This window comes from Xenorhabdus doucetiae, from assembly GCF_000968195.1.
GTDB lineage: Bacteria > Pseudomonadota > Gammaproteobacteria > Enterobacterales > Enterobacteriaceae > Xenorhabdus > Xenorhabdus doucetiae.
In genome coordinates this window covers 980,413-1,211,098 of the sequence record NZ_FO704550.1, presented here as the reverse complement: position 1 = coordinate 1,211,098, position 230,686 = coordinate 980,413, and the positions used below count along the sequence as shown (strand labels likewise).

Annotated in this window: 207 protein-coding genes, 4 tRNA genes and 2 pseudogenes (2 of these 213 running past the window's edge); 89 read left to right on the top strand and 124 right to left on the bottom strand. The window is 47.0% G+C overall.

The genetic code is table 11. The features are described from left to right. The 3 genes from bamD to pheA all read left to right on the top strand — a co-directional run. Positions 1–653 carry the 3' portion of an outer membrane protein assembly factor BamD gene (gene bamD / locus XDD1_RS05680; RefSeq protein ID WP_197541018.1) on the top strand. It extends 70 nt beyond the left edge of the window, so 653 of the gene's 723 nt are visible here — the last part of the coding sequence; the start codon falls outside the window, past its left edge; its stop codon occupies positions 651–653. 474 nt (positions 654–1,127) lie between these two features. Further along, complete coding sequence (raiA, locus tag XDD1_RS05675) at positions 1,128–1,460, top strand: ribosome-associated translation inhibitor RaiA (RefSeq protein ID WP_045969464.1); 333 nt, start codon at positions 1,128–1,130, stop codon at positions 1,458–1,460. A gap of 361 nt (positions 1,461–1,821) precedes the next feature. Next, positions 1,822–2,976 (top strand): bifunctional chorismate mutase/prephenate dehydratase, encoded by a 1,155-nt coding sequence (pheA, locus tag XDD1_RS05670; RefSeq protein ID WP_045969462.1) that lies wholly within the window; start codon positions 1,822–1,824, stop codon positions 2,974–2,976. A gap of 62 nt (positions 2,977–3,038) precedes the next feature. Here the strand turns inward: pheA and tyrA are convergent, their stop codons facing one another. Continuing rightward, positions 3,039–4,160, bottom strand: a complete 1,122-nt coding sequence (gene tyrA, locus XDD1_RS05665) for a bifunctional chorismate mutase/prephenate dehydrogenase (RefSeq protein WP_045969460.1) — start codon at positions 4,158–4,160, stop codon at positions 3,039–3,041. Positions 4,161–4,165: 5 nt separating this feature from the next. Continuing rightward, positions 4,166–5,260 (bottom strand): 3-deoxy-7-phosphoheptulonate synthase, encoded by a 1,095-nt coding sequence (locus tag XDD1_RS05660; protein WP_045969458.1) that lies wholly within the window; start codon positions 5,258–5,260, stop codon positions 4,166–4,168. 714 nt (positions 5,261–5,974) lie between these two features. Here XDD1_RS05660 and XDD1_RS05655 point away from each other — a divergent pair. The 4 genes from XDD1_RS05655 to XDD1_RS05640 are packed head-to-tail and all read left to right on the top strand — an operon-like array spanning position 5,975 to position 10,748. Then, a complete protein-coding gene (locus XDD1_RS05655) occupies positions 5,975–7,528 on the top strand; it encodes an FAD/NAD(P)-binding protein (RefSeq protein ID WP_045969456.1) in 1,554 nt (517 codons plus the stop codon). Positions 7,529–7,543: 15 nt separating this feature from the next. Continuing rightward, the gene (locus XDD1_RS05650; protein ID WP_045969454.1) at positions 7,544–8,161 is read left to right on the top strand and encodes a GNAT family N-acetyltransferase; all 618 of its coding nucleotides are present in this window, start codon (positions 7,544–7,546) and stop codon (positions 8,159–8,161) included. Positions 8,162–8,170: 9 nt separating this feature from the next. Continuing rightward, on the top strand, positions 8,171–9,340 hold the full coding sequence (locus tag XDD1_RS05645; protein WP_045969452.1) for an MFS transporter: 1,170 nt from the start codon (positions 8,171–8,173) through the stop codon (positions 9,338–9,340). Further along, positions 9,333–10,748, top strand: coding sequence for a lyase family protein (locus XDD1_RS05640; protein WP_045969450.1), 1,416 nt, complete (start codon positions 9,333–9,335; stop codon positions 10,746–10,748). The genes XDD1_RS05645 and XDD1_RS05640 overlap by 8 nt, the downstream gene beginning before the upstream one ends. Positions 10,749–10,996: 248 nt before the next feature. On the opposite strand, the gene rplS is transcribed toward XDD1_RS05640, so the two are convergent. The 5 genes from rplS to ffh form a co-directional block, all read right to left on the bottom strand. Then, positions 10,997–11,350: a 50S ribosomal protein L19 gene (rplS, locus tag XDD1_RS05635; protein ID WP_010845356.1), complete on the bottom strand. Its 354-nt coding sequence runs from the start codon at positions 11,348–11,350 to the stop codon at positions 10,997–10,999. 63 nt (positions 11,351–11,413) lie between these two features. Further along, the gene (gene trmD / locus XDD1_RS05630; RefSeq protein WP_045969448.1) at positions 11,414–12,166 is read right to left on the bottom strand and encodes a tRNA (guanosine(37)-N1)-methyltransferase TrmD; all 753 of its coding nucleotides are present in this window, start codon (positions 12,164–12,166) and stop codon (positions 11,414–11,416) included. Positions 12,167–12,203: 37 nt separating this feature from the next. Continuing rightward, positions 12,204–12,752 carry a ribosome maturation factor RimM gene (rimM, locus tag XDD1_RS05625; protein WP_045969447.1) on the bottom strand — a complete coding sequence of 183 codons (549 nt, stop codon included), beginning with the start codon at positions 12,750–12,752 and terminating at the stop codon, positions 12,204–12,206. Between the two features lie 18 nt (positions 12,753–12,770). Next, complete coding sequence (gene rpsP / locus XDD1_RS05620) at positions 12,771–13,019, bottom strand: 30S ribosomal protein S16 (protein WP_010845359.1); 249 nt, start codon at positions 13,017–13,019, stop codon at positions 12,771–12,773. A gap of 137 nt (positions 13,020–13,156) precedes the next feature. Beyond that, a complete protein-coding gene (gene ffh, locus XDD1_RS05615; RefSeq protein ID WP_045969444.1) occupies positions 13,157–14,518 on the bottom strand; it encodes a signal recognition particle protein in 1,362 nt (453 codons plus the stop codon). Between the two features lie 199 nt (positions 14,519–14,717). On the opposite strand from ffh, the gene XDD1_RS05610 reads away from it, so the two are divergent. Next, positions 14,718–15,509 (top strand): cytochrome C assembly family protein, encoded by a 792-nt coding sequence (locus XDD1_RS05610; RefSeq protein ID WP_045969442.1) that lies wholly within the window; start codon positions 14,718–14,720, stop codon positions 15,507–15,509. Positions 15,510–15,561: 52 nt separating this feature from the next. Beyond that, complete coding sequence (locus XDD1_RS05605; RefSeq protein ID WP_045969440.1) at positions 15,562–16,842, top strand: HlyC/CorC family transporter; 1,281 nt, start codon at positions 15,562–15,564, stop codon at positions 16,840–16,842. A gap of 325 nt (positions 16,843–17,167) precedes the next feature. On the opposite strand, the gene luxS is transcribed toward XDD1_RS05605, so the two are convergent. The 17 genes from luxS to gpt all read right to left on the bottom strand — a co-directional run bounded on the left by luxS (position 17,168) and on the right by gpt (position 34,634). Next, positions 17,168–17,683, bottom strand: coding sequence for an S-ribosylhomocysteine lyase (luxS, locus tag XDD1_RS05600; protein WP_045969438.1), 516 nt, complete (start codon positions 17,681–17,683; stop codon positions 17,168–17,170). Positions 17,684–17,846: 163 nt separating this feature from the next. Further along, positions 17,847–19,406, bottom strand: a complete 1,560-nt coding sequence (gene gshA / locus XDD1_RS05595) for a glutamate--cysteine ligase (RefSeq protein ID WP_045969436.1) — start codon at positions 19,404–19,406, stop codon at positions 17,847–17,849. Between the two features lie 188 nt (positions 19,407–19,594). After that, positions 19,595–19,671, bottom strand: a tRNA-Arg gene (locus XDD1_RS05590). An 86-nt stretch (positions 19,672–19,757) separates the two neighbouring features. Further along, positions 19,758–19,834: transfer RNA gene (locus tag XDD1_RS05585), tRNA-Arg, on the bottom strand. 8 nt (positions 19,835–19,842) lie between these two features. Continuing rightward, positions 19,843–19,935, bottom strand: a tRNA-Ser gene (locus tag XDD1_RS05580). 485 nt (positions 19,936–20,420) lie between these two features. Further along, positions 20,421–20,606 carry a carbon storage regulator CsrA gene (gene csrA / locus XDD1_RS05575; RefSeq protein WP_010845367.1) on the bottom strand — a complete coding sequence of 62 codons (186 nt, stop codon included), beginning with the start codon at positions 20,604–20,606 and terminating at the stop codon, positions 20,421–20,423. 247 nt (positions 20,607–20,853) lie between these two features. After that, entirely contained in the window at positions 20,854–23,481 is a 2,628-nt protein-coding gene (alaS, locus tag XDD1_RS05570) for an alanine--tRNA ligase (RefSeq protein WP_045969434.1), read from the bottom strand. 337 nt (positions 23,482–23,818) lie between these two features. Then, on the bottom strand, positions 23,819–24,895 hold the full coding sequence (gene recA / locus XDD1_RS05565; protein WP_045969432.1) for a recombinase RecA: 1,077 nt from the start codon (positions 24,893–24,895) through the stop codon (positions 23,819–23,821). A gap of 103 nt (positions 24,896–24,998) precedes the next feature. After that, on the bottom strand, positions 24,999–25,502 hold the full coding sequence (pncC, locus tag XDD1_RS05560) for a nicotinamide-nucleotide amidase (RefSeq protein ID WP_045969430.1): 504 nt from the start codon (positions 25,500–25,502) through the stop codon (positions 24,999–25,001). A 25-nt stretch (positions 25,503–25,527) separates the two neighbouring features. Beyond that, positions 25,528–26,724, bottom strand: a complete 1,197-nt coding sequence (gene lplT, locus XDD1_RS05555; RefSeq protein ID WP_045969428.1) for a lysophospholipid transporter LplT — start codon at positions 26,722–26,724, stop codon at positions 25,528–25,530. A gap of 4 nt (positions 26,725–26,728) precedes the next feature. Beyond that, positions 26,729–28,873: a bifunctional acyl-ACP--phospholipid O-acyltransferase/long-chain-fatty-acid--ACP ligase gene (gene aas / locus XDD1_RS05550; RefSeq protein WP_045969426.1), complete on the bottom strand. Its 2,145-nt coding sequence runs from the start codon at positions 28,871–28,873 to the stop codon at positions 26,729–26,731. 129 nt (positions 28,874–29,002) lie between these two features. After that, on the bottom strand, positions 29,003–29,533 hold the full coding sequence (aroL, locus tag XDD1_RS05545; protein WP_045969424.1) for a shikimate kinase AroL: 531 nt from the start codon (positions 29,531–29,533) through the stop codon (positions 29,003–29,005). A 283-nt stretch (positions 29,534–29,816) separates the two neighbouring features. Continuing rightward, positions 29,817–31,070 carry a glutamate-5-semialdehyde dehydrogenase gene (gene proA / locus XDD1_RS05535; RefSeq protein WP_045969419.1) on the bottom strand — a complete coding sequence of 418 codons (1,254 nt, stop codon included), beginning with the start codon at positions 31,068–31,070 and terminating at the stop codon, positions 29,817–29,819. A gap of 29 nt (positions 31,071–31,099) precedes the next feature. Beyond that, positions 31,100–32,203: a glutamate 5-kinase gene (gene proB / locus XDD1_RS05530; RefSeq protein WP_045973352.1), complete on the bottom strand. Its 1,104-nt coding sequence runs from the start codon at positions 32,201–32,203 to the stop codon at positions 31,100–31,102. 218 nt (positions 32,204–32,421) lie between these two features. Further along, complete coding sequence (crl, locus tag XDD1_RS05525; RefSeq protein ID WP_045969417.1) at positions 32,422–32,823, bottom strand: sigma factor-binding protein Crl; 402 nt, start codon at positions 32,821–32,823, stop codon at positions 32,422–32,424. A 71-nt stretch (positions 32,824–32,894) separates the two neighbouring features. Next, the gene (gene frsA / locus XDD1_RS05520; protein ID WP_045969415.1) at positions 32,895–34,142 is read right to left on the bottom strand and encodes an esterase FrsA; all 1,248 of its coding nucleotides are present in this window, start codon (positions 34,140–34,142) and stop codon (positions 32,895–32,897) included. A gap of 15 nt (positions 34,143–34,157) precedes the next feature. Then, positions 34,158–34,634 (bottom strand): xanthine phosphoribosyltransferase, encoded by a 477-nt coding sequence (gene gpt / locus XDD1_RS05515; RefSeq protein ID WP_045969413.1) that lies wholly within the window; start codon positions 34,632–34,634, stop codon positions 34,158–34,160. A gap of 260 nt (positions 34,635–34,894) precedes the next feature. On the opposite strand from gpt, the gene pepD reads away from it, so the two are divergent. Next, positions 34,895–36,355: a beta-Ala-His dipeptidase gene (pepD, locus tag XDD1_RS05510; protein ID WP_045969411.1), complete on the top strand. Its 1,461-nt coding sequence runs from the start codon at positions 34,895–34,897 to the stop codon at positions 36,353–36,355. Between the two features lie 78 nt (positions 36,356–36,433). Here the strand turns inward: pepD and dinB are convergent, their stop codons facing one another. Further along, positions 36,434–37,489, bottom strand: coding sequence for a DNA polymerase IV (dinB, locus tag XDD1_RS05505; RefSeq protein ID WP_045969410.1), 1,056 nt, complete (start codon positions 37,487–37,489; stop codon positions 36,434–36,436). 304 nt (positions 37,490–37,793) lie between these two features. Between dinB and XDD1_RS05500 the strand changes: the two genes are divergently transcribed. Then, entirely contained in the window at positions 37,794–39,041 is a 1,248-nt protein-coding gene (locus XDD1_RS05500) for an MFS transporter (protein ID WP_045969408.1), read from the top strand. A gap of 100 nt (positions 39,042–39,141) precedes the next feature. On the opposite strand, the gene XDD1_RS05495 is transcribed toward XDD1_RS05500, so the two are convergent. Beyond that, positions 39,142–41,178 carry a choline transporter gene (locus tag XDD1_RS05495; RefSeq protein WP_045969406.1) on the bottom strand — a complete coding sequence of 679 codons (2,037 nt, stop codon included), beginning with the start codon at positions 41,176–41,178 and terminating at the stop codon, positions 39,142–39,144. 209 nt (positions 41,179–41,387) lie between these two features. Between XDD1_RS05495 and betI the strand changes: the two genes are divergently transcribed. Genes betI through betA form a run of 3 tightly spaced genes read left to right on the top strand, consistent with a single transcriptional unit; the run spans position 41,388 to position 45,214 of the window. Continuing rightward, positions 41,388–41,984 (top strand): transcriptional regulator BetI, encoded by a 597-nt coding sequence (betI, locus tag XDD1_RS05490; RefSeq protein WP_045969404.1) that lies wholly within the window; start codon positions 41,388–41,390, stop codon positions 41,982–41,984. 43 nt (positions 41,985–42,027) lie between these two features. Beyond that, positions 42,028–43,506 (top strand): betaine-aldehyde dehydrogenase, encoded by a 1,479-nt coding sequence (betB, locus tag XDD1_RS05485; protein WP_045969402.1) that lies wholly within the window; start codon positions 42,028–42,030, stop codon positions 43,504–43,506. Positions 43,507–43,534: 28 nt separating this feature from the next. Continuing rightward, the gene (gene betA / locus XDD1_RS05480) at positions 43,535–45,214 is read left to right on the top strand and encodes a choline dehydrogenase (protein WP_045969400.1); all 1,680 of its coding nucleotides are present in this window, start codon (positions 43,535–43,537) and stop codon (positions 45,212–45,214) included. Positions 45,215–45,353: 139 nt separating this feature from the next. Here betA and XDD1_RS05475 read toward each other — a convergent pair whose 3' ends face one another. Continuing rightward, entirely contained in the window at positions 45,354–45,890 is a 537-nt protein-coding gene (locus XDD1_RS05475) for a hypothetical protein (RefSeq protein ID WP_045969398.1), read from the bottom strand. 189 nt (positions 45,891–46,079) lie between these two features. Here XDD1_RS05475 and XDD1_RS05470 point away from each other — a divergent pair, with 189 nt between their 5' ends. Both XDD1_RS05470 and XDD1_RS05465 read left to right on the top strand, forming a co-directional pair. Then, positions 46,080–48,389: a TonB-dependent hemoglobin/transferrin/lactoferrin family receptor gene (locus XDD1_RS05470; protein WP_052705647.1), complete on the top strand. Its 2,310-nt coding sequence runs from the start codon at positions 46,080–46,082 to the stop codon at positions 48,387–48,389. Between the two features lie 136 nt (positions 48,390–48,525). Further along, on the top strand, positions 48,526–49,041 hold the full coding sequence (locus XDD1_RS05465; protein WP_045969396.1) for a sigma-70 family RNA polymerase sigma factor: 516 nt from the start codon (positions 48,526–48,528) through the stop codon (positions 49,039–49,041). Between the two features lie 63 nt (positions 49,042–49,104). On the opposite strand, the gene nqrM is transcribed toward XDD1_RS05465, so the two are convergent. From nqrM to XDD1_RS05425, 8 genes are all read right to left on the bottom strand, one after another. Then, on the bottom strand, positions 49,105–49,329 hold the full coding sequence (gene nqrM / locus XDD1_RS05460) for a (Na+)-NQR maturation NqrM (protein ID WP_045969394.1): 225 nt from the start codon (positions 49,327–49,329) through the stop codon (positions 49,105–49,107). 15 nt (positions 49,330–49,344) lie between these two features. Continuing rightward, on the bottom strand, positions 49,345–50,373 hold the full coding sequence (locus tag XDD1_RS05455; protein ID WP_045969392.1) for an FAD:protein FMN transferase: 1,029 nt from the start codon (positions 50,371–50,373) through the stop codon (positions 49,345–49,347). Between the two features lie 118 nt (positions 50,374–50,491). After that, on the bottom strand, positions 50,492–51,718 hold the full coding sequence (gene nqrF, locus XDD1_RS05450; protein ID WP_045969390.1) for an NADH:ubiquinone reductase (Na(+)-transporting) subunit F: 1,227 nt from the start codon (positions 51,716–51,718) through the stop codon (positions 50,492–50,494). Positions 51,719–51,733: 15 nt separating this feature from the next. Then, positions 51,734–52,330: an NADH:ubiquinone reductase (Na(+)-transporting) subunit E gene (nqrE, locus tag XDD1_RS05445; protein WP_010846626.1), complete on the bottom strand. Its 597-nt coding sequence runs from the start codon at positions 52,328–52,330 to the stop codon at positions 51,734–51,736. Between the two features lie 8 nt (positions 52,331–52,338). Then, the gene (locus tag XDD1_RS05440) at positions 52,339–52,968 is read right to left on the bottom strand and encodes an NADH:ubiquinone reductase (Na(+)-transporting) subunit D (RefSeq protein ID WP_045969387.1); all 630 of its coding nucleotides are present in this window, start codon (positions 52,966–52,968) and stop codon (positions 52,339–52,341) included. Then, positions 52,961–53,758, bottom strand: coding sequence for a Na(+)-translocating NADH-quinone reductase subunit C (locus tag XDD1_RS05435; RefSeq protein ID WP_045969385.1), 798 nt, complete (start codon positions 53,756–53,758; stop codon positions 52,961–52,963). Before XDD1_RS05435 ends, XDD1_RS05440 begins: the two co-directional genes overlap by 8 nt. Continuing rightward, the gene (locus tag XDD1_RS05430; RefSeq protein ID WP_045969383.1) at positions 53,751–54,989 is read right to left on the bottom strand and encodes an NADH:ubiquinone reductase (Na(+)-transporting) subunit B; all 1,239 of its coding nucleotides are present in this window, start codon (positions 54,987–54,989) and stop codon (positions 53,751–53,753) included. The genes XDD1_RS05435 and XDD1_RS05430 overlap by 8 nt, the downstream gene beginning before the upstream one ends. 3 nt (positions 54,990–54,992) lie before the next feature. After that, positions 54,993–56,336, bottom strand: coding sequence for a Na(+)-translocating NADH-quinone reductase subunit A (locus tag XDD1_RS05425; protein ID WP_045969382.1), 1,344 nt, complete (start codon positions 56,334–56,336; stop codon positions 54,993–54,995). Between the two features lie 356 nt (positions 56,337–56,692). Between XDD1_RS05425 and XDD1_RS05420 the strand changes: the two genes are divergently transcribed. Beyond that, a complete protein-coding gene (locus XDD1_RS05420; protein ID WP_045969380.1) occupies positions 56,693–57,400 on the top strand; it encodes a L,D-transpeptidase family protein in 708 nt (235 codons plus the stop codon). On the opposite strand, the gene XDD1_RS05415 is transcribed toward XDD1_RS05420, so the two are convergent. Both XDD1_RS05415 and lpcA read right to left on the bottom strand, forming a co-directional pair. Continuing rightward, positions 57,371–58,138: a class II glutamine amidotransferase gene (locus XDD1_RS05415; RefSeq protein WP_045969378.1), complete on the bottom strand. Its 768-nt coding sequence runs from the start codon at positions 58,136–58,138 to the stop codon at positions 57,371–57,373. The two genes, XDD1_RS05420 and XDD1_RS05415, sit on opposite strands and share 30 nt — an antisense overlap. A gap of 46 nt (positions 58,139–58,184) precedes the next feature. Further along, positions 58,185–58,766 (bottom strand): D-sedoheptulose 7-phosphate isomerase, encoded by a 582-nt coding sequence (lpcA, locus tag XDD1_RS05410; RefSeq protein WP_045969376.1) that lies wholly within the window; start codon positions 58,764–58,766, stop codon positions 58,185–58,187. A gap of 256 nt (positions 58,767–59,022) precedes the next feature. Here lpcA and fadE point away from each other — a divergent pair, with 256 nt between their 5' ends. Beyond that, on the top strand, positions 59,023–61,470 hold the full coding sequence (fadE, locus tag XDD1_RS05405; protein ID WP_045969374.1) for an acyl-CoA dehydrogenase FadE: 2,448 nt from the start codon (positions 59,023–59,025) through the stop codon (positions 61,468–61,470). An 87-nt stretch (positions 61,471–61,557) separates the two neighbouring features. Here fadE and lysA read toward each other — a convergent pair whose 3' ends face one another. Further along, positions 61,558–62,841 (bottom strand): diaminopimelate decarboxylase, encoded by a 1,284-nt coding sequence (gene lysA / locus XDD1_RS05400; RefSeq protein WP_045969372.1) that lies wholly within the window; start codon positions 62,839–62,841, stop codon positions 61,558–61,560. A gap of 138 nt (positions 62,842–62,979) precedes the next feature. Here lysA and XDD1_RS05395 point away from each other — a divergent pair, with 138 nt between their 5' ends. Next, positions 62,980–63,909 carry a LysR family transcriptional regulator gene (locus tag XDD1_RS05395; protein WP_045969370.1) on the top strand — a complete coding sequence of 310 codons (930 nt, stop codon included), beginning with the start codon at positions 62,980–62,982 and terminating at the stop codon, positions 63,907–63,909. On the opposite strand, the gene XDD1_RS05390 is transcribed toward XDD1_RS05395, so the two are convergent. Next, positions 63,892–64,806, bottom strand: a complete 915-nt coding sequence (locus XDD1_RS05390) for a LysR family transcriptional regulator (protein WP_045969369.1) — start codon at positions 64,804–64,806, stop codon at positions 63,892–63,894. The two genes, XDD1_RS05395 and XDD1_RS05390, sit on opposite strands and share 18 nt — an antisense overlap. A 139-nt stretch (positions 64,807–64,945) precedes the next feature. On the opposite strand from XDD1_RS05390, the gene XDD1_RS05385 reads away from it, so the two are divergent. After that, positions 64,946–65,830 (top strand): MBL fold metallo-hydrolase, encoded by an 885-nt coding sequence (locus XDD1_RS05385; protein WP_045969368.1) that lies wholly within the window; start codon positions 64,946–64,948, stop codon positions 65,828–65,830. A 186-nt stretch (positions 65,831–66,016) separates the two neighbouring features. Here the strand turns inward: XDD1_RS05385 and XDD1_RS05380 are convergent, their stop codons facing one another. Beyond that, positions 66,017–66,499, bottom strand: a complete 483-nt coding sequence (locus tag XDD1_RS05380; RefSeq protein ID WP_052705646.1) for a prepilin peptidase — start codon at positions 66,497–66,499, stop codon at positions 66,017–66,019. A gap of 423 nt (positions 66,500–66,922) precedes the next feature. Here XDD1_RS05380 and rsmE point away from each other — a divergent pair, with 423 nt between their 5' ends. From rsmE to ruvX, 4 genes are all read left to right on the top strand, one after another. After that, entirely contained in the window at positions 66,923–67,654 is a 732-nt protein-coding gene (gene rsmE / locus XDD1_RS05375; RefSeq protein ID WP_045973350.1) for a 16S rRNA (uracil(1498)-N(3))-methyltransferase, read from the top strand. Positions 67,655–67,663: 9 nt separating this feature from the next. Next, entirely contained in the window at positions 67,664–68,623 is a 960-nt protein-coding gene (gene gshB / locus XDD1_RS05370) for a glutathione synthase (RefSeq protein ID WP_045969367.1), read from the top strand. A gap of 108 nt (positions 68,624–68,731) precedes the next feature. After that, positions 68,732–69,295 (top strand): YqgE/AlgH family protein, encoded by a 564-nt coding sequence (locus XDD1_RS05365; protein ID WP_045969366.1) that lies wholly within the window; start codon positions 68,732–68,734, stop codon positions 69,293–69,295. Further along, entirely contained in the window at positions 69,295–69,735 is a 441-nt protein-coding gene (ruvX, locus tag XDD1_RS05360; RefSeq protein ID WP_045969365.1) for a Holliday junction resolvase RuvX, read from the top strand. Before XDD1_RS05365 ends, ruvX begins: the two co-directional genes overlap by 1 nt. 38 nt (positions 69,736–69,773) lie before the next feature. Here ruvX and XDD1_RS05355 read toward each other — a convergent pair whose 3' ends face one another. Beyond that, positions 69,774–70,769: a type IV pilus twitching motility protein PilT gene (locus tag XDD1_RS05355; protein WP_045969364.1), complete on the bottom strand. Its 996-nt coding sequence runs from the start codon at positions 70,767–70,769 to the stop codon at positions 69,774–69,776. Between the two features lie 21 nt (positions 70,770–70,790). On the opposite strand from XDD1_RS05355, the gene XDD1_RS05350 reads away from it, so the two are divergent. The 5 genes from XDD1_RS05350 (at position 70,791) to hemW (ending at position 74,714) form a co-directional block, all read left to right on the top strand. Continuing rightward, entirely contained in the window at positions 70,791–71,486 is a 696-nt protein-coding gene (locus tag XDD1_RS05350; protein WP_045969363.1) for a YggS family pyridoxal phosphate-dependent enzyme, read from the top strand. A gap of 30 nt (positions 71,487–71,516) precedes the next feature. Next, positions 71,517–72,338, top strand: coding sequence for a pyrroline-5-carboxylate reductase (gene proC, locus XDD1_RS05345; protein ID WP_045969362.1), 822 nt, complete (start codon positions 71,517–71,519; stop codon positions 72,336–72,338). Between the two features lie 32 nt (positions 72,339–72,370). Beyond that, complete coding sequence (locus tag XDD1_RS05340) at positions 72,371–72,934, top strand: YggT family protein (RefSeq protein ID WP_045969361.1); 564 nt, start codon at positions 72,371–72,373, stop codon at positions 72,932–72,934. Positions 72,935–72,997: 63 nt separating this feature from the next. Then, positions 72,998–73,591, top strand: a complete 594-nt coding sequence (locus tag XDD1_RS05335; protein ID WP_045973349.1) for an XTP/dITP diphosphatase — start codon at positions 72,998–73,000, stop codon at positions 73,589–73,591. After that, positions 73,584–74,714, top strand: a complete 1,131-nt coding sequence (hemW, locus tag XDD1_RS05330; protein ID WP_045969360.1) for a radical SAM family heme chaperone HemW — start codon at positions 73,584–73,586, stop codon at positions 74,712–74,714. Before XDD1_RS05335 ends, hemW begins: the two co-directional genes overlap by 8 nt. A 141-nt stretch (positions 74,715–74,855) precedes the next feature. Here hemW and XDD1_RS05325 read toward each other — a convergent pair whose 3' ends face one another. From XDD1_RS05325 to XDD1_RS05300, 5 genes are all read right to left on the bottom strand, one after another. Further along, positions 74,856–75,590 (bottom strand): hypothetical protein, encoded by a 735-nt coding sequence (locus tag XDD1_RS05325; RefSeq protein ID WP_045969359.1) that lies wholly within the window; start codon positions 75,588–75,590, stop codon positions 74,856–74,858. Between the two features lie 581 nt (positions 75,591–76,171). Beyond that, a complete protein-coding gene (locus tag XDD1_RS05315) occupies positions 76,172–76,816 on the bottom strand; it encodes a hypothetical protein (RefSeq protein ID WP_045969357.1) in 645 nt (214 codons plus the stop codon). 14 nt (positions 76,817–76,830) lie between these two features. Further along, a complete protein-coding gene (locus tag XDD1_RS05310; RefSeq protein WP_231854463.1) occupies positions 76,831–77,625 on the bottom strand; it encodes a PDDEXK-like family protein in 795 nt (264 codons plus the stop codon). Positions 77,626–77,726: 101 nt separating this feature from the next. After that, entirely contained in the window at positions 77,727–78,278 is a 552-nt protein-coding gene (locus XDD1_RS05305) for a LeuD/DmdB family oxidoreductase small subunit (RefSeq protein WP_045969356.1), read from the bottom strand. Continuing rightward, positions 78,275–79,573 (bottom strand): 3-isopropylmalate dehydratase large subunit, encoded by a 1,299-nt coding sequence (locus XDD1_RS05300; RefSeq protein ID WP_045969355.1) that lies wholly within the window; start codon positions 79,571–79,573, stop codon positions 78,275–78,277. The genes XDD1_RS05305 and XDD1_RS05300 overlap by 4 nt, the downstream gene beginning before the upstream one ends. A gap of 186 nt (positions 79,574–79,759) precedes the next feature. Between XDD1_RS05300 and XDD1_RS05295 the strand changes: the two genes are divergently transcribed. Then, positions 79,760–80,677 carry a LysR family transcriptional regulator gene (locus XDD1_RS05295; protein WP_045969354.1) on the top strand — a complete coding sequence of 306 codons (918 nt, stop codon included), beginning with the start codon at positions 79,760–79,762 and terminating at the stop codon, positions 80,675–80,677. A 40-nt stretch (positions 80,678–80,717) separates the two neighbouring features. Here the strand turns inward: XDD1_RS05295 and XDD1_RS05290 are convergent, their stop codons facing one another. Both XDD1_RS05290 and XDD1_RS05285 read right to left on the bottom strand, forming a co-directional pair. Next, on the bottom strand, positions 80,718–81,497 hold the full coding sequence (locus XDD1_RS05290; RefSeq protein ID WP_045969353.1) for an L-threonylcarbamoyladenylate synthase: 780 nt from the start codon (positions 81,495–81,497) through the stop codon (positions 80,718–80,720). A 40-nt stretch (positions 81,498–81,537) separates the two neighbouring features. After that, positions 81,538–82,023: a YbhB/YbcL family Raf kinase inhibitor-like protein gene (locus XDD1_RS05285; RefSeq protein WP_045969351.1), complete on the bottom strand. Its 486-nt coding sequence runs from the start codon at positions 82,021–82,023 to the stop codon at positions 81,538–81,540. A 525-nt stretch (positions 82,024–82,548) separates the two neighbouring features. On the opposite strand from XDD1_RS05285, the gene XDD1_RS05280 reads away from it, so the two are divergent. Beyond that, positions 82,549–83,193, top strand: coding sequence for a LysE family translocator (locus tag XDD1_RS05280; protein WP_045969349.1), 645 nt, complete (start codon positions 82,549–82,551; stop codon positions 83,191–83,193). Between the two features lie 149 nt (positions 83,194–83,342). Here the strand turns inward: XDD1_RS05280 and XDD1_RS05275 are convergent, their stop codons facing one another. The 5 genes from XDD1_RS05275 to trmB form a co-directional block, all read right to left on the bottom strand. Further along, positions 83,343–84,287 carry a siderophore ABC transporter substrate-binding protein gene (locus tag XDD1_RS05275; protein WP_045969348.1) on the bottom strand — a complete coding sequence of 315 codons (945 nt, stop codon included), beginning with the start codon at positions 84,285–84,287 and terminating at the stop codon, positions 83,343–83,345. Positions 84,288–84,452: 165 nt separating this feature from the next. Further along, on the bottom strand, positions 84,453–85,190 hold the full coding sequence (locus XDD1_RS05270) for a DUF2884 family protein (protein ID WP_045969346.1): 738 nt from the start codon (positions 85,188–85,190) through the stop codon (positions 84,453–84,455). Positions 85,191–85,252: 62 nt separating this feature from the next. Then, positions 85,253–86,179, bottom strand: coding sequence for a glutaminase B (glsB, locus tag XDD1_RS05265; RefSeq protein ID WP_408068286.1), 927 nt, complete (start codon positions 86,177–86,179; stop codon positions 85,253–85,255). A 91-nt stretch (positions 86,180–86,270) separates the two neighbouring features. Continuing rightward, positions 86,271–86,597, bottom strand: a complete 327-nt coding sequence (locus tag XDD1_RS05260) for a YggL family protein (protein ID WP_045969344.1) — start codon at positions 86,595–86,597, stop codon at positions 86,271–86,273. Continuing rightward, a complete protein-coding gene (gene trmB / locus XDD1_RS05255) occupies positions 86,597–87,316 on the bottom strand; it encodes a tRNA (guanosine(46)-N7)-methyltransferase TrmB (RefSeq protein WP_045973347.1) in 720 nt (239 codons plus the stop codon). Before trmB ends, XDD1_RS05260 begins: the two co-directional genes overlap by 1 nt. 247 nt (positions 87,317–87,563) lie before the next feature. On the opposite strand from trmB, the gene mutY reads away from it, so the two are divergent. The 4 genes from mutY to XDD1_RS05235 all read left to right on the top strand — a co-directional run bounded on the left by mutY (position 87,564) and on the right by XDD1_RS05235 (position 90,325). Beyond that, positions 87,564–88,601 carry an A/G-specific adenine glycosylase gene (gene mutY / locus XDD1_RS05250; protein ID WP_197541016.1) on the top strand — a complete coding sequence of 346 codons (1,038 nt, stop codon included), beginning with the start codon at positions 87,564–87,566 and terminating at the stop codon, positions 88,599–88,601. Between the two features lie 26 nt (positions 88,602–88,627). Next, positions 88,628–88,900 carry an oxidative damage protection protein gene (locus tag XDD1_RS05245; RefSeq protein WP_045969342.1) on the top strand — a complete coding sequence of 91 codons (273 nt, stop codon included), beginning with the start codon at positions 88,628–88,630 and terminating at the stop codon, positions 88,898–88,900. 110 nt (positions 88,901–89,010) lie between these two features. Beyond that, positions 89,011–90,084 (top strand): membrane-bound lytic murein transglycosylase MltC, encoded by a 1,074-nt coding sequence (mltC, locus tag XDD1_RS05240; protein WP_045969340.1) that lies wholly within the window; start codon positions 89,011–89,013, stop codon positions 90,082–90,084. 165 nt (positions 90,085–90,249) lie between these two features. Then, a tRNA-Phe gene (locus tag XDD1_RS05235) sits at positions 90,250–90,325 on the top strand. 350 nt (positions 90,326–90,675) lie between these two features. On the opposite strand, the gene XDD1_RS05230 is transcribed toward XDD1_RS05235, so the two are convergent. The 9 genes from XDD1_RS05230 to XDD1_RS05190 form a co-directional block, all read right to left on the bottom strand. After that, a complete protein-coding gene (locus tag XDD1_RS05230) occupies positions 90,676–91,683 on the bottom strand; it encodes a tyrosine-type recombinase/integrase (RefSeq protein ID WP_045969338.1) in 1,008 nt (335 codons plus the stop codon). A gap of 94 nt (positions 91,684–91,777) precedes the next feature. Then, entirely contained in the window at positions 91,778–92,794 is a 1,017-nt protein-coding gene (locus XDD1_RS05225; RefSeq protein WP_045969336.1) for a TraI domain-containing protein, read from the bottom strand. Between the two features lie 212 nt (positions 92,795–93,006). Continuing rightward, the gene (locus XDD1_RS05220) at positions 93,007–93,696 is read right to left on the bottom strand and encodes an N-6 DNA methylase (protein ID WP_045969334.1); all 690 of its coding nucleotides are present in this window, start codon (positions 93,694–93,696) and stop codon (positions 93,007–93,009) included. A gap of 113 nt (positions 93,697–93,809) precedes the next feature. Next, positions 93,810–94,733, bottom strand: a complete 924-nt coding sequence (locus XDD1_RS05215) for a DUF1281 domain-containing protein (protein WP_045969332.1) — start codon at positions 94,731–94,733, stop codon at positions 93,810–93,812. A 96-nt stretch (positions 94,734–94,829) separates the two neighbouring features. Beyond that, the gene (locus XDD1_RS05210; RefSeq protein WP_045969331.1) at positions 94,830–95,123 is read right to left on the bottom strand and encodes a TA system toxin CbtA family protein; all 294 of its coding nucleotides are present in this window, start codon (positions 95,121–95,123) and stop codon (positions 94,830–94,832) included. A 21-nt stretch (positions 95,124–95,144) separates the two neighbouring features. Beyond that, positions 95,145–95,675 (bottom strand): hypothetical protein, encoded by a 531-nt coding sequence (locus XDD1_RS05205; protein WP_045969329.1) that lies wholly within the window; start codon positions 95,673–95,675, stop codon positions 95,145–95,147. A gap of 181 nt (positions 95,676–95,856) precedes the next feature. After that, complete coding sequence (locus XDD1_RS05200) at positions 95,857–96,468, bottom strand: antirestriction protein (protein ID WP_231854462.1); 612 nt, start codon at positions 96,466–96,468, stop codon at positions 95,857–95,859. 80 nt (positions 96,469–96,548) lie between these two features. Further along, a complete protein-coding gene (locus tag XDD1_RS05195) occupies positions 96,549–97,169 on the bottom strand; it encodes an antirestriction protein (RefSeq protein ID WP_231854461.1) in 621 nt (206 codons plus the stop codon). Between the two features lie 154 nt (positions 97,170–97,323). Further along, a complete protein-coding gene (locus XDD1_RS05190; protein ID WP_045973344.1) occupies positions 97,324–98,241 on the bottom strand; it encodes an integrase domain-containing protein in 918 nt (305 codons plus the stop codon). A gap of 353 nt (positions 98,242–98,594) precedes the next feature. On the opposite strand from XDD1_RS05190, the gene XDD1_RS19350 reads away from it, so the two are divergent. Further along, the gene (locus XDD1_RS19350; RefSeq protein ID WP_148885890.1) at positions 98,595–98,780 is read left to right on the top strand and encodes a hypothetical protein; all 186 of its coding nucleotides are present in this window, start codon (positions 98,595–98,597) and stop codon (positions 98,778–98,780) included. A gap of 35 nt (positions 98,781–98,815) precedes the next feature. Here the strand turns inward: XDD1_RS19350 and XDD1_RS20195 are convergent, their stop codons facing one another. Together XDD1_RS20195 and XDD1_RS05185 are read right to left on the bottom strand one after the other, a co-directional pair. Beyond that, positions 98,816–98,947 (bottom strand): hypothetical protein, encoded by a 132-nt coding sequence (locus XDD1_RS20195; protein WP_269450535.1) that lies wholly within the window; start codon positions 98,945–98,947, stop codon positions 98,816–98,818. Between the two features lie 214 nt (positions 98,948–99,161). Continuing rightward, a complete protein-coding gene (locus tag XDD1_RS05185; RefSeq protein WP_231854460.1) occupies positions 99,162–99,458 on the bottom strand; it encodes a hypothetical protein in 297 nt (98 codons plus the stop codon). A 475-nt stretch (positions 99,459–99,933) separates the two neighbouring features. Here XDD1_RS05185 and XDD1_RS05180 point away from each other — a divergent pair, with 475 nt between their 5' ends. Continuing rightward, positions 99,934–100,284, top strand: a complete 351-nt coding sequence (locus tag XDD1_RS05180; protein WP_045969328.1) for a SymE family type I addiction module toxin — start codon at positions 99,934–99,936, stop codon at positions 100,282–100,284. Between the two features lie 149 nt (positions 100,285–100,433). Here XDD1_RS05180 and XDD1_RS05175 read toward each other — a convergent pair whose 3' ends face one another. The 7 genes from XDD1_RS05175 to XDD1_RS05145 all read right to left on the bottom strand — a co-directional run bounded on the left by XDD1_RS05175 (position 100,434) and on the right by XDD1_RS05145 (position 117,918). Continuing rightward, positions 100,434–100,781: an immunity 8 family protein gene (locus tag XDD1_RS05175; protein ID WP_045969326.1), complete on the bottom strand. Its 348-nt coding sequence runs from the start codon at positions 100,779–100,781 to the stop codon at positions 100,434–100,436. Between the two features lie 235 nt (positions 100,782–101,016). Continuing rightward, positions 101,017–101,478, bottom strand: a complete 462-nt coding sequence (locus XDD1_RS05170; protein ID WP_052705645.1) for a hypothetical protein — start codon at positions 101,476–101,478, stop codon at positions 101,017–101,019. Then, positions 101,475–114,785, bottom strand: coding sequence for a hemagglutinin repeat-containing protein (locus XDD1_RS19345; RefSeq protein ID WP_045969324.1), 13,311 nt, complete (start codon positions 114,783–114,785; stop codon positions 101,475–101,477). Before XDD1_RS19345 ends, XDD1_RS05170 begins: the two co-directional genes overlap by 4 nt. Then, positions 114,782–115,321 (bottom strand): toxin-activating lysine-acyltransferase, encoded by a 540-nt coding sequence (locus XDD1_RS05160; protein WP_038259308.1) that lies wholly within the window; start codon positions 115,319–115,321, stop codon positions 114,782–114,784. Before XDD1_RS05160 ends, XDD1_RS19345 begins: the two co-directional genes overlap by 4 nt. An 11-nt stretch (positions 115,322–115,332) precedes the next feature. Next, complete coding sequence (locus tag XDD1_RS05155) at positions 115,333–117,036, bottom strand: ShlB/FhaC/HecB family hemolysin secretion/activation protein (protein ID WP_045969320.1); 1,704 nt, start codon at positions 117,034–117,036, stop codon at positions 115,333–115,335. A 225-nt stretch (positions 117,037–117,261) separates the two neighbouring features. Further along, a complete protein-coding gene (locus XDD1_RS05150) occupies positions 117,262–117,501 on the bottom strand; it encodes a hypothetical protein (protein WP_045969318.1) in 240 nt (79 codons plus the stop codon). Positions 117,502–117,600: 99 nt separating this feature from the next. Then, positions 117,601–117,918 carry a hypothetical protein gene (locus tag XDD1_RS05145; protein WP_045969314.1) on the bottom strand — a complete coding sequence of 106 codons (318 nt, stop codon included), beginning with the start codon at positions 117,916–117,918 and terminating at the stop codon, positions 117,601–117,603. A gap of 3 nt (positions 117,919–117,921) precedes the next feature. Here XDD1_RS05145 and XDD1_RS05140 point away from each other — a divergent pair, with 3 nt between their 5' ends. From XDD1_RS05140 to XDD1_RS19845, 6 genes are all read left to right on the top strand, one after another. Then, positions 117,922–119,991 (top strand): type VI secretion system Vgr family protein, encoded by a 2,070-nt coding sequence (locus XDD1_RS05140; RefSeq protein ID WP_045969311.1) that lies wholly within the window; start codon positions 117,922–117,924, stop codon positions 119,989–119,991. Positions 119,992–120,095: 104 nt separating this feature from the next. After that, positions 120,096–120,515 (top strand): DUF1795 domain-containing protein, encoded by a 420-nt coding sequence (locus XDD1_RS05135; RefSeq protein ID WP_045969310.1) that lies wholly within the window; start codon positions 120,096–120,098, stop codon positions 120,513–120,515. Between the two features lie 161 nt (positions 120,516–120,676). Then, positions 120,677–124,960 carry an AHH domain-containing protein gene (locus XDD1_RS05130; RefSeq protein ID WP_231854459.1) on the top strand — a complete coding sequence of 1,428 codons (4,284 nt, stop codon included), beginning with the start codon at positions 120,677–120,679 and terminating at the stop codon, positions 124,958–124,960. Positions 124,961–124,965: 5 nt separating this feature from the next. Then, positions 124,966–125,514, top strand: a complete 549-nt coding sequence (locus XDD1_RS05125) for a hypothetical protein (RefSeq protein WP_045969295.1) — start codon at positions 124,966–124,968, stop codon at positions 125,512–125,514. 101 nt (positions 125,515–125,615) lie between these two features. After that, on the top strand, positions 125,616–126,050 hold the full coding sequence (locus XDD1_RS19850; RefSeq protein ID WP_231854458.1) for a hypothetical protein: 435 nt from the start codon (positions 125,616–125,618) through the stop codon (positions 126,048–126,050). A gap of 39 nt (positions 126,051–126,089) precedes the next feature. Further along, complete coding sequence (locus tag XDD1_RS19845; RefSeq protein WP_231854457.1) at positions 126,090–126,401, top strand: hypothetical protein; 312 nt, start codon at positions 126,090–126,092, stop codon at positions 126,399–126,401. Between the two features lie 76 nt (positions 126,402–126,477). Here the strand turns inward: XDD1_RS19845 and XDD1_RS05115 are convergent, their stop codons facing one another. Genes XDD1_RS05115 through XDD1_RS20190 form a run of 6 tightly spaced genes read right to left on the bottom strand, consistent with a single transcriptional unit; the run spans position 126,478 to position 131,290 of the window. Then, a complete protein-coding gene (locus tag XDD1_RS05115; protein WP_045969293.1) occupies positions 126,478–127,992 on the bottom strand; it encodes a conjugal transfer protein TraG N-terminal domain-containing protein in 1,515 nt (504 codons plus the stop codon). Positions 127,993–128,001: 9 nt separating this feature from the next. Next, positions 128,002–128,340 carry a hypothetical protein gene (locus tag XDD1_RS05110; protein WP_045969292.1) on the bottom strand — a complete coding sequence of 113 codons (339 nt, stop codon included), beginning with the start codon at positions 128,338–128,340 and terminating at the stop codon, positions 128,002–128,004. After that, positions 128,340–129,779 carry an integrating conjugative element protein gene (locus tag XDD1_RS05105; RefSeq protein ID WP_045969290.1) on the bottom strand — a complete coding sequence of 480 codons (1,440 nt, stop codon included), beginning with the start codon at positions 129,777–129,779 and terminating at the stop codon, positions 128,340–128,342. The genes XDD1_RS05110 and XDD1_RS05105 overlap by 1 nt, the downstream gene beginning before the upstream one ends. Before the next feature lie 13 nt (positions 129,780–129,792). Further along, the gene (locus XDD1_RS05100; RefSeq protein WP_045969288.1) at positions 129,793–130,761 is read right to left on the bottom strand and encodes a TIGR03756 family integrating conjugative element protein; all 969 of its coding nucleotides are present in this window, start codon (positions 130,759–130,761) and stop codon (positions 129,793–129,795) included. Further along, positions 130,758–131,159 carry a TIGR03757 family integrating conjugative element protein gene (locus XDD1_RS05095; RefSeq protein ID WP_408068279.1) on the bottom strand — a complete coding sequence of 134 codons (402 nt, stop codon included), beginning with the start codon at positions 131,157–131,159 and terminating at the stop codon, positions 130,758–130,760. Before XDD1_RS05095 ends, XDD1_RS05100 begins: the two co-directional genes overlap by 4 nt. Beyond that, on the bottom strand, positions 131,156–131,290 hold the full coding sequence (locus tag XDD1_RS20190; RefSeq protein WP_269450532.1) for a hypothetical protein: 135 nt from the start codon (positions 131,288–131,290) through the stop codon (positions 131,156–131,158). The genes XDD1_RS05095 and XDD1_RS20190 overlap by 4 nt, the downstream gene beginning before the upstream one ends. A 330-nt stretch (positions 131,291–131,620) precedes the next feature. Here XDD1_RS20190 and XDD1_RS05090 point away from each other — a divergent pair, with 330 nt between their 5' ends. Then, positions 131,621–132,358 carry a class I SAM-dependent DNA methyltransferase gene (locus tag XDD1_RS05090; protein ID WP_045969284.1) on the top strand — a complete coding sequence of 246 codons (738 nt, stop codon included), beginning with the start codon at positions 131,621–131,623 and terminating at the stop codon, positions 132,356–132,358. A 143-nt stretch (positions 132,359–132,501) separates the two neighbouring features. Here the strand turns inward: XDD1_RS05090 and XDD1_RS05085 are convergent, their stop codons facing one another. Further along, entirely contained in the window at positions 132,502–133,638 is a 1,137-nt protein-coding gene (locus tag XDD1_RS05085; protein WP_084721113.1) for a PfkB family carbohydrate kinase, read from the bottom strand. A 670-nt stretch (positions 133,639–134,308) separates the two neighbouring features. Beyond that, on the bottom strand, positions 134,309–137,560 hold the full coding sequence (locus XDD1_RS05080; protein ID WP_045969280.1) for an Ig-like domain-containing protein: 3,252 nt from the start codon (positions 137,558–137,560) through the stop codon (positions 134,309–134,311). A gap of 400 nt (positions 137,561–137,960) precedes the next feature. Here XDD1_RS05080 and XDD1_RS05075 point away from each other — a divergent pair, with 400 nt between their 5' ends. Then, the gene (locus XDD1_RS05075; RefSeq protein WP_045969278.1) at positions 137,961–138,305 is read left to right on the top strand and encodes a hypothetical protein; all 345 of its coding nucleotides are present in this window, start codon (positions 137,961–137,963) and stop codon (positions 138,303–138,305) included. Positions 138,306–138,445: 140 nt separating this feature from the next. Here XDD1_RS05075 and XDD1_RS05070 read toward each other — a convergent pair whose 3' ends face one another. The 10 genes from XDD1_RS05070 to XDD1_RS05025 are packed head-to-tail and all read right to left on the bottom strand — an operon-like array spanning position 138,446 to position 146,201. Beyond that, complete coding sequence (locus XDD1_RS05070; RefSeq protein WP_045969274.1) at positions 138,446–141,208, bottom strand: conjugative transfer ATPase; 2,763 nt, start codon at positions 141,206–141,208, stop codon at positions 138,446–138,448. Further along, the gene (locus XDD1_RS05065; protein WP_045969272.1) at positions 141,208–141,606 is read right to left on the bottom strand and encodes a TIGR03751 family conjugal transfer lipoprotein; all 399 of its coding nucleotides are present in this window, start codon (positions 141,604–141,606) and stop codon (positions 141,208–141,210) included. The genes XDD1_RS05070 and XDD1_RS05065 overlap by 1 nt, the downstream gene beginning before the upstream one ends. After that, the gene (locus XDD1_RS05060) at positions 141,594–141,950 is read right to left on the bottom strand and encodes a hypothetical protein (protein ID WP_045969270.1); all 357 of its coding nucleotides are present in this window, start codon (positions 141,948–141,950) and stop codon (positions 141,594–141,596) included. The genes XDD1_RS05065 and XDD1_RS05060 overlap by 13 nt, the downstream gene beginning before the upstream one ends. After that, entirely contained in the window at positions 141,950–143,374 is a 1,425-nt protein-coding gene (locus tag XDD1_RS05055; protein WP_045969268.1) for a TIGR03752 family integrating conjugative element protein, read from the bottom strand. The genes XDD1_RS05060 and XDD1_RS05055 overlap by 1 nt, the downstream gene beginning before the upstream one ends. After that, positions 143,364–144,194, bottom strand: coding sequence for a TIGR03749 family integrating conjugative element protein (locus XDD1_RS05050; protein ID WP_045969266.1), 831 nt, complete (start codon positions 144,192–144,194; stop codon positions 143,364–143,366). The genes XDD1_RS05055 and XDD1_RS05050 overlap by 11 nt, the downstream gene beginning before the upstream one ends. Continuing rightward, positions 144,191–144,847: a PFL_4703 family integrating conjugative element protein gene (locus XDD1_RS05045; protein ID WP_045969264.1), complete on the bottom strand. Its 657-nt coding sequence runs from the start codon at positions 144,845–144,847 to the stop codon at positions 144,191–144,193. The genes XDD1_RS05050 and XDD1_RS05045 overlap by 4 nt, the downstream gene beginning before the upstream one ends. Further along, entirely contained in the window at positions 144,844–145,215 is a 372-nt protein-coding gene (locus tag XDD1_RS05040) for a TIGR03750 family conjugal transfer protein (protein WP_045969262.1), read from the bottom strand. Before XDD1_RS05040 ends, XDD1_RS05045 begins: the two co-directional genes overlap by 4 nt. A gap of 10 nt (positions 145,216–145,225) precedes the next feature. Beyond that, complete coding sequence (locus XDD1_RS05035; RefSeq protein WP_045969260.1) at positions 145,226–145,603, bottom strand: TIGR03745 family integrating conjugative element membrane protein; 378 nt, start codon at positions 145,601–145,603, stop codon at positions 145,226–145,228. A 32-nt stretch (positions 145,604–145,635) separates the two neighbouring features. Further along, positions 145,636–145,872: a TIGR03758 family integrating conjugative element protein gene (locus tag XDD1_RS05030; RefSeq protein ID WP_045969258.1), complete on the bottom strand. Its 237-nt coding sequence runs from the start codon at positions 145,870–145,872 to the stop codon at positions 145,636–145,638. After that, a complete protein-coding gene (locus XDD1_RS05025; protein ID WP_045969254.1) occupies positions 145,869–146,201 on the bottom strand; it encodes an integrative conjugative element protein, RAQPRD family in 333 nt (110 codons plus the stop codon). The genes XDD1_RS05030 and XDD1_RS05025 overlap by 4 nt, the downstream gene beginning before the upstream one ends. A gap of 274 nt (positions 146,202–146,475) precedes the next feature. Between XDD1_RS05025 and XDD1_RS05020 the strand changes: the two genes are divergently transcribed. Continuing rightward, on the top strand, positions 146,476–147,177 hold the full coding sequence (locus XDD1_RS05020; RefSeq protein ID WP_045969252.1) for a DUF5710 domain-containing protein: 702 nt from the start codon (positions 146,476–146,478) through the stop codon (positions 147,175–147,177). A gap of 189 nt (positions 147,178–147,366) precedes the next feature. Next, complete coding sequence (locus tag XDD1_RS05015; RefSeq protein WP_045969250.1) at positions 147,367–147,720, top strand: FxLYD domain-containing protein; 354 nt, start codon at positions 147,367–147,369, stop codon at positions 147,718–147,720. A gap of 91 nt (positions 147,721–147,811) precedes the next feature. Here XDD1_RS05015 and XDD1_RS05010 read toward each other — a convergent pair whose 3' ends face one another. The 13 genes from XDD1_RS05010 to XDD1_RS04955 all read right to left on the bottom strand — a co-directional run bounded on the left by XDD1_RS05010 (position 147,812) and on the right by XDD1_RS04955 (position 158,713). Next, positions 147,812–148,570, bottom strand: a complete 759-nt coding sequence (locus tag XDD1_RS05010; RefSeq protein ID WP_045969248.1) for a TIGR03747 family integrating conjugative element membrane protein — start codon at positions 148,568–148,570, stop codon at positions 147,812–147,814. A gap of 8 nt (positions 148,571–148,578) precedes the next feature. Next, positions 148,579–150,642 (bottom strand): type IV conjugative transfer system coupling protein TraD, encoded by a 2,064-nt coding sequence (gene traD / locus XDD1_RS05005; RefSeq protein ID WP_045969246.1) that lies wholly within the window; start codon positions 150,640–150,642, stop codon positions 148,579–148,581. Beyond that, positions 150,639–151,178, bottom strand: coding sequence for an integrating conjugative element protein (locus tag XDD1_RS05000; RefSeq protein ID WP_045969244.1), 540 nt, complete (start codon positions 151,176–151,178; stop codon positions 150,639–150,641). The genes traD and XDD1_RS05000 overlap by 4 nt, the downstream gene beginning before the upstream one ends. Next, positions 151,154–151,855 (bottom strand): TIGR03759 family integrating conjugative element protein, encoded by a 702-nt coding sequence (locus XDD1_RS04995; RefSeq protein ID WP_045969242.1) that lies wholly within the window; start codon positions 151,853–151,855, stop codon positions 151,154–151,156. Before XDD1_RS04995 ends, XDD1_RS05000 begins: the two co-directional genes overlap by 25 nt. Beyond that, entirely contained in the window at positions 151,855–152,388 is a 534-nt protein-coding gene (gene pilL2 / locus XDD1_RS04990) for a PFGI-1 class ICE element type IV pilus protein PilL2 (RefSeq protein ID WP_045969240.1), read from the bottom strand. Before pilL2 ends, XDD1_RS04995 begins: the two co-directional genes overlap by 1 nt. A gap of 108 nt (positions 152,389–152,496) precedes the next feature. Next, positions 152,497–152,781, bottom strand: a complete 285-nt coding sequence (locus XDD1_RS04985; protein WP_045969238.1) for a helix-turn-helix domain-containing protein — start codon at positions 152,779–152,781, stop codon at positions 152,497–152,499. Between the two features lie 422 nt (positions 152,782–153,203). Continuing rightward, on the bottom strand, positions 153,204–154,118 hold the full coding sequence (locus tag XDD1_RS04980; RefSeq protein ID WP_045969236.1) for an Abi family protein: 915 nt from the start codon (positions 154,116–154,118) through the stop codon (positions 153,204–153,206). A 253-nt stretch (positions 154,119–154,371) separates the two neighbouring features. Next, a complete protein-coding gene (gene ssb, locus XDD1_RS04975; RefSeq protein ID WP_045969234.1) occupies positions 154,372–154,902 on the bottom strand; it encodes a single-stranded DNA-binding protein in 531 nt (176 codons plus the stop codon). Between the two features lie 16 nt (positions 154,903–154,918). Next, positions 154,919–155,128, bottom strand: a complete 210-nt coding sequence (locus tag XDD1_RS04970) for a hypothetical protein (RefSeq protein WP_045973341.1) — start codon at positions 155,126–155,128, stop codon at positions 154,919–154,921. 76 nt (positions 155,129–155,204) lie between these two features. Continuing rightward, on the bottom strand, positions 155,205–155,669 hold the full coding sequence (locus XDD1_RS04965; RefSeq protein WP_045969233.1) for an STY4534 family ICE replication protein: 465 nt from the start codon (positions 155,667–155,669) through the stop codon (positions 155,205–155,207). Then, positions 155,645–155,851: a hypothetical protein gene (locus tag XDD1_RS19340; RefSeq protein ID WP_148886213.1), complete on the bottom strand. Its 207-nt coding sequence runs from the start codon at positions 155,849–155,851 to the stop codon at positions 155,645–155,647. Before XDD1_RS19340 ends, XDD1_RS04965 begins: the two co-directional genes overlap by 25 nt. Positions 155,852–155,982: 131 nt before the next feature. Then, positions 155,983–157,989 carry a DNA topoisomerase III gene (locus XDD1_RS04960; RefSeq protein WP_045969231.1) on the bottom strand — a complete coding sequence of 669 codons (2,007 nt, stop codon included), beginning with the start codon at positions 157,987–157,989 and terminating at the stop codon, positions 155,983–155,985. 1 nt (position 157,990) lies between these two features. Then, positions 157,991–158,713 (bottom strand): PFL_4669 family integrating conjugative element protein, encoded by a 723-nt coding sequence (locus tag XDD1_RS04955; protein WP_045969229.1) that lies wholly within the window; start codon positions 158,711–158,713, stop codon positions 157,991–157,993. Between the two features lie 53 nt (positions 158,714–158,766). Here XDD1_RS04955 and XDD1_RS19335 point away from each other — a divergent pair, with 53 nt between their 5' ends. Continuing rightward, a complete protein-coding gene (locus tag XDD1_RS19335; RefSeq protein WP_156979644.1) occupies positions 158,767–158,922 on the top strand; it encodes a hypothetical protein in 156 nt (51 codons plus the stop codon). 135 nt (positions 158,923–159,057) lie between these two features. On the opposite strand, the gene XDD1_RS04950 is transcribed toward XDD1_RS19335, so the two are convergent. The 7 genes from XDD1_RS04950 to XDD1_RS04920 form a co-directional block, all read right to left on the bottom strand. After that, positions 159,058–160,293, bottom strand: a complete 1,236-nt coding sequence (locus XDD1_RS04950) for an STY4528 family pathogenicity island replication protein (RefSeq protein ID WP_045969223.1) — start codon at positions 160,291–160,293, stop codon at positions 159,058–159,060. A gap of 102 nt (positions 160,294–160,395) precedes the next feature. Continuing rightward, positions 160,396–160,653 (bottom strand): ParE family toxin-like protein, encoded by a 258-nt coding sequence (locus XDD1_RS04945; RefSeq protein ID WP_045969222.1) that lies wholly within the window; start codon positions 160,651–160,653, stop codon positions 160,396–160,398. Between the two features lie 27 nt (positions 160,654–160,680). Further along, entirely contained in the window at positions 160,681–161,259 is a 579-nt protein-coding gene (locus XDD1_RS04940) for a DUF2857 domain-containing protein (RefSeq protein ID WP_045969221.1), read from the bottom strand. Positions 161,260–161,340: 81 nt separating this feature from the next. Continuing rightward, entirely contained in the window at positions 161,341–162,924 is a 1,584-nt protein-coding gene (locus tag XDD1_RS04935) for a ParB family protein (protein ID WP_045969220.1), read from the bottom strand. A 3-nt stretch (positions 162,925–162,927) separates the two neighbouring features. Next, the gene (dnaB-PI, locus tag XDD1_RS04930) at positions 162,928–164,304 is read right to left on the bottom strand and encodes an SPI-7-type island replicative DNA helicase (protein ID WP_045969219.1); all 1,377 of its coding nucleotides are present in this window, start codon (positions 164,302–164,304) and stop codon (positions 162,928–162,930) included. After that, the gene (locus XDD1_RS04925; RefSeq protein WP_045969217.1) at positions 164,288–164,683 is read right to left on the bottom strand and encodes a hypothetical protein; all 396 of its coding nucleotides are present in this window, start codon (positions 164,681–164,683) and stop codon (positions 164,288–164,290) included. Before XDD1_RS04925 ends, dnaB-PI begins: the two co-directional genes overlap by 17 nt. Continuing rightward, positions 164,680–165,567 carry a ParA family protein gene (locus XDD1_RS04920; RefSeq protein WP_045969215.1) on the bottom strand — a complete coding sequence of 296 codons (888 nt, stop codon included), beginning with the start codon at positions 165,565–165,567 and terminating at the stop codon, positions 164,680–164,682. Before XDD1_RS04920 ends, XDD1_RS04925 begins: the two co-directional genes overlap by 4 nt. A gap of 285 nt (positions 165,568–165,852) precedes the next feature. Here XDD1_RS04920 and XDD1_RS04915 point away from each other — a divergent pair. The 10 genes and pseudogenes from XDD1_RS04915 to XDD1_RS04875 all read left to right on the top strand — a co-directional run bounded on the left by XDD1_RS04915 (position 165,853) and on the right by XDD1_RS04875 (position 177,397). Then, positions 165,853–166,649, top strand: a pseudogene (locus XDD1_RS04915) (tyrosine-type recombinase/integrase). Positions 166,650–166,783: 134 nt separating this feature from the next. Continuing rightward, entirely contained in the window at positions 166,784–166,990 is a 207-nt protein-coding gene (locus tag XDD1_RS04910) for a helix-turn-helix transcriptional regulator (RefSeq protein WP_045969213.1), read from the top strand. Positions 166,991–167,097: 107 nt separating this feature from the next. Further along, the gene (locus tag XDD1_RS04905; RefSeq protein ID WP_052705644.1) at positions 167,098–169,194 is read left to right on the top strand and encodes an AAA family ATPase; all 2,097 of its coding nucleotides are present in this window, start codon (positions 167,098–167,100) and stop codon (positions 169,192–169,194) included. A 1,096-nt stretch (positions 169,195–170,290) separates the two neighbouring features. Further along, positions 170,291–170,998 (top strand): L-threonylcarbamoyladenylate synthase, encoded by a 708-nt coding sequence (locus XDD1_RS04900; RefSeq protein WP_045969211.1) that lies wholly within the window; start codon positions 170,291–170,293, stop codon positions 170,996–170,998. Next, positions 170,995–172,200 (top strand): hypothetical protein, encoded by a 1,206-nt coding sequence (locus tag XDD1_RS04895; protein WP_045969210.1) that lies wholly within the window; start codon positions 170,995–170,997, stop codon positions 172,198–172,200. The genes XDD1_RS04900 and XDD1_RS04895 overlap by 4 nt, the downstream gene beginning before the upstream one ends. A 3-nt stretch (positions 172,201–172,203) precedes the next feature. After that, on the top strand, positions 172,204–173,394 hold the full coding sequence (locus tag XDD1_RS04890; RefSeq protein WP_045969208.1) for a putative PEP-binding protein: 1,191 nt from the start codon (positions 172,204–172,206) through the stop codon (positions 173,392–173,394). Positions 173,395–173,696: 302 nt separating this feature from the next. Beyond that, the gene (locus tag XDD1_RS04885) at positions 173,697–174,653 is read left to right on the top strand and encodes a DMT family transporter (protein WP_045969206.1); all 957 of its coding nucleotides are present in this window, start codon (positions 173,697–173,699) and stop codon (positions 174,651–174,653) included. A 266-nt stretch (positions 174,654–174,919) separates the two neighbouring features. Further along, complete coding sequence (locus XDD1_RS04880; RefSeq protein WP_045969204.1) at positions 174,920–175,723, top strand: alpha/beta fold hydrolase; 804 nt, start codon at positions 174,920–174,922, stop codon at positions 175,721–175,723. A 275-nt stretch (positions 175,724–175,998) separates the two neighbouring features. Next, entirely contained in the window at positions 175,999–176,184 is a 186-nt protein-coding gene (locus tag XDD1_RS19330) for a hypothetical protein (protein WP_148886102.1), read from the top strand. A 949-nt stretch (positions 176,185–177,133) separates the two neighbouring features. Continuing rightward, positions 177,134–177,397, top strand: a complete 264-nt coding sequence (locus tag XDD1_RS04875; protein ID WP_045969202.1) for a helix-turn-helix domain-containing protein — start codon at positions 177,134–177,136, stop codon at positions 177,395–177,397. Positions 177,398–177,824: 427 nt separating this feature from the next. Here XDD1_RS04875 and XDD1_RS04870 read toward each other — a convergent pair whose 3' ends face one another. From XDD1_RS04870 to XDD1_RS04865, 3 genes are all read right to left on the bottom strand, one after another. Then, positions 177,825–178,157, bottom strand: a complete 333-nt coding sequence (locus tag XDD1_RS04870) for a hypothetical protein (protein ID WP_045969200.1) — start codon at positions 178,155–178,157, stop codon at positions 177,825–177,827. 227 nt (positions 178,158–178,384) lie between these two features. After that, the gene (locus tag XDD1_RS19325) at positions 178,385–178,549 is read right to left on the bottom strand and encodes a hypothetical protein (RefSeq protein ID WP_156979643.1); all 165 of its coding nucleotides are present in this window, start codon (positions 178,547–178,549) and stop codon (positions 178,385–178,387) included. Between the two features lie 168 nt (positions 178,550–178,717). Beyond that, the gene (locus tag XDD1_RS04865) at positions 178,718–179,572 is read right to left on the bottom strand and encodes a LysR family transcriptional regulator (protein WP_045969198.1); all 855 of its coding nucleotides are present in this window, start codon (positions 179,570–179,572) and stop codon (positions 178,718–178,720) included. Positions 179,573–179,758: 186 nt separating this feature from the next. Between XDD1_RS04865 and XDD1_RS04860 the strand changes: the two genes are divergently transcribed. Beyond that, complete coding sequence (locus tag XDD1_RS04860) at positions 179,759–180,370, top strand: cysteine hydrolase family protein (RefSeq protein ID WP_045969196.1); 612 nt, start codon at positions 179,759–179,761, stop codon at positions 180,368–180,370. Between the two features lie 164 nt (positions 180,371–180,534). Here XDD1_RS04860 and XDD1_RS04855 read toward each other — a convergent pair whose 3' ends face one another. Beyond that, on the bottom strand, positions 180,535–186,936 hold the full coding sequence (locus XDD1_RS04855; protein ID WP_084720948.1) for a TcdA/TcdB pore-forming domain-containing protein: 6,402 nt from the start codon (positions 186,934–186,936) through the stop codon (positions 180,535–180,537). A 549-nt stretch (positions 186,937–187,485) separates the two neighbouring features. Between XDD1_RS04855 and XDD1_RS04850 the strand changes: the two genes are divergently transcribed. Further along, positions 187,486–188,346 carry an AraC family transcriptional regulator gene (locus XDD1_RS04850; protein ID WP_197541001.1) on the top strand — a complete coding sequence of 287 codons (861 nt, stop codon included), beginning with the start codon at positions 187,486–187,488 and terminating at the stop codon, positions 188,344–188,346. Positions 188,347–188,383: 37 nt separating this feature from the next. On the opposite strand, the pseudogene XDD1_RS20460 reads toward XDD1_RS04850, so the two are convergent. After that, positions 188,384–188,540, bottom strand: a pseudogene (locus XDD1_RS20460) (IS30 family transposase); the annotation flags it as partial. Positions 188,541–189,346: 806 nt separating this feature from the next. On the opposite strand from XDD1_RS20460, the gene XDD1_RS04845 reads away from it, so the two are divergent. The 3 genes from XDD1_RS04845 to XDD1_RS04835 are packed head-to-tail and all read left to right on the top strand — an operon-like array spanning position 189,347 to position 191,778. Then, positions 189,347–189,766, top strand: a complete 420-nt coding sequence (locus tag XDD1_RS04845) for a GNAT family N-acetyltransferase (protein ID WP_045969192.1) — start codon at positions 189,347–189,349, stop codon at positions 189,764–189,766. A 15-nt stretch (positions 189,767–189,781) separates the two neighbouring features. Further along, positions 189,782–190,471, top strand: a complete 690-nt coding sequence (locus tag XDD1_RS04840; RefSeq protein ID WP_045969190.1) for a helix-turn-helix transcriptional regulator — start codon at positions 189,782–189,784, stop codon at positions 190,469–190,471. A gap of 26 nt (positions 190,472–190,497) precedes the next feature. Then, positions 190,498–191,778, top strand: coding sequence for a cytosine permease (locus XDD1_RS04835; RefSeq protein WP_045969188.1), 1,281 nt, complete (start codon positions 190,498–190,500; stop codon positions 191,776–191,778). A 43-nt stretch (positions 191,779–191,821) separates the two neighbouring features. Here the strand turns inward: XDD1_RS04835 and iolB are convergent, their stop codons facing one another. The 5 genes from iolB to iolG all read right to left on the bottom strand — a co-directional run bounded on the left by iolB (position 191,822) and on the right by iolG (position 198,473). Beyond that, entirely contained in the window at positions 191,822–192,652 is an 831-nt protein-coding gene (gene iolB, locus XDD1_RS04830; protein WP_045969186.1) for a 5-deoxy-glucuronate isomerase, read from the bottom strand. A gap of 24 nt (positions 192,653–192,676) precedes the next feature. Continuing rightward, positions 192,677–193,567 (bottom strand): myo-inosose-2 dehydratase, encoded by an 891-nt coding sequence (gene iolE / locus XDD1_RS04825; RefSeq protein WP_045969184.1) that lies wholly within the window; start codon positions 193,565–193,567, stop codon positions 192,677–192,679. Positions 193,568–193,614: 47 nt separating this feature from the next. After that, positions 193,615–195,540, bottom strand: coding sequence for a bifunctional 5-dehydro-2-deoxygluconokinase/5-dehydro-2-deoxyphosphogluconate aldolase (locus XDD1_RS04820; RefSeq protein WP_045969182.1), 1,926 nt, complete (start codon positions 195,538–195,540; stop codon positions 193,615–193,617). Between the two features lie 4 nt (positions 195,541–195,544). Next, the gene (locus XDD1_RS04815) at positions 195,545–197,242 is read right to left on the bottom strand and encodes a solute:sodium symporter family transporter (protein WP_045969180.1); all 1,698 of its coding nucleotides are present in this window, start codon (positions 197,240–197,242) and stop codon (positions 195,545–195,547) included. Positions 197,243–197,480: 238 nt separating this feature from the next. Continuing rightward, positions 197,481–198,473: an inositol 2-dehydrogenase gene (gene iolG, locus XDD1_RS04810; protein ID WP_045969178.1), complete on the bottom strand. Its 993-nt coding sequence runs from the start codon at positions 198,471–198,473 to the stop codon at positions 197,481–197,483. Positions 198,474–198,867: 394 nt separating this feature from the next. On the opposite strand from iolG, the gene XDD1_RS04805 reads away from it, so the two are divergent. After that, positions 198,868–199,869, top strand: coding sequence for a serine hydrolase domain-containing protein (locus XDD1_RS04805; RefSeq protein ID WP_045969176.1), 1,002 nt, complete (start codon positions 198,868–198,870; stop codon positions 199,867–199,869). Positions 199,870–200,017: 148 nt separating this feature from the next. Here XDD1_RS04805 and iolD read toward each other — a convergent pair whose 3' ends face one another. After that, positions 200,018–201,952, bottom strand: coding sequence for a 3D-(3,5/4)-trihydroxycyclohexane-1,2-dione acylhydrolase (decyclizing) (gene iolD / locus XDD1_RS04800; RefSeq protein ID WP_197541014.1), 1,935 nt, complete (start codon positions 201,950–201,952; stop codon positions 200,018–200,020). Between the two features lie 22 nt (positions 201,953–201,974). Beyond that, complete coding sequence (locus XDD1_RS04795; RefSeq protein WP_045969172.1) at positions 201,975–203,486, bottom strand: CoA-acylating methylmalonate-semialdehyde dehydrogenase; 1,512 nt, start codon at positions 203,484–203,486, stop codon at positions 201,975–201,977. Positions 203,487–203,694: 208 nt separating this feature from the next. Between XDD1_RS04795 and XDD1_RS04790 the strand changes: the two genes are divergently transcribed. The 4 genes from XDD1_RS04790 to XDD1_RS04775 all read left to right on the top strand — a co-directional run bounded on the left by XDD1_RS04790 (position 203,695) and on the right by XDD1_RS04775 (position 207,694). Beyond that, on the top strand, positions 203,695–204,528 hold the full coding sequence (locus tag XDD1_RS04790; RefSeq protein ID WP_045969169.1) for a MurR/RpiR family transcriptional regulator: 834 nt from the start codon (positions 203,695–203,697) through the stop codon (positions 204,526–204,528). Positions 204,529–204,917: 389 nt separating this feature from the next. Next, positions 204,918–205,394 (top strand): helix-turn-helix domain-containing protein, encoded by a 477-nt coding sequence (locus XDD1_RS04785; RefSeq protein WP_045969167.1) that lies wholly within the window; start codon positions 204,918–204,920, stop codon positions 205,392–205,394. Then, positions 205,387–205,920 carry an IS630 family transposase gene (locus XDD1_RS04780; RefSeq protein ID WP_231854456.1) on the top strand — a complete coding sequence of 178 codons (534 nt, stop codon included), beginning with the start codon at positions 205,387–205,389 and terminating at the stop codon, positions 205,918–205,920. The genes XDD1_RS04785 and XDD1_RS04780 overlap by 8 nt, the downstream gene beginning before the upstream one ends. Positions 205,921–206,092: 172 nt before the next feature. Then, positions 206,093–207,694: a condensation domain-containing protein gene (locus tag XDD1_RS04775; RefSeq protein WP_045969165.1), complete on the top strand. Its 1,602-nt coding sequence runs from the start codon at positions 206,093–206,095 to the stop codon at positions 207,692–207,694. A gap of 111 nt (positions 207,695–207,805) precedes the next feature. Here the strand turns inward: XDD1_RS04775 and XDD1_RS04770 are convergent, their stop codons facing one another. Further along, entirely contained in the window at positions 207,806–208,573 is a 768-nt protein-coding gene (locus XDD1_RS04770) for an SDR family oxidoreductase (protein WP_231854455.1), read from the bottom strand. A gap of 239 nt (positions 208,574–208,812) precedes the next feature. On the opposite strand from XDD1_RS04770, the gene XDD1_RS04765 reads away from it, so the two are divergent. Beyond that, on the top strand, positions 208,813–209,850 hold the full coding sequence (locus tag XDD1_RS04765) for a zinc-dependent alcohol dehydrogenase family protein (protein ID WP_045969163.1): 1,038 nt from the start codon (positions 208,813–208,815) through the stop codon (positions 209,848–209,850). A 156-nt stretch (positions 209,851–210,006) separates the two neighbouring features. On the opposite strand, the gene hpaR is transcribed toward XDD1_RS04765, so the two are convergent. Continuing rightward, a complete protein-coding gene (gene hpaR / locus XDD1_RS04760; protein WP_045969161.1) occupies positions 210,007–210,456 on the bottom strand; it encodes a homoprotocatechuate degradation operon regulator HpaR in 450 nt (149 codons plus the stop codon). Positions 210,457–210,847: 391 nt separating this feature from the next. On the opposite strand from hpaR, the gene XDD1_RS04755 reads away from it, so the two are divergent. The 17 genes from XDD1_RS04755 to XDD1_RS04675 all read left to right on the top strand — a co-directional run bounded on the left by XDD1_RS04755 (position 210,848) and on the right by XDD1_RS04675 (position 227,599). Continuing rightward, positions 210,848–211,480, top strand: coding sequence for a fumarylacetoacetate hydrolase family protein (locus XDD1_RS04755; RefSeq protein ID WP_045969159.1), 633 nt, complete (start codon positions 210,848–210,850; stop codon positions 211,478–211,480). After that, the gene (locus XDD1_RS04750) at positions 211,477–212,241 is read left to right on the top strand and encodes a fumarylacetoacetate hydrolase family protein (RefSeq protein ID WP_045969157.1); all 765 of its coding nucleotides are present in this window, start codon (positions 211,477–211,479) and stop codon (positions 212,239–212,241) included. The genes XDD1_RS04755 and XDD1_RS04750 overlap by 4 nt, the downstream gene beginning before the upstream one ends. Beyond that, a complete protein-coding gene (gene hpaE, locus XDD1_RS04745) occupies positions 212,238–213,704 on the top strand; it encodes a 5-carboxymethyl-2-hydroxymuconate semialdehyde dehydrogenase (protein WP_045969155.1) in 1,467 nt (488 codons plus the stop codon). Before XDD1_RS04750 ends, hpaE begins: the two co-directional genes overlap by 4 nt. A 30-nt stretch (positions 213,705–213,734) precedes the next feature. Beyond that, complete coding sequence (gene hpaD, locus XDD1_RS04740; RefSeq protein ID WP_045969153.1) at positions 213,735–214,616, top strand: 3,4-dihydroxyphenylacetate 2,3-dioxygenase; 882 nt, start codon at positions 213,735–213,737, stop codon at positions 214,614–214,616. A 13-nt stretch (positions 214,617–214,629) separates the two neighbouring features. Next, positions 214,630–215,019 (top strand): 5-carboxymethyl-2-hydroxymuconate Delta-isomerase, encoded by a 390-nt coding sequence (locus XDD1_RS04735; RefSeq protein ID WP_045969151.1) that lies wholly within the window; start codon positions 214,630–214,632, stop codon positions 215,017–215,019. A 7-nt stretch (positions 215,020–215,026) separates the two neighbouring features. Then, the gene (locus XDD1_RS04730) at positions 215,027–216,514 is read left to right on the top strand and encodes an NAD-dependent succinate-semialdehyde dehydrogenase (RefSeq protein WP_045969149.1); all 1,488 of its coding nucleotides are present in this window, start codon (positions 215,027–215,029) and stop codon (positions 216,512–216,514) included. Positions 216,515–216,520: 6 nt separating this feature from the next. Further along, the gene (gene hpaH, locus XDD1_RS04725) at positions 216,521–217,324 is read left to right on the top strand and encodes a 2-oxo-hept-4-ene-1,7-dioate hydratase (protein ID WP_045969147.1); all 804 of its coding nucleotides are present in this window, start codon (positions 216,521–216,523) and stop codon (positions 217,322–217,324) included. Between the two features lie 47 nt (positions 217,325–217,371). Beyond that, positions 217,372–218,139, top strand: a complete 768-nt coding sequence (gene hpaI, locus XDD1_RS04720) for a 4-hydroxy-2-oxoheptanedioate aldolase (protein ID WP_045969145.1) — start codon at positions 217,372–217,374, stop codon at positions 218,137–218,139. Positions 218,140–218,260: 121 nt separating this feature from the next. Further along, the gene (hpaX, locus tag XDD1_RS04715) at positions 218,261–219,634 is read left to right on the top strand and encodes a 4-hydroxyphenylacetate permease (protein WP_045969143.1); all 1,374 of its coding nucleotides are present in this window, start codon (positions 218,261–218,263) and stop codon (positions 219,632–219,634) included. A 51-nt stretch (positions 219,635–219,685) separates the two neighbouring features. Continuing rightward, positions 219,686–220,594, top strand: a complete 909-nt coding sequence (gene hpaA, locus XDD1_RS04710) for a 4-hydroxyphenylacetate catabolism regulatory protein HpaA (RefSeq protein ID WP_045969141.1) — start codon at positions 219,686–219,688, stop codon at positions 220,592–220,594. Between the two features lie 82 nt (positions 220,595–220,676). Beyond that, the gene (locus XDD1_RS04705; RefSeq protein WP_045969139.1) at positions 220,677–221,243 is read left to right on the top strand and encodes a hypothetical protein; all 567 of its coding nucleotides are present in this window, start codon (positions 220,677–220,679) and stop codon (positions 221,241–221,243) included. A 366-nt stretch (positions 221,244–221,609) separates the two neighbouring features. Beyond that, a complete protein-coding gene (locus XDD1_RS04700) occupies positions 221,610–222,023 on the top strand; it encodes a hypothetical protein (RefSeq protein ID WP_156979642.1) in 414 nt (137 codons plus the stop codon). A gap of 196 nt (positions 222,024–222,219) precedes the next feature. After that, entirely contained in the window at positions 222,220–223,782 is a 1,563-nt protein-coding gene (gene hpaB / locus XDD1_RS04695) for a 4-hydroxyphenylacetate 3-monooxygenase, oxygenase component (protein WP_045969135.1), read from the top strand. Between the two features lie 20 nt (positions 223,783–223,802). Next, a complete protein-coding gene (gene hpaC, locus XDD1_RS04690) occupies positions 223,803–224,321 on the top strand; it encodes a 4-hydroxyphenylacetate 3-monooxygenase, reductase component (protein WP_045969133.1) in 519 nt (172 codons plus the stop codon). Between the two features lie 589 nt (positions 224,322–224,910). Next, positions 224,911–226,068, top strand: a complete 1,158-nt coding sequence (locus XDD1_RS04685) for an iron-containing alcohol dehydrogenase (RefSeq protein ID WP_045969131.1) — start codon at positions 224,911–224,913, stop codon at positions 226,066–226,068. Next, the gene (locus XDD1_RS04680) at positions 226,068–227,081 is read left to right on the top strand and encodes a zinc-dependent alcohol dehydrogenase (RefSeq protein ID WP_045969129.1); all 1,014 of its coding nucleotides are present in this window, start codon (positions 226,068–226,070) and stop codon (positions 227,079–227,081) included. The genes XDD1_RS04685 and XDD1_RS04680 overlap by 1 nt, the downstream gene beginning before the upstream one ends. Further along, positions 227,078–227,599, top strand: a complete 522-nt coding sequence (locus XDD1_RS04675) for a hypothetical protein (protein WP_052705643.1) — start codon at positions 227,078–227,080, stop codon at positions 227,597–227,599. The genes XDD1_RS04680 and XDD1_RS04675 overlap by 4 nt, the downstream gene beginning before the upstream one ends. On the opposite strand, the gene XDD1_RS04670 is transcribed toward XDD1_RS04675, so the two are convergent. Then, positions 227,580–228,623, bottom strand: coding sequence for an IS630 family transposase (locus XDD1_RS04670; protein WP_045969127.1), 1,044 nt, complete (start codon positions 228,621–228,623; stop codon positions 227,580–227,582). The genes XDD1_RS04675 and XDD1_RS04670 overlap by 20 nt on opposite strands. Before the next feature lie 101 nt (positions 228,624–228,724). Here XDD1_RS04670 and XDD1_RS04665 point away from each other — a divergent pair, with 101 nt between their 5' ends. From XDD1_RS04665 to XDD1_RS04655, 3 genes are all read left to right on the top strand, one after another. After that, complete coding sequence (locus XDD1_RS04665; protein WP_084720942.1) at positions 228,725–229,300, top strand: Asd/ArgC dimerization domain-containing protein; 576 nt, start codon at positions 228,725–228,727, stop codon at positions 229,298–229,300. Continuing rightward, positions 229,290–230,228 carry an NAD(P)-dependent oxidoreductase gene (locus XDD1_RS04660; RefSeq protein WP_045969125.1) on the top strand — a complete coding sequence of 313 codons (939 nt, stop codon included), beginning with the start codon at positions 229,290–229,292 and terminating at the stop codon, positions 230,226–230,228. The genes XDD1_RS04665 and XDD1_RS04660 overlap by 11 nt, the downstream gene beginning before the upstream one ends. A gap of 123 nt (positions 230,229–230,351) precedes the next feature. Continuing rightward, positions 230,352–230,686: the 5' portion of a helix-turn-helix domain-containing protein gene (locus XDD1_RS04655; protein ID WP_045968011.1), read on the top strand. Its footprint extends 139 nt past the window's final position; 335 of the gene's 474 nt are visible here — the first part of the coding sequence; it begins with the start codon at positions 230,352–230,354; its stop codon lies beyond the right edge, outside the window.

Sequence of the window (230,686 nt, the reverse complement as noted above, 5' to 3'; positions counted from 1 at the left end):
TCCCTGATATCCCGCCATCTCAAATTTATGCAATTGGGCAGGAAAAACTGCAAGAAGGTAACTATAAATTGGCTATCAAGCAATTGGAATCTCTTGATAACCGCTATCCTTTTGGACCGTACTCCCAGCAAGTCCAGCTTGATTTGATCTATGCCTATTACAAATCAGCGGAATACCCACTGGCTCTCGCATCCATTGACCGTTTCATGCGCCTGAATCCAACCCACCCTAATGTTGACTATGTACTATACATGCGTGGATTGATCTCGCAGGCTTTGGATGACAGCCCATTACAAGGCTTTTTTGGCATTGACCGATCAAATCGTGATCCTGAACATGCCCGTGCCGCATTCCGTGATTTCAGCCAACTGGTGCGTTACTATCCAAACAGTCAGTATTCGACCGATGCGACTAAACGATTAATATTTCTTAAAGAACGCTTATCTAAATATGAGCTTGCCGTGGTGCAATATTACACTAAACGCAGTGCTTACGTAGCGGTTGTTAATCGCGTAGAACAGATGTTACGGGACTATCCTGATACTAATGCTACTCAGGAGGCGCTTCCTTATATGGAATCAGCTTATAAGAAATTAGGGCTGACCGCTGAAGCCAATAAGGTGGCACAGTTGATTGCTGCTAACCCTGCATAAATCTAATCTCATCAGAGAATTGAACAAGTGATCAAAAACAGTAGCTAACCGGCTACTGTTTTTTTATCTATTGTTCTCTATATCTTGCAATCTACAACACAGTAGGCAATGAGTTGTCAGGAATACTATTGCAGGGATGTAATTTTTGTCAGACTTGTCTTTTTGTTCTGTTTAGCCGAGAAATTGAACACATTAGTACATTTGAGTGATATTTGGTTATACCTGTATTATTTTCACTCTGAAAATAATACATATTTTGGAACTATAACATAATTTATAATCCCATAACTGACCGATAATGACGCATAATACTCTTCTCCGCAACAAATATTCTTCATATCTTCCCTGGCTATCACAATTCTGTCACTCGCTTGCGAAATCGCTGAATAAAGGTGATCTAGATCATTCTTTTTACGCAAAATAGCGTTATGCTGGACACATTGAAGACGGAGCAACATTTAAAGAGGTAACGATATGTTAGTAAATATTACCAGCAAACAAATGGAAATTACCCCCGCAATTCGTAGCCATGTGGAAGACCGTCTAAATAAGTTGGGCAAATGGCAAGTCAATCTAATCAGTCCACATATCGTACTATCAAAAGAACCGCAAGGATTCTTGGTTGATGCCACAATTGGTACACCAAATGGCACATTAGTGGCGAGTGCTAAGCATGAAGATATGTACGCTGCGATCAATGAACTTCTGACGAAATTAGAGCGCCAACTCAATAAAGTACAGCACAAAGCAGAAGCTCGTCGTGCAGATAATAGTGTTAAAGAGTCCAATCTTAACTTAGAAGTATAAATATTGTTTATTCTTTCCTAACGCGCTCTACGAGCGCGTTTCACTATTGCTTAACCATCCAGCCTTGTTTTCTCTATTTCGGCTAAAAAAGCCTTTTGTTGACACTTCATGCTAAATAGGTTAATTAAAATAGAGTATTGAAACCATAAAGTAACGTGCTAACAGGCTAAATGATTATTAAACCGTCTTTCCTATTTTTCTTTTTTTTCACCTTCTCATAAGGAGGTTGGTTCGTTTCAAAGAAAATTTATGAAGACGAATAAAAACCTTCCATCAACCGGGAGGTTTTTTTGTTTTATTGATCATAAACATATCCACAATGCACAGACTATGCTCAGAATAAAAATGTCAGGAACATATTATGGAACGAGATTTAGTTAGTTTACGAGAAGAAATTAGTCATATTGATGCGAATTTGCTGGATCTGCTTGCTAAGCGCCGACAATTAGCCAGTAACATCGCCCAGACAAAACTGCTCGATCATCGCCCTATCCGAGATAAAAATCGTGAACGAGAGTTATTGAACGTATTGATTGATAAAGGTAAAACTCGTGGATTAGATGGATTTTACATTACACGATTATTTCAGATGATCATTGAGGATTCTGTTCTGACTCAACAGGCTTTATTGCAGCAACATCTGAATCAAACACCTTACGATTCTGCCCGTATTACTTTTCTAGGGCCAAAAGGGTCATATTCTCATATTGCAGCGCGACAATTTGCTGCCCGCCACTTTAATCAGTTGGTTGAATGCAGTTGTCATAAATTCTCAGATATTTTTTCCTTGGTTGAGATTGGTCAGGCCGATTATGGCATCCTGCCACTGGAAAATACCAGCTCAGGGGCAATCAATGAAGTTTATGATTTATTGCAACATACCCCTTTATCCCTCGTTGGCGAGATAACCCTGCCAATCAACCACTGTGTATTGATTGCCGGGCAAACGGATATCTCAAGGATAAAAACCGTCTATAGCCATTCCCAACCTTTTCAACAATGTAGCCAATATCTCAATAAATATCCTGACTGGAATATTATCTACTGTGAAAGCACGGCTGCTGCCATGCAAAAAGTGGCTGAACTCAACTCACCAGAAATAGCTGCATTAGGAAGTGAAGCTGGTGGCATGCTCTATGGATTGCATGTTTTAGAAAACAACCTGGCAAATCAGCAAGAGAACAGCACTCGCTTTATTGTTGTTTCCCGCAAACCGATTGAAGTCTCCGATCAGGTTCCGGCCAAAACTACTTTCATCATGTCAACCGGGCAGCAAGCTGGAGCGCTGGTTGATGTACTCATTATCTTAAAGAAACATGATATCCCCATGAGTAAATTGGAATCTCGCCCAATAAATGGCAAACCGTGGGAAGAAATGTTTTATATTGATGTGCAAGCCAATCTGCGCTCCATAAAAATGCAACAGGCATTAAAGGAACTCACGGAAATGACTTGCTTTCTGAAAGTGTTAGGATCTTACCCATCAGAAAATGTCATTCCTATCGATCCCGCCTAAAGTAAAAAACCAAAACCGGATGTTTCCATCCGGTTTTAACATTTCGTAATTACTTCAAAATATTACACTCGGTTGTCATTCGCCTGCTGCAAAAGCACTCGGCTTTCTTTCATAAATCTAGCGGCTTCATCACCAAACCAATCACTCACTTGGTTAAAGCTCTCGATAAAAGCTGATTTATCTTGATGTTCCAATATTTCCAGAGCCTGCCCGAAACTCTGGTAATACCGACGGATAAGTTCAATATTTTCAGGGCCAGACATAATAATATCAGCATATAGTTGAGGATCTTGTGCGAATAATCGTCCTACCATCGCCAACTCTAACCGGTATATCGGTGAAGATAATGCAAGCAATTGCTGCAAGTCGATACCTTCATTTGCAAGGTGCCGCCCGTAAGAGAAGGTAGTGAAATGACGCAACGCCTGAATGAAGCTCATATTTTTATCATGCTCTTCCGCGTTGATTTGATGCAGTCTCGCTCCCCATACCATTATCTGCTCCAAAAACCATTGATATGTCTCAGGAAAACGCCCATCGCAATAGACAACGACCTGTTTAGCAAAGCTGCCTACATCTGGCCCAAACATAGGATGTAACCCTAAAACAGGCCCCGGATGGACTTCAAGCATTGCATTTAACGGCTTTTGTTTGATTGAAGCTAAATCAACTAAAATACATTGTTCCGGCAAAGGAGGTAATCGACGGATAATCTCCTCTGTCAAATGAATGGGAACACTGACGATCACCATTCCCGCTCCGGCTAATATCTGTTCGGCATTCTCCCAATCGCCAGCTTCAAGTACCTTGACTTCATAGCCTGACAGCGTCAACAATCGACCGAATAATCTCCCCATTTTGCCTGCCCCACCTACGATGACTACAGGCCCCAAATGAGTACCGAGCTTTTTAAAGCCTTTGTTGTTTTCGCTGACATAAGACTCTCGCATAATTCGGCGCAAGATATCTTCAATTAAATCAGGCGGAACGCCTATATTTTCCGCCTCCTGGCGGCGGGAGGCCAACATTGTTGCCTCCCTGTCGGGTGCATAAATCGGTAAACCAAGCTGGCTTTTAACTTCACCAACTTGTGCCACTAAATGCATTCTTTTTGCCAGCAAAGATAATAAGGTCTTATCTACCTCATCAATTTCAGCCCTCAACGGTGACAATTCTGCTGTCATATTGATTACCCTGCTTTTTCCATCGTCATATTTCGGTTAGGCAAATGCGGAGCGATTTGCTGATGCAGTTTTCTCAATACTTGCTCCGTAGTCTGCCAGCTAATACAGGCGTCGGTTACCGAAACACCATATTTCATCTGAGCACGAGGCTGTTCGGAGGATTGATTTCCCTCATTGATATGGCTTTCCAACATAATACCAATGACAGATTGATTTCCGCACATAATTTGTTCAGCAATAGAATCCACAACAATACTCTGACGACGAAAATCTTTATTGGAATTACCGTGGCTACAATCAATCATCAGAGATGGTGTCAGCCCTGCTTTCATCATTTGGCATTCGCAATCAGCGACATGTTCTGCACTGTAATTCGGTACTGCGCCGCCACGCAATATCACATGTCCATTCGGATTACCCTGAGTTTGTAGCAAACAAACTTGGCCTGACTGATTTATCCCCATAAAGCGATGAGGCATTGCTGCTGCTTTCATGGCATTAATTGCAGTATTCAAATTACCATCAGTGCCATTTTTAAATCCAACTGGCACAGACAATCCTGATGCCATTTCGCGATGAGTTTGAGATTCAGTCGTTCTGGCGCCAATGGCTGACCAGCTAAATAAGTCTCCCAAATATTGGGGATTATTCGGATCAAGGGCTTCATTCGCCAATGGCAATCCCATTTCTACCAAATTCAACAGCAGGCGACGGGCAATATGCAACCCCGCGTCCATATCAAATGAACCATCCATATAGGGATCACTAATTAAACCTTTCCAACCCACTGTGGTACGGGGTTTTTCAAAATAGACACGCATAACAATATACAGACAATCACTCAATTCAGCAGAAAGTGCTTTCAAACGGCGGGCATAATCCAAGGCAGCATCCACATCATGAATTGAACATGGACCACATACCACTAATAAACGAGGATCACGATGCTGAATAATGTCAGCAATAGTATTACGCGCGTTTGTGATGGCATGTAGATCATTGCTACCCAATGGGTATTTCTGTTTCAACTCTTCGGGAGTGATGAGCACCTGTTCACCAAGGATATGAACGTTATTAAGAGCGTCTTTTTGCATGATCATTTCTACCTGCCTTGCTTGGGGTTTTGTCTGTTTAATGTTTTTTTAAGTGTCTGATGGATAACATACCATGAGTCGTAAAGAATACAATCCAAATATGTAAATATCACCACATTGATGTAAAGTTAACGTTACACATGATTCCTCTACTACATCATTGTTCTCACTTCAATTCTTCCAATCATCACTTCTGTTTTTGTATCATATGAAAATAAAATAATTAAATTTAATTACTTTGGTTATTATTTCATGTTGAATATAACTTATAATTTTATTTTCAGTATAAATATTCTATTAACCTTAATTAACTTACTAATTTTATTAATAAATATCTTAACTTAGTGTAGAGTTATTGTGATTTTACTCATGTTTTTATGAAAAAAAACTTGTTACTTATAATAAGTTAATTTATTTTAAATAAAAAAAAATAGAATAGATGCATACTATATTCATTTAACTTCAAGGTGCTGGTTTTATTTTTAAATTAACAATTTAAAATCAACAACATGAGTTTTATCCTATCATGCATCTTCAAGTTTATTGGCATATGGCTTTTAATTATCAAGAATAAATATGATATAAAAATTTCACAATAAGACTCTATAAGTAGCAGGACAAGAAAACATTTGTAATTTAGAAAAACTTTAATTTTTCAGCAAGTTAAAAACAATGCACCCTGGCATTTCACTTCAGACTTGAATTCGCTAAGAGATAAATATGAATACAATGACTATAGGAATAATAGGATCAGGGCTTTCAAGCCTATCATTTGTAAACTCTCTGACAAAAAATTTACAATTCAATAAAACAAAACTTGAAATTATAGTTTTTGACGATAAGGAATCATTTGGTAGAGGAATGGCCTATTCTATTGATTCAGAGAGCAATATACTTAATACTAAAGCAAGATATTTAACCTATGATAGTAGCAAAAAAGGTGATTTTTATCATTGGTTAACAGAAAATAAAGATCAAATTCAAAGGGAATACAAGCTAGATTTAAATGAAATTAACAAAGATTCTTTTCTTCCCCGTTCCATTTTTGGGAAGTATTTAGTCAGCAAATGGAATGAACTTTTTGAATTATCTTCAAAAAATTTAAAAATCCACCCCTATTTCAATAAAGCTAATCACATTAAACCCCATGATAACAACAATTATAATTATTTGGTTGAAACTGAAAATGGTTTTAGCTTCAAGGTTCATAATGTAATATTGGCTACTGGGACTTCTAATAGATGCTTTGATAAGTACAATAACAATTCAAATTTCATTACCACCCCATATAAAACAAATTGTCTACCATTTCGTATTAAGAAAAATGAAAAGGTTCTTATAATGGGTTCCCGTTTAAGCGCTATTGATAGTATTATTGCATTAAAAGAAGCAGGCCACCAAGGTCAAATCTATATGCATTGTATTGCCGGAACTTTCCCTACAGTACGTGGGCAACAACAAACTTACACAAATAAATATTTATGTAAGGATTATATTTCCAAGAATTTTCAGAATGTTCTAACAACACAAGATATTATAAATTTATATCATAAAGAGCTGGGCGCTTATTTTGAACAAAATGCATTTGAATTTGAAGATATTATAGAAATATACAATAAATTCCCTATAGTTAACTTACAAGAGTTCATTAAGAATGAATTAATTGCATCTAAGAAAGATCGACCTTGGCAAGCTATTTTATATGATACTAATCGTTCATTATCTAAAGTATGGAATAAATTATCTAAATCAGATAAGAAAAACTTCCTTCATAATCATTTCAATAAATTTATGGGAATACGCGTATCTATACCACGTAAAAATGCCGAAAAAATATTAAATTATTTAAGTGATGGTGGCCTTACATATACATCAGGTCAATATGAATTAGAAGAAAATAAATCAGCCATAACTTTCAAAGCGGAATCAATTAATAAGCCAATTCAAATAGATAAAGTTGTTTTTTGTACTGGTAGCCCAGCAAATCTTGCTGAATCAGACTCACTTTTAATTAAAAAATTAATCAAGCAGAATTTAATTTCTAATAACGAGTTTGGAGGAATTGAAGTCACTGAAAATTATAACGTAATTAATGCTAATTGTGATGTTAATCAAAATATATTTGCTTTAGGTGAACTTATTCGAGGTAAATTCTTATTTGTATCTGCCATTGATTTAATTTATTCACACGGAGAGAGATGCGGAAAAATTTTCGCAACGCGCTTCTTAAACGAGAAAAATGGCTTACAGCCTACTGTTATCATTAACAACTAAAAGAGATCTTTTACAATGAATAAATCTGTTAATTTTACTCATGATGGATGGAGTTTTGGTTATACCTTAAAAGGAGAACTTATTGATTTAATTCCTTTAAATATATCCCATCATAAAGGGTTAGTAGAGGCGGTTCAAGATGGTGATATTTCTAATCTATGGTATGCTCGTGTACCATCGCCTGAAGATATGTTTGATGAGATAAATAGACGTTTAGATCTCGCTGATAAAAAACAAATGATGCCTTTTACTGTGCTAAGTAAAGCAGGAAAAATTCTAGGTATGACTACCTATCAGACGCTGGATTTAGATAATAAGCGTGTTGAGATAGGCTATACTTGGTATCGAAAAAGTGTTCAGCGTTCAAATGTAAATACTGAAGCCAAATTTTTACTTTTACAAAATGCTTTTGAAAATATGAATGTCATTGCAGTTGGATTTAGAACTCATTATTTTAATTTTAAAAGCCGTAAAGCGATTGAACGAATTGGTGCCAAACTTGAAGGTGTATGGCGTAATCATATGATTTTGCCAGATGGAACTATTCGTGATACATGTTATTACAGCATCATAAATGGTGAATGGCAGACTGTACGTACTCACCTAACATGGTTACTACAACAAAACAGATAAGAATCATTGATGATAAATTTTAAAAACAACATCGCTGTATTTCTGTTGGGTTCATGTGCATTAATTTGCCTTTATTCAACACAACCCGTCCTGGGGAATATAGCGCTTTGGGCAAATGTCAGTATGGCAAAAACGGCTCTAACAATTAGTGCTACAACTTTGGGAGTGGCTGTAGTTGCCCCATTTTCTGGCTTAACTTCTGATTATTTTGGCCGTAAACGTGTAATAGTTACAGCTATTACGCTATTGTTTTTAATCACACTAATAGCTATTTTTGCTTGGAATTTTACTTCTCTTTTAGTTTTTAGATTTTTACAAGGTTTGACTATACCTTTCATTTTTTCTAGTACGATTGCGTATATTGCTGAGCAATGGGAAGGTAATGAGTCCACTAAACTGAATAGTATTTATGTTGCTGGAACAGCCTTTGGTGGCTTTTCAGGTCGATTCTTCTCTGGAGTTACTTCTGATTTATATGGAAGTTGGCAATCAACATTTGTGGCTCTCGCTGCTATTTTATTTATAATCCTTATAGTAGTTGCCAAGTTTCTACCAAAGGAAAGAAATTTTGTCCGTATAAGCACCTCAAAAGAGATCGTAAATGGTTTACTTGTGTATGTAAAAGATAAAAAAATTTTAATCACATGTTTTATTGCTTTTGTTTTATTATTTCAGCAAGTCTCTTCCTTTACATTCGGAAGTTTGCTTCTAGCAAAACCTCCATTCAATTTATCATTACTTGAAACAGGATTTATTTTTATTGTTTTTCTAATCCCATCCATAATAACACCTATCATGAGTACATTTATTAATAAATTAGGTTATATATGGGCTTTTACCATAACTTGTCTATTAGGTGTTTCAGGTCTTATTTTAACCTTGTTACCTAATACGATAGCTGTTATTACAGGGTTATCTTTGTCTTGTATATCTGTGTTTTTTGGTCAGTCTTGCGGGACAAGTTTTATTGCTAAATACTGTAAGGTATTTAAATCTTCAGCAGTTGGCTTGTATTTATTTTTCTATTACATGGGTGGTTGCTTTGGTGGAATTATTCCAGCAAAAATTTATGAATATTCAGGATGGAATTCATGCATTTACCTATTGATTGGATTAATCATTTTAAGTTTAGTTTTATCTACCTTTGGATGGAAAGAGGAAAAAAAAGCAAATGTTTAAAAATGATACTTTTTATTGGATCAATCAAATTGAAAAAGCCTCTACAGTGATGACTTATAAAGAAAATATTATTACAAAAGAAATTGCAATAAAGGTTTCTAAGGCTATTGAACAATTAGCTACAAGTGAAATTAGACCCACAGATTACCTAGATATCCAACCAATGCTATTAAAATTAACGGGTCCAAAAGGATCAATGATACATGTTGGACGAAGTCGGCAAGATTTACTTGCAACAGTATATCGTTTATTGATTCGCGATAGAATCTTAGAATTATTTAAACTAACGCTAGAAACCAGAAGTTTATTTTTAGGCATTGCAAAGAAGCATGTAGATACCATTGTGCCTTCATATACTAATGGTGTTCAAGCTCAACCTGTAACACTTGGGCATCTTTTTGTGGGCTATGAGAACTCAATTGCAAGAACCACGAAGAGAATTGTTGATTTTTTCCCTAGATTAAACTGTTCACCATTAGGTGGTGCTGCATTAGCTACATCTAGTTTTTCTATAAACAGGAAAAAATTAGCATCATTACTTGGATTTGATAGCTGTATAGATAATGCATTTGATGCCGTACAATTATCGGGAATAGATAGTGGCGCTGAAACAAGTTCGATAGCTTCCATTTTAGCTTTATCTGTTGGAACATTTATCCAGGATCTACACATTAATTTCCATCATATCCGACCTTGGATGCTACTTTCTAGTAGTTCTTTAAAGAGTCCAAGTACATTAATGCCTCAAAAACGTAATCCAGTTGCTTTAAACAGAGCACGCTTACTTGCAAGTGAAGTCATTGGAGATGCGGTAAGAACTAGTTTAGCAGCACATAACGTTAATTCTGGCTTAACAGACTATAAGCGTGCTGAAGCATCGGATACGCTTGAACGCGCATGTAATATGTTGATTGAATTAAATGAAATATTGCGTGGCCTAACGGTTGATAAAGAGGCTGGATTAGATCAGGTCAATGCAGACTATTCTATGACGAGTGAGCTTGCCAGTGCTCTTCAGAGGGAAACAAATATTCCATTCAAAATCACACACTCTTTTTCTTCATCTTTAGTAACTTTTGGCCGTACTAATCGTTTTAAACCTTCTGAATTACCATTTAACGAAGTTTGCAGTTTATACAAAGACGTATGCTTAAAAGAACTAGGGATCGAACATAAATTTCCTTTGAGTGAAAAAGAATTCTTTAAATACTTAGATCCTATTTATATGGTCAATTCATACGCTGGCTATGGTGGTTCAAAACCTTCCGAGGTATTAAGTATGTTATACAGATCAAATAACGAGCTAGAAACTCACACTGCACAGCTAGAAAAAATTAATAACCGATTAGCGAATTATAAGTCAATTTTGAATAAGGAATTTAGTGATATTTTAGATTTAAGACATTGAATTTCTCATACCAATTAAACCAGTTATTAAAAGATCCTAAATTCAGATCATAAGTGAAACACTCGGGAAATGATTTGGGTAAGCAGGATCTGTTAAACGAATCTTAAACGCCCTTGCCATTAGCTCCTCTCCTTCAATCGAGGCGGTTCAGGCTGCTTTTAGCATGGAGAGGCGCTGCTCAAAAATCAAAATATAAAAAGGCCAGCACATGTGCTGGCCTCGATAACTTTCGGATGTAGCAAAGCGTATTATTTTGCGTTCAGACGCTCTTTAATACGAGCAGCCTTACCAGAACGCTCACGCAGGTAGTACAGTTTAGCTCTGCGAACAGCACCACGACGTTTAACGTTGATGCTGTCTACGACTGGGGAGTGAGTCTGGAATACACGCTCAACGCCTTCGCCGTTAGAAATCTTACGAACAGTGAATGCAGAGTGCAGACCGCGGTTACGAATCGCAATAACCACGCCCTCGAATGTCTGCAGACGCTTTTTAGAACCTTCAACGACCCATACCTTAACTTCCACGGTGTCACCCGGACGGAATGAAGGTACGTCTTGCTTCATCTGCTCTTGTTCAAGTTGTTTAATAATGTTGCTCATAATAACTCTCTTACCCTAGGTAAACTGATATATCAACGACATTCCTTCACGGATATGTCTGGATTAATTTGTTGCCTGATCTTGATATTCCCGTTGGAATTCAGATAGCAACATCCTTTGCTCGTCAGTCAGAGCTAGGCTTTCTAGAAGTTCGGGCCTTCTTAACCAAGTTCGGCCAAGCGACTGTTTCATTCGCCAGCGATCAATTTCAGCATGGTTTCCCGACAGTAAAACCGGGGGAACTTCCATACCATCCAACACTTCAGGACGGGTATAATGCGGGCAATCCAACAATCCATCAGCGAATGAGTCTTCTTCTGCCGATGCGTGATGCCCCAATACTCCCGGAATAAACCGTGATATCGAATCAATCATCGTCATTGCAGGAAGCTCTCCCCCGCTGAGAACGTAATCACCGATAGACCATTCTTCGTCAATTTCGGTTTGGATGACACGCTCATCAATACCTTCATAGCGACCGCAAACCAGAATTAATTTCTCATTTGCTGCCAGCTCACAAACTCCTTGTTGATCGAGTTTGCGCCCTTGAGGTGAAAGATAAATCACCTTTGCACCATCACCCGCCGAAACTTTAGCTGCATGAATGGCTTCCCGCAATGGTTGCACCATCATCAGCATACCTGGACCACCGCCATAAGGACGGTCATCAACAGTACGATGCCGGTCATGGGTAAAATCCCGTGGACTCCAGCATTCGATACTCAACAGGCCATTTTTTACAGCCCGACCAGTTACCCCGTAATCGGTTATTGCGCGGAACATTTCAGGAAACAGGCTAACAACCCCAATCCACATATTGTGTCCCACTCATTTAAACCGTCTTTATCGGAGATTAAAAACCAGGATCCCAATCTACCTCAATGGTTTTGGTAGCGAGATCGACTTTCTTGATAACCTGCCCATCAAGAAACGGAACCAACCGCTCCTTGATACCGAATGCATCTTTCAGGTTTGCTTTTATTACCATCACATCGTTAGAACCCGTTTCCATCATGTCATGGATGGTGCCAAGGTTATAACCCGTTGTGTTTATTACTTGGCAACCAATCAGGTCTTTCCAATAATAATCACCTTCTTCCAGGTCTGGTAATAGGCCGGAATCCACCATAACTTCACAGTTAGTCAGTAAATTCGCAGCATCCCGATCGTCAATATCTTTGATTTTGACAATAATATCCTGATTGTGGTGTTTCCACGCTTCCAGTTCAACATGTTGCCACTGGCCTGCGCGTTGAATAAACCACGGTTGATATTCAAAAATGTCTTCGGTGTGTTCGGTGGAAGAAAAAACTCTGAGCCAACCACGAATGCCATACGCAGACCCCAATTTTCCCAACACAATTGGCTCAACCGGGTGCTTAAGGCCAGATTGTTTGCTCATTGTTACCACCGTGACAGATTAAGCTGCTTTCTTAGCGTCTTTGATCAGTGCAGCAACACGATCAGACACAGATGCACCCAGACCAACCCAGTGTTCGATACGGTCCAGATCTAAACGCAGGGCTTCTGCATTTCCTGAAGCGATTGGGTTGAAGAAACCCACACGCTCAATAAAACGACCATCACGCGCATTGCGGCTATCGGTCACGACTACTTGATAGAACGGACGCTTTTTTGCGCCGCCACGAGCTAAACGAATTGTTACCATAACATCCTCATTAGTTAGCAAAACAACCAGACTCCATCGAGGAATGGAGTCCGGCTGTCCATTAAAAAGCCCGAAAATTTTACTCACTTTGGCGTAAAAAGCAATCCAAAGAACGTTTTCTTTCGCAACTTTGTTGATTATCGCCCCATAAATCCGGGTGGCAGCATGCCTTTCATGCCTCGCATCATTTTTGCCAAGCCCCCTTTTTTCATCTTTTTCATCATTCGCTGCATTTCATCAAACTGTTTCAGCAAACGGTTGACATCCTGCACCTGTGTTCCCGATCCCATCGCAATACGGCGCTTACGAGAACCTTTGATGATTTCTGGTTTTTCACGCTCTTTGCGCGTCATGGAATTAATGATGGCTTCCATTTTAACCAGAACTTTGTCATCCATTTGGGATTTGACCGCATCAGGGATCTGCGACATTCCCGGCATCTTGCTTAACATGCTGGCCATTCCGCCCATGTTACGCATCTGTTTAAGCTGATCAAGAAAATCGCTTAAATCAAAACCGTCACCTTTTTTCAGTTTAGACGCCAACTTTTCCGCTTGGGTACGGTCAACTTTGCTTTCAATTTCTTCGATCAGTGAAAGCATGTCTCCCATGTCCAAAATGCGCGATGCAATGCGATCAGGATAGAAAGGTTCCAGCGCATCCGTTTTTTCACCAACACCAAGGAATTTGATGGGTTTACCCGTGATATGGCGGATGGAAAGCGCGGCACCACCACGCGCATCACCATCGACTTTGGTCAGGACAACGCCAGTTAATGGCAACGCTTCGTTGAATGCTTTTGCGGTATTCGCCGCATCCTGGCCGGTCATCGCATCAACAACAAACAGGGTTTCAACAGGATTAATAGCTGCATGAACCGCTTTGATTTCATCCATCATCGCTTCATCAACATGCAGACGACCTGCTGTATCGACTAACAGCACATCATAGAATTTTAATTTAGCATGTTGGACCGCTTTATTGACAATATCAACGGGTTTTTCCTGTGGATCGGACGGGAAAAAATCAATTCCAACCGTTTCAGACAAGGTTTCAAGCTGTTTGATCGCTGCAGGTCGGTATACGTCAGCAGAAACAACCAAGACTTTTTTCTTGTTTTTCTCTTTCAGCAACTTACCTAATTTAGCCACGCTGGTTGTTTTACCTGCACCTTGCAAGCCCGCCATCAGAACCACTGCGGGAGGCTGGGCGGAGAGGTTTAATTCACTATTGACCTCCCCCATCGCCTTAACCAATTCATTCTGAACGATTTTGACGAATTCCTGACCGGGGGTCAGGCTTTTGTTAACTTCATGCCCCACTGCGCTCTCTTTGACTCGTGCAATAAAATCACGCACGACAGGCAATGCAACATCCGCTTCGAGCAAAGCCATACGAACTTCGCGCAGCGTATCTTTAATATTATCTTCAGTCAGCCGCCCGCGACCGCTGATATTGCGCAATGTGCGCGATAGTCTGTCAGTTAAATTATCAAACATTGTCTCAGCTCAGATATCTACAAGTGGGTCTACCTGTAAGGCAAATTTAGCGAATTATAGCACGATGATCTTGTGATCTCTGCAAAGAGATTCCCAAGTATAATTAACAACGGTTGGAGGCTACTCCTGCTAGCGGTATACTTAATTTTCAGGTTCAATCCATACCTAACAGATTTCAATTGCGAAAACGATAAACGTTATGCTGATATTTTCAATTATTGCTTTATTTGCCTATCTCATTAGCCTGACGCTCGTCGTGCCAGGTTTACTGCGCCAACAAAACAGTTATCAAAAATTGGCACTTTCTTTCGCAATTGTAGCGTTAGCCACTCACGCAATTGCATTGAAATACCAAGTTTTTCACGTCAGTAGTGGACAAAATCTTACGTTATTAAATTTAGGTTCAATTGTCAGTTGGCTTATGTGCATCATCATGACGGTTGTCGCTTTCCGTGGTCGTGCATGGTTTTTACTGCCGATTGTTTACAGCTTCGCCATGATCAATTTGATATTGGCCAGCATGATGCCAGGAGAATTCATTACTCATCTCGAAGATAGTGTCGAATTATTTATTCATATTGGGCTGGCATTACTTGGCTATGCGACTTTACTCATTGCCGCGCTTTATGCTTTGCAACTGGGCTGGTTGGACTATCGGCTTAAAAAGAAAAAACTCACATTTACCTCTGGAATTCCCCCATTGATGACAATTGAGCGTAAAATGTTTCACATTACCCAAGTGGGTGTAATTCTACTAACATTGACGCTATGCACTGGCATTATGTACATGGATGATGCTTTCAGCAAAGAAAATATCCATAAATCTGTTTTATCTATTATTGCATGGTTTGTTTATGTTATTTTGCTTTGGGGACATTATCATGAAGGGTGGCGTGGCAAGCGCGTTATTTGGTTCAATCTGATTGGCGCATTTATTCTGACACTGGCTTTTTTCGGTAACAGGCTATTACAGGAAATGATGGTTTATTAAAAGGTTAAATTATCATTGCTGATTTGTATAAATATTAGGAAGGAATTCTGTTTTGGAGCATGTCTCAACAAGCACACTGATTATCATTCTTGTTGTCATGGTTATTGTTTCAGCCTATTTCTCTGCCTCAGAAACTAGCATGATGACAATCAACCGATACCGCTTGCGTCATTTGGCTAAACAAGGAAGCAACTCCGCACGCCGGGTTGAATCTTTACTGCGTCATCCAGACAGGCTGATTAGCCTGATCCTTATCGGTAATAATCTGGTCAATATTTTGGCGTCCTCTCTTGCTACTATTGTTGGTATGCGACTCTATGGCGATGCCGGTGTTGCTATTGCCACAGGTGTACTCACGTTCGTTATTCTTATTTTCTCTGAAGTGATGCCCAAGACCATCGCAGCGCTTTACCCTGAAAGAGTAGCATTCCCAAGTAGTTTTCTTCTACGCCCACTAGAAAAAATTATGCTGCCTCTTGTTTGGTCATTTAATAGGATCAGCTTACTGTTTATGCGTTGTTTAGGTATCAAAACCTCTGATATTCGCAATGATGCTGTCAGCAAAGACGAGCTACGCACAATTGTCAATGAGTCAAACAGCAATCTATCACGCCGCAATCAGGACATGCTGATTTCTATATTAGACCTCGAGAAAGTCACTGTTGGTGACATTATGATCCCACGTAATGAAATTGTTGGTATTGATATCAACGATGATTGGAAATCCGTTATCAGGCAACTGACACACTCTCCACATGGGCGCATTGTGTTATATCGAAACTCCCTCGATGATGCTATCGGTATGCTCCGAGTACGCGAAGCCTATCGACTGATGATGGAGAAAAAAGAATTTACCAAAAGAAATTTGATTAAAGCCGCAGATAAAATTTACTTCATTCCAGTGAGTACACTATTGAATATTCAGCTTATTAACTTTCAACGCAATAAACAAAAAGCAGGTTTGATCGTTGATGAATATGGCGACATTCAAGGGTTAGTGACTGTTGAGGATATTTTAGAAGAAATTGTCGGCGATTTTACCACCTCCATGTCTCCAACTCTGGCGGAAGAAGTTCTTCCGCAAAGTGATGGCACCGTTCTGGTTGGTGGTACAGCTAATATCCGTGAATTAAATAAAGCTTTCGGTTGGGCGCTTCCTAAAGATGGTCCAAGAACAATGAATGGAATGATTCTGGAAGAGCTCGGTGAAATTCCTGAATTGAACGCTCAAGTGCAGATTAATGAATATAAATTTGAGGTTCTTGCGGTAAACGATAATGTTATTAAGCAGGTTCGCGTAACACCGATGAATAAAATACAGAGCGAAACATAAAATATGTTAAATAATTCAACGGTTATCCAGTAAAATATCCAAGATTCGACTACCTGCATATTCTGGGGTAGTCCAAAAATCGCATAAAAAAATATGAATCCTCTTCATATTTTCCCATAATGAGAATGGAAATAGACAAATACTAAATATAAGAGTGTGTTGAATATCTCTATTCATGAAGAGCTTCAAGTTATTTCAAAAGACAAATGAATGCTCTCGCCTCACTCCTCATGGATATTTTTTAAAATATGGCATTAATAATAAATAGAGGGCCAGCAAAACAAGCCGGCCCCAAAATATAAGTTAGTTCCGCCTGACAGGCAACCTATACCTGTAACTCTACAAGTTTTTCTTCAGGCAATGCTAATTCATCGTTATAATTGACACGAACACCAGAATCAAGAATACGTTGAGCAATATCTTGAGCTTCTTTCAATGAGTGCATTTCATATGTGCCGCACTGGTAAATGTTCAATTCCGGGATCTGGTTCTGATCTTGAACTTTTAGCACGTCTTCCATTGCCGCTTTCCAAGCTTCCGCCACTCTCAATTCTTCTGGAGCACCGATCAAGCTCATATAAAAACCAGTACGACAGCCCATTGGAGAGATATCAATGATTTCAACACCGTTGCCATTCAAATGATTACGGATAAAACCCGCGAACAAATGCTCAAGTGTGTGAACACCTCTTTCTGGCATCACTGCTTTATTAGGAACACAAAAACGCAAATCAAATACGGTGATAGTGTCGCCATGAGGCGTTTCCATCGTTTTGGCAACTCTAACGGCAGGAGCAGCCATGCGAGTATGGTCAACTGTAAAACTATCCAATAAAGGCATAATACTACCTCCTAAGGCATCAGATTTTTTACGAAGATTTTTTCAGATAGATGAAACTTTCTCATTTGCGGCTGGTCATAAGATATGAAGACGCGCAAAATTGTTATCATCCCTTATTCTCTAAGATATCTTATTCGGCCACCACTGGTGGCCATTTTCTTTTTTAACGCCCCGCATGAAGTTTTAAGTACGCTTCAAAACTCATGTTATCTTGCTGCTCAAGGCTATGCTGACGCGATATAGAAGACTCACGCTCAACAGAAAAAGTTTCATCATTCAAAATCGAATAATGCTCTTCAATCAATTTGTTATGATACTGGTCTGCGAGATCCAATCCAAAGCCAACTATCCCCTGCGATTTCATCTTGTCCAAGACACGTGCTGAAAACGTTAGTGATGGATCTTCAAACATGCTCACCAATTCTTTACAAACTGATTGATATTGAGTCCCTGAACAAGCATCCAAGACTTCAGCAACTCTTTCTAAATCCCTGAATAACTCCTGTCCCACAACCTTAAGCGGCTGTTGTTCAATCCCATAGCCAAGCCCAATAGATAACCCTGGCTTGCGTCCTTCTAAGATGACTTTATTCCAGTTTCCACGACAACATGCCAGCTCCTCACTCCCCATTTCAGGAGCATCAGCCAGAGCACACCATATCAAAAATAAATCAAGAAAACGAATTTGAGTTTCATCAACACCAATAGAAGAAAAAGGGTTGATATCCAAAGAACGGACTTCAATATATTCTATACCCCCTCTCAACAAGGCATCTGAAGGTGACTCTCCTTCTTGCGTGACCCGTTTGGGGCGTATCGGTGCGTACAACTCATTTTCAATTTGAAGAACATTCGTGTTGAGCTGTAAGTAGTTATCTTCTTTTTTGATACCGATTGCCGCAAACTCTTCAGATGGCTTATGAATGGCTTTCTTAAGCCCCTCTACATAGGTATGAAGATGATTAAAAGTAATGTTCAGATCACTTTGTGATTTGTTGGTATATCCTAAGTCACTCATTCTCAACGAAGTTGCATAAGGCAGGTAACAAGTCCCTCTTTCTGTTTCCTCAAAGGGTAATGCTGTATTTCGCCCACGTAAGAATGAAGAACAAATAGCCGGTGATGCACCAAATAAGTAAGGGATCACCCAACCAAAACGGTAATAATTGCGGATCAAACGAAGATAGCCATCTGAAATCTGCTCTTTTCCCGTTTCAGCATCTTTAATACCCAACCATGCCTGCCAGAAACTCATTGGCAGAGAAAAATTATAATGCACACCAGAAATTATTTGCATTAGTGCACCATAACGATTCTTTAATCCTTCACGGTACAAAGTCTTAAAGCGGCCCAAATTAGACGTACCATATTGAGCCAAAGTGATACTTTCTTCATCATCAATAAAACATGGCATACTTAAAGGCCACATTTTTTCATTATCCAGATTCCGGGCTGTGTAGATATGCAAGTCTTGAAGAAAAGCAATGGTTCTGTCTATGTTGCTATCAACAGGGGTAATAAACTCCAATAGAGATTCAGCAAAATCAGTTGTAATCCATTTATGCGTTAATGAAGCACCAAGTAATTTTGGATGCTCCGTCTTAGCTAAATGACCGTCTGGAGTAACACGCAATGTTTCACGTTCAATGCCACGACAAATCCCGTTTAATACGGTAGGGTTTGCCTCTAGCCATGACAATGCTTTTGATACGTCCGGGATCAATTTGTCCTCCCGTGGAGTTTAAAAGATTATTACTAAGAGTTTACTTTATATGAAACAAGCCAAGTTGTCGCTGATTACATAAAGGTGACGATGCGTTAGCGGTTAAATTACAACCAAAAATAATAAAGAAAATGTTATCGTTGAACCAAAATAAAAAACCCCTGCCTTATCAAGGCAGGGGTTTAAACTGGTGCATCCAGGAGGATTCGAACCTCCGACCGCTCGGTTCGTAGCCGAGTACTCTATCCAGCTGAGCTATGGATGCATTGTCGGTTTTCTATTTCTGCTCAGGCGCTATTAATTACCTGACTAGACAGAATTGAGATACCTAAAAAATCGCGGTGTTTAAAATGGTGCATCCAGGAGGATTCGAACCTCCGACCGCTCGGTTCGTAGCCGAGTACTCTATCCAGCTGAGCTATGGATGCATTTTAAATGGCGGTGAGGGAGGGATTCGAACCCTCGATGCAGCTCTTAACCACATACTCCCTTAGCAGGGGAGCGCCTTCAGCCTCTCGGCCACCTCACCATTTGCTTTAAAATCGTAAACAACATTCACGCTTTAAAACCTGCGACTTAGAAATTTTTAACTTTTAGAATCTTTACTTCTGATACTTGCTCAGAAGCTTTTCTTCAAGCTCTTCGTCGCTGCGATGGCGCACATATTACTTTCCCTGCCTGATAAGTCAAACAATTTTTCGCAACTTTTTTTTGTTTGAGCACTTAACATGCAAAATGCTTGGTTTAACATCTAAGGGGCTGTTTTATCAGCAGTGAAATCATCTAAGAACCGTTAAAATTTACGAAAATGATTATTCATCTCTATGGACTCATGAACGATGCTTTTTCAACAGATAGAAAATAAAAAGACGTGAGAGAATAGAATCAAGGTATCAAAAAGAGATAAACGTGACAGGATTACAAAATAGGGAACGGAAAAAAGCAGAAAAAAGGGGCAGAAAAGAGTAGAGTAGCGCCCAGGTTTTAAAAAAAAGCGTGGACGCCATTCTTGAATTAAAAAGTTGTAGGCTGAGATTTCTCTGCCTGAATCCGTTGATAAATTTCTTCACGGTGAACAGAAACTTCCTTGGGCGCATTTACACCAATGCGAACTTGGTTGCCTTTAACTCCCAGTACTGTGACTGTTACCTCATCGCCTATCATGAGTGTTTCACCAACTCGACGAGTCAGAATAAGCATTCTTTGCTCCTTGAAAATTTAAAAGAGTCGGGTCTCTAGGTTTCCCCGCTATTATCCATCAAACACCGTGAAAACGTAAAGCAATGATATCTACTTAAAGTATAAGTAGTTTTGAACACATTTACTATATCTATAGGATAGCTAAAATATAAGTATGTGCCCAACATTTCAACAATTTCACAACAAAAAAACATCCGGCACCATAAAAAATACTTTCATGGTGCCACGGCTGTCACGGCAATACCAACTATAACCGCAATGTTACCCACTCTTCTACACTAGCTAATGCGGAAGGAAGAGCGGCTACATCAGTCCCACCAGCCTGAGCCAGATCAGGACGTCCTCCTCCTTTACCTCCAACTTGTTGGGCAACAAAAGAGATTAAATCGCCTGCTTTTATTTTAGCAGTCAAATCCTTCGTTATACCAACAATTAGGCTGACTTTATCACCAGTCACGGTAGAAAGCACAATAATTGCTGATCCCAATTGATTTTTTAGATCATCAACCATCGTTCTGAGCATTTTCGGTTCTATATCACCTAATTGTGTCACCAGTAGACGAACACCTTGGATTTCCCTGGCTTGATTCGCCAAAGAGGAGCTTTCCTGAGCCGCTTGCTGAGATTTCAACTGTTGCAACTCTTTTTCCAATTGTTTCGTTCTGTCCAGTGTCGTTTTCACTTTCTCATTCAGGCTACTGATATCACCTTTCACCAGATGAGCAATGTCTTGCAGTAAATCAGCCTGCTGGTAGACAGAGTGTAGCGCAGTTTGCCCCGTAATGGCTTCAATACGGCGAATTCCTGCTGCTGTACCTGATTCACTGGATATACGGAACAACCCGATATCACCGGTGCGACTTGCATGAGTACCACCGCATAGTTCGGTAGAAAAACCGCCCATGCTAAGTACACGTACTTTTTCGTCATATTTCTCGCCAAACAGTGCCATAGCACCTTTGGCTTTTGCTTCTTCCAGCCCCATTAATTCTGTAACAATAGGTGAATTTTTGCGAATTTCTTCATTCACCAAGTTTTCGACTTGACGGATCTGTTCTGGCTTCATGGCCTCAAAGTGAGAGAAATCAAAGCGCAGATATTTATCATTGACCAAAGAACCTTTTTGGGCAACGTGTTCTCCCAAAATTTGACGTAATGCCGCATGTAACAAATGGGTCGCCGAGTGATTCAAACGGATCGCCTCTCTGCGTACCACATCAATTTCAGCATTAACTGTATGATTGACGCTCAAGCTACCCTTTGTCAATTTACCAATGTGACCAATTGCCTGAGCATATTTTTGTGTATCGAGAACCTCAAATACGCCATCGCCATTCGACAATTTACCCGTATCACCAACCTGTCCACCCGATTCAGCGTAGAAAGCGGTTTTATCAAGTATCACGATCGCTTCTTCACCGGCATGAATTTGCTCAACAGCCTGACCATTGCGGAAAATGGCGATAACAGCAGCTTGCTGTGAATGATGTTCATAACCACAAAAATCACTGCGTCCATCAACTTTGATCAATTCATTGTAATCTGTACCAAAGCCGCTGGATTCACGAGCACGGCGACGCTGGTTTTCCATCGCTGCATCAAAACCGGCTTCATCGACTTTGATGTTACGTTCGCGGCAAACATCCGCAGTCAGGTCAACCGGGAAACCATAGGTATCATACAAACGGAAAACAGTTTCACCGTCGAGGGTATCACCAGATAATCTAGCCAGCTCTTCATCCAGAAGCTGCAAACCACGTTCCAAGGTGCGAGCGAACTGTTCTTCTTCCGTTTTCAATACCTGCTCAACCAAAGCCTGTTGCTGTTTCAGCTCCTCACCCGCCGCCCCCATGAATTTGATGAGTGGTGCAACCAGTTTGTAGAAGAAGACTTCTTTTGCCCCCAACATATTACCATGACGAACAGCACGACGAATGATACGACGAAGTACATACCCACGGTTTTCATTGGACGGAATAACTCCATCGCAAATCAAGAATGCACATGCGCGGATATGGTCTGCAACAACACGCAGAGATTTATTGGTGAGATCGGTTGCCCCAGTCACTTCGGCAACCGAAGCAATTAAACTTTGGAATAGGTCAATTTCATAGTTGGAGTTAACGTGTTGCAAGACTGCGGTGACACGTTCCAGCCCCATACCGGTATCAACGGAAGGTTTTGGCAACGGTTCCATCGTGCCATCAGAATGGCGGTTAAACTGCATGAAAACGATGTTCCAAATTTCGATATATCTGTCACCGTCTTCTTCTGGGCTGCCTGGAGGGCCTCCCCAAATATGTTCACCGTGGTCGTAAAAAATTTCCGTACAAGGGCCGCATGGACCGGTATCCCCCATTTGCCAGAAATTATCTGACGCATAGGGAGCACCTTTGTTATCACCGATACGAATGATTCTTTCTGCCGGAACACCGACTTCTTTATGCCAGATGTCATAAGCCTCGTCGTCTGTCTCATAGACAGTCACCCACAGTTTTTCTTTTGGCAGACTAAACCACGCTTCGCTGGTCAGCAACTCCCATGCGTATTTAATGGCATCCTGTTTAAAATAATCGCCAAAACTGAAGTTACCCAACATCTCGAAGAAAGTGTGGTGGCGGGCTGTATAACCCACATTTTCTAAATCATTATGCTTACCGCCAGCACGAACACAGCGCTGAGCCGTTGTTGCTCTAGAATAAGGTCTATTATCCAATCCCAGAAAGACATCTTTGAACTGGTTCATCCCTGCGTTGGTGAACAACAATGTTGGATCATTAGTTGGCACCAACGAACTACTTGGTACTATCTGGTGCCCTTTAGTATGAAAAAAGTCAAGAAACGCTTGACGGATCTCAGCGGTGCTTTTGCTCATAATTGTCCCGAAATCAAGCTGAAAAAACAGATTTATGAATGGTTGAGGTGGTATATCGCATCACCATATCAACTCACGAATAAATTAAAGTAGGGTTAAGATAGAGTGTCTTCCATAAGAAGTAAAATCCCATATAAATCCATTCGCTTTTCAGCATTGTAATTCGTCTGGGGATTTTCTGAAAGTCTGTTGGTGACAGCAGTTTCAATACGCCTGTTTCAAAGATATTTATTTCTTCCATGAAAACAAAAACCACACCCGAAATAGGTGTGGTTTTTAAAAGCCAGATCAACTCTGTATTACGGATGAATATGGACGTTAATGCGTGAAATAAAAATCAAAATTCCTCGTTATTCACTTCTTCGCCATTGTCTTCATAATCTGTTACATAATCCACAGCCGCACTATTGAACTCCCCGGTATTATTCAACAGTAAATCACGTAGTTTCTTATCCAACTCGGACGCCATTTCTGGGTGTTCTTTCAGATAGTTAGTGGCATTGGCTTTACCTTGCCCAATTTTGTCGCCGTTATAGCTATACCACGCACCGGCTTTTTCCACCATTTTGTGTTTAACACCCAGATCGACTAACTCACCAAAAGTATTAATACCTTCACCGTAAAGAATTTGGAATTCAGCTTGTTTAAATGGCGCAGCAACCTTGTTCTTGACCACTTTCACCCGTGTTTCGCTACCAACCACTTCTTCGCCATTTTTCACCGAACCAGTACGGCGGATATCCAAACGGACAGAGGCGTAAAATTTCAGTGCATTACCACCGGTAGTGGTTTCAGGGTTACCAAACATCACACCAATTTTCATACGGATTTGGTTGATGAAGATCAACAGGGTATTCGAGTTTTTCAGGTTCCCCGCCAGTTTACGCATCGCTTGGCTCATCATACGCGCAGCCAAGCCCATATGAGAGTCGCCGATTTCACCTTCAATTTCGGCTTTTGGTGTTAATGCGGCAACAGAGTCAACAATGATCACATCGACAGCGCCAGAACGTGATAAGGCATCGCAAATTTCCAATGCCTGTTCACCCGTATCAGGCTGAGAACACAACAGATTATCAATATCTACACCCAGTTTTTTCGCATAAACCGGATCAAGAGCATGTTCGGCATCAATAAAAGCACAGGTTCTGCCTTCGCGCTGGGCAGCAGCAATAACTTGCAATGTCAGCGTTGTCTTACCGGAAGATTCTGGCCCATATATCTCAACAATACGGCCCATTGGTAAACCGCCTGCACCCAGTGCAATATCCAGTGACAAAGAACCGGTAGAGATCGTTTCAACATCCATTGAGCGGTTTTCACCCAAACGCATGATGGAACCTTTACCAAATTGTTTCTCAATTTGGCCCAGCGCCGCTGCCAGAGCCTTTTGTTTGTTTTCATCGTTAGCCATATTTACTCCTTCGCAAGCAATGAAGGGGCTGCCCCACTGCTGATAAACTGTTTCTGATACCAAAGTGCCGTATGATTATACTGTATAATCATACAGCATCAAGCTAATTTTTTATGATTTCTTCCAACAAAGTTTTTAAAGAAAAAATGACAGCTTGCAGACGCACCGAATTACGATCCCCCGAAAAATGCTGACGGTATGTCACAATCTGGATGTTTTCATCAAGGTAAAAAGCAAATCCAACCCAAACCGTGCCAGTCGGTTTTTCCTCGCTTCCCCCTTCTGGTCCGGCAATGCCGCTGACAGCAACAGAAACATCTGCCTTAGCGGCAATTAAGGCTCCTGCCGCCATTTCTTTTACGACCTGCTCACTTACCGCACCAAATTGCGTTAACGACGCGGGAGAAACCCCCAGCATTTCATGTTTAGCGTCATTACTGTAAGTCACGAAACCGCGATTAAAATAGGCCGAACTCCCCGCAATATCGGTAATCACTTTAGCTATCCAACCGCCGGTGCAAGATTCTGCACAGGTCACGGATAATTTTTTCTGTTTTAATCGCTTTCCAAGTTCAATACTAAGCTGATTCAGGATTTTTTCATCCATAACCGACCTTCAATTCTATAAGAAATTAATTTTTCCGAAGCAGATCCCAAATCCACAGACCGCCAATGGCCAAAGAAAGCAAGATCCCAAAACCCATGCCGACAGCAATCACCGAAGCGCCCAACATGATGGAAACGGAATATAGCCCCAGCATGACTAACATGGCGCTGTTTTCGCCCAGGTTTTGCACAGCAACCGCTTTACCTGCACCCATTGCCTGCTTGCCATGTTCTTGCAACAACGCATTTAGTGGCACGACGAAAAGCCCACCAAATACGCCGAGAACAATCAAAATCAAATAGGAAAATACGATGGATTGCTGAGTAACAAAAAAAATGACCATGATCCCAATTAAGATCCCGGCAGGCATACAGCGACGAACCGTTTTCAATGTAATAAACCGCGCAGCCATGCCAGCTCCAACAATGATACCAATAGCCACGACAGCATTCATCAATGTCGGGGTTGTATTGCCATCAATTCCCAGAACAACAGGAACCCATGCAACCAACAGGAAGCGCAGCGTAATACCGGCTCCCCAAAATAAACCAGTTCCCACTAATGAAAAGCGCGTTTCTTGATTACGCCAAAGTGAAGCACAAACTGTCATGAAATCCAGCAACATTTTTTTGGGATTCCAGCCTTTACCTTCACGAGCCGCAGCCAGACGGGGGATATAGAAATTAGCCACGACGGCGACACCATACAACAAGGCACAAAGCCCCAACGCCAGCACCAGGCTAATATCAGAAAGGAAACCACCGACGACTGAGCCAATCAGGATAGCGGCGATGGTCGAGGCCTCCATCATGCCATTGGCTTTGACCAAGCGCCTGCCATCGGTCAATTCCCCCAAAATCCCATACTTAGCAGGAGAATAGGCCGCCGCCCCAATTCCGACTAAGGTATATCCCAGAAAAGGGTTCATATCGATACAGATGCTGATGGCTCCAAGTAATTTGATGATATTAGAAAAGAGCATGACACGCCCTTTTGAAAACCGATCAGCAACTTGCCCCACAAAGGGGGCAAGTACGATATAAGTCAGGACAAACACAATTTGCAGGGCTGGCAAACTCCATTCAGGATAAGATTCCACCTTCAATTGGGCTAAGATCGCAAAAAACAGGGCATTGTCAGCAAACGCAGAGAGAAATTGCGACAATAATACAGCTTTCATTCCACGACTTAACAGTGGTTGTGTCTCCATAGTGGCATCCATTTCTTTACTCCTGTTCAGCCATTGTTCTGAGTGTGACAAAATCCGGTTTACCACTACCAAGCAATGGCAGTTGCTTCACATAACGAATATCTCGTGGAACCGACAGCTCAGGCATTCCTATTTCGCGGGCGACGCCCAGCATGGCATTTCTATTGAGTTTCGCATCGGTTGTGAACAATACCAGTGCCTCACCTTTACTGCGATCACTCCTGGCGGTAGCCGCATGCAGCGCATCAGTAGAAATGCGCGAGGCTATTTGTTCTACCGCTTCAAGAGAAACCATTTCCCCTGCAAGTTTGGCAAAGCGTTTCACTCGTCCTTTAATCGTGCAAAAACCCTCTTCATCAATGGAAACGATATCACCAGTATCATACCAGCCGACTTGATTGTTTCCTTCTGCATCTTCTGCGGAGGGTGGCTCCAAACGCTCAGGTGCTTCAACTCGCAGATATCCTTTCATGACATTTGGCCCACGTAGTTGCAAGCGGCCTCCTTCAATCCCCTGTACAGGTAGTAAACGCGCTTCCATACCGGGTAAGATCCGCCCGACGGTTCCCGTTTTTGCCGCCATCGGGACATTGATTGCCACTACCGGCGCACATTCCGTCACTCCATAACCTTCCAGGATACGGATACCAAATTTCTCCTGCCAAATGCGCTTGGTATTTTCTGACAGTTTTTCTGCTCCGGCTACCACATAACGCAGACGGACAAAATCATAAGGATGAGCAAAGCGGGCATAATTGTTCAAGAAAGTTGACGTTCCAAACAATACGGTACAATTACAATCATAGACCAGTTCAGGCACCACACGATAATGCAATGGGCTTGGATACAGGAATACGCGACTGCCCGTCATTAATGGCGTAAATAAACCCACGGTCAAACCAAAGGCATGAAACAGGGGTAAGGACGACATAAAACGGTCCAGTGGAGTAAAATCAGCCACGGTTTTTATCTGCTCAACGTTTGCCAACAGGCTGGCATGGCTGTGAACAACGCCTTTTGGTGCGCCTTCTGAACCTGATGTAAACAAGATCAAAGCATCATCATCCGGCTTTTGCGAAGCCAAAATGGCTTTGCTAGGGAAAACCAAATGCCACAATATCCAAAGCTTATCTTCCCGTGTGATAGTGTCTTTCAAATCTTCCAGATAGACCCAATTGGCCTCGGTTACCTGTTCTGGCAGATGAGTCAATTGCCCTTTTTCCAGAAATTGGCGGGATGTTACGATGGTTTTGATGGTTGCCGCCTGCATGGCATTCTTAATGCCACGGCTTCCTGCCGTATAGTTCAGAAGCGCCGGTACCCGCCCTTTTAATGAAGCGCCATAGATGGCAGCCGCCATCACCGTCGCATTTGGCAACAACAGACCAATACGTTCACCTTCTTGTGTAAAGCGCCCTAAGATTCGGCTAGTACCCAATATTTTTTTCAGTAATGAGTGATAGCTGTCTTCTTTAAAATTCACATCCTCAATGCAGGGTTTGAAGCGGCCAAAACGTTTTTGTGCGGTAAGATAAGCGCTGAACAACGTCTCTTCTGGACGCGTCTGCATTCTCACGTCCATCATAATGGCATGCAGGTGCTCTCCGGCTAAACGGCGGCGAGTTGTTGAATCAGAAGCATCCGGCATCGGCAAATCAACGGCAGGCAAAATCTTGAGGGTGATTTTCGGGAACCAATGCCGCTTCATAATTCCTTTTAACCGACCAAAAACCGTTTGTTCCGCCCCCTCAATCCGGATGGGTACGACTTTTGCACCTGATTTCGCGGCAATAAAAGCGGCTCCATCATAAATCTTCATCAAAGAGCCAGTCACGGTGATCCTGCCTTCGGGGAAAATCACTATTGGACGCCCTTTATCCACCTCTTTGACCAAGGTCCTGACGGCCATTGGATTGGTCGGGTCCAAAGGGACAACATCGGCATAAGGCTTGATAAATTTGAGAAAGCCACGGGTCGCGATATTAGAATAGACAGCGAATACTGGCTTTATCGGCAAGAATAGCCCAATTAACAGGCCATCCAGAAACGAAACATGATTGGGCGTAATAATACATTTGGGGTATTGTAACTGTTTACTATCACCTTCAACTGTTACCCTAAAGAGTATACGAACAAGTAATCGAATAAAATTTAAGAGCATATCCATATCTCAAATATAATTAAATAAAATTAAAGTGAGTAAATAGAGTGATACTATAAATTGTATAGGCCATCTGTTATATAAGATTTCCTTGCCGAATAGAAAATAAATTCAAACGCCCTTAATATATCAAATTAGTTTGTTTTTCTGGCCTAAGATATAAGATTTAACGCGAGATACGATATCTTCTGTTGCAAGATTGGCATTGACGATAAAATTGGCACACTCTCGGTATAAAGGTTCTCTTTCAACCAGTATTCCTTCCATTTCTTCGATGATGGACTTCCCTGTCAGGCTGGGACGCTGTGAATTCTCTGGATTGAGGGACAACCGTTGGCTTAAAACTTCCGCGGAAGCTTGTAAATAAATCACAACGCCATTTTGTCGCATATATTGGCGATTCTCAAGCGACAATATCATTCCCCCACCGGTTGAAATAACATGTTCACTCTGGCTAACCGCTTGCAACGTCTGGCTTTCCAATGTCCTGAAATGCTCCCAGCCATGTTGTTCAACCAGATCAGCTATCGTCATTTTACTTATAGCCTGAATACTTTCATCGGTGTCAACAAATTTATACGACAATGCCTCAGACAACAACTTACCTATTGTCGTCTTCCCTGCACCTCGTGCACCTACGATGAATAGAGTTTGTTTCATTTCATTATTTTCCTGAAGAGTCATTTTGCCGAAGAGTCTATAAAATTAAGCCTAAACATAAAGTATATACCCTATAAACTTCAAGTTGCAGCTCACAAGGCGAAAGCAATTGATTATCTCCCCGCGTTGCGGGGAGATAATCAATGCATCTTGAATATGACGAGCATAGTAACCAAATGTTTACACTGGTGTAAAAAGGTATTTTTGATGGCGCAAAAAGTCACACTTAACATTAAGTGTGACCCAACATAGTTCAACAAGATTCTAATTAAAGTAAGATGGGTTAGCGGCGAGGCAAATAATCACCATAACCAACCCACTTATAAGTTGTCAGTGCATCGAGCCCCATCGGGCCACGGGAGTGTAATTTCTGGGTACTGACAGCCACTTCTGCGCCCAAACCAAATTGCCCCCCATCAGTAAAGCGCGTGCTGGCATTCACATAGACCGCGGCTGAATCCACATGGCGCACAAAGTAATCAGCCTGCGCCAAAGATTCCGTCAGGATGGCATCAGAGTGGGCGGTGCCATAAGTACGAATGTGTTCAATAGCGTGGTCAATATCACTGACAATGGCCACATTCATATCCAAAGACAGCCATTCATCACAGTAATCGGCTTCTGCCACTTCAACGACGGTTGCCGGACCCTCTTTCAGCAATACCATCGCTGATTTGCTGGCGTGCAATGTCACTTCCTGCTCTTTCATTTTACTGCTCAAAACGGGCAGGAAATCGGCGGCTATTTTTTCATGGACTAATAACGTTTCCAGTGAATTACAGGCACTTGGACGCTGAACTTTCGCATTGGTAATGATTTCCAGCGCTTTTTCAATATTGATGGTTTCATCCACAAATGTGTGACAAACCCCAATCCCGCCCGTGATCACAGGGATCGTTGATTGTTCCCGGCACAATTTATGCAACCCTGCCCCGCCACGCGGGATCAGCATATCGACATAACGATCCATTTTCAGCAATGCAGCAACTAATTCACGATCGGGTTTATTGATCGCCTGAACCGCAGCAGCCGGCAAACCACTTTGCTCCAGTGCCTGCTGTATAACTTTAACCATCGCTTGATTAGTATGGTGAGTCTCTTTGCCGCCACGCAGTATCACGGCATTACCGGTTTTCAGGCATAACGATGCCACATCAATGGTCACATTCGGCCGGGCTTCATAAATCACGCCAATCACGCCCAAAGGAACCCGGCGACGGCTCAATTGCAACCCATTATCCAATAATTGCCCATCAATGACTTGCCCTACCGGATCAGCCAAACGGCAGACCTGGCGCACGTCATTGGCGATAGCATTCAGCCGTTCAGGTGTCAGTAATAACCGATCGAGCAGCGCCTCACTCATTTCCTGTTCGCGGGCTTGCTGCATATCGTGCTGGTTGGCAGCCAGGATCACGGCCATTTCGCTCTCCAACAAATCAGCAATGTGATTCAACGCTTGGTTTTTCTGCTTGGTACTTAATTGCGCCAACTGCCACGATGCGGCTTTGGCCGCTTTTCCCATCTGCTCTAGCATGGTGAAATCCTTAACTCACGATCAATTCATTAAATGACGATCAAATCGTCACGGTGAACCGCCACAGCGCCATATTCATAACCCAGTATCTGGCTAATTTGCTGTGAATGGTGGCCGGCAATCAGGCGTAAAGCATCACTGTTGTAACGGCATACGCCATGAGCCAAATCTTTGCCTGATAAACTACGAATGCAGATGACTTCACCGCGGGAAAAATCACCTTTAACGTTTTTGATCCCCTTGGGCAGCAACGAACTGCCTTTCCCAATAATCGCCGCTTCTGCACCATGATCGACAATAATTTCCCCGGCCGGCGGTGCGCCAAAGATCCAACGCTTGCGATTCTCCATTGGGCTAGCCAGACCATGAAAGCGTGTCCCAACCGGTTTTCCGTCAATAACATCAGCAATCACGCCCGGCCGGTTACCTGCGGCAATAATCACATCAATGCCGGCACGCCCCGCCACGCCCGCCGCCTGAAGTTTTGTTGCCATTCCACCCGTACCTAAACCCGAAACACTGTCCCCGGCCATCATTTTCAGTTCATCACTGATGTCATGGACTTCAGCGATCAATGTTGCATCCGGGTTACTACGGGGATCGGCGGTATAAAGCCCTGCGATGTCGGTCAGAAGCAATAACTTATCTGCACTGCCCAGAATAGCCGCCAGCGCAGACAGATTATCATTGTCACCCACTTTAATTTCTGCTGTCGCCACGGCATCGTTTTCATTAATGATGGGAACAATGTGATTATCCAGCAAAGCCTGAAGGGTATCCCTCGCATTCAGGAAGCGTTCACGATCTTCCAAATCCGCACGGGTCAGAAGCATTTGCCCGACATGGATACCATAAATCGAAAAAAGCTGTTCCCACAGTTGGATCAAACGACTTTGCCCAACCGCGGCCAACAACTGTTTTGAAGCGATGGTTGCCGGCAGATCAGGATAGCCTAAATGTTCGCGTCCGGCGGCAATTGCCCCGGAAGTCACAATAATAATGCGGTGGCCTTTTTCATGCTGTTGGGCACACTGACGAACCAGTTCCACAATGTGGGCACGATTCAAACGACGAGAGCCACCAGTCAATACACTCGTCCCCAGTTTCACAACCAATGTTTGGCTGCCATTCATCATATTTCTGCCATTACTGTTATATAAAATTTCATCATAGTGAGAGCTTGCAATCTTGTCCCGCGCGCCGCCGGGACAAGATTGACTCCTGTCATTTTGAAACGCTATTTAATTTGAAAAAAATAATTTGAAAAAAACCGTGTTCAGTTTTAACAGGAGAGAGGCGTTATGCCAACTGACATAACGCAATATTTAAAAAAAGCAGGTTAAAAACAAACTCATGCCATAACTTGTGTTTGAAGGGTGGCCGTGTTCTCGGAGGGGATTAATCTCAGTTTAAGCGTGTCAAAAGAGTCAGACAGACGTTTGTGGAATGACTGCAAAGTGGATTCAAGGTGCTCAAGATCGGCTCTTTTTTTAATACTCATGGCACACCATTCACCTTTTTTATCAAATAAGCCTATCTGATAATGATAAACAAATCCCTGATCCTGCTCTTGTAACTCTAGCCACCATCCCCAAAATTCACGTTTATCTGGTGCCACTTTTGCACTAACGCAAACAGCTAAACAGTCAAAGAAAAAATAACCATTTTGGCATTTTAATTCACGTACATACGGCCCTAATGCAGAAAAACTCTTCAACAACCTATTTTTAGAATAACTTGCAGGTAAAGTCATACAAAGGTCTCCTTATATACAGAACACCTTTGTATCAAACGATTAAAAAATATCAAGTAATAAATTTTATTTTATAAAACTTTATCTTTCAACCATACACTTATTTCGTGTAATGCCTTATTGAAACCACTATAAACGGATGTCGCAGGGATCGCCCGCAATGAACCCTCCATTGAGGACATGGCGATTAATTTCGAGTCTTTCCGTGGACTGAAAATATCATCTTCCCAATACACCGAAAGCATGGGCACAGTACAACGGCGCCCCAACAACCCTTGTTTTTTCAACGAATAACAGTTCAGCTCTGCACGCAATCGCTCTTCATCAACGTGATAAATACCCAAGCGGCTGGCCAATACGTCGATATACATTGACGGAATTTTCTGCTGTAATTTTTCATTATGCAGTAGTTCATGGACAATCGGACCGACTACCGCGACGCCTTTAACCAGTTTCGGTTCCAGATAGGCAAGACGGACCGCGATATTCGCGCCAAAACGAAAGCCAAATACACCGACACGGGTATGGTCAATCCACGGCACGCTATTTAACTGTTGCAAAACTTGTTGATGAAGGGCGCAGGTATCCTGCGTCAAGGGAAATTTGGCGGAATAACCAACAGACGGCATATCCACCGTTAACATGGCAAAGCCAAGAGGCGAGAAGTGTTCACGGAATAATCGCCAGCAATCACTCTGTACATTATCAAGGCTGGCACAAACTAATATCGTTGGGCAAGGCCCCTGTACGTGGGCAGGCAGGTGCAATAATCCCGTAACGCTTTTGCCGCCTTCCAACTGGAATTCCAATTTTTTCAATTCATAGTCAGAAAAACGCGCGGCGTTTTCATAGGCTTTATTCGCCAGCACAATAGCCTGATCGGCCAGTTCATCACCGCGTAAATGCGGATAAGCGGCAATACTGTATAACGTTGCGGCCTTTAACCAACATGATCCGGCTTTTTCTGCATCTTCCGTATCCAACGCTTCCTGTTGCCAGTACATGGCCTGTTGAGACCATTCAAATGCCCAGTTTCCTTTACGATAGCCGATCACAGTATCCAACAAATGTTCAGTACTGCGCTCGGCATCTGTCACGGCAATCCGGCTGAGGACATCTTGGATCTCCAGCGGATTGACACCCCTCCAGATCCAAGCGAGCCAATTGATCATTCGATACCAACGCTCGCGGCGCTCTCCACCAAGCAGACTATCACTGGCAATAATAGACTGTGGGTGAATATATTTCACCAGTGTAGAGGTTTCCCGATGCTTAAGCCGAGGCTTAAACAACGATTCTGAAAGGTTTTGTTTAGTCATGACAAAAGAAAAATTTTACTGCTTATCACAAATAGGTTTATCACAAATAGGTGGAACGAACATCACGCCCATATCCCACGGTTGCTCAATCCAAGTGTTTTGGGGAATATCAACAACATAATCATTCACAAGCGGGCGCCCCGCGGGTTTGGCAAAAATCGTGACAAAGTGGGCTTTCGGATACATGTCACGGATAGCCTGAGCCGTGCCTCCGGTATCAACCAGATCATCGACAACAATGAAACCTTCACCGTCACCTTCCGCTTTTTTCAATACTTTCAACTCGCGCTGATTATCGTGATCATAGCTGGAAATGCAGACAGTATCGACATGACGGATACCCAATTCACGCGCCAGTAACGCCCCCGGAACCAGGCCACCACGGCTAACGGCAATAATGCCTTTCCACTGTTCTACAGGAAGTAAACGTTGCGCCAATTGACGGGCATGTATTTGCAACATATCCCACGTTACAACATATTTTTCACTCATAAAATTAAATCCTGGAAACTAAAGAATATTTCAGAAAAGCGTTTTTTTGCGGAAAAAAGTTGCGCGAGATTATAGTGATTTGAACAGACAAAAACCAGCAAAAACAAGGTAAGGCCTCATTCTAACTGCCCATTGCCGACAATAAAATGATATTCTCCAGCGTGGCATGGACATTAAGGCAACACAAATGACAGGAACGCCCTAATGTGTCAAACATTACCCTTTTCTTCTCACCAAGATACTGTTACAGGAGATCCGCCGTGTCCGAATTATCAACCTTATCCCCCCAACCACTGTGGGATATTTTTGCCCAAATCTGCGCTATTCCTCACCCTTCCTATCACGAAGAAGCCCTCGCATCCCATATCATTGAGTGGGCAAAAAGCAAAGAGTTCCATGTAGAACGGGATGACGTGGGCAATATTTTGATCAGAAAGCCCGCTTCAAAAGGCATGGAAAATCGCAAGGCTGTTGCACTTCAAGCGCACCTTGATATGGTTCCACAGAAAAATAACGATACCCAACACGATTTCACCCAAGATCCTATCCGCCCTTATATTGATGATGATTGGGTCACGGCTGATGGGACAACGTTGGGCGCGGATAACGGTATCGGCATGGCTTCCGCTCTGGCGATATTGGCGGACGAATCGGTCAAACATGGCCCCTTGGAAGTTTTACTGACCATGACTGAAGAAGCCGGCATGGATGGTGCATTTGGTCTTAAAGCTGGCTGGCTGCAAGCGGATATTCTGATCAATACCGATTCAGAAGAAGAGGGTGAAATTTACATGGGTTGTGCGGGTGGCATTGATTTTGTCACGACATTACCCCTGTCCCGTGAAGCCCTGCCGGCTAACTACAAGACCTTGCAACTGACGATTAAAGGATTAAAAGGGGGTCACTCCGGCGGCGATATCCATCTGGGATTGGGCAACGCCAACAAATTACTGGCGCGTTTCCTGGCGATGTATGCCGATGAGTTAGCACTGAAATTAATCCATCTGCAAGGTGGAACCCTGCGCAATGCCATCCCTCGTGAAGGTTCTGCCGTGATTGCGGTGCCTGCCGGTCAAGTTGAAAAGCTGTATCAGTTGAAAGATCACTATCTGGAAACATTGCAAAACGAATACGCGGTTGTTGAACACCATCTCACCCTCCTGCTGGATGAAACCGAAGCCTCATCGCAACCATTAACAGCGGATTGCCAGACTCGCTTTGTATCCTTGCTCAATAGTATGCCTAATGGCGTTATTCGGATGAGTGATGTCGCCAAAGGGGTGGTAGAAACGTCACTGAACGTGGGTGTTGTGACGATGGATGAAGAGAAAGCTGAGGTTATTTGCCTAATCCGTTCACTGATCGAAAGTGGAAAGGATTATGTTGTTGAAATGTTGCATTCTCTGGCAAAACTGTCTGGTGCAGAAACCGTCGCAAGCGGCAGCTATCCCGGCTGGCAGCCTGATGCCGATTCGCCCATCATGCATTTAGTTCGTGAAACTTATCACCAACTCTTCGATAAGACGCCAAATATCATGGTGATCCATGCCGGATTGGAGTGTGGCCTGTTCAAAAAACCCTATCCTGATATGGACATGGTCTCTATCGGCCCAACGATTCGGAGGGCTCACTCCCCTGATGAGAAAGTTCATATTAAAAGCGTCGGTCAATATTGGCAGCTACTCACTGCCATTCTGAAAGCGATTCCGGCCAAGGAATAAAAAATAATCGAAAATAGGTTGTCTCTCCCCTGCCATCAGCTTGTGGGGGAGATTCTGCGCCTCACCATTCCAATAACCTTACCATTCCAATAAAAGCTGACGTTCCAATTGTGGATTTTGTAATGTCACATGCAGCCCAACCAACCTGACTCCCCGGCCTACCCTGCGTGTTTCCCAAGCCTGTTTTGCAACCTGAATCAGATCGTGTTTATCCAGCATAGGATGGACGTGCTCCTGTGTCGTCAATTGAAAATCATCAAACTTCAATTTGATACCCTGACGGGCAATTCGAAAATCAGGTTTTACCTTTTCCAGCCGTCTTTCCAGCTCAGGATAAAGTTTTTCAATCAGTTCAACACACTCGTCCCACTCATAAATATCCTGCGCCAAGGTTTTTTCCACTCCGACAGATTTACGCAAGCGCTCAGGCGTAATTTGTCTCTCATCAATGCCGTGGCAGCGCTCCCAAAGCACCAGACCAAACTTACCCAAGCTTTTTATTAACGCCAACTTATCGTATCGCTGAACATCAGAGCAGGTTTCTAATCCCATGCCTGACAGGCGCTTTGCCGTGACTTTGCCGACACCGGGAATTTTGCGTAATGGCAGCGAATTAACAAAAGTTTCGACCTGTTCGGGGGAGATAACATATTGCCCATTAGGTTTATTGATATCAGAGGCTATCTTGGCTAAAAACCTGACCGGTGCCACACCCGCAGAGGCGGTTAACTGCAATTCATCAAAAATGACCTGACGGATTTCCTGGGCAATCAACGTGGCGGAGCCGTGGCAATAACGGCAATTCGTCACATCCAGATAGGCTTCATCCCAGGAAAGCGGTTCGATCAATTCAGTGTAGCGGGAAAAAATTTGACGGATATGTTGAGAGACTTCTTTATAAAGCGCCATCCTGCCGGGGATGACTTTCAATTGAGGACAAAGTTTTAATGCCATTGCCGTGGACATCGCACTGTGCACCCCAAAACGGCGGGCGGGATAATTTGCCGTACTAATGACCCCCCTTCGATCAGCACTTCCGCCGACTGCAATCGGAATGTTGCGGAGTGATGGATTATCCCGCATTTCAATGGCAGCAAAAAAGCAATCCATATCAATATGAATAATTTTGCGCATTTGATCTCCCCATGCCAGATTACTGTATAAATATACACAGAGAGATGATAAAACTCTAGCTAAATAAATAACTACATCTTAAATATTATTAAGATGAAAAAGTCACCACAATAAATTAAAAAACAAATATCAATATATCCGCTATAAATTGCAAGTTTCAACTCGCAAGACGAAATTCGCTTATTATCGCCCCTAACTTATCCTGCTAATGAATTCTATGATAAAAGTGACATAAATACATTTTAGCTGTACCATTTCTGAAATTTATAAATAAACAAGGTTATCAATAAAGATAAGGGTAACAATGAAAAATAATATTTCATTTTTTCTATATCAAATCTCTGATATCTTATTCACCTCCTCGACAAGAGCATTTGGTATGCTGTTTTCCTGGTGGATGATTGAAGTGCTCAATCTGGATTTCCAACTTGGGTGGTTTATTTTCTCATCCTGGTTTTTCCAAGTCTTATTTCTCGTCTTCATGAGTGATCTTGGCGACAGGTTCAATAAAAAAAATGTCGTATTGCTCTGTATCATCCCAACGACATTGCTTTTTATTCTTGCTAACTTTATAGATAAAAATTTATACATCCCATTAGGCATTATATTTATTTTTGCTTCTATTTCAGCCATCCTTATCCAACCCATTGGCACAAGCATTCTGCCAGAAATTAGTGATAAGAATAAATTAGAGTCTGCCTTTAAATATCGGGGCATTGTTAACTCGGTTAACATTATACTTGGCCCTGCCATATCGGGTATTGTCATTCACTATTTAAATATCAATGGCGCTCTGATGTTTATTGCTTTAATGTCACTTTCATCAATTATTGGTTTTTACTTTATCAAGAGCCAACAACAAGAAAAACCGTTACAACAACATAAAAGTCATATAGGCAGTATTAAAATCATTACTAAAAACCCGACAGAAGCAAGTTTAGTGATTGTTGCTGCCTTTTTTAATTTCACTGTTGTGCCATTAGTCTCCTATATCACCCCACTGATTATCATCAATGAATTTAAACTCAGTGCCTTACAAGTGGGAATTGCCGAAGCTACATTTGGTCTGGGTATGATGATTGGCAGTACCCTTATTATTAGATATATGAATAAAGTTTTCTGCAAAGCGCACAGTGCTTTTATTTCAGCACTTACAATAGCTGTCTGTATAACCGGAATATCTACGGCAACCTCATTAATTGGGTTATGCAGTTATATGTTAATCTGCGGAATCGGTTTAGTGATTTATAATATCAATACCACCTCAATTCGCTGCCTTGCCACACCAGAATCGCACCGTAATACGATGGAATCTAAATTCCTGGCCATTTGTATTATTTCAATCCCATTGGGAATGATCTCTGCCACCTATATGGTAGAAAGCTATGATATCAGAATTTTATTAATCATTTTTTCTGCCTTAATGGGATTAATCTCATTCCTGGTGTTATTTTCACCCAAATATGTAGAAATATCAAAAATGCCAGAATCTCAATTAAATGGTTACTACGGGAAAATCTATCCTGAGGCTTATCAAGTAAAAAATGGGTAATAACCGTATAGACTCACCGTACTTCAAGATACATTTATTATCTCCCCACAGTGCGGGGAGATAATCAGCGGTTTTCGTCTTGCGAGTGGCAACGTTACCCTCAATTCGGAAAAATCAGGGTTTGTCCCGGTGCTTCGCGATTAAGGTGGATAAAATTAAGATGTTTTTCATAATGATCAAGAATATCGCTGATGATTTGCTCTTTGGTATAATCCATTAAATCATTACCTTGTGTTCCTTCTATCAAGAAAGTTTCCAGCCGATAATAGTAAGATTTTCCCGCTCTTGCCCGATAAGTAAACCCAGGGACAGAATAGCGTTGTGGCCAAATCTGATAGACAAAATTCTGTTCATCGCCCAAATCAACAATCAGCTCAAGTGGGTTCAGCCGGCGATCCTCTTCCGGCGGCAGGGCATTAAACTGCACTTTCGCCCCGCGCACCACCAGCTCCTTGGCAACGTCCAACATGGCCGGACGGCATACGCTATCCAGCATGCGTTGGGTATTTTTCGTACCCGGAAAATGCATCATACGGCTTAGGCGTTGTTTCCAGTTCAAAGAACCATTGTCATGAACAAGCGTAGGTGAAGCGTTGTGCAACGCACTGGCCTTACGGAAATCTTCTACCCGCAAGGATTTGTACAGCCCCGCCATCACAAAAAACATCACAAAACTAAAAGGTAACCCCATAATAACCGTGGTATTTTGCAAAGCAGAAATGCCATTCGTCATCAGAATGCCCAATGTTAATACCCCGATCGCCACAGACCAGAAAACGCGCAACCAATTTGGCGCGTCATTATTGATATCACTCAGGTTTGAGGTGAAATTACCCAACACCAATGAGCCAGAGTCCGCCGATGTGACATAAAACAGCAATCCGGTAATGGTGGCAACCGAAGCACTGAACGTAAATGCCGGATAAAATGACAGCAGACGATAAAAACCTTGTTCTGGATGTTGCAGCACGGTTTCAGCTAATTGGCGATTACCATGAAGAATTTCATACAACGCGCTGTTACCAAAAATCGACAGCCACAACAGCGTAAAAACGAAGGGAATAACTAATGTTCCCGTCACAAACTGGCGAATAGTTCTGCCACGGGAAATGCGTGCCAAAAACAATCCCACAAATGGCGACCAGGCGACCCACCATGCCCAGAAAAACAGCGTCCAGTTATTCATCCATTCAGTGGGACGTTCAAAGGCAAAACTGTTCAGCGTCATGCCCATGAAACGGCTGATATAATCCCCGACGTTCTGCACCAATCCGTTAAGCAGGAATTCCGTATCGCCCATAAATAAAAGAAACAAAACCAGACCAAGAGCCAGCAGTACATTCAATTCGGACAAAAACCGAATGCCTTTGTTGACGCCGGAAGTCACCGAAATGATGGCTATCACCACCGACAATAATATCAATCCTCCCTGAACCCCCAATCCTTGCGATAATCCGAACAGGACTTTCAGGCCATAATTCAATTGCACGACGCCAATTCCCAACGTCGTGGCAATGCCAAATATTGTCCCTATGACTGCCGCGATATCCACCGTATGGCCGATGAAGCCTTTAATGCGGTGACCAAAAATAGGATAAAGTGCTGAGCGGATCGTCAGCGGCAAGTTATAACGATAGCTAAAATATCCCAGTGCAATGCCCATCAAAGCGTACATCGCCCAGCCCGTCAGGCCATAGTGGAACAGCGTCCACACCATCGCCTGACGAGCTGCTTCAATGGTTTCCCCTTGGCCCGTTGGCGGCCGCATATATTGCGTGACAGGTTCAGCCACCGAGAAAAACATCAAGTCAATGCCTATCCCTGCGGCAAACAGCATCGCCGCCCAACTCAGTAAACTGAATTCCGGCTTGGATTGCTCTGGACCCAATTTGATTGAACCAAAACGGGAAGACGCAACAAAAACCACAAAGACAATGTAAAGCGTTGCCGCCAGTAAATAGTACCAACCAAACGTTTTAGATACCCAATTCAGGGTGTTTTTTATCCAGACACTGGTTGCCTCAGTGAAAAAAATCGTGAACAGAGAAAATGCAATAATCAGTCCGGCAGAGGTGAAAAAAACAACAGAATTCAGGGTATCCTTCTGAGTATTTTTTGGACTGTCTTGTATGTTCATAGGCAGTTCCTGAAATGAAGATAATTAAAAAATGCAAAAAGCATAACTCATGTAACAATTTGAATATTAAATAAATTTTAAGACATGTTAAATAAATTTGATTCCTGTTTGTAAAATGATTGTAATAAAACATATTTAATTTTGATTGAATGTTCAATCAAAAAAAAGTTTAATACTGCCCGAATGATTGATCTTCTGAGCCTAAAATCATGCCAAAAATTAGAATACAGTCGATAAGAAAACAGCAACTCATTGATGCAACATTAATCGTGGTTAATGAAGTTGGTATGCAGGAAGCCACGATTGCGCAAATCGCGCGCAAAGCGGGCGTTTCCAACGGCATTATCAGCCACTATTTCAAGGATAAAAACGGGCTGTTGGAAGCCACCATGCGTTATCTATTGCAGCAATTAAGCATGGCAGTTGCACGCCGGTTACGCCTGCTTGATGACGCAACGCCCACGCAAAAGTTAAAAGCCATTGTTGAAGGAAATTTTGATCCCAGCCAGACCAGCAGTGCCGCCATGAAAACCTGGCTGGCATTCTGGGCCAGCAGTATGCATCAACCCAATCTCTACCGGTTACAACAAGTCAATGAGCGCAGATTGTATTCCAATATCTGTGTTGAATTTAAACGCGCCATGCCAAAAGCAGAAGCACGGTTAGCTGCGCAAGGTCTTGCCGCATTGATTGACGGCATTTGGCTGCGAAGTGCATTAAGCCGGCAGCCTTTTGATCCGGAAGGAACATTCAAAATTACCCTTGATTACATCGAACAGAAACTCGGAGCCTCTGCTATGACCTGAGTTCTGGCTTATAGCCTAATAAACAGGCTCTTAAGGAGAATCTATGACCCATTTTGGATTACAAAAACTGTATATCCACGGCGCCTATGTGGATAGCACCGATCCTGGCAGCACCATTTTTGATACCATTAATCCCGCGAATGGCGAGGTGATCGCCCAATTTCAGTCCGCTACAGAGCAAGATGTTGACCGGGCGGTCGAAAGCGCCCATCAGGGACAGAAAATCTGGGCAGCGATGACCGCGGTGGAACGTTCACGGATCTTACACAAGGCCGTGAATATCCTGCGTGAACGCAACGATGAACTGGCTGAACTGGAGACACTGGATACCGGCAAACCCCTGTCTGAAACCCGGCTGGTTGATATTGTCTCCGGTGCGGATGCACTGGAATATTATGCGGGTTTGATCCCCGCCCTTGAAGGGCAGCAAATTCCACTGCGTGAATCTTCTTTCTTCTATACACGCCGTGAACCATTGGGCGTCGTAGCCGGCATCGGCGCATGGAACTACCCTATCCAAATCGCCCTCTGGAAATCAGCCCCGGCGCTGGCGGCCGGCAATGCCATGATTTTCAAACCCAGTGAAGTCACTTCGCTCACGGCATTGAAGTTAGCTGAAATCTATACCGAAGCCGGTTTGCCTGATGGTGTGTTCAATGTCTTGACCGGAGCCGGTCACGAAACCGGCCATTATCTGGCGGTTCACCCTAAAATCGCCAAAATGTCTTTTACCGGCGGAATTGCGACAGGCAAAAAAGTCATGGCAGAGGCTTCGGGTTCATCCCTAAAAGAGGTCACGATGGAGTTGGGCGGCAAATCCCCGCTGATCATTTTTGATGATGCCGATCTGGATCGGGCGGCGGATATTGCCATGATGGCCAACTTTTTCAGTTCGGGGCAGGTTTGTACCAACGGAACCCGCGTTTTTGTCCCCAAGCCGCTGCTGCCACAATTTGAAGCAAAAATTCTTGAACGTGTTAAGCGTATCCGGATTGGTTCTCCCCTCGATCCCAACACGAACTTTGGGCCGCTGGTGAGCTTCCCACATATGGAATCGGTTTTACGCTATATCGAAAGCGGCAAAAACAGCCATGCCCGCCTGCTTTGTGGCGGTGAGCGTCTGCTGGAAGGCGAACTGGCGCAAGGAGCCTTTGTTGCACCGACGGTATTCAGTGACTGTACTGATGAGATGTTAATCACACGGGAAGAAATTTTCGGGCCGGTGATGTCTATCCTGACTTATGAAACGGAAGATGAAGTTATTGCCCGCGCTAATAACACCCATTATGGTCTGGCTGCCGGCTTAGTCACCCAAGATATTTCCCGCGCCCATCGCGTGATCCACCAGTTAGAAGCGGGGATCTGCTGGATCAATACCTGGGGAGATTCTCCGGTCGCTGTCCCTGTCGGTGGTTATAAACATTCCGGTGTTGGCCGCGAAAATGGGCTGGTCACACTCCAGCATTACACGCAAATCAAATCAATACAGGTGGAACTGGGCAATTTTACATCCCTATTTTAATCCATGCCTGAAACAGAGGAGATAACTAATGGTTTTTGATTACATTATTATCGGTGCTGGGTCAGCGGGTAATGTACTTGCAACACGTTTAACGGAAGATCCCACTATCACGGTCCTGCTGCTGGAAGCTGGCGGACCCGATTACCGATTTGACTTCCGTACTCAAATGCCAGCGGCGCTGGCATATCCCTTGCAGGGAACCCGTTATAACTGGGCGTATGAAACCGATCCTGAACCTTATATGAATCATCGCCGCATGGAATGCGGGCGGGGTAAAGGGCTGGGTGGCTCTTCGCTCATCAACGGCATGTGCTATATCCGTGGCAATGCGCTGGATTTTGATCATTGGGCGACTCAGCCGGGGCTGGAAGATTGGGCTTATCTTGATTGCCTGCCCTATTTTCGCAAAGCGGAGTCAAGGGATATTGGCGAAAATGACTATCACGGCGCCGATGGGCCGGTCAGTGTCACGACCCCCAAAGCGGGAAATAATGAACTGTTTCACGCGATGGTAAAAGCCGGGGTTCAGGCAGGTTATCCACGTACTGATGATTTGAATGGTTATCAGCAAGAAGGCTTTGGGCCAATGGATCGCACGGTGACCCCGAAAGGGCGCCGTGCCAGTACCGCCCGCGGTTATCTGGATCAAGCACGTTCACGTCCCAATCTCACGATTATGACCCATGCTTTGACGGATACCCTCAAATTTGACGGAAAGACCGCCATTGGCGTTAATTTTTATCAAGGCAACAGCTCAACGTTAACGCATGCAAGAGCGCGTAAAGAAGTTTTGCTCTGTGCGGGGGCGATCGCCTCGCCCCAGATTTTGCAACGTTCAGGCATTGGCCCCGCAGACGTCTTGGACGAACTTGCGATCCCTGCCGTGCAGGTATTACCCGGCGTTGGGCAAAACTTACAAGATCACCTTGAAATGTACTTGCAGTATGAATGCCTCAAGCCCATTTCCCTCTATCCGGCGTTGAAATGGTATAACCAACCGCAAATTGGCGCTGAATGGTTATTTAAAGGGACAGGCATTGGTGCCAGCAATCAATTTGAAGCAGGTGGCTTTATTCGTACCCATGAAAAATTTGCCTGGCCAAATATCCAGTTTCACTTCCTGCCGGTTGCCATTAATTACAATGGCAGCAATGCCGTCAATCAACATGGTTTTCAGGCGCATGTGGGTTCGATGCGTTCGCCAAGCCGGGGGCGGGTGAAAATTACATCGCGAGATCCACGCCGGCATCCGAGTATTTTATTCAACTATATGTCAACCGAACAGGATTGGCAGGAGTTCCGCGCGGCGATCCGCATTACGCGGGAAATTATGGCACAACCAGCACTGGCTCCCTATTGTGGCCGTGAAATCAGCCCCGGTGTTGAAATCCAGTCCGATGAACAGCTAGACGCGTTTATTCGCGAACATGCCGAAACCGCCTTTCACCCCTCATGCAGTTGCAAAATGGGGACAGATGAAATGGCCGTTGTGGATGGTCAAGGACGCGTGCATGGCATTGACAATCTACGTGTTATTGATGCCTCTATTATGCCGACTATCATTACTGGCAATTTAAATGCCACCGTGATCATGATGGCGGAAAAAATGGCGGATAAAATCAGGGGAATTTCACCTCTGCCACGCAGTCAGGCAAAATATTATGTCGCTAATGATGTGCCTGTTCGTCAATTAGCAAAAAATCATTGATTAATAAATTTATTCTCGTGAAAACGGGATAAACACGAATACGGGAAATTGAGATATTCAAGTCATATTATTTGCATGCTCATTTTTCCCGTATTGTTATGTTTTTCATACTAACAATGTATTGAATTAAAAAGATAAATTAATTTTCCTCTTTTTTATCCTTATCATCGTTAAGATGATGACCTTTAAAACTGCTGATTAACTCATCCGTCTTTTTATCCGCCTCAGATTTTACGTCTTCCGTCTTCGATTTCATTGCCTCTGAAAGCTGGTCAATCTTGTCGCTGGCTTGATGCTGAAGCTCTCCCGTTTTCGCTTTCACATTGTCCATCACATCATTTGCGGCTTTCGTCGCTTGATCCTGCATATCAGCCAGCTTGGACTTCACTTGTTCAGTGACGTCATTGGCTGAATGCGTGATCTGATTTTGCACTTCCTTCGATTTATCAATCAGACTGTGGCCTTCACGCGCCGCGTTTTCCTTTATTTCCTGTGAGTTCTCTTTTGTATGATCCTTTACATCAGTGATCGTTTTTTCAGCATCAGTTTTCATTTGTGTCGCGTTTTCTTCTGTTTGCTGTGCGGTATTTTCCGCTTTTTTAGACGCATCATCACAGCCAGCAAGCAGTGCCACGATACCTGCCACGATCAGAGAACCAAGAATCGTTTTCTTCATTGATTAACCCCTTGTATTTAAGGATAGATAAAAATCTTATAATCCAATGGGATAAGTCTTATCACCTTATGGTATGCTTCATAACCCCATGAGAAAATAAAAATAATTCTCATTTTTATTTACCCATTTTGATTTCTCAGGTGACTTATTACATTGAAATATTTTACTTGGTTACATTTTAGGAAATTTATGGCAAATAATAGTCAAAAATTAGAAAAACGCCCAATCGCGGCCACAATTCAGAAAATTTTAACCGGCACACTTTCCGGGACATTCGTATTGGGAGCGGCACTTTCCAGCCCGGCATATGCGACCGAAACGCCCACAAGGCAACAGCCTGAAAAGAAAAATGAGGTGATGAAATTACCCACACTTTCGGTTGTTGAAAGTTTAGACAACAGTAACAGTGCGGGAAGTTCCGTGCTCAAAAAAGCCGATATTGACCGGACTCAGGCAGATAATATTGCTCAATTACTCGACCAGCTTCCCGGTGTTTCAATGTCAGGCTCGCCGCGTCCCGGCGGGCAAACGCTGAATATCTGGGGGATGGGAGATCAGGAAGATATCAAAATCACGCTGGATGATGCACCAAAAGGATTCGAGAAATATCGTCAGGGTTCTGTCTTTATTGAACCTGAATTAATCAAACGGGTAGAGGTCGATAAAGGGCCGCACAATTTGCTCGATGGTAATGGTAGGTTTGGTGGCTCTGTCAAGCTGGTGACAAAAGACGCAAGCGATTTGCTGCGCCCTGATGAGGATTGGGGTGGATTTATCAAGCAAAGCTACCACACCAATGACAGGCAGTGGATCAGTAGTGGTGCAGTCTACGGCCGGGATCCCAATGGCTTTGCTGATGGCTTGTTCTATGTGAGTAAGCGGGATGGGCACAATATTAAACGCCCCGACGGGACACGTTTTGTGTTTTCACAAAACAATCAAATGTCCTATTTATTAAAAACCAACTTTTATCCCAGTGATACCCATACAATAAGCCTGTCTGCCATGCGTTCTGAATCGGATGGCTGGCAGCCGTGGGCGGCCAGACGGAATAAAATGAATGCTCCCTCCGACTGGGATATAAAAAAATACGGTTTGGATGAAGCGTGGCGGAGAAAACTGGTCTTTCGGGATCAAGTTGATCAGAACTACTCTGCCAAATGGAACATTGCGCCAGAGGACAATCCGTGGTTAAACCTGACGATGACTTATGCCTATTCAAAAATTAGGCAAAATGATCATCGTTCAGAAGATATCAAAGCCAATTACAGCGCCTCTATGGGAAATAAAAGCTGGGTTAGTTACACCGATAATCTGATTGATATCAATAATAAAAGTTTATTTTCAACAGGTTACATTGAGCACGAATTACTCATTGGGGCACGATGGCATAAAAACCAACGCCATGTGTGGATGTTTGATAAGGATAAGATAAAACAAGCCGAATATAATTATGGCTATTACCAACCCTATTATATGCCAGCCGGAGATCAGACAGCACATAGCCTCTATATACAGGATTCTATAACATTATCAAATGTTACCATTACGCCCGGTGTACGTTATGACCATATCAAAAATATAGGTGAAAAAAATGCAGCACCACGGTTTAATAATCCGTTACCTAACGTGGGGCATGATTATCGCGACGTAACTTACACCGGATGGTCTCCACATCTGGGTATCATGTGGAAAGCGATGCCAAACTTATCGCTCTTTTCAGATATCAGCCGCACGTGGCGTGCCCCTTTAGTTGATGAACAATATGAAGTTCAGTCAGCAGTCACCAATGTTTCTGGTACCAGCCGGAATCTTGATGTTGAAAAAATGACCGGAATACGCCTCGGTGCCATTCTCGATTTCGATAATTTGATGCTTGAAGATGACAGCCTGCAAATTCGCACGACCCTATTCCGTAACCGTGGTAAAAATGAAATATTCAAAAGACGTGGGATCTATTGTAAAGCTCATCTCGAAAGCGGCTTGAGCGGTTCATGTGAAAAACCATTGGCAAACTATCGCAATCTATCTGGCTATACTATTGAAGGCTTGGAAATTGAGACTTTCTACGACAGCAGGACGCTATTCGGAAAATTTTCTTTCTCTACGATGCGCGGCCAACGTGATGCTTCGCCGCGTGATCCGTGGATAGGACATAAAACCTGGATTGCGGAAATACCGCCAACATCAGCACATGCCCTGTTAGGCTTCAAAATACCTCAGTGGCAAATGGCAATGGGCTGGAAAGGCGACTTTATTCGCAAACAAGATCGTTCACCTGTAGATGGCGATCCAAAAGCCACTGAGTGGTCACTACCAAAAAGCAGCGGTTATGCTTTGCACGGTCTGTTTGCCAGCTGGCGTCCTGCTTCTATCAAAGGATTTGAAGCACGCGTCACCATCGATAACCTCTTTAACCGGGATTATGCGCCTTACTTGGGAGAAGCCGTCTCAGGTGTTGGCCGTAATTATAAATTCAGCATTTCACAACAATTCTAACTGACAGTTAACTGCTAAACCCCTAACCCTCTTTATTTTAAGGGGGTTAGATCCCAAACACGGCGTTGACTTCGCCCCATCAAATACAAATAATAATTATTATCAGATTTATCTTATCCCATCAGGCAGTCTCATTATGGCGGTGCAAAAAAGCCCATCCGGGCACCATCAAATCACCCAGCAACTCTATTCCGATTACCATCACTGGTTATGCAACTGGATCAGACAAAACAGCGCTTGTCCAAATCATGCCGAAGATCTCACCCATGAGATTTTTATCAAGTTGATGCAGTCTTCGGATCTGGAAAATATCCGCCAGCCAAGGGCTTTTTTAATCACGCTAGCCCGCAGAACGCTTGCCAATGACTGGCGCAGGAAAAAATTGGAAGGCCATTATCTGGCCTCTCTCCGTGAACTCCCGGTGATTTCACCATACTCTTCTGAGCAACAACTTGTGCTGTTAGATCAGTTAGAAAAGATAGATAAGACACTGGATAAATTGCCGGTAAAAGTTCGGCAGGCGTTTCTGCTTACCCAACTCCAAGGCCGGCGTTATAAAGAGGTCGCGGAAGATTTAGGGATTTCAATCAGCTCAGTGAAGAATTACTTACATCAAGCCCACAGAAAATGTCACCCTTTCAGTACGCTTTAAACCGACAACAAAAACCCGCTGTTTATCCGGCAGCGGGTCATTTTTTCACGATAAATTTGCCCATCAGAGAATACGGTGCTTCTCCCGTTGTGCCTGACGAACGGCTTCCCTTGCCATGCGTTTTTTGCGGGCATCGCAAGGTTCAGGGCAATCGCAAACTTTTTCTACGCCAATGCTTCCCAACCCCCCACAGCTTCCCTGAATGCTCTTGCGCTTGACAATATAGCCCAACGCCATTCCCGCAAAAGCCAGCAGGAAAAAGATAAAAGTGATCACAAAGACTTCCATCACCTTCCCCCTTTCTTATTTTTTCTGTAAATAGGCTTTAAAGGCCGTATTATAGCGCTCTTCAAAACCGGTTTGGGTTTTGACAATCATAAAGACCGGAATATTCAGCTTCTCTGCTATTTCCATGCCTTTTTCCGGCCCCAATACATCCAACCCGGTAGAAAAGCCATCCGCACTCATGCAGGTCGGCGCTATCACGGTAATGGAAGCCAAATGATGGGTTATCGGCCTGCCGGTTTGAGGATTAATGGTATGCGAATAGTGCACGCCATTTTGTTCAAAATAGTTGCGGTAATCACCCGATGTGGCAACAGACATATTGCCCGGTGCAATGATCTCCTGGGCGCTCTGTTCCATGCCACTGTCCGAGGGTTTTTCAATCGCTATCCGCCACGGGGTTCCTTTGCCATTGTTGCCCAAGGTGCGAACTTCACCGCCAATATCCACCATGTAATTTTTGATGTTCTGGGATGCCAGATACTCAGCAACCACATCAACGCCATAGCCTTTGGCGATGGAAGAGAGATCGACATACAGTTCAGGAATGGATTTAATCAGGTTATTGCCTTCAACCGACAAGTTACCGATCCCCGTCCAGGCACGGCGAAGCGCTAATGCTTCATCCGTCGGTGCCTTGGTCGTGCGCCCTTCCGGCCCAAATCCCCACAGATTCACCATTGGGCCAACCGTCACATCCAGTGCGCCGTCGGTCAGCTTATTGATGCGAATCGCTTCTTTAACCACTTTCGCGGTAGCAGCAGAGACCGGGAACGGTTTATTCACTTCACGACTTTGATTAAAACGACTTAATTCAGAATTCGGCCGATAAGTGGACATCTGATCGTTCACTTCTTCCAGCAAGCGATCAATCTCTTTTTGCAGATTTTCCGGGGCCGGTGCAGACGAGTCAGCCACATATTTGACGGAGTAATACGTCCCCATCGTCTTCCCATCCAGGTTTTGCTGTTCAGGGCCACCGCAGGCCGCCAGCGTGATTATCGCAAACAGCAATGCCCCCCAGTTGATCATTTTTTTATTCAGCATAACTTACTCTTTCTGACTTATTCGGGCTGTTTCTAAATCACAGCGCCCACCAAATGTGGGCGCGTGTCGTTAAATCAAAGCGTGATAGACCCTTTATCGAAATTGATTGGGCATACTATCAGCCGCCGAAATCATCCAGCATGATGTTTTCGTCTTCGACGCCAAGATCTTTCAACATTTTAATCACCGCAGCGTTCATGACCGGAGGCCCACACATATAGAATTCACAGTCTTCGGGTGCCGGGTGATCTTTCAGGTAATTCTCATACAGGACATTATGGATAAAGCCCGTATAACCGTCCCAGTTATCTTCCGGCAAGGCATCTGACAAGGCCACATGCCATGTGAAGTTCTCATTTTCTGCTGCCAGTTGGTCAAAATCTTCGGTATAGAACATTTCACGCTTCGAACGCGCACCATACCAGAAGGTGATTTTACGCTTGGAACTTAAACGCTTGAGCTGATCAAAAATGTGAGAACGCATGGGTGCCATGCCGGCCCCCCCACCGATGAAGATCATTTCCGCATCCGTGTCTTTCGCAAAGAATTCACCAAACGGGCCGGAGATCGTCACCTTATCACCCGGTTTCAGTGACCAGATATAAGAAGACATGATGCCCGGAGTCACATCCGGGTTTCTTGGCGGTGGCGTGGCAATACGCACGTTCAGCATGATAATGCCATGCTCTTCGGGATAGTTCGCCATGGAATAAGCACGCACCGTCGGCTCTTTAACTTCAGAGACATAGCGGAACAGATTGAATTTATCCCAATCCTCACGGTATTCCTGAGGGACATCATAATCCGCATAACGGGCAACGTGGGGCAGGCATTCAATCTGAATGAATCCGCCCGCGCGGAAGGGAACCACTTCCCCGTCAGGAATTTTCAGTTTCAATTCTTTAATGAACGTGGCTTTGTTATCGTTAGAGATAACTTCACATTCCCATTTCTTAACGCCGAAAATTTCCTCCGGCAGTTCGATTTTCAGGTCTTGCTTAACATTGACCTGACAGGCCAAACGGCAACCTTCTTTGGCTTCACGCTTGTTGATGTGGGAAAGTTCCGTTGGCAGGATATCCCCCCCGCCTTCCTTGATTTTCACCCGGCACTGGCCACAAGAACCACCGCCACCACACGCAGAGGAGACGAAAATCCCCTGACCGGAAAGCATATTCAACAATTTGTCGCCAGCGGGAGCCGAAAAACTCTTATCCTCATCGCCATTGACTTCAACTTTAATATCCCCGGTGTTAACCAACTTAGATTTTGCAAACAAAATCATTGCCGTCAGTACCAACACAATCAGGGTAAACATGACTACGCCTAGAATGATTATATCCATGAATTCTTCTCGCCTTTAGAGCTGCACACCGGAGAAGGACATAAAGCCCAATGCCATCAAGCCAGTGGTGACAAAGGTGATCCCCAATCCTTTCAGACCTGCCGGAACATCCGCATATTTCAATTTTTCACGGATAGCCGCCATCAGAACAATGGCCAGCATCCAGCCCATCCCTGAACCGAAACCGTATACGATGGACTCGCTGAAGTTATAGTCACGCTGTGCCATAAATGAAACGCCACCGAAAATGGCACAGTTCACCGTAATCAACGGCAGGAAAATGCCCAGCGCGTTGTAAAGTGCCGGAACATAACGGTCTAAGATCATTTCCAGGATCTGTACCAGTGCCGCAATGACCCCGATAAAGGTAATGAAGTTCAGGAAGCTCAAATCCACCCCATCCATCAAAGCGCCATCACGCAGCACCAGATTGTAGACGAGGTTATTGGCAGGAACGGAAATGCCCAATACCACGGTGACCGCGACACCCAGGCCAAAAGCCGTCTTAACGTTCTTTGATACCGCCAAAAACGTACACATACCGAGAAAGAAAGATAACGCCATATTCTCGATAAAGACGGCGCGGACAAACAAACTAATATAATGCTCCATTTTGTTTGTTACTCCTTCTCAACCTGCGCAGGTTTCAGAGTCCGCAAACCCCAAATCAGCATACCAATAATGAAGAAGGCACTCGGTGCCAGCAGGAATAGGCCATTAGGTTGATACCAACCGCCATTTTTGACTGATTCCAGCACCGTCATACCGAACAATTTCCCTGAGCCGAACAGTTCACGCAAGAAACCCACCAGCAACAGGATGACACCATAGCCCAAACCATTACCGATACCATCCATAAAACTCTCAATCGGTGGCGCTTTCATGGCATAGGCTTCAGCACGCCCCATGACAATACAGTTCGTGATGATAAGCCCCACAAACACCGAGAGCTGTTTAGAGATTTCATAGGCATAAGCGCGCAAAATCTGGTCTACGACGATAACCAGCGAGGCAATGATCGCCATCTGGACAATGATCCGCACACTGCCGGGAATGTAGTTACGGATCAGTGAAATGAAAAAGCTGGAGAACGCGGTGACCAGTGTCACCGCAAGGGTCATGACCAGCGCAGTTTCCAGTTTAGTGGTCACCGCCAGCGCGGAACAAACCCCCAAGACCTGCAATGCAATTGGGTTATTATCAAACAGCGGCCCCAGCAGGACGCGTTTTATCTCTTTACTATCAGCCATCTTTCAAGGCTCCCTCACGTACTTTTTTCAGGAACGGACCAAAACCGTTATCCCCCAGCCAGAAATCAAACATATGCTGAACACCGTTAGACGTCAGGGTCGCGCCAGACAGACCATCGACGCCATAAGGGTTATCCCCGGCACCGCCACGGACGATCTTAAGCGCCGGAACCCCCTGCGGGTCATAGAGTTTTTTCCCTCTCCACTGCTTGCGCCATTGTGGGTTATCCACCTCACCCCCCAACCCCGGCGTTTCACCATGCGAGTAGTAAGTGATGCCGCGGGATGTGACGCCATCCACGTCAATGGAAATAAAGGCATACATCATTGACCACAGGCCAGAACCGTATATGGGCAGAACCAGTTCGGTCGTTTTGCCGCTTTCATCCTTAACCAGATAGATTTCTGCCATATTGGCACGGCGGCGGATTTTCGCCAGATCCTGCTCTGGTGGCAAAGCCATACTGGTTTCATCACTGCGCAAGGCATTATTCAGGTCAAAATGGCCAGCGCTTTTTTTCAGCGTAGCGGTTGCCAAATCCAGCAATTCAGGTTGAATACGGCTGCGATAGGTTTCGTTGATTTCGGCGGCTGTCATGTCAGGTTTGAGCAAACCGGCCACATCCAGAATATTACGCTGCTTATCCAGCAGTTTTTGCTCCTGCTGCTGCGCTTTCAAACCAACGGCAGATCCTGCAACCACAATGGAACAGACAAGGCACAGCACAAAAACGACGAGGAATGTTCTGCCGACGCTATCATTATTTTTGGGTTTATTATCATTAGCCACGGGCTTTTCTCCGCTTAATGTTGGCCTGTACGACCAGATAATCAAACAGTGGCGCGAACAGGTTAGCGAACAAGATCGCCAACATCATTCCTTCCGGGTACGCCGGGTTGACAACCCTAATCAAGGTGCACATCACACCGATCAGGATACCGTATGCCCATTTCCCTTTATCCGTAAACGCCGCAGATACCGGGTCAGTCGCCATAAAGATCATACCGAAAGCGAAGCCACCCAGAACCATATGCCAGTACCACGGCATGGCGAACATCGGGTTAGTATTAGAGCCAATTACATTAAACAGGTAAGACATGGCAATCATCCCGATCATCACACCGGCAACGATGCGCCATGACGCGATACGGGCAAACAGAATGATGGCTCCCCCGATGAAAATCATCAACGTGGAGACTTCCCCCACGGAGCCGGGAATGTTGCCAAGAAAAGCGTCCATCCAAGTGATTGGCTGCCCGGTAAGGGTATTCATCAGGCCATGGCTGCCTGCGGATGCCCATTGGGACAAAGGCGTTGCGCCAGAGAAACCATCCGCCGCAGTCCAGACCAAATCACCTGAGATCTGAGCCGGATAGGCAAAAAACAGGAAAGCACGGCCAGCCAGGGCGGGGTTAAGGAAGTTACGCCCTGTGCCACCAAAGATTTCTTTCGCAATCACCACACCGAAAGTAATCCCCAGAGCCGCCTGCCATAATGGCAGGGTGGGGGGAACAATCAGGGCAAACAGAATGGAGCTGACAAAGAAGCCTTCGTTGATTTCATGTTTGCGGATAATGGCAAATAAGACTTCCCAAAAACCCCCCACGATAAAAACAACCGCATAAATTGGCAGGAAGTAGGTTGCTCCCAGCAACATCTTGCTGCCCCACCCCGCATCGGGTGTTAACGATGCCCCCAGATACTGGGCAAAGACGTAATGCCAATCAGAAGCCAAAATCTGCTGTAAGGCATCGCCATTATATAAATGAGTCAGGGCAGGTAGCGCCTGATTGCCGACGTTATACATTCCCCAGAACATGGCAGGGAAAACCGATAACCACACCAAGATCATCATGCGCTTGAGATCAATGGCATCACGGACGTGGGCACTGCCTTTTGTCACGGTGCCCGGCGTATAGAAAACGGTGCTCACTGCCTCATAGAGAGGATAATACTTTTCCAGTTTGCCACCGGCCTCAAAGTGGTGCTCTACTTTTTCAAATAAATTTTTCAGGCCCATGAATTACCCTTCCTGCTCAATCTTAGTCAGCACGTCACGCAGTACCGGACCGTACTCATATTTGCCGGGGCAAACATAGGTACATAATGCCAAATCTTCTTCATCCAGCTCCAGACAACCCAGCGCCTGAGCGCTGTCACTATCACCTGCCAGCAAATCACGCAGCAGGTGGGTTGCCATAATATCCAGTGGCATTACCCGCTCATAGTTGCCAATCGGCACCATAGAACGTTCCCCGCCATGGGTCGTGGTGGAGAAAGCAAAGCGTTTCTTTTTCAGGAAGTGACCGATGGTGGTGCGGGTAATGGAGAACTTATTAACGCCCGGCGCGATCCAACCGAACAGCTCTTTTTCCCGACCTTCTGCCAGCACAGAAACTAACGTATGGAAACGGCCAAGATAATGGCGTGCGTCATCGGATCTCATGCCATACAGTACGGAACCCGAAACAATCCGGTTTTCACCCTCTTTTAGCTGATTCTGGGTCAATTCCAGCAAATCAGCGCCCAATCGGGTACGTACTAAGCGTGGAGATTTAACCTGCGGGCCGGCCAGAGAGACCACACGATCAGTGTAAAGCTCGCCGGTGGTAAACAGTTTACCGATGGCAATAACATCCTGATAACCCAGATGCCATACCATTTTTTGGGCACTGACAGGTTCAATGAAATGAATGTGAGTACCGACTAAACCCGCGGGGTGGGGGCCAACAAACTGGTTATAGGTGATTTGGGCGTTATTTCCTGCTGTCGGGATAGTTCCGGCACCGTGGCAGACGTGGATTTTCCCCTCTGTCAATTTCGACAGGACATTCAGGCCATCAACAAAAGCCTCTTCTTGGGTTGCAATAACAACAAGTGGATCAGCCGCCAGTGGCTGCGTATCCATTGCCGTAACAAAGATTGCCTTTGGTGTGGAACCGGGAGCAGGGGAACGACTGAAAGGACGGGTACGCAATGCTGTCCACAGCCCTGACGCCAACAGATTTTTTTCTACCTGTTCACGACTCAGGCCAGCAAGTTCAGCATGCTCATAGCGATCAAACGTGACTTTCTCATCACCACTGACTTCAATGACGACAGATTGCAAGACACGACGTTCACCACGACCAATGGTTATCACTTTCCCGCTGGCGGGACTGGTAAAAACAACCCCTGGATTTTTCTTATCTTCAAAAAGCATTTGCCCTTTTTTGACATGCTCACCTTCCTTAACCAGCATAGAAGGACGCATTCCAACATATTCTTCACCCAGTAAAGCAACGTGGCAAATTGTCGGACCATCTTCTATAACTTGGGCAGGCGCTCCTGCGATCGGGAGGTCGAGTCCTTTTTTAATTTTAATCATAAGATTTGCACAAGTTTATCAGTTAAATCATAGACTACAGATTACCTTGCGGTATTCCCTTGGGTAATGCATCATTTTCGCGGAGGTCATTCTAGCATCTCCCCCCCTGACTGTCTGATTAATCAAGTGACTTAGCTCAAGCAAATAAAAATAATTTCTCTGCTGAACTGTTAACTGTTCGAGAAAGGCGAGTATTTTCATCACTTTTCTCTACGTGAGTTTAATTTTTAACCAAAAAGGCTTCACAATGACAGGACATCACTGCTATCTTTGACTCACTATTTTTTGCTGCAAAATTTTCGTCCCCAAAATGGCAATCCTGTCGCCGATATTTCATCAAACTGTCTGGTTATGCTATGAAAAGAATGCTTTTTGGTTTTGCATTAAGCCTATTGCCTGTGCCCCTTTCTGCGGGTTCTGCCGGGGCACTGGAACGGATTGGCGCCAGGATTTTCATTCAAATATTCAAAGAAGAAAAACGCCTTGAGATTTATACACAAGACAGAACTGGCCATTATCAATTGACCCAAAGCTACCCGATTTGTCGTTACTCTGGCGGGCTTGGCCCAAAGACGCAGAAAGGTGATTTCAAAAGCCCGGAAGGGTTTTACTCTATCAACCTCAAGCAGTTAAAACCGGATAGCCGCTATTATCGCGCCATTAATCTGGGGTTTCCTAATGCGTTTGATAAAGCCAAAGGCTATTCCGGCAGTGATTTGATGATCCATGGTGCCTGTAAATCCATTGGCTGTTACGCCATGACGGATCGCTACATGGGTGAAATATACCAGTATGTGGAAAGTGCCCTGCATCATGGACAACATGAAATTAAAATCAATATTTATCCTTTCAGGATGACCCGGAAAAATATGAGGCGGCACCAGAATAACGATAATTATTCATTTTGGAAGCAATTGCAGCCCGCCTATGAATATTTCGCCCAAAATAGCATTCCAGCGACTGTCAGCGTAATAGGCGGGCAATATGCGGTTAATGTAAAATCAAAAAACCCGTCATCCTTTTGGCGCAGTGAATCAGGCTATTCTCTCTCCAAGATGAAATAGGGCATAGTCACCGGATTCAATACGCTGCCAAACTTCATTTCCGGTTAAAGGTTGGGTGGCAATCACTGACACGACATCCCCTCGCTGAGTGTGCTGCTGGAAATCAATTTCCACATCCTGATCAAGTAATTTAGCCCTGCCGAAAGGCGCACGGCGGGTAATCCAATGCAATTGAGTCGAGCAATACGCCATGACAAACTGCCCATCTGACAACAGCATATTGAAAACCCCTTTCTCCCTTAGCTGCTCCGCCAGCGAGGCGATAAATTTAAATACCGCAGGCCAATGGGTCGGCCGCTTGGGATATTTCAATGATAATTGGTGCAGTATCCAGCAAAATGCCCATTCGCTGTCCGTCTCACCAACCGGTCGATAACTTCCTGTTCTCAGCTTATTGAATCCCTTAAGTTGGCCATTGTGGGCATAGGTCCAATATCTTCCCCACAGCTCACGGGTAAAGGGATGGGTATTAACCAGAGAAACATTACCGCTGTTTGCCTGACGAATATGAGCCACAATCACTTCTGATTTGATCGGATAGCCTTGGACAAATTGAGCCACAGGGGAATGACAACTGGATTGGTGATCTTTAAACGTTCGGTATCCCAATCCCTCATAAAAAGTCACTCCCCAGCCGTCCTTATGCGGACCGGTATGCCCGCCACGCTGAATTAATCCACTCAGACTAAAAACGATATCTGTTGGCACGTTGGCGCTCATGCCAAGTAATTCACACATTGCCTACCCCTACCTACTTCTGACAACGATGCCTGATAAACAATAATCAGGCTGTTACCATTTCTTTTTCAACCAATTGAATCAAGATATGAATGACTTTGATGTGGATTTCCTGAATACGATCTGCATAACCAAAATGAGGTACCCGAATTTCAACATCTGCCGTTCCTGCCATTTTTCCGCCATCCTTGCCCGTCAGCGTAATGACTTTCATTCCTTTGGCACGAGCAGCTTCAACCGCTTTAATAATATTACCAGAGTTTCCTGAAGTCGAAATTCCCAGCAATACATCACCTTGCTGGCCGAGGGCTTCAACATAGCGGGAAAAAACATAATCATAGCCAAAGTCATTGCTCACGCAAGATAAGTGGCTGGGATCAGAAATCGCAATGGCCGGATAGCCCGGACGATTTTCACGGTAGCGGCCGGTCAACTCTTCCGCAAAATGCATGGCATCACAATGCGATCCCCCATTACCACAGGAAAGCACTTTTCCCCCAGCCTTGAATGAATCCGCCAGTAAAACCGCGGCTTTTTGAATAGCATCAATATTTGCGTCATTTTTGAGGAAGTTAGCCAACGTCTCTGCGGCTTCGGATAATTCACTGCGGATCAGTTCTTGATACATGGAACGCATACTCCTGAAAAGTCTTCGGGGGGATTAATAATGTCAGCCATCCAGTGTAACGGATTCCCCACCCTGAAAGAAGATGTCATCACAGCTTGAGAGAATTATCGTTGGCAAAACTGAAATGACTTTGTGAGCTAGATTGTAATTAAGATGTAATCATATTGATAAATACGTTTTACTCATCTAAAAAGAAGGACACCGACAACAGGTCAGACCTCTGACAACTCAACCTGAGATTTACAGGAGTTTTACTATGACCGCTTTCAGCATTATTTTATTTTTAGTCTTGATTGGCGGGCTTTGTTACCACAAAGTCAGCCTGACTCTGAGTAGCTTACTGCTTGTTGCCTATACTTTCGTGATGGGCATCACTGGCCTCTGGAGTTACTGGTTGCTGTTACCCCTCGTTATTGTCCTATTCCCGCTGGTCTTTACCCCGGTACGTATTTCTCTGTTCTCTGCGCCCGGCCTCAAAGCCTTCCGTAAGGTGATGCCAAGCATGTCCACCACCGAGAAAGAAGCCATTGATGCAGGCACCACATGGTGGGAAGGCGACTTATTCCGCGGTAACCCTGACTGGCAAAAACTGCATAACTATCCCAAGCCGCAGTTAACTGCCGAAGAACAAGCCTTTATTGATGGTCCGGTCGAAGAAGCCTGCCGCATGGCGAATGATTTCCAAATCACCCATGAATTGGCGGACTTACCCCCCGAACTTTGGGCCTACCTGAAAGAACACCGCTTCTTTGCCATGATCATCAAGAAAGAATATGGTGGTCTGGAATTCTCCGCTTACGCGCAATCTCAGGTGTTGCAAAAACTGGCTGGCGTATCGGGAATTCTGGCTATTACGGTTGGCGTACCTAACTCGTTGGGGCCGGGTGAATTGCTGCAACATTACGGCACGGATGAACAGAAAAAACGTTATTTGCCGGGCCTTGCCCGTGGTGAAGAGATCCCTTGCTTTGCCCTGACCAGCCCGGAAGCCGGTTCGGATGCCGGGGCGATCCCCGATACAGGCGTGGTCTGCATGGGTGAATGGCAAGGCGAACAAGTGCTGGGTATGCGCCTGAACTGGAATAAGCGCTACATTACCCTCGCGCCTATCGCCACCGTTTTGGGATTGGCCTTTAAACTGTATGATCCGGATCATCTGCTTGGTGATACTGAATCACTGGGCATTACCTGTGCGTTGATCCCGACCAATACGCCGGGCGTTGAAATTGGTCACCGCCATTTCCCCCTGAATATCCCATTCCAGAACGGTCCAACCCGTGGTAAAGATATTTTCGTCCCTATCGATTACATCATTGGCGGGCCGAAAATGGCGGGCCAAGGCTGGCGGATGCTGGTTGAGTGTCTGTCTGTCGGCCGTGGCATTACCCTGCCATCCAATGCAACCGGGGGATTAAAAAGTGCGGCAATGGCAATCGGTGCTTATTCCTACATTCGCCGTCAGTTCAAACTGCCTATCGGGAAAATGGAAGGCATCGAGGAGCCGTTGGCGCGTATCGCGGGTAACGCTTATCTGATGGATGCAGCCGCAACGATAATTACCAGCGGTATCATGTTAGGCGAAAAACCAGCGGTTTTGTCTGCCATCGTGAAATACCACTGTACGCACAGAGGTCAACGTTCCATCATTGATGCGATGGATATTGCCGGCGGTAAAGGCATCTGCCTTGGCCCATCCAACTTCCTGGCCCGTGGCTATCAAGGGGCGCCCATTGCTATCACCGTTGAAGGTGCAAATATTCTGACGCGGAGCATGATCATCTTTGGTCAGGGTGCTATCCGCTGCCATCCTTATGTGCTGGCTGAAATCGCCGCAGCAGAAAGCAACAATGTGAAAGGCTTTGACAAGGCGCTGTTTGGTCATTTGGGCCATGTTGCCAGCAACACCCTGCGCAGCTTGTGGCTTGGTATAACCAAAGGCAGAACCAGCCGTTCACCAGTCAAGGATGCGACTCGCCGTTACTACCAACAGATCAATCGCTTAAGTGCCAACCTTGCCCTGCTCTCTGATGTTTCCATGGGCGTATTGGGCGGTAGCCTGAAACGCCGTGAACGTATTTCAGCGCGTCTGGGGGATATGCTGAGCCAAATCTTCCTAGCCTCTGCCGCCTTGAAACGCTATGAAGATGAAGGACGCCAGAAAGAAGATTTGCCATTGGTGCAATGGGCAGTCGAAGACAGCCTGAATCAGGCTGAACAGGCCATGAATGATTTGCTGCGCAATTTCCCTAACCGTTTGGTTGCCGGTTTAATGCGGGTGATTGTCTTCCCATTGGGTCGTGGGCATACTGCGCCATCTGATAAATTGGATCACAAGCTGGCCCAGTTATTACAAACCCCTTGCGCAACCCGTAGCCGGATTGGGCGTGGGCAATACCTGACACCCAGCGAACACAATCCTCACGGGTTACTGGAAGAGGCCTTGCACGATATCATCGCCGCAGAGCCAATCCATGCTCGTTTGAGCCGTGAAGCAGGTAAAAAACTGAGTTTCACACGTTTGGATGAATTAGCTGAACACGCCTTGGCAGAGCATAAAATCTCGCAGGAAGAAGCCGATATCCTGCAACGGGCGGAAAGCAGCCGGCTGCGTTCAATCAATGTCGATGAATTTGAACCTGACGCATTTGCTGTGCCTAATTCAGCAAAAAAGCCTGACAGTCAGCGTCAAAATAAAGCCGCCTGATGCTGACCGGAAAACCTGATTAATCCCAAACAGGGAGGCTAAGATACGGGGACCTAAAACGCCCCGTATTTTATTACCTGTATTTAATTAAATGGATTCCAGCGCTAACAACTCTGCGATTGTCTGGCGACGACGAATCAAACGGGCTTCTCCCCCGGTAAACAAAATCTCAGGGATCAAAGGACGGCTATTATAATTCGAAGACATCGAAGCGCCGTAAGCTCCCGTATCGTGAAAAATCAGATAATCCCCGACCTCAACGCGAGGCAACATGCGGGGTACAACCTCCCCGCCTTCTAACTGGGTAAACACATCACCCGATTCACATAGCGGCCCCGCAACAATGGTTTCTAATAAAGCCGTTGGAGGTGCAGTTGAAGACAGCGCATTGGCCGACAATACCGAAATATGGTGATAACTGCCATACATTGCCGGGCGCATTAACTCATTGAAACCGGCATCCACCAGCACATAGTGCCGATTGCCCATCGATTTCACTGCCCGGACTTCCGCCATCAGGATACCTGACTCAGCCACCAGAAAACGGCCGGGTTCAATTTCCAGCTCAACGTGATGCCCCAAATGCTGCTCAATACGCTGGCGGGCTTCATGCCACAAGCTATAATAATGTTCGGTATCTACTGATTCCTCACCGATTTTATAGGGAATTGATAGACCACCACCCGCTGAAATAGCCTGAATATCTTCTCCGCACAGAATGACTTGCTCCACCATGGCATTACACACGTTGGAGAGGTGCTGATAATCCACCCCTGAACCAATGTGCATATGCAGCCCCACCAGCTTCAAGCCATATTGATGAATTTTTTCCATTGCCAGAGGGAGATGCTGAAACCAGATCCCGTGCTTGCTATTTTCTCCGCCGGTATTCACCTTCTGGCTATGCCCGTGGCCAAATCCGGGATTGATGCGTAACCAAACCGGATGCCCCGGCTGACGCCCGCCAATTTGTGCCAGCATATCAATAGAGCCGGCATTGACCGGAATATCCAGCTCAATGACACGCGCCAAGGTTGCCTCATCAATCACATCCGCCGTGAACACAATGTCTGCTTTATCACGCCCGCCCTTAAAACCTGCATACAACGCCCGTTCGATTTCACCCAACGATACCGCATCAACTTTCACGCCCTGTTCTCTCATCAAGCGTAAAATATGGGTATTGGAACACGCTTTTTGTGCAAACCGAATCACATCAAACGGTCTTAATTTTTTGATTTTCCTGATGATGCTGTCACCATCATAAAGCCATAATGGCGTTCCATACTGGCTCGCTAAACGGAGCAGATTTTCAGGGGTAAAAGGTTCCCCCAAACCGTGAGTAGAAGTCGCATGAGTAAAAGTCGGCATAGTCATTGAAGCACCTCACAAAATCAGCAGATCCTTCATTATTGGCAATAATAAGGCAGGAAGAAAAATATCCATTTAGCCATAACCTATTCATTTGTGATATCGTTATGCCTGTTTTTTACTCAAAGAGACAAATCTATGCACTCCTGCTCATGGCGGCACATTGAAATTTTTCATGCGGTAATGACCACCAAAAATTTAACGGATGCCGCGTTATTACTGAAAACTTCCCAGCCAACCGTCAGCCGTGAACTGGCACGCCTTGAACAATTATTGAAATTTAAATTATTTGACCGGATTAAAGGACGCCTGTTTCCCACCGCCCAAGGATTACGCCTGTTTGACGAGGTACAGCGCTCTTACTATGGTCTGGAAAGGATCATCAATGCGGCTGACAGCATCCGGCAATTTGAACAGGCACAATTGTCCATCGCCTGCCTGCCCATGTTCTCCCAATCTCTGCTGCCAAAAGCCTGTTGCAGCTTTATCGAACACTATCCCGAAGCCAAGCTGACTATTATTCCGCAAGAGTCTCCCCTGTTGGAAGAGTGGCTTTCAGCACAGCGCCATGATATTGGCTTAACTGAACATTTACAGACACCGGCAGGGACTGAGCGGGAAACGCTGATAACGTTAAATGAAGTTTGCGTTTTACCCCTTAATCACCCACTCGGTCAAAAATCACAACTGACGCCGGCAGATTTTCACCAGCAAAAATTTATCAGCCTGTCAGTCACAGACAGTTATCGGCAACTCATTGATGCCCTCTTTACTGAGCATCAGGTCAAGCGCAAGATGGTGATGGAAACCCACAGCGCCGCCTCCATTTGTGCCATGATTAATGAAGGCATTGGCATATCCATCGTCAACCCGCTGACTGCCCTGGATTATTTGGCTAACAACGCAAAAATTTGCCTGCGTCCATTCAGTATCGACATTCCATTCACCGTCAGTTTAATCAAGCCCATCCATCGCCCCTCCTCAGAACCCGTTGAGGCTTTCATTACGCATTTAAAACAACATGCGGCGCTATTTGCCGAAAAATTGGCCTCAGCGTTTCAACATTAATTGTTGCCAGTGAGGTGATGTGGCAAACCAATCCACCAGAAAATCCAGCAACGCCCGCAACGTCGCCGGCATATTCTGGCGGCTGGCATAAATACCATAGATCCCCATTGCCTGAGGTTGATAATCAGGCAGCAGTTCCACCAACTGCCCTGACATCAGATAAGAAGCAACGGAATAGTAAGGCTGCATGGCAATTCCTGCCCCCTGCAAAGCGGCCTCCATTAATACGGTAGATTCATTGGCACTTAACGTACCACTGACCGGTACTGAATAGTGCTCATGCTGCTTTTCAAATCCCCATAAACTCTTACCGAAAAAGTTATAGGTCAGGCAGTTATGCAGGGTTAAATCCGCCGGGTTTTTGGGAAGCGATTTTCCCGCTAAATAAGATGGCGCGGCACAAACAATGGAATGGCAAGTCGATAATGGACGGGCTATCAAATTAGGCTCCAGATTATTGGTAATCCGGATCGCCAAATCAATGCGTTCTTCGACCAAATTGACAGCCCTATTATCCATTTGCAGATTGACGGCAATCTGTGGATATATCCGCATAAATTCAGGAATGGCAACCGCCAGCGCACTCATACCCAACGATTGGGAACAACTGACGCGCAATAATCCACTCAGGGTTTGCGCTTCCAAAGATTGCTGCACGGGTATGCCTTCTGCCAATTCCATTAACTTAAGGCTGCGTTGATAAGCACTCTCACCCGCCGAAGTCAGGCTAATTTTACGTGTTGTACGGTGCAATAAGCGAACGCCCGCCCACTTTTCCATCTCAGCCAAATATCGCGATACCATGGCCCTCGACATATCAAGTCGTTCCGCTGCCGCAATGAGGCTGCCTTGCTCGACAATCGTAACAAACACTTGTGTTGCTGTGATCCTATCCATTTCAGCCAGCCTATTTTCGCCTTAATTAGCTCGATTTGTGCAACAAATAGTTGCTGATTATGCGGTTTTTAAATCGAAATATGCAACTTATTATACCTGTCATTCAAGCACACACGCATTTTGATACAGGAATTCGACCATGGCTCGCAAAACAACATTAAATACCGCTCTGGCAGCGATCCTTTCTTTGGGAATGGCATCACTGGCTCAAGCCGCTGATCTCAAGTTGGATATCTACAATCCCGGCGAAAAAGGCATCTTCCCCGTCTCTTCTGAAATTATCAGTGGTGATCATGAAGTTGTTCTGATCGATGCCCAATTTAAGAAAAATGATGCCCAAGCGTTGGTAAACATGATCCAGCAAACAGGCAAAAAACTGACAACGATCTATATCAGCCAATCTGATCCCGATTTTTACTTTGGCCTTGATGTGATCACCGACGCTTTCCCTGACGCCAAAGTCATTGCCTCACCGGAAACCATCAAAGCGATCAATGCAACCAAAGACGGTAAGCTGGCTTATTGGGGCGGCATTCTTGCTGATCAGGCTCCCAAAAAGATCGTCGTACCAGAACCCTTGCAAGGAAATTCCTTCACTGTTGATGGTGAAAAACTGATTGTTGAAGGTTTAAATGGCCCTGCCGCCGATCGTACTTTTGTCTGGGTGCCTAAATTGAAAGCCGTTGTGGGTGGTGTGACGGTTTCTGACAATATTCATGTCTGGATTGCCGATACCCAGACCAAAGCGTCACGCCAACATTGGCTACAAACCTTGGATCGCATCAAGAGCCTGAAACCTGATACGGTTGTCCCCGGCCACTATCTGGGGAATTCCTCAATGACATTGGATTCCGTGACGTTTACCCAGAATTATCTGACCACACTGGAAAAAGAGTTACCGCAAGCAAAAGATTCCAATGCGCTGATTGCCGCCATGAAAAAGCATTACCCTGATCTTGCTGACGAATCCAGCCTTGAACTGAGTGCCAAAGTCTTAAAAGGCGAAATGAAGTGGCCTCAGTAAATTAAAAATTATCACGGGCGTTGCAGGGAGTCACGCCCGTATAAACCACACCAATTCCAACAAATAAAACCAGTATTATAATAACATATTAAATACCACCTTAATTAACGTAGAAAAAACACTTGTGCTAATCCATGATAATATTTGTATCAAAATCCATTTTGCTATTTTATAAATATTTATGCCTTACCAAATACTATCTCTGCCAACACCACACCCTAATAACACAATCGCAGATAAACATAAATAAGGCCCAAAGGCGATAAACTCAGGAAAAGATTTTCTTTTCACACTAATCATAAGAAATCCAAACAGCCCGGATAATGAAGCCATCAGCATCAATAGGGGTATTATTTCCACCCCCAACCATGCGCCAATCGCTGCGGTTAATTTAAGATCACCATAACCTATTCCCTCCTTATTTAAGGTATATCGACATAACCAATACAAAAACCACAAAAAAAGATACCCTGATATGGCGCCATATATTGCACTCTTTATCGAAACCCATTGACCATCGATATTAAATAAAAGCCCAATCCATAATAAAGGAAGCGTGATAATGTCCGGCAAGCAATAGGTTTTAATGTCGATAACAGCCAATAACAATAAGGTGCTACAGAAAAACATAATTATTATATAATCGACGTTAATTAAATAGGTTTGCATAATAATGATACACTCAATTTATGAAGATTCCTTATTCCTCGCAGCGCGAGGAATAAGGAAATCCTCTACAATCTTGGAGTGTTATTTAAAATAGAATCCCTTCCTTTTTCATCTGTGATGAAATCAAAATCCATTTATAAAAACATCCCTGTTACTGCGTTATTTCCTTATTTTCTGACCTCAATCAGGACAAGGTGGATATTAATTTTTTATTCCGGTCATTGGCAATCGATTTTTAGCGAAAAAGGCAATCACAAAATAAATATGCGAGCCAGCTCGCAAGAAGATAGCCTGTATCGCTTAAGCCAAGAGATAACTTGATCACGCAAACAACGCTCATTTATCATGGCGATCAATCAACGTTGTTATGTGGCTGTTTGCGCCATGCCGGAAGCATCCGGAAAAAAGAAGGAAAGAAGAAATATGCGAATTCCCCGCATCTATCACCCTGAACGGCTCTCAACAGGAACTGAAATCCATTTGAGCGATGATGCGGCCAATCACGTTGGTCGCGTGCTGAGAATGGGCAACGGGCAAGCATTGCAACTCTTTGATGGCAGTAATCAGGTTTTTGATGCAACTATCACTGAAACCAGTAAAAAAACCGTCAAAGTTGCTATTCTTGATGGCACATTCTCCGATCATGAATCCCCACTCAACCTGCATCTGGGGCAAGTCATGTCCCGTGGTGAAAAAATGGAATTTACCATCCAAAAATCCGTTGAACTGGGTGTCAACACGATTACGCCACTCCTGTCTGAACGTTGTGGGGTAAAACTGGATGCAGAAAGGTTAGAGAAGAAATTACAACAATGGAAAAAAATAGCCATTGCTGCTTGTGAACAGTGCGGGCGTAATCAACTCCCTGAAATTCGCCCCGTGATGTCACTTGAAACCTGGTGCGCGGAAAACGATGGCAGTCTAAAATTGAATCTGCATCCCCGTGCCAAACATAGCATCAATACCCTCCCACTTCCGGTGGAAAAAGTACGCCTGCTGATTGGGCCTGAAGGGGGGTTGTCTGCCGAAGAAATAGAAATGACAGCAAAATATCAATTTACTGATATCCTGTTAGGGCCTCGCATCCTGAGGACAGAAACTACGGCACTCACTGCAATTACTGCATTACAGGTGCGTTTCGGTGATCTGGGTTAAGGAGAAAAAATGATCAAGCTCGGTATCGTGATGGACCCAATTTCATCCATCAACATCAAGAAAGACACTAGTTTTGCCATGCTGCTGGAAGCACAAAAACGCGGGTGGGAAATCCATTATATGGAAATGAATGATCTCTACCTGCATCAGGGAGAGGCTCGCGCCCGCACACGTTTACTTACGGTAGAAGAAAATCCACAACAGTGGTATCAGTTTGGTGGTGAGCAAGAGATCGCGCTCGATACTTTGCACGTGATTTTGATGCGCAAAGATCCGCCTTTTGATACTGAGTACATTTATGCGACCTATATTCTGGAGCGCGCTGAGGTCAAAGGCAGCCTGATCGTCAATAAGCCGCAAAGCCTGCGCGACTGTAACGAAAAGCTGTTTACGGCTTGGTTCCCGGAATGGACACCCGATACACTCGTCACCCGTAATGCCAAAAACTTACGCGAATTCCATAAAAAACATGGCGATGTTATTTTTAAGCCCCTGGATGGCATGGGAGGCGCGTCTATCTTCCGCTTGAAGCAAGACGACGCGAATGTAGGTGTGATTATTGAAACGCTGACTGAACATGGCCAGCGTTATTGCATGGCACAAAATTTTCTGCCCGCCATTAAAGATGGCGATAAGCGCGTACTGGTTGTTGATGGCGAACCTGTGCCTTACTGCCTTGCCCGTATCCCTGCCCAAGGGGAAACCCGGGGTAATTTAGCCGCCGGCGGCCGCGGGGAAGCACGCCCGTTATCAGAAAGTGACTGGGCAATTGCCCGCGCCGTCGCCCCTGTACTCAAAGAGAAAGGGTTAATTTTTGTCGGGCTGGATATCATTGGCGACCGGTTAACTGAGATCAACGTGACCAGCCCAACCTGCGTACGTGAAATAGAAGCAGCTTTCCCAGACATTTCCATTACCGGCATGCTGATGGATGCTATCGAAAAACGATTGGAAAAACAGATAGCATAACAGGCCAAATAACGGTCGTTCCCTGACAACATTTGCCATTTATAATAAGAGCCCACATACTGTGGGCCACGTTATTCTTACATTGCCAAAATAATTATCAGAAAACACATGAATCTACAGCACCATTTTCTTATTGCCATGCCTTCGCTCTCTGATCCTTATTTCAATCGTTCTGTAGTTTATATCTGCGAACATGATCAAAATGGGGCAATGGGGTTAGTTATCAATAAACCGATAGCCCGAGTTTCTATCCAAAGCATCTTACAAAAGTTAGAGATCACCCCTAAAGATAGAGACGATACTATCAATCTCAATCGGCCAGTGATGGCTGGCGGCCCCTTGTCCGAGGAGCACGGTTTCATTTTACATACGCCACAATCCGGTTTTGGTTCCAGTATTCAGATTTCTGAGCACACCATGATCACCACATCCAAAGATATGCTGGAAGCACTGGGCACACCCCGCCAACCGGAAAATGTGTTAATGACCCTTGGCTATTCAAGTTGGGAAACGGGTCAGTTGGAAAAGGAGATTATGGAAAACAGTTGGCTGACGGTCAGCGCAGAACCTGCCATTATTTTCAATACCCCTATCGCTGCTCGCTGGCGTGAAGCGGCTTCTTTACTGGGAATTAATATTGCCAATCTCGCATCGCAAGCGGGGCATGCCTGATGAAAAACCGCACAATTATTGCCTTTGATTTCGGAACCCGCAGTATTGGCGCTGCCATCGGGCAAGAAATCACCGGTACAGCCAGGGCATTATCCTCTTTCAAAGCCAACGAAGGCTCCCCCAATTGGGAACTCATTGGCAAACTGCTTAAAGAGTGGCAGCCCGAGCTGGTCATCGTGGGTCTGCCACTCAATATGGATGGCACAGAGCAACCTGTCACCGCACAAGCCCGTAAGTTCGCCAATCGCATACACGGGCGTTTTGGCGTACAGGTTGAGCTGCACGATGAACGATTAACCACCATAGAAGCGCGCGCCCATCTGTTTGATAACGGTGGCTACAAGGCACTGGATAAGGGTAAGGTTGATTCCGCTTCTGCGGTGATTATTCTGGAAAGCTGGTTTGAACAGCACTATACCCAGCGACAGAATTTGTCATAGCCAGAATTTGTCATAGCCAGAATTTGTCATAGCCATAGTTATAGTAATCCCGACAACTGGCGTTGTTGTCGGCTTTGCTCGTAAGTTTGCATGCCACCCGCAGTGCCAGTCTGCATAAGTGAGGCTATTTGATGATTTTTGCCTTCTCTTATCAAATGGCTAACCGCTTGATTGATGACCAAGACTTCATGAACAGCCACTCTGCCGCCGTCTTTGGCCGGGAGCAATTGCTGGGAAATCACTGCCTTTAAACTTCCGGCCAACTGGCTACAAATCCAACCTTTTTCTTCTGCGGAAAAAACATCAACCAAGCGATCGACCGCCTGAATGGCTCCACGGGTATGCAGTGTTGACAAGACTAAGTGCCCCGTTTCAGCCGCCGTCAGCGCCAGCCGGATTGTCTCTTTATCCCGTAATTCGCCCAACAGGATCACATCAGGATCTTGCCGTAATACCCCTTTAAGTGCCGTTTGATAATCCGCAACATCCTTGCCAATCTGCCTTTGCTGTATCAAACAGTTGCGGCTTTGGTGAACAAATTCGATGGGGTCTTCCAGCGTGATGATGTGTTTACACGTCTGGCTATTCAAGGCATGAATCATGGCTGCCAACGTCGTGGATTTACCGCTTCCCGTCGCGCCTGTCACTAATATCAACCCGCTCATCTCCTGCAAAATAAGCTGCTGGATAATGTCAGGCGCATAGAGTTGTTCCAATGTCGGGCACTTATCGGCAATCAAGCGCAATACCAATGATAAGTGCGATTGCTGATAGAACAGATTTCCCCTGAGTCGCTGTTTATCCGGCATGGTGACGACAAAGTCGACATGGCCGTGCTGCTGTAACTGCTGTTTCTGCGCGTCCGATAATATGCCCTCACTCCACGCCAGCAAGGAATGGGATTGAATTTCCGCCAGTTGCCTTTGGGGATATAACCCCCCGTTGATACGCAAAACCGGAACTTGCCCGACACAAAGATGCAGATCGGAAGCATTATGCTTTACACTAAGGGACACTAATTTTTCCATATTCATTTTTTATCTCCTGAGTCAATTATGCACAATATCGAACAAAATCTTCACGATGTCAGGAACCGCATTGCCCTTGCAGCGCAAAAATGCGGACGCTCTCCCAAAGAGATTACCTTGCTTGCAGTCAGTAAAACCAAACCTGTGGACGCCATCGCAGAAGCCATAGCCCATGGTCAGCGGGAATTTGGCGAGAATTACGTTCAGGAGGGAGTGGAAAAGATCCAACACTTTAACAACCGTGACGATTTAGTCTGGCACTTTATTGGTCCGTTACAATCCAACAAGTGCCGTCTGGTTGCCGAAAATTTTGCCTGGTGCCATACCATTGACAGGGCAAAAATTGCCCAAAGGTTAAATGAACTACGTCCTGAAAACATGCCGCCGCTCAATATCCTGATCCAAATTAATATTAGTGGAGAAGAGAGCAAATCCGGCATTTTGCTGGAGGCGTTACCCGACTTGGACGCAACAATTAATGCGTTGCCTAATCTGTCATTGCGTGGATTGATGGCAATTCCAGCACCGGAAAACAACATTGAACGCCAGATAGCTGTTTTTCGCCAGATGGAACACGCCTTTATGGAACTCAAAGCGCAATATTCCCACGTTGACACACTGTCGATGGGCATGACGGATGATATGGACGCGGCGATTACTTGTGGTTCGACACTGGTTCGGATTGGAACGGCCATCTTCGGGGCTCGTCAGTACAGGTCATGACGCGCTTAAATTAGTCAACGAGGTTATCTCATGAAAAATCGTAAAATCACCTTTATTGGCGCAGGAAATATGGCGCATGCCATCATTGCCGGATTAGTCAGAAAAGGTTACCCAGCCGAACTCATCACGGTCTGTGCGCCAAGCACAACCCGCCGTGATGTACTGGCAAAAGAGTATGGCATTAATAGCCAAAGCGATAATATTCGTTACGCGCAACAAGCTGATGTCATTGTTCTGGCGGTTAAACCGCAAATGATGGCGGAAGTGTGTACATCACTGCACCCGCACGTCAATTTCAGTAACAAACTGGTTCTTTCTATCGCGGCGGGTATTCCCGTCTCCCGTTTTTACGCGCTTTTGCAGGATAATCTCAATATTATCCGCATCATGCCCAATACCCCTTCGCTTATCGGGCAAGGCGTCAGCGGTCTGTTTGCGCCGGAACAGGTTGAGCAACCGGATCGCGAGTTCGCTGAGTTATTAATGGGCAGCGTCGGCAAAGTTTGCTGGGTCAATGATGAAAACGGGATTAACGAGATTATCGCCGTGGCAGGCAGTGCCCCGGCTTATTTCTTCCTGTTTATGGAATCGATGCAACAAGAAGCGGAGCGGCTGGGTTTCGACAGTGAAACGGCCAGAGAACTTGTCCTGCAAGCTGCCATAGGTTCAGCTAAACTTGCTGAAACGCAAAAAGATCTTCCTTTTGCTATCCTGCGTGAGCAGGTAACATCTAAAGGCGGTACAACGGCTGAAGCACTGCGCATTTTTTATGAAGGCAAGCTGCCTGAGATTGTGTCCAGTGCCATGCAGGGAGCAATCCGCCGGGCGCAGGAAATGGAAAAATTATTTTAATTCAATGGGTTTAATTCAATCAGGGCTGCTACATGCAATTCTTAAACTTTCTCTTTTTTACCGTTCTGGCTCTCTATACTACGGTTTTACTGCTGCGTGTCTGGATGCAGTGGGCACGTTGTGATTTCTATAATCCCTTTGCCCAGTTTATCGTCAAAATCACCCAGCCTGTGGTGCGCCCATTACGCCGGTTTATTCCTGCCGTGGGTCCTATCGATACAGCGTCTGTGCTGCTTGCCTACCTGCTCGTTATTCTCAAGTTCTTGTTGCCTATCTGGTTAACGACCGGGCAATTTCTCATTCCTTCTGCTGCCATATTCTTGGTTGGGGTGGTTGAGTTACTGACGGCAGCCGGCAAGCTGGTATTCTGGTTGGTGATCGCCCGCGCGTTATTGAGTTGGATCAGTCAGGGACGCAATCCGGTGGACTATGTACTGATTCAATTGACCGAGCCGCTAATGGCACCTATCCGCCGCATTATTCCTTCTATGGGCGGCCTTGATTTCTCTGCCATGATTGTCATTCTCATTCTCTACGCACTCAATGCCCTGCGTTACGATGTGATGAACTGGCTAGCCTCCATCTTCGCCGGTTAATGAGATAAATCGATCAATGAGATACATAGGTTTTAGATACATAGGTTAATAAAATAAATGGCAATGCAAAAAGTTGTTCTCGCCACGGGAAATGCCGGTAAGGTACGCGAACTGGCGGATTTATTGGCTGATTTTGGTTTGGAGATTATCGCCCAAACCGAATTGAGCGTTGATTCAGCCGATGAAACGGGTCTCACTTTCATTGAAAACGCCATCATCAAAGCCCGCCATGCTGCCGCAGTGACCGGCTTACCGGCAATTGCAGATGATTCAGGATTATCAGTGGATGCATTGGGCGGTGCGCCGGGCATTTATTCCGCCCGTTATGCCGGTCATGAGGCTTCCGATCAGGAGAATCTGCAAAAATTACTGGCCGCCCTGCGCGATGTGCCTGATGAGCAGCGTCAGGCTCAGTTCAATTGTGTGCTGGTTTTCTTGCGCCATGCCGAAGATCCGACTCCGTTGGTATTTCACGGTCGCTGGTCGGGCAGGATCACCCGTGAACCGGCAGGAAAAGGCGGTTTTGGTTACGATCCGATTTTTTACGCGCCAGAATTTAACTGTACCGCCGCTGAACTTACGCGTGAACAAAAAAATACCGTGTCACACCGGGGAAAGGCATTAGCCATGTTGCTGGAAGCCCTGCGTAATGCTTAAGTTGCCACCACTGAGTCTTTATATTCATATTCCGTGGTGCGTGCAAAAATGCCCTTATTGTGATTTCAATTCACATGCCTTAAAAGGCGATGTACCGCATCAGGAATATGTTGATCATCTATTGGCGGATTTGCAGGCGGATCTGCCGATGATTGGTGATCGTGAGGTTTCAACAATTTTTATCGGTGGCGGAACACCGAGCCTGTTAAGTGCCGAAGGGATGCAGCGATTGTTGGATGGCGTCAGGGATTCGTTGTCACTCTCACCACAGGCAGAGATTACCATGGAAGCCAATCCGGGCACCGTTGAAGCCGATCGTTTCCATGCTTATCAGCAAGCGGGGATCAATCGAATTTCTATCGGGGTACAAAGTTTCGGTTCCGATAAACTGATCCGTTTAGGCCGTATCCACGGCCCGGAAGAGGCTAAACGGGCGGCAAAATTGGCTGATGGACTTGGATTGCGCAGCTTCAATCTGGATTTGATGCACGGTTTGCCCAACCAGACACTTAATGAAGCCCTGAATGATTTGCGGCAGGCGATTGAACTATCGCCGCCACACCTGTCTTGGTATCAACTGACGATTGAACCCAATACGAGTTTTGGCTCTCGCCCGCCGGTGTTACCGGATGATGATGCGCTGTGGGATATTTTTTCCCAAGGCCATCAATTATTGACGGCAGCGGGTTACCAACAATATGAGACGTCGGCCTATGCCAAACCGGGTTATCAATGTCAGCATAATCTCAATTATTGGCGTTTCGGTGATTACTTAGGCATTGGTTGTGGTGCCCACGGCAAGATTTCGTTTGCCGATGGCCGCATTCTCCGTACCGTGAAAACCAGGCATCCGCGCGGTTATATGCAGGGGCGTTATTTGGATCAACAAAATCCGGTCGATAATGTTGATCGTCCGTTTGAATTTTTCATGAATCGTTTTCGTTTGCTGGAATCCATGCCACGTCAGGATTTCAGCGATTTTACCGGATTGCCAGAAAGTGCCATTCGCCGACAAATGGATGAAGCCTTGGCTAAAGGTTATGTCACTGAAAGCGAGACACACTGGCAAATTACCCAGCACGGAAAGTTATTCCTGAATTCCTTATTGGAACTGTTTCTTTAACAAATAAACTGCACCTTGAAATTAAAAGGTGCAGTTTTTATTGGTTATACCCATCGTCTATAGAAATATATGAATGAACCGATGCGAAACAATAACTTTCAAATTTTAAAACCTGCATTTTCAAATTAATTGCGTATAGCATCAAGGTATATTGAATAATTGGGCTAAAGATTGATATCGTTCATCCTCTCTCTGTGCTTTTTCTTGTAAATGTTTTTCATATTCTTCCCATACATGACTTTCGTCACCAAAAAAACGATGCCACCATCCATTCGCTGATATCCAGGGTGGCGAAGTGGGTTCTCCATCATCCCAAAATTGAATTTTTGCAGCGACTCTGGGATCATTCTTATTTCTGAAAATCCATCTTAACTCTTTTCCAGTGATGCTTTTCTGATCCTTTTTTTGAATAAGGGATATCATATTAATATTATCCAATATAAAATGAACATGTATATCCTTAACTAACGGGCTATTACCTGTGCTTATCCATGATAATCCCCCTTTACATTTTCGCCCAACGTCCCGCTGACATATATCAATATATTGTTCCTCTTTACACTGATGACCGCGATGAGGGTTTGTCGCAACATTATTATATTGATGAGCTGATTCAGACTTTAGGTGCCCAAAAAAATCTTTTTTATATGTGTCATAGTTAACATCTTTCATGTATTCAGGGTTGTTTGAAGGTTTTATTTCTCTTTGGATTAAATAACGATCTATGTAGATAGGAGGATTACCGCGCTGTTTATCATGAGCGCCAGCGGCGGTAAAGCTGTTCACTCTGTTACAGTATTTCTGCCTATCCTTAGCTAATCCATAAATCAAATCACCAATATAAAATTGGTTTCTAAAAGGAGGAGTGAAAGGCATATTGTTACCCCTGCTCACACATTGATAATTAAAATTTATTATACAGCATGTATTTAAACGTAATTTAAATAGAATGAAAAATTAACTTTTTGATTAATAATCGAAATAATATTCATGCCGCTTCCTTAACGTGAAATATCGTATCAGTAAACATAAACTATCCTGTACTGTCAATCATACTGCTCTTGTTTATTGACTCAGCAGGGCGCGAGCATACTTTTTAGCTCATCTATTGAATGAAACTTCTTGATGTGTTTTTTAAAGAAGATGATTCACGTATCGTTCTGGATAGAACCATTGAGAATTTGGCATTATTATGGCGTTTTGTTTTAAATATGCTGAAACAATGTGATTGCGGCGCACCGAGTCAAAGGAATAAGCTTAGAAAAAAACCGAGAGCATATCACAGCAACTAACTATTTAATACATAACCCATTTGGAATAGCTTTTTGTATCTTAACACTACTCACTTAAGCATTTTTATGAAAGTCATTCAAGAAAGTGCATAGGTGAGTTTCGATATAGCATTAAGGTAATAACCATGATGCTGCCACTACCTTAACGTAAACAATCGAAGCAAATCAGTCTGTGTTTTTTTCATTAGAAGATGAAAAAATCGCATCAAAAATAATGGATGATTGGCGCAACTTTTCAAGGGCGTCCCTTAATGGAGAGAATACGTCATTATCCTCAGGAAAAGCACCATACTCTTGCCAACATTCGGCAAGTTGATTCGCATCTAGCGTAACAGGGAGGAAAAAGTTACCTTTTCCGCGATCATCAAATCCCATTTTTATGAGTTGATCACGGTATTCTTGGGTAATGCCATTAGTATAAGCGTTGAGTTTTTTTTGCCCGCCAAAATAGCCAGCGTTCATTTTAAACATCAAACCAAATTCTGCTTGTTCTATCCCTGTATTTGTTATTATAGCCAAATAATAATCATTCTCTTCGCACTCAGTAAAATGAGTTTCAAACCAATATTTCCAACTATCAACTTCTGTTTCCCAATTTTTTGGGGAAAGCCAGCATGATTCTTTTTGTTCAAATTTGGCCTCACCAACCCAGCCATTGTCTTTTAAAAAATGATCAATGCATTTATCAAAACCTTTCCAGAAAGCAGGGTCAACCTGATTCTCAAATACAACAACAGCTTCATTAAACATTTTTAACTGTGACAGAATCATAGCACCGGCCTGACGCTCTTTCTCATTGTATAGGGTCATATATTTTCCTTTTCTTAAAATTTTCGCATACGTTCAAGAAAACAAAAAGCGGCATGAGCTGCCACTATTCTTGTAGGTGAAATATCGTTGGTTGTAACAGTATGTTGATAATATTCTTTCATCATCGCTTCCAGATTTGCCGCAAGATAACGCCATGAAAGGCAAGAGATATGGTCGTTGTTATCTGCCCTCAATGTTAATGATTCTTTCCCATGAGGAGTTAAAAAGACCACGGCCCAAGGGCGTTCTCCCGCCCGTTTTTCAGCATCCAAACAATAACGTTCAATTTGTTTATCTTGTTCAGCTGCGTCAATTTTCACCTCTATCAATAAGAAAAAATTACCAGCATCGATTTCAATATCAACACGATTAGCACTGTCTCCACAGGGATTGGTTTCAACCTGCACACGGCAATAACGATGAAAGTCGACAGGAAAAATCGCTTTTTGGGATGTACGTATTATTTGTAGTAGTGCCTTTAGTGGTAAATCGCCAAAGCCATGAGTACCCTGAGGATCTAGTAACCATGCAAGAACAGAAGTATTGCGAACTTCTTTACGTTTAAGCCCTGCAACCTCCCATGGATCGAAAAAGAGTGAACGATTTCGCACCGCTTTAAGTGGTTCCGAAAGATTGCTAAAAAAATTAGCCAATTGGTCTACATCAATATTAATTGATTCTTTCTTATTCTCGCTAATATTCACAACGCCTTGTGGCCATTGTTGAAAAAAGGTTGATAACCTATCAGCAAGAGTTACGTATTGTTGTTCCATCACTGAATCCAGCTTAATTTTATCAGTAAAATCCATTATATTTGAAATTCGGGTTAAGTAACTTAATCATGAGTTCAGCAATACACCGCCGTCACGATATTGAATAGCCATTTATTAAAAAATGGCTATTTTCAACATTATTTAATCCTGCCTGTCGCCCGCGCGTAAGCAAACAGCCCGCCGGCAGAGACAATATTGGCCAGTTCACCAATCGGATCAGTTTGATATTTCTCACCATTTTTCAGCAGCATCACGGTCTGGTTTTCGATATCAATCTCAATACTGTCCCCCGTCACTAATTTGTCACACAAACGCTCTTGCCCTGCCACGGGCAATAACTGCCCGGTTGATACGCAATTGCGGAAGAATATACGGGCATAAGATTGAGCCAGAACCGCTTTCACTCCGGAAGCCCCTAATGCCGCCACCGCGTGCTCACGCGACGATCCACAACCAAAATTCTGTCCTGCCACGATGATCGGATATTTCGCTTTCCCCTCATTTTCATCAATGAAAGGCAGTGAGCTTTCCGGCAATCCACACATCGCCAACGAAGCCAATTGGGCATAGCCTTCCGGCGTGGAAGGATTCACTTTGAGGTATTCGGCTGAGAGGATCTGGTCAGTATCAATATTGTCGGCCAATACATACACCTCACCCCGAATGATATTTTCCTTTACCCCACTCATAAAAACTCCTCAGGATTGGTTATTTGACCGGTAATCGCAGCGGCGGCAACCGAATAAGGGGAAGCAAGATAAATATTGGCGCGTTTATGCCCCATTCTGCCGACAAAATTGCGATTGGTGGTGGATATCACGGATATCGGATCATTGACCCGCCCAAACGTATCCGGCGGCCCTCCGCAACAGGCGGCACATCCAGATTCAGAGGAAAGTTTCACGCCCGCATCACTTAAAATCTGGTAGACAGAAACGCCCTCAATTTGCGTCGTAATCGTGTTATGGAAAACTTCTTTGGTGGCCGGCACGGCATAAGTCGGAATAGCCACTTTATGCCCTTTGATAATCCGGGCGGCCGCCACAAAATCCGCCAGCTTGCCCCCGGTACAAGAGCCAATATAGGCTTGGGATATGGCAACATTAGCCACCTGATCAATAGAAACAACATTGTCCGGTGAATGAGGTTTGGCAATCTTCGGTTGCATCGCGGAAACATCAATCGTTAATACCCGGCTATATTGCGCATCTTCGTCCGGGTAAACAATGTCAAACGGGAGAGCGTTTCGTTCTGCCAGATAATCCAGCGTTGCCTGATTGGGAACCATAATGCCGTTTTTGGCACCACATTCAACGACCATATTGCAAATCGTCATGCGCTCTTCTACCGATAACTCATCGATGACATTACCGCCGAACTCGATGGCCTGATAAGTGGCGCCATCAACGGTTAATTCTGACAATACAGATAAAATCATGTCCTTGGCCAAAACATGGGCGGGCTTGGTGCCGGTAAAATTGATCCGAATGGTCGTTGGCACCTTAAGCGGAATTTCTCCCGTCCCTAACGCATAAGCGGCATCCGTAATCCCCAGCCCGATGGCGAATGCACCAAACGCCCCCGCAGTCACCGTATGAGAATCGGTGCCCAATAACACTTCGCCGGGGCGGGTATGCCCCCCTTCTGCCAGCCCGATATGGCACACCCCTTTATAATTGGGGGTCCCGACATCATAGAAATATTTGATGTTCTGTTCAGCGGCAAATTCACGCATGACCCGAATGTTTTGATTAGCTTGTGAGTCGGCCGAATAGACAAAATGGTCCGGGATTAAAATAAAGCGTTCAGGGTCCCATATCTTCGCATCCTGCCCGAACTCCTTTTTAAATACGCTGGCGACACCCGGTGTGCAGGGATCGTGGGACATGAGAATATTCACTTTCGCCCAAACCACTTCCCCCGGAGTCACGTGTTGACGCCCACTTGCCCGTGCAAGAATTTTTTGTGTCATCGTTTGGTTCATCTTACATGGCCTCCAAAAAGTAAAAACAGACTCAACAGATGGTCATCCTAACAAGATTACGGCTCCTTAACGTAGGGAAATACCCTGCTTGTATTCACTGTTTCCAGTATGGGACAGTTGTCCACAAAATGGGAATATGTGATATGTTATAGGGCAGTTCCCACGCGTAAATCATCAGGTTATTGCATGAATAATATTGAGAATCTTACCTCGATGGTGGTCTTTGCCCGTGTCGTCGAGACATTGAGTTTTACCGAAGCGGCAAAATCGTTAAGGCTGTCTAAATCTTCCATCAGCCGCGAGATTGCACAGTTGGAAGTCAGATTAGGCACTCAATTGCTCAACCGTACTACACGCAAGATTCAAGTGACAGAAGTCGGGATGAGTTATTACCAATACTGCCACCGCATCCTGACCGAAGCCCAACATGCTGAACATTTTATCCGTCATTTCCATGAAGCGCCAATGGGCAGTTTGCGCTTGATTGCCCCGGTCTCCTTTGGCAGCCAGTGTATTGTTCCCGCCCTCAATAGCTTTATTGCCGGCAATATTCATATCAGCGTTGATCTGGAACTGACCGACAGAACCCTTAATATGGACGAAGATCAATGCGATATTGCGATCATCATCGGGCGCGAAACGCCCCAATATCCGCTTGTCATGCCTTTAATTGATATCACTTGGGGGCTTTACGCCACCCCTGACTATATAAGTCAATTTGCGCCCATAGAGAAACCCGAAGATCTCCCCCGTTACGATTACCTGCTATTCCGTGGCCCCGCCCATACGATTTCCCTGCCGTTCCGCAAGGAAAGAAATAAGCTGGATATCGAAGTTCGCAGCCGGTTTCGCATCAATAACAGCGTGGCGTTAATGAGTTCCGCTCTGGCCGGGGCGGGTATTGCCTATCTGCCCGACTATGTTACCCATGAAGCGGTAGCAGAGGGAAAATTAATCCGGCTCCTGCCGGAATGGAGCATGGATATCTATCAGGCTTGGATACTGTTTAAATCAGAAAGTACCCTGTCTTCGCGCGTGCAACAATTTGCAGGCTCGTTACAGCGCAAGCTAAGACAGAATCTGGAGAGCGGAAAAAAAGCGTAACGACGGGATTAATGCGGGTACAACCGTACCCGCTAAGAATCTAATAGTAGTTGCCGTGACGATAATCCCAAGTTGTGAAAATATCAGACATCAGCGCCATAATTTTATTGACATCCAATCCCTTGCGAATCAATACCGGACACGGGCTAATATCGCGCTGACCCTGTTGCAGGGGGACCAATTTACCCTTCTCATCGACCATTGACACCATCACACCTTGTTCGTAACGGGTTTGCTCCGTTTCATTTGGTTGGATAGATTTAACATAGTCATTGGCGCAAATAATCAGGTCAGCCCGCTCTTCTATTCTCTCACCGATACATTCGACCAATCCACGATTTCCCTTACCTGATGGATTCGCTGAACTGGCAAAAGAGAACTTGCCATATTTTTCCCACAGTTCTTTAGCCAAGATTTCGCCGGGCTTGCCAAATTTAATCACAAAACAGCTTGTACCACGCTGATCCATCATCAGTTCTTTAGAACCATCATCAGGGATACGGGCGATGGCTTCTTCTTTCCACGGCAAAATACAACCTAACAGGATATCTTCATCCCAATGTTTTTGATAAAGTTCTTCAATTTCCGCGTTAAGTTGAGCCAGCTCTTTCAATTGTTCCAACGATCCACATAAAACAACACCCGGCTTGTTGCGATTGCGCTGTTTAGCTTCAAATTTGCGCTCCAGACCTTGCGCATCCGATGTCATGATAATGTAGCCCACTTTGGTTGGGCAGACGATCATGCCGCCGTCATTTGAGAGGATCTCTACCGCTTCCTGCTGCACCCCATGGTTCCATTGAATTTTTTTGCTGCTCATCTTGCTACTCCTTACTGGAAACGGAAGAATTATTAATCAATTAACGCTGGTAATAACCGGTAATAGACGCTGTTGCCAAGGTATTGGCTTGGATCATAAAACGTGCAATCGCATTGGTTGTTTCAGCATCGATGCCCAGTTTTTCTACCGACAAGGCATGTACAGTGAAAATATAGCGATGGGCTTTATCGCCCACGGGTGGGCAAACGCCACAGAAGCCAAACTGGCCGTAATCATTTCTGCTTTGGATCGTACCGGCCGGCAATTTGCTGCCATCGCTTTGCCCTGCGTTTGCAGGTAAGGCGTGTGTTTCGACGGGGATATCAAACGCGACCCAGTGCCAGAAACCGCTGCCGGTTGGTGCATCCGGATCATAGACCGTTATCGCAAAACTTTGCGTTCCGGCCGGCGCTTCTGCCCAAGCAAGTTCGGGGGAACGGTTATCACCATTGCCACCAAATTGATTAAACTCATGCTCTTTTTGCAAGAAATCATGATGGTTAAATTCAATTGAACGGATAATCATGCTTGTGTCCCCATTAGATGCCTTTTGCAACATCCTAACGCAGATTTTCTGTGCCGCAAGATCAAGCCATGATTTTGCCTGATTGTTTCAATTTAGGAACAATAAGTGAGTCACTGGATATTTTCAGGATAAAAATTAAATCAATCTTAATAACATGAATTAGCCACTATATTTAACGCAATAGTTTATAAAAATAATTATTTAACCCGTCAACTCACGCACTTATTAATGCTTCATTAAAACAGAAAATTACGAATGCAGTGCGGAATGTCGGTTTAACTAAATGGCATGGCACAAATTGCTTGTCAGTTAACTCCTGTCTATTTATTACTTGAATTTCATGTAATTGTTAAATTAAATTAAATATGGGTTTAAGTGTTGTGGAGGAATGTTAAATAGCTCATCTGGCAACAACGTCTGTGACCCCCACCCACTTAAAATTCATCATTAGCTGGGTGAAGACAAAACAATATTCAAAGTAAGGGCAGATGCTCAAAATAGATCAGCAGAGGATATCCTGACCATATGCAAGAACTACATAACTATTGGGGAGAATTTCTGGGACTGGCAGCAATTCATTTTTTAGCCGTTGTGGCACCAGGCCCAGATTTTGCAGTAACGATACGACAAAGTGTGACGTATGGCCGTTTAGCTGGAATATGTACGGCAATAGGTATTGGCGCGGGGATATCAGTACATGTCATCTATACACTGGTGGGAATTAGCGCATTAATGCATACCACCCCGTGGTTGATGGAAATCGCAAAGCTAGTCGGTGCCATTTATATTATATGGCTTGGTATCAAATTTATTAGAAGTAAACCTGTCAATCTGGATACTTTAGAGAATGAAGGAACGATTCAAGCCTCGCAGAATAAATGGAAAGCATTCCTGATGGGATTTATGACGAATGCTCTTAACCCTAAGGCAACATTATTCTTTTTGGCAGTATTCACAACCGTGGTGAGTAGTCATACACCGACTCTGATACAGGTCTTTTACGGCGTGTGGATGTGTATAGTGAATGCTGTATGGTTTGTATTGGTGAGTTTCATTTTTTCAAATGTATTGATTCGTAATAAGTTCATGCAGAAAGGATATTGGTTTGAGCGGGTAATGGGGATCGTGCTGATCAGTTTTGCTGTGCGGTTGTTATTTATATCTGTATAAGTTTCTCCAAGGGGTTTGCAACAAACTCCCAGTGTCAATATACCGTTATTCTGTCATAGACAAATAGATTACTGTCGTGAGCAAGAAATTAAGGTGACCACTTAAACGGTCACCTTTAAATTAAATGGTAATGTCACGGAAACAAAGTATTACAACGCATCAGCGACTGCATTAACTTGTCGCGTCATACTGTCCAAACCACCACCGGACAAATACCAGAGATCAGATTGCAGATAAACTATTTTGCCGTTTTTATAGGCATTGGTTGATTTGACTTGATCATTTTCAAACTGATCTTTTTCCAACTTACCCGCACCAATCGCTTCGCTACGATCGATAATAAAAATCACATCAGGATTGGCTTGTGCAATCATCTCTGCCGTCACAGCCCGACTTTTATTTTCATCCGGTTTAGCCGGCAATACCGCACGAGGTGCTTTAATCACGTTGTAAACAATCGCCTGATTATTGGGATAGAGTTCCCCTGCGTTGTGCAGTAATACCAATACCTTGCTGTTCGCTGCCTGCGCTTTTTCCTGCGCGGATGCAATCGTTTTTTCCAAATCAGCCAATTGGGCTTTCACCCTATCCTGCTTATTGAACACTTCTCCCAACAATTTAAGATGACTGTCAACGGATGACAGGTAATTTTTATTGTCCGTACTTAAATTAATGGTGGGGGCTATTTTTGACAGATGATCATAAGAAGCTCCCTGGCGTCCGGTAATGACAATCAAATCGGGCTTGATTTCCGCTAATTTTGCCAAATTCGGCTCTTTCATTCCCCCGGCATCGTGCATCGTTGCAGGCACGCTATTACGCACATACTCAGGTAAGTTACTGATAGGTAGTGCAATCACGCGATCAGATAACCCCAGTTTCACCATCGAATCGTAAGTGCCGAAATCGAACAAAACAACCCGTTGTGGGTTCTTTTTCACCTGAGTTTCACCGGAAAGATGTTTTATCGTGACATAATCACCAGACTGAGCGGTAACTGAATTTGGCGTAAATAATTCGGATGATTGACTAAATGCAGAGTAACTGGTCACAGAAAGCAATGATGCAATAACCATTGGCAGGATTTTTTTCATTGTTACACCTAAATTGAACCTATGGGTAAAAGGTGACCTGCATTCTAGGTGGCAACATGAATATGTCAACAAAATAAGAATCAATTTCATATTGATTCTTATTTGCTTTATTGAATGGATATACTCGTCGTGCTTCAGGACGCATTTATAGGTATATAGCGTGATTTACTTAATCGAATTCATAAGACTAATGCGCTGTTGTTCTAATTTACTGGCTTTACTACACACTTCCGTTTTTAAGCGCTTTAACTCTTGTTCCTGCTTTTTCCATTCAGTATCAAAACCATTCTGCATGCCGCCCAGCCCGCCGAGGAGAGACATTAACATCTGTTTACCGTCACCATTTTGATCACTGTTTTTACGGCTCATTTCATTAATACTATCTTGCAAAATCCCACCCAGACTTTGTTCAATAAGTTTCCGGCCTTCTGGCTCTACCTGTTTGACTGCCTGAGCATTGAATGCAAAACCATTGGCGCGGGTTTCAATCACTTTATCGATTTGCTTATTGAGGCCTGTTTCCAATTGAGAGAGACGGTTACGGATATGACTTTCCTTACCCATCGTTTCGACAACCACTTTATCCAGCGCTTGGCGTGCACTCGCCAAATGGCTCAGCGCCTCTTTCTTCACCCAGGGCAAATCCTGGCGAACTGTTTGTTGATATTGCAGGGCCTTGTTACGTTGTTCTGTACTCAGCGATAACGCCTTGCCATCCCGTGTTATGGAACCATCAGGCAATATTTTCAGATTTCCATTCGCCCCTGTGATCTGGACAGCGTTTGGCGTAACAATAATGTCATCATTAAACGTCACATGACATTCAGATTTCGCCTGTGCCTGAGTCATCATGACTTGAGACGCAAATAACAATGATGCAGCAATCGTGATCCTGCGTAACATACGTTCTCCTGATTTCTTTTGCGTATTTTTTACGTAACAATGCCTTATCAGCACAGATAAGGTCAAAAAATAGAGCGCCCAATACGCCCGGCTAATTTTTCCAGTGCGGCACAACCTGCCAGTGAGTTGCCGGATTTATCCAGTTCAGGTGACCATACCGCCACCGTGAATTCTCCCGGAACGACACAGATAATGCCACCACCAACCCCTGATTTTCCCGGCATACCGATCCTGAAAGCAAACTCGCCAGAACCATCGTACATACCGCACGTCAACATCAGCGCATTAATCTGGCGAGTTTGTCGCAGGCTCAAAATTTGTTGGCCGGAACCTATCATACGTCCTTGGTTGGCTAAATAAATAAAACATTGGGCCAATTCAACACAACTCATTTCCAAGGCACAATATTGGAAGTAGGTTTGCAGGACGGTAATCACATCATTGTCAAAATTACCGAATGATTTCATCAGGTAAGCTATCGCAGCATTGCGGCTGGAATGCTCCATTTCTGAACGGGCAACGATATCATCATAGTAGATATTTTTCTGCCCAGTCAGGCTGCGAACAAATTCCAACATTCTGTGTTTCGGCGCACTCAGCCGAGATTGCAGCATATCGCAAATAATCAATGCCCCAGCATTAATAAAGGGGTTACGGGGAATTCCCTTTTCCAACTCCAACTGTACCAATGAGTTAAACGGCTGCCCCGAAGGTTCTGTACTCACTCGCTGCCAGATATCCTCTTCCTTATAACGTGTCATCGCTAAGGTTAAGCTCAACACTTTAGAAATCGATTGGATAGAGAAACGTTTTTCTGCATCTCCCGCTTTAAAAACCTGCCCATCTACCGTACAAATGGCCATCGCCAAATTATTTGCCGGAACTTCCGCCAGAGCAGGAATGTAATCTGCTACTTTTCCTTGGCCAATCAAAGGGCGTACTTCTTCTAAGATATCTGCCAATAACGAATTAGAGAACCTTACCTTCACCACTTTTTCTCCAGACAAACAGGGACTCCCAAGGAGCCCCTGCATACCGCGCTATTTTGATGTCATACGCTTCTTTTTATGCAACAGCGAATCAATCCCACCACACATCAAATAGTTTTGATGTGATAACGTCTTCCATACCGCGATCTTTCAGCCAATGCTCAACCAATTGACGGTGCTCTTCAGTACATTTGCCAATTTTTTGCAAACAGACAATGCCTTCCCATTGCAAATAACCGCTGGCATCCAGCGCAAGGCCATTTGGCTCGATCAGCTCTTCAATCAGGGCATCAACCGTGCTATCAACCACCTCAACGGCGGTATCAGCCGGAAAATTCCACTTTACTGAAAAACCCAATTCCTGAAACTCATCAATACGCAATTTTTTACGCAGACGACGACTACGGTTTTTAGCCATTATTTTACCCTCTCAAACATTAGATCCCATACGCCATGACCTAACCGCTGGCCACGCTTCTCAAATTTTGTGACCGGACGCGAATCAGGACGTGGCACATAATCACCGTTTTCTGACAAGTTGCGATATCCTTCCGCTGCGCTCATCACTTCCAGCATATGCTCTGCATATGGCTGCCAGTCGGTTGCCATATGGAAGATACCACCGATTTTCAGCTTACTTTTAATCAATTGAACAAATTCAGGCTGCACAATTCTGCGTTTGTTATGACGGGCTTTATGCCACGGATCGGGGAAGAAAAGCTGAACCATTTCCAGGCTCTGATCAGGGATCATATTGTTCAATACTTCGATGGCATCATGGCACATCACTCGCAGATTAGTGAGATTTTCATCTTCTGCGGATGCCAAACACGCCCCGACTCCCGGCGCATGAACTTCAATGCCAAAAAAGTTTTTCTCTGGATTTGCGCTGGCCATTGTGACTAATGAGGCACCCATACCAAAACCGATTTCCAGCACAACAGGCGCTTCACGGCCAAACAGCGCCGCCATACTGGACATTTCGGCCTGATAGTCCACTCCCATCTTCGGCCACACATTATCAAGCGCTTGCTGCTGGCGACTGGTTAACCGTCCCTGCCGACGTACAAAACTGCGGACACGGCGCAACGCCCTGCCATTTTCATCATATTCCGGTGAAATTACGTTATTTATCATGGTACTTTCTGTCAGTTTTAAAGACATTTGCTCAGGCGACCGGGACTTTATATACCACAGGATTGCCCAAAGAGAGCGCAATTATGCAAAGATGGCTGAGTTTATCAAGTTCAGTGCCCATAAGCACAACTTTAATGTTATGTTTGCGTAACGCTTCGAAATAAAGTTCGGGTTTACACTGAGGTTACACTATGCTGCAATCCCGTCCACGTAACAATGACCCGATATAAAGACAATTATTCTAATGATGGAAGCTGAGCAATTTTCACACGCGGTACTTGAGTGGTATCACCGCTATGGCCGCAAAACCCTGCCGTGGCAGTTGGAAAAAACATCCTATCACGTCTGGCTTTCAGAGGTGATGCTGCAACAAACCCAAGTTGCAACGGTCATTCCCTATTTCCAAAAATTTATTTCCCGTTTTCCCGACGTGACCTCTTTGGCGACGGCACCACTGGATGAAGTTCTCCATTTATGGACGGGATTGGGATATTACGCCCGCGCCCGCAATTTGCATAAAGCCGCCCAACAGGTTGTGACGTCACACAACGGCAAATTTCCGACCACATTTGATGATGTTGTTGCCCTGCCCGGTGTGGGACGTTCAACCGCCGGCGCCATTCTTTCACTCTCTCAGGGCAAGCATTTCCCTATTCTTGACGGTAACGTGAAACGTGTTTTGGCTCGCTGCTACGCTGTTGATGGCTGGCCGGGGAAAAAAGAGGTGGAAAACCAGTTATGGGACATCAGCACACGCGTAACGCCCAAACAAGGTGTCGAATATTTTAATCAGGCGATGATGGACTTGGGTGCCATGGTCTGCACCCGCAGCAAACCCAAATGTGAGATTTGCCCACTTAATGCAGGTTGTATCGCTTATGCCAACCACAGTTGGGCAAATTATCCGGGTAAAAAACCGAAACAGAGCATCCCGGAAAAAACCGCTTACTTTTTATTAATGCAACATGGTGATAAGGTTTGGCTGGAACAGCGCCCGCTTTCTGGGATTTGGGGCGGTTTATTTGCTTTCCCGCAATTTGCTGATCAGGCATCACTGGAACAATGGCTGAAAAGTTCAGGCATTACCCACAGTAAACTTGAACAATTAACCGCATTTCGCCACACATTCAGTCATTTTCATTTAGATATCGTTCCTATTAGAATCGATATCTTATCTTTTGATTCCTGCATGGATGAAAATAAAGGACTTTGGTATAACTTACGCCAGCCAGCAACCATTGGATTGGCAGCTCCCGTTGAATACCTTTTGCAACAATTGGCTTAATTTGCCGACTATTTTGAGGATGAATTATGAGCAGAACTATTTTTTGTACTTTTTTACAACGAGAAGCCGAAGGCCAGGATTTTCAACTCTATCCGGGAGAATTGGGCAAGCGGATTTTCAATGAGATTTCAAAAGAAGCATGGCAACAATGGATGAGTAAACAAACCATGCTGATTAATGAAAAAAAACTCAATACCATGAATCCAGATGATCGCAAGCTGCTTGAGCAAGAAATGGTAAAATTCCTGTTTGAAGGGCATGACATTCAAATCGACGGTTATACACCACCGGAACAATAATATTTACGACTCGATTGGCATAATAAGAGCCATTTTGTATGGCTCTACACATTCTAAACATTGATGAAACCCCAATATCTAACAGCATTAATATCCAACGGCATTGTAAAATGAAAAGACTGCTGGCTCTGATCCTCCTCGCTCCACTTTTAATTTCTTGTTCTAGCAAAAAAGACGTTGAATACAACGAAGAATATATAAAAGACACCAATGGTTTCGATATTTTGATGGGGCAATTTGCCCACAACATTGAAAATATCTGGGGGTTGCAGGAAGTTTTAATCGCAGGCCCAAAAGATTACGTTAAATACACGGATCAATATAAAACTCGCAGCCATATCAATTTTGAGACGGGAAATATCACGATTGAAACCCTTTCTCCGATTGAACCCACGGAACATTTACGCAAAGCGATCGTGACAACTTTACTGATGGGAGATGATCCTGGCACTCTCGATCTTTATTCTGACGCCAACGATATCCAGATCAGCAAAGAACCCTTTCTCTATGGGCAGGTTTTAGATAATAGTGGTGAACCCATTCGCTGGGAGTGGCGCGCACGTCATTTTGCCAATTATCTGATCCAGAATAAATTGCAAAAACGCCAATCGGGGTTACACGTTATTTGGTCAGTCACCATGCAGTTGGTACCTAACCATTTGGATAAACGCGCCCATAAATACCTTCCTATCGTGCGCAAAGCCGCGATCAAATATGGCGTTGATGAATCCCTGATCCTTGCCATCATGCAGACTGAATCCAGTTTTAATCCTTATGCTGTCAGTCGCTCTGATGCCTTGGGGCTTATGCAGGTCATGCAGCACACCGCCGGGCGAGATGTTTTCAAAATGCAAGGAAAGTCAGGCCAGCCGAGTCGCAGCTATCTCTTTGATCCTGAGAACAACGTGGATGCCGGTACAGCCTATCTATCGATATTACAAAATACCTATTTAGGCGAAATCAAAAATGCGACCTCACGTCGGTATGCCATTATCACGGCTTACAATGGCGGTGCTGGCAGTGTATTGCGCGTATTCTCCGGTGACAGAAAGAAAGCGGTTCAAATCATCAACGCAATGGCACCCGGTGATGTTTATGAAACGTTGACCAATAAACATCCTTCTGCTGAATCACGTCGCTATTTAATAAAGGTGAACAATGCACAGAAAAGCTATCGCAGGTAGTTGATAACAAATCCGTTGATAGTGAGGAAATAACCGATGGAGAGGTGATTGCCTCTCCATTTTGTTTAGATTTATAGCTTATTGTGTGATTTAAGAGCATATAAATAAATTTATGCAGAAAGTGTTTGACGGATTGGGTTGAATACGGTTTAATGCGCCCCGTTAGCCCGGATAGCTCAGTCGGTAGAGCAGGGGATTGAAAATCCCCGTGTCGGTGGTTCGATTCCGCCTCCGGGCACCAAGTTTCAAAGCGGGCTTGTCAAAGATTGTTAAATTTCCTGACAAATGCGTAAAAAATAAACAATAGTTAATAAAATGTTAAGCCTAATTAGTCGAATTTGCGCACTATTATGGTTAATAAAGACATTTAAAACAAGATTTCAGGATAACTGTTTTTGCAGTTGTCCTTTTATCGTTGAAGGTAATGATTTCAGTAATTGATTCTGATGTCAAGTAAGGTGAAAACTTCACTGGATGCGGGATCAGATATTAACACTTTTTTCCATCCCATCAATTTTGATACAGGGCAGTTCACACTTCCTCCTTTCCAAACTGAGATCCGCCCTGATTTTTTTACTTTACTTCAACTGCCTACTCGGAAAGATCGGTATACAGCCCCAGTTCCCGCGCCAGCGTTTTACCAACAACTTCCATGTCGAGATCAATGTATTCCATGGTTGTCGCGACATTACGATGCCCCAGTAATCTTTTCACCATCGGCAGGTTACGATCCGGTGCCTTCATCAGTTTCGTTGCCATGGTATGGCGAAAACGGTGTGGTGATACCGCAAAATCACACTCTCTGGACAGCCTGCGGAAAAAAGAGCGGAGCTGCTGTTTTTCCCTATTGATATCATATTGATAACGGGAGAGACGGCTTTGATACTGAACACTCAGCCGACTGAGATCAAAGACCGGATCGTCATCCCCGGCTTCTGAGGCTTTAGCCCGCTCAACCAACTGGGCTAACCGGGGTTTGAGTGGCGGGATAATCGGAACCTTCCATTCACTGTGATTCTTACTGCCTTCAAGACGTAACTCAATTTCATTGCTGTCCAGATCAATATCCCGTAACCGCAGGTGCAGCAACTGATTCTGGCGCATTCCCGTAAATCTCAATGTATCCAGCACCACCATCCAGTACCATGTCGGATACAGGGCACAACGTCCTCCCCGTGGTACGCCCTGTTTCTTTTCCTCTTCGGCATATTGTTCCATCAGCAAGTTAATGCGATTCATCTGAGAATCACTCAGTATCTTCTTCTTTTTATTCTCTTTTTTTACGACCGCATCATTAAACGGATTCTGGGTATGCGGCAGCAATTTCCGCTCTATTCCAAAATTAAAGATGGCCCGCAGATGCGCAACTTTGTTGTTCCAGGTATAACTGGACTGTTTTTTCTCTATGAGAAGATGACGCCGCCACTGAAGCACATCACGATGTGTGACATTTTCAGGCAGCCCCGTTTCACCGATAAATCGGATAAAGACACGTGTAACTTTGCGATAACTCCACTCTGTCGCTGGTCTCAGCATATGTGAAAAAAAGTACTCTTCCAATAACGCATCCCAACTGATTTTTTCTTCTGTGTGTAACATATTATTTTTCCCTCAAATCATCACACCTTCATACCGTTTCCTGTCCAGAAATCGTTTCAGGCAACAAAAATACAAATAAGAATAACAATATGAATTATTCGCTTTTAAATGATGAACCTATGTTATCTTCAGTGCCAATGCTTTCTTTATCCCGTACAGGCCATTTGATCAGTTTTGCATCGGGATGGTCATTTTTCCCATCAGGTTGTGAGGAAGATTCATCATGTAATTGAAATAATGACAATAATGTCCGGGCATCATCCGAAGTATCCTGAACCGGGCTTTTCACTTCGCTTGGCGGAGAAACAGACTGGATTTTCGAACCTGAAATGAATTCAGTAGAAGAGGCAATTTCCCGTGCGGGAGACGGAGAGTCACCTTTTTTTATCAACGGAGAGCACACCTGTGCGGCAGCCTCCTGAAGCAGGGTATCTGTCAATGGCACTGGCGATGACTGACCGCTGACAGCGTGAATCAGGCAATGCCACGCTTCCGGCACCGAAACCAGCCAAATCATACTATCTTCGGGTAACAGGCCTGCCGCTAACAGGGCATCCTGCGGCACACGAGACACATTTTCGGATGCCCTGAACCGGAAACGGTAATTCCGATCAGGTACAAATACTCCCGGTAACCAACGTTGGCCATCGTCCAGCTCACCTTCCAGCTCCTGCAATAACGGCAGGTGGTAAAACAATGCCGACCAGAACACCACCGCCTGCCACAGCAGGCTCTGGGTAGCCTGCGTTTCCGGTGCCGCTCCCGGCGGCAACAGATGCCCTTTTGCCAGTCTCACCGAATAAGTGGTAAATTTCAGTGTGAGGTCGATAAATCCCCCGCTGCCCGACCAGTCGCCTTCCCGTGTTGCGGGCACCTGCTGGACACGGCTGAGCAACTGCCTGACCGGTGTCAGGTAAAAACGCTGATACAGCCCGTCGGGCAAGGCACTGTTTTCCCACAGCTGCCGGAGACACTGCCGGCGCAGGGACGTGGCCAGTAACTCATCGGCCGACTGCGGCCGGAAATAGCCCCGGCTGTCTTTCGGCGGGGGAGGCGATTTGGCTTGTGGCGCTGTCTGACGGGTAAAATGGGATTTAAAACGGTTAAACATCGCTTTTCCTCTCTGGTTCAAATTTGGCCCAGTGTCGGTGAATCCCGGCCTGAAACAAGGAAAAACTCTTTCTGCGATAATGAAAATTAATCTGACCCGATTCACCCCGTGTTTGACTTACCGGATCACCTTAATTTTCTTCATAACATCAATCGATTAACCAATTTTAAATGCAAAAAAGCGCCCCGAAAGGCGCAAAAGTGAAAAAGAATTCAGGCCGCGGTTTGCGGTTGGCAGGACTGCAAACGCTGCGACCAGTTACCCAGATAATGGGCCGGCGTGTAACGTGAACGCCGTTGGCCATTATCATCTAACGCATCCCCGATGGTCACCTGTGCCGGTATCCCCGTCAGGGACAGCTGGATATAGGCCATCACTGCGGCCAGCGGGTCAATATCGATGACCGATACCCACAGGCAGCATAACGGGTCATGCCCCTGCTCCCGCAGCTCTTCGGCCGCAGCCAGTGTCATACAACCCGAACCGCAGGCGGGTTCGTGTAACGTCACAAAGGGTTTTTCCTGCAACAGCACGGAGGCATCCTGAAACTGCATTTTCGCCATCATTCTGGCCACCTCCCAGGGAATGAAAAACTGCTGAAGGTGCTTATCCCCGAGCTCCAGTAACATAAACACCCTGCCCAGAAAATCACACGGTTCCTGGGCTAACCCCAATACCATCTGGGAAAACAACTGCACAATCCGGTCAACGTCGTTCCGGTCATACTTTTTGATGGTTTTCAGGTAGAACTGTTCAAGCTCGTCACTGTAACAATACTTGTTGTGGATGGCCGCCATCGCACAGTAACAAAAGTCCCGAAAGACCTGATAACGGGAATGACCGCGGGCCGTCCGCTTAAACAGGGTAATAAAGGTGTTTTGATAATCGGTCCGAGAAGACATGATGTGTTTTCCTTGCCTGAAAATAAGGGGAAAACACATCCCGAAAGGGGAAGGTGTTTTCCCCTTTCGGTTGAAGTGAACAATCAATTTTGAATGGATAAAGTCACTGTGGATTACTGCCCGGCCGCGATAGCCGGCACCGGCAGGTTAGCATTCGCTTTTTCACTGTTGACCAGATAGAGCGCCGGGCGGTTTTCCCGTCCTGACAACCCGCTGCCGCTGTCCACATGCTCACCCTGGTCATAACAGTCATAGCCTTTAAGACCGTTGACCGGTTCGCTGTACCAGTGGCGGATCTCACAGTCAAAAATGGCCGACAGCGCGCCCATCAGTTCGGCGGCAGGCGGCACCCAGGGCGAGTCAAAACTCACCGTCAGGCTGCTGACATGCCGGCGTGCCCAGTGAACACGATGGCCAAACGGCCATTCAAAGCCGTATTGTTGAGTATAGAACTGTGCCGGAGTGGCAACCCCTTTCAGCAATCCGCTGTTGCCGTTAATCTCGGTGGCCAGCCGGGTCGGCATGATCATCAGCATATCGCAGGGCTGGGTCGATTCCGGAGAATCGTTCAGCCTGTCCCAGCATTCACCGATATTGATCGCCTCTGACCAGCCGGCCATCCCGAACCAGTCGGCATACTGCCGGGTCAGGATGCGGGCAATGATAACACGCGCCGGCTCAGGCACACTGTCCCAGCGCATCAGGCTGATAGCAGACTGGCGGTACAGGCTGTCGATCAGTTTGATATTGTTACTGCTGAGCGGCACGTTGTCCTGCAACAACTTCAGCCACTGTTCAAAGGCCAGATTATGGGCCGTCGGTGCCGCCGTTCCGCGGATTAACTCCGGGTAAGGCGTGTAGGTTTGCGGTTTTGTCGGCTTAAATATCCCCGCACACCCTGCCAGAAACAGACGCCGGCTTTGCAACACTGCCTGGCGGTAACCGGGGAGCTCCTCACCACAGACCCACTGCTGCATCACATCAATGCACACGGATTTGCCGGTGATTTCCAGTTGGTTTGTACACCATTCTGCCATGTTAATGTTCCTCATGTTTAAAACTGTTCAGATAAAACAGGGGAACCGCGCCATCAGGGGCACGGTTCCCCCGATGGGTAGTGAAAAAAGCGAGTGTTAACCGATATCCCGCAACAGATCCTCAAGACTGCCGTGATAAAAAAACACGTGCCATTCATCCTGAATGCGCAGATAAGGAGTACGGGACGACACCGTATTGCCGTCCAGACGGGTTAAATCATATTTGTCGACCAGCCCGTTAATCGCCTCAAAAGGACGGATACCGTTTATCCGCAGAGACTCCGCAGTGTCGGTTTCACACAAGGCGGTATCATTCAGGCTGAGACCAAAATGGCGTTTCAGTAAACAGGCGGCAATCACCTGCCAGACCGTGAATTGCAGGGGTTCCATGAAGACGTTTTCCTTAAAAAATTACGCTTTCACGGCAGTACCGTGCCGGAGAATATCGTTCACCTCACTGCATTGCCGGTAACGGGATGACACCAGATGCAGCGACAATAAATGCGCTTTCTGCCACAACATACGGGCATCCGGGTAATTCTCCCAGCCCTGTTCGGCAACCGCAGCATGGCACAACCGCTGCCGCTGCCTTTCCAGTGACAGGCGTTCCGACGCCAGTGTGACCGGCTGCGCCCAGACAATACCGGCATCAAACCGCCCGCCGAGCACTTTCCGTCCATGACGGTCATAAATCATGACGGTCTGGGGAATAAAACCGGATAATCCGCCATCCTGCACGGGCCAGTCATCTGCCAGATGCCGCGTTTCCAATTTCTGCACCGCTTCCGTGATCGTGGGCGCTGCGCAAATGGTCAGTGTCCTTTCCCGTTGATACGTCCCCGGTGCCGGGTAATCCATCAGGCCCATGACCTGAGCCGTAAAAACAGGGTGATGTGATGCCACGCCGGTATCATCCGGTACCGGTAAAAATATCGGGTTCATGGTGATTTCCTTGAGTGATTAAGTGAATGTCAGATAAAGAAAACACCCGCCCGATACCGGGAAGGTGTTTTTGCTTCCCCGGTCAGGCGCTTAAGAAAAACAGAAAAACGACAGCATTAATGGACTGAGTGATCAGTGATAATAGGTGTGCGCTGTTCGTCATGATAAAGTGAAAAGCCCGTCATGCCCCCTTTAATCCCAATGCCGCACGGATAGACTGAGTCTGCGGATGTTGCAACGCGTATTCCCGCAGGTCACAAAACCGCTCAGCAACCTCATCCTGCTTCATCAGCGCGGTCAGGTAACCCAATACAGTCAGGGTCACTATCAACCCAAAGGTATCCGCTGACACTTCACCTTCAAAGTGCGTGATATCGACGTTGACAGTATACGTATCAGCACGGGTGGGCACCGCATAGGCGATTTTGTCTGAGATTTTCCGGCACCGCCATTGATCACTGCGATAATCCTCACAGAGCGTAGCAGCGGCTTTAATCACTGTGTGTTCCAGCAGCATTAATTCCAGCGGACTGGTACGCGGAAAGACGTCCGCGAAAGGGAACAATTCAGACGCCGGTGTGGATGGCGCCGTTGGCATGGTTGCGTTTTGTTGCATGATGTACTCCGGATAAAACAACGGAGAACACCCCGCCAGACAGGAAAGGTGTTCCCCGTCTGGGTGACTGGCATATTGGCCAGCATGGATGAAGAAACCGGCATCTTCAGCGCCGACGATATCGGCGGCCAAAGGTGCGCAGAGTTTCTGCCTTGATTTAACGTCAATAAAAAACACCCGCCCAACTGACGGGAAGATGTTTTCAGCTCCCCGGTCAGGCGCTTACAGAGAAAATGTCAGCATAACAGGCTGACGAATTAATGATTTTTGTTATTTTGACTGCCGATAAAAAACGCACTGACCACCTCGTCAGAAACATGGGTATCCAGCGCCGTTTTTATCAGTGCGGCTTCCGCGTGTTGCGACGCATGTTTCCGCAATTGCCCGAAGCGGTGGGCATCCTCATTCGGGGTATCCACTGCGGCAATACGGACAAACACCGCCATCGTCACCGCCAGCCCGAATGCTTCCGCCGAAAGCGTGACATGCAGTTGCTGGTCAGGCAGCCACACGGGATACGTTTCCCGTTGGGTCGGCACCAGAAAGCTTAAGCCTTCTGACACCCTGCGGCTCTCCCAGTGTTCGGGGCGATAAACCCGGCAAAACCTGGAGGCCGTATTGGCCAGTAGAAATCCCAGAAACAGCCGCTCCAGCGGAGTTCTGTCGGGAAAGGTGGCTGACAGCGAGAGCGTGTCAAGCAGAATAAACTCATCGTTTGGCATCGTGGTGAACTCCTTAAAAAAAGACGGAGAACACCTGCCCGACGGGAAAGGTTCCCCGTCCGGGTGAATGGCCGCATGGCCATCAATGATTAAGAAACCTTCATCGTAATTAAACTTAACGATATCTGCTTCCAAAGGTGCGCAGATGTACCACACATCGGTGTACTCCCTTGCAGGCTACAGGAGTGTTGTTGTCGCTGCCCGAAGGTGATCCTCACAAGCGACCGGATCATTAATAAGCCTTATCACGCTAATAAACGGAAATCATAAGGTCAATACGTAATTCTTTTTCCGGCAGGGAAAAATAACGTTATTCCGTTTCATTATTCTGATAGTAAACCTGCCGGATATAACGCCCCCGCCCATCTCCATGCCCCAAATCCATCGACACCAGCGCCAGCGATTCCCGCTCACTGAAGCCCTGTGCTTTGTAATGTTCCCCGGATTGCTGTGCAAAATGGTAACGCATACTGTGCGGCGCTTGCTTACCCACCAGTCCGGCACTTCTGACCACGTAACGGTAACGATCTATCGCCTGATGGATCGTCGGCTTATCAATTAATCTGCCGCTGCGTTCTGCCTTTGCACGCTCCGCATAGTTAATGGCGTGGTACAACGCGGCACGGTCGAGTATGACCGTCTGCCTCGGCCGTCCACCTTTGGTGCCAAACACTATCCGCACGGAGGTATGGCCATTTTCCAGCGCTTTTTTCCAGGTCGCTAAGGACTTATAGGCTTCCACGGCTTCTTTGGTACGCAACCCCAGCACATACGCCAGTTGCATCACCGCAGCCACGCCCCGGTCTTTTTGCTCGACCTGCTGAAAAATTTCATTGAATGCTGTCGGTATCAGCGCAGCCTTCGTGCCCTTGCGGCTCGCATTCACAATACCCAGTGCCCGATTGCTCAGACGAGGATTATCCAGTGCCGCCAGCTTGTGTTTTCCGGCCTGCGCCAAAATAGCTCTCAATGCAGACATTTCATTTTGCAGAGTCCGATGATTGACATGGCTGGCCTTACGCTCGGCAATATAGCGCTCAATATATTTCGCTTTAAGGCTGTCCATCTGCCGGAGCTTAATGCCCTTATTTTTCAAATAATCCAGAAACTGCCGGGCAATCCGCTCACGATCCGCGACCGTGACAAAACTCCCGCTCGCCTTTCGGGCATGCGTAATAAATTCTTTTCTGAACAACTCAACCTTTGAACGTGTCGATTTCTGCGCCATCCGCGCCTCTCCTGTCACTTTACCGCTGTTTTTATTCATTTTTAACTGTTCCCTGCGTGTCGGTTCAGGTTCACCGTTCCGTGGTGCGTCAGATAATGTGTAGCAGGGCGAGGTTATGTTGAGTTATTGCAGGAGCTCGCGGCGTGCTCAGCACGGCGATGACATGCTCCCCGTTCAGTGCCTGATAAGTGTCAGGATGAACGCCTCATTATCTTGACATGGTGTCATTTCTCCTTTTTTACGGTATCAGCCTGTTGCAAGGCAGTGGGTTGAAAACCAGACCGGACTCTCGTTCGTCAATCAAACAAGATGTCAGTCAATGGCATATTTTTCGTGGTTTCACTGGGTAATTCGTGGTTCAAATCGGTCGTAAAGGCAGGCCGGGCGTGTTCTGGACGTTAGCCGCCTGGCGGCGTCACTTGGTAATCGCTGACGCTGACACAAGTGACGCCGCGCAACGGTGGACGCTGAAATCATTAACGTTATCTGATCCTGCGGTGCAATCACCGTACAGGACTCAGGACGTTTATCGTGCGTGATTTAAAACGTGGGTTAATGTCATACATCATTCGGATCAAAGCAGAGAACGCTCTGCCCGTATTGCGTGATAAGCCGGTTGTTCATAACACCGGATAACTTTCATCGCCGGACGGTGGGTTATTTGTCTGACGATATCTGCTTCCAAAAGTGCGCAGATGTACCGCATTGCAATGCGCTCCCTTTCAGGCTACGGGAGCTTTGTTTCGCCATCTAATCGGTGATCCTTGCAGGCGATAAGATCACGGATAGTCACATTCAGATGATAGTGTTTGTATCAGGCAGGGTCAAATGTTCATTTTATAATATCTGACAAGCTGCTCTCACGGATAGAGAGTAAAGCGTATGCCGAGAATTCAACGCCAAAGTGCAACACAGCTCCCTTATTCTTTAATTTCTAGCGGGATCTTATATTTAATGCCTGTTACTTCCGACAAATCAACATCCTTTCCGGTAGTGCGAAAGATTTCTCTGCACCTTAGCTTAAACAGGTGTTGGCAATGCTCACACATGTCATTAACATTCGCCGGATTTTTGATGGCCTTGAGTGTCCTGACGGCGTATTTACCACACCGACACCGTACAACATAAATGGCACTGTTTTTATTGTTACCCCGTTGAGATAAAGGGCGGACACCCAAAACGGTCAATAAGCCATATTCATAGCCTTGGATTTGCATCAGTATTTTTATTAAATTTGGCTCTCTTTTAGTTAAACGCAAATCATACGTCGTTTTGTAAGGCAAAAAATAATGAGACAGTTTTTTATTTTTCTGGCCATTATCTTTTTTAGCGGTATCGTTTATCAATTTCTCTAATCCATTTTACAATACATTAAACGCTTTCTAATTTAACTATTTTCATTATTAATTCAATAACGAAAAAACTAAACTTAACCTGTAAGTGGAATCCAATAATAAGTGACGAAGCCTCAATGGGCTCGACCATTGAGGCTTCTATAAATTATCTACTACCAGAAACAAGGAAGTTAATGTAATAGAACATGAAAAGTATAGCGTTTTTAATATAAGTCACATTGAATGGAATGGCATTAAATAATTCCTTTTTTTGTGATATAGGTCATATCTGACAAAGCAAGGTAAGATGACCGGACGCTCACGTAAAAACAACTCAATTCTCACAAGGAGTGTATTCATGGATCTTCATTTTTCATCTCACTTTGCTGAATTGCCGGAATGTGTAATCAGTGGCAATATGCTCAATCAAATTGGTTTTTCGGCCGATGCACTGTTCCATATCGCACAATTTGCCAACGGCTTGATGCTTTCACTGATTGAGCCAAAAACCGAGCCGGATCTCGCCACATTGTTCCACAATACCGAAAACCACCCTTATCAAGGGATCGATTGGGTGCGCGAAAATGGCGAGCTTTATCTGGCGGGTGACTGGCTGACAGAAAGCGGCTTATTGGATCATCCTGTGACGCTGGAAACAGCCTATGGCTTGATCGTATTGCGCGCTGAACTGCCGGTAGTACTCGCCTGAAAAACAATTTCATTAGAAAATGATTAAACCGGATAACCTGCACAAGATTATCCGGAATTTCTACTCCACTACAGTGCCACGTAGCGTCATCTTTCCTAAACAGGCTAAAAAGGAAAACCCGGCTTTCAGACTGAGTCCTTCCTTTATACTCAAGCTTGATAATCTTCATATTCCCAGGCAAATACACGGGAAAGCTTTTGGGCTATTTCCATCCAGTCATCACCTTCGCACTGATCAATATAGTCTATGATAGTCTTTTGGATTTCATCCAGATCATATTTACGCACCAGAAGTGTGTGCCGCATTAATTCTGGCACCCATTGGTGTTTGCAAAGCCATTCGGGAGTGCATATTTGCACTCGAAAATAATCAGCACCTTCTTCATCATGAACACCAATTGACAACTCAATCCATAAAGAAAAATTATCATTTTCCGGAGGTGCAAATTCTTCTAGTAAAAAATGATCCGACCATAATGCTTTTAAATTCGCTTTCATTTGGTGACGTTTAAGTGACCATTACTGATCACATTTCCTGATTTATCGAATAATTGGAAGTTTGCCTGTACTCCAGTAACTGCGAACTGACTTTTCTTATTTGTTGGAGGACGATATAAGCGCGCCCCATCTGCAATGACCCGCCAGCATGACCGGATCGTAATGGGGTCAGGGTTTGAGAATAGCTAACAGCTAAAGGGAAGCTCCCAGCCTCATTCAACTGGGATTTTTAGTCTTAAAGCAACATTAAACTACCGTTACATAATAAACCATCTTTATTAAACTGAAGATGTAATGCATATTTTTGATACTCGTATTTTATCCAGTTATTAATGTAACCAAGCAGCATATCCATTTTTCCTCCACCTTTCATTAACGGTTCTCCTAGTACTTGGATAACTTTCTCTACATCCCATCCTTCGCCAATGTTAGATAATAGACACCCTTTAAAACAGGAATAACCTTCATTCTCACTAAAATAAAAGTGAATATGGTTTAATACCCCCTCTCGGAAGCCTATTTCTATTCCAGAATGAGCAAAACTATAATAAGTTGTTTGTCCAATTGGATCGTTATACTCCGAAGGGTCTTGGGATACTTCGGGTTGCTCTCCTATCGCTAGACAGAGTTCATTAAACTCCTTAGATGATTCTGTTGTTCCAAGGGAACTAGTAAATTTGCTCCAATCAATCATCATTTAATCACTCCCATCTCACGATTACGTTCTATGATTTTGTTGACTGCGTCATCAACCAATTTAGGATCATAACCCTGTTTTATCATATTTTTTCTTAATGCGTCAGTATCACGACATACAGCCCCACAAAGATTTTGTGCATCTTTCTGAACTTGAGTAGGAGTATTTTTACCTCCGTAAGTCGGGCTGACTTTATGAGCATCACGTGGAATTTCAACAGCCGTTGCGTTTTGATAAAGATTTTTTGTTTCATCTTTTGTCAGAGGGCGACCCAACTCACTTTCTCTTGCTTTTTTCAGTGCTGCAAATGACGGAATATGGTCATGCTCTAATTTATCCCCCACGACTGCACGAGATTTTAATTCTTTATAGGAACCAACATCCAGCGCCTTAACTGCCTGTATTTCATCACTGGCCTGATTAATTAATTTAGATGCTTCTGCAACATCACCTTTCGCCAGCGCCTTTTCTGCCCCTTTGATAGCCTTAGCTGCAACATCACCCGCAACAGGCACCAAACCTACTACTGCCGCCAGATAGTCTATCGCACTTTGCGCCTCTGCAAAGCTCTTGATATCGCCAGCAACAGGAACAAAGTCTATCCCAAACGAAGTCGCCCCCTTAAGGAGTTCCGCCCGATGTTCGCTTATTCTGGCTGAACAGGCATCAGCACTAAGTCCGGCACAATGCTGTGCCTTAAAGTCGGCTTCCGCAGTTTTGATTTGCTTTAAGGCTTTCTGGTATTTGTCAGCCTGTGATTCGCCGGATAACTGACGTTCGACAATATCACTTATTGCATTATTCTCGACCGCGTTCTTCGCTGTCTGCGCCCCGCTCACTCCGCCCGCCGTCGAATCGGTCGCCAGCCCTGCCGCCAGACCTCCTGCAATTGTAGACAAGTTACTGACTTTTTCCTTCTCATCTGGTGAAAGTTCATCCATGGTTTTTCCGCCGTAAAGCGCACCCGCAATCGCCGAGGCGGCCAGTTCCCCGCTGGCCGCCCCTACCGCGCCGGCAGTCGCAGAGCCGCCTTTCATCTCGGCAATCACGCCGCCCAAAATCGCATGCGCCAGCAGGTTGGTGGCTTTTTCCTCCGCCGTCAGTTGCTCATACGGCTTACCGCCGTAAGTCAGGTCCTTGACCGCATTAGCAAGGTAAGGTGCTGCGCCGCCGGCGATGGCCGCTTTAATATCACCACCCGCCAGTCCTTGCAGGGCGGTAACCACCGCCGTCACCGCCTGACGCTGGCCGCCGCCGACTTCCGCGCCCTGTGCCTTGAGGGCCGCGTCGTAAGCGATTTTATGCGCCCGGTTGGCAATGGCGTCCGCAGTGATGTCGCCGTTTTCCTGTTTCAGCTGCGCTTCGGCCTGCTGTTTCAGGGCCTGCTGCGTTTGCGGGTCTTTCAGTTTTTCCGTGGCGGTTTTTGTCGCCTTAATCGCTTCGTGCGTACTGTAAATATCCAGCACCTGCGTGCCGATTTGGGCAATGGCCTGCGCCTGCGCCAGCCGCTGCTGCTCTTTCTCCTTGTCAAAAATCGGGCTCAGGCTGTTGGCCGCGTTGTCAGTATCACGGCTTAAGGCTGAAACATCCTGTTGCTGCTTATCGGCATCACGGACAATAATTGTGCCGTCACTGACCGCCGCATGCGTCGTGGAAGACTGGCTGTCACTGTGATTGCTGCCGGCCAGCATATTCGACGCCATATTGGATGCCAGCTGGCTGCCCACCGCGCCGCCGGTGCTGATACCGACACTCTGGTGTTCACTCTGGTATTCCGCCTTGTTCTCTATATCACTGAAGCCCAGTGTGCCCGTGTCCAGACGGTTTTTGTCTTTATCGGCGGTGCTGGCAATCACCGCGCCGTCAAGCTGGGTATGTTCGCCGACCTTGATATCAAAGCCGCCTTTACCGGCAAAAATGCCGGTCTGCTCGTTGACCGAGTCGTATTGGCTGTGGATTTTGTCACGGCTGGCATTGACACTGGCCGAACCGCTCATTGAGCCGTAAGTAAAGCTGGCTCCGGCGCTGACATTCTGCTGCTTGCTGTCGTAATTGTCCTTATCCTGCTCACTTTGCAGATGCAGGTTGCGGCCGATATCGGCGGTCACTTTATCTCCGCTGACCTGTACCCCCTTGAGCGTGGTATCCTGACCGGATTTCAGGCTGACCTGGTTGCCCGCATCAATCAGCGTTTCGCTGTGGGTCACGCCGTCGCCGGTTTCATGCCCCTTGCCCTTGTTGACACTGGCAGAGAATTTGATGCCGTAACCGCCCTGGCCAGCCATCAATCCCACACCGACACTGCCGCCTTTGCTGCTGTTCTCACCCCGCGTCGTCTGGGTGTTTTCAGCGGATTGCAGGACGATATCCTGTTTCGCCTCCAGAGACACATCCCGCCCGGCTTTCAGGCTGCTGCCTGCCACCTGAATATTGCCGCTGTCTGCCTGTGCCTTGTCACCTTTCGCGGTGATACGGATATCCCGCCCGGCATTGAGCTGACTGCCCTGTGACTGCGTCTGCTCCGTGCGGGTTTCGGATTTCGCTGACTGGCTGCCGTAAGAAAGCTGGATGCCAATGGTATCGGTCGGTTTTTCCGCATTACCGCCGGCCTGATTCATCGCATCCGCTTTGGCGGATTCCGCCTGACTGAGCTGCCACGCCTGATAACCCTGCACCCCTGACAATACCGCCTGGGTGCCTTTCAGCGCCTGCAAGCGGCTGTCTTTCGTGTCCTTGGCGTCATTGGCTGCCTGCACCGCCGTATTGACCGCACTGCCCACCGCGCCGGACAGCGCCAGCGTCAGGCCCGATTGTTTCTGCTCGGTTTTATTCAGTTCGGTATAACGGTTTTGCGCCGCCGTGACCGCCACGTCTTTGGCTTCAATCTCTATATCTTTTCCCGCAATCAGGTCGCTGCCGTGCACCGTGGCCTGTTCACCGGCACGCAGCATGACCTTACCGTCACTGCTGCCCACGGTGCTGCCTTTCTGCACGGTGGCCTCACTGTCGCTGGATTGTTTGAGTGCCGAACTCCCTATCGTAAAGCCCACGCCGCCGGTGCCCATCAGGCCGGATTTTTTCTCTTCCTGCTGACTGAACCGGTGATTTTTCTCTTCTGCGGTAGTGATGTCCAGATGCTGGACGGCCGTTATCGCCACATCCTGGGTACCCACCACATTGCTGCCCTGAACCGTGGTATCCCTGCCGGACCGGATATTAACGCTGTCACCGCTCAGGGTGCTGCTGAGTGCCTGAGTGCGGTCGTATAGCTCCCGGGTGGTCGTGGTAGCAGAGGAAACCCAGCTGTTGCTGCCCTTCACCTTCAGGTATTCATCATGCGTCTGCTGCTGTTCACCCGCCATGACCGCCACATCCCGCCCGGCGCCCACTTGCAGCGTCTTACCGGCCGTGATACCGCTGGCCCGCAGGCTCACATCGCGCCCGGCGCGCAGGTTGACCTGTCCGGCACCGTGAATATCCGTGCCGGTTTCCCCTGCTTCGGTATGGGTCAGATAATTATCCCGGCCCCATTCAAGGTGCTCACCCCGCGCGGTTTGGGCGCTCCCCAGCTGAATATCCCGGCCGGCGTCTAACCGGATATCACTGTTTTCCCCCTGTGACATCAGTTGCGCGGCCGACATGTTAATATCCTGCCCGGCCCGCAGGTGCAGTTTGCCGTCCGCCCCCTGCACATAAACGCGGGCCACGTTATCCACATACGTGGTACTGAACCGGTTATTGCCCGCCTGATTGTCACTGTGGCGGGTCGTACTGGCGATATCAATATGTCGGCCGGCCCCGAGGGTCAGTGACTGCCCCGCGCCTATCGTCCCGCCCCGCTGGACCATGTCGGTCCGGGCCTGCAAGTCAATATTATCGCCCTGCAACAGCCCGCCCTGATTGCGGATATTCTCCGCCAGCACCTGAATATCCTGGCCGATAATCCGCCCCTGGTTGAGCATGTCACCGCTCAGGCGCAGGTTGACCTGGCTGCCGCTGAGCAAGGCCCCGCTGCCGTCCAGTGCGCCGGCCTGCGTGCGCACATACACCTGGGGTGCCAGCACAGTTTGCTGCCGCCCGTCCGGCAGGGTGACCGTCGTATTGACCAGCCAGACCATGTCTTCGGTCAGCCTCGCCATCTGTTCCGCACTCAGGGCAATCCCCGGGGTCAGGTTAAAGGCCTGCTGCGCACGAATACCGGCATTCATCAGCGCCTTAAACTGCTCCTCATCATTCTGGTGCCCCGGCAGATACCGCTTGCCGGTCAGGTTAATCACCTGCTCACGAATGAGGCGCTGCTCATAGAAGCCATCCCCCAGCCGTTTGTGCATGTTATTGTGATCGCTTTGCAGCGCCCGCTGCATATAATCCGTGCCCAGCCATTTTTTCATCTGGGTAAACTGCGGATCGGTTTCCACCAGCGGCCGGTTGTCCGGTACCGGCACGACGAAGGTGGATGGGGTATTTTCCACCGGCAGGTTCAGTTTAAACAGGCTGTTGTCCGGTAAGCGGTAATCCGGGATTTCCGTGCGGACAACCACGGGCTTTTCCCCCACGGACGTGATTTTTTCGCCGCCATGCGTGACTTTTTCGCCCACCTGCGTGATTTTTTCGCCACCATGCGTGACTTTTTCACCCACCTGCGTGACGGGTTCATCCGGCCCGGTGTTTGTTTCACCGGCACCGGTCAGCTTCCCGCCCACGGTGGCCCTTTCCCCCACCGTCAGGGTCTGACCCCATTCAGCCAGTTTTTCCCCGGCAATCACCGGCGTCTCTGCCGGGCCAACGGTGATAACCGGCCGGTGCCCCGTCACCGCCGGGGGCCGGCTGATCACTTCCAGCCGCTGCCCCGGCCTGAGCGCCACTTCACGTGGCCGGGTTTCTTCTGCCGTCAGGCCGGCATCAATGTGCCCGCCATGGCGGGGTTCAATCCGGGCATCGATGCCCTGATAATCCGCCGGCCGCTGACCCGCCAGCGTGACCGGGCCCTGTGATGACCGGACGGTACCGGGGGTCAAGGTGATGGCCTGGATTTCTGTACTGGGTTCATAGGGCGAGGATCCCCGGCCTTGCCGGTCACGCCCTTTCTTCTTGATACGCCAGAAATTCTCAACCCGGCCTTGATCGGTGATATGCCGCTCACCCTGCACCTCCAGGTTATGGATATCCCCGCCCGTGACCGTCAGCAATCCCCCTGCTACCAGCTGGCTCTTGTCGTTGGTCAGCGTCGTGGTATCGATGATCAGGTTTTTCCCGGCCTGTATCTTCGCCGGATCGGTGGCTTTGACCCGGGTTTCTTTTATTGTGCGGATGTACCTGTAAACCTGAAAGTTATCCCGGCATCCTCTGTCATCCACACAGACGTGATCCACTTCATCATTATCGATAATGATCCGGTGGTTTTTCGTATCATAACGTTGCCCCTGAACCTGATATTCCTCCATGGGCACCTGCGAAATGTGCTGTAATTCCGTTTCAAAATGGTCATTGATATTATTGATGGTGCCGGCCGCCAGCCGCATCTCCCCCATGGCCTCAATATAAGCGCTGTGGTTATTGATGACCCGCCCTTTGCCGCGGGCCTGATACCGCTCATCCAGCCGGCCGCCGAAGGCCAAATCCCCGCCACTGTAAATCAGGCTGTGGGCGTGGTTATTTAGCGTCCCCACGCCCAAATCCAGGCGCTGGCGGGCGGCTATCACGGCGGCTCTCCCGCTGGCCGCCCGGTGAGTCAGCGTCCCCGCTTCAATCGCAATATGATCACCATAAATCCGTCCGGTTCCCTGGTTGGTCAGTTCGGTGGCACGCAGGACCGTCTGGCCGCCATCCAACAACCCGGTATTGTGGAGGGTATTGTTGACCGTCCATTGCTGGTGCGCCGCCAGAATTTTACCGATGTCTGCGTTGGTCAGGTTCACCGCCCGGCCATCCAGCGTCCCGGCGCTGATCAGGCCGCGGTTGATGACATTCCCCTGCGTGCCCAGTTGTAACCGCCCGTTGGCAATGATTTCACCGGTATGCACAAAATCTTTCAGCAGCGCTAACCGGATATCGCCCAGTGAGCGCAGTTTGCCGTCGCCGGTGACCGTATCGGCCTCAACCGTCAACGCATTGCCGGCGCTGATCTCCCCGTCCGTATTTGTGACCGCCAGCGCACGGCCCTGCACGGTCAGCTGCTGATTGGCCTGTAACTGCCCCTGCGTGTTGTCCAGTACCGAAGCCAGCGTCAGCGTGGCATTGTCGGTGGCAAAGAGTTGCCCCCGACTGTTATCCAGCTGGTCCGCCGTGATAATGACATTTTTGCCCTCAATGCCGTTATCCTGCTGTTGCGTTCCCTGATTGTGGATGGCCGCCGCACGCAGTTCGGTCTTATCCCCACTGCGGATTAAGCCGGCCTGATTGTCAATGTGATGCCCAACCTGCGCGGTCAAATCGCCCAGCGCCAGTATTTTCCCCTGGGTATTCAGGATCTCACCGGCCTCAAGACGCAACCCCGCTTCGCTCAGGATCTGCCCCTGTTGACGGTTGTCCAGCTGGTTCGCGGTGAGGGTGACCGCGTTGCCATGCAGGGTGCCGCGCTGGTTTTTCAGATCCCCGCTGTTCACCGTCAGCCCGGCCTGACCGTCAATCACCCCACCGGTGTTATCGAGCACCTGCCCTTGCGTATCCAGCAACAAGGCCTGACGGGATTTGATCCGCCCGGACTGGTTATCCACCCGCTGGCCGGTCAGGGAAAAGCGGTTCTGTGCTGCCAGTAATCCCTGCCGGTTATTGAGGTTGTCCGCCGTGATATCCAGGCTGCCGGAGGAGGCCACGACCCCGCTGTCGTTATCCAGCGCCCCGGTCTTCAGCACCATGGCGTCTTTACTGGTAATGCCGTGCTTGTCACCACTGTGGCGGTTAATTAAGGATTTCGTGGTAAGCGTCAGTTTGCCGCCGCTTTGTAGCAAGCCCTGATCATTATTCAACGCATCCAGCCACAATTGGGCCTGTTTCCCGCCCAAGAGCTGTCCCTGCCGGTTGAGGAGCGTGTTGCCGCTCACATGCAGCCCGTCGTGGCTTTCAATATGACCGGACTGGTTATTCAGATCCGCCACATTCAGACGCAAGGCGCCCTGGCTGAACACCCCGCCCTGCGGAGTACTGTCACGGTTATCCAGCTGCTGACCGTGGGTGTCAATGGTCAGGCTCTGGCCGCTGCGGATATCCCCGTACCGGTTCAGCAATTCACCGGTCCGCAATGTCATCTGGCGTTCGGCGGCGATAACGCCCGACGTATTATTCAGCTGCTGCTGGCGCGTATCGATCCCAGCCGTGCCGGCCCGGATTTGGCCGCTTTCGTTATTGATCGCCTGCGTGGTCAGTTGCAGGTGCTGCTGGCCGGCAATTTTCCCCCCGGTATTGGTGAGCTGTCCGGTGGTCAGGGTCACATCCCCGTTTGAAGCGGCTATCAGCCCCTGCCGGTTATCCACTTCGGCGGCCGTCACCGTCATGCCGGCGGAAGCGCGTAATTGGCCCTTCTGGTTGTTCAGCCGGTTTTTTACGGTCATCTGAAGCTGGCCCTCTTCTGCCGCAATAATTTCGCCGGCCTCGTGATTCAGCTCATCGTTATCCAGCTTGTCCTTGTTATCATTCTGCTGCCCGGCTGTCAGGGTATGGTTATTCAGCGTCTCTGCATTGAGCTTCACCGTGCCATTGGCCGCAATCGCGCCGCTGCCGTTATCCAGTTCATGCTGGACGTCGAGTGTCAGTGAATCGGTGCCACGTTGGGTCATTTTCCCTAAACGGTGATCCAGGGACTGAATACGGGCTGTGATTTTTTGTGCGGACGTCTGGCTTTTCACCAGATGGTAATCTCCCCCATCCAGTGCCAGTTCACCGTCAGAAATCACGAGGCCTGCTTTGCCCTGAAAATCAGGGGTGTCGATGGACATCACGCCGGTTCCGGCATGGATCAGCCGGCCTTTAGCATTCGCAATGCCCTGAGCCTTCACCGTCAAATCCTGCCCGCTGGACTCAATTACCCCGGCCGTATTGTCAATGCCGGCCTGATGATCCAAGACCAGCGACTGTTGGCCGGTCTGGGTGATTTTACCCTGAGAATTGTTCAGTTTCTGGCTGCGGAGCGTCAGCGTTTCCGCCCGCAACCGGCCCCGCGTGTTATCAATCAGCTCCGGCGCAGATAACGTAAGGTGTTGACGGGCACTGACATGGGCATCCTGTAAATGTAATTGCCTGTCCGCAGTCAGTTGCAGGTTAGCGGCGTCCGTTCGGCTGCCTTTCAGTGAGAGCGTTTTGGCGTTGACCGATAACTGGTCACGGGCCAGATTCTGCCCATGCAGTTGGGCTTCCTCCGTGGTGTTGACGGTCAGGTTGCCGTTCTGGGTCAGTCTGACGTCTTTATCTACCCCGGCGGCCAGCGTACTGCCCTGATGGCTGTGTAGTGAGGCACTCTGGCTTTCAAGGTGGCGTCCGGCCAGGATGCGCCCCTGATTGTCGAGGTGCCCGCGGGTCGTGATCGTCATATCCTGACCGGCGATAATATCGTGCTCATTCATCAGGTTGCCTTGATCAGGCAGGGTCACATCCCCTGATGCCCTGATCACGCCACGGTTGGTCAGTTGCCCACGGCTGTGGATCACCAAATTGCCCGACGGGTCGCTGCTGTCAATACCCGCGGCCAGTACCGCATTTTTTTGGTTGTCCAGTGACGCACTGGTGATATCAAGATGTTGGCCGGCCTGGATTTTGCCCTGATTGGCCAGATGATCACGGGTGTTGACGGACAGATCCCGGCCTGCGGTCATTTCACCCTGATTCTCCAGCTGGCGCTGATCGTGGACCGTCATATTATCCGACGCCAGCATAAGCCCCAGATTGGTCAGCGTACCCTGACTATGGAGAGTCAGATCCCCCGGTTGTGACAAACCGCCGTCTTTATCCACCCCGGCAGCCAGCACCCCTTGTTCCTGACTGGCTAAGGAAGCGCTTTCAATATTCAGGTGACGGCCGGCCAGTACTTTGCCCTGATTATCCAGATGGCCGGGTGTTTTGAGCCGGATATCACGGCCGCTACTCATCTCCCCCGTATTGTCCAGATCCGCCTGATTTTCGATGTCGATATCATCCGAGGCCGCCATCACCCCGTGGTTAACGAACTTACCGTGACTATTGATAATGAGGTTGCCCGGTTGGGTCGGTTTGCCCTGAGGGTCAGCGCCGGCGGCCAGTTCGCCTTTTTTCTGGTTTTCCAGTGCCGCACTGTGGATATCCAGATGACGGCCGGCCAATACACGGCCCTGATTAGCCAGCGCCCCGACGGTGTTGACCCGGATATCACGCCCTGAGCTGATTTCTCCCTGATTATCCAGCGCCGCCGGATTTTCGATGCCGATATCATCCGAGGCCATCATGACACCCTGATTAACCAGCTTACCGCGACTGTCGATAATGAGATTGCCCGGCCGGGTCAGCTTGCCATGCGCGTCAGTGCCGGCCGCCAGCACCCCATCCTGATGACTGACCAGCGAGGCACTGTGGATATCCAGGTGGCGGCCTGCCAGCACTTTTCCGGCATTATCGAGCTGATCACGCGCCCTTATCGTGATATCGCCACCGGCGGTGATAGCGCCGGTGTGACTGAAATCCCCTTCATTCTCAAGATGAATGTTCTCTGATGCGGTGATAATGCCGTGGTTGGCCAGTTTGCCCTGACTGTGGATCTTCACCGTGCCCGGCTGCGTTTTATCCACGCCCGCCGCCAGCTTGCCGGCTTTCCGGTTTTCTACGTCTGCGCTATGGACATCGAGGCGATGGCCGGCCAGCACCTGACCCTGATTGGTCAGATTGCCCGGCGTGTTGACCTTGATATCATGGCCGGCGCTTATCTTGCCCTGATTCTGCCATTCTGCCTGATTCTCGGTGTTGATATCATCCGACGCGGTCATCACCCCCTGATTAACCAGCTTGCCGCGGCTGTTAATGATGAGATTGCCCGGCCGGGTCAGGTTGCCATGCTCATCCGTGCCGGCCGCCAGCAGCCCCTGCTGCTGACTGACCAGCGAAGCACTGTGGATATCCAGATGGCGGCCTGCCAGCACTTTCCCTGCATTATCGAGATGATCGCGCGTCCTTATCGTGATATCGCCACCAGCGGTGATCGCGCCTGAGTGATTAAAATCCCCTTCATTCTGAAGGTGAACAGACTCTGACGCGGTGATAATGCCGTGGTTGGCCAGTTTGCCCTGACTCTGGATCTTCAGGTTACCCGGCTGCGTTTTATCCACCCCCGCCGCCAGCTCACTGTCTTTCTGGTTGTCTAAGGCTGCGCTGTGGATATCGAGGCGATGACCCGCCAGCACCTTGCCCTGATTGGTCAGATTACCCGGGGTGTTGATCCTGATATTATGGCCGGCACTGACCTTGCCCTGATTCTGCCATTCTGCCTGATTCTCGGTGTTGATATCATCCGACGCGGTCATCACCCCCTGATTAACCAGCTTGCCGCGGCTGTTAATGATAAGGTTGCCCGGCCGGGTCAGGTTACCATGTTCATCCGTGCCAGCCGCCAGCAGCCCATTTTGCTGACTGACCAGCGAGGCACTGTGGATATCCAGATGGCGGCCTGCCAGCATTTTTCCGGCATTATCGAGCTGATCGCGCGTCCTTATCGTGATATCGCCACCAGCGGTGATAGCGCCGGTGTGACTGAAATCCCCTTCATTCTCAAGATGAATATGTTCTGACGCGGTGATAATGCCGTGGTTTTCCAGTTTGCCCTGACTGTGGATCTCCAGGTTACCCGGCTGCGTTTTATCCACTCCCGCCGCCAGCTCACTGTCTTGCTGGTTTTCTACGTCTGCACTGTGGATATCAAGGCGATGACCCGCCAGCACCTTGCCCTGATTGGTCAGATTGCCCGGGGTGTTGATCCTGATATCATGGCCGGCACTGACCTTGCCCTGATTCTGCCATTCTGCCTGATTTTCGGTGTCGATATCATCCGACGCGCTCATCACCCCCTGATTGACCAGCTTACCGCGACTGTTAATGATGAGATTGCCCGGCCGGGTCAGGTTACCCTGAGCGTCAGTACCGGCCGCCAGCAGCCCATTTTGCTGACTGACCAGCGAGGCACTGTGGATAGCCAGATGGCGGCCTGCCCGCATTTTCCCGGCATTATCGAGCTGATCGCGCGCCCTGATTGTGATGTCACCCCCGGCGGTGATATCACCGGCGTGACTGAAACCCCCTTCATTCTGAAGATGAATCGACTCTGACGCGGTGATAATGCCGTGGTTATCCAGTTTACCCTGACTGTGGATCTTCAGGCTACCCGGCTGCGTTTTATCTATCCCCGCCGCCAGCACACCATTCCGGCCGCTTGCTAACGCCGCACTGTGGATATCGAGGTGATGGCCGGCCAGCACTTTGCCCTGATTCGTCAGCTGCCCCGGCGTTGTGATCCGGATATCATGGCCGGCACTTATCTCGCCCTGATTCGCCAGTTCCGCCGGCTCTTCGATGACAATATCGTCCGATGCCGTCATCATCCCCTGATTTTCCAGCCGGCCGCGGCTGGTAATGGTCAGTTTGCCCGGTTGCGTTTTATTCCTTCCCGCAGACAATATACCGTCCGGGCCGCTCTTTAAGGATGCACTTTGGATATCGAGGTGATGATCGGCCAGCACCTTGCCCTGATTAACCAGTGCCCCCGGCGTTGTGATCTTGATATCACTGCGGGCGGTAATATCGCCGGCGTTAGTTAACGTCCCTTCATTCTGAATGTGGATATTATCTGACGCAGTCACAATCCCCTGATTATCCAGTGTCCCCCTGATCGCAAGCGTCAGATTGCCCGGTTGAGTCAACTTGCCGTCTTTATCCGCACCGGCGGCCAGTACAACCGGTTGCCGGTGTTCTGCCGGCCCTTGATCATTGTTATGGCTTGCCAGAGAAGCACTTTTAATCTCAAGGTGCCGCCCTGCCAACATCCGTCCCTGATTATCCAGGTGATCGCGGGTGTTGACAGCAATATTCTGCCCTGCGGTAATATCCCCCTGGTTGATGAAACGCCCTTGATTCTCAAGCGTCACCGTCACCGAGGCCGCTATCGTACCGCGGTTAGAAAGATGGCCACCGCTGTTGAGTTTCAGGCTGCCCGATTGATGGCCACCGGCCAGTAACCGCCCCTGGTTTTCAATCTCATCGCGGGTGTTCAGCGTGATATCCTGACCTGCGATGATATTCCCCTGATTCGCCAGCGCCCCCTGATTGCTGATAGCCACATCCGAGGACGCCGCCATCGCACCGAGGTTCGTCAGTTTGCCCTGAATATCCAGGGTCAGATTACCCGCCTGCGCCCCGAGCTGCCCGGCATTGCGCACTCCGACGCCCTGTTCAGTTCCGACCAGTTTAATTTTGTTGGCATACATGCCGCCCACCGCCGCCACATCCAGACTGAATGCCGGTTTGTTTTTCTGGCTATCGGGCAGAACCTCAGTCACATTGCCCCGGGCATCGACGCGGTTGCGCCCGGTCGTCACCGTTAGCTCTTTGGCGTGGAGTTTGGCGTTGATATTGACGGCGCGGCCAATCAGACGCGTGTAATCACTGTGGGCATCACTCAGCCCCTTACCGTCAACCGCCAGAATACCGTTATCGACCTCAAACCCTTTCAGGCGGCCATTTTCCAGCAGGGTCTTACCCGCCGCCAGTGTGGTCTGGCTGGCATTGATAAAACCACAACCCTGGCAGGTAATGCCCGCCGGGTTGGCAATAATCACATTGGCCCGTTGACCGGCCACTTCGATAAAGCCGTTCAGCTGGCTGGGGTTGCTGCTGTTCACTTCATTCAGAATAATTTTCGCTTCGCCCTGTGCTAACCACGGGTTTGCGGTGATCAGGCCGCCCAGTTCGGTTTTGGTATTGGTACCGCTGTTATTGAGGATGGCTCCCCGTTGCGTCACATCAAACTGGCTGTACTGGTTACGGGAAACCCCGTCGCCGTTCGGCGTCTGAATATTGACCTGCGGTATGCCGTTGGCCGTGGAGATGACGGTCGGCTGCTGCGTGCCGGGAGCCTGATTATCTGCCACAATGCCGGCCTGTGCGCCCTGACTCACCAGCCCCAGCGCCAGTGAAACGCCGAAGATTAACGGCGACAGCGACACCCGGATGGCAGGCGACGGACGTGAGGACGTTCCCCCCCGTGTTTGCCCGGCAGTCTGGCTGCTGACTAATTCAGACACGACCATCAACATCTGGCGGGCTTTATTAAAAATCACACGGTAACAATGTTTATTCATCGTTCAGCACCTCTTTCGGGCAAGTCTGCGGTCAGGGGATGGTTGTCCCACCATTCGGCGGCCTGTTCACGGCTGACGCCGGCTCCGCGAAAACGGATCACCTGTGCCCCGCGCGCTGTGCCTTTGTGATAAAGCGCCCGGACACACTGATAAGGAAAAATGTGATGTTTCATTAAATCCGCCATCACCCGGCTATGGCCAAACGGCGCGACCCAGTCCAGTATCCAGATCCGGGCACCCCGGTTCGATGCCAGGCTGCGGTTATGCCCGTCACCCGTCGTCAGGTAACGCCGTTCAGTCTCTTCATCAAACCGTGACCAGCTCAGGTAGAACACGGGCTGCCCCTGCTGACTGACCAGCACATACTGCCGGGCGTGAATAAAAGGCAGGAGCAACGTGGCCAGCGAACTTAACGGCGCATCCCGGTGCAAGGGGGAGTGCATCCACAGCCAGGTCGCCGCCCCCAGCATCGCCGTGTCATTTTCGCTCCCGCCCAGCAACAACGGGGCCCGCACATCATAATCACCGATTAACATGCCCTTCTTCCTCAGTACTGCCAGTTCAGGCTGAAAGTGACATGGCCGTTATCGGTCTTAAACCCATCCGGTTTGGAGAAGGGCGTACCGACCGAAATGTCATACGCCAGATTGGCAGGGCGAACCGTGCCCTTCACGCCAATAACGCCCCCTGCCAGCGTCCGGCCGATTATCCGGTCCAAATGACGTCCCCCCACCCGGCCATAATCGGCACCGAGATAAAGCTGTTGATCGGGCAACGGGGTCTGCCATGACAGGGTATTGCGCAGTGTCCAGCCTTCATCGGCACTCAGCGTGCGTTCACCGTCAAAGCCACGTACCGTCCAGCGGTTACCGATGCTGAACTGATCCTGCGGCGTTAACGGGGTATTGCTCCACTGCTTCTGGTATTCGATGCGGTGCTGGAACTGCGCCTTGCCAAGCGTAAAAGGGGTATTCAGCGACGCCGACAACTGGATAATTTCGGCTTTGGCCGTCGCATAATCCGGGGACGATTTCGCATTGCGCTCTTCATAAGCCGGTAATGCGCCGAACCAGCGCGTGCCCTGCTGATAACGCACCCCGGCGTCCAGTACGGCCGCACCGAGATAATGGCGGTGATCCAACCCCAGACTCCAGCTGCTGGTACGGCGTTTCTGGTTGGTGATTTCGGTCTGCTGGATGAAATTGCGGGTTTCACGGGCCGTAACGCCATAAGTCAGGGTGGTTTTCGCGCTGGCATTACGGTGCAGGACACGGCTTAATTGCGCGTTCAGGCTCCGGCTTTTTCCCCGATATTTAGCATCCCCGTTCAGTTCCGGCACGGTCTGCATATAATGATATTTACTGCCGGTGACCGCCAGCTGCCAATAACCGAACGGCACCGAGTAATGCGCGGTATAGTTGGTAGAGTCCTTACGGTGGGAGAAGGCCAAATCACGGCTCAGGGAGAGATAAAGCAGGTCACTCAGTGACGTCGGGTTATCCAGCGCAAACATCAGCCCGCCCTGTGTCTGTCCGGTGGTTTTGGTGCCGCTGTTATCCACCCAGGCACCGACATGCCAGAAACGCGACTGCTGACGTTTAATGATAATATCGCTTTCCCCCGGCTGCTCGCCCGGGACCAGCTCCATCGACGCCTGAACATTCGGGATGCGCTGGAGGTTTTCAAGGCCCTGCTCGATATCCCGCAAATCCAGCACATGGCCGGGACGGGCCGGCATCGCGGTATACAGCGTCGCGTACTGATCCGACTCATCGCTATAGCGCACCTGCCGGATTTTGCCGGCCACCACGTTGAGTTTCAGTTCCCCCTGACTTAAATCCTGCTCCGGTGCCAGAATGCGGGTCGTCACCCAGCCGTGTGAAATCAGCCGGTTCTGCATATTGCTCATCAGGATGCCAATCCCCTGTGCTCCCAGGCAATGCCCGTTAGCCTGCTCGGCCAGCCGTTGCAGCGGCACCCAGTGCGGCAGGTCTTCCCGGCCGGACAGGGTGACTGTATGGATCACAAAACAGGGGGATTCTTTGGGAAAGTTCGGGGCAGACACTGAGGTTGTCTTATCTGCGGCGGAAAGTCGCACCGTCGGGGCCTTAGCCTCCAGGCGTTGCTCTAACGCCTGCTGCTGCTGTGTCTGATGAATAAAAGGTTGGTCATCTGCCTGCACAGGCTGAACAGCAAATACAGCCCATCCGGCCAACCCTGCGAACATGTTGCTGCGAGTCACCGTTGCCATAATTTAACCAGTCGGATACTTAATGATTATTGAATGGTAGTCAGAAAAATTTGAGATAAGGTATTATGGCTGGAGCGGTTTAATTTTCAATCAAACTGACAAGAAGTTGATCACAATGGCGCATATTTAGACTATTTAACTAAAGACATGCAACAAAACGGCAATAAGTTCATATCACCACACCATAGCCGAGGTCACATTAAGCATATTCATCTAAGTTTTCGGTTAAGCCAACACCAAAATACCCTGAACAGGATAAGAAAAGGGGATAAATGGGGCAATATTCAGAGTATTCTTAATACCATCACCCCATTGAATAATTAACCGTTGGGCAGGATTTTTTGCGTCATCACCTGCCCGAACCTGCTGACTGACCATCTGACCTGCCCCACGTTCTGGTTCATCATGTCCACCATATTCCCCGTCCGTACCCCGATCCACACCAATCAACGGACAGTTTCCCATCAGAAAGTAAGAAAGTTCAGCGTGGATAAAACCATGGCAACAGTCAGCAATCCATTGATTTTCAGAAAATCAAGAAAGCAGATCTTTACGGTTTCTTCATCAATCAGATTTTTCCCAAACAGCAGCAAAGGTGATATCACATTGATTAAATTTATCTTTAAACCAATAAAATAACATCCCGAATTCACCTACTGACATAATTTGTAATGAATTTAATGAAAAACATGCCGATAGAATATTAAGCAACCCATCATAATGAGAAAAAAGACGAGCAGGCAGAGCGTGCTTTGTCTGTCCCTTTTCTGCCTGTGCATCTGGCCTGAACGCGGTGAATGCCAGCCCGGAGGCTGGGCTGCATAATCGGAAACGCAGTGGGAAAACAACATTGAAGGCAACAAATGAAAATAAGGAAACCACACAATGTCAATAAAAAAACACATGGCGAAGTTGCAGAAGGGGCAATCCCTGCTGAAACAGGGAGAGCAAATAGCGGGACTCGCAAAACAGGCGCCCGGCCTTGGGGGTAAGGGCAGCCTGATGAATCCCGGTGGTTTTGCCGGCCCACTCGGCAGTAGTCAGAGTCTGGCGCAGCAAGCGGCAGCCGGTCACAGCGGTGCGGCCAGAGTGCTGCAACAGGCCGGCGCCGGCCTGTCAGGCAGTGGCGCAGCACCGGGCGGCCTGCAATTTACCCTGACGGCAGGTGTCCTGCCGCCACAAACGTTCGTCGTCACCGATTTTACGCTGAGCGAAGGCTTCTCCCGGCCCTTTCACCTCCGCGTGGGGTTGGCGAGTGCCGACCCGGCGATTGACTTCCCCTCCGTCCTTGACCGCAGTGCAACGCTCACCATTACGCAGGATGGCAAAGAGCAGCGCAGTATCAGTGGCTGCATCGCCCGCTTTGAACAGGGCAACACCGGGCTGCACCAGACCACCTACCAGATGACCATTTGCCCGGATTTATGGCGCACCTCCCTGCGGCAGAACTCGCGCATTTTCCAGCAGCAGGATATCGTGACCATCCTCACCACCCTGCTCAAAGAGCATGGCATTCGTGACGTAGTATTCAGCCTGCGCCAGCCACACCCGGCACGGGAATTCTGTGTGCAGTATCAGGAAAGTGACTTTGACTTCCTGCAACGGCTGACAGCGGAAGAGGGTATCTTCTACTTCTTCGAATGCGGCAACGGCCGCAACACGCTGGTGTTTGCCGATGACGCCGGTTCGGTGCCGCCGGGCATCATGCTGCCGTACCAACCGGGCGATATCAGCACCACCGGCGAGCCATCGGTAACCAGCTTCACCAGCAGCGCGCAGGTGCGGCCGGCCAAAGTTGAGCTGAAAGATTACACCTTCAAAAATCCGGCGTGGCCGGCGGAATTCAGCCAGCAGATGAAGGAGGAACAGCTACAGGAGCAATATTACGAGCATTACGACTACCCCGGCCGGTTCAAGGACGAAGCCCACGGCAAAGCGTTCACCCGCTACCGGCTGGAAGCCCTGCGCAATGACGCGCTGACCGGACAGGGGCACGGTCACGCCATTGCCATCCAGCCGGGCAAACTGTTCATACTGACTAACCACCCACGCGGCGACCTGAACCAGCCGTGGCAGGTGGTCAGCGCCAGCCACACCGGCAGCCAGCCGGGCGCACTGGAAACAACGACCGGCGGGAGCGGCACCACACTGCACAGCGAGTTCAGCTTTATCCGCCACAACCAGCACTGGCGGCCAACGCCGCTGCCAAAACCGCGCATTGACGGCCCGCAGATTGCCACCGTCGTCGGGCCGGCGGGGGAAGAAATCTTCTGTGACCAGTACGGGCGCGTCCGCCTCCAGTTCCCGTGGGACCGGTACGGCAAATCTGACGACCAGAGTTCCTGCTGGATACGAGTCACCCAGCCGTGGGCCGGTCAGGGCTGGGGCATGCTGGCCATCCCGCGCATCGGCCAGGAAGTGGTGGTGGACTTCCTGCACGGCGACCCGGACCAGCCCATCGTCACCGGCAGAACTTATCACGCCAGCAATATCCCGCCGGGCAAGCTGCCGGGCAGCAAAACCCAGATGGCGTTCCGTTCCAAGACCCACAAGGGCGAGGGGTATAACGAACTGTTGTTTGAGGATGCCAAGGGCAGTGAAAAGCTGTCACTGCATGCACAGAAAAATATGGACACGACGGTGCTCAATGACCGCAGTACCCGCGTGATGCACGACCATACCGAAAGCGTCGGCAACAACCAGGTCATCACCGTGCGGGCCGACCGCCATAAAGAAGTGGTCGGCATGGAAGTGAGCAGCATCGGGACCCGGCAGGTCACCGTGGAGAAAACCAGCGTACTCAGTGCCAAAGGGCAAATCACCCTTCAGTCCACCGAGAGCGGCATCACTATCGGCAATACCAAAGGGAGTATCTCGATTGATAAAGACGGCAACATCCATATTACCGGCAATGCCGTGATTATTAACGGGAAAGAGGTCATCACCCTGAACTGATACCGCACAGCCCCATCACCTTATTAAAACCGGCTCAGCAGGATTTTTCTGCTATGGGCTGAACCAATGCGATAAATAAAGAGCGAAAAGGAAAACGAAAAACCATGAGCGCACACCCTTACCAGATGAACGAAGGCACCCTGAATATCCCCGCCGGCTGGCGCGATGAATCGATGCACGTGTTTGTGCTGCCGGATGACAGCGGGGTCAATCTGGTGGTAAACCGCACCCCGGTCCCCCTGGGCACGGACCCCGCCGCCTATTATGAACAAACCCTGACGCAATTTGCGACCCATCTGCCGGGGTATCAGGAGCACCAGCGGCTGCAACTTGAACTCAGCGGCGACACGGCATGGCGGCTGGATTACCAGTGGCAGAGCCCGGAAGGGGAAATGCACCAGACGGTGGTGCTGCAAATCCGGGGCAGCCAGCTGCTGGCGTTTAACCTGACCTCGCCGCAGCCGTTTAATGCCGGACAGCGGGAAGCCCTGCTGGCGGTGGTGACCAGTTTTCAGGCGGCATAACGGAGGCCGAGATGGGATTAGGTGACGAAATTATTACCCGGATTGCACGGGTCGGGGCTACCCATGCCCGGCCGCCCCTGCCGCCCGCAGGCGGAGCCAGGGGGCCGGCGGCGGCACGCAAGGGCGACCCCATCCAGCATAAGAGTTTCTTTGGTGCCCTGATGGGAGCGGTGGCCGGTGCCCTGATTGGGGCGGCGATTTTTGGGGCCGTGGGGTTACTGGTGGCCGGCACCGGGGGATTGGGAGCCACCCTCGTTGTAGCGGCTGTCGGCAGCAGCTTAACCTATCTGGCCAGCGATGCCATCGCGGCGGCCAGTTCTGCCGTCACGAATTTCATTGACAGCTTCGGCTCGCCGGACGGGGTGCTGGACAGTGGCTCCGGTGACGTCATGATTGAGGGAAAACCGGCCGCGCGGGCGACAGTGGACATCGCCATGTGCAGCAAACATCCGACACCACCGCTGATAGCCCAGGGCAGTGAGTCGGTGTTTATCAACGGCCAGCCGGCGGCGCGGGTCGGTGACAAGCTGGTGTGCGGGGCCGCCATCAAAGGGGGTGCCGGCACGGTCTTTATCGGCTCCGGTCAGGGAACTTACCTGGAAATTGAAGAGGAATTCTCCGGCTGGCAGCGGGCGTTACTGGTGGCGGTCGAATTTCTGGTGCCACCCTCGCGGGGCTTGATGAAAGGCGTCGGCAAACTGATGACCAAAACCGGCCGGCAAGCGGTGTTGGCCGGGGCAAAGCTGGGTGCCAGAAAAGTCGGCCATGTCCTGAGGGGCAAGACCCTAGTGTGTGCCAAAACGGCGTTTCAGGCCAACAAAGGGGTCAAACGTTACACGCAGGCGACCAAAAAATTCTTCTCCGGCGACCCGATAGACGTGACCACCGGCAGCCTGTTTGACCAGCGTACCGAGCTTGAGCTGGGACAAACGATACCGCTGACCTTCACCCGCAGCTGGTCGCCGGGGTTACGGGGCCTGCTGGGCGAAAACTGGCTGGACAGCTTTTCCGAGGCGGCCATTGTCACCGGTGACCGGGTGGAAATCCTGACGCTGGAAGGGGCTTCCCTGCACTTTGCCCTGCCGCCCAGCGTTGACCACAGTGTCAACCCGGAACATCCCGAATTTACCCTGAGCCGGCAGAAACAGGGCTTTGTGCTGACCGAGCGCAACCAGCTGGTCAGAAAATACTTTACCCGGCCGGGCTTCTCAGCCACCTCTGACACACAGCGCTGGCAACTGGCGGCACTGCGTGACCGCAACGGCAACACCGTCGATTTTCACTACAACGAACAGCACCGGCCAAACCGGGTCACCCACAGTGACGGCCCTGAATTGGTATTGCTGTACCGCGAAGACGGGTTGCTGACCGAAATCCGCCGCTGCGACCGGGGCCTCAATGACGTGATGGTACGCTATCACTATCACGACAATAACCGGCTGGCGGAAGCGGACAGTACCCAGCAATTCCACCTGTTCTATGAATACAATGAACAGGGACTGATTAGCCGCTGGTCAGACGGTGACCAGACTGCCGTGGATTATGGGTATGATGCCCGGGGGCGCTGCATTGAAAGCGTCGGCAGTGGGGGGTATTACCCCGTCCGGCTGGCCTATGAACCCGGCATCACCCGCTCAACCACGCCGCAGGGCCATACCACGACCTGGCATTACAATGACCAGCAGCAGGTCACCCGGGTCGAAACCCCGTGCGGTCATATCACCCGTTATGAATACGATGAATGGGGCAACCTGCGGCAGCAGATTTTACCGCAAGGGCAGGTCTTGCAGCTGGATTATCTGGCGGATACGGGATTAGTCACGGCTTTGACCGAGGCCGGCGGTGCCGTGTGGCAGTATCACTACGATGATGACGACCAGCTGGTCAGCATGACCGACCCGCTGGGGCGGGTCTGGTGGCAGCAATATGATGATAAGGGCAATGCCGAGGACTTTATCGCCCCGGACGGCAGCAAAACTACCCTGACCCGCAATGCGTTCGGGCTGGTGACGAAGGCCGAAGACGGGGAAGGCAACCAGCGGCGCTGGGAATATGATGACCATCAGCGGCTGACGAAACTGTTTGATGAAGAGAACCGCAGCCTGCGACTGGGTTACGACAGCCATGACCGGTTGCAGCGGCTGGCATCGGGCGGCGGCGCCTTATGGGTGTGGGAGTATGACCGTCATCATCGGGTCGCGTTAAGTGACCGTCCCAATAACAGTCTGGAGCGCTTCCGCCATGACCGCCACGGCAACCTGACGGAGTGGACAGACGCGCGCGGGGTGACATGGCATATCGAATACGGGCCGTTTGACCTGCCGGTCGCGCGGGTGGATGGGGAAGGCCACCGCTGGCAGTACCGCTATGACCCTGACAGCCTGCAACTGCTTGAAGTCACAAACCCGCAGGGGGAAAGTTACCGTTATACCCTCGATGCGGACGGGCGGGTGGTGACGGAAACCGATTATGCCGGTACACAGTGGCATTATGCGTATGACGGCAACGGCAACTGCATTGAAAAACGCGACGCGCTGAATCAGGTCACCCGTTACGAATACGATGCGGCCGGCCGGATGACGGCGATGCACTCGCCGGAAGGCACGACAACCTACCGTTACGATATTCTCGGCCGTTTGCTGGAAGTCGTGGCACCAGACAGTGAACCGCTGACGTTTGAATATGACGACAAAGACCGCCTGATTAAAGAGGTTCAGCCCCACGGCGAAATCACGCGTGATTATCCGGATAATGTGACGGCAGAAAGAACCCTCCACACCCCGGATGGCCGTTGCTGGCAGGCAGGCACCCAAGCCAACCCGGTGGGTGAACTCAAACTGCTTAACATCCACGGCGGGCACCGGCTCACGCTTGAACGGGATGAAGACGGGCACGAATGCTACCGTCAGTCGGACAAGGGATTTATCCTGCGTCAGGAACATACCCTGATGGGGCAACTGAGCTGGCAGCGCGCGGGCCGCAACACCAGCCCGGAATTCTTTGCTGCCAGTGACGTGGCCGATATCCCGCAGCCGACACTCGCAGGCCTGGACCGGGAATATCACTACGACGCCGCCCTCAATCTGGTGGCCGCGAATGATGAACGGCAGTGGCTGCGTTATGTGGTCAACGGCAACGGTCAGGTGACCTCAGTCAGTGACCGGGACCGCTTGCGGGAGCATTACCAGTACGACCCTGCCGGTTACCCTGCCCGCCGTTTTGACGGCCTCAATGAGATAGACGGGGAACGGCTGTACCAGAAAGGGCATCGCCTGAGACAGGCCGGCCCGCACCTGTTCGAATACGACGAAGCGGGGCGGATGACCGCCATGCAGCGGTGGCAGGAGGGTCACCGGCCTCAGCTCACGAAGTTCCGCTGGAACAGCCAGAACCAGCTGGTCGGGGTGCTAACACCCGGTGGCCAGCACTGGGTCTACCGCTACGATGCCTTTGGGCGGCGCACGGAGAAAGTGTGTGAACAGGCAGGCAGCCGCACTACTTATCTGTGGGACGGCGACCAGCCGGCGGAAATCCGCGAGTACCGCCACGACCGTCTGTACAGCACCCGCCATCTGGTGTTTGACGGCTGGCAGTTGCTGGCGCAGCAAATCCAGTTCTTCACACCCAACCCGGAAAACCGCCCTGAACTGATTGCGGGGGACGTGCAGACACACTATGCTGTTTGTGCACCAACGGGGGAGCCGCTGGCGTTGTTTGATCCACAAGGACACCGCGTCTGGCGTCAGCCACCACAGAGCCTGTACGGGCTGCGGCTGAAAACAGGGAACGAAAATGCCCAGTTTGATCCGGAACAAAAATTTGCCGGCCAGTGGCTCGATGAGGAGAGTGGTTTAGTCTATAATCGGTACAGATATTTCTCGCCAGAGGCGGGGATGTACCTGACGCCCGATCCCTTAGGGTTGCTGGGAGGAACTAATCCCTATAGTTATGTTCATAATCCCACTGGTTGGATCGATCCATTCGGATTGGTAGGGTGTTCGACCAAGTTAGGTAAAAACATGATGGAAGATATGGGCTTGTCGCGTTCCACTAAATGGAGTGGCTATCAGGCTCATCATGTTATACCAAAAGAATTGGCAAATCATCCTGCGTTGAAAAAAATCAATTATGATATTGATGTTGCTGCCAACGGCATATTTTTGAGAAAAGCTGATAATGGAGTCAGTGCAATGGCAAGGCACCAAGGCAACCATCATGGATATACAGATGCAGTAAGGAACGCTTTAGATAGAATAGACCTTCAGCAATCCAAAGAGGCTATATCGAAGCAAGTAGCTAACATACAAGATATAGCCAAAAAAGGCATGACGGATGGGAATATAATTAGATCTAAGGATATGTATAACACGAAAATATTTGGTAAAGATGTTAACCAAATAGGAAGACAAAGAGTGTTTGATCGTTGGAGTAGAATATTAGGGTGATATCAATGAATGAAACAATAGATTTTTATATGGAGCCAATGATATTTTTCAAAAGCTCTGATTTTCTTTCTGGCTCTTCTGATAAATTAGAAGGGTATGAAATTATAGAAGGTAAAGAAGATGCTATAAAACTTCTTTTTGATCAGGATGTTCCTAGTCAATATACAATTTGGAGTGATTTTTTTTCCGATCTTATATCTGAATTTTATCTTCATGAAGATTATAAAAAAGCAGATAAAGATATTCTTGGCAGAACAAAAGTATCAACTGAGGACTATGTAAAGGAAAACATTAGGAAAAGAAAGTTATATCTTATGAGAAAAAAGCAAGGATTAGCTGATAATGTAGAATATGACTCATTTTTAGAAGACGTTAGTGATGAATGTCACCACATGCTAAATATGGTTAGTATTTATCGATATTTATTTTCTTTTAATGAGAATTCTAAGTTAGAAGAGATATTCTCCATATTTAAAAAAGGTTTTATGCCATGTGGTGTTACTAAGGATAAAAAAATTGTCGTTTTTAATCCAATGGTATTAAAAACCAGTTGATATAGAAAACATATCATCATGAAAAAACCGGAAAGATCCTTGTGATCTTCTGGTTTTTTCAAGCATCAGCGCTGGGTTAATACAATAAAGGGAAATAATATATGATAAAACAACCACAAGACACAATAACCTTTCCAAGAGGTTGGTTTCTTCTAATCAAAGGAGAGAGACCCTTTTATTGCGATAATGGATGTACTGTCGATGATTTTACGATTGCTGAAAATCTTATCGGTTATAACAAAAAAAACGGTATTTATTTCAAATTTTCCTATGAATCCACTGAAATCAGCGGGTGTGATCCTCAGCCCGGAATATATATTCTGATTATCAGAAAATATAATTACGATCACAATTCCCGTCATTATGGTTGCTGTGTTCATACTGAAGTTAAACAAACCCAATGCCCGAAAGAATTTAAAAAAATCATAACTGACATGGTAAAGATGGCAGAAGAACAGACCACTTTTGAAGAGATAAAACCGCCTAAAATACAAGGAGGAAAATGCACACCTCAACTGCATCAGTGCATTAATTAGTTCTTCACCAATATAAAGGAAGACCGCACCAAGGAAATTATGGCATTATTGAGATCGCCAATGTATGAAGAAGAATCAGAGGATATTCTCTATCTTCGTGAATGGTACTCTAAAGGTTCATTTGAAGGAATGAATATCATTGAAAATGAAATACATAAAAAAGTTGTATCGGAAATTCATAGTCACTTTGAATTACTCGATAAAACAAGAAAACTTGAGAACGGGCGGGATCTTTTCCCATTTCTCTTTAGATCAAAAAAATACAATATCAGCACTTTTGTGCCTAAAAATGTTAGTTTATGTGAAGTCTTCATGAACATGATACATATTCACGAAGACAACATCATGTGATAACTATCAAAAAAGCCGAAAGAATATTGATCTTCCGGCTTAACCTGTTTTTATTGAAAAATCGGTCCAATATTTACTATTTTCCCTTTGACATCATTTTCTGCATCACCATTTGCCCGAACATCCCGGCAGACTGCCTGACCTGTCCCACGCCCTGGCTCATCATACCGGCCATATCCCCCATTCGCACCCCGGCCCACGCCAGTGCCCCCAGCCAGACCATCGGCAGGACAATAAACAGCGTGCCCATTACCAGCCCCATAATTAAGTCATCGGAGGTATTCTGCAATCCGGCCAGATTAAACAGGCTGTGGGTTTCTGAAGCATACAGGGCTTCCAATAGAAAACTGTCCAGCCAGCGGGCGGTTTCCCACCAGAAGGTGAGAAAGTTCAGCGCAAAAATCACAAACGTCAACGTAAAAACGGTCTTGAATTCATACGCGGCAAATAACAAAATCAACGGTAGCAGGATATACAACGCCATCAGGATCACCGCCTGCATCATTGGCAGTGCCTGGCGCACGGCATCAAACATCGGATAGGCAATCAATCCGCCCAACATCGCGCCCGCACTTGCACCGACCCGGTTGGACCGGTCCCAGAGGGTAAAATCCGCATTGCCGCCATAGCCGCCATACACGTAGCCGTCCTGCGACACCGCCAGATTAACCGGGCTGACCAGACGGCGGATCACCGCTTCTTTATATTCACGGCTGTCTTTTCCCATCATTTTCAGGGCCGCTGATAAACGCAGCCATAATCCGGGATCGGCCTGTGCCAGCACTCTGGCTTCCAGCCCGGTTTTAGAGGCTGACCACCACGCTTTGCAGGTCGGATAACCGCCCTGCCTGGTATTGGGTCGGCCACTATCGCGACTATCAACCCACGGAAACTGGGTTCTGGGCGTTCGTGATTGCAGGGTGTTGTAGTCACCGGTTAAAAACGTGCGGCTGCCCAGCCAGTCGATATCATTCAGCACAGCCGGATCTGTGGTTTGTCCCTGATCTTTCTGTTTCCATTGATAGAGCGCTAAGGCATAACAATCATTGGTAAAATCCTGCAATTCCGCCGCCAGTGCGGCGTTGGCAATACGGGTGTGCTGCACGTCAAAGCGCAGTTGCCGCAAATCGGGTCGGCAGGGAATGGTGGCAACCGCCGCTTGCGTCAGGCCTTTTGACAAGCGGTGCACCACTGCCCACCAGAGCGGCACGGCAGCGGTCTGATGATTGAGGCTGGATATCACCAGCGCATAGCCACTGTCGCTCGGTGCTTTCGGTGTCCAGGTGCCACAACTTTTGGCTCGCGACTGGTCATACTGGAGGCTGCTGAGGCTGACATTTACCAGCGGCACACAGCAGATCATCATGACGAAAAAGGCGCTGTACAGGGTGTTTTCAATACGGGCCAGCGACTGTAATCCGCCATTGCCCTCCTCTTCACCGCCTTCCCTGACTTTCAGCCAGACAGCTATCACCTTTATCACCAAAGGGAGCGTAAACAACCCCGTGGCAATCAGGATCTGCCACAGGCCATTGTTGACGATCCAACCGAGTAAAGTCAGAAAATATTCCAGATAACTGTTTGTGGTCATGGCGTTCCCTCAATAATAGCCTGACAGGGCATATTCACACAGCAGGATAAACAGCAGGCTGACCGCCATCATACGCAGCAACACCGCACGGTATTCCGGCTTGGTTTTGGTAACCTGCCAGATTTTCCAGCCGCCCCAGCCCAGCACCAGATACAGGCCCAGCCGCCAGACCAGCCAGAACGGTTTTGTTTTTGCAATCCAATGATAAAGGTCCGTGAATTTTTCGGCATGGTTAAGTCCTGACCCGCCCATCACCAACGTGATAATGGTGACCGCAGTGATAATCAGGGCTGTCATGAACCCTTTTTTCACTAACCGAATCACCTGCGCTTTTGTTATTTCTGCCATCACCGACCTGACCGACTGTTATTGCCGGGCATTTCCAGCCGGTAAAAACGCGTATCGCTACTGTCTGGCACCTGTTTTTGTGGATGAGCCTGAATGCGAACATTTTCCCGTTCGATAATGGTCAGAATAGAATTGCGGGCCAGTTCCTGTTTCAGTTGCATTTCATTTTTCAGCGCGGTGATTTCCCGGTCCAGCGCCGCAACCCGCCGCTCGCCCTCACTCAGCGCTTCCGGCTGAGCAGCGGCATTCGGTTCTGACATCCCGGTGATAAGCATCCGCCGCATCAGTAACGCCGTTTCGGTGGTCTCCGCCATGGCCAGCTCACCCGCTAAACGTGCTGTCAGCGCGGCACTGTCCGGATCACGCTGCAACGCCTGAATCACCCCTTTGGTCACCGCCAGACTGCCGGTTTTCAGTTTGGCCAGATTCGCTGCCGTCGGTTTTTCCGTACCATTGACCAGTTTTACCAGTTGCTCAATATTGGCCTGGGTATGTATTTCCAGCATCGGCGCAAAACCCGTGCCGGCCACCGTGGCACCCGGTTGTTGGTTTTCTCCGCCACTGGTGCATTCCTCGGCATTGGCACAGGTGCGGATAGCCCGGTCACCCAGCACTTTCACCACGGCATCGGCCGCTTCGCGCGCATTCTGGAATTTGCGGCAGGCACCGCCATCACAGTGTTGCGGGCGAACAGCAGACTGACTCAGCACGGGTTGGTTGTTCATCATATTAAATCCCGCTCCGGCTAAATCGCGGGTCGGGCGGATAGCATTCTGTCCCCTGCCGCCCTGCTTTTTGCCGCCAATCCACGGATGCCCGCCCGTACCGGTGGCTTTGCTGCCGGCATTATTGATCCTCACCGCATCACCATCCCCGCTGTTAACCAGCGTCTTGTATTCCTGCATCGCGGCAGACTGCGTCCATTTATTGTTTTGCGCAAAATCCATCATCCGTTTGGCCATGTTCTGACAATTAAACTGAGCCTTGTCGAACGCCACATTGGCCTGCAAGACCCCATTGGTCAGCATGTCATACAGACCGGGATTGGCACGCTGGATAACCATCGCAGGCAGACTGGCTACCGCGCCGGTGGCACCCTGGATCACCTCACTCATCAGGTTCTTCAACCCCTCGGTAATGCCGTTCAGCTGATTGCCGACCGTGGTTTTTAAGTCGAAGTTGCCGCACATAAAATCCGAACTCCAGCCGATTTCCAGTCCGCCCAGTTTGGCCGGGGAACGGCGGGTCGCCGGTTGTGAGATCACCGAACCGCCGCCCAGGGTATAAAACAGCGTATCGGAGACGGCACCGCTGACATCCGCCCCATAACCCAGCGCACTGTGATTTACCTGCGGTAATGAAAGGGATACTGTATTGCCTTGTACAGAAGCCGTTGCCAGCCCGCTTAGTATCAACAACAAAACGCTTATTCTGGTCATGATTCACCCTTATTCAGATAGCCGTACTGCCAAGAAAACGCTGTCCCCGGCGCTGACAACAACTGTAGGCCTGCCACAGGGCATACGCCTGATTGCCCTTGCTGGCAGCCGTGTGTTCCCCATCAGGAAATACGGTACAGGATTGACTTAACTGCGGTGATAACCGCTGCCATTGATGGTTTTTCGTGCCGGTATTTTCTTTCACGGGTTCAGGCGGCCAATAACCGTCAGTACGCTGACCTTTCAGGACCTGATAAACATGCGGCTGCCCGGCACGGGTAATAATGTCGGCTACCCGTTGTGCCACCACGGCAGAGGCTTTGTCATCATCGGCCTGATTCACAAAGCCTGAGCGGGGGTAAATATTTCCCCACATATTGCCGGCCATTTGACTTCCCAGCTCCCGCTGACCGGGAATAAGCGCTTCGGGGTAGAACGATTCCGGCAAGCCGGTACGCCACGCGAGCGTATCCAGGGTGCTCAGAAAATAGGGTATCAAGGGCGTGGCGGCACTGCGGCAGGAATAGCCGGGAATTTGCCCGCCAATCAACTGGGTAGCGGGATGGCCGATGGCATCAGCGTATTTGAAACGCAGGCTGGTACGGCGTTGTCCCGCGACTTTCACCATGTGATCACCCCCTCCCGACGTCAGATGCGATAATGCACCGGTGACGGCATTTTCCACACCACCGGATAAGGAGCTGAGCCTTGCCATTTCTGACCACGGATTGCCGCCGGGCGCATGATAGGTGGACACCACGGCTTCGGGCAGGTAATGCGTCACCTTAACAGAGGTTTTTACCGTACAGCCATGCCAGGAACAAAACAGCCAGTAACAGATGCCACTGACCCGCCACTGAATACAGGAGGGTGAGATACTGCTGGCCACGATTTGGGCGGTGTTGATGGCAGCCTGGGTAACCGGCGCGAACGCGGCTATCAGGGTGATGACAATCGGCAAAGCAAGGCGTGGCGTATTCATGGTCGGTTTTGCTCCCTGAGTGCACTCGCTTTGGCCACATCCGCCGTGCCATACACCACTTCGCGGTCATCAAACACCACGGCCGGATATGTACGCACCCCTAATTGCCAGGCACCCACCACGGCACGGTAAGCCCCGATCAGTTGTTGTTCCTGCTTTTGCCATTGAGAGGATTGCAAAATAGCTTGTGCCTGCGCGGCGGCTTGTCGGGGGTCTGCGGGAAGCTGACCAAAGTGCTGCTGATGAAGTTGTTCCGGGGCATCCAGCCAGACAACTTCACTGTCAGAGGAGAGATTTGCAGGAAGATTCTGGCTATCGGTATAGACCACCGTTTTTGCGTTGGCAAAGTGTGACGCCATCAATCCTGCAAAGAGTAATAAACAGAGCGTTCTCATCATGCTTTTCCCGTATCACCAAACATCGGGATAGCGTGAAGAAAGCCCTGACAAAAGTCAGCGAATAATTGTTTTTCCAGAAAAGGAAAAAACGGGTTGATAGGCAAAGCCAAACCGCTTCGACTATAAGCCATTCGCGACGGCTTGTGATGGCATAGTTTTTTTACGTGGGTATGGGCATACCTTAAGCGGGCAGCGGATTAACTCGCTGTATCCAATAATGGTTCACTGATATCTGGTTCTTATAACGGGCAGCCGTTTCGGAATTTAAACTGAACCGTCGTTTTGACTACAGTCCGCCGGATTATGTTTTATTTCATTTAATCCTGATTTATCGCAGAAGATTACCCGTGTTACAAAAATAATTATATCGAATGATTTCGTAATACTTTATCTTTCTACAATTTCATCCTCATTCTATTTTTTTATAAAAATAAATATATTCTTTATCAGGAGTTATAATAATGGACGAGCAAGTAAGCTATGATGCTATTGGCGAGTATTATGAAAAATTTTCCAATACGGTCGCTCAACGGCAATCTGAGCTTCGGGATATACTCAATATGGTCGGGGATATCCGGGGAAAATCAGTCCTGGATTTAGCTTGCGGGTATGGTTATTTTGGGCGGGAATTACACCGCCGCGGGGCGGCGAAAGTTGTCGGCATTGATATCTCTGAAAAAATGATTGAACTCGCCAAAGCCAAATCTAAATTTTACGGTGATGATATTGAGTTTCACGTCCAAAATGTCAGTGAAATGCAATTAGAGGAAAAATTTGATATCATCGTTGCCGCTTTCTTATTCCACTATGCGCAATCCACTGACGAGCTCGAAACGATGTTTCAGGCCGTGGCAAATCATTTAAAACCCGCCGGCAAATTAGTTGCTTACATGGCTTCACCGGATTACCAATTAAAAAACGGAAATTGTAATAATTATGGTTTCACCATTTTAAGTGAAGAACCCTGGCAGAATGGCTTCCGGCATCAGGCCGAATTTCTGACAACCCCTCCCAGCCCGTTTACATTTTATCGCTGGAGTCAGGAGAGCTATGAAAACGCCATTAAAAAAGCCGGTTTTCAGCATATCACCTGGCAAAAACCCACGGTCTTAGAAAACGATTTAGCACGTTACCCTGCCGGTTTTTGGGATATTTATCTGCAAAATTGCATTCACACCGGACTTGTTTGTCAGTTTTAAGCTCACTGCTCATGCTCTCTGCATTGAGGGGGATATGTCATTCTGCCGGACATTAACCATTCCTGTTCATTTTCGATGCGTGTACATGAAAAAATTGCCGGGTTTTCAGCCCGGCTTTAGCCACAATACGCTGACGACTTTTATTATATTTGTCGGGTATACCCTGTTATTGCATCATTGGTTATTGAATAGGGGTCCAATGCCAGCAATTTTCCAACCGCGAAGGGTGACAGGGTTAATGAATACGTTAATTCGGTAGACACGACAAGCGCGGCGCAACGTTGGGCAAAATGGACACTGTCCTGAAAATCCATGCCGGCTAACGCACAATGAACCAATCCCGCCATCATGGCATCCCCGGAACCGGTGATGGTGACAATATCGACCGGCAGTGCCGGAGCATGGCCTGAAACATAATCGAGTTCACTATAGTAAACGCCCTCAGCTCCCATACTCAAAACGACCCGCTGCACACCTTGTTCATGAAACCAGGATGTGACCGACTGAGCCGCTTTTATTGAATTTATCTTCATACCACTGATTGTCTCCGCTTCCAATCGGTTGGGCCGGATGGTATGAATATAGGATAACCAATTACGGACTATTCCGGCTTTATGGGAAGAAACCGGATTCACAAATACCGGGACATTACCGGCGTTTTTAAATAACCACTCCAGGGCATCCTCGGTTAAATTACAGTCGATAACCAATACCCCTGCCCGTTCAATGAGTGACTTAGATTGATTTAATAACTCAGGCGTGAGTTTTTTCAAAATATCCATATCACTGACAGCCGTCTGTAATTCCCCATTGCCGCCGACGATTGAATTATAACTCGATGTTCTTTCATCGTTGAGTTTATGGGAATGGCTGACATCGACACCCGCTAGCCGGGTTTCACTAAAAAGTCGTTTTCCATAGGCGTCATCACCAAAAACAGAAATTAAATAACTGTCATTTTTTAACGCGGCGATGTTATGTGCAATATTTCGGGCAACACCGCCTAACGTATATTTTGTTTTCCCTGGGTTGGAATCTTTCTTTAATAATTCAGCAGAAGCAAAGCTGGTAATATCCATATTGGACGCGCCCACTGTAACGGCATAATTTCCACTGGAAAAAATATACCCTTTGCCTTGTATGTGTCCTTTTTTTTGCAGATTCAGGATATGCCCTGCAACGCTTGAACGGCTAATCCCAATTGCATCCGCGATTTCTTTTTGGGCGAGAAAAGGATTTTTCCTGAGCAGTTGTAATATTCTGAACTCCAGATTATCCATTTTCCTCATATGCTGCCCTTTATTATCGTTGAACATGGTTGTTTTTATTCCATTGATTAATGACAGTAAAGTTTATTTTTATCTATTGTGCCGGTAGTGAGAAAGCGATCGTAAACTTTATGATATAAGATTTACCGTTAATAATGTGATTTTAATCGTGAATTTTATCCTGAAAAATAACCAATGCGCGGGATTTTAAAACAATTAGCCTGATAACCATATTTTATACTGACCATTCCCAATAAAAAACAAACAGTTACACTGATATTTCATTATTTTAAACATTTGTCTTTTATTCTTCTTTAATTTAACCCTTCAAATGAAATGAATATTTTGGATTTCATCAAAACGTGATATCCAACACACTTTCACAAACCCTCAATATAATTTCATGGATTATTGTTAAGTAATACTTTTTGTATTTAAATGATATTTTTTATTATAGTATCGCCTTTGTTTCATTATCTCTATTAATGTCGCCAATAGGTTTTTTGTTGTGTGCTTATAGTTATCTATGTTTTAATTTTATAAATAAAACATACCGATAATCGTAACAACTCATACTAATTTTATATTGAATCGAGTAAGACGAGATTAAAATTCCCCTCAGTGGCTGTTAAGACAGCCACTGACTTCACTGATAACGGGAGAGAAGCCCTGTCCAATGCGGCTACTGCCCACACGCAAATCCGGTACTGGCCCAGGCATTTCGCATCCACCGGTTTGTTTCTGCCCAGAATGTCCATTTCGCCAGCCCGTCGGTTGAGCCTGAACGGCCTGCCAGATAATCCGTTGATGTCACATAAAACTCCCGCGCCCAGCCCTCGTAACGGTAAAAGTTACCCCATTGTGCATAAAGCCGTTCAAAAGCATATTTGGAGGCAATCTGGCTGCCGAGTGATTGGCAAAGTTGGTTCGCCTTAAAATAAAACGCTTTTGTCAGCCCTGAACGCGCAAACCAGGTATCACTCCTTAAGGTCAGTCCCACCTGTTGCCCTGCCTCATCGGTGCCTGTCAGTCTTACGCCATCGGGGCGCTGCTGCACCACCATCGTATCCCCCGATACCGTGACCGATGATGAATCACTCTGCCAGTTTACCCGGCCTGTATTGCCGGCCGTGATAATGCGAAATTTCGCGCCCCGCCAGAATACCGAAGGTCCACGGGTGCCAAAGGATTTCTGGTTGGCATTGCCGCCCTGACGGTCAACAGCAACAGTATCCACGATACGTAACGGAGGGATAAATTCTGCCACCGGCGACACAATCGGCTGATCCCCGATTTTGGCCGTGACCGAAATCAGTCCTGCCTGATGACTGACAACAGTGGCGGTTGCATTTCCCTGACGGTCTGTCCACTCTTCCGCAGCAATCATCTCACCCACATCGCCAGACCAGGCAACCGCTTTATCCGGCACGCCCTGACCATCAATATCGGTGACTGTCACTGTAAAAGTAACACGATCTTCGCCATCTGCGACTGCACGGGTTTTATTGACCCGCAGGGTTGATAACAACACTTCATCAAACGTCACAACCGGGGCTGCTGCCTGAGTATCTCCAACCTGAATCCGGACCTGATGCGCCCCCGCAAATGTACTGGTCAGCCGGATTTGCGTCTGCCCCTGATGATCCGACTGTGTCCGCCCTGAGGACAACACACCGTGATCGGTTTGCCAAATCACCGGCTGATTTTCCACCGGAACCCCCAGTGAATCTTTCACCATCGCCGTCAATACAATCGCATCCTGTCCATCACCTTTCGCCTGAACCTTATCAACCGTGATCATGGGTTTCAGCAGACGTTTAAATGTCACCACAGGAGCATCGAGGTTTTTTTCTGCCACAGCCACGTTAGCCGTTGCCGTTCCTGCGGTACGGCTGACTAACCGGGCGGTGGCTTCACCTTCACTGTTTGTCTGTTCCTGCCTGTCCAGCCATTGCCCGTTATCCACTGACCATTGCACTTTGGCGTTGGCAACAGGCTGGTTGGCCGCATCACGCACGGTGGCGGTATAAAGGACACTGTCCTGCCCATCGGCAATGGCAATTTGCTTGTTTGCCTGAAGAATGTGAGTTAACGATGCAGTAAAGGTAATCGGTGAAGAAACCACTGTTCTGCTGCCTGCCGCCACCGTGACTGCGGTTGTTCCTGCTGTCAGGCTGGTTAAATAAGCAGTAGCTTGCCCGTTCGCATCGGTTGTTAATGCAGATGATGAAAGCTGACCGAGATGCGTCTGCCAGCCAATGGCCTGATTGGGCACGGGTTCACTGGCGGCGTTTTTGACGGTTACGGTCAGCGTTGCCACCGCTTTTCCGTCGGCTTTGAGGCTGTGTTTATCCACGGTGATCTCCGGTATCAACACGGCAACAAAATAGACCGCTGGCGCAATCGCCATATCCTTATCCACAGCAACACGTACCGTATGCAGCCCCTGCTGACGGCTGCGCAGCGACACAGATGCCTGTCCCTGCGCATCCGTTTTCTGTGTGGTGTGTGACAATCTCCCCTTATCACTTGACCAGATAACCGTTTGATTGGGAATAGGTAGCCCTTCCTGATCGGTCACCACCACGGTATAGATCACACTGTCATCACCCTCCGCCTGTGCCTTAAGTTTATTTGTTGTCACCTGTAACTGCTTTTCAGTCGGCAAACTGATAATCATCACGGCTGCCCGGTTGGAGCGATTCCCCCGGCTGTCAACAGCAACCCCGGAAAGCCGGACCGGTTTTTCTGTGGTTTTTGGCAACAGCAAAGTGATTTTATCCGGCTGCTGCTCAAGCAGTTTGCCGCCTGATTGTTGTAATTCCCCCGTATCCAGTTCTAAACGTGCAAGCGGGTATTTGGATTGAATAGTGGGTACAAAAGTCATTGCTTTTCCTTCATACCCGTTAAGGGAGGCCGGAAAGGCCAGAGTTATCAGTGTCTGCTTTTGATAATCCAGTACCATATCATTGCGCCGGTTGACAAAATCAAGCCGACTGGCTTTCAGGCTGCGCAGCGGTGCGACTTCGTTCGGGTCAAGCTGTTGGCTAAACGGAACACCCAATCGATAATTCATGCCCAGGATAAAACGGTTTTCTCTGACACTCTGTTTACCCTGCCGAAAATCCGCGCCCAGCGTCATCAGGGGCACAGGCGTATACGTCAGCCCGGCAGTGACGCTATAGGGATTTTTCTGGTGTTCTGACTCGCCGAATAACGCCACCTGCCGCCCGTAATACTGTTCAAACTGCAACTGCCCGCCCCAGTGCGGAAAAGCAGGTAAGTAAGCTTCGGCATGAATATCCCATCCGTTGGCGGGTCTGGCATCAAAGTCCGTCAGCCAGGAGGTTTTCCAGTAAGATAAGCGCTGGTAAAGGTTGGCGGACAGTTTGACATTATCATGCCAGGCCTCTAACCCGATGCCATAACGGTGATGCTGTTCCGGCCACCGTGCATCCCAGAACGCATTAGCACCCCATAACCCGTTATCGGTTAGATAGCGATAACCGAAACCCACCGAGGTTGTCGTCTGTCCGTGATCGGTTTTTACCCCGAACTGACTGAATGCTGTACCCGACGCAGTCTGATACCAGGGTAACAGCCAGTCAAATGAAAGGCCTTTTAACGAAAAACGGCTGTCAAAAGGTAAGGTGAAGCGGGCATTGCCGTATTGGTTAAACCAAGGTGTCAGTGTTGATGTCACTGCTGATGATAGCTGCTGAGCGGCCAGTGTTTTTGCGGCTTCACCGGGTGAGTGTGAGCGGGTCAATTGGCCCCATTGTGAGGTGATTTCAGCCAGATTATGGCTCTCATTATTGTCTTCATGTTGATGTACGGGCTTGGCCTGACCGGGGAAACTGAGCGACAGGTTCAATAAGCCGATAATCAGAAATTTTGCACCATTGGGCTGAGAGGATTGATTTTTTTGCAACACAGGTTTTTACCCTTTTCATTAACGATGAAAAAGGTAACATGCTGGAAAAACAGCACAGATACAGTGTTCAATTCTTTTTCCGACAGTGAAAATTAAAACCAATAAGGAGCGCACATGGTGGCAAACATAAGTAACACGCTTGGGAAATGATCGAAGTGACTTGTATCACAGGGATAGAGTGAGTTAGTAGATAATCCCAGAATATTTTTTTATAAGCGTTAAAACATAAAAAATCTTATTTTATGTGTAAAATCAATTCATTATTATGAATAAACCTAACTTATGACATGCAATAATTGTTTTTAATCAATATGTTAAGATAAGCTATATTTTCATTGAGCGCCTACAAAAAGGTAGGGATGTATTTACATGATGTAAACAAGCCAACAAGGGAGCAAATATGTCTGATAAATGGTACACATATACGATAAGTGCAATAGATCATCGCTGGGAATTTCTGCCAACGGTAGAGGAAATTCTTACCAAATTGGTATCATCGGAAGATGATAAAGAGGAATATGAAGATAAAACTTTTCGCTCTCTCAGTCAATTTTTAGCTGACTGGGAAGAAGCCAGAACAATAGCTGACTACTGGGAAGGAGACTTTGTCAAAGGGCCATACGTTTTTTGTGTTCCGAATGATCTTACACTTAGCTACGGATTTGTCTGGAAACAATATAACAATGGGTTAACTTTTGTAATCAGCCCGGTGGAACTTCCTCACCTTAATGAATTCGCGCATTAACAGTTTGACCCTGAAAAAATAAAGATGAATATGGAATTCAAATAAAAAGACTAACCTGAAAGTGATCCCAATCCTGACATTGGGATCTTGACTGTTGTTCACTCTCAACGGGTCAAATTATCAGTCCGTTTTTTTGCCAGTTACACAAAATTTCCCCGTAACCCCCGCGCCACATCCATTTTTCTGGCTACCAATACCGCTGCCTCCAGTTCACTGCACTGGTGCTCACGCATTAACGCCCGCCGCTCGGCTTTTTCTTCTTTTTCCGTCATCCCCAGCGCCAGATAAAGGCTCGGCGGCACCACCCGAAACAACGCTTCAATTTTTTTCGCCAGCACCACGCCTTCGGTATAACAGCGGGGTAATTTACTGGCAGAGAGCAGCACCGCTTTTTGTTCTTCGGTCAGTTTCTTGAAACGGGCGATCTGTTCCACTTCATCCGGTGGCATGGTCAGACACAGCCACCATTCCGCCATATTCAGCATCTTTTCGGCAGTATCCGGATAATCGGCCAGGTTTTGGGTGGCCAGCCACAGCCACGCACCCAGTTTACGCCACATTTTCACTACCTTGGTCATATAGGGCGACAGCAGCGGGTTCGTGGTGGTGATATGCCCTTCATCAATCACCAGTTGTAGTTCGCGATCCTGATACTGATCGCGTTCGGCCAGGTTATTGACTTTGTTAATCAGTGAAACCATTGCCAGTGCCATCTGGGCCGAGTAGTTTTCACGGGCCAGCGTACCCAGATCAATCAGGGTGACATCCACCTCCGGCCACGGGGTGCCGGGACGGTTAAACAGCTCCCCTTCAAACCCCTGGGTAAACATCGACATGGCACCGGCCATTTCATCCGCCCGTGCCCGCCGGTGTGCGGTGATTAACGGCTGGCCGTGTTCATCCTGCTGATGATTACGGGCAATGGCATAAAGCGCATTCTGTAAGTCTGAGGCTATCATCTGGCGCGCCCCGTCAAAACTGGTTTGCGCTGCCATCATAATGGCTTCACGGATCAGACCGCGATCAGAGCGGGTCAGGCACTCTTCCTCTTTTTTCTCACCACCGGTGATCATCAGCCTGGCGGCAATTTCCATCTCCCCCAGAATATCGCGCTGTTCATCGCCTTCTTCCTGTGCTTCATCCGTCTCAGGAATATCGGCCTCATTAATCCGCAGCTGGTTGGGACTCAGTTGCAGCAACTGATGCGCATCGGCAAACAGCGCCAGACTGACCCCACCGCCCGGTTTGATACCGATTTTATTGACCGTCAGCCCCAGACTTTGGTAGTAATCGGCCAGCAGGCCAAAACTGTTGCCTGCTTCCACAATAAACAGACGCGGCCGGTGGATCGCCATCAGCTGGATGAGCGAGGCACACAGGGTGGCTGATTTGCCGGCTCCCGTCGGGCCAAACAGCAGTAAATGGGCATTCTGGGTGCGATCCTGTTTGTTCATCGGATCAAAGGTCAGCGGCGCGCCGCCCCGGTTAAAGAAGCTGAACCCCGGATGGCCTGTTCCGGTCGAACGTCCGGTCACCGGCAATAACCCCGCCAGATGCTGAACCCAGCTCAGGCGGGTATGCCAGTGCTTTTGATCTTTCTGCGGATTAAAACACATCGGTAAAGCCCGCAGATAGGCATTCAGCGGAGAGACACTGAATTCCGGCCGGACCGGCTGTAATCCCGCGGTCAGCAGGGTGGAAGATAATTGGAGCACCCGATGGTTAATATCATCCCGATCCCTGCCCCGCACCAGAAAGGTCAGCGCACTGCGGTACAGTTTATGCCGCCGCCCCAGCAGTTCTTTCACTTCCTGCACATCCTGCCGGACACGGGCTGACCCGGTATTGTCCCCCACCGCATTTTTCGCCAGCCGGGTAAAATCCTCCTCCAGCACATCCTGCGCCTGCGCGACTATGGTCAGAGAAACCAGGGTTCCTTCCGGCATCATATCCATCAGGGCATTGATATTGTCACCCCGTTTCACCTCCCCCGTCAGCAGGCCCGGCTCCGGAGGACGGCGCAGACGCTCAACCGGCACCGCTTTATGCGGCAGACCGTCAAACCACCAAACCCCGGCCTGTGGGTCAGACACCGGCGGGTTAAACCACAGGCTTTCGGCGAAATCATTATTGACCGGAAGATCGGGCGGCGTGGGAGGTTCGTAACCCACGGTGCGGTAAAAATCGGCTTTTGCCATCCCCCAGTCCGGCGCCGGATTAAAATGGCGTAACAGCCAGCTGTGGATCTGTTCCCCGTTTTGCCGACGGGCCACCACACCGGCCGCCGCCAGCGATGAGACCAGCCGTTCGCAGACCTGATTGAGGGCGGCAACAGCCGATAAAGTCTGGCTGTCATGGCGGGATTTTCGCGTGGCCGGAAGCCACCGGTAAACCACCATCCGGGTCTGGCGTTGCTGCCCCCGCCAAGGCTGGCCGGTGATTAAGCTGTCCTGAAATATTCCCTCAGGCCGGGCAATGCTGCTCAGGTGACGTGCTGATTCCGCCAGAAAGGCGTCAGTAAACGGTGTGCCTTTCGCCCACGGTTTGACATAGCCCCGTAACGCCTTGAGATAAGCGGCCGGATCATCGTCATCCTGACAAAAAAACTGCACCACCCACGGCGAAATATCGTCCTCTTCCAGACTGTCCTGAATCGCATCTTCCAGTTGATCCCGGATTTCAAGCAACCGCGCAACCGGGCGCCCTTCCGTGGCGATGGGGTCAATCCGGTAGACCGCACCGACAGAAATCCCGTCATCCAGTAACAGGCACTGCGCGTCTGCCAGATATTCCACCCAGGGCAGGTAATCGATAATGGATGGATTCGCCCGGTAAATCGCCGCTTCATCCGTCTCACGCAGCTTGCCGGAGCGGTTCAGGGCGTTGAAGTTTTGCTTTTGCATTACGGTGCCTCCGTGCGTTCACCCGGCAGGGCATACTGTACCTGCTGATAAAACGGGAATACCGTGCTGTAGCCCGGTATCGGGGTATTGCCGGCGGCCAGATGCGGGAAGACATACATCACCATATCGGGATTGGGTAAGCGGGGAAACTGTTGGCTGATTTCCTGCGCCGCCGAACGGCTGTAACCATCAGGCGCTTCTAATGCCCTGCGCCGTTCGGCCGGGGTTAAAGCACGACGTAACGTTTGTCTTGCCTGTTTTGTCGTACTGGCCTGGCTCCCCTGCCACATCGCCAGCACCGTCTGCTCCCCGGCAGGGAGTAGGGTCTCTTTCGAGGTCGCACAGCCGGCCAGCAGTCCGATTAAGCTCAACACTAAACAGGGGGTTAGTTTGCGCATGGTTCGGTCTCCGTGGCTCCAATGCTGGTAAAGGTGGCAAATTCGGGGTGTACCGCCAGTTCCGATAAGGTAAAGGGCAGCCGTTCCCACTGTTCAGGCTCGGCCTCTGCTTTGTTTTCAACCACGGCCTGCCACTGCGTTTCGGTCAGGCGAAAGACGGTAAAATCACCGTCACCCAGCAGCTGACATTCCCGATGGGTTGACAAGTACAACCGGCCTGCTTTTTTACGCACAGACCGCCAGTAAAGCTGAACCAGCTCAGGTTCAATCAGCGGCGTAACGTGTACTTGCAGGCAATACGGGAAACCCGCGCTGAATAGCCATTGAGGGGCAATCTTTTCCATTAATCTAAGGCTTCCTGATGGTGATGTTGGGCGGGCTCACTCAAGCCATCGCGCACCTTACGTCCTTTCGCGGCATAATCAATGGCCAGGCTTTGTGTGATATGCACCACTAACCGGGCACCGGGCGGAACGTAAACCGCATCGAACGTCTGGCGGTAACGTTGTTTGAGCCAGTCGGTCATTTCATTCATGCCCCCGGCCAGCGCTTTCCCCAACGCGGCTTGTCCGGCATTACCCGTTAAAGCGGTCGTGATACCGCCGGCACCGTTGGTCTGGGCGGTACGCTGGCTGTCGTTAAAGGCCTCCCCCGCTGAATTTATCGCGGAGAGGGCAAACAGGCTCGGTAAATAAGTGGCGGCATTGGATTTGCGCTCCCCGCTGATGCAGGGAATGCCGTTTTCATCCGACAGCCAGCCGATACCATTCGCACTGCCATTGGTGTTTTGCCCTGCCCCCGGTAAGGTGCGCACGGTGCCATCGTTAAAGACAAAGGTGATGGAGTTGACCTGCCCGCGCACGCAGGAGAGGGTCCAGTCGCCGCTGGCTGAGCCGGAAACAACCGCCCCTGCCACCTCCGGCAGTTCAATGCCGTTGGCGGTCAGGTTGTCTTTGCCGATAAGAATTTTAAACGGATAGGGGTCAGTGACTGTGCCGTTAACGGGCACACGACCCAACAGTGCGGTCATCGCCTGACTGCCGACCAGCGTGGCATTCTCAGGCAGGGTATAGACCGGCTGTTCGTGTTCTTCTTTTTGTATCGGATTTGATGGCGGAGCCGGTTCAGTGGCGGACTGTTCACTTAAAAAAGAGGCAGGAAACCGCGCCGTGGTGTTGTCGGCCGCCAGATGTTGCGGATCAAAGGGCTTTTCATCAGCCGGGGTGACCCAGATAAGTTCCTCCTGCCCCCGGAGAGGATCGGCAGCATACTGACTGGTTGTCCCTGCTGCGCCAAACGGCAGATGACTGTCCTGCGCCGGCAGCGGCGTTGCATTTAACCGCTCGGTTAACAAATCAATCTGCGCCAGTAAGCCCTGCTGCTCATCCTGCAACTCGCGCTGACGCTGTTCATCTTCTTTGCGGATAGCGGCCACGGCGGCATCTATCTGCCCCGTCACATCGTGACTTTGATTGCGTAACAGGTCATTTTCTTTCAGGATATCGGCATTCTGCCGGCTTAACTGTTTTTGCTCTGTCCGCACTTTATTGAGTGCCCCGATCAGGGTGCGCAGGGTATCTTCCGGGGTATCACCGCCGACGCCCAGAGCCTGTAACTCCTCCGGAGACAATGTGGCCAGCACATTATTTTGTGAGGCAGCCGCCGGCACAGTCTCCGTTGAACTGCAACTTTTGATGCCGATAAATCCGCCGATAACCAACACCGTCGGCACCAGAACTTTTACCAGCGCATTGGCGTTAACCGGCATGGCGGCCTCCCGGTTTGACAGTGACCGGTTCAGCTATAAAGGCCTTGTCCGGCAATCCTTTAGTGACGAGATATAACACGGTGGTATCTTCCGCCGTCCCCGCTTCACCCAGCCAGCGATGCTGGAACGTCGCCGTGACAAATTGCCCCTGCAAGGCGCGCGGGTCGAGGGTGATTTTGTGTTGCGTGGTATTGCGCAGTTTTAGTGCCACCACGGCGTGATTATGTACTCCCCAGCCGGCCAGCGGGATAATTTCGATCGGTTCTGACGGATAGAGGGTGGTGATGGATGCGGGTAAATGCAGGTTCACCGGACGAATTCCCGTGACCGGCTCTACGGTACGCAACGGCGCATAAAGTTGCTGGGCCGCATAGCGGGTTAGTGCCACGGGAACCGGTGCCGACAGTTCGGGCTTTGTCTGATCCGGTGCGGCTGCTGTTGAGGCCGTACGTTTCTCATCCGGATAAATAATACGTACCGGTTCCGTTGGTCCGGTTTTGGCCGCGGTGATATCCAGTAAGATTATTTCGCCGTTTTCGCGGTCCTGCAATTGCAGGCGGGCGGGCGGGAAGGCACTGCCCGCTTTCAGGTAAATTGCCCCGCCTGCGCTTTGCACCCGCAATTTCTCACTGAGTGACGGGGACAAACCGACACGCACATTCCGGTCAGCAAAAATAATCCGCTCCTGACCGACTTTCAGCGTAATGGATAACGGGATACGCTCCCATGTCATCAGTTCATCGGCTTTTGCCGTGATGCTGAACAGCAACAGGCTGAAAAATCCCAATAAAAGACGTGGATAGCAAAATGAACAGGTCACTGAAACACTCCTTTTTTCTCTGCCGGTGGTGGCGGCATGGCTTCCAGACGCTGCGGCATACCGTCATAGCAATCCAAGGCCAGCCCGAAAGGATTACGTTCTGCATCTCCCTCCCAGCGCACCACTTTCAGCGGATAGCGCACCAGCGCCCGTTTAACCGGCTCGGCGTGATAATATTCATCGGCCACCAAATCCAGCCGGACCACCCAGTTATCCCGGTCACGTACCGTCACACTGTGCGTCTCATAACCCCGGCCGGGGAGTTCATACACCACCCGCACCCGATCGAGCAGCTCTCCCCCGTCAGCACGGGTTCTGGCATCCTCGCGCAGAAAATCCTGACAGGCGGGCGTCAGGTACGGGGATAAAGCATATATTTTGGTCGGGTAATCTTGTGCCCCGTTTTTCGGCCACGCATTCAGTTGCTGGAAAATATAAAAGGCAAAGCTGTAAACACTGGGTGCCGACACTTCCCACCACGGGCGGGTACTGCCGGTGCGTAAATCCGGCGGATTATGGATAGTGAGATTACGTGGTGCCGACATCCACCCGGTCAGGCTCAACAGCAGAACGCCCACCAGAATACCGCAGGCCACCCGCAGGGTCAGAATATGCTGATCGCGGTTTTTTACCGCATGGCGAAACCGGCTCATTCTCGATGCCTCCTGCCAACAAATCGGCTACGGCGTAAAGACCAGCCCTGTGCCGCAATAATCAGTGCCGGATCACCGAATCCCAGCCGGCGTTTTTTCTCTTCCAGCTTCAGCCAGATATAATTCTCCGGCTTGCCGCGCTTAAGGTGAGCCAGCCAGCGACCGCCAAAGCTAATCAATAGCAGCGGCATCATCAGTATTCCGGTGGGGATGATGACCCAACCCGCCAGAGGAATAAGGGGCAGGCTGACTATCAGCCCGAATGCCAGCCCGGCCAATGCGGCCAGCCCCATTTCCGGGGTGGTGAAACCGCGAAACACGACAGGTTCGGCATTTAATCGGTCAGGTAAGAACGGTATTGTCTGCATAAGCGGCACCTTAAAAGATAATGCTGGCTGACTTCGCCAGCAGCCAAATCACGGCGACCAGCAGCACCACACCGACCACGATGATGGCACCAAACTGCGTCCAGGTGGATTTGCCATCCCGCACTTCCGAAAAGGTTTCTACCGCAGCGGCGGCAACCTTGTAGAACGCCACGGCAGAGAGGATCAGTCCCCCGATGACAATGCTGTCCTGTGCATAGCCTTTCAGCTGCCCCAGCAATCCCGCCCCGCCGCCACTTTTTGGGGGTTCGATGGCGGGTAAATCCGCCCGGGCGGACTGACAGGAAAAGCCAAACAGTAAAAAGAGCGTACTGATTCTGGTTATCAGATTGATGCTGATCCGACGCCAGACAGTAAAAATTTGCTTCATCTTCGGTTTCCTTTTTTATCGTGTTACACGCACTAACCGGCAAACATCCAGACCGCCACGACCAATAACATCGCGGTTCGCAGGGCAAACTGGCTGAGGGTCTGGTTACGCACTTTTTCATTCGCCCAGCCGTTCCAGACATCCACCGCAGCCCAGGCCGCCCAGAGAAACAGCGTGGCCAGGAAAAATCCGACACACACTAGATACAAAAAGTGGATATCAAAATGCCCTGAGGCCACTTCAAAAGCATTGCGTTGGGCGGCGGTCATCGGGTGAGTTCCTGACGGTATTGACCGGATAACGGCGTGCTCTCACCGGGCTGGGCACGGGAAGGGGTCAGGTAGTGATCGATACCCGCCTTAATCGTGTTGAGATCGGCCTTGATACGCCGGTAATCGAAGTCATAACGCGGGAATTTTGACAGGTCAGAGGGCTTTTCAGCGATGCTGGCGCGTTCCAGTGCAACCTGCACCTGTTCAATCAGGCGTTTTGCACTGGCCAGTTCATCTTTTTCGGAAGCCTGTGCAAGTGGTATACACAATACCGTCAGTCCCAGCAGACAGGCCGCACGGAACAGGGAAAAAAAGCAACAGCGCATAACTATTCACCTCGTCATGGAGTTCAGGATGCCGAGGATGCGGTTTTTTTTAGGTCAAATCAGCAATAAACTCTTTATGCTTTGATGAAAATTAGCTAAATAGTCTGACTTATTTATTTGATTAATACCCAATGGATTCAAGTTGCATCGCGGCGGCAAGGGAATGGATCCCCGGGAGCATGGATAACTATGTGACCGGGGTGAATGAGCGCAGCCAACAAAGAGGCAGCTTGAAAGACGACGGGTATAACCGTTTAACAATGAAGGAAACCCCATGCTGCGGATTGATTTACATGTCCCCGATAATGAATACGAGAAGGTGCGGAAGCTGGGCGCACACTGGGATGCGGCGGCCAATATCTGGTATATCGACGACAGTTTTGATCCGACCCCGTTTATGAACTGGCTGCCGTTCTACAATGTCCATGCCGCCTTTTGGTATCTCGCCCAGACCCGGACAACCTGCCCGCACTGTCAGGAGCCCACCACGGTGACGGCGTTTATGCTGCCGGCCGGGCATAAGATGCTGGAAGACAATAATGAAGATGACGATGACATCAGCACTGAAGTGAGCTATGCAGAGCAGGACCGCCCGGCTTTCCTCTTTTATGTCGCCGATATTCCCACCACCGTGCGCAATGTGTTATCCGGCTTTCACCCTACCTTGCGTAAAGCGGTCAGCCAACGGCTGCGCCGACAGCACTGGATAAACCACTGCGAGCACTGTGACGCGCAGCAAGATGATACGCAGATGTTTGCGGAAGTTGGCGGGGCGTTTTTCCCGGCCTCCAAGGAGCAAGCGGCGACTATTCAACTGCATCGTATTGATGGGCCTTTTATGGGGTATTGTGAAGATATTTCGCACCAGTATCGCCTTATTGATCTCAAAAATCCGGGCAGCGATATTCATAGCGCCGGTGACTGGTTCGGATCGATGACGCAGGTGGTGAGTATTTTATCGACATATTCGCATTAATCTAGAACCTGTTAATGGCGCTCTATACCCTATGGATTCTGAAGATGTAGTCAGGTGGCAATGAGTGAATTTCTGGGAGAATAGATCATCATGTGGCTGAACGAACGCAGAAAATAAAATTTCCATGATAGAAAAACTATGTGAAAATTGATAATCACCTTACACATCAAAAAGATCAGGAATAATAATATGAGAAACAGCTTTCAAAAGATTGGTATTGCATTGTCTGTGGTACTTGGTATGGCAACTTTTTCATCTTTTGCCAATAACGAGAATCGGGTTTCAGTCACAAACCTTCATATCGACAATGGACAAAATGGCATCCCATATATAGCAGGTGATGCAAGAAATAATACAACTCAGACACTAAAAAGTGTGTTTATTAAATTCAATCTTTATCAAGGGGATGCCTTAGTGGGTAATGCAATTGACACCATACAAGACCTTGGTGCCAGAGAAATATATAAGATACAAGCGCCTACAAATCCCTTTTTGTACAAATTTGACTCTTACAAAGTCACATCAATAGAGATCTATGAATAAGCATCACTGACGCGCCGCGATGCGGCTTGTCTGCTGACGGAGGAAGGCAAAACAAAAACCCGTTTTGCCTTCCTCCGTCCAGCGTCATGCACTATAAATACTTTTTAAACATCGAGGCCGCTATCACCACCGCGATGCCCAGCAATACCGCCGCAGGCAACAGGATCACCGTGGGATAGATTGTATCCGGCCAGGATAAATACAGCACACAGGGAACGGTACAGGTAGGTTTAATCCCACGCTTGGCATGATGATAGACAAAACTGGATTCATACCCTGCCCCGTAACGCCGTAAATCGCGCCGTCCCAGCCCGTCAACCAGTGCCACTAACACCACCATCACAAATAAAGGAACGGATAACAGCAGAATGGCTAGCCGGATCAGCGTCACCATCGTGATAAACACCGCCGCCAGCCAGTACTCCCTCAAATAGCCCGATACACCCTGTAATGCCGCATTAAACTCACGCCTAAAATCATTACCGGTATGTAACTGATAGTATGATTGCCCCTGAACCCAACCAATAAAACCGCTGTCCACAAACAGCCATTGGTAAGCCTGTACCAGCCATGCTGAAACCGTGACCGATGGCGATGACAATAACAGGCTTTGGGTAAACTCTGTGGAGAGATATTGCAGTTCTGTCTTCATCATCTGCCGGCTGTGGGACGCGCCCGGTTCCGGCCAGAAAAACGCCATACCGAGATATTCCAGCAACAAACTGAATAGCCAGGACATGAGAATAAAACCGACGATTTTCCACGGCCATTCCCATAACACGCAATACAAAAGACCGTGTTGACGCGGTGGTTGGGATGACGGGCGGGAAGGGGATTCTGATTGTGCCATATCAGAAGTTACCCGTGCTCTTCCCACCAGGATTCACTGGTACGGTAATGCTTACGCATCTGCTCGGCGATTTTCTGCAAATTTGCCGGCATCAGGGCATCATCGTCATCCCCCGTTGGCAAGGGCATACGAATTTTCCATAACTGCCCGCCTTCCAGTAAGGCGAACGCCTGCCCTTTCGGCAGGTTAATCATCTCTGCGGGGGTCACCAGCGGCGTTTTAACCGTCCCTACCCGGTCCTGAGTTGAGGAAGTAAAATCCTGCCCCTGCTCAACATCAGCAATATCCGAATGCCCGGAGACCAGCGTCTTACTGTAGATTTCCACTTCGGGCAACTGGCTGGTCAGTAACTCCGCCGTCCGGTTATCCCGTACACGCAGCATAATCAGGGTATTGAAGTTACCGATCACCTGCGCCGTTTTGGCCGGGCTGCCGATACGGGCTTCAATATCCGACGACGTTTGGGTATACGCCGTCACCTGCATCCCAGCCCCGCCGCCTTTATTGATCAGCGGAATAAACTCATCGCCCATCAGTTCGTTGAATTCGTCACAATGCAGGTTAATCGCCAGCCTGCCATCATGGCGCACCGGTAAGCCGGCATTCATGCCGTATTTATAAATCTGTCCGGCAACACTCACCAAATCCGCAAACATACTGTTGCCCACAGCTGAGGCAACATCGCTGTCAGACAGCGCATCCAGCCCGATATAGGCAATCCCGCTTTTGCGGATCACCTGCTCCCAGTCAAAAATCGGCCGCAGGTCAGTCATATTGAGGTAATCCGGTGACAGTAATTCGGCGATTTTGCCGGTAGTCAGTTTTTCCAGCAGCGGTAATAAGGAAGCGACAATTTTATCAAAATAGGTACGGTCATAACGCACGGCAGAGCGCAGACCATCCAAAATCGGGTCATACAACTGTTTACCCGCCTCAGAACTCAGGGTGATTTCCGTTGCCCAGAGCCGCAGGGCATCGGGCTGCCCCTGCATATTACGCGGCACATCCTTTTCTTTCAGCGTACCGAGGCAATGACTGATTTGCGCTAATAATACCGGCATCCTTTCTTCCATCACTTTGCGGGCATACAGCTGATACAGTTCGCTGATATTATTGACATAACGGGTGATCAGGGTGTAATCCGGCCGGTGCCCCAATGCCACCAAAGCACGGGCAACAATATTGACAAACCGCCAGGCAAACTCACGGAATGCGGCACTGTTGCCTTCACCACTGAGTTGCCCGGCCAGACGGGACGCCACTTCGGAAACCCGGCCAAACCGCCCGACGGCATTATAACGTGCTGAGATTTCCGGCCAGCCCAGATGAAAAAGGGAAAGTTCATTACCTCTTCCGGCGCGGTGAGATTCCGCCCAGATGCGCCTCAGCAAGTCAGCATCCCCTTTGGGATCAAAGACAATCACTACCTCGCCGCGCCGGATATCCTGCGTGATCAACAACTCTGCCAGCCGGGTTTTTCCCACACGGGTGGTACCCATCACCAGGGTATGCCCGACCCGCTCGCGCAGATCCATAAATACCTCGGCTTCCTGTGGCTCAATACCGTGGATCACCGGATTGCCCCCCATCGGCGGCAGCGGACGCACCGGATTAAATGGCGAGTCTTGACGTAATAGCGCAGATAATGTCGGCCAACGGTATTCGGTTCTGCGCTCCAGTGCGCGGGCAAGCTGATAGATATGGGAGGGTTGCACAAATCGCTCAACTTCGGGCCGGCGGGTATCCTGCAAACGCTGGGTATGTTTTTGCTGCCAGCGAAAGCCCTTGCCCAGAAACAATTGCTTATGACTGACGGGAATGTGCTTTGTGCTCATCTGATAACGCGGCAAGCGGCGCAGGTTTCTGCGATAGCGTATCACCTGAATACCCTGCCATGTGCGTATCACCGCCAGCCCCATAAAACCGCCGGCCATCACATAACTCACCGACGGTGCCAGTGCGATGGCCCAAGGCGCTCTGAGACAAACAAACGCGGCGACGGCTGACACCACTGCGGTATTCAGCTCCACTGCCGGGCGCAGCAGGGCCTCGATCACGTAACGACGGCTCATGGGGATAACTGCTGAGTGAGTGCGGTTGCGGTGATCAACACCGGATAATGTTGCAATTGCAGACGGCGGGCCAGCTCGGTACCGGAAGCCGGCGATAACAGTAAATCCGGTGCTGATGCCCGCAGTGACTGTAAGCCCGCCCTCTCACGGACATTGACCACCAGACCTACGGCGTGCAGTGCCTTAAGCCGCGCTGCATTCTGGTTTAACCATTGGCGTGAACCGGGATCATCGCCAATCAGAAACAATGCGCCAATCCCCGGCAGTTGCAGTGGTCGGCTTGCCACTTTCCCCGGCGTCAGTTCCGGTGTTCTGACCGGCAACATCACGGCTTCACTTGCTGCTTCTGGTGAGAAATGCGATGGCAACGCAGGAAAATTATCTGATTGCGCATTAATGCCGTCATAAAAGGGCGAAGCATCTTTTCCGCCTAAATCAGCAATCACTTTCAGTTCGGCATAACAGACATTCACCCATAACATCCCGATAATGGGCAATAAACCCAGCCATTTTATGATAATGACGTGATATGCCATCCCTGTTCCCCCTGTCGCATTAATACCGGCATCACGCCGCGCCCAAACCGGAACCAATACCCCGCATCATGATTGAGTGTAATTTGCCGGTTGCGTACCCGTTCAACGGGAATATGATGCGCGTTGGCCCATTGCCGTAACAGGTTATCATTGCCCTGACTGTCGACCAGATAGATATCAACCGGCTGATTTGCGGTCAGGACTTCGGCTAAACGGGAGTCACACGCCGGGCAATCGTTGGCTTTGACAAACAGTGCCAGACGGCCATCAGCCTCACGGGTTTTTGCCATATTGACCGGCAACACATCCGGAAACAGCCGCTGCCAGGCCGCATCCACTGCACGCTGGAAGCGCAATTCTTTTTCGGTGCGGGCAAATTCCGATTTGACCCACTGCTCGGCATAACGGCGGCGCTCGGTATCATTTTCAGCTTCAATCCCCAGCGTCGTCAGCGGGTCAAGTCCCGGTGACTGAATCCCCCTGGGTCCCTTGAGTAATTGCTGGTAACGCTGATATTCATCCGCCCGTAATCCCCATTGTTCAGCCTGGATTTCCAGGGACTGCTTTTGGCTTTCCACCGATTGCACCGGCTGCGACGTTAACGGTGCCGGTGTGGCTGCCCATGCTGAACCGCTTAGCAGTACGTATGCCACCAGACCGATTCGGTTTAGTCTCATCAACGGCCTCCCGGCTGAGATTGCGGGAGCTGATAGCCCTGTCGCAAGTAATGGCAAACTACGCGTTGAACCTCATCGACTTCCAGTTGCCAGGCCGGACCGGCCATAATCTGCAACGCCGTGCGCAACCGGACAGGGCCTAACTGAGCGTGCACCGACGGCAGTGGCTGGCGATACAAGAGGTCATTAGTTTTTTCAGACGCACATAACGTGTAGCCCGATTGGCGCAACACATAACGCATGGCATCGGCAATTGTGGGGTTCTGTGAAGCCGGGATATGAATATCAATCAGTTGGGCAAGCGGGTTACGCTGTGCCTCTGTCGGGTCAGTGCTGACCAGCAGATAACGTCCATAGCGGACGACTTCCCGCGTTGGTTGATAAATATCAGGTAAGGCGGGCTGAATATTACGTGTGATTTGCGTGACTGTAACCGCGTTTTCGGGAGCACGCTGAGATTGCGGTGTCTTTGACGGGGCATGACAACCCGTCAGGATAATGGCCAAGACGCCAATGAAGACTGTTATTTTCATTCCTGTTATTCCTGCCCGGCAATAAAATACCCTTGACTGTGCAGGAAATAACAGGATTTATTCAATCAACAACTGGAACTGCCTTTGGAAAAATAAAAATGTTATCGCCTATTGCTCTGAAGGTCCTTCTGCAATCGCTTTGCGCGCCGCACGCTCAATCAACTGACCATTCTGGTCAAAATAACGGCTCGGCCAGATTTCAGAGGGATGGACGTCGAGGTAATTCGCAATGATCCATTCCCCTTTCGGCCAGGCGCGTGACAGGGTGTTGGCGAGGGTTGAGGAGCTTAATCCGGCTTCGCGGGAAACGGCGGCGAGTGTCGTACCACGTTTGCGTAATGCACAAATAATTTCGGCTGGGTGCCAGTCTTTCTGAGTGTGAGTCATAGTCATACCTGCTTCCCCTTCTTTTGATTATTGGTGGTAGTTCAGACAGGGTTCGCAGTACCGGGTATCCACCGGCGAGACATGAGTCTCCCCTGCCTGAACCGCCATAGAAGAGGCGAAAGCAGACACACTGGTAGAAAAATCCTACCAGTGCTGGATACACGGGGCTGCGACCTCCCGACTATCGGATGTGCCGATAGCTTTTTTACTTTAACGAATTCCGTTAGCTAATTCAATAATCGAACGTGTAAGTTTAATCAGTAAAGTAAATTATCTGAGTTAGTGGCATTCCATCTGGCAGTGAATTCTGTCTGGCGGTTTCTGTATTTTTATCTGGCGTTCTCCTGCTATTACAAATTATCTGTATTTGATACTGCTCAGCCAGTCGCCCATGCCAATCTGGATGCAGCAACGAAAGATCCCATATTTTACTGCCAGAGTGATGTCTTATCCCAATGATCAATAAATCCCATCGTTTCCCATTTAACACAACCAGGTTTATCTTTCATTAATTCAGTTAATTGTGTTTTTAAACCATTATGGTAAGACACCTGAGCGGAAAGATACTTCAGAATAACCAGTCGACTGTAAAGCGTGGTTGGGTTAGTAATATGTTCTTCCAATTCACGCGCTTTTTTCGGCGGAAATGCCCGAAAAGACCGGTTCCAGATACGATTATGGTGCGCACAAAGATTACGAATATGGCTTAATGTATGAAACCACGAGGCCATGACCTCATAACTTTTCACATTAAATTGGTGTGCGATCGCTTTCTGGTCAACAAGCAATAACGATTGATATATTTTCGACCATGATCCGAAACTCAATGTTTCTGTAATCATCCAGGAAGGCGGATATTTGGGCGTGTGATACTTTTTCTTATAATGTTCGATAAAGGTTTCTTTAGCTTCATTAATTTGGCCAAAAAAGTTTTCATACTGATAATCCGAACTTAAAACAGCCAAATTCATGAACCAGTGGGCACCATATTTGCCACTCATATGTTCAGACAAACAAGTCCGCAGTGCTATTTCAACTTTTTGTATTTGTTCAAGTATAATCAGGCGTAATTTGCGATCAAATTCATAAAGCCGCAGAACCTCTTCTAACGTGGTGCCTTCGACAAAATGCTTTGGCTCAACCGGTTGGGGTATGCGCTGTTCATCCATTATGTAAAAAGGATAAAAATAACCCCGTAATCTGTAGTAACCGATAAATGTCAGTGCCTGTTCCGCAGCCTTACGCTCTTTTATTATTAAGCCGCGTTCCTGAAGTTTATTAATAAGAAAAGAAATATCTTCCGGACGCTTTTGATAAATCTTTTTTTGTGTAGCGGTAGTCATAAAATGTCACAGAAAGTAAAATTCAGGTAAAAAAAAACCTGCCGATTTGCGCATTCCCTGATTCAGGGACTCAGCGTGGCAGGTGTACTTGCGATGAATTATACTTGTCTGAGACAATATTTTTTAGCAAAAAGTGCTATTTAAACAGGTAAATCCTTTTGAATCATTAGGATAGATAACATTTTCTTGTTACTTGTTGAAACAGCACTAAGCCCTGTGGTAACAGGGCAATAGGTTAATAATAAAGAACCGCTCAAAAAGGGATCTCATCATTCCAGTCAACGTCTTCCTCTTCCGATAAGGCTGAAACCTGTACCGCACGCGTGTTTTTTCTTTCCTTATTAACGGATTGGGATTGAGGTTGAGAAAGTGGCTGCTTCTGTGGCTGTGGCGACTTATGCCCTGCCTGCTGAGGTACCGCACTCTTTGAATCATGACGACTGCCCAACATCTGCATCGAACCGTTCACATTCACCACCACTTCGGTTGAATAGCGATCCTGCCCCTGGTTATCCTGCCACTTGCGCGTTTGCAGCTGGCCTTCAATATACACCTGGGTGCCTTTCTGCAAATACTCCGCCGCAATTTCCGCTAATTTGCCGAAGATCACCACCCGATGCCATTCGGTTTTTTCCCGCAGTTCACCGGTTTGTTTATCACGCCAACTTTCCGAGGTGGCCAGTGAAAGCGTTGCCACGGTTCCGCCGGCGGGCAGATAACGAATTTCCGGCTCTTGCCCCAGAAAACCGACTAAAATCACCTTGTTAATACCACGTGAAGACATACTGTTTTCCTCCCTGTTAAACTGACTGACGTTGTGTCCACTGCCCTTGTTTCAGGGCAAATTCTGCCTGCACGCGGCTGGCAAAATATTCCACCGACTCACGGGAACACGGCACGCCGTCCTCCATCGTTCCGATATAAAAGCCCACACGGGTTTGCAATACCGTTAACGGTAATTGCTTATGACAATATTGCAGGGCCAGAAAACCAATTGATGCAACATTCATGGCGGTATCCTGTTTTGTGATCATAAAGGGACCTGCCCTGAAGCTATTCAGGACAAGTCAGAGGGATAACAAGTTATCAGAACGAGTTTTCTGCATATTCTTGTTGCGTGATGCCGTTCTGCGGCGGCGTTGAGTCGGATTGTTCGGCCTGATACACTTTCTCCTGGCCAATTTTAATCCAGTCGACTTTGATCAGGCGGGCTTTCAGGCTGACACGCTGTTCGCCGGCATGATCACCGCGTTTCAGGGTAAAAATGTCGGTCGAAGGGTTGCTTAGGGTAAAACCCAGCAGCACTTTTTTATCCTCATCCACCGCTTTCTGGCAACGACCGACCAGACTGGTCGCCTCCTTGCCGACGACGGTAATATCAAAACGCACATAGACCGGATTATCACTGGGCCCGTTCAGCGCGTTAATCACACAGCTCAGGAACGTGCCGCTGGCGGTGCTGACATGGCGAATGTTATTCAAATAACCCAGTCCCTTAATGTTCAGGTTGAAATAGTCGTTTTTGGTTAATGGTGTTGTATTCTCAGACATAAGAAGTTCTCCATAGAGGTAAAAATACGGTGTGACGGAGAAAATTCCCTTCCCTGACGGGAGTGGTTTTCCCGCCGGGCGCCGGACGTGCACGTTGTCTGGCTGGCTGATAAGTGATAAATAACCTTCATTGCCCTGGTGTTGGCAATATCTGCTTCCAAAGGTGCGCAGATGTACCGCATGACGCTCTCCCTTGCAGGCTACAGGAGTTTTCCAGCCACCCGGAGGCGATCTTTGCAGGCTCACAGATCATTCAGGTAAACAAGGTTGATTTTAGAACACCACACCAAACCGTCAATCAACAATCAGATCTTCACGCTTTCTGATTTCCCCGCCTGACCCTGCGCGATTGCGTCACTGCCCTGGCATTCAGCGTTCCCTTGCAGGCCGGATAATGAACGCAGCCCCAGAACGGCGAGATTTTTCCTTGCCGTTTTTGCATCATACTGCCGCACACCGGACAAACCGGCGTTTTCGGTAAGGTCAGGTGAAGCGGTTGTGCCTTGCCCCGTTCAATCAGATGCTGAAGCCATTGCACCTGTTTTTGCATAAAAACTGCCAGCTGTGCGTTGCCCTGCGCGATATCATCGAGGGACTGCTCCCATAATGCGGTCATCCCCGGATGGGTCAGCACATCCGGCAGCCCGGCAATCAGTTCCTGTGCCAGCGGGGTCGAATGAATCTGTTGTTTTTTCCGTTCAATCAGTTGCCGTTTAAACAAAGTGTCCATAATATTGGCACGGGTCGCTTCCGTACCCAGTCCGGCACTCTCCCGCAAGACTTTCTTCAATTGCGGATCGCTGACCAGACTGGCGGCGTTTTTCATCGCCGCAATCAATGTCCCTTCGGTAAAAGGGGCGGGCGGTTTGGTTTGCAGTGACCGGATTTTCGCGTCAATCACCTGACACCGGTCTCCCTGCTCCAGTGCCGGCAGCGGTAAATCAGCCTCCTTCTCTTCTTCCTTTTGATGCTCTCCCGTCTCATCGGCAAACAGCGCCTGCCAGCCCGTGATAACATTGATCCGGCCTTTGACCCGGAACCGTTGCCCGCCGATATCCAGCATCACCTCGGTCACATCCGATTCCTGCGCCGGCAGAAATTGCGCCAGATAATACTGGCGGATAAGCTGATAAACCTTTAACTCATCAGCGGTTAACCGGGTGATATCAAAGGCATGCCGGGTAGGAATAATGGCATGGTGGGCCGTGATTTTGCTGTCATTCCAGACACGGGAAACGCATTGCTTATCCAATGGGTTGATAATGACCGTCATGGCCGGATCAGTGCGTGCCAGTGCTGTCAGAACCACCGGGATATCGGCCTGCATGGACGTCGGCAGATAACTGCAATCCGTGCGCGGATAAGTGGCAGCCTTATGGGTCTCATACAGGGACTGGGCAATTGCCAGCACCTGACTGGCGCCCATGCCCCATAGCCGGGAAGCAACCTGCTGTAACGTGCCCAAATCAAAACAACGCGGCGGCGGGGTTTTCTGCCGTGTTTTGCTCACTTCGATGACTGTTGCCTGCGCCGCTTGCTGACACTGTTGCAGCACCGCCTGAGCCGCATCCTGCCGGATACAGCGTTTCTCTTCATCACAATACTCTGCCGCCGGCAGCCATCCGGCCTGAAAACGGGTGTTCTCTTTTTCCAGCCCGGCAACCACCTGCCAGTAGGGGGTTGGCACAAAACGGGCAATGGTTTTATCCCGGTTCACGACCAGTGCCAGCGTCGGTGTCTGTACCCGCCCGATGGACAGCACCTCGCCAAAGCCTTGCGCCTGAGCTTTCAAGGTATACAGACGGGTCAGATTGATCCCCATTAACCAGTCCGCCCGTGCCCGCCCTAATCCGGCCTGATATAACGGTTCGGTTTTCTCGCCCGGTAAGATTGCCGCTAAGGCCTGCCGGATACTGGTGTCATCCAATGCCGACAGCCAGAGCCGCCTGACCGGTCCGGTGAAACGGCAATACTCCAGCAATTCACGGGCAATCACTTCCCCTTCCCGATCGGCATCGGTGGCAATAATCACCTCATCCGCCTGTTTCAATAACTGTTTAATGACCGCAAATTGGTCGGCGGTCTCTTTTTTCACGGCCCATTGCCATTGCACAGGCAAAACCGGCAGGACTTCCATGCGCCACAGCGGACCAAATTGCTCACCATAATGTTCCGGCGCGGCCATCTCCAGTAAATGGCCAATCGCCCAGGTGACGGTGATACCGGCACCAAAGAAATACCCTTTCCCGCGCTGCTTCACGCCCAGCACTCTGGCAATATCTTTGGCCTGGGAGGGCTTCTCACACAGATAAAGCGGCATCTCATGCCCTCCTTTCATCCTGTTTAACTGAACGCAACGGTGGAGAGAACGCTGAACGCAACTGACCCGACAGAATATCAGTATGGGGTTCACCCAGCCGTTTAATCGCCTCAAGGCCTGCTGGGGTTTTTGCCTCAATATCACGCCGGGTAACGGGCAGTGAACGGTAAGAGCGCACAATGCCGTAAATCCGGCGGATGGCATGGCTGCCATTGTGCAATGACGCATCACGCTCTGAGCGTGAAATCAGTCCGTAATGAAAGGCCTGAAAGGTTTTCATCGCCAGTTGGTCAAAACCGACCAGCAACCAGACACAGCGATAGCCCAGAGGGGAATGGCTGTAGACACCGATATTCAACGGTTCAACGGAAGAAACCGGGGATAAGGTGATGTGTTCAGGTAGTGTCAAAATTTCCTGCAAGCTGGCAATACCCTGCTGAAGATTTTCGGAAGCAGCATCCAGTGCCTGCTCCAGTTTGACCAGCCAGGCATCGGCATAAGGGTTATCAGCGGCCGAATCGATACTGATGTTACCGGCGCGTTTGATCACCTGTGGCATACCGAGAATCTCTGAAAACTGACGCGGATGGCTGAACTCCTCCCGTCTGCGCCCTTCCCAAAGCCGGATCGCATAGTGAGTATGCAGTTCAATCGTTAAAGCGGATTTTAATACGCCGGCACGTAAACGCGGCGGAGATGATAGTTTTTCTTCAGAATCAGACATGAACCAAGACTCCTGTTTGGCCTGGATAGGTCTGTGGGACTATCAGGGCAAAGGTGTCTGCGACTCAATGGATAATCAGTTATGAGACAAAAGGAAAAATCGACTGGATTGACCTGATGTTAAAATTGATTGTTTTTCAGGCAATGCTGGCAGTGCCAGCAGCGTTCAATATTTATACAGACACAAAACCTAAGCTTTATGCAGCCTGACTTAACCGGAACGCCGTCGGGAATAAGGGAAAAACACAATGTTATCCTGACCCGCCAGTCGTTCCACGGGAAGCCAGCCCATCATAAACAGGTGGTTTTTTAGTCACTGCTGGCAGTGCCAGCAAAGCGCATTTTTTAACCGGTGACATCTCGGTGATATTTTGCCAGATTCAGTCTCTGACGGATGTCTTTTACCACACTGCGGACATGCGCCTGCGAGGCAGGTGACGTCGGACGGTGATTTTCCTCCGCCAATACTGGTCGTGTTTTTACAGGCAGAACCGCCGCCGCCGCACCCGGCTGCGCATACAATTTTCCTTCCCGTGCCCGCTTCATCATCGCCAGCAACCAGCCAACCGGATTATCGATTTTGCCTGCGGCTAACGCTTTATCCAGACTGATGATCACCACTTGTCCCTGTTCTGTCGGTAGCGCTTGCAACTGACGGGTCAACATCACCACATCTTCCGGTTCCAGTTGCCTGCAAAGCCCTTCAGGCAGAGAAATGCCAGCTTGCTGATCTACGTACGTTTTTTTATTCACACTCTGTGTGAAAGAACGTACGTTACAGTTCGGTTTAGTGGTTTGTCGATAACTCGTTGATTTTAGACTGAGTTCGGATTCCGAATTCAGTTCAGGCTGCGACTTTCGGCGACTCAGTTCGGTTTCCGAACCGGGTATTTTCCTGCCGGGTTCGGTTTGAGTTTGCATCGCCGGCTGTGGGGATGACGCTGTTATCGTCTGTCGCATCACTGCCTGCTGCGGTGTTTGCGCTACCCCCAGACGATCTTCCAGTAAACGGATATGACTGTGGCGATGGCGCATCAGCGGATCAGCTTTAATTTCTGTCAGCACCTCCCAGGCGGTCTGGCTGATAGTTCTGTTTTTACTGCGACACGCTTCGGCCACCGTATCCAGCCAACCGGGGTCGAAGGTTTCCGCATCGCGGCAGGTCAGCGGTTCATCGTGCTGGGCATAGATATTGCCCCTGACCCGCCCGTTCTCATCGCGGATACGCTTGCATAAACTCAGCCAGCCGGTTATTCGCAACATCAATAACACCCGGCTGACGGTTTCACGAGACGCCTTGCCTTTATAGGGCGAGGCCAGCAGCACCTGTAATTCGTCATAACTGGGGAAAACCGCCCCTTCATTTTGTTGCGCGTACAGGCGGATCATCATCCAGCCCGTTTTATCCAGCGGAGACAGACGGCTGTCCAGCAATAAACGCCGGGGATACGCATCCTGAATATTGCCCATAAACAGCAGGCCACTGCGAAGTTGTGAAACATCCCCGTCCGCACGCGTTTCCAGACGGGTTTTCATTTTGGCAATGGTGTGGGCGATTAAACTGTCTGCGGGCAAATCCATGGGCTTCCTTTATCTCCAAGGTTTAAGTCTTCAAAAAATATTCTCAGGGCTGCACCCGGTATCCATGCCTGAACCGGATGCAGAATGACAACACTTTAAACTTTATGATTTGCGGATTTCATTGTTGTAACGTTCATGGTGCATCAGTTCCCAGGATTTTCCGCCATCGCGACTTAACAGTCGCCAGAACAGCCCCACATTAATTTTCAAGTACCCCGTCCCTTTTTCTTTCAGCCTGACGTAATTACGCTCGCCCCGTTGATACCGCCGCACCTGCTGTTGCGCCTTACGGCAAAATGACAGCGGTGCCGTCAGCGGTACATGCAGGCCGGGCATAATTTCCCTGAGTTTTCCTGACATTGTTTCCTTCCTCTCCCTGCCATGCCGCTATTTCGTTGTAGCGGGTTCGATTCCCGGTGACGCGGATTGCTGCCACTCTTTCACTGCATTCCAGACTGAGGTTAAGGAGACGTCATTCTGTTCCGCCACCTCCATCATGATATCCAGCCCTGCCGCGCTGTCTGCGTCAGTAACCTCCGCCGCCTGCCAGCGTTGCCATAAATCACGGTTTTCGGCTTCCGTCAGCACCAGCCCCCGCCCCGCTCGCACTTCAATGCCCGCGATACGCCGGCGGGCGGCGATTTCCAGACTGGATAAGCCGAAAAAATACCGCATCATTTCAATTGAGCCACCCAGCCCCAGCGCCCGGTCAATGCGCTGTGTCCGCTGCTGCTCAAGACGCGCCTGATGCAGGATGCGGGCGAGGTTGCTGTGATGAATATGCACGGTCAGTACTGACACCGGGCTGTTGCCCAGGTAATGCAAATCCTCCAGGGTCAGGTTCTGCAACATCTGCATTTCCGAAGGCGCCAGCCCCAATGCTTCACAACGGCGGATATAGCCGTTTTTCAAATCCATTACCAGCTGCATCAGCAGGCTGTTGGTCGCTTGCGATAAATGATTCATACACTGCTTCCTCCCAATATCAGGCCAATCAATACGATGTGAACAAATTGGAAAAACAGACCACCTCAACCCGCGCTGTTATCAGGTCATCACATTCTCCGGGGTCATCCGGCGCTGAAGTTCGCGCAGGCGGCGGATAAGGCGTATCAAACGTAAGAATTTCACCGTTTGAATATCATCCAGTAAAGGCGTTTCCCCCTGCACGGCGCTGCCAAGCAGAATATCGGTCAGCGTCAGGGGACAGGTTTCCGGCGGAATTTCGCCGGTCAGAGACAGCAGCAACAGCGCAAAAGGTTGGGCATGTTGAGGTTCAGTCAGCCGGTATCCTGCTGATAATTCATCCGGGGCAGAGACCACATCGTTTTCACAACCCGTGGCCTCCGCCAGTTCAAAGGCCAGCCGAAACGCCATGCCTTGCAGGTGCTCGATATCGTCCTGCATCGGGGAAATTTCCCAGACCGAACTGACCGGTTCCAGACCGGTTTGGGCAAAAGGCAGGCACTCTGCCTCAGGAACAGGCAACTCAGGTTCAGGCGGGTTATCCGGCTGGTAAGGCGGGATCACCGGATTTTTGCTGGAAAACACAGCAGGCGATTGTTCTTCATCAGATGATGAGATAACGGTTTCAGGCACCGGTACTGTCTCTGTTGCAGGCTGAGACATCCGTCTGGGATTCGATTCCCTGTTTTGCAATCGAACCGGCTCCGTCTTATCCGTCTCAGATTTCTCTGGCACCGGCACATATTTAAATGCCGTGACCTGCTCACCAAAGAGCTGCCTGCGGTTACTTTCCTTCGGATCGAGTTCCAGCATCCAGCGGTCGTAATTCAGCTGTGGGTGCGGCAGTGCCTGTAATAAATCGCCGATCAGTTCATCCCGGAACATCTCCAGCGACCAGGATTCCTGAGCATCAAATTTGCGGCAACAAGTCCCGAAGATGTCGCCAAAGGTACAGACGGGTTCCGGGTTTATACTGATGATATGCTGTTGCCAGACCGCCTCGGCATCCTGCCTCAAGGCCAGCAAGGGTCTTATCTGTGGCGCACCCAACCCGGATTCCAGCAGGTTAGGCATCCACGGGTACAGGTACTTCACGGTATGTTCCATCCGGCTGATGTGTCCGTCGCTGACAGGAAAACCCGCCTGACTCAACAGCGCTGACAATTCCCGCAGGGAGATTTTTTTCTGCTTCTGCTCTTCATAAATCTCCCTTGCCTTGCGGATACCCTGCGCTTTTTCAATAAAGCTGAGTTCCCCCCGCAGTTCATTTTCGGCCAGATGCCCGATAACACACTGCAAACGCCCCGGCCACGGTTTAAACAGGCAGTGGATACGGAAAAAACGCTCATCGCCCGTTTCCTGCCACAATTCTGACAGAATTTGGTAGCGGGTATTACCGCCATCGCTGAAGATATAGGCTTCCTCGCCTTGTGGGTCACGGGTCACTTTCGGCACGGTATCCAGACCGCGGGCTTTTATCGAGGCCTTGATATCGTCATAGCGTGGGTTACGCCCGGTACGGGGGTTATCCGGATTAGGGCGCAGTTGATCCAACGTCAGTACCATCGGCATTTCTGCCATTGGCGGGCTGTCATTGATGGTGGCCGTCGCCTGCCGACCTTGTTGTAACAGGGCATTGCCTAAATTGAGATTTTGCCGTGCCATCACTTAACTCCCGTAGCCATAGGTGTCTGCTGATAAGTCCGAAAAACGGGTATACTGACCGTCAAAACGCACCCGCACCGTCCCCGTCGGGCCCTGACGCTGTTTACCGATAATGATTTCAGCGATACCGCTGTCCGGGGTATCAGCGTGATAGACCTCGTCGCGGTAAAGATGCAGGATCAAATCAGCATCCTGCTCCAGTGACCCGGAATCGCGCAAGTCCCCGTTATTGGGGCGTTTGTCGGATCGGTTTTCGACCTGGCGGTTAAGCTGGGACAGCGCCAGTACCGGGCAATTCAGCTCTTTGCCCAAGGCTTTCAGGCTGCGGGAGATTTCGGCAATTTCCTGTGTGCGGTTTTCCTGTCCGGGCGCACACATCAACTGGAGATAGTCCACCATAATCAGGGCGGGCTGACCGTATTGACGGGTGTAACGGCGGGCGCGGGCACGCAATAGCGCGGGGGTCTGGTAACTGCAATCATCAATTATCAGCCGCTGATCCCACCGGGCAAACTGATCCAGACTCTGGCTAATCCGTCCCCACTGTTCATCATCCAGTATCCCGCTGCGCAGGGCCGTTAAGGCAACCCCGCCTTCCATCGCAGACAGACGCAGCATCAGTTGTGAGGTTGGCATTTCCAGACTGAAAATCTGCACCACCGCATCGGCACGATGCCGCAATGCGCCGAGACAACAGGCCAAAGCCAGCGCGGTCTTGCCCATCGAAGGACGGGCGGCCAGCAAAATCAAATCGCCGGGCTGTAAACCGCAGGTTTTTTCATCCAGTTGATGAAATCCCGTGGGCGTACCGGTAATTCCGTTTCTGCCCTGTATTTGCTCCAGATGGGAAATCAGGGCGTCCGCCCCTTGCAGCAGGGTCACTGCCTGATGCTGCCGGACAGCGCCTTTTTCCGCCAGATTAAACAGCTGGCTTTCAGCTTGTTCGGCAATAGTGGCTGCCTGTGCATTAGGCTGAAAGACCTCCGCACTGATAGCTTTGCCCAGTGCCAGTAACTGACGCAGCTGACTTTTCTCCGCCACAATACGGGCATATTCCATGATATTGGCAGCACTGGGGGTGTTTTTACACACCTCTGCCACATAGGCAAACCCGCCCGCTTTATCCAGCTGACCACGCTGGGTCAGCATATCGGTCAGGGTGATCAGATCATACGGTGTATTTTTTTCGGTCAGTTCAGCAATGGCCTGATACATTATCCGGTGAGCCGGAAAGAAAAAGTCTTCAGGTACCAGTAACTGAACAATGTCATCCCAGCGATCATTCTCCAGTACCAGCCCGCCAATCACCGACACTTCCGCATAGCAATAGCTGGGCTGCTCTTTGCTGACCGCCTGTAAAAAGTCATGATCCATATCCATCAGTGACCTCCTTGCTGACCCTATTCAGTGCATTGACTAACCGCTGTTGCAGACGGGGCGAAGAGACCCAGAACAGGACGTCGTCTGCGGTTAAATACCGGGGTTTTCCCGCATACCGGCTACATTCCAGTAAGGCTAAATCATGCGGGGCATCGGGGCGCAGTGCCCGGCTGAGTAATTCCGCTTCATTGAGGGGGCTGAAATGTTCTACGTTATCAGGAGAAACATCCCAGATAACCGGCAACAAAGCCTGATATTTTGCCAGTGCCGTTTTACGATCCGGCGCATCAACAAACACGACCCACTCATCCTGGATCTCCGTGAACGGTAATTCCATGTTGTCATAACAAAAACAGACAGCACGCCAGATAACATTCATTGCGCATCCCCCGTCGGTTGTTTAGCCAATACGGCATCAAACTTCGCTGTCCATTCGGGAAACAGTTCACAGGCCAGACTGTGCATGGTTTGCGCGGCAGCCGGGCTTTTTCGGTTGGTTTTATATTCAAGGCGATGCACGGGCTGGGCACGAACGTGTCCCAGTTTGTAGATATCCAGCAGGTCAATGCGGGTTTGCAACAACTGATAAACGCGTCTGCCGCCTAACGCCGACGTATCGTAGCGTTGCTGTTCAATAATGTCGGTCAGTTCATTGAGCGTATCCCGATCCAGATTGGTGCCTTCAATGCCGTTTGCCAGTATCTGAATAGAGGGCAACCGGATGCCATAATTTTCAAATGACCGAAGGCGGGTCAACATCCGTAACGTGCCGCGCAGGAATTCACGCACATCAGGCAAGATCGGTTTGATTATCCCCAGCACACTGTGCGTGGCACTCAATACAACCAGCTCAGTCATTATCCCGGTTGCGCCCTTGGAGTCGATAATAATGACGCCGTACTGACTAAAGAGAGGGTGCTGCAAGATATTTTTCAGGCGTAAACGGCCATCGGGCGCGTGCAGCATCGCTGTCGGCAGGAGTTCATCCGGATCATTGGAGACAATGATATCGAGGTTTTTGATTGTTGAGCGGGAAATGATCTGATCGGGTTGGTTCAGATCCACGGTCTGCATCAGCAATTCATACAGACCCGCGGGTGCTTCATAGCTCAGGGTAAAAATACTGCTGGACGTGGGTTGGGAATAATCAGCATCAATCAGGAGAACGCGTAAACCGGCATCAGCAAGAAATCCGGCTAAATTGGCTGAATGGGTCGATTTGCCTTCGCCCCCTTTGGGGGAAATTATAGGAAATATTCTCATTTTGCATACTCAGTTAGTGAAATATGCAAAATAGGCAAATTTAAATTGTTAACATTATTTCAACTTACGAGGGGATTGAAAATCCCCGTGTCGGTGGTTCGATTCCGCCTCCGGGCACCACCTTAAAGTTTCTTGAAGTCCAATCCCGTCAACCACCTCAAATAAAACCACGTCAAATTAACCAGATAGATTATCTTTACGTCTATTTTGGTCTATTGCAATCAATATGCAGCAAGGGGCATAATCGGTGGCACCTACACTTCGATTATAAGTATGCCCCATAAAATGAAACTCAACGCGCGACAAATCGAGACGGCAAAACCCAAAGAGAAAACCTATAAACTGACTGACGGTGGCGGCCTGTATCTGGAGGTCACTTCACGCGGCGCTAAATATTGGCGCATGAAGTACTACCGCCCCACTGATAAGAAAGAAGACCGTCTGGCTTTTGGTGTCTATCCGGTTGTATCCCTGGCTGATGCACGAGCCAAACGGGACGAAGCCAAGAAGTTGATTGTACAAGGGATTGATCCCAAAGCAGAGAAAAAAAGGGCAGGCTCTGAATCGAAAGGGGCATACCCCTTTGAGAAAGTCGCCCTTGAGTGGCACGCCAGTAACAAACGCTGGAGTGACAGTCACCGCCACAAAGTACTGCGCAGCCTTGAGCAGTATATCTTCCCACATATCGGCAGGCTCGATATTACCACGTTAAGGACAAGTCAACTGTTAGCCCCGGTCAAAACGGTTGATGCCGAGGGTAAGCACGATATCGCCCAACGGCTAACAGTGCCTTACGTAACATGGGCTACGATACCCAAACCGAAGTCTGCGGGCATGGGTTCCGCACAATGGCACGTGGCGCGATGGGGGAATCCGGCCTGTGGAGTGATGACGCGATCGAGCGCCAGTTAAGCCATATCGAAAGAAACAATGTCCGGGCGGCCTATATTCACACATCCAAGTATCTGGACGAACGGCGGCTGATGGTGCAGTGGTGGGCTGATTACCTGGATGCGAACCGGGAAAAGCCCATCACACCCTATGATTTTGCCAAGCCGCTGCGCGACAGCAAAAACCGATAGCGCGGCACGAAAACAATTTCACGCATGGGATAAACAATTAACGCTGTTCATTTAATAATGGTTTTTAAATAATTCGCCTGTCATCAAACAACGTCCACGATGAGCACTCACGGACTCGGTAACAGGAAAAAAACATGACAGTGACAGCACAGAAGGAAAATCTTATCCGTTTGCCGGAAGTTCAGCGCAGAACGGGTTACAGCAAGGCGTGGATCTACAAATTGATTGGCGACGGAGAATTTCCGAAACAGGTCAAAATCGGCCCCCGCTCTATCGCGTTTATTGAATCAGAAATTGATAACTGGATTGCCCAGCGTATCGCGGGATCACGGGTGGCATAACACACACAAAAGAATATGACATAAGAAACGTAATATAAAATACAACGCCCCGAAGTGCGGCACACACTGCGAGGCGTTTCACCAATAACCGTTTAAGGTAAAAAACGATGGCTGATATACAGCATACCCAAACTCGCCCTAAATTTACAGTCCAAAAATCTGCTAATCAAAAACCGCTCGAACTGATCCAGACCGTGAAAACATCGGCTATGTACCATTGGGAAAATCTGCTGCCTGCGTGTGGTATTGATATTCCGGCCAAAGGTAAACATGGTGCTTGTCCGGTCTGCGGCGGCACTGACCGTTTTCACTTTATCGATGATCACCATCATGGTAACTGGCATTGTCGGCAGTGTGACGCCCCAAACTATGGTGATGGGCTGGATTTAGTGGCAAGAACCCAAGGGATCTCGATTACTGAGGCAGCCAAAATCGTTGCAGATACACTGGCCTTGCCTTTGCCAGAACCCAAGCCAGCCAGGGAAACCACTTACACAACACGGCCGATTGCCGAAAAAGTGGCGGCACTGGTGGAAAAATCCGTTACCGGATATTCGCCATACCTGAGCGCAAAGGGGCTGCAATGCCCCAATCAGCGATTGCTTGAAGATGGCTCCTTATTGTTGCCACTGACAACACTGGACAAGAAAGTCACGGGTGCGCTGCTTATCAGGCCGGATGGAACGCGAAAACACCTGTTTGGCAGCAAAAAGAAAGGTTCATTTATCGCGCTGTCTGTACTGGAAGAACAACCGGACATGGTCTTGATTGCAGAGGGCTACGCCACCGCGCTGACGGTCAGTCAGTTATATGACGGTCTGGTTCTGGCGGCACTGGATGAGGGAAATCTATTTCCTGTCACAAAAGCCGTTCGGGAACGTTGGCCGGACGCAAAAATCATTATTGCCGCAGATAATGACTGGCACGAACCGGGCGAGCTGGATAAAGACGGCAAACCCAAAAAGAATGTTGGCAAGATCTCGGCAAAAAAAGCCGCCCATGCAGTAAATGGCTGGCTTACATTGCCACCGGGTAATATCAAAGCTGACTGGGACGATTATCGCCAACAACACGGCATTGAGGCAGCAAAACAGGCATTCAGTAAAGGGTTGCATCAGGTGGGAGAATATATGAACAGTAAAGCAACAGAGGATCGCAGCAATATAGAAACCCTCTACCCAAATCGCAAAACAAAACTACCGCTTTCAGTCGGTTCTCAAGGCTTTGATGCTCAGTTGGACTACGTCGTTAAGGGCATCATTCCAGCGCATTCCCTGTGCAGCATTTACGGGGCGAGCGGGTCATACAAGAGCTTTCTGGCCGGAGCATGGGGCTGTCATATTGCCACGGGCAAGGCATGGGCTGGGAAATCAGTCGCTCAGGGTTCAGTGATGTACGTCGTCGGTGAAGGCGGGATTGGTGTGCCACGGCGCATCAGGGCATGGGAAATCGTCAACGGTCAGACCGTTGAAAATATGTATCTGATCAATACCCCCGTATTTCCGGCTTCGCCTGCCGAAGTGCATGAGCTGGTGATTGCAGCCCAACAGGTTGAAGCCGAAACGGGCCAACCGGTACGCCTGATTATTCTGGACACCCTCGCCCGTTGTTTTGGGGGCGCTGATGAGAATGATTCAAAAGATATGGGGGCGTTTGTTCGTGGCTGTGACGAACTGAAAGCCCGGACAGGGGCAAGCATTCTCGTGGTTCACCATTCCGGCAAAGACGAAAGCAAGGGTGCACGGGGTTCCAGTGCCTTTCGTGCTGCGCTGGATGTTGAATATAAAATCAGCCGGGAAGAAAAAAAAGGCGGGGCGCTGGTTATCGCCTGTACCAAGATGAAAGATGCCGAAGAGCCGGAAACCCAAGCCTATGACCTGCGCGTGGTTGAACTCTTTACCGATAAAGACGGTGAAGATATTACGTCATTAGCTGTGATTGACAGGCCGCGCGATCCGGTTGAAGAGGAAGAAATCGGTCTTGTCGCCAATAAAACCGATAACCATACGGCGGTGTGGCAGTGCATACGGTCGCGCACTGCCCTGAAAGAGCCTTGTAGCGTTGCCCTTGTACGTGATGACTTGAAGGCGATGGGGGTGAATGTGAAGAATTTCAGCCGCTGGTTAACCAAGTTAGAGCATGACGGACTCATTACCCGGAACGGGCAGGAACTCACCATGGTTAACCAGAACAACGGGGATTAAAAGTGAGTAGAAAAGTGAGGCGTAGTGAGGAGAGGCATTTTACGACTCACCCTATTCCTCACTTTTCTCGCATATATACAGAAAAAGTGAGGAGCAATAAAGGTATTGATTTTTAAGGATAAATAAATCCCAATTCCTCACCTGTTTTTGCAGTGAGGAAAGTAAAAAGTGAGGAGAAAAATGAGGAAGCGTGAGGCGTCATTCCCTTTTCTGGCGGGTGTTTTTTAGGCTCTCCGTGTTACCGGGGTAATTTATTAGCCCGGTAACACGGAGAAGACAAGCGCAGCGCGTCAGTGATACCCTGAAAATGATTGTCTAACTGTCTAACCATCAAGCGAGAAAATCTTTCTGGCTGGCAATCAATTTTGCATTATAGACTCAGGGCGAGATGCATGAACGTTTTTTGCGCTAAAACTGAATACAATGAAATTCAATACTGATCAAATATCATACAGAACAGCTTTATTAAAGTATCAAGCAGTGTTTTATTTGGATGAGTTGATTAAAAATTAGACTTTAATGCTCTCACCATGATTATAAACCGAGTGTGCACATCGTGTTATATATTTTGAAATTACTTATGCAATTACTAAAATATTTATTTATAAAAAATTAATTTTAACATTTATTATTTTCAATCTGGCTGTTTTTTCTTTTATAAATATCATTGTGTTAATTTTAAATCAATCAAAATCATAATTAAATAAAATCAATTATTACCATGATAATAATCATTGATTTGAAGCATATAATGATATTTTATTTATCATGAAGTTAAATTATGTTTAACGATTGTTTATTTTATTTTTGATTATTTTATTTTAACATCACATTCATTCTCAATCATTTGATTGACTTTTATAAAAGCCAAATTTCGTTTTATATTCTTTATTGTGCTGATGGAGCCTATTCTTATGAAAGAACTAATTTAATCAGATATATCACTTCCCACTTTGAGTGAAACAGTCAGTTATTACAATATCAGATTGTCAAATTACTTATAACATATCGTAACTCATTTAATTGAATTATTGATGTTTGTTTAATGAATCCATCTTCGATATACGATAGAAGATAATAATTATGAGATTTAAAAATGGATATTAGAATTTATAACGATGAAACTCACAAGTACGCGCTCGAGTTACTTAAGAATGATGGCGTTATTGTAGCTCCAAGCGTAACGAATTACGGTGTTTTTTGTTCAGCAACAAGTGCAAGCGGAATAGCTCGAATCTTCAAAATGAAAGAGCGAACTAAGTTCGGGCCACTCACATTGGGTATTGGGCATCCGGATGATGCGAAAACCTATGCGGACATCCCACCAGAGTTCTCAGATGAACTGATCGCTGAGCTACTCTTAGGGAAGACCACTACAGTTTTCTTCAAGGCACCAGCAGCAACTTTATTTCCCGAGCAAATGACTATGGGAGCTCCCACAATTGGTCTTTTTTGCCATGGGATGAGCCCCATGTATGAAATTGGGCGTGACTTCGGCCCTATAGCTCTCACGTCCTCTAACATATCGGGTACCGGAGGTCACCAAGTTACTCGCGAACAAGCGATCAATGATCTCGGTCAGCACGCAGATCTGGTCATTGATGGAGGCCCTATCGGTTGGGATGAAACTGCGGGACCGTTTCAGAGTAACACAGTAGTGGATTTTTCCTTCAACCCACCGCATCTGGTTCGACCGGGCAGATTCTCAACTGAGCGACTAAAAAGCCTCTTTCCTACGCTTGTAACTGACCTAAGTGCCTATAAGGACGTGATAACAAAACGAATGGGAAATATCAGATTATGACTTACATTCATTTCGATAGGCCATCCGCTGGATTTGATCAGAATGTTAGAATGAAAACAGGCAGAGTCTTACTTGTCGGTATGGGAGCAGATATTGGATCTAATCTCTTGTATTTGTCGGCGACTACAGAGGTTGGATACCCAATTACGGATGTATTAACCCATCCAATTGATAGCGAAGGCATTGGTGCAACAGAACGCGGACCGCTCAAAGAGCTCAAAGCCCGTCTTCTCCTGGCTAATCCACTTCTGTTCGGCAAAATTATCACGGATAGTAGTAATTGCTCACTGGCTATAAATGGGCGTTCATTCCGTATTCACTTCCGTGATCTTGATGGTGATCTGAATGATCTCGGTTACTTCGATTTAGCTGTGTTGGCAACAAGTCGTCGGCACATTAGATCAAGAAGCCATCTTGATAAACTTGAATCCATTGCTCGGGTAGTCATTGGTGCGGCAGAGAATTCTGCTCTTCCTGCTCTTTATCCCGCACTTTTGACCGCTAATTCACAACACTTTCTTGCTAGTCGTACAGCAGTAGCCACTGAACTATCAGGAAGTTATGCAATGGGCAGTTGCCAATGTGTAGGATGGACTACAGGTTTGCGCATTCTGGCAGATTATTGCTCAAGCCGAGGCGTAGCGCTTCAAGATATTTTGGTTCATACGGAGGTAGACATTGTCCATCCCGATACCGCATCTTCCAATTTTGGCACCAAGCGTGTGGGCTCACGTACAGAGGATCCCAGAGACAACTTACGACCAGGAGTCTCTCAGGTGGCTGAATCCATGTTACGGTTCCGTCCCGCCACAAGCTCTAATACCGTTTCACTCCGAGTACTTACCCAGCCCCCCGGATACCAGATACAACGGTTTTTCCTGCGCGGGCTTGATATTCGCACAAACGATCTTATCGATGTTGCGAGCGCATTAGAATCTGCTGAACCATTCCTTATTCATGTAGCTAATACTCCTATCGGTTCAAGGGCTTATTCCTGCCAGCCTTGCAGTGTTGTACTTCTCATAACGGAGCAACATATTTTAGTTAAACGCATCGGAGACATCGTCGAAGTGATCCTGCAAACATTTGTCCACAATACACTGGGCTATTGTGCTGCAATCCTTTCTGCTACCGATCGAATCCTACACGGTGATGCCGTCACATTTGTTGAGCCACATAACCCAACAATTATTAGAGAATAAAAAATGATTACTTCAGAACCTATGAATAAGCCAACTGCGCGGAGAGCCACAGGCAAGGTCATCATTACCCCAGAGCCTGAAACAGTGGGTACTATTACGCACTCTCCCAGCGAACTTTTAGACGGTTTGGAACATATTCTTTGCACACCAAATCTTGATTGTGCGGTTGCAAGTAAGATTATAGCAAACCCATCAATAAGGTCTGTTGTTGTAACCAAGAGCGAATTTTCGGATCACGCCCGAAAAATGCTCCATGAATCTGGAATTGGACTAGTTGTCTGTAACGAAGGAGAACTCGACAAGATAAATAGGTGCATCGTCAATAAAGATGGCCTGACGGCTCTTAGGGAGGAAGTGCCAGTCAGCGCAATCTGTTCGGTATTGAACCAGAGAAACCTCGCAATCTATCGTAGATTTGGAATTAATTCACTGGGATACTTCAGATTTAAGTTCTGTCTTTTCCAACTATTTAGCCAAGAGCCGTCTGCTTATCATGATCCTAACCGGATTGAGAACTTTCTGTATGAGCAACTAGCTGAGCTGGGCAAGCAGAACTGGTCAAGCATTCGTTGTGTTCTATCCGATCTTACTACGACTGAACTCGCCGAGGTTGGGATAAATGTGCCAGCAGAAATGAACCCGGACATGGGCGTGCGTGGGCCACGGTGCATGAAACAATGGACACCAGAATTAGCAGCAATTCGTCGCTTTCAGGAAGAATTCGACACACTTGTTAAAATCAGTGCACCGTTCATTTCCACCATCAGTGAATACTGTTCATTCGTCAATATGGTGAAAAAGGCAGGAATACAACGCTCTCATGTTGAGCTTGGATTTACATTAGAGGTTCCAGCACTGGCGGAAGAGCTTGATGACTTGTTCACAACATCAAAGGTCGATTTCATGGCTATTGGCACGTCAGATCTTTTCTCTCTGTTTAATGGAGTTTGTCGCAATAATCAAGCTCTTTCTGTATTGCCAACCAGTAACGCGAATATTCGCCTGCTACGTAGAATCGTTACGAGTGCTCGAGAGCATGGAGTTCATACATTTGTGTGTGGTGAAGTTCGCCGTAATGAAGTGATTATGACGGAGTTGTTGCAAGCTGGAGTTGGAGAGCTCATTTGCTCCGCCCAAGTCAACGAACTCAGCTCGATATTTTACCTCTCTAGTCTAAAGAGGTCTGCAATATGATTCGTTTTACCTAAATGGAGGTGTATGAGAAGCATAAAAAACAGTGAGGCATGGGTCTGGTAAGAATCATCTGAAATAGCTCAACAACTTGAGGTTGGCGATTAGATAATTCACTCGAGTCTCTAGTAAACGCAATTATTGCTTATTTTAGCGAATTAAACAAAGTACCTACTGTTTTTATGTTCTCCATGAATGCGTTGGCTGGATGGACTTTTTAGTTCTGACCAAAATTTTCCCAATTAAGTCGCATCAGAAACATGATGTGAATCATTCTGCATGGTATTTAACTGAGACATATAAATATGAAAAATTCTTATTCTACAGGTGTCATCTGCTGTCTGATCGCCACATTATCTTGGGGAGCAACTTTTCCGATCATGACCAGCGCTCTTACACGCATCGACCCTTATACATTCACATTATTACGCTATGGCTTCGCCGGTATTGCATTGCTAATCGCACTGTTTTTACGCGAAGGAAAGCAAGGTTTGAGTCTCAAAGGTGAACGTATAGGTTTGGTATGGTTGTTGGGTTCTGTGGGCTTTGTTGGTTTTGGTTTTTTTGTATTTTTAGGCCAACAAATGGCTGGAAAAAGTGGCGCATTAACGGCCTCCATAATGATGGCAACTATGCCAATGCTTAGCATTCTTGTGAACTGGGTATTACGCAAGGTTGCGCCTCCTGCTATCTCTATTGGGTTAATCCTGATGTCCTTTTTTGGTGTAATGACTGTGATTACTAAAGGTCACTATAGTAATCTTTTTGATTTTCCCTCCAGCTATTCCGCAAATGGACTTATCATTCTCGGCGCACTGTGTTGGGTTATTTACACTGTGGGAGCTTCATTTTTTCCTACCTGGTCACCGTTAAAATATACTGCGTTGACGACTTATCTGGGGGTGATAAGTATAGTGGTACTGAACGGTATACTGTATGCCTGTGGTATTGTACCTGTACCAGCAATCAGTGAGTTCGAGTTTGTTATTCCACATGTATTCTACACAGCTTTCATTGCTGGCTTCATTGGGATCCTGTGCTGGAATATTGGTAATAAAATCCTAACGCCACTTAACGGTGTATTATTCATGGATATCGTACCAATCACCGCTTTCTCTATTTCAGCGATGACCGGAATAAAGCCAAGTGCTCCTGAAATCGCCGGAGCTTGCATCACGGGTTCTGCACTAATCCTCAATAACCTGTATTTGCGTTACCGTAGTACACCCAAAAAAGTTGCTATTCCCATTCGTGACAACTGAATGATTAGCCATATGTAATAATTAAGTTTGGATATTCAGTTATAGCTCCCTTTTTATTAATAGTGTTATTTCTCTCTACGGTAGGGAAATTTATATCTGTGTCTATAGTGATAGATTATTTCCCAGTAATAGGGAGCTCAGAATAGCCATGGCTTGATTATTGTTTTTTCGCTGAAAAGAAATTAATCGATGTAAGGTAAAGTATTTCTTGTCATTAGGTTACTAAAGGTTGGATGTGTTATCCAATCAGGCTAGGAGATTTAAACATGTTCGTAAAATCCGGTGAATTAATATTGCATGTTGATTTACAAGGCTCCAGTGATGCTCCTGTTCTAGTGTTACTTCATTCTCTTGGAACTAATTTACACCTTTGGGATCCACTGATTTCGACTTTAACTCAAAACTATCGTGTGCTACGTCTGGATATGCGAGGTCATGGTCTTAGTGAAGTTGGACAGGGTTCTTTTCTCATAGAGGATCTAGCCAAAGATGTACTCAGTGTTGCGGATCATTTCGGAATCGATGTGTTTTCGGTAGCTGGTGTCTCGATCGGTGGGCTGATAGCACAGTATTTAGCCGACAGTGTACCTGAACGGCTCTTGTCAATGGTGCTTATTGACACTTATCTCGCACCAGCTGCACTGTCTATCTGGAGTTCAATAGCCGATGATATCCTCAATTGTGGATTAGACCATCGAGTTCAAGAAATCTTCTCACGTTGGGTAACGCCAGAGTTTCGTGACACACCATCGGCGATAGGAATGAAACAGATGTTATGCCGTACCTCAGCAGAAGGTTATGCGAGATGTGCCGAAGCATTATCACAAATTACACCGGGGCAACCAAAGAATAAGAAAATTCCAGTACTAGTATTAGTCGGCGAAAATGATATTGTCGCTACACCCACAGCCGCACAAGAAATGGCAATTGCTCGTGGTGGAAAGCTAGTAGTATTACGGGATGCTGCTCATATACCCATTATTGAAAAATCAGACGAGATTTTAGGGGAAATGATGAGATTTCTGGCTAAAAATTTCAATCAAACTGTTAGGATGGAAACTGGTGTTTAAACATGCACCACATACTACACCATAGTGGTCAACAGACAGAGGGCACTTTCCTGTCCCACAGCTATAATGGTGGAATTTCACCGACTTAATGCAAAAAACAATGGGAAGAAACTAAAGAAGTGTCCTCTATTTCCTGACCGCGACAAACAAAAATTTGAACTTGTTTAATCCAAACGATAATATATTATCGTGTGACTGCAACGATCTTATCGCCTGCAAAGATCGCCTTCGGGTGGCGAGAAAAAACTCCCGTAGCCTGAAAGGGAGAGCAAGAATTGTGGTACATCTGCGCACTTTTGGAAGTAGATATTGCCGGACACATAACCCACCGTCCGGCGATGAAAGTTTACCGGTCTTATGCATCGGCTTATCACACACTCCCCGCAGAATGGTATCTGTCACGTTCTGACCGATACCGTTTTAGCTGGTACAACATTCACCAACTGCTTATCCACGAATAACAAACGTCCCGAAAACTGCGCGGCGTCACTTGCGTAACAGCGTAGCGATTACCAAGTGACGCCGCCGGGCGGCAAACTTCCAGAGCGCAACCGGACTGGCTTTACGGCCGATTTGAACTACGGATTACTCAGTGCAACCTCCCGAAACAGGCCATTGACTGACATTTCGTTTGATTGATGAACGAATTTCAAGTCTGGTTTTCAACCCACTGCCTTAAAACAGGCTGATGCAGCAAAAAGGAAATATGACACACGTCACGATTAATGAGGCGTTCATCCTGACTGAGATCAGGCACTGAACGGGGAGTACACCATCGCCGTGCCTGGCATGCACGTAGCGAACTCCTGCAATAACTCAACACAATGCTCTCTCTGCTACACATTATCTGACGCACCACGGAACGGTGAATCTAACCGACACGCAGAGAATGTTTCGAAATGTTAGAAATGAATGAAAATGGTCTGAAAACACAGGGGAAATGCGGATAGCAAAGCGATCACGAACGAGAACAAACAACAAAGATTATTTAGCCGTCCGTATTTTCCTCTGAGTTTGTCCGATGACTGAGGGCAGGATTCATTGTGTCTTCATTTAAAATAATGATAAATATCATTTAATTACAGTTAAAATAATAATGAATTTGAAATATTGTAATGGATACTGACGCGATATTGAGCGAATTCATAATCATTAGACTTAGTAATTCAGTTATTGAGTCAGATAAAACAATCAGTTAAAGTATCCACGCCATTGGCAAAATCCAATGGTCAAGGTTTTGCAGCCTTGCGCACTTATACACTGGTAAGATACTTTACCAGTGTTCTTGCTATTACCTTTTCTATGGTGGTTCAGGCTGGGGAGGCTATGCCTCGCCGGAATAAGTGCCGGTCTGCAAACCCTGTCTGAATCACCACCATCAATGATTAATTAATGGAAGGGGTAGCAGGAATGAATAACGTTAGAAATGACTGGCATCAAGCCGATATTATTGCTGCATTACGTAAACGTGGTACAACCTTAGCGGCTGTTTCTCGTGAAGCGGGACTCAGTTCATCGACATTAGCAAACGCATTAAGCCGCCCGTGGCCTAAAGGGGAGTGGATTATTGCGAACTACCTCGGTATACATCCTTCGGAAATCTGGCCGAGTCGCTATTTTGGTGTTAGTGGTCAACTGATTGAACGCAAGGTTCGCGATAAGTCACAGGAATAACCTGCCTCAATTTGTGATCGACTTCGTAAAAATGATAAATTTTAATATGAAGCCTTGAGTATGAAATGGCAGCCAAATTTGACCATTTTTAAACCTCATGGCTTTTTTGCTTTAAAACAACGAAAAAAATATACAAACGTAATAAAGGTTAGTATAATCAGCCCCATGCCGAGATTTATGTAACAAAATAATTCAGGGGCATTAAAAGGGGCACAAAAGAGACATCTTAAAATAAATTCATAATAATCAATAAATTACATTTATTTTCGATTCCGCCTCCGGCACCAATTTAAAAATTCGCTTGTTGAAGGTCTTAAATCAGTCAACAGGCAAATTAAAGCAATACAGGGTGCCTGCGTAAGCAAGCACCTTTTTATTATCAGCTCATTGTTAGTTCTGATACCAAGTAAGGTGAAGAGCTCATCCATTAGCCTGTTTTTTTGATGACCATACCGTTAAACGGATTTTGGGTATGCGGCAATAGTTTTCTTTCCATACCGAAATTAAAAATCGCCCATAGATGAACCACCTTATTGTTCCAGCTATGGACGGACTGTTTCTTCTGCCCCAGAAGATAACACCGCCAGCGCAGAACGTCCCGGTGAGTCACTTCCTCCGGCAGCATCGTTTCCCCCATAAAGTTAACAAATCCTCGTTTCACCTCGTCATAGCTCCGCTTAGTTGTCGGCCGCAACATATGTGAACGAAAGTATTCTTCTAATAATTCATCCCAACTAATTTTTTCTGCTCTCCGCAACATGTTATTTGCTTCCTGATGACACTAAAACATCATGACAATGGATTGTTTAAAAAAGTTTTATTGAAAATAAATATATAAACAATAATTGAAACTATTTATTTTGTAATAATGTCTTTAAGTTAGCTTGGATGGCAATCGTTTCTTTCTCCGGCACAGATCGTTTGATTAGTTTTGAGCCGTGATGGTTATTTTTTGCAACATTCTTGTGAAAAGATTCGATGACCAGATTAAAACAGCAGGGTATCAGTATCACCGGATGGCTCGGGTGCCGATGCCGCTTCCAATGGCAGAGCGAAGAGACTTCCGGTTGGATTCAGGTGGTTCCCCTGCGGCACCAGAAAGTCTTCCGGTAATAAACGGGCTTCCAGCTTGCTGTGGGCCGATGATAACATTGGGTACCTCTCCGTATTTTAAGAAAATACGCCAAGGCAATCATGCCACAATGGAAATTACGGCTGTAGTATGTAGTACTTAGAAGATTAAAGGGTTATTTGAGGGAGTAAAATTACTCATTTTTTTTATTCTTCATTAAAAAAAGATTTTTTAAATATTTCAATCTATCATTTCATTCCATCGAAAATTCTTTGTAATTCCTCGGCAACCAATCGACTGGTTGTCATTTGCATTGTCTGCTTGGATGTCAACATCCAGACTGGACGTATAATAGGTTCATCTAATTCTATACACACTAACGAACTCGCTTTAATGGCTAATGAAGGAAGCAGTGCTACACCATACCCATTTTCAGCAGCAATACGTTGAGTAGTAACTGAATTCGACTGGAAGCGAATTGATTTATTCCCAAATCGCCTTATAAGATACTGAGACTCAGGTAAGTGGCTAAAGTCACTGCTAAAAGTCACAATACTGATATTTTTCTTATTTTTTATTTTTTCTATAACTTCAGGTGTTCCACAAAGTTTATAAGCAATTTCACCCACTTTCCTGCTCAAATACTCTCCTTTTTCCGGCAATTCTAAACGCAATGCTATATCCGCCTCTTTTCTTGGAATACTAACATTACGATTTGATATATCGATTTCCAGTCTAATTTCTGGGTGTCTTTTAATCAACTCATTGAGCCTGGGAACGATAAAATATTCAGCCATTGAAGAAGTCATTGAGATAACTACACTTTTTTTAGAATAGCCATCCCGATGAAAGTAGTCTGCCAGGCTTTCAACATGCTCTCTCATTGGCGATGTTTTCTGATATAAGATTACCCCCTCCACAGTTGGTAAATAACCGTCTTGTGTGCGATCAAAAAGACGATTTTTCAAAGTATACTCAAGGCGCTCAATTCGTCTGGATACTGTTACGTGGTTTACTTTCAATCTTTGTGAAGCCGCAGAAACTGTCCGGCACTCAACTAACGCCGTAAAGAATCTCAAATCATCCCAATTAATATCATCCATAAGTATATTCTTTTCTTAAGAAACAGAATATAAACCATAACACTAATAAATAAATTTTCATAATAGTAAGAGTTTGCAATCTTAAAAAACTTTTTTGCACTTCTAATCTGCAATATTTCACAATGACTTTTGGCAAGGTATTTCGTAATCTGAGTGGGTCTTATTAATCAATATAAGGAAAATATAGTGAACGCCCCTAAGACATTACTCGAAATTATCGGAATACCAGAAAAGAAACTCGATTGGAATAAGGCTGCGCTCGTGCTAATCGATTTCCAGAAAGAATATTCTGATGGCGTTTTATCATTAGGTGAATCAGGTCAAAAAGCCGTCACCAACGCGGCTAAGCTGTTAACACATGCCAGAAAAAACAATGTTCCTGTCTTTCATGTTGTCCATCATGCCAAACCCGGTTCCGCTATATTTGATCCGCTCAAAGATAAATCATGTTTGATTAAAGACGTCGAAGCAAACAGTGAAGAGAAACTGATCACCAAGTCACTACCTAGTTCCTTTTACGCTACAGAATTAAATGACTTGTTATCACAGACGTGCCGAAAGCAACTTGTCTTAGCGGGTTTTATGAGCCATATGTGTGTTACTGCCACAGCCATTAAAGCATTAGAGTTAGGGTATGAAAATTTTGTCTGTGTTGATGCCTGCGCGAGTCGTGACCTGAAATATATTGATGGTTCACTCATTAATGCAGAGTCAGTACATCGAACTGCAATGGCGGCACTGAATGATCGGTATGCGACCTTAGTCCATTGTTCTGATGTGATTAGCGCATCGTTTTAGGCAATAGATATTTCAATCGATTTGTTATAGAAGTAATTTTTCAATCATTGTTGGCAGTGCCAAAGATAATCAATGTTATCCTGTTTTAGCACTGCCTTAAATAACCATGATATGAAATACAAAAACAAAAAGGGCATATTAGCCCCTCCTGCTGTTTTTCGTACTTACCTTATAATAGAGTTGGAATTAGGCAATAAGAACAGTTGTTCTATATTGGCAGGTTGAAAACTGGGTTGCAGATACTCATAGGTACTGCCAACATCAGGGAATGAAGCCATCGCTTCTCCCAGCTTCGCCAAACTCGGAATTTCCGCCTCTGAAACAGTGGTAGTGGCATGAGTGGCAATGGCCGGTTGTCTACTGGCCCAGGATAAATCCATCAACACGCTATTAGTGTTCTCCTGTTTGCTAATGCGCTTGACGAGGTGTTCCACGTTAATCGCCGACGAGGTTCCCGCCAGATTGATATGCAAATGCTGATGGGCTTCGGCCTGATTACCAAATACCTGACGCACCACTAATGCTGTTCCATTGCTGGTGTCGGTCAACATCAGGTCATCATCACGCCGATTCACGAAAACATTCTCCGGATTGGCTATCGGTAAGAGCAGACGATCTAAAGCCTGTTTTGGATCGTTATTATCGATAATCACTGTACGGTAATGCGCCCACATCTCTTCACTGAACCGATAGGTATCGTTATTGGCACCACCATATAGCACCAGACTATCGATACCATCAATGATCGGCAGTGTCAGATTATCACTGGCCACGCCTCCTTGAAGTAACAGGGACGAATTTATACGCTCCATTTTAATGAATTTATTGAGAGCTGTTACTCTATTATCATTAATCTGGTACAGTTTCTGATCTGTCTGGTCATACACATACGCTGTCTTATTTTTTGCGTTGATCCCCAGAAAACGCAGATTATCTGAAGCAGGGATGCCATTACCTGAAAATACCTGACCGCTGCCAACATCGAACCAGCCTGGCATCGTGTTATCTTGCAAGGTCAGTACCCCTTTGGCATGCCACTGATCGGCAAGTTCAGTTAATGCCTGTGACAAGTGAATCCCATTGCTCTGCTGCCACTCTTGGTCAACGCCAACTAACCGCAATGCACCATTATTAGCCCGCAATAGGATCTCGCCCTTGGTCGTGATCAGGCGCATGCCGGCATCAACCTGTTGTACCTCTTTGAGAGGCAAATCGGGCGTCAATTCATTAGCAACAGGAAGTGGTGCCAAGGCATCAAGCACATGGCCAGAGCCAAAGGCCGCAGCTAACGCATTTGTAGTCATTGCGGGTTGGCGGTATAGCTTACCGCTTTCTGGTTCGAAGAGCCGTGCAGAGGAACCATCCGCTTCGAATCCCAAGAACTGCAATGATTTACTCTGTAGTTCCGCCGAAGCCACTATCACCTGTCCATTGTGATACCACACCGGCAGCAGGCTCTTGCCATCGGTGCCCTTAACCCCGAATACCGCCAAAGTGGCTCTGTTATCCGTGACGTTGGCCAAATCCTGCCACCAGTGGGGGCGCCCTTTGAGCCAATGCTCGTTGACCGCTTCGTAGTTAAGCTGCCCAAGTGCATTAAGTTGAGCCACACGCCCATCCTCAGTGATGGCGAGCAAGCTACCGTTCAGGTTGACTACGTTAGCTAATGGTGGCGTATTAACACGCAATGCTGTGGGATGGTTGGCGTCAATAACAGCTTGGCCTGGGCCTTCCTGACGGAACAAAGCTTTCTGTTTTCTGCTGTAGAAGAAGAAAACTTCTTTGCCTGCGAGGCCTGCGGGATCAGGGATGTTGCCTGCTAACACCAAATCGGCCGGTATTTGCCAGGCGCTGCGGGTCTGTTCATGCGCTGCAAAATGCCAGGTTTGATCCGTCGGTGGTGCCAGATTCGGCTTGATCAGCGTCCCATCGTTGGTACGTATCCAGTAGCGGTGCGCCGCACCTACCGCATCCATGCCAAACACAGTGACCAGCGCGGCTTTGGTCGGTTTGATCAGCCGTGCGTCCAGCGTATACCTCGATGTCTCACGCTGAGTACTATTATTCTTGTAGCCTTGGAGTATAGCTTCAAGCACGTCACCATGTCGGTCGGTACTTGCCAAACGCTGGAGCAACTCATCATCCCCCACTGCGCTGACTAACTCCATTCGGTCACCGAGGACCCGATATCCCAGTTCCGCTTCTCGCTCTTTCAACTGATAATGGCGTGCCAGATAGACAGCATCCCCTTCCTGCCATAGCCGACTGATTTTGCCTGCATTATCGTTAAACCACGGCACAAACTGCGCGTCGATCTGCCCGGTGGTAATATCTACCCGCCACGCTACTGCGTTATCGGCGTCGTAGAAATAGGCATGGTCACCCATCACAGCACCCAGTTGGGCATGTTTGGCCTGTTCATGGCTGGTATCGGTGAATATCATCCGCTCCTTAGCCACGTCGTAGAAAGCTCGGCCAACATCACGCCCATTGTGACGGTAGTTCTCCACCACCACATATTGTCCGTGCAACTGATGCGCCTTAGCCAAATCACTCAGATGCTGCTCGATTTGCTGGCCCGATACTTGCCATTTGCTTGCATCTTCTCTTACTACTTGCGTTGTCAGGTTGGAGAAGTCAACTTCACTCACTTCGTTCTTGCTGTTGACCACCAGCACCTGCCCGTTCTGGGACGGATCGAGTTCAACCACCACCCCACCGACGACCAGTTGGTTCTTGGAAACGCTGATCGTATCGTTGGCAAGCTGGCTGCTATCGATGATCCAGCGTGACGGTAATGTGTCACTACCGTTCGAGTTTGCAACATCGCTCACAAGCTTCACACTCGTTCCTTCGTTCAGCCCGATCAGGTATTCACCACCTGCCCCCTTGATCTCATAATGCAGGTAACCATACAGTTCTTTGGGCAGCTCAGGCACGATCAGTTTCCTGTTGCGCGGGTCGAGCACCACTTCGATCGGGGTCTTCACATATTCCTGATGGAGCCGACGGATCGTAACCTCCCCCGGAAAGATGTAGAAGTCGTAATCAAAGCGCTTATGCTCTTCTAGCCGGCGGATCACATCGAACCCCGTATCGTGACGTGTCGTTGCACCGGGGAGCTGCATGTATTCGTATCTGATGAAGGACTTGGGTGTACCCGGCAGGATGAGCACATTGCTGTCGCTGTGATCGAGTGTATGGGAGACATCCTTGTAACCGATTCCACTACGCACTTCGATCGCCTGGCTGCGGTCATGAACCATCTTTGGAAAGTCACCAATCCAGAAGAAGTAATTGATTTTCCCCGACCCCGTAGAGCCTGAGTGGGTGCGATAAATATATTGACTGTCGAAATCGATCTGACTATTGCGCAGATCCAGCGTCTTGATCACCGCACCGGCGAGTGGCACCAGTACCTTTTTCTCGCTGTCATACCGATAGCCATTGCCCTTGTAAGCTTTATCAAGCATGTCGAAATAACCGCCCACTGCTTTGGCATCCTCGGCAACCGCCCCAAAGGCTTGAGCCAGTGCCGTAAAGCCCACTGCGAGCCCGCCAAGGATCACCCCCGCACCACCAAGTACAGCCGCGGTTGTCGAGGCACCGACCAGCCCGGCACCTACTCCAGCAGCACCAGTCACAAAACTGGCTGAATCGAACGCCAACTGCGTGCCGAATACCGCTTTCTGTGTATCAGTTTCAGCATGAGCCAGTTCATAGGCATCCAATCCAACAAAAGCGCCGCCAAGAAGCACGCCCATGCCTTCGTTAACAGTATGAGCCAGAGCGGAAGAAAACGTGTTGAGCGAAGTTTCAGCCACCACCACTTCGCCGCGCAACGCTGTACGTACCAATTCGGTCACTTTGGTTACGTCGTTCACGCTACTGTGAACCATTTGAGCGTAGTTAAGGTAACTGTGGACTTTCAGCGCGGTAGCCAAATCAGGTGAAACAATCCCGTGTGCCGCATCGTGGCGATTCTTGTCGGCAAACCACTGGATCAACGTCTGTACCGCAAATCCGGCGTTCAACCCATCAACCGGAGAGGCCTCACCTCCTCCATTGAGCCGTAGTTGACCCTGTTCGAGGGTGAAATGTTTGCCCAGAGTGAGCATATGTTCATCGACAAAGCGGCGGAATTCAACAAAAGTCGCATCGTTACTGTTCACCCACTGCGTCTGTTCAAGGTTCTCACGATTGATGAATTGGACACGGTAACGACCTTCACCCTGTTCCTCGATATTGCCAATCACCGGTATCCAGCGCTGATCAAGTCTATTTTCCTGAGCAAGCCTTGTCATAGCCTGATCGAATTTATCCCCCCACTGCTCAGTATCAAGGGTCGCTAATGCGGTATGTAACTGGGTATCTTCGGCAATTTTCACTTGAGCATTGACCGTTTGCTTAACCCATTGTCGTTGCTCTATAACAGTGGCTAGTTCGTCGGGACGAGTCAAGTCAGCGACATCCAAGCCATTGCCCACGGGTACTCTTGCCATCTTATCGGGATCGATCTCGACCAGATTGAAGACAGGGACAGACTGACTGCCGAGCGAGCCATAGTAAACAGCCATATTGCGCTTCACCAGATGTTGCTCCATGGCACGGGAAAAGCTGGCAGCATTGTCAAAGGCAAAAATCCCGACATTGGGATCATAGAAATAGTAACGGCGCCCTTCTGCTCTGACGGTACATCCCACCAGCATAGAGTGATTCCGGGTATTGAGAGCGAATATCGAGGTTCCGGTTTTTCCTTCTAATAGGGAGACAACCTCAGATAAGGTCACTTGCCCCCGCATCGTTGACGCTTGCACGGCTTCAACGTTGGAATGCAACCTTATCAAACTGTTTTTTAGTAGTGTGGAACTGCCCGCCTGAGGAGAAGCAGCGGCGAAAAACAGTTTTTCCACCAGACTGTTGATACCTGCCTCGCCATTACTGGCCAGCGCCACCGCCATCGCCCTGACCAAAGGATAGCAACGGCCACCAGATACGTCTCCCACCAACGACAAGTAAAAATTTTGCGGCACCAGACGACTAAAGTTGCTACCCGCCTGCTGAAAATCTTCACTGAATATCGCGGTTTGTTTTAGTATTTTGTCAATGTACTCGGCTCGGCTGGTTTCAGTGATATGGCTGCTCAATGCCCCCCGTTGCTTGGGAGTAAGAGGACTGTCAAGAAACAATTTTTTCATTTCCAGAGCCGACATTTTATCGTTAAAACCGGGAATGCTGATATCCTGAAAATCACGCAAGCCATCAAAAAACTCAGTATTCGCCCCCCTTCGCTGATACGCTTCGACGATAGCATAACGTTCGCCCAAACTGCCGTCGCGTTCCTGACCACCACCTTGAATAGAGGTATCATTCATTTTCAACACGGCATCTATGCCCTCCTTGGACTTGATCTGCTGCCATAACCAACTTTGTTCGACGGAGAACACTTCACGCAATACTGAGTCGTATTGTTCCTTATAGAACTCCAGCGTGATATTGAGCTGCTTTATCTGTTGGTCAATCAAGGCATCTCTGGTACTACGCTGACGCTGATAAAGCTCGCTACGTTTATCCACCAATTGCTGAGTGTCCGCCGTGATCTTGGCCTGAACCTTATCACGCAATTCAATCCACGCCGCAATCGCTGGATGATGAGGAGAAAATGCACCCTCTTCGTATACACCATCGGAAACCCCTTCCACGAATACTTCGAGCAAGCCATCAATTTTTTTGAGTTTTTGATGGATTTTCTCACGGTAATCAGTGAATTGAGTCTGATTACGCTCAGTGACTTGACTATCGGCGGCCTGAATCGATATTGGTTCTTCGCCACTGCGTAACTTCGGCCAAAGCAGATAGCCGTCTCGCTGGTATTCCTGGCGCTGGAACACCAATTGCCATTCACCATTAACGTACTGCATGTAAGCCGCCGCAAGACCTTCGGCGGTATCTGCCACTTGATAATCCTGATAATCCACAGCCATCACCACGTTGTCGTACAGCAATGAACTGTTGACCCGGCCGTCGTGGTAAACTCGGTAAGTATTATCATCCAGATTAGTCACCACAACCGAACATCCCGACAATGTTCCAGTAAACAAAAAACTCCCCGGAACCGCATGCTTAGGAATATCCACATAGGCCGGCAACGCATTGGCCTGATTCGCCCCATTGTAACCGAGGAAATACGCTGGAACGCTGCTCTCAGTAATATCATTTGTGCTTATCGCATCAGAGTATTCAACCTCATATAAACCAGTCTTAACTTTCACCAACTTGGCACGTCCCTCTGCCGGCAGTTGCCCCGCTCTAACCAATGTTTCTGCACTGATAGTGTTAGATTTAGCGAATGCGACTGGATCGATGGCAAGCTGCTGGATATCGGCGCTACCCTGACGAGGCTCGCTTCCACCACTCATGGATACTAACCCACTTTTGAGTTCACGATCCCGTGCCGCTTGCGCTAGCAGAGCTGGATTGGAGACATCGATATTCGGTTTGCGCGGCATTTCTTCAAGCGTCGTTTGCGCGGATACAAGCAGCGGTTGGTTACTGTTATTGGGCATGACAATTCTCCTTACTTAAAAAATCCTATTTTCCTACTGATGCTTTTACGGGGTTACAACATCGATAACAGCCAAGGGCAGATGGCAACGCATCAGCAGATATCATTGCCTCATCGATCGTAGTACCCATCACGTGATTCTATTCTCATGTTGCTGGAAGAAGACGTATTAATAAAAAGGGTAATAACCCATATTAAGATCAGAAGAGTTAGGTCAAGATCATCTAACGGCATGAATCTGTATTGATAATTATTATCAGTAACGATTATTCTTATCAATTATTATTTTTGAAAATAATTTTCTTTATATATCAAATAATTAATTTATCACAATCCTGTTTGTTATCGATTTGTTTTTGTTTTCGTTTATTTTATGTATCTAAATAATATATGGGTAGTAGCAACTATGTTGTCAGACACCAATAATTATCTGATCCCTTTCGTTCTAACTGCCAATGACAGAAAAGCATAAGTCAGCAATAATCATCATGCTCTGCTACAGGAGGCTATATAACATGTCCTTGTACCAATTAGATTGAATAATATGATTATGATTAAACAACGATTGAACGCTCTTCTTCATTATATTGATGAAAATATCGATATACATATGGACGGAGAAAGTCTGAGTAGTATTGTGGCTTGCTCTAAGTATCACTTTCACAGATTGTTTTCCGCAACTTATGGTATTGGTGTTGCTGCATATATCAGGCAAATTCGATTGAAGAGAGCTATTTATGATCTGGCGTATAACAATAGTTCAGTCATGGATATTGCTCTTGCGTGTGGATATGAAAGTTCTGAGGCATTCTCCAGGGCATTCAAAAGTTCAGTTGGTCAAAGTCCTATTGAGTTCAGAAAAAAACCTGATTGGTCTATCTGGTACAGCCATTACCAAATCATAAATGATATTAGGACTAAAGTTATGAATGAGAAATTATCTCCTGTTGAAGTAAAAGTCGTCAATTTCCCGGAAACCTCCGTGGCAATCATGGAGCATAAAGGTTCGCCATCAACTATTGGCAATACAATTAGAGAGTTCAAAGAATGGAGAATAAATCATAAATTATCCCCAAAGCGCAATCGAACTTTCAATCTTGTTTATGCAGATCCCGTAAACATTGATCCGGAAGAATACCAATTTGATTTATGTGTGGAAGTTTCGCCAACGCTTGACGTTAAGAATTCAAAAATCAGACTAAAAACGATTCCGTCAGGAAAATGTGCTTATATTAGATATACAGGTTCAGATGACAGAATAACCAAGATAGTCAACGACTTGTATACCAAGTGGTTACCAGAGCATAATCAAGAAATTCGGGATTTTCCACTGTTCTTTGAACGAGTAAAATTGTTCCCGACGGTGACGGAGGCCGAGGCTGTCACTGATATTTATCTGCCTCTGGTGTGACTTTGACTGCTTTTACCGCAGAATGGAGGCGTTCTCATACGTTACGCAGGGCTTGTTTGGGCGCAATATTTTTGCGCCTCATGATTTCTTTTCAATTCCCACCTAACTGTTGATGGATCTTGATTGAGTGACATTACAATAAAACATTGTGTAAAATCGGCTTCTTTTAAGCAGAAAATCTGATATTTTTCTATTTCGTTCGGTCAGTTGTGTATAGGCCATAGTACATTTTTTTAGCCAGAAAGATGCCTACTATATCAACTGACCACCTTTCTTAGAAATTGCACTTATTAGTTGAATCTAAGTAACATATAGAGATGTATTTTTCATCAAAACAATCCAACGAAATATAGTTTACTAATGGAAATATTTTTCACACACTTAGTTCTGTTTTTAAGAGGAAAGAGGAATTATAATTAGATAACAGATCACTTTTCTTCTGTTAAATAACAGAAGAAAACCAAAAAAACATCAAGTGCTAAACGTCAGTCCATGAAAAATCTTTACAATTATTTCACAACATGGTTTTAGCGATTTTTCAATCAATCTCACTACTCACTTTGGAAGGAGAATATTAAAATTATTACTTATGATTATAACCAAAACCATAAAAAATGAATTACGTAAAAGTTTCAAATTAAAATTATTTTTATGTTAAAATATAATGTTAAGTCACTATTTTTGAATAAAAATCCCACAAAAGTCCTATAAAATTCTTGTGGTTATTTATTTTATATTAAAATAAATTTCCCTGGTGATGCCCTAGCCGGGCGCTACATTTTTGTACAAAACAAAAGGGAGCAGATAGCTATTACGGAACGGTGAATTTCGCATTCTCCTGTCTCCCTTAATATTAAGATAAGCATTTCTATCTAAATTTAAATAGGTGAAAAACACTCTTGAAATTAAACTAAAAAAATGATAACGGATAGGTTAGTGGTATTAGTTTCAGTTATAAATAATTATATCTAAAATTATTGTCTTGAGGTGTCTTCAAAAGATGAAAATGCACATTACCGATACTCCAAATTCACAGGATGAAGCCTATGTAATCCAAAAGCTCTGGGCACATAACCAACAATATAGCGATGTAGATATACGCCCCTTATTTCTCACTATCACTGATGAAGATAATCAAATTATTGCGGGTCTTATTGCTAAAACTTGGTGGGGAGGTCTTGAAATTCAATATCTCTGGGTAGATAAAAAATACCGAAAAAAAGGATTCGGAAAACAGCTTATGTTACAAGCCGAAAAAGAGGCATTAAACAGGCATTGCCATATGGCTTATGTCGATACTTTTGACTTTCAGGCCAGAGGATTTTATGAAAAATTAGGTTACAAAGCTTATGGGGAACTTGGTGGGTATTCTCATAAATACACTCGTTTTTATCTCACGAAAAGTATTCAACATATCTAATCCTGTGAGATAAGAATGAATTTGCCCTACAACGATAATAATTCCTATCTAAAGGGATTAGTCGCCATGATGGAACATCTAAGTGAGCCTTGGGGAATAAAAGATTTAGATTCCCGCCATATTTACATGAACAAGGCCGCATACCTCTACACTAATACTCCCATAAATTTTGATATAGAGGGAAAGCTTGATAATGAGTTTCCTGCTGATTGGGCTGAATTAGCTGAAGACCTAACAGAACATGACAAAAGAGCCGAAGAATTTCAAGATAGGGTTTCTGTCATAGAAACCCATTATTGGTATGGTAAAGATAGCCTAACACCATTCATTAGTGAAAAGTTTCCGGTATATAACAATGATAAAGAATGTATTTGGATAGTATGGAATGCCAAGCCTCTAAATACATTGTCACCTTTACAATATATCAACCAGCAGAAACCCAGTATCTTAACAACGGAAATCGATACCAAACTGTTTACCAAAGCTGAGATGGATATCATTTTTTTTATGCTGCACCGCTTTTCAAATAAGGAAATGGCCAAAATATACAATGTAAGCAACAAAACCATAGAAAACAGAATATATAACATCTACCAAAAAGCTAATGTCCATTCTCTCCAACAACTTGAAGAGTTTTGTCGACATTTACATCTGGACAACTACATCCCCGGACGCCTAATAGAGAAAGGCATTCTCTTTATCTGAACTCCATCAAGGAATCACGAAATATTATGGTTAAAATTGAAGACTATCCATTGAGCCGAGTGCCACAAACACAACGTGTATCAATGTTAAGCGTGGCTATCGTTCATATGGGCATGTTGACAGCATTAGATCAATTTATGCTTGGCGCTGTACTTGGTGACTCTATGGCGCTTATTGATGCCTTTATCGCCATTTTCATCGGCAGTTTGCTCTTTGGCATTGTCACATTCGGGCTTGGCTTCGCAGGAATGCGCGAAGGCTTATCCGGCAGCCTATTGGCTCGGTGGTGCGGTTTTGGCCGCATAGGATCAGTATTAATTGGTTTTATTGTCGCAATCAGTTTATTAGGCTGGTTTGGTATTCAAAACGCTATTTTTGCCCATTCCCTTAACTTTGCTACTGGCGATAAACTCGGCTTCGTCTGGGCTGCGGCACTCTCCGGCACGTTGTTAACAACGCTGGTCGCCTTTGGTTTTAAAGCATTGCGCTTTACCGCCAGAATTGCAGTTCCCCTGTTTATTCTGCTGGTTGCTTATATCTCCATTACCGTGCTATCCGGAGGATCAGGGCAACCGCTACATGAAATCATTAGGTTACCTCATTCTGGTGATACTTTGTCCATTAGTTCAGGTATCACAATTGTCGTGGGAGGTGCGATTGTTGCCAGCTTAATGACCCCTGATCTGACCCGCTACACCCAATCAGGTAAGCATGTTTTTGGGATCACCTTGCTGACCATTATTGCAGGGGAATTTGTGATTAATGGCTTGGCGATTCTGATCGCAAAAGCCCTGAATACGTCAGATGTTGTCACTATCATGTCACAAGTCGCAGGGGGAGCGGGGCTCCTGGTTGTTGTTTTCTCCACATTGAGAGTCAATGATCTGAACCTGTATTCTTCATCATTAGGCATTATCAATGCTGTAGAAGGGATCACTGGTAAAAAACTTCATTATCCTCCAACGACTTTAGGCATTGGAATATTCGGAACGCTACTTTCTATTCTCGGTATTCTGGATCGGTTTGTGGATTTCCTGACGGTGTTGGGCGTTGTTTTCCCGCCCATTATTGGGATTATGTTGGTGGATTACTATATTCTGCGCTCCTATCGCAAGATATTGGATGAGAGCCGAGAACACGGCACACTTCCATATGAAACACCAACGATTGGCTGGGCTGCCATTATTGCCAGCGTGATCGGCAGTGTGATTGGATTAATAACCGACTGGGGTGTTCCAGCCATTAATTCGCTATTGCTGGCGAGCTTAACCTATGGGTTATTTAAGTTAGTTTGTAAGCGCTCTTAGCATAATGGATCTATGATGTTGCTCCCCAAATGGGGAGCAACACTTAATGGTTAGCATGTTTTTCTGCATATCCTTTGCCGTTAACCCATTGATGATCTTTTTCCCATGAGAATAACCATTTGCGTGTCGGACCCGCCATGACATTCAGATAGTAACTGTCATAACCCGCAATGGTCGCCACGGGGTGATACCCTTTTGGCACCATGACCACATCTTTGTTATAAACCGCCATTGTTTCATCCAGTGAGCGGTCATCGGTATAGACTCGCTGTACACAAAAACCCTGCGGTGGGTTCAAGCGATGGTAATACGTCTCTTCCAGATAGGTTTCCTGCGGCGGGTCATTCGTATCGTGCTTGTGGCTAGGATAGGAGCTGGTGCATCCTTCGTCTGTATAGACTTCAACAACCAGTAGACTATCCGCCAGTTGATCATCTGGCAGGATGTTGTGAACATAACGTCGATTATTGCCATTACCGCGCTGTTCAGCCCCAATATCTTGTGGCGTGATTAAACGGGTGAGATAACTTCCTTTTCCTTTTGCCTGACATACCGCCAACTCAAGTTGAGTTTCGGCAATAATTTCCATCACTTCATCGGGAGCAACATAGACGGCATAAGGCTTTTTGCGCTCGAACGGACTCATGCGCTCCCCTATTTTCTCAAACCGTTGCTGAGGCGTCACTATTGTGGCTTTTCCTGCCACCAGCACCAGACACGTTTCATTTTCTGAGGCGGGTAAGGTAATGAATTCCCCCGCATTCAGCTCATAAACCGCAAAATGAACATATCCCCAGTTGGCGATTTCCGGCGTAATATGTTGTGTTCGTTTATCCTGATCCGGTGCACGGTATTTTGACAGTAGTTTAGACATTTAGCTTCCTCCCAATCTCCGCGTTTAAATCAATCCCGCTTCTCTGGCAAATTTATGCAAGTTGCGATACCCCATTGTGGCATAAGTCAGTGGATGAGCGACGGCGGGATCTTGTTCTGCTTCAACCACCAACCAACCGTGATAGTTATTCGCTTTCAAGATCGCAAAAAGGGCCGGATAATCGACGCAACCGTCTCCGGGGACAGTAAAAACACCACTCAATACCGCATCAAGGAAACTGGTTTTACGGTTTTTGATATCTTTTAACACGTCTGCGCGGATGTCTTTACAATGCACATGATTAATACGTGTGCACCAACGTTTTGTCACTGCCAATGGATCTTCTCCCGCAAAGGTCAGATGCCCGGTATCCAATAACAAACCCACTTCCTCACCCGTATGCTCCATGAGGTTATCGATATCTTCCGCACTTTCAATCACTGTTCCCATGTGATGATGATACGCAATCTGTACACCTTGCGACCGAGTATAACGGGCAAATGCTGTTAGCTTTTCGCCATATTCTTGCCAGCGCTCTACCGGAAACAGTGGACGAAGATATACGGGTTTATTCTGATTGCCATGAATGCACTGTGTCACTTCGGCAAACACCATCACAGTTGCCCCCAGTTCACGCAGCAGAGTCAAATGTGGCTGAACTGCGGCAATTTCTTCTTCAACACTGCGTGTCAGCAGCTCACCGGAGTACCAGCCAGACACCAGTTTCAAATCATGGGCGGCTAAAATAGGCGCCAGGATCTGTGCCTGACGAGGGAATTTATTGCCCAGTTCAAACCCCGAAAATCCTGCTTGTCGCCCTTCTGTCAGGCAAGTTTCCAACGGTGTTTCTGCGCCTAAAGATGGCAAGTCATCATTGGTCCATGTCAGGGGATTAATGCCAAGTTGAACAGCCATAAGGGTTCTCCTGTAAGATGAAAAAGTGATGTTCTGTGTTAGCTTTGCTATCCACGCTGACACCAGTAGTTAATCAAATTGTGATAGTTAGTTTTTATTTTCAGGATCAGCGTTTCCTCATCAATTTCTCCTGCCAGCCATTGCAGTGACGGCTGACCAAATAGTGTTCTTCCAACAGCAAAACCTTTGACGATTGATTTACCTGCCGCCGCATTGAAACTGGCCTTCAAGATGGCTTCAGGTGCATCAAGGCCAAGGATCACAACTCCGCGGCAGTGAGGATCATACTGTTCGATTAATACAGCGATCTGATCCCAAGTGGCTGATTGCATTGGTGGTAATTTCCACCAGTCTGGTTTAATGCCAAGATTGTAAAAACGCTGGAGCGCACGCAGATAAAGCGCATCAGAATGGGGCATATCGGTTGGCAAAATAACTTCCAGCAATAATTCATGGCCGGATTGACAACAGGCAGCATAGACTTCCTGTATGGTTTTTTCCTGTTCCAAACGCAATGGAGGGTTATCTTCTGGATGAAAGAACACTAAACATTTCACAATATGTTCCCGCGGCCAACTCACTAGCTGGGAACCAATATCACCGTGTTCGAGGCAAAGCGGCCGGGAGCCGGGCAGTTCAATCGGACGACCAATCCATAACCCCTTCCCTGTTGCGGCATTCAGTACATCTTGGCCGAAACGGCTGTCACACAATATCCCCGCTTTTCCTGCCAAATGGGCTTCTGTGCTGACTTCCTGACAGGCACTGAACAACAGTTTTTTCAGTTGTGGAATTCGATCGAGACTGGCATTCACCTTGCGTGCCATTTCGACAAACTGGATACGATGATCAAATGCCATGATACATAATTCATCCCATTGTTTGTGACGGCTGCCAACCCGATGCAGGTGATTGAGATGTGAATCTAAATCAGGGCGAGGTACTGCTGTTGCTCGCATCAGATAATTATCCAACTCCGTCTTATCTGGCATGGCGGGGGCACATCCATGACGGGAAACAACCAAAGCGCCACAGGCATTGGCATAAGTGCAAGCCTGTTGCCAACTTTCGTTATTCAGGTAGCCGCGCAACAAACCAGACATAAAGGCATCCCCCGCCCCCAAAACGTTCAGGATTTCTACCTTGACGCCTTGTATCGTGATCCCCTCATCTAAGGTATTGGGAATATTGGCAGTGAATACCGAACATCCCAATGCACCACGCTTGCAAACTAATGTTGCAGCCGTCAGTGCCCGTACCCGATGCAAGGCTTCAACCGTATCCGTAGAGCCGCCAGCAATATGAAACTCTTCTTCGGTTCCCACAATCAAGTCAAATTGGGAGAGCACTTCCTGCAATTGCGCTGTCACTTGCTCTGAGGCGATATAGCGGGTTTCACCGTCACCCAGTGAAGTCAATCCCCACAAGACCGGGCGATAATCGATATCAATGACGGTCTTGACACCATTTCGGCGGGCATAAGTCAGTGCAGTCAAAACAGCATCACGCGTTTGTGGGTGGGAAAGGTGGGTTCCGGTGATTGCCAGACAACGGGCAGATGCAATATAGTCTTCGCTGAAATCATCTTGGGTAATAGCCATATCAGCACAATTATCGCGGTAAAAAATCAGCGGGAAAGTTTCATTATCTTTAATGCCGAGCAAAACTAACGCAGTTAACCGCTCTTTATCGGTGATCAGATGGCTGGTATCACAACCAACCCGCTTCAACTCTTCACGCAGAAAGCGTCCCATATGTTCATCACCAACCCTTGCCAGCATTGAGGATTTTAATCCCTGGCGCGCGGTCCCATAGGCTACATTTCCTGATGATCCCCCTAAATATTTGGCAAAACTTCCCATGTCTTCCAGACGGGAACCGATTTGTTGACCATACAGATCAACTGCGATACGTCCCATGCAGATAACATCCAACTTTTTATGTCGCTCATTATGTTGCTTATGCTGTTCCATTGATTCACCTCTTACCGGCAACCGTATTTGCTACCGCCAGACGCTTAAATAACGCCTTGCCTGTCTGATAGAAAACATAACCCAAGATACTGACCACAAATACATAATAGAGTGCCATCACATAAGCAGGCACGTTTTCGGCAAGGAAAACATACATGGAAACGACAGCCAAAGTAATTAACAACCCCGCCGGTTTCACCATCGACCAAGGTGTAATATCCACCTGTTCTGTATACACTTCCTGATAAGATTCGGCAGGGAAAAAATAACCAATCGTCAACATAAAGATGATGTTCAGCACAAACAGAATGCCAACCAGATGGAAGAAGTGAATATTGACGTTCAGAATAAAGTTACAAATGATGTAAGCCGACATACCGAACAATAGCCCCAGTTTCGCCGCAATCGGGGGAACACGTTTTGTCATCAGCCCAACCAGAACCACACTGAGGATCGGGGCATTGAACATCCCTTGTAGCTGCTGGAGTAAGTAAAACAAGCCTTCAGGTGCATGAGCGACAAGTGGGGCAATAATCATCGTTGCTAATGCCAGCCCTACACCCAAATATTTACCCGCGGCCACAGCCTGCGCTTCAGTGGCATTCGGGTTCCGTGGTTTGTAGATATTGACGGTAAATAGTGTCACGGAAGCGTTCAACCCACCGCTAAATGTCGAGAATACCGCTCCCACAACGACCGCCGCAAAGAAGCCAACCAGCACCTTAGGCAATACCAGTTGCACTAACGCAGGATAAGCGTTATCTGGATTATCTATTTGACCGTTGAAAATATGAAATGCAATGACTCCCGGTAAGATAATGATGGAAGGGATAATAAGTTTAAATAAGGCGCACAACATGACACCTTTTTGCCCTTCCGCCAGATTCTTGGCGCCCAATGATTTCTGCACAATGGATTGATTGGTACACCAGAAAAACAGGTTAGAGACAAGCAACCCTGTGAACAGGGTCGAGAATGGCACAAGCGAATCTTCACTGCCAATGGAATTGAACTTCTCTGGATGAGCGTGATAGACATCAGTTAACCCTTTCCACGCATTACCATCTCCCACATACAATAGCGCAAACACCGTGACCATCAGGCCGCCTACAATCAAGCCAACGCCATTTAAAGTATCGGCAACTGCAATCGCTTTGATCCCACCAAAGATAGCGTAAATCGCGCCCAATCCTCCCACTCCCCAAACCATGATCCAGAGCGCCGTGGTTTTATCGATCTGAAAAACCTGGGAAACCTGAAACAGACTTTCCAGTGCAATAGCTCCTGTATATAGAACAATAGGTAATAGTGAGATCACATACATCGCCAGAAATAGGATTGATGTAATCAGCAAGGTATTTTTATCAAACCGGCGTTCAAGATATTCCGGGATGGTCGAAATGCCTAATTTTAGATATTTTGGCAAGAAGTAAATAGCGAACAAGACAATCGTTAAAGCCGCAATCACTTCCCACGCCATGACAATGAATCCGGTTCTGAACGCCAATCCATTCAGACCGACCAGATGTTCTGTAGATAAATTCATTAATAACATGGAGCTGCCGATATATATTCCGGTCAAGGAACGTCCGCCGAGGAAATAACCTTCGGTTGAAGCACTTAACTGTTTGTTTCGTGTCTTATAATAAGCGAACCCTGCGACCAGTAGGGTAAAACCCATAAAAGAAAGAAAAGTTGACATATCTCCTCCACTCTAATTAACCGTTTTCAGACAGTAATAAGCCGACAGGAAGCCCCTGTTTTTATTTGTGGAAATGATGTAACGTTTATATGCCTTTCATCTTTCAATTTGCGGCTTTATTAATTGCACAGCAATTTGAAATTACTCAGGGATAAAAACGGCCTGCTACTGTTATGGTTGCTGGAACTGATAGTTTTTTTTATGAAATAAATGTTCCAGCAACGCTTGTTCTTGAATTTTATCGTGATAGTTTGATTTCTTTACCAGATTGCAGGGATTCAAGTGCCTTATCTGCGAGGTATAAAGCCCGTTCGCCATCAATACCGCTAGTCTCAGGAATGGCTCTGCCAGCCATAACATCGACAAAATGACACCATTCCGCAATGTAGGCGTCACGGTAACGTTGCAGGAAAAAATGTTCTGGCTTAGCGGCGGTACAACCACTTTCTCCCCAGAATTCCACACTGTTTTCCTTAATATTTCCGGCTGTCAGCAGACCTTTCTCACCATGCAGTTCTAAGCGTTGATCATAACCATAACCAGAGCGACGGCTGTTAGTAATGGTTGCCATTGCCCCCGATGGAAATTTCATCACAATAAATGCAGTATCAATATCGCCCGCCAGACCTATGGCAGGATCAACCAAGTTGCTTGCCTGAGCGTAAATAGCACAGGGTTCCTCTCCCACGATAAAACGTGCCATATCAAAGTCATGAATGGTCATATCCCGAAACATTCCACCAGATACCCGCACATATTCTACGGGTGGAGGAGAAGGATCACGGGAAGTAATAAGCAGAGATTCGACTTTACCAATGACGCCGGCATCACACAGGTTTTTCAGCCGACGAAATTGGGGATCATAACGACGATTAAATCCGACAAGCAGAGGAACCTGACACGCTTTTACCGTTGTGAGGCACTGGCGAACACGCTCAAGATCCAGGTGAACCGGTTTTTCGCAAAAGATCATTTTATTGTGCCGAGCGGCCAATTCTATCAAATCGGCATGGGTCTCTGTTGCTGATGCGATCAAGACACCATGAACATCAGGATCTGACATCGCCTCTTCAGTAGTCTGTATTTTGGCTTGATATTGGTGTGCCAATGCTTCGGCGCTTGTCAGATGTGGATCTATCACAGAATAAAGACGAGTTTCTTGATGACCGGCAATGTTAACAGCGTGAACCTGCCCAATTCGCCCGGCGCCAAATAACGCAATATTGAACATGAATGCTCCTTGATACCTTGGTCTCTGCTTTTGGTGTGAATGAAAATATACCAAATAAAACGTTTATTTCAATTTCGTTTTATTTGAAAATTTTATTTTTTAGAGCTAGCTCATAAACTTTCATCTGAGTTGCATCTTGCCGACAATTTCTTTCGTGCCCCTTCGTAACTTTGACATTTCGCTACAAACTCATTAATAGGATTAATCAAGGTATCCTTATAGTGGTGCCTACTGATACCAACAATCGCCTCAACAGCCAATCCCAGACAGCCTTTACGACCCACCTACGGCTACGAGAAACGAAAAAATTACCGATTTTTTTGTAATTAGGGTTTTTTAATAAATTAAAAAAGCTAGATTATTACTTTTCATAAAAATATTATCGAGGCTATGTATGAACGGTTTCTCAACCAATAAAATAAATTTATCTTCAAATCATAAACTTTTTGAACATGTACACGCTTTAGTGGTTAGCCAAAGAGGAACGTTATTAGCAGAAGGATACTTCTCAGGTCATGATGAATTATGGGGAGAGGATATGGGGAAGATAGATTTCAATAAAAATACTTTACATGACATAAGATCAATCACAAAAAGCATTATATCTATTTTATACGGGCTGGCTATGAAGTACAAAAATGCTCCCAATTTAAAAAGCCCTATCATTGAACATTTCCCCGAATATCGGAAAGATAATAGATTTGATCATATAAATATCGAACATGCACTTACTATGACAATGGGAATAGAGTGGAATGAAAGTTATTCTTACCATGATATTAGAAATGATGAGATCGGCATGGAATTGGCACCAGATAGGTATAGATATATTTTTTCCAAAACAGTGACAGAACGAGCCGGTGAAACATGGTGCTATTCAGGAGGAAATGTGGCTCTATTAGGTCGCATAATAGAAAAATATACGCATTGCACTTTGCCCGAATTTGCAAACGAAGTCTTGTTCACACAATTAGGTATTCATCATGTTAAGTGGCATAAAGGAAAAGATGGGGTTGCATCGGCGGCCTCTGGGTTACGCCTAACCGCAAGAGATCTATTAAAAATAGGTCTATTGATACTCAATAAAGGTCAATGGGAAGGAAAAGATATCATTCCTGCTACATGGCTCAAAGAATCCATGAAACCTCGATTTTCTACCGGAACAGATGATTATGGCTATCTTTGGTATATGGGTAAATATAGATCACCCATAAATGGGAATGAATATCATTGGCACGCTGCATTTGGAAATGGTGGGCAAATATTATTAATTATTCCTCAGCTAGAATCAATTATTGTCATTTTTAGTGGCAGATATAATAACATTGATATATGGGATAATTTATTTTTATTATTGGAAGATTTTATATTTCCAAAACTGGTGGAAAATTTTTAATTTTATCTTATTAACATCCTATTTTATTGAATTCTATTTGCTGGGTATTGCAGATCATTTGCATACGGGCTGTGCACAGAAACCGGAACGTACACACAGTACATAAGGATTTTGCCTCCAGCCCTGAACAATCGATATCCAGCATCGGTTAATACTGACGCGCCTTTTTCTCTACATATTCCCTGATTTTTTCTGCTGATGCAGTAATTTCCGGTTTATCCGCAAGCTGCGCAGTTCCTGTTCTCCACCATGATTCATAATCATGGGTCATGGTTTTCGGCAAAACTTTAATATCGATTAATGTCGCACATGGCTGTTTCTGCGCATCTTGCAAAGCAGCAATCAGTTGTTGCTCATTATGCACCCGATAGCTTTTACAACCGTAGCTTTCGGCATTCTTGGCAAAATCCACGGGTATTAAAGCACCATCTAATCTGCCGCTTTGCTGATTGCGATAACGATTTTCCGTGGCAAAACTTCCCATGCCCTGACTCATCTGCAAGTTATTGATACAACCAAATCCCGCATTATCAAACAATAGCACGGTGATCTTAATGTTTTCCTGAATAGCCGTTTGTAATTCACTGTTTAACATCAAATATGAGCCATCGCCGACCATTGCGTAAACAGGCTGTTCGGGACAAGCGAGTTTTGCTCCCAGTGAGGCAGCAATTTCATACCCCATGCAGGAATAACCATATTCAAGATGATAAGTATCAGGCACTTTCGGTTGCCAAATGCGCTGTAAATCTCCCGGTAAAGAACCCGCAGCTCCCACAATGATGGCGTCGGGTTCCAAATATTGATCCATCAGGCCAAGCACACGGGTTTGAGTCAGATTGGTTCGCAATGTTTCGCTGTACTCGTTCAGTTGATCATCCAAATGCCCTGCAATTTCAGGCTGGAATCCGGCTTGATACTGAATAGAAAACAAGCGTCCTAATTCCTGTTGCCAGGCGGCCTTTGCCTGTGCAATTTCTTGCTGCCACTCAGAACGCCATGCCATTTTTGACAATGCTTGCGCAATGGCATTCAGCCCTTCTCTGGCATCCGCCAGTACACTGACGGCATCCAGTTTGCAGGCGTCAAATTCCGCTACATTGATGGTAAGGAATTCCACTTCTGGATGTTGGAACAGTGACTTTGAAGCCGTTGTGAAATCGGTAAAACGGGTACCAACACCAATAATTAAATCAGCGTCTTTGGCAAGCTGATTCGCTGCCAAACAACCTGTCGTACCAATGCCGCCACAATTCAGCGGATGAGCAGCCACAATCGCACTTTTCCCCGCCTGAGTTTCAGTAAACGGGATATTGAACGTTTCAGCAAAATGGCGAAAAGCCTCATGAGCGTCGGAATAACGTACTCCACCACCACAAATTAACAGCGGCTTTTTCTTGCGCTGAATCAGTGCAATGGCCTCTTGAATACGCACCTGAGAAGCCGGGCGGCGTTCAATCTGGTGAATTCGTTTCTGGAAGAAGTAATCCGGGTAATCCCAGACTTCTCCCTGAACATCCTGCGGAAGACAAATCGTGACGGTGCCGGTATCGGCCGGATCGGTCAATACTCGCATGGCGTGGATCATGGCTGCCATTAATTGCTCCGGCCGCGAAATGCGATCCCAATAACGGGACACTGGACGGAAACAGTCATTGGTACTGATGGTGCCATCCCCATACTGTTCAACCTGCTGCAAAACGGGATCAGGCTGGCGGCAAGCAAAAGTATCTCCCGGCAATAGCAGTAATGGGATACGGTTCGCCGTTGCCGTCGCGGCAGCCGTCACCATATTGGCCGCCCCAGGTCCAACAGAAGAGGTGACGGCAAAAATCTGCCGACGTTTTTTCTGTTTGGCAAATCCCGTGGCAATATGCGCCATTCCCTGTTCATTACAGCCTTGATAAACGCGAAGATGCCCCGCATCCTGCTCTAATGCCTGCCCTAATCCCACCACATTGCCGTGACCAAATATCGTAAAAACACCGCAAATAAAGGGATACTCTTCCCCATCAACATGGATATATTGCTGGTTGAGGAATCTGACCAAGGCTTGGGCCATTGTCATTTTCTTCGTATTGATTGATCTGTTTTTCATGGAATAACTACTCCATCGTTGGCATCACAAAATGGCTGTCATGATGTTCCAAACGTACACTGGCCGGCCAACGGCTGGTGACCGTTTTCATGCGGGTATAGAAACGCACGCCGTCATTGCCATGTACATTCAGCGGCCCAAAAATGGAACGCTTCCAGCCACCGAAGCTATGAAACGCCATCGGGACTGGGATGGGCACATTTACACCAACCATACCCGCCTGAACGTCTTCGCTGAATTGACGAGCCGTTTCACCATCACGGGTGAAAATGGCTGCCCCGTTGCCATATTCATGCTGATTAACCAATTTCAATGCTGTGTCATAATCGGGTACGCGAACGATAACCAGCACCGGGCCGAAGATCTCTTCTTGATAGATTTTCATGTCTGGCGTGACATAATCAAACAGGGTTGGCCCCACGAAATAGCCATTTTCATAGCCTGCAACCTGATACCCTCGCCCGTCAACCCGCAATTTTGCTCCTTGCTCAACACCACTGCGAATGTAACCACAAATTTTTTCCCTATGTGGCTTAGAAATCACGGGGCCCATATCGTTTTCTTTCCCTGCGTTAATACCAGGCCCTACTGACATTTGAGCGATTTGCTGCCGGAGTCTTTCTACCAAGGTATCTGCAATATCATCCCCAACCGCCAGTACCACAGATAAGGCCATGCAACGTTCTCCTGCTGCACCAAATGCCGCCCCCATGATGGCACTTGCTGCCATATCTATATCTGCATCCGGCATCAAAATACTGTGGTTCTTTGCCCCACCCAATGCCTGGCAGCGTTTGCCGTGCGCCGATGCGGTGGCATAAACATATTCCGCAATCGGGGTTGAACCAACAAAACTCACGGCATGAATGCGAGGATCGGTCAGCAGCACATCAACAACTTCTTTATCCCCCTGCACAACGTTAAACACGCCATCCGGCAAACCCGCTTGTTGCAATAATTTCGCCAGTTCAACCGAAAGAGAGGGATCTTTTTCAGAGGGTTTCAGGACAAAGGTATTCCCCGTCGCCAGTGCAATGGGAAACATCCACATTGGTACCATGGCAGGAAAGTTAAAAGGTGTAATGCCAGCGCAAACCCCCAATGGCTGCATTAAGGAGTGGCTATCCACTCCTGTTCCGACATTAGCGGAATGTTCCCCTTTTTGCAGATGGGGGATACCACAAGCAAATTCGACCACTTCCAGGCCACGCGTTAATTCCCCCACCGCATCGGAGTAAATTTTTCCATGCTCTTCAGAAATCAGCCTTGCCAATCTGTCTTGGTTTTCTTCAAGTAATGATTTGAATTTGAACAGGATACGGGCGCGTTTCAATGGCGAAGTTTTTGACCATTCTTCAAAGGCCAGATGAGCAGATTCAATCGCATATCCAGTCTCATGAACGGTACTCAAGGCAACCTTTCGAATCGCCTCCCCTGTGGCTGGGTTGAAGATGAGTGAAATACGATCACTTTGACTATCAACGAGTTGCCCGCCAATAAAGTTTTTAATCTGTTCCATTCAGAGCCTCTCTAAATACAATTATGATTGAGCCAGTACGGATTGAACCAGCAAGTGACAATTGAATTATAAGCGTTGAATCATAGTGCTACAGATATATGAAATATAAATTTCATTTTCAATTAAATTTGAAATGGTCTTTAATTAATGTGATCAACACGCTATTTTTATGCAACTACACTCATTGAAATTTCCTTATGGGGGCATGATGTCTGCTGCATCTAATCTGCATGAACTTCAAGAACAGGTACGATCCCGTTATGGTGAATTAAGCAAACGGTTACAGCAAGTTGCAAGATATATACTGGATAATACGAATAGTGTCGCTTTTGATACGGTTGCCATTATTGCAAAAGAGGCCGATGTTCCACCTTCTACCTTGATCCGCTTTGCCAATGCCTTTAATTTCAGTGGATTCAATGAAATGAAACAATTGTTTCGCCTGAATTTGGTTGAAGAAACCGCCAGCTATACTGATCGGGCACGGCTGTTCAAAGAGCTGGATGGCGATCATCAGATACCAGAAGATCCTCAGCATATTTTGCAGGAATTTGCCCATTCCAATGCCCAAGCCATGCAGCAACTCGCAGCCCGCACCCCCGCAGAGGATTTAAGTAAGGCAGTAAATTTACTGGCGAATGCTCACAATATTTATATTATCGGCCTGCGCCGCTCTTTCAGCGTGGCATCATATCTTACTTATGCTCTCAGTCATTTGGAGTGCCGTCCCCTGTTAATCGATGGATTGGGTGGTATGTTCCGCGAGCAGATGAATATGATTGGCCCTAAAGATGTCGTGGTTTCTATCAGTTTTACGCCGTATGCCGAAGAAACGGTGATGGTCAGTGAAAGAGCGGCACAGTCTGGCGCGAAGCAAATCGTTATTACTGACAGCCAAATTAGCCCATTAGCGAGTTTCAGCGATATCTGCTTTGTGGTGAAGGAAGCACAGGTTGATGCGTTCCGTTCTCAATCTGCCACCTTGTGTTTGGTGCAGTCCTTAACCGTTGCACTGGCGTATCAGCAAGGGAATGCCGGTTGAGCGGTTAACCCCGAAATCAGCCTAAAGCGTGATCATAAAGCACATTGATCACGCCCATCATGATCAACACAACGATTAAATAATAACAAATAATTACCACTAATATTTTATAGATATTGCTTTATTTAAAATAATCTTTAATCGTTTCCAATCTACAGGTATTCTTTTCAAACAATATAGTTTAATAATGACATAACGGCATCAATGAAGAAAATAATCATAAATCAATGTATTAATAAAAAACTCTCTCCTCTGCCAGATAAAATAATCAAACTATTAGAATTTAAATCGCCATGAAGTCATGCTATTTAATATTAAGTTAATCAGATAAACTATCTGCATTACTGTTACAATCGATAACACGATAACCTGATTTTCTGCCTGTCCTTATGAAATCGAAGATAATACTTTCTGAGCCTGAACGAATAACATTGCAACAACTCGCTTTGAATCATCCCCACCGGGATATCCGTACGCGAGGAACGGGTTTGCTCATGCTTGCCAGAGGGAGCAAGCCGTCCCAGATCACCGCTGAAATAGGATGCAGTCTCCGGGTTATCTATAATTGGGTTCACATGTGGCACAATTCAGGGATAGCGGGATTATTAGGCGGTCATGCTGGAGGCCGGTATCTCGCTATGACGCCTGAAATGATTGCCACTGCGGTCGAAGCTGCCTGTGCAGAGTCCCTAACTCTCGCACGGATAGCCCAGTGCGTTGAGGCAAAGCATGGGCCCCTGCCTTGTACGCTTGAAACGCTGGCAAATACCCTGAAAAAGCAGGGGCTCACCTATAAACGCACCCGTCTATCGCTTAAAAAAAGCGCAACGAAACGGAGTTTGCTAACAAATCGCCTTGGTGAATAAAATTAAGGCTGGAGCACAGTTAGGCCATTACCGTTTGGTCTATTTTGATGAGGCGGGTTTTGCCGCATCTCCTCCGGTGCAATATGGATGGAGTCCACGGGGTAAGCCCCATGAAACTGAGCCTCAAGAGCATGACAGGCGGTCAGTTCTGGGGGCGTTAAATTACACGGATAACACGCTGTTTTACCAGACAACGTCAGGCAGTATCACGCGAGATGACGTGATTGATTTTTTAGAGCAGCTCGCCCAACAAGGGGACAACCGCCTGACATTTTTAGTGTTGGATAATGCGCGTATCCATCACGGGATTGAAGAAAAAATCAGAAATAGCTGGTTACGAGAACACAACCTGTTTTTATTCTACCTTCCCGCCTACAGCCCAGAGCTGAATTTGATTGAAATCGTCTGGAAACAAGCCAAATACCATTGGCGACGTTTTATCACTTGGACTCAGGAGACAATGGAGAATGAATTAAATACGTTATTGGGCGGTTATGGTAACCAATTTGCAATTAATTTCTCTTGAGTACTTAATAGGTTATTTCTTACAACAGTGATTATTTACCCAATTAATTTCATTATTGGCACTGATTTAACTAATCCTTTTCCCATATCACTAAAATACAGACTGAGTATGCCTGATAAAGTAAATCTCAATTCGTATTGAATGTCATTTAGCATCATAGAGGAGTATTCACATGGATAAAATTCTGGCTTCTCCATTTATTGAGTTTTTTTGGAAATCATGGGTGCTTGAACCTCACTCATATCAATGCAATATTGTTATAGAACAGAATATTAAGGGTAATTTAGATGAAGATAAATTAAAATGGGCTTTGCAAGAGTTTCTGAATCATTACCCTTTGTTTAAATACCGGATTGAAGAAGAAAACGATAAATTATATTGGAAATCTGGCTCAGACGACATTGAGTTCACTTACCTTTCTAATAATGAAGAATTATTGAATCAGTTTGCCCTGCGCCCATTTGACCTCCGAAAAGGCCCCGTGGTTCGATTTGGGTTGCTCAAAGAGGCAGAACAGCAATTTCACTTATTTATTGTCTTGCACCATATTATCGGTGACGGGCAAGGTATAGAAGAATTTTTTCACAATATCTCTGATCTGTATAACCAACGTCCTCTGCGCCATTCGCCCATGACACTGCAACAAGTAGCAGAGAAATTTGAACAAGATCACCACCTGTTAAAAGTATTGGCCAAATATAACCCAGAACAATACTGGAAAGCATGCCTGTCAGAGATGATTGACCGTAATCCATTGCCCTACTTACCTCAACAAGCGATTGGTAAGCCTGAATTCCCTAATGAATTTCGTTTCAACTTGCCATTAAAAGATTGGAAACGTCTCACACAATCTTTATCCCCTTATAAGCCGTTCCTCGTGTTTAAAACGTTGTGGGCAACATTAGTCGCCCAGTATACTGCAACCGGTAAAGCTCACCTTATCTATCCGATTGCCGTTACCGGCGGCACATCTGTTTCACTGGCCGTCCAAATCAATGCCGTTGTTTTTCCTCTGCATTTTAATGAAACGGACAGTTTTAATTCTCTCTATCAGGCGACGTTAAACTATAGCGCATCATTGAAAGCTCAACCTGACCTACGTTTTTCCAGTTTACCCACATTTCAAGCTGTGCCTTCCTATCTTGTTAATAAACTCAATGTCGGTATCAATCAGGCCAGCTTTAGGGATATCAATCTGGAATTAGACGGTTGTGAAGTCAATTACGGTAACCGTTTCAATAATGATTTAACAGCTACTGAGTGGATACTGGAATATCATTTGGAAGAGGATCATTGGGCTTTTCGCATCCGCTATCATCCTAACTTGTTCCATGCAAAACAAATCAAAGCGTTAGGTGAACAATTCCTGCAATTGCTGGTTAATGCCCTGACTCATCCCGTAACTCCGATAGCACAGTTTTCTTTACTCACACCAGAGCAGACACAGACATTGCTGGAATACGGAAACTCACAACGACATAACAGTCTGGCGGGCGCTCAAGCCTATATATTGAATGAACGATTGCAGATGGTGCCGATGGGGTTAAAGGGGGAACTTTATCTCTCCGGGCCGGATCTGGACAATCAATATTTGGGGCAACCCGCGTTGGCAGAAAAGCAGCTTATCGCCAATCCATTTGTTCAATATGCCCATGATAAGTGGCTTTACCGTACCGGTGAGCAGGCGCGCTGGCTGCCAAATGGCGAGCTGGAATATCTGGGGGCACAGAGCCACGATTCATTGAACAATGATTCACTGAAAGAGGCGAGTTAAGCGGGAAATCGGTGAAATTATGGCGTGATCATGGGGCTAATCAGACAAATGAATCACGCCAGATTATGACTGAACTCAGTGGCACTATGGCCACTGATTATTGACTGTCACTTACTCAAAATCCTTAAAAGTCGGGCCTTGGAAGTAAATTGCTTTAATGTGGCAGCTACGGGGTTGAGTGATAACAAACCGCAGGGTTTCCCACACTGAACGGCCGTTCAGCATTTGCTCTCCCATTTTTTTGTGATCATCCAACTTTTCATCAAAGCCATTAAGTTGAAAATCAGGTGGATAAAGCCCGGTTACGCGAATATTCTCTTTGCTTAAATGATGGGCTAAGTTCTGGCTAAAACCACTCATCGCATGTTTGGCGGCAAAAAATGCCGGATGAGCAACGGATTCGGTAAATTGAGGAATACCACAAACCGATACCATAGCCACAATATCGGCACCTTGTGACTGACGCAGGCTCGGCAATAGGGCTTTGGTCAGCAGGATAGACCCCGTGATACCTGAATTCACCGTACTGACGATATCCGCCTCACTGTCACCTTCCCCCAAATACCCTTCCAGCCATTGGGCAGCACTTAAGATCAAAATATCGATAGGTTGATTGTCTTGCAGCAACTGAGTGGCAAAATCGCTGACGGATTGGGCATCACTCATATCGCACTGATAACTTCGGGCGATGCCACCTTCGCGGCGAATAATCTCACAGGTTGCTTCCGCGCCGGCTAATTGACGGGCGCAGAGATCAACCTGTGCGCCTTCGCGTGCCAACCAAACAGAAACCGCTTGACCAAAATCGCGTCCTCCGCCTGTCACCACAACTCGCTTACCTTGCAAAGCACTCGATCCGTTAACTTCATTGAACATCATATTGGCTTTCCTTATATCAGTGATAAGTATCAGTTATAAAGCTGGATGAGAACCGTCACGCTATCGGTGAGATTTATTGATCATTCACGGTTGAGAAAGCCAATCTTACTTGAGCGTTGCCAGCTAGTTCGGCTATTTTGTGCTATTTTCTTGTGATCCGAGAATTTATACATCTGCTAGACTTTAGGCAGCAAATAACGTAATTCATACCCACAACCATCACCTGTGAAGGGGGTTATATGAAAGCGCTTGTTTATCACGGAGCCGGAAAAAAACGCTGGGAAGAAAAAGCACCACCCCAACTCGTTGAACCCACGGATGCAATCGTCCGCATCGTCAAAACCACTATCTGTGGCACCGATCTGCATATCCTCAAGGGAGATGTTCCCACCGTCGAGCAAGGCCGAACCTTAGGCCATGAAGGGATTGGGATCGTTGAATCCATCGGGGAATCTGTCCGCAATATCAAAGTCGGTGATAAAGTGATTGTTTCCTGTATCACCGTCTGCGGCAGTTGTCACTATTGTAAACGCCAGCTCTATGCACACTGTCAAGATGGTGGCTGGATCTTGGGGCATAGAATTGACGGTACACAGGCGGAAAAAGTGCGTATTCCCCATGCCGATAATAGCCTGCATCGTCTGCCGGAAGGTGTCGATGAAGAAGCGGCGTTAATGCTCAGTGACATTCTGCCAACCGGTCTTGAAATCGGGGTGATCAATGGCCGGGTTCAACCGGGCCAGACGATTGCCTTAATTGGTGCAGGGCCGGTCGGGTTATCCGCATTACTGGCATCACAATTTTACTCCCCCGCCCATATCATCATGATCGATACTGATGATAACCGCCTTAGCGTCGCCCGGCAGTTTGGTGCTAACACGGTTATCAACCCGGCAAAACAAAATGTCGTCGATGTCATCAACAAACTAACTGACGGGATTGGTGTCGATGTCGCCATTGAGTGTGTGGGCATTCCCGCAACGTTCAAAATATGTCAGGAGATTATTGCAGCCGGTGGGTACATTGCCAACGTGGGTGTCCACGGCAAATCTGTCGATCTGCATCTGGAAAGTCTCTGGATCAAAAACATTACTATCACCACCAGGTTGGTCAACACCAGCAGTACGCCCATGCTGCTAAAAAGCGTTAAGTCCGGCAAAATTGCCCCTGAAAAGCTGGTTACGCACCATTATCCATTGAGTGAAATAGAAACGGCTTATGAAGTATTCAGCAATGCCGCGAAAGAGAAAGCATTGAAAATTGTTTTGTCAGCGTAATGGGTATAACAGGGAGATAAAAAACAACAGAAAAGCCGCCGAAATAGACTGCATCAAGGTTCTTATGCAATTCATTACGGCGGCCTTTGTGCCATATTTATATTATGCTTGATTTCTCGATTAATTAACTAATTAATACATTAATAAACCTTCAATCTAGAGTTCGCGTTCTTCATCTAAATTTTCTTGAGAGAGGTTCCCGATAGCAATAAATTCATCCAACAAGCCTAAAAGTTGAGCCAATTTTTCTGGGGAAAAAGCGTTTTCGATCGCCTTATAACCCTCAGCAACTTGCCCTTTTGCTTGCTCATAGAGTTCTTGACCAACCGGAGTCAAAGAGACATACAGCTTACGCTGATCATTCATCGGTTTCAGACGGAAGATAAGCCCGTCGCGTTCCATGCGCGTCAAAATTCCTGTCAGGCTCGGACGTAAAATACAAGTGAGGCAAGCGAGATCATGAAAATCAATGGAACGGCTACTCGCAAGGACACGAATAATACGCCATTGCTGCTCAGTTAAATTATAGCTCTTCAAAATAGGCCGAAAAAAACCCATCGCGGTTTCTCTCGCTTGAAGCAATGCAATTGTCAGGGATTCATGCATAAGTAAAAGTGACTCTTTAGTTAATCAATCGCCGGTCATTCTCTATAAGTTTAACGCTCACGCTATTTATTATAGACAACATGAACACCAAAAAGACTAACACGCTCATAATCTTCCACAAAGGGAAAAGACTTCAATATTAACAAATAAATAAAGCCATTCCCCCTCAAAAAAGTTAACGAAAAGTTAAATTCAATCCCAAATGACCTTGATTAAAAATATAACAGGTTGATCTTTATGTGGTAAAAATGGTAACCAATCCAGCGTTGTTACATAGATCACAATTAAAATTAACAATCCATTTAACATATTGAAGATTGATCAAACATAGTTTATTAATATATTAATAAGACATCTTGCAATACATCATTTAGGTTTCAAGGAGCAGTCAATGAAAGGCACTGTCTTTGCCGTTGCCCTCAACCATCGTAGCCAGCTCCGTTTCTGGCATGAGGCATTTAACGAAGAACCTTATAAAACACCACCCAAAACGCCAATTTGGTTTATCAAACCCCGTAATACGGTGATTCACTCAGGGGAGATTATTCCTCATCCCATTGGAGAAACGGTACAAAGCGGCGCAACGTTGGCTCTGCTGGTTGGAAAAACCGCACGCAAAATTTCAGTTCAGGATGCCGGGCAGTATATTGCCGGCTACGCATTGGCTAACGAAGTCAGCCTGCCTGAAACCTCGTTTTACCGTCCGGCCATCAAAGCAAAATGCCGGGACGGTTTTTGCCCGATAGGCCAGATGGTCAAGGTCAGCTCAGTAGAATCACTCGATATCGTGACCGAGATTAATGGTCACGAAGTTGATCGTTGGTCTACCCAAGATCTGGTTCGTTCCGCCCCCGAATTGCTGGCAGCCTTAAGCGAATTTGCCACGTTACAAGAAGGGGATGCCATTTTGCTGGGAACGCCCCATCAGCGTATTACCCTCCAGCCGGCGGATAACATCACGGTCAAGGCTCAGGGCTTCCCCAACCTGGAAAATACGGTTGAATTGGCAGGAGGTCGGCCATGAGATACGCCAGAATTCATTATCAGGGCCAAGATCTCGATGTGACGGTGGATGAGCAGGAAAATGTTTTCTTGCCGGATGGAAATACGGTCGGCGCTGAAGCGATTTTGTGGCTTCCCCCCGCCAGCGGAACGCTGTTCGCATTGGGGTTAAATTATGCCGATCACGCAACCGAGCTGGAATTTAAGCCACCCGAAGAACCACTGGTCTTTATCAAGGCCGCCAATAGCTTAACCGGGCACCGGCAGGTTTCTGTCCGTCCTGATCATGTGGAATACATGCATTATGAAGCAGAATTGGTTGTCGTGATGGGGAAAACCGCCCACAAAGTTTCCAGAGACGAGGCCATGAATTACGTTGCGGGTTATACCGTTTGTAACGATTACGCCATTCGTGATTATCTGGAAAATTACTATCGTCCTAATCTGCGGGTTAAAAGCCGCGATACGCTGACTCCCATCGGTCCTTGGATCATCGATAAACAGCAGGTCGCTGATCCGCATAATCTGACCTTGAAAACCTGGGTAAATGGTGAACTGCGTCAACAAGGCACAACCGCCGATTTGATCTTCGATATCCCTTTCTTAATCACCTATCTCAGCGATTTTATGACCTTGCAATCCGGCGACATGATCGCAACCGGCACGCCTAAGGGGTTGTCCGATGTCGTTCCCGGCGATGAAATCATTGTGGAAGTCGAAGGGGTTGGGCGTTTGGTCAATCACATCGTCAGCCAGCAAGCCTATGAGGAGAGTTTGTCATGACCCTAATTAACCACTGGATTAACGGCAAGAATGTCGGCAGCGAAACCTATTTCAAAACCACCAATCCGGCAACGGGCGAGGTGCTGGCCGAAGTGGCATCAGGCGGCAAGGCAGAGATCGCCCAAGCTGTTGAAGCGGCCAAAACCGCGTTCCCCAAATGGGCCAATACCCCGATGAAAGAGCGCGCACGTTTGATGCGCCGTTTGGGTGAATTAATCGACCAACATGTTCCTGAAATTTCTGCGCTGGAAACCCAAGATACCGGACTTCCCATCCACCAGACACAAAATGTTTTGATCCCGCGGGCTTCGCAGAATTTTAATTTCTTCGCTGAAATTTGCCAGCAGATGAACGGGCGCACCTATCCCGTTGATGACAAGATGCTCAACTATACCTTAATCCAGCCGGTGGGGGTGTGCGCGCTGATTTCGCCGTGGAATGTGCCTTTTATGACCGCAACGTGGAAAGTCGCCCCCTGTCTGGCACTGGGCAATACGGCGGTGTTAAAGATGTCCGAACTTTCCCCGCTGACCGCCGGCCGTCTGGGGGAATTGGCACTGGAAGCCGGCATTCCGGCCGGGGTACTGAATGTCGTACAGGGCTACGGTAACACGGCCGGCGATGCGTTGGTCAAACACCCTGATGTGCGGGCGGTTTCTTTCACCGGCGGGACAGCAACAGGTCGCCTGATCATGCAAAATGCCGGACTGAAAAAGTATTCCATGGAGCTGGGCGGAAAATCTCCGGTGCTTATCTTTGAAGATGCCGATATTGAACGCGCGCTGGATTCCGCTCTATTCACCATTTTCTCCCTCAATGGCGAACGCTGTACGGCCGGTTCCCGCATTTTCATCCAAGAAAGTATCTACCCTGAATTCGTTAAGCGTTTTGCTGAACGCGCCAATCGGCTGCGGGTCGGTGATCCCCAAGATCCACAAACTCAGGTAGGCAGCCTGATCAGCCAGCAACACTGGGAAAAAGTGTCCAATTATATCCGGCTGGGGATCGAAGAAGGCGCCACACTGCTGGCCGGCGGTTTCGACAAGCCCGCCGATTTACCCGCTCATCTGAAAAATGGCAACTTCTTGCGCCCGACGGTATTGGCCGATGTGGATAATCATATGCGTGTGGCACAGGAAGAGATCTTCGGTCCTGTCGCTTGCCTGTTGCCGTTCAAGAGTGAAGAGGATGGGCTGCGGATGGCCAATGAGGTGGAATATGGCCTTGCCTCCTATATCTGGACACAGGACGTCAGCAAAGTTTTGCGTCTCGCACGTGGCATTGAAGCGGGCATGGTGTTTGTCAATTCCCAGAACGTTCGCGATCTGCGCCAGCCATTTGGTGGCGTCAAAGCCTCCGGTGTCGGGCGTGAAGGCGGGGAATACAGTTTCGACGTGTTTGCCGAAGTGAAAAACGTTTGTATCTCAATGGGAGAACACCCTATTCCTCGTTGGGGCGTTTGAGCCAGAAAATTTAGGCGATAAGGAGGCGTTATGGGAAAGTTAGCGTTAGCAGCGAAAATTACACATGTCCCTTCGATGTATCTGTCTGAATTGCCGGGCAAGCATCACGGTTGCCGGCAAAGTGCCATTGACGGGCACAAAGAGATCAGCCGGCGCTGCCGTGAGATGGGAGTCGATACGATTATTGTCTTTGACACGCACTGGCTGGTTAACAGTGCTTATCATATTAACTGTTCCGACCATTTTTCCGGCATCTATACCAGTAATGAGTTACCCCATTTTATCCGCGATATGACCTATGAATATGACGGCAATCCTGAGCTGGGCAGGATGATTGCGGAAGAAGCGCGCCAGATGGGCGTTCGCGCCCAATCACACGAGATCCCCAGCCTGAAACTGGAATATGGCACGCTGGTGCCCATGCGCTATATGAACAGCGACCGCCATTTTAAGGTGATTTCAATTTCTGCTTTTTGTACGGTTCATGCGTTTGAAGACAGCCGCAAATTGGGGGAAGCACTGTTACGGGCGATTGAGAAATACGATGGCACGGTTGCGGTGTTGGCCAGTGGTTCGCTGTCGCACAGTTTTATTGAAGATCAGCGTGCTGAACAGGGTATGAACAGTTATACCCGTGAGTTTGATGAACAGATGGATCATCGCGTCGTCCAGCTTTGGAAAGCAGGAAAGTTCAAGGAGTTCTGCAAAATGCTGCCGGAATATGCGCAATATTGCCGCGGAGAAGGTAACATGCACGATACCGTGATGCTGCTGGGCCTGCTCGGATGGGACAAATATGACGGCAAGGTGGAGTTTTTGACGGAATTGTTCGCCAGCTCAGGAACAGGGCAGGTTAACGCCGTTTTCCCGCTGCCGGATAATATCGTTCGTCAACATAAGATTGACGCCTGAGAGGAGTAAAACCGTGCCACATTTTTACGCTGAGTGTACAGAGAATATCCGCGAAGAAGCTAAGCTGCCGGCACTTTTTGCCAAAGTGAATCAAGCACTGGCAGAGACGGGCATTTTTCCACTGGGGGGTATCCGCAGCCGTGCCATTTGGTTGGACACCTGGCAAATGGCCGATGGTCAGCAAGATTATGCGTTTGTTCATATGACGCTGAAAATTGGTGCCGGCCGCAGCCTGGCCGATCGGCAAAAAGTCGGAGAAATGGTGTTTGATTTAATTAAAGCGCATTTCAGTGAATTGATGGCACAGCGCTATCTCGGCCTCTCTTTCACGATGGAAGAGCTTGATCCGGTGCTGAATTATAAATCCAATAACGTTCATAGCTTGTTTAAAGCAAAAGAGTGAGGAAACTATGACAAGTCACCCGAAAACAAGTCACCTGAAGACAACCTTGCTGCGTCAACAGGCTTATATCAACGGTCAATGGGTTGATGCGGAAAATAAAACCACTTTTGCAGTCACTAACCCGGCCAACGGAGAAGTTGTTGCTCATGTCAGTGATCTGGGGGCCAAAGAAACGCAATCCGCCATTGAAGCGGCCCACCGTGCCCTGCCTGCATGGCGATCGCTGACAGCGAAACAGCGTAGCCAAAAACTCAGGCAATGGTTCCAACTGATAATGGAAAACCAAACGGCCTTGGCTGAAATACTGAGTACGGAACAGGGCAAATCCCACATTGAGGCAATGGGAGAAATTGCTTACGGTGCCAGTTTTATCGAATGGTTCGCCGAAGAAGGCAAACGTATTTATGGCGAAACCCTGTCTTCTCCCATGCCGGGGCGTCATCTCGCGACCATCAAACAACCGGTTGGTGTCGTTGCGGCGATCACACCGTGGAATTTCCCCAATGCGATGATCACCCGCAAAGTGGGGCCGGCACTGGCTGCCGGCTGTACGGTGGTACTGAAACCCGCAGCCGAAACGCCACTCTCTGCGTTGGCATTGGCCGTATTGGCAGAACAGGCCGGCATTCCGGCGGGCGTCTTCAATATCGTGACAGGCATGGATGCCCAAGCGATCGGTGAAGTGCTGACATCAAGCCCTGTCGTGCGCAAACTGTCGTTCACCGGCTCTACCCGTGTCGGCAAGTTATTGATGGCACAAAGCGCCGATACGGTGAAAAAACTCTCTCTCGAACTGGGTGGCAACGCGCCTTTTATTGTGTTTGATGATGCCGATCTTGATGCGGCGGTCGCAGGCGCAATGGCGGCGAAATTCCGTAACAGTGGGCAAACGTGTGTCTGTGCCAACCGCATTCTGGTACAGGAAAGCATTTACAATGCTTTTGCTGAACGTCTGGCACATGCCGTAAAACAGCTTCAGGTCGGGCCGGCCACGGATCACTCATCCCAACAAGGCCCGCTGATTAATCAAGCGGCGGTGGAAAAAGTACGGGCACATATCAGTGATGCGGTATCCAATGGCGCGCGCATTCTGGCGGGAGGCCAATCCCATGCGCTGGGTGGCCTGTTCTTTGAACCAACGGTACTGGCGGATGTCAGTGAGTCGATGCTGGTTGCCCATGAAGAAACCTTCGGCCCTCTGGCCCCCCTGTTCAAATTCCGTGATGAAAACGAAGCCATCCGGATTGCCAACAACACGGAATTCGGTCTGGCGGCCTATTTCTATTCCCGCGACATTGGCCGCATTTACCGGGTAGCGGAAGCGTTGGAAAGTGGCATGGTCGGCATCAATGAGGGTTTGATCTCCAATGAAGTCGCCCCATTTGGCGGTATTAAACAATCCGGGCTGGGGCGTGAAGGTTCACGTTACGGTATTGAGGATTATCTGGAAGTGAAATACCTCTGTTTTGGCGGGTTAGAAGCTAAAGAGGATTAACACACTATGCTACAGCAAGACGTCATCTCACAGGTTGCACGCCGTTTACATCTGGCGGAGAAGAACCGTCAACAGATCCGCCAAATCTCACTGGATTATCCAGAGATCACCATTGAGGATGCTTACGCCATTCAACGTGAGTGGGTGGATTTGAAAATCAGGGAGGGCCGGATTCTCAAGGGACACAAAATTGGCCTGACATCGAAAGCCATGCAAGCCAGTTCACAGATTAATGAACCGGATTATGGTGCCCTGCTGGATGATATGTTTTTTCAAGACGGCGGTACTATCCCTTGCGAGCGCTTTATTGTGCCACGCATTGAGGTCGAACTGGCTTTTGTGCTGGCAAAGCCCCTACGTGGCCCAAACTGTACGCTGTTTGATGTTTATAACGCGACAGATTATGTCATGCCGGCACTGGAGCTGATTGATGCCCGCTGTCATAACCTCGATCCCGAAACCCAGCGTCCACGCAAGGTATTCGATACAATTTCTGACAATGCCGCCAATGCCGGCGTGATTATGGGCGGCCGGCCGATCAAGCCGGATGAACGGGATCTGCGTTGGGTCAGTGCCCTGCTTTACCGCAACGGTGTGATTGAAGAATCCGGCGTGGCAGCGGCGGTGCTGAATCATCCCGCCAATGGCGTGGCGTGGCTTGCCAATAAACTGGCACCCCATGATGTTCAACTTGAAGCAGGCCAGATTATCCTGGCCGGCTCTTTTACCCGCCCGATCCCCGCCCGTAAAGGGGATACCTTTCATGTGGATTACGGCGTGTTAGGTTCAATTAGCTGTCACTTTTGTTGAACATCACGGTTGAACATCATGGGCTTGGAATCTATTGAGGTAATATTATGGATCAACTAACGAATAAATTTAAACATGCCCTGCAAGCTGGACCGCCACAAATCGGATTATGGCTTGGGCTATGCAGCGGGTATAGCGCGGAAATACTGGCAGGAACGGGATTTGACTGGCTGTTGATTGATGGTGAACATGCGCCCAATGATATTACCAGCACGCTTGCCCAATTACAGGCTATTGCCCCCTATCCAAGCCAGCCGGTCGTTCGCCCGGCGTGGAATGATCCGGTGATCACCAAACAGTTGTTGGATATTGGTGCTCAAACGTTATTGTTCCCGATGATTCAAAATGCGGCGCAAGCACGTGAAGCGGTCAGGGCGACTCGTTATCCTCCCGCCGGTATTCGTGGCGTGGGCAGTGCCTTAGCACGCGCTTCCCGCTGGAACCGCATTCCTGACTATCTGTCCCGCGCCAATAATGAAATCTGTGTACTGGTTCAGGTCGAAACCCGTGAGGCCCTGCAAAACTTGGCGGAAATAGCGGCTGTCGAAGGCGTCGATGGCGTGTTTATCGGCCCGGCCGATCTCAGTGCCGATATGGGTTACATCGGCAACCCGCAACACCCTGAAGTTCAGGCGGCCATTGAACAGGCCATCGCTCAGATCCAATCTTTCGGCAAGGCCGCTGGTATTTTGATGACCGACACTGATGCCGCTCAACATTATCTCAATCTGGGTGCACGGTTCGTTGCAGTAGGGGTTGATACCATTTTATTGACCGGAACCGCCAATACTTTGGCAAAGCGTTTCGGTAAATAAGCAACGAACCGTGTTTCGACAAAAATAATGATCTCATATGGCTGATGTTTGTTGATCGCTGATCGCGACATCGGCCATTGCCAAGGAAAAGCAAGCCGCCAACAAAACAAAGGAAACAACCATGAGCCTGTTACCTGACACCCTCCCAAAATCAGACAATACGCCTCATCAACCTAACAAGCTGACCGCCCAGCAGCAAAGTGTCATCAATAAGTTATTCCGCCGCCTGATCCTGTTTCTTTTTGTCCTGTTCGTTTTCTCTTTTCTGGATCGCATCAATATTGGCTTTGCCGGTTTGACGATGGGAAAAGATCTCGGTTTAACCTCCACCATGTTTGGTCTGGCCGCGACGCTGTTTTATGCGACTTACGTCATTTTCGGCATTCCCAGCAATGTCATGTTGAGTATTGTGGGAGCACGGCGCTGGATCGCGACCATCATGGTGTTATGGGGGATCGCTTCCACCGCCACCCTGTTTGCCACCGGGCCTACAAGCCTGTATATCTTGCGTATGCTGGTCGGGGTTGCGGAAGCCGGTTTTTTACCGGGGATTTTGGTTTACCTGACTTATTGGTTTCCGGCCTATTATCGTGCGCGTGCCAATGCACTGTTTATGATCGCCATGCCCGTCACGATGGCATTCGGTTCGCTGATTTCCGGTTATATTCTGGCAATGGATGGCATCTGGAATTTGCGTGGCTGGCAGTGGTTGTTTTTGCTGGAAGGCTTCCCTTCTGTTTTGCTCGGTTTTGCGGTCTGGTTTTATCTGGATGATTCACCGGAAAAAGCCAAGTGGCTGACGCGTGAAGATAAGCAATGCCTGCAAGCGATGCTAGACAACGATAAGCTTTCTGTCCTGCCGCCCAATGAGCTTCAACATCAGCAACAACCACAAAAAAGACGCTTATGGCGTGAAGTTTTTACCCCGATTGTCTTAATGTACACTTTCGCTTATTTCTGCCTGACCAATACCCTGAGTGCCATTAATATCTGGACGCCACAGATTATGCAGAGTTTCAATCAAGGCAGCAGCCATGTCACTGTCGGTATTTTGACGGCCATTCCACAATTCTGCACGATTGTGGGCATGGTTTACTGGAGCCGCCGCTCAGACCGTCTGCAAGAACGCAAGATGCACACCGCCCTGCCCTATTTGTTTGCCGCCGCCGGCTGGATGTTAACGTCGCTGACCGATAACAGCATGGTACAACTGCTGGGGATCATCATGGCGTCCACCGGATCGTTTACGGCGATGGCTGTGTTTTGGACAACACCGGATCAATCGATCAGCCTGCGCGCCCGCGCCGTGGGGATCGCTGTGATCAATGCCACCGGCAATGTGGGATCGGCCGTCAGCCCGCTGTTAATCGGTTGGTTGAAAGATCAAACGGGGGATTTTAACGCCGGGCTTTATTTCGTCGCCGGACTGTTGGTCATTGGTGCACTGATGGTTTTTCTGATCCCGATGAAACCGCCACAGATAACCCGTAAATAACCGCTAAATATTCCGCTATCTTAGCCAACAATCAGAAACGGGAGAGCATCGATGTCTGCATCCTATACGATCAAACCCATCATCACCAATATCGATATCAGTAAGGATTATGATGAAACCCAAGGCTCGGATGATGTTCACTACCAAACTTTTGGCCACATGGCGGCATTTTTCGGGCGTGATATGCAGGCACATCGCCACGATGGTTTTTTCCAACTGCATTATCTACTGACCGGACGGATTGAACTGCAATTGGATGAACAGCACTATTCCGTGCAAGCCCCGCTGTTTATCCTGACTCCACCTTCTGTCCCCCATGCTTTTTTTACCCAGGAAGATACGGATGGTTATGTATTGACTGTCCGCCAGGAATTGATTGCACCCTTGCTCAGTTCACTTTATCCCACTCATCGAGAGTGGGTTGATATTCCGGCTATTTGTCTTTCTGTCGCGGAGAAATACGATGAATTGGACACCTTCAACCATTATTGGGCCTTGATCGGGCGTGAGTCTGCCAATCAATTTGCTGGACGTGAGCAATCACTGGCTTTTCTGGCTCAATCTTTGTTTACCTTCCTGCTGCGCAGTGTTCCCCTTGATGATCACGGTTCTGGTGGCGTCAAAGGAGAATTGAAACTGTTCCAGCATTTTAACCAATTGGTTGATCAACATTATCACCAGCATCTTACCGTGCCGGAATATGCGGAAAAATTGGGAATGACGGAATCACGCCTGAAAGACATGTGCCGGCGTTTTGCCAATCGTCCACCGAAAAAACTGATCTTTGACCGGCTCCTGCGAGAAGCAAAACGATTATTATTGTTTAGTGACAGCCCCGTATTTGCAGTAGCCTATCAGCTTGGGTTTAAAGATCCTGCCTACTTTACCCGGTTTTTTAACCGATTAGTGGGATGTTCTCCGAGTATTTGGCGGGAGAGGCATGAAGGAGGGAATAAATAGCGTTAATAACGGGTATATTCTTGGAATTAACATATTGCTCAAATAATATTTAACAATATCTCCACTCAACAGGAGTGTAATTATGTCAATGTTAACATTACGCTATCTCTTTTTAGCTAAACAAGCCATTAATTATGTGAACAATACGGTTGGAGTAATATCGCCAAATCAGCTACCGACTCAAACACAGGAACAACAAGATGAAAGACGCAGATGTAATATTGAGTTATCACGTATGAGAAACTCAATTCAAGAGAGACTTGAGCCAATGCTTGGTAATAGCAATACACTCTCTGATTCTTTTTACAGAAAATACTTTCTACTTTCTAACTTTGACACTGTAACGTCTCACCTGGGAAATTGTGGAGAAAAAACCATTCTTGCTTTCTCATATCTTAAGATGCGGGGAGCAAGACCACTTGAACTATTTGATATCGATATTGATAACAAAGGAGAAGATGCACACTCAATTTTAGTCATTGGCAGAGTAGCAGGAAATGACTTGTTCCCCAATACCTGGAACCGTGAATCGGTGGTGTGTGATCCATGGAATAACCAGTGTTACCCAAGCAGCCTTTATGATAGCAAAACTCCATTTACAGGAAGATTGATTCTAAACTATCGTTATGGAAATAACATTCCCAGATAAGGTCACGGTTGCACTATTTTATAGTTTATAGAGTCTTTATAGTTTATAGAGTCATACAACTCCCCTCTGGATAATATGCAATCGAATAACATGTTGATAATAGCGTTTTTTCAATAGTTAACTGTAATCTAAAATACAATAATTTCATGAAGGTCAATGATGGGAAAGGCATTAAATTTATATTTGGCAAACAAAGCGATTAAACATATTAATATTACGCTTGGCATTATCTCGCCGAACCGACCGCCAGAATATTTACACTCTCTACCTTCAAACCGAATTTATTATAATCAGCGCCTCCAAGCCATACGGGAAAAAGGACAAAAAACATTAAATCATTATTATCAAAATCGGGCTGCCGATACCATGAAAAAATATCCGGATATCATCAATAAAGAGCCGGGAATTACTAATCCTGCCAGATATTATGCCGCTAAAGAGCCACAGAAACATCTCATCAGGCAACGATTAATTTCCAATAACTATGCCGTAGAAGCGGGTGTCGGTAATTGTAATGAAAAATCACAAATTGCTTTTACTTATTTATTGCTGCGAGGTGCCCGTCCACTTGAACGTTTCGTCATCATTAATGAAATGGGGATCAGTGACCATGCTTTTATTGTGATTGGCAGAAATCAAGGTGAACCGCATCAATCAGCAAGCTGGAACCATGAAGCCGTCATTTGTGACCCTTGGGATAACAATGTCTTCCTCTCTAATGGTCGCGATCTCAGCACTTTTTTTAATGGCACATTAAGACTGATGCACCGCTATGAGTAAAAACACCAAGCCGATCACATTTACGCAACAAACTCGCTGTTTTTATCGAAAAGTACCAGTAAACCTGCCGAAAGTCTCTTCAACAGAGACCGTTTAGTCGCTTCAATCAAATAATGCAAGAAACATAAAATCAACATACAAACCCCATATGGATAACAAACCCAAATAAGGGGATTTTTCGGAACATGAGGTTGCTATGAGACTAGAAAATTTGCGGGCTGACCATAAACGCCCATTTACCAGTAAAGAATATTTGCGTTCACTTCAGGATAACCGTGAAATTTACATCTATGGTGAACGCGTCAAAGATGTGACAACCCACCCGGCTTTCCGCAATGCCGCAGCTTCAATTGGTCAACTGTATGATGCCCTTCATGCCCCGGAAACTCACGATGCCCTCTGTTGGGATACCGATACCGGTAATGATGGCTACACCCACAAATTTTTCCGTTTCGCCACCAGCACAGATGACATCCGCCAACAGCGCGACGCCATTGCGGAATGGTCACGCCTGAACTATGGCTGGATGGGACGCTCACCCGATTATAAAGCAGCATTCTGTTGCTCACTGGGTGCCTATCCTGAATATTATGGACAATTCGCTGACAATGCCCGCCTCTGGTATAAACGCATTCAGGAAAGCTGCATCTATTTCAACCATGCGATTGTTAATCCACCGATTGATCGCCATAAACCCGCCGATCAGGTCAAGGATGTCTTTATCAAGATAGAAAAAGAGACCGATGCCGGCATTATTGTCAGCGGCGCCAAAGTCGTCGCCACCAATTCGGCCCTGACTCACTATAATTTCATCGGTTTTGGCTCTGCGCAGGTGATTGGGGATAATCCTGATTTTGCCCTGATGTTTGTTGCCCCCATGGACGCCGATGGCGTGAAATTAATCTCCCGCGCCTCTTATGAATTGGTGGCCGGTGCGACCGGAACGCCTTTTGATTACCCCCTTTCCAGTCGGTTTGATGAAAATGACGCCATTCTGGTGATGGATAAAGTATTAATTCCATGGGAAAACGTGTTAATTTATCGCGATTTTGATCGCGCCCGCAATTGGGCGGTGCAAAGTGGTTTTGCGCGGCTATTTCCCATGCAAGCCTGCGTGCGCCTTGCGGTTAAACTGGATTTCATTACGGCGCTGCTGCAAAAAAGCCTTGAATGCACCGGCGTGGTGGAATTCCGTGGTGTTCAGGCCGATTTGGGCGAAGTGGTTGCGTGGCGCAATCTGTTCTGGTCATTGACCGATGCGATGTGGGCAGAAGCCAAGCCGTGGGAAAATGGGGCTTATTTGCCCGATACCCAAGCGATTCAAACGTATCGCGTGATGGCGCCCATGGCTTATACAAAAATCAAGAATATTATTGAAAGCAACGTCACCAGCGGCCTGATTTATTTGCCATCCAGCGTGCGTGATATGAATAATCCTGAAATCAATCAATATCTTGAAAAGTATGTCCGTGGCTCTAACGGTATTGACCACGTAGAGCGCATCAAAATTTTGAAATTAATGTGGGATGCCATTGGCAGTGAGTTCGGCGGCCGCCATGAATTATACGAAATCAACTATGCCGGTAGTCAGGATGAAATTCGCCTGCAATGCCTGCGCCATGCCTATGGCTCCGGCAATATGAAAAAAATGACGGAATTGGTGGATCGCTGTCTCTCTGACTATGATTTGAATGGCTGGACCCGACCCCACCTGCACAATAACCGTGATATTAACCTGTTAGATAAGCTGCTGAAATAAGTCAGTAGCAGGAGGCTATTATGTCTGTAGAAAATGAACATCGCCTGCGTTTTAGGGATGCGATGGCAAGCCTATCCGCTGCGGTGAATATCGTCACCACGGATGGTCTTGCAGGGCGCTGCGGTATTACGGCAACGGCAGTATGCTCTGTGACTGATACGCCTCCGACTTTGATGGTCTGTATTAATCGCAAGAGCAGCATGAATCCGGTATTTCAGGAAAACGGTCATCTGTGTGTCAATATCCTGAATCATGAACAGGAATTGATGGCACGCCATTTCGCGGGCATGACGGATGTCAGCATGGAAGAGCGCTTCAATTGGGATATTTGGCGAACCGGTGTGCTGGGGCAACCCCTGCTGCAAGGAGCACTCGCCAATTTAGAGGGACGTATTGAGCAAGTACAGGAAGTGGGGACTCATTATGTCTATCTGGTAGAAATAAAACAGATTATGGTTCGTGAAGAAGGTCATGGGCTGATTTACTTTAAGCGTGGCTTTCATCCGGTGATGGATAAGACTGTAGCTACCACCGTTTAAAATATTATCCCATCGGATATATATCCTTTACCTTTCAAACTATAGTTTGAAAGGTAAAGGATATTCAACAACCTGAAACTCCTACCATTTAAATTAAATCCAACTCGCAAAGAAATGGTAATTTATCTATTGTGAATACAATATGAGTATAAAAATCTTCTTTACTTTTCAAATTACAGTGTTACTCGTTACATTGTTTTTTATCCTGGTAGAATCATAAACCTATTGGGTGTATTAAAATAAAACAAAACAAAAAATGAAAAACAAAAATAAAAATCACAAAGTAACATATTGATTTTTTCAAAAAAAACATTGAAACAAAAAACTCAAGATGATATAACATAATAAAAACAACACCTGAATAAATATCAATTATAATAAAAAATATCACTTATCAAGCAACAAGATTATTTGTTTATGTAAAACAAATTTTTACAAACAAAAAATGAAACATCGTACCACTGACAATAAATATTTGCTCTTTTATTTTAAAATTAACAATTAAAATAAAAAATAACTCTTCATTAATAATTATTATCCATGACAACTAATTTTATTTTCACTAACATTAAAAATTATGAGAACAAGCATGAATACAATATCAAAAAACAATTTCGGCATATCATTTAGCTTGCCAACAAAAATAATTCTTGAAAGACACTCGTTAGAGAAATTATTCCTCTACCTCAAAGAAAATAAACTTACCAAAACATTATTAATTATCTCGCAAGGCGCATTAGAAAGATCACCAATCCTGATGAAATTATTTAAAAAAATCAACACAATAACAGAAATCAAAATAATTCCTTATATTATTAAAAGTCATACTAAAGCATCAACTGAAGAATTGCTAAGGATAAAAAAACGGTTATCCTGTGAAAATTTTGATTCCCTAATTTCGGTAGGTGGAGGCAACATCCTTGATTTAGGTAAAGCTGCTTCAATCTGTATCGATGAATCGGTACAATTTGCAACCTTAGTCGGTAGTACCTTTGAACACGTGAACAAAAAGTTATTTCATATCGCGGTTCCCACCACATTTGGAACAGGTTCAGAGGTAACCAAAGGAGCAATAATTCTAGACAGCAGCAATGGTAATAAAGATGGCATCCGAGGAACAGCTATTTTTCCAGACATTGCTCTGATTGACTCTACTTTGGGTCACACATTGCCTGATAATATTTTATGCGAAACGATATTCGATAGTTTTACTCATGCTTTTGAAGCCATTCAAGCCGTGAAACAAAACAGATTTATTGAATTACTTGCCTTAGAATCACTATCTTTAGTTAATAATGTTGTAGATAAATATTCAAAAGGCAATATTGACGATCAATTTTACGATGATATCGCCTATATTGCTTTACTAGGAGGCATCTGCGTCTGCCACAACAGTACTTGTTTACCTCATCGATTTGAACAAGCCTTATCTCCTATATATAAATTATCTCATGGTGCTGGTTTGGCCGCATTTTATCCAGAGTGGATCAAATTCTTGATTGAACACCATGTTGAAAAACCTTTACCAAACGATATCACGCAAGGTATGCCACTAAATGAATACGTTGAAAAAATACTCATTAAATTAAAATTAAATACCTTAATAGATACATTAAAAACGTTAGATATAACCCCAAAAAATATTTCAAAAAGGATAAAAGGCAATATTACCAATGATCCTTTAGTAAATAAAATAGGTAACGAGGCAATAAATTCATTGGCTATTAATTACTTAGGAAAAAGATAATGAATTATTCTTTAATATGCATGAAAAAAGGCTATCAATTTTATCAGAAAGAATCTCCATTGGAACTCAAACCTGATTTTTTATTACTGGAAATTCAACAAGCAACTATTTGTGGTTCAGATTATATGGTTCTCCACGGAAATCACCCTTACAAACAATATCCAGCTATTCTTGGTCATGAGTTTGTTGGAAAAATAATAAATACCAACAGTACTTCAAGATTCAAAGAAAAACAATTTGTCACAGCACTATCTTATGGTTATTGTGGTCATTGTAAATTCTGTCAGATTAAACGTTATAACCACTGTTTAAAAAAGATCACTTATAATACTGCCGGTAGCGGTGGAGCATTTTCTAAACATATGGTTGTTCATCATAGTTCATTAGTGCCTCTTCCTGATAATTCGGATTCAGATTCACATTTATTCGTTCTCGCTGAACCTCTCAGCATTGTTATACATGCACTTAACAAAGTTAGCATTGTTCCTACGACAAAAATACTAATTATTGGTGCAGGAGCAATAGGTCAGCTAAGTGCCCTTGTCTGCCAAGAAACTTACAGTGCCTATGAGATAATTTTCGTAGAAAAAAATCCGGCCAGACGGGATTTTGTTGCCGGACTTGGATTCATCACAATTGATGACTACTCTGCATTAACAGAAAATCATTTTGATATAATGATTGTCGCAGGGGGAAATCAATTGAATTTCAGCCAAATTCTCAATCTAATGGCCATTGGCAGCACGATATTGTTAATTTCTTATTTTGACACTATTAGCCAATTTGACATGAATGTTATTGTACGCAAGGAATTAAAAGTCAGTGGTTCATTCCTAAGTACCCCCGGTGATTTACAGCAAGCTGTTGGTATGCTGAATAGCGCTACAACCATGCACTCACAGTTAGAAAAAATAATTACTATCAAAATTCATTTCAATGAACTTAAAGATTACATGCTCAATGGAAATTCAAACGGAAAAGTATTAATCGAGTCAATAGGAAATTTAGAATGAAAATTACAGCATTTGTTATTGGTGCAACAGGCTGGACTGGATGTGAAGTTATTAGATTGTTAACGTTTCATCCCTGCGTGAAAGAAATCTATCCCATCTCTCGAGAAGCGAATATAGATCTTGAATCGTTACATCCTAATCTGATCGGTATTGCTAAGAAAACATATACACTAGAAGAAATACAACATGTAGAGCCTGATGTCATATTCCTTTGCTTACCATCTGGTGAATCACATGCTATGGCCCTTGCTTTCAGCTATAGCAATGCAAAAATCATTGATTTAGGTGCTGATTTCCGCTTTACAGATCCTGCTCATTTTGAAGAAATTTATGGAATACCACATGAAGCAAAGGAATTACAAGAGAAATTCACTTACGGTTATATTGAAGAATACCGGGAACTTATCAAAAAAAGTCACTATATCGCTAATCCTGGATGTTATGTTAATGCAGCTTTATGTGGTCTTATTCCTTTGATCAAAGAAAATAAATGCCTTTTCATAATGCTGAGACTCTGATATTTCTGATTCCTTTCAACGTCTTTTTTCCTGACGCCGTTTTTAAAAAAATTTTCACATTTTTAATCAGTTGCCACATAAATTGGCAACCATGATTACGGGTAACCGTTTCATGTAACGATTGCCATAACCGCTCTATTTTGTTCAACCAGGGCGAATAAACCGGAAGGAATAAAAGTGTCACGCTTGGATTCTGTCGTAACCACGCTTTTACTGACTTACTTTTATGAATAATGTAGTTGTCTAAAATCACGGTGAGCGTTTCTGCGTGACGATATTGGCGTTTTAATTCTTCTAACGTATTGATAAATAATTGAGCGCTTTTCTTCATGTAACCCGTAAAAACAATTTTGTTGGTCCGGACATCAAGACAACCCGCAACGTAGTATTTTTGATTTTTACCCGGCGTATTAATGCGTTTTTGCTGGCCTTTAAAATACCAGCCCGCCCCGATTTTCGGGTTCAAGTGAATATCCACTTCATCTTCATAAACAACAGGATGTTTCTCTGACGCCCGGGAAAGCGCTTCGGTAATGCGGGCCATTTTTTCTTCATATTCCGGATCGGGTAACTTGACTGTCGGGGCCCCTTTTCTCCAGACAATCCCTTGTTGACGGAAATAACGGTAAAGTTTGCTCATTGAAAGGGTGATATTAAGTAACCTTTTGATTAAAAATACAAAAAAGGCCAGGCTCCATCGGGAACCGAGATAACCGAACTGTTGGGGAGAATGTTCCAATAGATAAGACAGAAAAGGCCAAAGTGGGGTTAAATGCCATCGGGTATGGCGGCCTGCCGGTAAACTGAGTAACCCCATCCATCCCAGCTCCCTAAACCGCTTAATCCAGCGCCAGACAGAAGACTCAGCGCAACACAGTTTATCGGCCACTTGGGAGACCGGCTCTCCTTGGCATAACCAGAGTATGCCCATGATCCGGTGGGCATAATTTTTATCTGTGGTTTTTTGAACGACTTTTTTCATCTGGCGCCGTTCATTTCGGGAGGTTGGTGGTAAGATAAGCATAACTCAGTCCTTCCTTTTGCGGTTTCTTTTATTGCAATCAAGACATTCGCAAAAATAGGACTGAGTTTCTTTGAGACTCCTACCATTTTGGCAAGCCATTTATAATAAATACCGACACAATTTTTATTAGTGCCGTTAACGGGACTTCAGGAGCTGGAAACCATTACAAAAAAGAATTACTTCATTATAATCAGTTTGGCAACATGCTGGCCTATTCCCTCAATGGCCATCGCCATACTGATGAAATAGAAAATATTATTAAAGAGACCACAGGAAAACAGGCAAATATTTCCTTAATCACTTCACATGGAAATTTTGTTAGAGGTATTTTCATGGTACAAGCCATGAAGTTGAATACGGAAATAACACATGACAGACTACAGATTCTGAAATATTTACAATCCTATTATCAATCAAATGAGTTTGTGTCTATTATTGGGTTAAATCGAGGTTCTCAAGGTATTGAAAAAGATTACAGCATTTATCCTCAACTTACTAAAGTCATTGGTTCAAACTCCTGCCATATATCTATTGATATCGTTCCAAAAACTGGTGAATTACGTATTGTCAGCGTCATCGATAATTTAGTCAAAGGTGCAGCAGGAACTGCCATTCAAAATATGAATCTTATGCTAAACATCAAAGAATCCACAGGATTAACACGCTATGGCCTCTAAATTAAAAATCCTTATTGTAGATCCTATTCATATAAAATTGAAAAATTATATGGAGAGGAACTTTACCATTACGGTAAAACATCCCATTACACAACAAGAATTAATAAATTGTATTAAAAAATACGATATCTTAGTACTCCGCAGTGGGGCACAAATAAACAACCAATTTCTTGAACAAGCAAAGCACCTGCGGGCGATTATACGTGCAGGGACAGGTATCGATAATATTGATCTACAGGCTTTAAGTAAAACAGATATACTTTTTTACAACACACCGAGTACTAATTCTAGAGCTGTAGCAGAACTCAGTTTTAGCTTAATGCATTGTCTTTTTCGTCATATAAAACGAGCAAGTACAGAAATAGAATCCAACATTTGGAATAAAAAACTACTGATGGGTTTTGAGCTGAAAAATAAAAATCTAGGCCTGATCGGTTTTGGCAGTATAGGACAAGAAATTGCACGCATTGCCAAAGGATATGATATGCAGGTTTCCTGTACAGTTTCTCATTACACCGCAGAACGTGCAGCGGATATGAAAAAAAAAGATATCACTTTATTTGATGATCTTAATGTTTTGATGGCATTCAACGACATATTGGTCGTCTGTTGTCCATACACTGAATCGACAAAAAATCTGCTAAATAAAAATAACCTATGCCATTTGCAACCAACATCAATTTTGATCAATGTTGCCAGAGGAGGTGTGGTTTCTGAACAAGATCTTTATCAGTCACTGGCTAATAGAGATATTTATGGCGCAGCCAGTGATGTTTTCGAATATGAAAGACAATTCTCGCCATTATTCACTTTAGATAATTTTATTGGCACGCCACACATTGGTGCAATGACAAATGAATCACAAGAAAAAATTGCTGATTTAATTATCCGATTTCTAGAAGAAAAACTTCTGAAAGAAGTATATTAGTTAATAATTATTAAATGTGAAACAGAAATAGATTATAATCTAGGAGTTGTAAGTTAATCAGATAAACTATCTGCATTACTGTTACAATCGATAACACGATAACCTGATTTTCTGCCTGTCCTTATGAAATCGAAGATAATACTTTCTGAGCCTGAACGAATAACATTGCAACAACTCGCTTTGAATCATCCCCACCGGGATATCCGTACGCGAGGAACGGGTTTGCTCATGCTTGCCAGAGGGAGCAAGCCGTCCCAGATCACCGCTGAAATAGGATGCAGTCTCCGGGTTATCTATAATTGGGTTCACATGTGGCACAATTCAGGGATAGCGGGATTATTAGGCGGTCATGCTGGAGGCCGGTATCTCGCTATGACGCCTGAAATGATTGCCACTGCGGTCGAAGCTGCCTGTGCAGAGTCCCTAACTCTCGCACGGATAGCCCAGTGCGTTGAGGC

Bases quoted from the DNA above. Each gene is read 5' to 3' on its own strand.
- raiA (WP_045969464.1), top strand. From the start codon at position 1,128: ATGTTAGTAAATATTACCAGCAAACAAATGGAAATTACCCCCGCAATT.
- pheA (WP_045969462.1), top strand. From the start codon at position 1,822: ATGGAACGAGATTTAGTTAGTTTACGAGAAGAAATTAGTCATATTGAT.
- tyrA (WP_045969460.1), bottom strand. From the start codon at position 4,160: ATGACAGCAGAATTGTCACCGTTGAGGGCTGAAATTGATGAGGTAGAT.
- XDD1_RS05660 (WP_045969458.1), bottom strand. From the start codon at position 5,260: ATGATCATGCAAAAAGACGCTCTTAATAACGTTCATATCCTTGGTGAA.
- XDD1_RS05655 (WP_045969456.1), top strand. From the start codon at position 5,975: ATGAATACAATGACTATAGGAATAATAGGATCAGGGCTTTCAAGCCTA.
- XDD1_RS05650 (WP_045969454.1), top strand. From the start codon at position 7,544: ATGAATAAATCTGTTAATTTTACTCATGATGGATGGAGTTTTGGTTAT.
- XDD1_RS05645 (WP_045969452.1), top strand. From the start codon at position 8,171: ATGATAAATTTTAAAAACAACATCGCTGTATTTCTGTTGGGTTCATGT.
- XDD1_RS05640 (WP_045969450.1), top strand. From the start codon at position 9,333: ATGTTTAAAAATGATACTTTTTATTGGATCAATCAAATTGAAAAAGCC.
- rplS (WP_010845356.1), bottom strand. From the start codon at position 11,350: ATGAGCAACATTATTAAACAACTTGAACAAGAGCAGATGAAGCAAGAC.
- trmD (WP_045969448.1), bottom strand. From the start codon at position 12,166: ATGTGGATTGGGGTTGTTAGCCTGTTTCCTGAAATGTTCCGCGCAATA.
- rimM (WP_045969447.1), bottom strand. From the start codon at position 12,752: ATGAGCAAACAATCTGGCCTTAAGCACCCGGTTGAGCCAATTGTGTTG.
- rpsP (WP_010845359.1), bottom strand. From the start codon at position 13,019: ATGGTAACAATTCGTTTAGCTCGTGGCGGCGCAAAAAAGCGTCCGTTC.
- ffh (WP_045969444.1), bottom strand. From the start codon at position 14,518: ATGTTTGATAATTTAACTGACAGACTATCGCGCACATTGCGCAATATC.
- XDD1_RS05610 (WP_045969442.1), top strand. From the start codon at position 14,718: ATGCTGATATTTTCAATTATTGCTTTATTTGCCTATCTCATTAGCCTG.
- luxS (WP_045969438.1), bottom strand. From the start codon at position 17,683: ATGCCTTTATTGGATAGTTTTACAGTTGACCATACTCGCATGGCTGCT.
- csrA (WP_010845367.1), bottom strand. From the start codon at position 20,606: ATGCTTATTCTGACTCGTCGAGTTGGTGAAACACTCATGATAGGCGAT.
- alaS (WP_045969434.1), bottom strand. From the start codon at position 23,481: ATGAGCAAAAGCACCGCTGAGATCCGTCAAGCGTTTCTTGACTTTTTT.
- recA (WP_045969432.1), bottom strand. From the start codon at position 24,895: ATGGCTAACGATGAAAACAAACAAAAGGCTCTGGCAGCGGCGCTGGGC.
- pncC (WP_045969430.1), bottom strand. From the start codon at position 25,502: ATGGATGAAAAAATCCTGAATCAGCTTAGTATTGAACTTGGAAAGCGA.
- lplT (WP_045969428.1), bottom strand. From the start codon at position 26,724: ATGGATGCCACTATGGAGACACAACCACTGTTAAGTCGTGGAATGAAA.
- aas (WP_045969426.1), bottom strand. From the start codon at position 28,873: ATGCTCTTAAATTTTATTCGATTACTTGTTCGTATACTCTTTAGGGTA.
- aroL (WP_045969424.1), bottom strand. From the start codon at position 29,533: ATGAAACAAACTCTATTCATCGTAGGTGCACGAGGTGCAGGGAAGACG.
- proA (WP_045969419.1), bottom strand. From the start codon at position 31,070: ATGCTAGAGCAGATGGGAAAAGCGGCCAAAGCCGCATCGTGGCAGTTG.
- proB (WP_045973352.1), bottom strand. From the start codon at position 32,203: ATGAATGGCAGCCAAACATTGGTTGTGAAACTGGGGACGAGTGTATTG.
- crl (WP_045969417.1), bottom strand. From the start codon at position 32,823: ATGACTTTACCTGCAAGTTATTCTAAAAATAGGTTGTTGAAGAGTTTT.
- frsA (WP_045969415.1), bottom strand. From the start codon at position 34,142: ATGACTAAACAAAACCTTTCAGAATCGTTGTTTAAGCCTCGGCTTAAG.
- gpt (WP_045969413.1), bottom strand. From the start codon at position 34,634: ATGAGTGAAAAATATGTTGTAACGTGGGATATGTTGCAAATACATGCC.
- dinB (WP_045969410.1), bottom strand. From the start codon at position 37,489: ATGCGCAAAATTATTCATATTGATATGGATTGCTTTTTTGCTGCCATT.
- XDD1_RS05500 (WP_045969408.1), top strand. From the start codon at position 37,794: ATGAAAAATAATATTTCATTTTTTCTATATCAAATCTCTGATATCTTA.
- XDD1_RS05495 (WP_045969406.1), bottom strand. From the start codon at position 41,178: ATGAACATACAAGACAGTCCAAAAAATACTCAGAAGGATACCCTGAAT.
- betI (WP_045969404.1), top strand. From the start codon at position 41,388: ATGCCAAAAATTAGAATACAGTCGATAAGAAAACAGCAACTCATTGAT.
- betB (WP_045969402.1), top strand. From the start codon at position 42,028: ATGACCCATTTTGGATTACAAAAACTGTATATCCACGGCGCCTATGTG.
- betA (WP_045969400.1), top strand. From the start codon at position 43,535: ATGGTTTTTGATTACATTATTATCGGTGCTGGGTCAGCGGGTAATGTA.
- XDD1_RS05475 (WP_045969398.1), bottom strand. From the start codon at position 45,890: ATGAAGAAAACGATTCTTGGTTCTCTGATCGTGGCAGGTATCGTGGCA.
- XDD1_RS05470 (WP_052705647.1), top strand. From the start codon at position 46,080: ATGGCAAATAATAGTCAAAAATTAGAAAAACGCCCAATCGCGGCCACA.
- XDD1_RS05465 (WP_045969396.1), top strand. From the start codon at position 48,526: ATGGCGGTGCAAAAAAGCCCATCCGGGCACCATCAAATCACCCAGCAA.
- nqrM (WP_045969394.1), bottom strand. From the start codon at position 49,329: ATGGAAGTCTTTGTGATCACTTTTATCTTTTTCCTGCTGGCTTTTGCG.
- XDD1_RS05455 (WP_045969392.1), bottom strand. From the start codon at position 50,373: ATGCTGAATAAAAAAATGATCAACTGGGGGGCATTGCTGTTTGCGATA.
- nqrF (WP_045969390.1), bottom strand. From the start codon at position 51,718: ATGGATATAATCATTCTAGGCGTAGTCATGTTTACCCTGATTGTGTTG.
- nqrE (WP_010846626.1), bottom strand. From the start codon at position 52,330: ATGGAGCATTATATTAGTTTGTTTGTCCGCGCCGTCTTTATCGAGAAT.
- XDD1_RS05440 (WP_045969387.1), bottom strand. From the start codon at position 52,968: ATGGCTGATAGTAAAGAGATAAAACGCGTCCTGCTGGGGCCGCTGTTT.
- XDD1_RS05430 (WP_045969383.1), bottom strand. From the start codon at position 54,989: ATGGGCCTGAAAAATTTATTTGAAAAAGTAGAGCACCACTTTGAGGCC.
- XDD1_RS05425 (WP_045969382.1), bottom strand. From the start codon at position 56,336: ATGATTAAAATTAAAAAAGGACTCGACCTCCCGATCGCAGGAGCGCCT.
- XDD1_RS05420 (WP_045969380.1), top strand. From the start codon at position 56,693: ATGAAAAGAATGCTTTTTGGTTTTGCATTAAGCCTATTGCCTGTGCCC.
- XDD1_RS05415 (WP_045969378.1), bottom strand. From the start codon at position 58,138: ATGTGTGAATTACTTGGCATGAGCGCCAACGTGCCAACAGATATCGTT.
- lpcA (WP_045969376.1), bottom strand. From the start codon at position 58,766: ATGTATCAAGAACTGATCCGCAGTGAATTATCCGAAGCCGCAGAGACG.
- fadE (WP_045969374.1), top strand. From the start codon at position 59,023: ATGACCGCTTTCAGCATTATTTTATTTTTAGTCTTGATTGGCGGGCTT.
- lysA (WP_045969372.1), bottom strand. From the start codon at position 62,841: ATGCCGACTTTTACTCATGCGACTTCTACTCACGGTTTGGGGGAACCT.
- XDD1_RS05395 (WP_045969370.1), top strand. From the start codon at position 62,980: ATGCACTCCTGCTCATGGCGGCACATTGAAATTTTTCATGCGGTAATG.
- XDD1_RS05390 (WP_045969369.1), bottom strand. From the start codon at position 64,806: ATGGATAGGATCACAGCAACACAAGTGTTTGTTACGATTGTCGAGCAA.
- XDD1_RS05385 (WP_045969368.1), top strand. From the start codon at position 64,946: ATGGCTCGCAAAACAACATTAAATACCGCTCTGGCAGCGATCCTTTCT.
- XDD1_RS05380 (WP_052705646.1), bottom strand. From the start codon at position 66,499: ATGCAAACCTATTTAATTAACGTCGATTATATAATAATTATGTTTTTC.
- rsmE (WP_045973350.1), top strand. From the start codon at position 66,923: ATGCGAATTCCCCGCATCTATCACCCTGAACGGCTCTCAACAGGAACT.
- gshB (WP_045969367.1), top strand. From the start codon at position 67,664: ATGATCAAGCTCGGTATCGTGATGGACCCAATTTCATCCATCAACATC.
- XDD1_RS05365 (WP_045969366.1), top strand. From the start codon at position 68,732: ATGAATCTACAGCACCATTTTCTTATTGCCATGCCTTCGCTCTCTGAT.
- ruvX (WP_045969365.1), top strand. From the start codon at position 69,295: ATGAAAAACCGCACAATTATTGCCTTTGATTTCGGAACCCGCAGTATT.
- XDD1_RS05355 (WP_045969364.1), bottom strand. From the start codon at position 70,769: ATGAATATGGAAAAATTAGTGTCCCTTAGTGTAAAGCATAATGCTTCC.
- XDD1_RS05350 (WP_045969363.1), top strand. From the start codon at position 70,791: ATGCACAATATCGAACAAAATCTTCACGATGTCAGGAACCGCATTGCC.
- proC (WP_045969362.1), top strand. From the start codon at position 71,517: ATGAAAAATCGTAAAATCACCTTTATTGGCGCAGGAAATATGGCGCAT.
- XDD1_RS05340 (WP_045969361.1), top strand. From the start codon at position 72,371: ATGCAATTCTTAAACTTTCTCTTTTTTACCGTTCTGGCTCTCTATACT.
- XDD1_RS05335 (WP_045973349.1), top strand. From the start codon at position 72,998: ATGCAAAAAGTTGTTCTCGCCACGGGAAATGCCGGTAAGGTACGCGAA.
- hemW (WP_045969360.1), top strand. From the start codon at position 73,584: ATGCTTAAGTTGCCACCACTGAGTCTTTATATTCATATTCCGTGGTGC.
- XDD1_RS05325 (WP_045969359.1), bottom strand. From the start codon at position 75,590: ATGCCTTTCACTCCTCCTTTTAGAAACCAATTTTATATTGGTGATTTG.
- XDD1_RS05315 (WP_045969357.1), bottom strand. From the start codon at position 76,816: ATGACCCTATACAATGAGAAAGAGCGTCAGGCCGGTGCTATGATTCTG.
- XDD1_RS05310 (WP_231854463.1), bottom strand. From the start codon at position 77,625: ATGGATTTTACTGATAAAATTAAGCTGGATTCAGTGATGGAACAACAA.
- XDD1_RS05305 (WP_045969356.1), bottom strand. From the start codon at position 78,278: ATGAGTGGGGTAAAGGAAAATATCATTCGGGGTGAGGTGTATGTATTG.
- XDD1_RS05300 (WP_045969355.1), bottom strand. From the start codon at position 79,573: ATGAACCAAACGATGACACAAAAAATTCTTGCACGGGCAAGTGGGCGT.
- XDD1_RS05295 (WP_045969354.1), top strand. From the start codon at position 79,760: ATGAATAATATTGAGAATCTTACCTCGATGGTGGTCTTTGCCCGTGTC.
- XDD1_RS05290 (WP_045969353.1), bottom strand. From the start codon at position 81,497: ATGAGCAGCAAAAAAATTCAATGGAACCATGGGGTGCAGCAGGAAGCG.
- XDD1_RS05285 (WP_045969351.1), bottom strand. From the start codon at position 82,023: ATGATTATCCGTTCAATTGAATTTAACCATCATGATTTCTTGCAAAAA.
- XDD1_RS05280 (WP_045969349.1), top strand. From the start codon at position 82,549: ATGCAAGAACTACATAACTATTGGGGAGAATTTCTGGGACTGGCAGCA.
- XDD1_RS05275 (WP_045969348.1), bottom strand. From the start codon at position 84,287: ATGAAAAAAATCCTGCCAATGGTTATTGCATCATTGCTTTCTGTGACC.
- XDD1_RS05270 (WP_045969346.1), bottom strand. From the start codon at position 85,190: ATGTTACGCAGGATCACGATTGCTGCATCATTGTTATTTGCGTCTCAA.
- XDD1_RS05260 (WP_045969344.1), bottom strand. From the start codon at position 86,597: ATGGCTAAAAACCGTAGTCGTCGTCTGCGTAAAAAATTGCGTATTGAT.
- trmB (WP_045973347.1), bottom strand. From the start codon at position 87,316: ATGATAAATAACGTAATTTCACCGGAATATGATGAAAATGGCAGGGCG.
- mutY (WP_197541016.1), top strand. From the start codon at position 87,564: ATGGAAGCTGAGCAATTTTCACACGCGGTACTTGAGTGGTATCACCGC.
- XDD1_RS05245 (WP_045969342.1), top strand. From the start codon at position 88,628: ATGAGCAGAACTATTTTTTGTACTTTTTTACAACGAGAAGCCGAAGGC.
- mltC (WP_045969340.1), top strand. From the start codon at position 89,011: ATGAAAAGACTGCTGGCTCTGATCCTCCTCGCTCCACTTTTAATTTCT.
- XDD1_RS05230 (WP_045969338.1), bottom strand. From the start codon at position 91,683: ATGTTACACACAGAAGAAAAAATCAGTTGGGATGCGTTATTGGAAGAG.
- XDD1_RS05225 (WP_045969336.1), bottom strand. From the start codon at position 92,794: ATGTTTAACCGTTTTAAATCCCATTTTACCCGTCAGACAGCGCCACAA.
- XDD1_RS05220 (WP_045969334.1), bottom strand. From the start codon at position 93,696: ATGTCTTCTCGGACCGATTATCAAAACACCTTTATTACCCTGTTTAAG.
- XDD1_RS05215 (WP_045969332.1), bottom strand. From the start codon at position 94,733: ATGGCAGAATGGTGTACAAACCAACTGGAAATCACCGGCAAATCCGTG.
- XDD1_RS05210 (WP_045969331.1), bottom strand. From the start codon at position 95,123: ATGGAACCCCTGCAATTCACGGTCTGGCAGGTGATTGCCGCCTGTTTA.
- XDD1_RS05205 (WP_045969329.1), bottom strand. From the start codon at position 95,675: ATGAACCCGATATTTTTACCGGTACCGGATGATACCGGCGTGGCATCA.
- XDD1_RS05190 (WP_045973344.1), bottom strand. From the start codon at position 98,241: ATGGCGCAGAAATCGACACGTTCAAAGGTTGAGTTGTTCAGAAAAGAA.
- XDD1_RS20195 (WP_269450535.1), bottom strand. From the start codon at position 98,947: ATGCGGTACATCTGCGCACTTTTGGAAGCAGATATCGTCAGACAAATA.
- XDD1_RS05185 (WP_231854460.1), bottom strand. From the start codon at position 99,458: ATGCAAATCCAAGGCTATGAATATGGCTTATTGACCGTTTTGGGTGTC.
- XDD1_RS05180 (WP_045969328.1), top strand. From the start codon at position 99,934: ATGGATCTTCATTTTTCATCTCACTTTGCTGAATTGCCGGAATGTGTA.
- XDD1_RS05175 (WP_045969326.1), bottom strand. From the start codon at position 100,781: ATGAAAGCGAATTTAAAAGCATTATGGTCGGATCATTTTTTACTAGAA.
- XDD1_RS05170 (WP_052705645.1), bottom strand. From the start codon at position 101,478: ATGATGATTGATTGGAGCAAATTTACTAGTTCCCTTGGAACAACAGAA.
- XDD1_RS19345 (WP_045969324.1), bottom strand. From the start codon at position 114,785: ATGAATAAACATTGTTACCGTGTGATTTTTAATAAAGCCCGCCAGATG.
- XDD1_RS05160 (WP_038259308.1), bottom strand. From the start codon at position 115,321: ATGTTAATCGGTGATTATGATGTGCGGGCCCCGTTGTTGCTGGGCGGG.
- XDD1_RS05155 (WP_045969320.1), bottom strand. From the start codon at position 117,036: ATGGCAACGGTGACTCGCAGCAACATGTTCGCAGGGTTGGCCGGATGG.
- XDD1_RS05150 (WP_045969318.1), bottom strand. From the start codon at position 117,501: ATGGGAAACTGTCCGTTGATTGGTGTGGATCGGGGTACGGACGGGGAA.
- XDD1_RS05140 (WP_045969311.1), top strand. From the start codon at position 117,922: ATGTCAATAAAAAAACACATGGCGAAGTTGCAGAAGGGGCAATCCCTG.
- XDD1_RS05135 (WP_045969310.1), top strand. From the start codon at position 120,096: ATGAGCGCACACCCTTACCAGATGAACGAAGGCACCCTGAATATCCCC.
- XDD1_RS05130 (WP_231854459.1), top strand. From the start codon at position 120,677: ATGGGAGCGGTGGCCGGTGCCCTGATTGGGGCGGCGATTTTTGGGGCC.
- XDD1_RS05125 (WP_045969295.1), top strand. From the start codon at position 124,966: ATGAATGAAACAATAGATTTTTATATGGAGCCAATGATATTTTTCAAA.
- XDD1_RS19850 (WP_231854458.1), top strand. From the start codon at position 125,616: ATGATAAAACAACCACAAGACACAATAACCTTTCCAAGAGGTTGGTTT.
- XDD1_RS19845 (WP_231854457.1), top strand. From the start codon at position 126,090: ATGGCATTATTGAGATCGCCAATGTATGAAGAAGAATCAGAGGATATT.
- XDD1_RS05115 (WP_045969293.1), bottom strand. From the start codon at position 127,992: ATGACCACAAACAGTTATCTGGAATATTTTCTGACTTTACTCGGTTGG.
- XDD1_RS05110 (WP_045969292.1), bottom strand. From the start codon at position 128,340: ATGGCAGAAATAACAAAAGCGCAGGTGATTCGGTTAGTGAAAAAAGGG.
- XDD1_RS05105 (WP_045969290.1), bottom strand. From the start codon at position 129,779: ATGACCAGAATAAGCGTTTTGTTGTTGATACTAAGCGGGCTGGCAACG.
- XDD1_RS05100 (WP_045969288.1), bottom strand. From the start codon at position 130,761: ATGAATACGCCACGCCTTGCTTTGCCGATTGTCATCACCCTGATAGCC.
- XDD1_RS05095 (WP_408068279.1), bottom strand. From the start codon at position 131,159: ATGATGAGAACGCTCTGTTTATTACTCTTTGCAGGATTGATGGCGTCA.
- XDD1_RS20190 (WP_269450532.1), bottom strand. From the start codon at position 131,290: ATGGCTTATAGTCGAAGCGGTTTGGCTTTGCCTATCAACCCGTTTTTT.
- XDD1_RS05090 (WP_045969284.1), top strand. From the start codon at position 131,621: ATGGACGAGCAAGTAAGCTATGATGCTATTGGCGAGTATTATGAAAAA.
- XDD1_RS05085 (WP_084721113.1), bottom strand. From the start codon at position 133,638: ATGGATAATCTGGAGTTCAGAATATTACAACTGCTCAGGAAAAATCCT.
- XDD1_RS05075 (WP_045969278.1), top strand. From the start codon at position 137,961: ATGTCTGATAAATGGTACACATATACGATAAGTGCAATAGATCATCGC.
- XDD1_RS05070 (WP_045969274.1), bottom strand. From the start codon at position 141,208: ATGCAAAAGCAAAACTTCAACGCCCTGAACCGCTCCGGCAAGCTGCGT.
- XDD1_RS05065 (WP_045969272.1), bottom strand. From the start codon at position 141,606: ATGCGCAAACTAACCCCCTGTTTAGTGTTGAGCTTAATCGGACTGCTG.
- XDD1_RS05060 (WP_045969270.1), bottom strand. From the start codon at position 141,950: ATGGAAAAGATTGCCCCTCAATGGCTATTCAGCGCGGGTTTCCCGTAT.
- XDD1_RS05055 (WP_045969268.1), bottom strand. From the start codon at position 143,374: ATGCCGGTTAACGCCAATGCGCTGGTAAAAGTTCTGGTGCCGACGGTG.
- XDD1_RS05045 (WP_045969264.1), bottom strand. From the start codon at position 144,847: ATGAGCCGGTTTCGCCATGCGGTAAAAAACCGCGATCAGCATATTCTG.
- XDD1_RS05040 (WP_045969262.1), bottom strand. From the start codon at position 145,215: ATGCAGACAATACCGTTCTTACCTGACCGATTAAATGCCGAACCTGTC.
- XDD1_RS05035 (WP_045969260.1), bottom strand. From the start codon at position 145,603: ATGAAGCAAATTTTTACTGTCTGGCGTCGGATCAGCATCAATCTGATA.
- XDD1_RS05030 (WP_045969258.1), bottom strand. From the start codon at position 145,872: ATGACCGCCGCCCAACGCAATGCTTTTGAAGTGGCCTCAGGGCATTTT.
- XDD1_RS05025 (WP_045969254.1), bottom strand. From the start codon at position 146,201: ATGCGCTGTTGCTTTTTTTCCCTGTTCCGTGCGGCCTGTCTGCTGGGA.
- XDD1_RS05020 (WP_045969252.1), top strand. From the start codon at position 146,476: ATGCTGCGGATTGATTTACATGTCCCCGATAATGAATACGAGAAGGTG.
- XDD1_RS05015 (WP_045969250.1), top strand. From the start codon at position 147,367: ATGAGAAACAGCTTTCAAAAGATTGGTATTGCATTGTCTGTGGTACTT.
- XDD1_RS05010 (WP_045969248.1), bottom strand. From the start codon at position 148,570: ATGGCACAATCAGAATCCCCTTCCCGCCCGTCATCCCAACCACCGCGT.
- traD (WP_045969246.1), bottom strand. From the start codon at position 150,642: ATGAGCCGTCGTTACGTGATCGAGGCCCTGCTGCGCCCGGCAGTGGAG.
- XDD1_RS05000 (WP_045969244.1), bottom strand. From the start codon at position 151,178: ATGGCATATCACGTCATTATCATAAAATGGCTGGGTTTATTGCCCATT.
- XDD1_RS04995 (WP_045969242.1), bottom strand. From the start codon at position 151,855: ATGAGACTAAACCGAATCGGTCTGGTGGCATACGTACTGCTAAGCGGT.
- pilL2 (WP_045969240.1), bottom strand. From the start codon at position 152,388: ATGAAAATAACAGTCTTCATTGGCGTCTTGGCCATTATCCTGACGGGT.
- XDD1_RS04985 (WP_045969238.1), bottom strand. From the start codon at position 152,781: ATGACTATGACTCACACTCAGAAAGACTGGCACCCAGCCGAAATTATT.
- XDD1_RS04980 (WP_045969236.1), bottom strand. From the start codon at position 154,118: ATGACTACCGCTACACAAAAAAAGATTTATCAAAAGCGTCCGGAAGAT.
- ssb (WP_045969234.1), bottom strand. From the start codon at position 154,902: ATGTCTTCACGTGGTATTAACAAGGTGATTTTAGTCGGTTTTCTGGGG.
- XDD1_RS04970 (WP_045973341.1), bottom strand. From the start codon at position 155,128: ATGAATGTTGCATCAATTGGTTTTCTGGCCCTGCAATATTGTCATAAG.
- XDD1_RS04965 (WP_045969233.1), bottom strand. From the start codon at position 155,669: ATGTCTGAGAATACAACACCATTAACCAAAAACGACTATTTCAACCTG.
- XDD1_RS19340 (WP_148886213.1), bottom strand. From the start codon at position 155,851: ATGCGGTACATCTGCGCACCTTTGGAAGCAGATATTGCCAACACCAGG.
- XDD1_RS04960 (WP_045969231.1), bottom strand. From the start codon at position 157,989: ATGCCGCTTTATCTGTGTGAGAAGCCCTCCCAGGCCAAAGATATTGCC.
- XDD1_RS04955 (WP_045969229.1), bottom strand. From the start codon at position 158,713: ATGTCTGATTCTGAAGAAAAACTATCATCTCCGCCGCGTTTACGTGCC.
- XDD1_RS04950 (WP_045969223.1), bottom strand. From the start codon at position 160,293: ATGGATTTGCCCGCAGACAGTTTAATCGCCCACACCATTGCCAAAATG.
- XDD1_RS04945 (WP_045969222.1), bottom strand. From the start codon at position 160,653: ATGTCAGGAAAACTCAGGGAAATTATGCCCGGCCTGCATGTACCGCTG.
- XDD1_RS04940 (WP_045969221.1), bottom strand. From the start codon at position 161,259: ATGAATCATTTATCGCAAGCGACCAACAGCCTGCTGATGCAGCTGGTA.
- XDD1_RS04935 (WP_045969220.1), bottom strand. From the start codon at position 162,924: ATGGCACGGCAAAATCTCAATTTAGGCAATGCCCTGTTACAACAAGGT.
- dnaB-PI (WP_045969219.1), bottom strand. From the start codon at position 164,304: ATGGATATGGATCATGACTTTTTACAGGCGGTCAGCAAAGAGCAGCCC.
- XDD1_RS04925 (WP_045969217.1), bottom strand. From the start codon at position 164,683: ATGAATGTTATCTGGCGTGCTGTCTGTTTTTGTTATGACAACATGGAA.
- XDD1_RS04920 (WP_045969215.1), bottom strand. From the start codon at position 165,567: ATGAGAATATTTCCTATAATTTCCCCCAAAGGGGGCGAAGGCAAATCG.
- XDD1_RS04910 (WP_045969213.1), top strand. From the start codon at position 166,784: ATGACAGTGACAGCACAGAAGGAAAATCTTATCCGTTTGCCGGAAGTT.
- XDD1_RS04905 (WP_052705644.1), top strand. From the start codon at position 167,098: ATGGCTGATATACAGCATACCCAAACTCGCCCTAAATTTACAGTCCAA.
- XDD1_RS04900 (WP_045969211.1), top strand. From the start codon at position 170,291: ATGGATATTAGAATTTATAACGATGAAACTCACAAGTACGCGCTCGAG.
- XDD1_RS04895 (WP_045969210.1), top strand. From the start codon at position 170,995: ATGACTTACATTCATTTCGATAGGCCATCCGCTGGATTTGATCAGAAT.
- XDD1_RS04890 (WP_045969208.1), top strand. From the start codon at position 172,204: ATGATTACTTCAGAACCTATGAATAAGCCAACTGCGCGGAGAGCCACA.
- XDD1_RS04885 (WP_045969206.1), top strand. From the start codon at position 173,697: ATGAAAAATTCTTATTCTACAGGTGTCATCTGCTGTCTGATCGCCACA.
- XDD1_RS04880 (WP_045969204.1), top strand. From the start codon at position 174,920: ATGTTCGTAAAATCCGGTGAATTAATATTGCATGTTGATTTACAAGGC.
- XDD1_RS04875 (WP_045969202.1), top strand. From the start codon at position 177,134: ATGAATAACGTTAGAAATGACTGGCATCAAGCCGATATTATTGCTGCA.
- XDD1_RS04870 (WP_045969200.1), bottom strand. From the start codon at position 178,157: ATGTTGCGGAGAGCAGAAAAAATTAGTTGGGATGAATTATTAGAAGAA.
- XDD1_RS19325 (WP_156979643.1), bottom strand. From the start codon at position 178,549: ATGTTATCATCGGCCCACAGCAAGCTGGAAGCCCGTTTATTACCGGAA.
- XDD1_RS04865 (WP_045969198.1), bottom strand. From the start codon at position 179,572: ATGGATGATATTAATTGGGATGATTTGAGATTCTTTACGGCGTTAGTT.
- XDD1_RS04855 (WP_084720948.1), bottom strand. From the start codon at position 186,936: ATGCCCAATAACAGTAACCAACCGCTGCTTGTATCCGCGCAAACGACG.
- XDD1_RS04850 (WP_197541001.1), top strand. From the start codon at position 187,486: ATGATTAAACAACGATTGAACGCTCTTCTTCATTATATTGATGAAAAT.
- XDD1_RS04845 (WP_045969192.1), top strand. From the start codon at position 189,347: ATGAAAATGCACATTACCGATACTCCAAATTCACAGGATGAAGCCTAT.
- XDD1_RS04840 (WP_045969190.1), top strand. From the start codon at position 189,782: ATGAATTTGCCCTACAACGATAATAATTCCTATCTAAAGGGATTAGTC.
- XDD1_RS04835 (WP_045969188.1), top strand. From the start codon at position 190,498: ATGGTTAAAATTGAAGACTATCCATTGAGCCGAGTGCCACAAACACAA.
- iolB (WP_045969186.1), bottom strand. From the start codon at position 192,652: ATGTCTAAACTACTGTCAAAATACCGTGCACCGGATCAGGATAAACGA.
- iolE (WP_045969184.1), bottom strand. From the start codon at position 193,567: ATGGCTGTTCAACTTGGCATTAATCCCCTGACATGGACCAATGATGAC.
- XDD1_RS04820 (WP_045969182.1), bottom strand. From the start codon at position 195,540: ATGGAACAGCATAAGCAACATAATGAGCGACATAAAAAGTTGGATGTT.
- XDD1_RS04815 (WP_045969180.1), bottom strand. From the start codon at position 197,242: ATGTCAACTTTTCTTTCTTTTATGGGTTTTACCCTACTGGTCGCAGGG.
- iolG (WP_045969178.1), bottom strand. From the start codon at position 198,473: ATGTTCAATATTGCGTTATTTGGCGCCGGGCGAATTGGGCAGGTTCAC.
- XDD1_RS04805 (WP_045969176.1), top strand. From the start codon at position 198,868: ATGAACGGTTTCTCAACCAATAAAATAAATTTATCTTCAAATCATAAA.
- XDD1_RS04795 (WP_045969172.1), bottom strand. From the start codon at position 203,486: ATGGAACAGATTAAAAACTTTATTGGCGGGCAACTCGTTGATAGTCAA.
- XDD1_RS04790 (WP_045969169.1), top strand. From the start codon at position 203,695: ATGTCTGCTGCATCTAATCTGCATGAACTTCAAGAACAGGTACGATCC.
- XDD1_RS04785 (WP_045969167.1), top strand. From the start codon at position 204,918: ATGAAATCGAAGATAATACTTTCTGAGCCTGAACGAATAACATTGCAA.
- XDD1_RS04775 (WP_045969165.1), top strand. From the start codon at position 206,093: ATGGATAAAATTCTGGCTTCTCCATTTATTGAGTTTTTTTGGAAATCA.
- XDD1_RS04770 (WP_231854455.1), bottom strand. From the start codon at position 208,573: ATGATGTTCAATGAAGTTAACGGATCGAGTGCTTTGCAAGGTAAGCGA.
- XDD1_RS04765 (WP_045969163.1), top strand. From the start codon at position 208,813: ATGAAAGCGCTTGTTTATCACGGAGCCGGAAAAAAACGCTGGGAAGAA.
- hpaR (WP_045969161.1), bottom strand. From the start codon at position 210,456: ATGCATGAATCCCTGACAATTGCATTGCTTCAAGCGAGAGAAACCGCG.
- XDD1_RS04755 (WP_045969159.1), top strand. From the start codon at position 210,848: ATGAAAGGCACTGTCTTTGCCGTTGCCCTCAACCATCGTAGCCAGCTC.
- XDD1_RS04750 (WP_045969157.1), top strand. From the start codon at position 211,477: ATGAGATACGCCAGAATTCATTATCAGGGCCAAGATCTCGATGTGACG.
- hpaE (WP_045969155.1), top strand. From the start codon at position 212,238: ATGACCCTAATTAACCACTGGATTAACGGCAAGAATGTCGGCAGCGAA.
- hpaD (WP_045969153.1), top strand. From the start codon at position 213,735: ATGGGAAAGTTAGCGTTAGCAGCGAAAATTACACATGTCCCTTCGATG.
- XDD1_RS04730 (WP_045969149.1), top strand. From the start codon at position 215,027: ATGACAAGTCACCCGAAAACAAGTCACCTGAAGACAACCTTGCTGCGT.
- hpaH (WP_045969147.1), top strand. From the start codon at position 216,521: ATGCTACAGCAAGACGTCATCTCACAGGTTGCACGCCGTTTACATCTG.
- hpaI (WP_045969145.1), top strand. From the start codon at position 217,372: ATGGATCAACTAACGAATAAATTTAAACATGCCCTGCAAGCTGGACCG.
- hpaX (WP_045969143.1), top strand. From the start codon at position 218,261: ATGAGCCTGTTACCTGACACCCTCCCAAAATCAGACAATACGCCTCAT.
- hpaA (WP_045969141.1), top strand. From the start codon at position 219,686: ATGTCTGCATCCTATACGATCAAACCCATCATCACCAATATCGATATC.
- XDD1_RS04705 (WP_045969139.1), top strand. From the start codon at position 220,677: ATGTCAATGTTAACATTACGCTATCTCTTTTTAGCTAAACAAGCCATT.
- XDD1_RS04700 (WP_156979642.1), top strand. From the start codon at position 221,610: ATGAAAAAATATCCGGATATCATCAATAAAGAGCCGGGAATTACTAAT.
- hpaB (WP_045969135.1), top strand. From the start codon at position 222,220: ATGAGACTAGAAAATTTGCGGGCTGACCATAAACGCCCATTTACCAGT.
- hpaC (WP_045969133.1), top strand. From the start codon at position 223,803: ATGTCTGTAGAAAATGAACATCGCCTGCGTTTTAGGGATGCGATGGCA.
- XDD1_RS04685 (WP_045969131.1), top strand. From the start codon at position 224,911: ATGAATACAATATCAAAAAACAATTTCGGCATATCATTTAGCTTGCCA.
- XDD1_RS04680 (WP_045969129.1), top strand. From the start codon at position 226,068: ATGAATTATTCTTTAATATGCATGAAAAAAGGCTATCAATTTTATCAG.
- XDD1_RS04675 (WP_052705643.1), top strand. From the start codon at position 227,078: ATGAAAATTACAGCATTTGTTATTGGTGCAACAGGCTGGACTGGATGT.
- XDD1_RS04670 (WP_045969127.1), bottom strand. From the start codon at position 228,623: ATGCTTATCTTACCACCAACCTCCCGAAATGAACGGCGCCAGATGAAA.
- XDD1_RS04660 (WP_045969125.1), top strand. From the start codon at position 229,290: ATGGCCTCTAAATTAAAAATCCTTATTGTAGATCCTATTCATATAAAA.